Here is a 185207-nt window from a genome sequence, read left to right as displayed (position 1 = left end):
CATCGACGACATCCGCATCACCGCCGAGGCCGGCGCCGACCTGTCCTACGACTTCGTCAACCGCCCCGCCTACCACCACGCACTGGCCACCGGCGACACCGAGTTCCTGCGCCTGACCCTGCGCACCTCGCTGGAGCTGGGTGTCGAGCCCGCGTCGCTGGTGCACGCGCTGCAGAACCACGACGAGCTCACCTACGAGCTCGTGCACTGGGACGCCGGGCACCGCGACGACGTCTACACCTTCCGCGGCGAGGAGGCCACCGGCACCGAGCTGGCCGCGGCCGTCCGGGCGGACCTCGTCGAGCACCTCACGGGCGACGCGGCCCCGTACAACCGGGTGTTCACGACCAACGGGATCGCCTGCACCACCGCGTCGGTCATCACCGCGGTGCTCGGGTACCACGACACCGCGGCGCTCTCGGCCGACGACGTGGAGCGGGTCCGGCGCGCGCACCTGCTGCTGGCCATGTTCAACGCCTGGCAGCCCGGCGTCTTCGCCCTGTCGGGCTGGGACCTGTGCGGCATGCTCACCGTCGACCCGGCGAAGGTCGCTCCGCTGATCGCCGACGGCGACACCCGCTGGATCCACCGCGGCGCCCACGACCTGATGGGCTACGACCCCGACGCCACGGTGTCCGCGTCGGGGATGCCGCGCGGGGTGTCCCTGTACGGCACGCTGCCCGACCAGATCCGCGACGAGACGAGCTTCGCGCGGCGGCTGGCGAAGATCCTCTCGGTGCGCCGGGAGCACGGGATCGCGGTGGGCCGGCAGGTGGACATCCCCGACGTGTCGCAGAAGGGCATGCTCGTGCTGGTCCATGAGCTCGACGACACGCAGGGGATGCAGCTCACGGTGCTGAACTTCGCGGCCGAGGCGATCGCCGGCACCGTCCGCTCCGAGCACCTGCCCGCCGGGGCGACCGTCACCGACATGGTCACCGGCGACGAGATCGCCATCGTCGACGACCTGCACAGCTTCGCGATGGAGCTCGACGCGCACCACGGGGTGTCGCTGCTGGTCACGGGCGGCCCGCAGACCTGACCGGATTGCAGCAAGGCCACCTTCACGCAGTCTCGTTGCGTGAAGGTGGCCTTGCTGCAACAGGGCCGGGCCGCAACGGGGCCGGGCCGCAACGGGGCCGGGCTGCAACGGGAGGGCACCATGGGTCGCGTGGACGTCCTGGTTGTCGGTGGCGGGCCCGCGGGGCGCGCGCTGGCCGCGGCGTGCGGGCGGGCCGGGCTCGACGTCGGGCTCCTCGACCCGGCCCCGGACCGGCCGTGGACCGCCACGTACGGCATGTGGTGCGCCGAACTCCCCCCCGACCTGCCGGCCCGGGTCGTCGCGGCGCGCGCCGCGGGCCGGGCCGTCGCGGTGACCGGGCACCGGCTCGGGTGGGAGTACGCCGTACTCGACGTCCCCGCCCTGCGCGCGCACCTCGACGACGGGCTCGCCGGGGTCCGCGTCCACGCCGGGCGCGCCGTGGGGTCCCCGGAGCCCGGCGTCGTCGCGCTCGCCGGCGGCTCGCACCTGCGGGCCGCGGTGGTCGTCGACGCCGGGGGGCGCGCCCAACCGCTGGGCCCGCGCGCGGGTCACCGGCTGCCTGCCGAGCAGACCGCGTACGGGCTCGTGGTCGACGCGACTCTCGCCGCACCGCTCGTGGCGCCCGGTGAGGCGCTGTTCATGGACTGGCGCGCCGACCACGGCGAGCCCGGCTGGCCCACGTTCCTCTACGCGGTCCCGCTGGGCGGGGGCCGGGTGCTGCTCGAGGAAACCTCACTGGCCCGCCGCCCCGGGCTGCCGCTGACGGTGCTGCGCCGCCGGCTGCACGCCCGGCTGGCCCGGCACGGGATCGCTCCCCCGCCCGACGCGCGGACCGAGAAGGTGTCGTTCCCGGTGGACCGGCCCCGGCACCGCGCGGCCGCCTCGCTCGGGTTCGGCGCCGCGGCGCCGCTCGTCCACCCGGCCAGCGGGTTCAGCCTGGCCGCGTCCCTGCGGCTCGCCCCGCAGGTGGCCGCGGCGCTCGCCCGCCACCTGCCCGCCGACCCCGGCGCCGCGCTCGCGCACGCCCGGGCCGGCGTCTGGCCGCCCGCCGCCCGGGCGGTGCACCGCTTCCGGCGGATCGGCCTGGAGGCACTGCTGCGGATGCCGCCCGCCGACGTGCCGGCGTTCTTCGAGGTGTTCTTCTCGCTACCCGAGCGTCACCGCTGGTCCTACCTCACCGCGCGCGACGACGTCCGCGGCACCGCCGCCACCATGGGCGCCCTGTTCCGGGCCGCGGACGGCCCGCTGCGCAGGCGCCTCGTCGCACCGGCCCTGCTGCCCCCGGTGCGCACCAACGAGGCTGCCCCGATCGGGTGAGGACACCGGTGCGGCAAGCGGGTGCTACCCGCAGTAACCTGGGTGCCCCGAAGCCGGAGGAACCCATGACCGCGTACCGCACCATCGTCGTCGGCACCGACGGCTCCGACACCTCCCTCGCCGCGGTCGACCGCGCCGCCGCGGTGGCCGCCGACAGCCACGCCGAGCTCGTCGTCGTGTGCGCGTTCACCCCCGCGAGCCGCGAGGAGACCGCGGGCGCCGAGGACGCGCTGAAGGACGAGGCCTTCCTGGTCGTCGGCTGGACCCCGGCCGAGGAGACGCTGCGCACCGCCGAGGACCGCGCGGTCGCCGCCGGCGCGCCCAAGGTCCGCACGATCGCCGCCGACGGCCCGCCCGCCGACGTGCTGCGGCGGGCCGCCGACGACGCGAAGGCCGACCTGATCGTCGTCGGCAACCGCGGCCTCAACACGCTCTCGGGCCGCATCCTGGGCTCCGTGCCGTCGGACGTGGCCCGCCGCTCCGGCATCGACGTGCTGATCGTGCACACCACCTGAGCGGGACGGGCGGCATCAAGCGCTTCCTGGACGGCGTCGGCAGCCTGCTGTCCGGCGCGGTCGTGCGCCACCTGGCCGGGGACGCGCCGCTCGACGAGGCCGTCGAGGAGATCGTGCTCGGCGCGCCCCGGCGCTACACCCGGGCCGAGCTGGCCGCCGCGGCCGATCTCGACCCCGACGAGGGCAGGCGGCTGTGGCGCTCGCTCGGCTTCGCCGAGGTCGACGACACCGAGACGCTGTTCACCGACCAGGACCTCGCCGCGATCCGGCTGATGACCGGGCTCACCGAGGCCGGCGTGCTGGAGCCCGACGTCCGCGAGGCCGTCGCCCGTGCGGTGGCGCAGTCGATGTCGCGGCTCGCCGAGTGGCAGGTCGGGATGCTGCGGCGCCTGCTCGAGGGATCCGGCGACGGCCTGACCCCGCAGCAGTCGCTGCAGGTCGCCGCGGCCGTCATCCCGGCGCTGGAGCAGCTGCAGAGCTACGTGTGGCGCCGCCATCTCGCGGCCGCGGTGCACCGGATGACCGCCCCGGCCGGCGGCTCGCAGGAGCTCGTGGTCGGGTTCGCGGACATGGTGGGGTTCACGCGCACCACGCGGCGGCGGTCGGTCGACGAGCTCGGCGACCTCATCGAGCGCTTCTCGGCCGCCACCACGGAGGTGATCGCGCAGGGCCGGGGCCGGATCGTCAAGACCGTCGGCGACGAGGTGCTGTTCGTCGCCGACGACGCCGCGGACGCGGCGGGCATCGCGCTGGCGCTGCTGGACCGGGTGCGGGCCGACGACGTGCTGCCCGACCTGCGGATCGGGCTGGCCGCCGGAGCGGTGCTCACCCGCTACGGCGACGTCTACGGCGAGGTGGTCAACATCGCCTCCCGGCTCACGACCCACGCCCGGCCGGACTCGGTGCTCGTCGACCGGGCCGTGGCCGACGCGCTCGCCGCCGACGCGCGCTTCACCGTGCGGTCCCTGCGCCCGGTCGCGGTGCGCGGCTACCGGCACCTGCACCCGTGGCTGCTCGGTCGCCCGGGTGCCCCTTGACCTGAACCCGGGTGCACCGGGCACGGTGAGCACATGGACGTCGACCTCCCCGCCTACCTCGACCGCATCGGCGTCCCCGCCGGACCGCCCGACCTCGCGACGCTGGGCGCGGTCGTCTCCGGTCACACCCGGTCCATCCCCTTCGAGAACCTCGACCCGTTCACCGGGCGCGAGGTGGGCCTGGATCCCGCATCGCTGGACGCGAAGCTGGTGCGCGGCGGGCGGGGCGGCTACTGCTTCGAGCACAACCGGCTGCTGCTCGGCGCACTCGGCGCGCTCGGCTACACCGCAGTGGCCCTCCTCGCGCGGGTCGTGTGGGGCCGGCCGGTCGACACCCCGCCCACCCCGCTGAGCCACCTGCTGCTGCGCGTGGAGCTGCCGCACGGCCCGCACGTCGTCGACGTCGGGTTCGGCGGCAACACGCTCACCGGCGTGCTGGCGCTGGCGCCCGGGGTCGCGCAGGAGACGCCGCACGAGACCTACCGGCTGCGGCCCGACGGTGGCGACCTCGTGATGCAGGTGTCGATCGGCGGGGCCTGGCGGTCGATGTACCGGTTCGACCCGGACGGGGTGCACCATCCGATCGACCACGAGGTGGCCAGCTTCTACGTCTCGCACCACCCGGACTCGCACTTCGTGACGGGGCTGACCGCGGCCCGCGTCGACGCCGACCGGCGCCACGCCCTCGGTGACGCGCGCTACACCGTCCACCATCTCGGGGGCCCCTCGGAGATCGTCGACCTCGGCTCGGTGCGCGAGGTGCGCGACGCGCTCGAACGGCACCTGCACGTCGACACCTCCGGCCTGCCCGACCTCGACACCCACCTCGCGCGCCTGTTCTGAGAAAAAAAGCCGTCCGGTCGATTTCGCTCGGAGCGAACCTTCCGCCCGCGGCGAAACAGAGCCGGATCGTCACCATTGCGGCGATACCGTCCCGCCCATGACGACCGCCCATTCCCGATACGTCCTTCCGTCGTTCGTGGAACGCACGACCTACGGCGTGCAGGAGACCACGCCCTACAACAAGGTCCACCAGCCGGCCGTGGCGGGCATCCGCGGCCAGGCCTAGGACCTGGAGATCCAGGCCGCCGAGATCTCCCGGATGCGCCGGGCGATGGAGGCCGCGCTCGCCCGGCACACCGGGCAGTCGCCCAACCGGATCCGTTCCGACGTCGAGCGGGATCTGTTCCTCACCGCCGAGCAGGCCGTCGACTACGGCCTGGCCGACCAGATCGTGCCCAGCCGCAAGAAATCCTGAGAAGAGGTCACGAGAATGCCGAACGCGATTCCGACCCTGGACGACTCGGTCTTCGACCGGCTGCTGCGCGAGCGCATCATCGTGCTCGGTCAGGAGGTCGACGACCCGATCGCCAACCGCATCGTCGCCCAGCTGCTCCTGCTCGCGGCCGAGGACGCGAGCACCGACATCACGCTCTACATCAACTCCCCCGGCGGATCCGTGACCGCCGGGATGGCCATCCTCGACACGATGCACGCGATCGAGCCCGACGTCGCCACCGTGGCCACCGGGCTGGCCGGCTCGATGGCCCAGATCCTGCTCACCGCCGGTGCGCCGGGCAAGCGGACGGCGCTGCCGCACGCGCAGGTGCTGATGCACCAGCCCTCCGGCGGCGTGGGCGGCGCCGAGTCCGACATCGTCATCCAGGCCGAACGGCTCGGGCTGATGAAGCGGCAGATCGCCGAGTTCATCGCCGGGCGCTCGGGACAGCCCGTGGAGCGGATCGAGGCCGACTTCGACCGCGACCGCTGGTTCTCCGCGCCGGAGGCGGTGGCGTACGGACTGATCGACCGGGTCACCACGTGAGCGGTTCTCAGCGCAGCGAGCGGCGGGCCTCGTTGCGCCGGATCGCGCCGTATGCCGCCGTGCCCGCGAACAGCACCAGGCCCACGACGGCCAGCCAGAACAGCGACTTCACGACGAACCCGACGACCGTCAGCACCACCCACAGCGCCAGCAGCACGAACACGATCCGCATCACGGCAACCACCACCCCACTGCGCCCGGCCCGCGGGTCCACGGGCCGCCCTCGACGCTACGCCGACCGCCCGCCGGGCGCCGCACACAGCGGCCGCTACGGTGGCGCGCATGCACGCGGCGGGAGTGGTGCTCGCGGGCGGGCGGTCGTCGCGGATGGGCACCGCGAAGGCCGCGTTGGAGTGGCACGGGTCCACGATGCTGTACCGGACGGTCGCGTTGCTGGGGCGCACCGTCGACGGCCCGCTGGTCGTGGTCGCCTCGCCGGGGCAGGTGCTGCCGCCGCTGCCGGCCGGCGCCGAGGTCGTCGCCGATCCGGTGGAGGGGCGCGGCCCGCTGGTCGGCATCGGGGCCGGGCTGGCGGCCGTCGCGGGACGCGCACCGGTCGCGTTCGTGTGTTCCACCGACATGCCGTTCCTGCATCCCGCGTTCGTCCGCCGCGTGCTGTCCGCGGTGCGGCCCGGCGTGGACGTCGCGCTCCCCCACGCCCGCGGCTTCCGCCAGCCGCTGGCCGCCGCCTACCGGCCCGACCTGGCCGCGCTGGTGAGGGCGATCCTCGAGGAACACCCGCCCGGCAAGCTCGGCCCGGGGCTGCTGTTCGCGCGCTGCGCGGTCGCCCGTCTCGACGACGCCGCGCTGCTCGCCGACGCCGACGTCGCGCGCCTCGATCCCGACCTCGACTCCGTGCTCAACGTCAACACCCCCGACGAGTACACCGCGGCGCGCGCCCGGCAGGCGGCCGTGGTGCGGGTGGAGGGGATCGGCCCGGTCCGGGCGGCCACCCTGGGCGAGCTGCACCCCACCGGCCCCGTCACGCTCAACGGGGGGCCGGTCGGCACCGACCCGTACCTGCCGATGGTGGCGGGAGACACGGTCCGGTTCGGCTGAGGGACCCGAGGCCGTCGGGGTCACGTCCACGGTCGCGGCATCCGCCGTCGCCGCGGTCGCGCTGGTGTCCCTGCTGCTCCCGCAGCGGCAGGCGGCGCGGGGAACACGACCCACCGCAGCACGCCGTACATGAACACACCCTCGCACGCGCCCGCCACGAGCCGGGACACGTGGTACTGCACGCCCAACGCCACCAACCCGCTGCCCACGCCCAGGATGAACGCCAGGTAGTTGACGACCACCGCCACGACGTAGCGCCCCACCTGCGGGCCCACCGGGGCGTGCGAACGGAAGTTGAGCCACCGGTTGAGCACGAAGCTCAGCCCGAACGCGACGGCGTAGCCGAGGGTCACCGCGACCGGACTCGGCCAGCCCAGCAGGCCGTACATGATCGTCAGGAGCACCAGGTCGACGCCGAAGGTGAACCCGTTGATCAGGCAGAAGCCCAGGAAGCTCGGCGCGACCCAGGCGGGGAGGGGACGCGCGATCCGCGCGCAGAGACCGGCGAACCGGTCGGCCGCGGTGCGGGTGCGGGGTCGCAGGTCGGTCACGCCGCCAGGTTGGCCCAGGCGGGTGGACGGGAGGTTACGTGCCCGGGGGCAGGTTCTGGACGTGCTGGAACCCGAACCGGCCCTTGATGCACAGGTGCCCGTGGGTGACCGAGTGGTCCGCCGGGCTGGTCACGTTGACGATCGAGCCCTGCTGCACGTGCAGCTCCAGGTTGCAGCCGACCCCGCAGAACGAGCAGATCGTGGTGGTGACCGTCTCCTGCTCCGGATGCCAGTCGCCGGCCTCGCGCAGCTCGTGCTCGCGCACGGACTTCAGCGCGCCGGTGGGGCAGACGCCGATGCAGTTGCCGCAGTACACGCAGGCCGAGTCGGGCAGCTCGGCGTCGTACTCGGTGGCGATGCGCGCGTCGAACCCGCGCCCGGCGGCGGCGATCGCGAACGTGAACTGGGCGTCGGTGCCGCAGGCGTTGACGCACTTGTAGCACATGATGCACCGCGAGTAGTCCCGCACGTACAGGTCGTTGTCGATCTTCACGGGCTGGGCGACGGTCTCCGCGGTGGCGCCGTCGGGGGCGTGGTGGTGGCCGGCGTGGCGGCGGTCGCGCTCGCCGTCGGCGGCGGGCGGCGCGGGCGGGCCGTAGCGCCCCGCGTCGACGCCGTAGTCGACCATCCAGCGTGCCACGTCGGCGCTGCTCTGGCTCATGTCCACCGACGACGCCAGCAGCTCCAGCACCATGCGCCTGCTGTGCCGCACCTTCTCGGTGTCGGTCCGCACGACCATGCCGTCCTCGACCGTGCGCGCGCACGACGGCACGAGCACCCGCGAGTTCTCCACCTCCACCACGCAGACGCGGCAGGCGTTGATCGGGTCCATGTTGGGGGCCCAGCACAGCGTGGGGGTGTCGGCCTGCTCGGGAGTGCCCTCGGCGTGCAGCGCGTCGAGGATCGTGGCGTCCTCGGGCACCCGCAGCTCCGCGCCGTCGACGGTCAGGGTGACCATCCGGCGGATCCGGCCCAGCAGCACCGGCCCACCCGTGGTGGGGGCCCGGTCGGGCGCGACCGGGTCGACCGATGTGGGGCCGACCGGCCCGGTGGCGGCCTCGCGCGACGCCCCCTCGCCCGCCCGCGGGCCGTCGCCGACGGTGTCGGTGCCGGGCACGGCCGCGCCCGCTGCGTCGGCCTCGGGAGCGCCGTCGGCGGTGGTGGTCATCGGAGCGACACCTTCCCGTTGCGGGGTGTGGGCACGTCGAGCAGGCCCAGGTCCAGCGCGGACTGCACCGCTGCGGGCGCGGTGTGCCCGAGCCCGCAGATCGACGCGTCCTGCATGACGCGGGCGAGGTCGCCGAGCAGCGTGAGCTCCGGCCCGCGCGGAGCCCCCCGTTCCAGCCGCGCCAGCGACTCCTCCTGGCGCACGGTACCGACCCGACACGGCACGCACTGCCCGCAGGACTCGTCGCGGAAGAACGCGGCGATCCGGCGCAGGGTGGCGGTCAGGTCGGCGTCGGTGTCGAACGCGAGCACCACGCCCGACCCGAGCGTGGCCCCGATCTCGCGCGCGCCCTCCAGCGTGAGGACGACGTCGAGCTGGTCGGGCATGACGAACCCACCCGCGGCGCCACCGAGCAGGATCGTGCGCAGCTCGCCGCGCAGGCCGCCCGCCAGCTCCAGCAGCTCGCGCAGCGTGGTGCCGAAGTCGACCTCGTAGACGCCGGGAGCGCCCACCGCTCCGGCGACGCAGAACAGCTTCGACCCGGTGGAGCGCCCGGCGCCGATCCCGGCGAACGCGGGCCCGCCGATCGCGAGGACCTCCAGGACGTTGTACAGCGTCTCGACGTTGTTGATCACGGTGGGCTTGCCGAACAGGCCCTTCACCGACGGGAACGGCGGCTTGTTGCGCGGCTCCCCGCGGAACCCCTCGATGGAGTTGAGCAGCGCCGTCTCCTCGCCGCAGATGTAGGCCCCCGCGCCGCGGCGCAGCTCGATGTCGAAGGCGAACCCCTCGCCCATGACGTCGTCGCCGAGGTAGCCGCGGGTCCGCGCCGCCGCGATGGCGCGCTCCAGACGGCGGGTGGCCAGCGGGTACTCGCCGCGGATGTAGAGGTAGCCGCGCTCGCAGCCGGTGGCGTAGGCGGCGATGGTCATGGCCTCGATCAGCCCGAACGGGTCGGCCTCCATCAGCACGCGGTCCTTGAACGTGCCGGGCTCGGACTCGTCGGCGTTGCACACCAGGTAGTGCGGGCGCTCGGGCGCCTTCGCGACGCCGTCCCACTTGACACCGGTGGGGAACGCCGCGCCGCCGCGGCCCGTCAGCGACGCGTCGGCGACCTCGGTGATCACCCGCGACGGTCCGAGGTCCACGGCGCGCCGAAGCGCCTGGTAGCCGCCGTGGGCGCGGTAGTCGTCGAGGCTGTCGGGGTCGACGACGCCGACCCGGCGCAGCAGCCGCAGCCCCGGCTGCCCGGCCTGCGGCACGCTCACCGTGACGTCGGCGAAGCGCCGGTCGGCCTCGGCCGCGGTGCCGGCGCCCTCGGCCGCCGCCCGCACCTGCTCGGCCACCGCGGGCGCGTGGCTGAAGTCCGGCTCGCCCGCCAGCTGGAACAGCACCGCCGGGGCCCGCTCGCACAGGCCCAGGCACGGGCTGCGGACGGCGTGGACCCCGCTGCCGTCCAGCGCGCCGAGGATCTCCTCCCCGCCGAACGGCCCGCAGGCGACGTCGTCGCAGACGTGCACGACGCGCGGGTCCTGCGCCTCGGTGGCGAACATCGCGTAGAAGGTGGCCACCCCGTACGCGTCGGCCGGGGGCACCGACAGCCGGCGCGCCACGTGGTTCAGCGCGCCCGGGGAGATCCAGCCGACGGCGTCGGAGACGGCGTGCAGCGCGGGCAGCAGCAGGTGCCGCCGTCCCCGCGCGGCGTGCCCGGCGTCGGCGAAGTGCTCGTCGCCGGTGCCGCCCAGGAAGCCGTCGACCGCGGCGCGCTCGGCGTCGCTGGGTGCCGCCGACGAAATACGAAGATCCACGCTTCTCCCTACTGCCCGTCCGGACCGCTGGCACACACCTTGACGTGGTCGCACGCAGGGCAGGACCGGTGTGCGATCCCCGCAACCTGTGTGCGAGCGGACATCACGTGCCCGCCACCGGCAGGGCCGCCTCGACCCGCTCGATGCGCACCGCCGTGGCCTTGAACTCCGACGTGCCGGACTTGGGGTCCCACGCGTCGTTGGTCAGCACGTTGACGTCGACCTCCTCGGAGAAGTGCGGGGTGAAGCTGGCCAGGCCGGGGCGCAGGCCCGGGTCGAACCAGACCGGGGCCTGCACCGAGCCGCGCCGGCTCGTGACCCGGACGCGGTCGCCGTCGGCGATGCCCAGGCGGGCCCCGTCGGCGGCGTCCATGCGCAGCGACTCGCGGCGGCGCAGCGGCGAGTCGTACCCGCCGGTCTGCACGCCGGAGTTGTAGCCGTCGAGCACCCGGACGGTGGTGAGCCGGATCGGGAACTCGGGGGTCAGCGTGTCGACCGGGGGCACGTGCTCCACCGGCGTGAACGGGGCCGCCTTCCCCCGCGCCTCGCCGGACTCCCACAGGCGGGCGTGCATCAGCGGCGTGCCCGGGTGGTCCTCGTCCGGGCACGGCCACTGCAGGCCGCCGAGCGCGTCGAGGCGCGCGTAGCTCATGCCGTGGTGCCAGTTCAGCGACAGCGACCGGAGCTCGTCCCACACCTGCTCCGCGGTCGGCTCGCCCCAGCTCATCCCGAGGCGGTCGGCGACCGCGCAGATGATGTGCGTGTCCGGACGGGCCAGGCCGGGCGGGTCGATCGCCTTGCGCACCCGCTGCACGCGCCGCTCGGAGTTGGTGACGGTGCCCTCGTACTCGCACCAGTCGGCCGCCGCGGGCAGCACGACGTCGGCCATGTCGGCCGTGGCCGTGCGGAAGATGTCCTGGACGACGAGGTGGTCGAGACCCTCCAGCAGGTGCCGGGCGTGTGTGGCGTTGGCCTCGGACTCCGCCGGGTTCTCCCCGATGCAGTACAGCGCCCGCAGTTGCGCTCTGCCATCGGGCCCCGGCTCCATGGCCTCGAACATCTGCGACAGGTGCATCCCGGGCTCCGGCGGGATCGAGGCGCCCCAGGCCCGCTCGAAGCGGGCCCGCGCCTCGTCGTCGCCGACGTCGTAGCCGCCGGGCAGCTTGGCCGGGATCGACCCCATGTCGCCGCCGCCCTGCACGTTGTTCTGGCCGCGCAGCGGCACCAGGCCGGAGCCGTAGCGGCCGACGTGCCCGGTCAGCAGCGCGAGGTTGATCAGTGCGAACACGTAGTCGGCCGCGTTGTGGTGCTCGGTGATGCCCAGCGTCCAGCAGATCTGGGCGCGGTCGGCGCGACCGTAGGCGTGGGCCAGCTCCCGGATCAGCGCGGCGTCGACGCCGGTGATCTGCGACACCCGCTCCAGGCTGTAGGGCTCGACGGTGGCGCGGTACTCCTCGAAGTGCTCGGTGGACCGCTTCACGAACGCCTCGTTGACCAGGCCCGCGTGGATGATCTCGCGGCCGATCCCGTTGGCCAGTGCGATGTCGGTGCCCACGTCGAGGCCCAGCCAGCCGTCCGCCCACTGCGCGGTGGAGGTGCGCCGCGGGTCGACCGAGTACATCCGGGCGCCGTTCTTCAGCCCCTGGAGCACGTGGTGGAAGAAGATCGGGTGCGTCTCACGCGCGTTGGAGCCCCAGAGGATCAGCAGGTCGGCGTGCTCGGCCTCCTCGTAGGACGAGGTGCCGCCACCCGCTCCGAACGTGGCCGTCAGACCGACGACCGAGGGAGCGTGTCAAGTGCGGTTGCAGGAGTCGACGTTGTTGCTGCCCATCACCGCGCGCGCGAACTTCTGCGCGGTGTAGTTCATCTCGTTGGTGGCCTTCGAGCAGCTGAACATGCCGAAGGCGGCACCCGGGACACCGCGGAACCCGGCAGCGGCACGGTCGAGCGCCTCGTCCCAGCTCGCGGGGCGCAGCTCCCCGCGCTCACGGACGAGCGGCTCGGTGATCCGGACGTGACGGGGGCGGCGGCGCATCGTCGGTCCTTTCGCCTGCAACGGGGTTAGCCTGGAACCCACGATAGTTGATCGTCCGTGTTCTGCGTCACCGGAACGCGTCGTCAGTGGAGGGATCGGGATGGGGCGCCTGAGCGTGCGCAGGCCGGTGGTCCGGATCGGGCCCGACGGCAGGCGCCGCGAGCTGGACACACTGGCCGCCGAGGAGCCGCTGGAGCTGCGCGTCGACGGGAGGCCGCTCTCGGTGACGATGCGCACCCCCGGCCACGACGTCGAGCTGGCCCACGGGTTCCTGCTCACCGAGGGCGTGCTCGGCAGCCCGGCCGACGTGGCCACAGCGCGCTACTGCGACTCCTTCGACGAGGACGGCCGCAACACCTACAACGTCCTCGACGTGGCCCTGGCGCCCGGCGTGGAACCGCCCGACGCGAGCATCGAGCGAAACTTCTACACCACGTCGTCGTGCGGGGTGTGCGGCAAGGCCTCGCTCGACGCCGTGCGGCTCAAGACCCGCTTCTCCCCCGCGGCCGACCCGCTCATCGTCACTCCCGCGCTGCTGCGCGCCCTGCCCGACGGGCTGCGGGCCGCCCAGAAGCTGTTCGACTCCACCGGCGGTCTGCACGCCGCCGGCCTGTTCGACGCCTCCGGTGAGCTACTGGTGGCCCGTGAGGACGTGGGCAGGCACAACGCCGTCGACAAGGTGCTCGGGCGGGCCCTGCTCGACGGGCGGGTGCCCGCAGCGGGCACGGTGCTGATGGTGTCCGGCCGGGCCTCGTTCGAGCTGGTGCAGAAGGCCGTCATGGCCGGGGTGCCGCTGCTGGCCGCGGTGTCGGCACCGAGCTCGCTGGCCGTGGAGCTGGCCGACGACGCCGGGATCACCCTGGTGGGGTTCCTGCGGGGCGACACGATGAACGTCTACGCCCACCCGGCCCGCGTCGCCTGAGCCCCGCCGCCGTCTCGCCGGCACCCCCGGGTTCGCCACGAGCGGAGCCCTCGCCGGGACGTGGCCCGTCGGAGGGATCAGACACGGAAACCGAGGGCGCGCAGCTGCTCGCGACCGTCCTCGGTGATCTTCTCCGGGCCCCATGGCGGCATCCAGACCCAGTTGATCTTGATGTCGTCCACCAGGCCGCCGGAGCCGCCACCGGTCAGCGCGGAGCGGGTCTGCTCCTCGATGACGTCGGTGAGCGGGCACGCGGCGCTCGTGAGGGTCATGTCGATGGTGGCCACGCCGTCGGCGGCCGCGATGCCGTACACCAGGCCCAGGTCGACGACGTTGATCCCGAGCTCGGGGTCGACCACGTCGCGCATGGCCTCCTCGAGGTCGTCCACCGACGGGTTCTCCCCGGCCGCGGCAGGCGGCTCGGGCATCCCGGCCGCGCCGCGGACGACGTCCTCTGTCTCACTCATGCTGTTGCCTCCTTGGAGTCGCCGACCCGGACGACCGCGTCCTTGAACGCCATCCACCCGAGCAGCGCACATTTGACCCGCGCCGGGTACTTCGCCACGCCGGCGAACGCGACGCCGTCGCCGAGCACGTCCTCGTCCGGCTCGACCTTGCCCCGACCCTGCGCCATCTCCTGGAACGCCGCCAGGATACGGAACGAGTCCTCGACCGAGCGCCCGACGACGAGGTCGGTGAGCACCGACGCCGACGCCTGGCTGATCGAGCAGCCCAGGGTCTCGTGCGAGACCTCGGCGACGGTGTCGCCGTCGAGCCGCACGCGCAGCGTGATCTCGTCGCCGCAGGTCGGGTTGATCTGCATCGACTCGGCGTCGAAGGGCTCGCGCAGCCCGGAGCCGTGCGGCGTGCGGTAGTGGTCCAGGATGATCTCCTGGTACATCTGCTCCAGCTGCATCTCTACGCCACCCCGAAGAACTCGCGGGCCGCCTGCACGCCCTGCACCAGCGCGGTGACCTCGTCGGGCGTGTTGTAGACGTGGAACGACGCGCGCGCCGTGGCGGCCACCCCGAACCGGCGGTGCAGCGGCCACGCGCAGTGGTGGCCCACCCGGATCGCGACGCCCCGGTCGTCGAGCACCTGCCCGACGTCGTGCGCGTGCACCCCGTCGACGACGAACGCCACGGCGCCGCCACGGTCCTCGGTGGTGGCCGGACCGACGATCCGGACACCGGGGATCGCCGACAGCCCGTCGAGCGCGAGGGCGGTGAGCTCCCGCTCGTGCGCGTGCACGGCGTCCATGCCGATCTCGTTCAGGTAGTCGACGGCCGCCGCCAGGCCCACGGCCTGCGACGTCATCGGCACCCCGGCCTCGAACCGCTGCGGCGGCGGGGCGTAGGTCGACCCCTCCATCCGCACCATCTCGATCATCGAGCCGCCGGTGAGGAACGGGGGCATCGCGGCCAGCAGCTCGGCGCGCCCGTAGAGCACACCGACCCCCGAGGGCCCGAGCATCTTGTGCCCGGAGAACACCGCGAAGTCGACGCCCAGCTCGGTCAGGTTGACCGGCATGTGCGGCACCGACTGGCACGCGTCGAGCAGCACCAGGGCCCCGACCTCGCGGGCCCGCCGCACCAGCTCGGCCACCGGGAGGACCGTACCGAGCACGTTGGACTGGTGCGCGAACGAGACGATCTTCGTCCGGTCCGAGAGCGTGATCGAGTCGAGGTCGATCCGCCCGTCCTCGGTGACGGCGTACCAGCGCAGGGTGGCCCCGGTACGCCGGCACAGCTCCTGCCACGGCACGAGGTTGGCGTGGTGCTCCAGCTCGGTGACCACGATCTCGTCGCCGGGGCCGATCTCGAACCGCTCCGCGCCGGGGAACCCGTCGGCGTTGTTGATCGAGTACGCCACCAGGTTGATCCCCTCGGTGGCGTTCTTGGTGAACACGACCTCGCCCGGGTCGGCCCCGACGAACGCGGCGATCCGGGCCCGGGCCGACTCGTAGGCGTCGGTGGCCTCCTCGGCGAGCTGGTGCGCGCCGCGGTGCACGGCGGCGTTGTGCTGCTCGAGGAAGCTGCGTTCGGCGTCGAGCACCTGGCGCGGGCGCTGCGCGGTGGCGCCGGAGTCGAGATACACGAGGGGCCGCCCGCCGCGCACCGTGCGCGCCAGTATCGGGAAGTCCCCGCGGATCTTCTGGACGTCCATCAGACGGCGGTTCCTACCGCCGCGCCGGCCTTCGTGAAGCGCTCGTAGCCGTGCTTCTCCAGCTCGTCGGCCAGCTCCGGGCCACCGGACTCCACGACCTTGCCGCCGGCGAAGACGTGCACGTGGTCGGGCGTGATGTGCTGCAGGATCCGGGTGTAGTGCGTGATCAGCAGCACGCCGGTCTCGCCGCTCGCGCGGTAGCGGTTGACGCCGTCGGAGACGACGCGCAGCGCGTCGACGTCCAGGCCGGAGTCGGTCTCGTCGAGCACCGCGAACTTCGGGTTGAGCAGCGCGAGCTGGAGCACCTCCTGGCGCTTCTTCTCCCCGCCCGAGAAGCCCTCGTTGACGTTGCGGTCGACGAACGCCGGGTCGATGTCGAGGTCGCTCATCGCGGCCTTGACCTCCTTGACCCAGGTACGCAGCTTCGGCGCCTCGCCGCGTACCGCGGTGGCCGCCGAGCGCAGGAAGTTGGCGGTGGACACGCCGGGGACCTCGACCGGGTACTGCATGGCGAGGAACAGCCCGGCGCGGGCGCGCTCGTCGACGGTCATCGACAGGACGTCGACCCCGTCGAGGAGGATCTCGCCCGAGGTGACCTCGTAGCGCGGGTGCCCGGCGATCGCGTAGGCGAGCGTGGACTTGCCCGAGCCGTTGGGCCCCATGATCGCGTGGGTCTCGCCCGCGCGGATCGTGAGGTTCACGCCGGTGAGGATCTCCTTGGTGCCGCCGTCGACCGCGATCGAGACGTGCAGGTCCTTGATCTCCAAGGTGGACATGTGGTGGGAACTCTCTCTCGAAGAAGGTCGGGCGAGTCAGATGCCGGTGACGGCGAGCTCGGCCTCGACGGCCGCCTCCAGCCGTTCCCGCAGTTCGGGAAGGGTGATCTTGGACAGGATCTCGCCGAAGAACCCGCGGACGACGAGGCGGCGCGCCGCGTCCTCGGGGATGCCACGGCTCTGCAGGTAGAACAGCTGCTCGTCGTCGAAGCGGCCGGTGGCGCTGGCGTGCCCGGCGCTGACGATCTCACCGGTCTCGATCTCCAGGTTCGGCACCGAGTCGGCGCGGGCCCCGGTGGTGAGCACCAGGTTGCGGTTGAACTCGAAGGTCTCGGTGTTCTCCGCGGCCGCGCGGATCAGCACGTCGCCGATCCACACCGTGTGCGCCCCGTTGCCCTGCAGCGCGTTCTTGTAGAGCACGTTGGAGCGGCAGTGGGGGACGCCGTGGTCCACGAGCAGCCGCTGCTCCAGGTGCTGGTTCGCGTCGGCGTAGCCCAGGCCGAGCAGCTCGGCGTCGCCGCCGGGTCCGCGGTAGTTCACCGTGGACACGATGCGCACCAGGTCGCCGCCGAGCTGCACGGCGACCCCGCGCAGGGTGGCGTCGCGGCCGATCGAGAAGTGGTGCGCGCCCGCGTGCACGGCATCGTCGGCCCACTCCTCGGTGACCACGAGGTGCAGCGTGGAGCCGTCGGCCAGCACGACCTCGAGGTTGTCGGCCAGCGTGCCGGAGCCGCTGTTCTCCACGACGACGGTGGCCACGGTGTGCGGGGTCGTGCGGATCTGCACGTGCCCGGCCGCGGTGGCGCCCTCGCCGGGCCCGGTCACCGTGACGGTGACCGGCTCCGGCGTGCCGTCGAGCGTGACGACCGTGGCCTCGGTGAACGCCGACCACGCGGCCGCGGCGACGCGGTCGGCGGGGACGCCGCCCTCGCCGATGCGGGCGTCGTCGCGGCCGACGGTCTCGACCGTCACGCCCGCCGCGCCCGCCACCGCGACGGTGGGCTTCGCCTCGAACGTCGTGGTCTGGTGCAGCCCCCGCAGGCGACGCTGCGGGGTGAACCGCCAGTTCTCCTCGCGACCGCTGGGGACCTCGAAGGCCGCCACGTCGTAGGAGGTGAACCGCTCGCTCGCGCTGGCCAGGGGCTTGGAGCCCATGCCTTCCTTGGCGCCCTCGAGCTCGGGGGCCAGCCCTGCAACTTCGGTCATCCGACCGAACCCTCCATCTGCAGCTCGATGAGCCGGTTGAGTTCCAGTGCGTACTCCATGGGCAGCTCGCGCGCGATGGGCTCGACGAACCCGCGCACGACCATGGCCATGGCCTCGTCCTCGGTGAGCCCGCGGCTCATCAGGTAGAACAGCTGGTCCTCGCTCACCTTGGACACGGTGGCCTCGTGCCCCATCGAGACGTCGTCGTTGCGGACGTCGACGTAGGGGTAGGTGTCGGACCGGCTGATCGTGTCGACCAGCAGCGCGTCGCACTTCACCGTGGACCGCGAGTGGTGCGCGTTCGGGTTGACCCGCACGAGCCCGCGGTAGGAGGTGCGACCGCCGCCCCGGGCCACCGACTTGGAGATGATCGTCGAGGACGTGTGCGGCGCCAGGTGCGTCATCTTCGCGCCGGCGTCCTGGTGCTGGCCCTCGCCGGCGAAGGCGATGGACAGCACCTCGCCCTTGGCGTACTCGCCCATCAGCATGACGGCCGGGTACTTCATGGTGACCTTGGAGCCGAGGTTGCCGTCGACCCACTCCATGGTGGCGCCCGCCTCGGCCTTGGCCCGCTTGGTGACCAGGTTGTAGACGTTGTTCGACCAGTTCTGGATCGTCGTGTAGCGGCAGCGGCCGCCCTTCTTCACGATGATCTCCACGACCGCCGAGTGCAGCGAGTCGGAGGAGTAGATCGGTGCCGTGCAGCCCTCGACGTAGTGCACGTAGGCGCCCTCGTCGACGATGATCAGCGTGCGCTCGAACTGGCCCATGTTCTCGGTGTTGATCCGGAAGTAGGCCTGCAGCGGGATGTCGACGTGCACGCCCGGCGGCACGTAGATGAACGACCCGCCCGACCACACGGCCGAGTTCAGCGCGGAGAACTTGTTGTCCCCCGACGGGATGACCGAGCCGAAGTACTCCTCGAACATCTCGGGGTGCTCCTTGAGCGCCGTGTCGGTGTCGAGGAAGATCACCCCCTGCTCCTCGAGGTCCTCGCGGATCGAGTGGTAGACGACCTCGGACTCGTACTGCGCCGCCACACCCGACACCAGGCGGGCCTTCTCGGCCTCCGGGATGCCCAGCTTGTCGTAGGTGTTCTTGATGTCGGCGGGCAGGTCGTCCCAGGTGGCCGCCTGCTTCTCCGACGAGCGCACGAAGTACTTGATGTTGTCGAAGTCGATGCCGGACAGGTCGGAGCCCCAGCGCGGCATGGGCTTCTTGTCGAACATGCCCAGGGCCTTGAGCCGGAAGTCGAGCATCCACTGCGGCTCGCTCTTGAGCCGCGAGATGTCGGCGACGACGTCGGCCGAGAGGCCGCGCCGGGCGGTGGCACCCGCGGTGTCCGGGTCCGCCCAACCGAAGTCGTAGCGGCCGAGCGTCGCGAGCGTCTCCTCCTGCGTGAGCGGTGCCTCAGGAGCGGTCGTCATTCGGGCTGCCTCCCTCTCGGGATCGTTGCCTCGGGGCGGAACCCCGAAGTGGTCGTGGTGGTGGCGCCCCGCCGGACAGGAAGATCCAGGGGAACGTGTGTGGTGCACGCGGAGTCGCCGCGAGCGATGGTGGCCAGGCGCTGCACGTGGGTGCCCAGCAGCTCGGCGAAGGCGTGGGTCTCAGCCTCGCACAGGGCCGGGAACTCGGCCGCCACGTGGGCCACCGGGCAGTGGTGCTGGCACAGCTGCACGCCCAGCCCGGCGTCGCGCGCCTGGGCCGCGTAGCCGCGTGCGGTGAGCACCGTGGCCAGTGCCTCGGTGCGGGCGTCGGCTCCGTGGGCCGCCTCGATCTGCGCGACCCCGTCGCCGAGCAGTTCCTCGACGCGGCTCTGGGCGAACCCGGCGATCGCGTCCGGCCCGCCGTGCTGGGCGAGGTAGCGCAACGCGGCCACCGCGAGGTCGTCGTAGCCGTGGCCGAAGCGGGCCCGCCCGGAGTCGGTGAGCAGGTACTGCCGGGCCGGACGCCCGCGACCGCGCGGGCCACGGCGCGAGGCCTGGCGGACCTCCGCCTCCCCGTCGGCGATGAGCGCGTCGAGGTGACGGCGCACGGCGGGCGAGGAGAGCTCCAGTGCGGCGGCGACCTGGGCGGCGGTGACCGGCCCCTGCTCCATGAGCAGGCGCGCCACCGCCTCGCGGGTACGGCCGTCGGTGGGCCCCCCCGCCTGGGACGGCACACCGATGGCCCCGACGACGGGTGCTCCGGTGCTTTTCACAACGCCAGTGTTGCCTATATCGCCGCAGACGGCAAAACCGCCTGCCGTTCGGGTGAGGCGCTTCACCATCGCGGCCCCTCGATAGGCTCCTCACATGGCCGCACCGGGGGTGGACGACACGATCGTGGACGGGGTCCCGCCCCGGCCCGGTGTGTCGCGCGATCCCAGCCGCACCGCGCGGCTGCTCGGGCTCACCGGTGCGCTGCTCATGGCCGGGGGCGCGCTCGGGTCGGGCGCGCTGCCCGTCCCCAACCCCCTGTTCGGCATCCGGGTGCTGTCCCTGCCCAGCCGCAACGCCACCCTCGCCATCGCGATCACCTACGCGGGCATCGGCATGGTCGTGCTGGCCTGGCTGTGGATCGGCAAGATGCTCCGCCCCAACGGAGCGGTGGCCCCCGCGCCCACCCCGTCGCAGCTGGCGCGCACGGCGGTCCTGTGGGCGATCCCGCTGGCGCTGGCACCGCCGCTGTTCTCCCGCGACGTCTACAGCTACCTCGCGCAGAGCGCCACGCTCGCCCGCGGGCTCGACCCCTACTCGCTCGGGCCCGCGGAGGCGTTCGGCGTCGACGACCCGCTGGTCTCCTCCATCCCCACGATCTGGCGTGACACCGGCGCCCCGTACGGCCCGTTCTTCCTGGTGCTCGGGCGGGGCATCACCGCGCTCACCGGCAACGACATCGTCTTCGGCGTGTTCGCGCACCGCGCGCTCGCCCTCGTGGGCGTCGCGCTGATCGTGTGGGTGCTGCCGAAGCTCGCGCGGCGCTGCGGGCTCGACGTCGGGCTCGCGATGTGGCTGGGCGTGGCCAATCCCCTGGTGTTGTTCCACCTGGTCAGCGGCATGCACAACGAATCGCTGATGGTCGGTCTGATGCTCGTGGGCTTCGAGCTGGGCCTGCGGGCCGGGCCACGCTGGTGGGATCCCCACTTCCTCGCGGCCGGGGTGGTCATCACGCTGGCCTCGGCGGTGAAGCTGCCCGCGCTGCTGGCGCTGGGCTTCCTCGGCATCGAGTGGGCGCGCAGGCGCGGGGGCCGGGTGCGCGACGTCGCGGTGGCGACCACGGTGTTCACGGCCATCGCCGCGGTCGTCTACGCGATCTTCGGCTACGGCACCGGTCTGGGGATCGCCTGGCTCAGCGCGCTCGACGCGCCGAGCCTGATCCGCAGCTGGCTGTCGGTCTCCACCGACTTCGGGCTGCTCGGCGGCCAGCTCGGCATCGTCGGCGGTCTGGGCGACCACACCGACACCGTCCTGTCGCTCACCCGCACGCTCGGGCTCGTCACGGCCGCGCTGATCGCCGCCTGGCTGATGCTCGCGGTGCTGCGCGGGCGGGTCGACGCCATCACCGGGATGGCGGCGGGGATGGGCGCGGTCGTCATGCTCAGCCCGATCGTGCACCCCTGGTACCTGCTGTGGGCGGTGATCCCGCTGGCCGCCACCCGGGCCATGCCGCGCTGCCGGCGTGCCGTCCTCGCCATCTCCGCGGTGCTCGCGGTCGTCGTGCCGCCCACCGGGGCCGACTTCAACTTCCGGGCCTACCAGCTCCCCATGGCGATCACCGCGGGCATCCTGGTGCTGGCGCTGGCGCTGCTCGTGGTGCGCCGCAGCCTGGTCGGGCGGGCCGGCGTCGACGTCGACGTGTGGCCCGGGCGGGTCCCGGCGGGTCGCCCGTCGGGGGACGGAACGACCCCCGCATAGACTCCTCTTCCGTGAGCACCCCCGCCGTCCGCGTCCGCGGCCTGGTGAAGCGTTACGGCGCCGTCACCGCCGTCGACGGCCTCGATCTCGACCTGCCCGCGGCGTCGGTGCTCGCCCTGCTCGGTCCCAACGGCGCCGGGAAGACCACCACCGTCGAGGTGTGCGAGGGCAACGTCGGGGCCGACGCGGGCGAGGTCCGCGTGCTCGGCGTCGACCCGGCCGGGGCCCCCGACTCCCTGCGCGCCCGCATCGGGGTCATGCCGCAGGGTGGCGGCGCCTACCCGGGCGTGCACGCCGCGGAGATGCTGCGGGTGGTGGCGGCGTGCTCCGCCCACCCGCTCGACGTCGGCTGGCTGTCGGGTGTGCTGGGCCTCGACGCCTGCGGGCGCACCCCGTACAAGCGCCTCTCCGGCGGCCAGCAGCAGCGGCTCTCGCTGGCGTGCGCCGTGGTCGGCCGCCCGGAGCTGGTGTTCCTCGACGAGCCGACCGCCGGGATGGACCCGCAGGGCCGCCGCCTGGTCTGGGACCTGATCTCCGCGCTGCGCCGCGACGGCGTGTCGGTGCTGCTCACCACGCACCTGATGGAGGAGGCCGAGTCGCTGGCCGACCAGGTCGTGATCGTCGACCACGGCCGGGTCGTCGCCCGCGGCACCCCCGCCGCGCTCACCGCCGGAGAGCAGCAGGAGCTGCGGTTCCGCGCCCGGACCGGCATGGACCTCGACGGTCTGCGCGCCGCGCTTCCGTCGGGCTACGGCGCCGCGGAGACGATCTCGGGCCGCTACCTCGTGCAGGGCCGGATCAACCCGTCGGTGCTGTCGGTGATCACCACGTGGTGCGCGGAGCAGGGCGCGCTCGCCGACGACGTGCAGGTGGCGCGGCGCAGCCTGGAGGACGTGTTCCTGGAGCTGACCGGGCGGGAGCTGCGGGCATGACCGGCCGCCGACCCGCACCGGTTCCCGCGCCGCCCGGGGACACCCCCGGCCCGCTCACCCCGGTGGAGGCACCGTGACCTCGTCGACGGCGTCGCCCGGTGAGCGGTTCGCGCCGGGCACGTTCACCCCGCGCCCCGGGCCCGGCGCGCCGGGCCGGATGCTGGCCGCGCAGGCCGGCACCGAACTGCGCCTGGCCCTGCGCAACGGCGAGCAGGTGCTGCTCACCCTGCTCATCCCGCTGGTGCTGCTGGTCGGGCTGACGCTGCTGGCGATCGTGCCGCTGCCCGAGCCGCGGGTCGCCGCCGTGGCACCGGGGGTGCTCGCGCTCGCCGTGATGTCCACGGCGTTCACCGGGCAGGCGATCGCGTTCGGCTTCGACCGTCGCTACGGCGTGATCCGCCGCCTCGCCGCCACCGCGCTCCCCCGCTGGCTGCTCGTGGCCGGGCGGCTGGTGGCGGTGCTGGCGGTCGTCGCGATCCAGGTCGTGGTGCTCGGCGCCGTGGCCGCGGTGCTGGGGTGGCGCCCGGCCGCGGCGGGGCTGGGCTGGGCGCTGCTGGTGGTGCTGCTGGGCTGCGCCGCGTTCGGGGCGCTCGGGATCCTGCTGGGCGGGACCCTGCGCGCGGAGGTGACGCTGGCCGTCGCCAACGTGGTGTGGTTCGTGCTCCTGCTGGCCGGCGGCATCGTGATCCCGGCCGACCAGCTGCCCGGCCCGCTGGCCGTGGTCACCGGCTACCTGCCCTCCGGCGCGCTGGCCGAGGGCCTGCGCACGGCGCTGGCCGACGGCACGTTCCCCGGCGTCGCACCCCTCCTCGTCCTGGCGGCCTGGTCCGCGGCCGCAGCCGTACTGGCCACCCGCCTGGTCCGCCTGCGCTGAGCACCCGGTCGCACAGGTTCGGGGCCGTCGCACAGGTTCGGGGCCGTCGCAGACGTTCCGGGTCCTCGCAGACGTTCCGGGTCCTCGCAGAGGACGGGGAGGCTGCGAGCGACCGGAGCCTGTGCGAGCGGGCCCGGTTGTCCACATGTTGCGGCGTTCGCCTGCGCGGCCCGCACGCCTCGCTGCACCGTGTGCGCATGGACATCGACCACGCGCGGCTGGTCACGCGCCGCGAGCTGCTCGCCCACGGCTTCGACGACGGGGAGATCCGCGGCCGGAAGCGCCGCGGGGAGCTGATCACACTGCGGCGCGGGGCCTACGCCGCGGCCGGGGCCCTGCCGGAGCGGCCCGAGGACCGGCACGCCGCGCAGGTCCGGGTGGCGGTCCGGCAGGTGTCGCCCGACGCCGTCGTCAGCCACCTGTCGGCCGCCGTGCTGTACGGGTTCCCGGTGTGGGGCGACCCGCTGCGGAGGGTGCAGATGACCCGCAGCCGGCGGTCGGGCGCGCGCGTCACCGATGACCTGCACGTCCACGCCGCACCGCTGGACCCGTGGGAGCTCGTGACCGTCGACGGGATCACCGTCACCTCGGTGGCCCGCACGCTGGTCGACGTGGGCCGCCACGTCGGGTTCGAGCAGGCGGTGGTGGTCGCGGACGCGGCGATGTGGAGGCAGGTCGTCACGCGCGAGGAGCTGGACGTCGCGCTCGCCGCGGCCCACGGCCGTCCCGGGGTCCCGGCGGCCCGCCGCGCGCTGGCCTTCGCCCGCTGGGGCAGCGAGAGCGTCGGGGAGTCACGCAGCCGGGTCGCCATGCTGCACGCGGGCATCCCGGCGCCGATCCTCCAGTGGGAGGTGCGCACGGCCGGCGGGCTCCTGCTCGGCCGCACCGACTTCGGGTGGCCGCAGTACCGCACGTTCGGCGAGTTCGACGGCCGGGAGAAGTACGGACGGCTGGTGCCGCCGGGGCGAACGGCAGGCGACATCGTCTACGCGGAGAAGCGCCGCGAGGACGCGATGCGCGACGAGGGACTGGGCGCCGTGCGCTGGGGCTGGACCGACCTGGACCCGTTCACCCCGACCGCGACCCGCCTACGCCGCACCTTCCGCGCAGCGTGACCGCCGCGCGAGCGCGGTCGCACAGATTCCGGCACCTCGCAGGCGCTGCATCCCCTGCGAGAGCCCACACCGGCTGCGACGGTCGGGAACCGACGCGACCTCAGCGCATCGCTCTCGCACACCACGCAGCCCCTCGCACACCACGCAGCCCCTCGCAGACCGCACAGCCTGTGCGAGCGGCCGGAACTCGTGCGACGGGGCGGGGGCGGCGGGCGCGACCGGGGTGTGCGGCGGCGCCTTATGATCGGGTCGTGAGTGTTCTCGACCGGCTTCCCGTCACCTCCGCGACCACGATGCGGCGGCTGGCCGTGGCGAACCTCGTGGCACAGATCGGGATCATGGTCACCGGGGTGACGGTGCGGGTGACCGGGTCGGGGCTGGGCTGCCCGGAGTTCCCGCAGTGCTTCCCCGGCAGCATGGTCCCCGTCTCGCACGCCGACGTGGCGCCGCTGCACCAGTGGGTGGAGTTCGGGAACCGGCTGCTGACGTTCGTGCTGGTCGCGATCGCGGGGATGGTGCTGCTCGCCGCGCTGGGCACCCGGCCGCGACGCCGCAGGCTCACGGTGCTGGCGGCGGTGATGCCGGTCGGTATCGTCGTCCAGGCGCTCATCGGCGGGTTCACGGTGCTCACCGACCTCGCCTGGGGCGGGGTGTCGCTGCACTTGATGGCCTCCGCGGTGCTGGTGTGGCTGTCGGTGGCGCTCGTCGGGGCGGCCCGGGAGGGGGCGGGGCGGGCGCGACCGCTGGTCCCCGGGTCGGTGCGCGGGCTGGTCGCCGTGAGCTCCGGCGTGCTCGCCGCCCTGCTCGTCGCGGGCACGCTGGTGACGGCCGCCGGACCGCACGCCGGGGACGCCGCGACCCCGCGACTGGGCCTGGGTGTCGAGGCCACCGCCCAGCTGCACACCGAGCTGCTGTTCGGCTACCTCGGCCTGCTGGTCGGCATCGGGTTCGCGCTGCGGGCCGTGGCGGCGCCCGCCGTGCTGGAGCGCCGGTTCCGGGTGCTGCTCGCCGTGGTGCTCGCGCAGGGACTGCTCGGGAGCGTCCAGTACGTGCTCGGTGTCCCCGAGGTCCTCGTCGTGCTGCACGTGCTCGGCGCCGGGCTGGTCACCGCGGCCGCGGCGGCGCTGTGGTTCGGCACGGTCGAGCGGGGGGCCGTCACCGACCCCGCCCCCGCCGCGGCGCCCGCCGTCCCCGCGCACTGACCGGGCTGCCGCCCCGCCCCGCTCGTACGCCGGGAGTGGACGGACGTGCCGTTCGTTGCCCCCTCGCACCCCACCCGGGCATGATCGAGCCGTGCGCGCGATCCAGATCACCGAGAGCGGTGGCCCCGACGTCCTGACCCCGACCGAGCTCGCCGACCCCACCCCGGGGCCGGGCGAGCTGCTGGTGGAGGTCGCCGCGGCCGGCGTGAACTTCATCGACACCTACCAGCGCGAGGGCATCTACCCGATGACCCTGCCCTGCGTGCCCGGGATGGAGGGTGCCGGCCGGGTCCGGGCGGTGGGCGAGGGCGTCACCGCGTACGCCGCGGGCGACCGGGTCGCCTGGTGCGAGCAGCTCGGCAGCTACGCCGAGCTCGTGGCGGTGCCCGCGGCGAAGGCCGTGCCGGTGCCCGACGCCGTCGCGGACGAGACGGCCGTCGGCGCGCTGCTGCAGGGCATGACCGCCCACTTCCTCGTCACCGACACCTACCCCGTGCGCGAGGGCGACGACGTGCTCGTGCACGCGGCGGCGGGCGGGGTGGGGCTGCTGCTCACCCAGCTCGCCACGGCCCGCGGGGCGCGCGTGATCGCCACGGTGTCAACCGCGGAGAAGGGGGACCTCGCCCGCGGGGCGGGGGCCGCGGACGTCGTCGACTACACCGAGGTCGAGGACCTCGCCGCAGCGGTCCGCGACCTGACCGGCGGGACCGGCGTGGCCGTGGCCTACGACAGCGTGGGAAGGACCACGTTCGACGCCAGCCTCGCGTCGCTGCGCACGCGCGGGATGCTCGTCCTGTTCGGCGCCGCGAGCGGCCCGGTGCCCCCGGTCGACCCGCAGCGGCTCAACCAGGCCGGGTCGACGTATCTCACCCGCCCCAAGCTGTTCGACCACGTCGCCTCGCCCGAGGAGCTGACGGCGCGGGCCGCGGCGGTGTACGGCGCGGTCGCCGACGGCACGCTCGACGTGCGCATCGGGCACCGCTACCCGCTCGCCGAGGCCCGGACCGCCCACGAGGACCTGCAGTCCCGCCGCACGACGGGAAAGCTGCTGCTGCTGCCCTGAGGCCGGGTCGGTGGCGGACCGCGACGGGTGGGGCGACCGTCGCGGTGGGTCCTACGGGAGTCCCACCCGTCGGGTCGCGGTCCCTAGAGGGGCAGGCCCAGGACCGGCAGGCCGATGGCGGCGTCCACGGCGATGGCGGCGAACAGGCCGCAGAGGTAGATGTTCGACAGGTGGAACAGCTTCATCGGCGTGACCTCGTGGCCCGCGACGATCCCGTGGTGCATGCGGTGCGCGGCGAACACGAACCAGGCGCCCAGCAGGGCCGCGACCGCCGCGTAGATCCACGACGTGACCGGCAGCAGCAGCAGCGTGACCCCGATCATGATCCACGAGTAGGCGACGATCCGGCGCGACACCTGCACCGGTGTGGCCACCACGGGGAGCATCGGGACACCCGCGGCCGCGTAGTCGTCGCGGTAGCGCATGGCCAGGGCCCAGAAGTGCGGGGGCGTCCAGAAGAAGATGACCGCGAACATGACCAGTGCGGGCCACTCCACGGTGCCGGTGACCGCCGCCCAGCCGATGACGACGGGCATGCAGCCCGCGGCCCCGCCCCACACGATGTTCTGGGACGTGCGGCGCTTGAGCAGCAGCGTGTAGACGAGCACGTAGAACGCGATCGCGGCGACCGAGAGGGCGGCGGCCAGCCAGTTGGTGGTGAGCCCGAGCCACACCGAGCTGAACACGCCCAGCGCGAGCCCGAAGATGAGCGCGTTGCGCGGCGGCACCTGCCCCTTGGCCAGCGGGCGGCGCGCGGTGCGCTTCATGAGCTTGTCGATGTCGGCGTCGACGACGCAGTTGAGGGCGTGCGCGCTGGCCGCGGCGAGCGCGCCGCCGAGCAGCGTGGCCACGATCAGCCCGACCGACGGGATCCCGCGTTGCGCGAGGAACATCGCCGGCACGGTGACCACGAGCAACTGCTCGATGATGCGCGTCTTGGTGAGGCCGAGGTACGCCGACACGGTGTCCCGGGCCCGGTCCAGCCCGGCGCGCCACCGGGTGGGCGCCGTACCGACCTCGGGGGGCGACACACTCACCGGCTACCTCGATCCGCGATGTGGTGGGGCGGGTCTTCTACAGCGCGTCGATCCTAGCTTCAGGCATGGCGGAGGGGGCCGCCGGGTAGACCGCGGGTGAGCGGTGCACGCGGACATCGCACGCGCCCGCCCGACGTGGCTAGGCTGGCCGGGACGCGTCGTGGCGTAGCGCCCCCGTGAGCAGTACAGACCCATCAGCACCGCCCGTACCGGAACACCGACCATCCAGGGAGCCGCCGTGCCCGTGTCCGATGCCGAAGTCACCCGCCTGACCCGGGGCTCGTGGCCCGCGGACTGGAGCGATCTCGACCGCCGGGCCGTCGACACCGTCCGGGTGCTCGCGGCGGACGCCGTGCAGAAGGCCGGTTCCGGTCACCCCGGCACCGCGATGAGCCTGGCCCCGCTGGCGTACGGCCTGTTCCAGAAGGTCATGCGGCACGACCCGGCCGACCCGGACTGGATCGGCCGCGACCGCTTCGTGCTCTCCTGCGGGCACTCCAGCCTGACGCTGTACCTGCAGCTGTTCCTGGGCGGCTGGGGCCTGGAGATCGACGACATCGAGAACCTGCGCCAGTGGGGCTCGGCCACGCCCGGGCACCCCGAGCACCGCCACACCCCGGGCGTGGAGATCACCACCGGCCCGCTGGGCCAGGGGCTCGCCTCGGCCGTGGGCATGGCGATGGGCGCGCGCCGCGAGCGCGGCCTGTTCGACCCGGACGCCGCGCCCGGCGAGAGCCCGTTCGACCACCAGATCTACGTCATCGCCTCCGACGGCGACATCCAGGAGGGCGTCACCGCCGAGGCGTCCTCCCTGGCCGGGCACCAGCAACTCGGCAACCTCACGGTGGTCTACGACGACAACAAGATCTCCATCGAGGACGACACCGACATCGCGCTGTCCGAGGACGTCGCGAAGCGCTACGAGGCCTACGGCTGGCACGTGCAGGTCGTCGAGGGCGGGGAGAACGTCACCGGCATCCTCGACGCGCTGGAGGCGGCCAGGGCCGAGACCTCGCGGCCCTCGTTCATCCTGCTGCGCACGATCATCGGCTTCCCGGCGCCCACGAAGATGAACACCGGCAAGGCGCACGGCTCCGCGCTCGGTGAGGACGAGGTCGCCGAGGTCAAGAGGATCCTCGGGATGGACCCGGAGCAGACCTTCCAGGTCGACGCCGACGTGCTCGCCCACACCCGGGCGCTGGTCGACCGCGGGAAGGCGGACCACGCGGACTGGACCACGCGGTTCGACGCGTGGGCGCGGCGCGAGCCCGACCGCAGGGCGCTGCTCGACCGGATGCTGGGTCGCACGCTGCCCGACGGCTGGGAGAAGGCGCTGCCGACCTGGGACGTCGACGCGAAGGGCCTCGCCACCCGCAAGGCCTCCGGCGAGGTGCTCAAGGCGCTGGCCGACGTGCTGCCCGAGCTGTGGGGCGGCTCGGCCGACCTCGCGGAGAGCAACAACACCACGATGGAGGGCGCCGACTCGTTCGGACCGGAGTCGATCGCCACGACGATGTGGAACGCCCGGCCCTACGGCCGCACCCTGCACTTCGGCGTGCGCGAGCACGCGATGGGCGCGATCCTCAACGGCATCTCGCTGCACGGGCCGACCCGCCCCTACGGCGGCACGTTCCTCATCTTCTCCGACTACATGCGCCCCGCCGTGCGCCTGGGCGCGCTGATGAAGTGCGCGGGCATCTACGTCTGGACGCACGACTCGATCGGCCTGGGCGGCGACGGGCCGACCCACCAGCCGATCGAGCAGCTCTCGGCGCTGCGTGCCATCCCGGGCCTGTCCGTGGTGCGCCCCGCCGACGCGAACGAGACGGCGTCGGCGTGGAAGGCGATCCTGGAGCGGCCCGAGGGCCCGGCCGGCCTGGCGCTGTCGCGGCAGAACCTGCCGACGCTCGCGGGCACGTCGGTCGACGGCGTCGCGAAGGGCGGCTACGTGCTCGCCGAGGCGTCCTCGGGCACCCCGCAGCTGGTGATCGTCGCCACCGGCTCGGAGGTCGCGCTCGCCGTGGAGGCGCGGAAGGTCCTGGAGGACTCCGGCGTTGCCACCCGTGTGGTGTCGATGCCGTGCGTCGAGTGGTTCGACGAGCAGGACGAGGCCTACCGCGAGTCGGTGATCCCGAGGGCCGTGAAGGCGCGGGTCACGGTCGAGGCGGGCGTCGCGCAGTCCTGGTACCGCTTCGCCGGCGACGCGGGCGAGATCGTCTCCATCGAGCACTACGGCGCGAGCGCGGAGGCCGACGTGCTGTTCCGCGAGTTCGGTTTCACCACCGAGGCCGTCGTGGACGCCGCCCGGCGCAGCCTCGCCGCGACATCGACGGACGCAGTCTCCTGAGGAGGAGTTCCATGAGCAACGAACGACTGGGACAGCTCGCCGACGCGGGCGTATCCATCTGGCTCGACGACCTGTCCCGCGAGCGCCTGCGCAGCGGCAACCTGCAGGAGCTGATCACCGAGTCGCACGTGGTCGGCGTCACCACCAACCCCACGATCTTCGCGGGTGCGCTGGCCGACGGCGAGGCCTACGACGAGCAGGTCCGCGAGCTCGCCGCGCGCGGCGCGTCGGTCGCCGACGCCGTCCGCGAGATCACCGTCGCCGACGTGCAGCAGGCCTGCGACGTGTTCAGCGGCACCTGGGAGTCCACCGGCGGCGTCGACGGGCGGGTCTCGCTCGAGGTCGACCCCGGCCTGGCCCGCGACACCGACGCCACCGTCGCGCAGGCGGTCGACCTGTGGAAGGCCGTCGACCGGCCCAACCTGCTGGTCAAGATCCCGGCCACGGAGCAGGGCCTGCCCGCGATCACGCGGGCGCTCGCCGAGGGCATCTCGGTGAACGTCACCCTGATCTTCTCCGTCGAGCGGTACCGGGCGGTCATGGCGGCCTACCTCGACGGGCTGGAGCAGGCCTCGGCGAACGGGCAGGAGATCGCCCGCATCGCCTCGGTCGCCAGCTTCTTCGTCTCCCGCGTCGACACCGAGATCGACAAGCGACTGGAGGCGATCGGCACCGACGAGGCGCTGGCGCTGCGCGGGAAGGCCGGGGTCGCGAACTCGCGGCTCGCGTACGCCGCGTTCCAGGAGACCTTCGTCGGCGGGCGCTGGGACAACCTGGCCCAGGCGGGCGCGCAGCCGCAGCGGCCGCTGTGGGCGTCCACGGGGGTCAAGAACCCCGACTACCCCGACACCCTCTACGTCACCGAGCTCGTCGTCGCCGATACCGTCAACACGATGCCGGAGAAGACGATGCAGGCCTTCGCCGACCACGGCGAGGTGCACGGCGACCGGGTCACCGGCACGGCCGCGCAGGCCCAGGAGGTGTTCGACGCCCTGGAGCGCGTGGGCGTCGACCTCACCGACATGTTCCTGGCGCTGGAGGACGAGGGCGTCGACAAGTTCGCGACGTCCTGGGACGAGCTGGGCGAGACCGTCCAGGGGCAGCTGGACGGCGCCCGCTGATCACCTGGCCGGTCACCCTCACGACCGAGGAGCCGCCGCCCCCGGCGGTCCTGCGGCGCCTGGTCGACGAGCGGGTCGCCTCGCGGCTCGCCGCCGGCCGGGTGCCGCACGCCCGGCCGGGCTGGCTGGACGCGCGCCGGCTGGCCCGGCCGCTGGGCGGGCACGTGAACGCCCTGCACTCCGAGCTGTGTGACGCCGGCGCCCGCCGCACGGTCGCCGTCACCGCGGGCGCCGTGGGGTACAACGCCGCTGCGCTGGTGCCCGGGGAACCGCGCCTGACCGTCCTCGACACCCCCGACGCCGCCCGGGTGGCCGACGTGCTGGCCGGCGATCTGGAGGCGACGGCGCTGGTCGTCGCGGTGCCGCCCGGCGTCGACCGGCGCGGGATCGACGCCGTGACCGCCGCCGTGCAGCGCGCGCTGCGCGCCGACGGGATCGACCCGCGCTCGCGCACCGTCGCGGTCGTCCCGCCCGGGCAGCCCGCCCCCGACGCGCTCACCGTGATCGAGGGACCGCCCGACGTCCACGACGTCTGGACGGCGTTCACCCCCTACTCGCTGGTGCCCGGCGGGATCGCCGGCGCCGACGTCCGGATGCTGCTGGGCAACGCCGAGCAGTCCTACGACGCCGACGACCCGGCCAACCACGCTCTCGTGCTGGGGGCGCTGCTGGCCGCCGCCGAGTCCGTCACGATCACCGACACCCTGGGTGTCGAGGACGTGCTGGTCGAGCTGATCCGCACGCTCGCGCGCTCCGGCGGCGGGCTGCGGCGGGCGGGCGACCGGCTCACGATCGACGTCGACGACGGCGAGGCGGACGTCCGCATCGGCGGCAACCCGACCGGGCGGCTGCACCTGTTCCAGCGCGCGGTGGCCGTGGCCGGGTACCTGCGCGGCACGGACCCGACCGCGCCCGAGGAGCCGCCGACCGAGGTGCCGCCGCTCGCGTTCCGTGACGGCGACGTGGACGTGCACGCGGCCGGGCTCCCGGCCGGGGTGACCACCGTCGCCGGGGCGCTCGCGGCGCTGCTCGACTCCCGTCCCGGCCCGGTCGCGCTGCACGCGCACCTCGACCGCGAGTCCGACGCCTCGGCCGCCGTGCTGCGCGGGGAGCTGGCCCGGCGCGCGCGGCGCCCGGTCACGTTCACCTGGGCGCCGGGCCGTCCCCCACCCGGTGGCCTCGCCGTGCAGCTCGTCGGGGACGTGCTCCAGGATGGTCCCGCACCGCCCGGGCCCGGGCCCGACGGGCTGCGGCTGCACCTGCGGGACCGGCTCACCGGCCTGGTCACGCTCGCCCGCGCCGTGCAGGAACTCTAGAGACGAGACTGGAGACGCGATGACGGCCCATCCGGGCGCGGCCTGGACCAACCCGCTGCGTGACCCGCGGGACAAGCGGCTCCCGCGCATCGCGGGCCCGTGCGGCCTGGTGATCTTCGGGGTCACCGGCGACCTCTCGCGCAAGAAGCTGATGCCCGCCATCTACGACCTCGCCAACCGCGGGCTGCTGCCCCCGGGCTTCGCCCTCACCGGCTTCGCCCGCCGCGACTGGGCCGCGCAGGACTTCGGCGACGTCGTCCTCGAGGCGGTCAGGACGCACGCCCGCACCCCGTTCCGGCAGGCCGTGTGGGACCGGCTCGCCGAGGGGTTCCGGTTCGTCCAGGGCAGCTTCGACGACGACGACGCGTTCGACCGCCTGGAGGACACCGTCCGCGAGCTGGACGCCGAGCGCGGCACCGGCGGCAACCACGCGTTCTACCTGTCGATCCCCCCGGACGCGTTCCCGGTGGTGTGCAAGCAGCTCTCCCGCTCCGGCCTGGCCCGGCAGGAGGGGCTCGACCAGTGGCGCCGCGTCGTCATCGAGAAGCCGTTCGGCCACGACCTGGCGTCGGCGAAGGAGCTCAACGAGATCGTCAACGACGTGTTCCCCGAGGACTCGGTGTTCCGCATCGACCACTACCTCGGCAAGGAGACGGTCCAGAACATCCTGGCGCTGCGCTTCGCCAACCAGCTGTTCGAGCCGATCTGGAACTCCCACTACGTCGACCACGTGCAGATCACCATGGCCGAGGACATCGGGCTGGGCGGGCGCGCCGGCTACTACGACGGCATCGGCGCGGCCCGCGACGTGATCCAGAACCACCTGCTGCAGCTGCTGGCGTTCATCGCGATGGAGGAGCCCACGTCGTTCTCCTCCGACGAGCTGCGCGCGGAGAAGACCAAGGTGCTCAAGGCCACCAGGTTGGTCCGGCCGCTGTCGGAGACCACCGCCCGCGGCCAGTACACCGGTGGCTGGCAGGGCGGGGAGAAGGTGCTCGGGCTGACCGAGGAGGAGGGCTTCGACCCGGAGTCGGGCACCGAGACCTATGCCGCGATCACCTGCGAGATCGACACCCGGCGCTGGGCGGGCGTGCCGTTCTACCTGCGCACCGGCAAGCGCCTCGGGCGCCGCGTCACCGAGATCGCGGTGATCTTCAAGCGGGCGCCGCACCTGCCCTTCGACGCGACGATGACCGAGGAGCTCGGCCAGAACGCGTTCGTCGTGCGGGTGCAGCCCGACGAGGGCGTCACGATGCGGTTCGGCTCGAAGGTACCCGGCTCCACCATGGAGGTCCGCGACGTCACCATGGACTTCGGCTACGGCACCGCGTTCACCGAGGCCTCCCCCGAGGCCTACGAGCGGCTGATCCTCGACGTGCTGCTGGGCGAGCCGTCACTGTTCCCGGTGAACGAGGAGGTCGAGCGGTCCTGGGAGATCCTCGACCCGGTCATCGAGCACTGGCACGCCGCCGAGACCGGCCCCGATCCGTACCCGGCCGGCTCGTGGGGACCGGAGTCCGCCGACGCCATGCTCGCCCGCACCGGACGCACCTGGAGAAGACCATGAACGGGCTCGTGACAACGAAAGGCGTGGGGCCGTGATCGTCGACCTGCCCTCGTCCACCACCTCCGCGGTCAACCGCAAGCTCGTCGAGCTGCGCGAGGACGGCGGGGTGCAGGCACTGGGCCGCGTGCTCACCCTGGTGATCATCACCGACGACGGCTCCGCGATCGAGAGCGCCATCGAGGCCGCCAACTCCGCCAGCCGCGAGCACCCGTGCCGGGTGATCGTGCTGGCCCGCGGCCAGCGCAAGGCCGCGCCGCGGCTCGACGCGCAGATCCGCGTCGGCGGCGACGCCGGGGCCAGCGAGGTGATCGTGCTGCGCGGATACGGCCCGCTCGCCGCGGCCGACGCCGGTGCCGGGATGGTCACCCCGCTGCTGCTGCCCGACGCACCGGTCGTCGCGTGGTGGCCGGACGAGGCACCGGCCGTGCCGTCGGAGGACGCCGTGGGGCGGCTGGCTCAGCGCCGGATCACCGACGCGCTGGCGGCGCGCAACCCGGTCAAGGCGTTCGAGCAGCGCCGAGCCCGGCACGTCGCGGGCGACACCGACCTCACCTGGACCCGCCTGACCTCGTGGCGCGCGCTGCTGGCCACCGCGCTCGACGCGCCACCGCACGAGGACGTCACCTCGGCCGTGGTGGCGGGCGAGACGGTCTCCCCGTCCACCGACCTGATCGCCGGCTGGCTGGTCTCGCGGCTCGGGGTGAAGGTCAAGCGCTCCCCCGCCGCGAGCGGCCCCGGCCTGGTCTCGGTGGTCCTGGAACGGCCGTCCGGCCCGGTGGAGCTGACGCGCCCGGACGGGAGGGTCGGCAACCTGCGCCAGCCCGGACAGCCCGACCGGCTCGTCGCGCTGGCCCGCCGGGAGGTCCGCGACTGCCTGGCCGAGGAGCTGCGACGGCTCGACCCGGACGAGATATACGGCGCCGCGCTCGCGGGCGTCTCCCAGGTCACCCGGGGCCGCACCCCGGTCCGGGTGCCCGCCATGGCAGGTGCGTGATGGTGGCCGCCGACATCGCCGTCCACGCGAACCCCACCGTGCTCGCGGCCGCGGCCGCGGCGCGGCTGGTCACCCGGCTCGTCGACCTGCAGGCGGCGGGCAACGTCCCGAAGCTCGTGCTGACCGGGGGTGGCGTCGGCATCGCGATGCTGGAGCACATCCGCGGCAGCACCGCGCGCGACGCCGTCGACTGGTCGCACGTGGAGTTCTACTGGGGCGACGAGCGCTTCCTGCCCCCCGGCGACCCGGAGCGCAACGAGACCCAGGCCCGCGAGGCGCTGCTCGACCACGTGCGGGTCGACCCGGCGCGGGTGTTCCCGATGGGCGCCGACACCGGGACCGGTCCGTCCGGGGCCGAGGCCGCCGCGGAGGACTACGCGACGATCCTGGCGCGGGCGGCCCGGCCCGAGGACCACGGACCGGTGCCGTCGTTCGACATCCTGCTGCTCGGCATGGGCGGCGAGGGCCACACGGCGTCGGTGTTCCCGCACTCGCCCGCGGTGTACGAGACCGAGCGCCCGGTCGTGGCCGTGCACGGCTGCCCGAAGCCGCCGCCCACGCGGGTGACGCTCACGTTGCCGGCGATCCGGCGGGCAGCCGAGGTGTGGATCGTGACGACCGGCGCGGCCAAGGCGGCGGCGGTGTCGATGGCGCTGTCCGGGGCGGGCGAGGTGGCGATCCCGGTGGCCGGCGCGCAGGGCAGGCGGCGCACCCGCTGGCTGCTCGACCGCGCCGCGGCCTCGAAGCTGCCGCGCGACCTGGTGCCGGCCATCGGCTGATGATCGCCACGATCGGGACCTGAACCGCGCATGTGCAGCTCGGGGCCCGCTTCCGTCGATCACGTGGTGGTCGACGGGGCCAACGTCGTCGGGTCGCGCCCGGACGGCTGGTGGCGCGACCGGCCGGGGGCCGCCCGCCGGCTGGCGCAGCGCCTCGTGGACGCACTCGACGGGCCCGGTGCGCACCCACATGTCCACCTGGTGCTGGAGGGAGCCGCGGCCCGGGCCACGGACCTGCCCTCGCATCCCGGGCTGACCGTGGTCCGCGCCCCCGCCGACGGCGACGCCGCGATCGTCGAACGCGCGGTGGAGCTGGGCGGGACCGGCGTCGTCGTGGTCACGGCCGACCGTGGTCTGCGTGTCCGGGTGCGCGCGGTGGGCGCGACGACCACCGGGCCGCGCGCCCTCCTCGACACGGTCTCCGAGCCGCCCACCGGTTGACGGGACCCGGCTGCGCGGGGCCGCGGAGCGCGGTCCGGGACGCCGCGTCGCATGCCCGCCGGACGCGCGGACGTCCGACGACGCCTTCTGCACCGCCCGCCCGAGGTTCCGGGCCGGGCGGGGCGGGGCGGGGCGGGGCGCGAAGATCAGTCGACGGCCACCGGCACGCGGGTGGCCGGGTCGCCGTCGATCGCCGCGGCCAGCTGCGGGACGAGACGGTCGAGGACGTAGGGGATGCTGAGCGGGGTGTAGTAGTTGATCGCCACCCCGTATAGCGACCCGTCCTCCTCCTCGATGCTCAGGAACCGCCCCTCGGCCGCGACGTCGGTCGTCTCGAAGACCTCCTCGGTCTGCGTGCCGTCGAGGCTGAGCCACATGACGAGATCGAGCTCGTCGAGGTCGGGGACCGACTCGCCCGAGAACTGCGTGCCGGCCTCGCGGCCCTCGGTGTAGGGGAAGACCTCCTCGGGGTAGTCGAACCCGAGCCGGAGCAGCAGATCCGTCTTCGGGTCCTCGGGCCCGAGCACGTACATGCCCTCGTAGGGTAGGGCGACGACCGCCTGCTTGCCCGCGAACTCAGGGTGCGCGGCCGCTGCGGCGTCGATCCGGGCCGAGACGTCGTCGACGACCCCCTGCATCTGCTCGGCCCGCCCCAGAACGGTGCCGATGGTGGTCGCCATCACGTCCCACGGGGCGGCGTAGTCCGGGAAGTCGGCGGGCTGGGCGACGGTGGGTGCGATCCGGGTGAGCAGGCCGTACTGCTCCTCGGTGAGCCCCGTGTACTGGCCGATGATGAGGTCCGGCTCGAGCGCGGCGATCTGCTCCACCTCGAGCTCGGTCGCGGAGAGCACCGTCGGGAGCTCGTTGTCCCCGAACGCCTCGCTCGCCCACGGGAAGATCTGCCCCGGCGCGTCGCCGTACCACGCCGTCACCCCGACGGGGACGACGCCGACGGCGATGGCGGCCTCGTGATCGGTGAGACCGACCGTGACCACGCGCACCGGCGGTGCCGGGATCGTCGCCGTCCCGTACTTGTGGTCGACCGCCATGGGGAACACCTCCGCCGGCACCGCCGGCGGGGGCCCGGCCCGCTGCGCGTCGCGCCCGCACGCCGCGAGCAGCGGCGCGACGGCGAGCACGGACGATCCCGCGAGGAGCTGGCGACGCGTCAGACCCGACCGGTTCCCGGGAGGTCCGGATGTCCTGCGGTCCGGCCTACGAGCCCTGCTCCTCGGGCAGCCGGCCGTTGTTGTGGTCGTCGTAGGCGGAGAGGTCGAGGAAGCCGTGGCCGCAGTAGTTGAACAGGATGACCTTCTCCTCCCCGGTCTCCTTGGCGGCCAGCGCCTCGTCGATCGCGGCGCGGATGCCGTGCGCGCACTCCGGGGCGGGGATCTTGCCCTCGGTACGGGCGAACTGGATCGCGGCCTCGAACACCTTGCCCTGCGGGTACGCCACCGCCTCCATCCGCCCGTCGCGCACGAGCTGGGAGATCAGCGGGGAGTCGCCGTGGTAGCGCAGCCCGCCCGCGTGGATCGACGGCGGCACGAACTCCCGACCCAGGCTGTACATCGGCAGCAGCGGGGTGAGGCCCTGCACGTCGCCGAAGTCGTAGCCGAACTCGCCCTGGGTCAGCGTGGGGCACGACAGCGGCTCGACGGCGAGCAGCCGCACCCCGGCGTCGGGCACGAACGGGAACGCGATACCGCCCAGGTTGGACCCGCCGCCGCAGGGCGCGATGACGACGTCGGGCAGCCGCTCGCCCGCCAGCTCCAGCTGCTCGCGCGCCTCGAGTCCGATGACGGTCTGGTGCAGCAGCACGTGGTTGAGCACCGACCCCAACGAGTAGTGGGTGTCGGCGCGGCCTGCGCAGTCGCGCACGGCGTCGGAGATGGCCGAACCCAGCGAGCCCGGATGCCCCGGGTCGTCGACCGGGGACGCCACGACCTCGCCGCCCCAGGTCTCGATCGCGATGCGCCGGTAGGGCTTCTGCTCGTAGGAGGCGCGGACCATGTACACCTTGAGGTCCAGGTCGAACTGCGCGGTAGCGAAGGCCAACGCCGTGCCCCACTGGCCCGCGCCGGTCTCCGTGGTCAGGCAGGTGATGCCCTCCTGGGCGTTGTAGAAGGCCTGCGGCACCGCGGTGTTGGTCTTGTGGCTGCCCGACGGCGAGATCGACTCGTCCTTGAAGTAGATCCGCGCGGGCGTGCCGAGCGCCTTCTCCAGCCGGGTCGCGCGGACCAGGGGGGTGGGCCGCCACAGCCGCAGGATGTCGAGCACCTCGCCGGGCACGTCGATCCACGGCTCGGCGCTCACCTCCTGGCCGATCAGCGCCATCGGGAACAGCGGCGCCAGGTCGTCGGGGCCGACCGGCTCGCGGGTCCCCGGGTGCAGCGGCGGCTGCGGAGGGGCCGACAGGTGTGGCACCACGTTGAACCAGGCGCCGGGAATCTTGTCAGGAGGGAGCGTCCACCGCGTCATCGGCGGACTGTATCGCGCCCGTAGGGTGCGGCACATGGTCCTGTTCGACGCCCCGGTCGCCGCTCTCGACGGTTCCCCGCTCACCCTGCCCGCCGGGGCCGCGGTGCTCGTCGTCAACGTCGCCTCCCGCTGCGGGCTCACTCCGCAGTACGCCGGGCTCGAGGAGCTGCAGGAGCGCTACGGCGACCGCGGTTTCACGGTGCTCGGTGTGCCGTGCGACCAGTTCGGCGGGCAGGAGCCCGGCTCCCCCGAGGAGATCGCCACGTTCTGCGCCACCGGGTACGGGGTGTCGTTCCCGCTGACCGAGAAGGTCGAGGTCAACGGCCCGGGCCGGCACCCGCTCTACACGGCGCTGACCGCCGCCCCCGACGACGACGGCGCGGCGGGCGACGTGGCGTGGAACTTCGAGAAGTTCCTCGTGGGCGCCGGGGGCACGGTGCTGCGCCGGTTCCGGCCGCGCACCGAGCCCACCTCCGCCGCGGTGGTCGGCGCGGTCGAGGCCGCGCTTCCCCGGTGAGGCGTGGCGTCGGGGCCGCGCTCGTGCTCGGGGCCGCGGTGTGGACCGGGTGCACGGTGGCGCCCGCACCGGAGCAGGCGGCGGCACCCGCGCCGGAGCCGGTCGTCCCGCCCGCGGCGTGCGTCCTCGACGTGGCCGCGCTCGCCGCCGCCACCGGCCTGAGCTGGACCGCGGACGCGACCACCGCGAGCGACACCCGCTGCGTGTACGACCCCGACCCCGACGCCGGCGACGGCTTCGTGTCGGTGGAGGTGCTCCCGGCAGCACCGGCCGGTGCCGATCAGGCCACCGCGGCACCGGACGTCCCGGCGCCGGACGTCCCGGCCCCCGACGTCCCGGCCCCCGACGTCCCGAGGTTGGAGACCCTGGCGCAGGCCTGTGCCGCGGGGTCGCGCGAGCCCGTGGGGACCGACGGGTTCGTCTGCCGCTTCCCCGGCGGCGGGGTGTTCGCCGCGCGGGACCGGGCGGACACGATGCTGACCGTCGCGGCCGCGGAGGTGCCGGTCGGCACCACACCCGAACGGCTCACGGCGGCGTTCGGCGAGCAGCTCGCGGAGGCCGGCTGAGCCGTGGTGCGGCTCGGCTCAGAGCTCGCGGGAGGCGCGCAGCCGGTTCAGTGCCTCGTCGAGGATCGCGGCGCCGTCGGCGTCGCTGCGGCGTTCCTTGACGTAAGCGAGGTGGGTCTTGTACGGCTCGGTGCGCGGCGCTGCGGGCGGGTTCTGGCCGTCGCGGCCGGCGGGCAGCCCGCAGCGCGGGCAGTCCCACGACTCGGGGATGTCGGCCTCGGACGCGAACGACGGAGTGGTGACGTGCCCGTTGGCGCAGTAGTACGGGACGTGCTCGCGGGCCGCGGTCTCCCCGCGCTCGGACTCGCCCATCGGTCCGGCACCCACGCGGGTGCCGCGGATGGCGTTGCCGCCGGACATGGCCATGTCTAGACCCCCACCTTGATGAGCAGACCGACACCGATGATCGCGATCAGCCAGATCACGCCGGTGAACAGCGTCATCCGCTGGATGTTCTTGTCCGCCATGGTCGAGCCGGACAGGCTCGACTGCACGCCGCCACCGAACAGGCTGGACAGACCTCCGCCCTTGCCGCGCTGGAAGAGGATGAACGTGACCAGCAGGATGCTGGACACGATCAGCACGATCTGTAGGGCGAGCCTCATCCGATCCTTCTCCGCAGACGTCTTCGGTGGCGCCGTGTGAACGGCACCACCGAGGGTACCCGGCAGCCCCGACCGGCCGGACTCAGGGCAGCGGGCCACCCGCGGCGATCGCGCACAGCTGCGCGAACTCGTCGGCGTCCAGGCTGGCCCCGCCCACCAGCGCGCCGTCGACGTCGGCCTGCGCCACGATCTCGCCGACGTTCTTGGCCTTCACCGAGCCGCCGTAGAGCACCCGCACGCCCGCGGCGACCTCGGCGCCGTACAGCGACGACAGGGTCCCGCGCAGCGCGGCGCACACCTCCTGCGCGTCGGCGGCGCCCGCCACCCGGCCGGTGCCGATGGCCCACACCGGCTCGTAGGCGACCACCAGGCCGGCCGCCTGCTCGGCGTCGACCTGCTGCAGCGCGCCGGTGAGCTGGCCCGTGGTGTGGGTGACGTGCTCGCCCGCCTCACGCACGTCCAGGCCCTCACCGACGCACAGGATCGGAGTGATCCCGTGCCGGTACGCGGCGCGCACCTTCGCGTTGACGGCGGCGTCGTCCTCGCCGTGGATCTCCCGGCGCTCCGAGTGCCCGACCACCACGTAGCGGCAGCCGAGCTTGGCGAGCATCACCCCGGACACGTCACCGGTGTAGGCGCCGGAGTCGTGCGGGGACAGGTCCTGCGCGCCGTGCACCACCAGCAGCTGGTCACCGTCGATCATCGTCTGGATCGAGCGGATGTGGGTGAACGGCGGGAGCACCGCCACCTCGACCTTGTCGTAGTACTTCTCCGGCAGGGCGAACGCCAGCTTCTGCACCAGCGCTATGGCCTCGAGGTGGTGCAGGTTCATCTTCCAGTTGCCGGCGATGAGCGGCTTTCGCGTGGCCATCTACTGCTCCAGAACGGCGATGCCGGGGAGGGGCTTGCCCTCCAGGTACTCCAGCGACGCGCCGCCGCCGGTCGAGATGTGGGAGAAGCCGTCCTCGGGCAGGCCCAGGGCCCGCACCGCGGCGGCCGAGTCACCGCCGCCGACGACGGAGAACGCCGAGCCGTCGACGATCGCCTGCGCCACGCCCCGGGTGCCCTCCGCGAACGGGGCCAGCTCGAACACGCCCATCGGGCCGTTCCAGAACACCGTGGCCGCCCCGGAGAGCACCTCGGCGAACGCCGCCACGGACCCGGGGCCGATGTCGAGGCCCTTCCAGCCCTCAGGGATCGCGTCGGCGGCCACCGTCCGCGTGTTCGCGTCGGCGGAGAAGTCGTCGGCCACCACGACGTCGGTGGGCAGCAGGATCTTCCCCGACTCCAGCAGCGTGCGGCAGGTGCCGATCTGCTCGCGCTCGAGCAGGGAGTCGCCGACGCCGTAGCCCTGGGCGGCGAGGAAGGTGAAGCACATCCCGCCGCCGACGAGCAGCGCGTCCACCTTCGGCAGCAGCGCCTCGATCACGGCGAGCTTGTCGGAGACCTTGGATCCGCCGAGCACCACGGCGTAGGGCCGCTTCGGCGACTCGGTGAGCGTCCGGAGCACCTCCACCTCCGAGAGCACCAGCCCGCCCGCGTAGCCCGGCAGGTCGCGTGCCACGTCGTAGACCGAGGCCTGCTTGCGGTGCACGACGCCGAAGCCGTCGGAGACGAAGGCGCCCCCCAGAGGATGGTCACCGGCGTCGGTGAGGGCGACGAGCTCGTCGGCCAGCGCGGCCCGCTCGTCGTCGTCCTTCGACGTCTCGCGCGGGTCGAAGCGGATGTTCTCCAGCATGACGACGTCACCCGCCGCCATGCCGAGGTCGCCGCGCCCGGCGTCCCAGTGCTTCTGGCCGATCAGCCGCACCGGCGCGCCCAGCAGCTCGCCCAGCCGGGCCGCGGCCGGGGCGAGGGACAGGGCCGGGTCCGGCTCGCCCTTCGGCCGCCCGAGGTGCGCCACGATGATGACCATCGCACCGGCCCCGGACAGCTCGGAGATCGTGGGGGCCGAGGCCCGGATCCGCCCGTCGTCGGTGATCTCGCCCGCGTCGTCGAGGGGGACGTTGAGGTCGGAGCGCACGAGGACCACGCGGCCCTCGACGCCCTCGTCGATGAGGTCGTCGAGTGTCTTCACCCGGGCGTCCTCAGAGCTTCGAGGCGACGAGTGCGGTGATGTCGACGAGCCGGTTGGAGTATCCCCACTCGTTGTCGTACCAGCCGACGATCTTGACCTGGTTGCCGATGACCTTGGTGAGGCCGGCGTCGAAGATGCAGGAGTGCGGGTCGGTGACGATGTCGGAGGAGACGATCGGGGCCTCGGTGTAGAGCAGCACACCCTTCAGCGGGCCCTCGGCCGCGGCCTTCATCGCGGCGTTGACCTCCTCGGCGGTGGTCTCGCGACCGACGGTGGCGGTCAGGTCGGTGGCCGAGCCGGTGGGGATCGGCACGCGCAGCGCGTAGCCGTCGAGCCTGCCCTTGAGGTGCGGCATGACCAGCGAGATGGCCTTGGCGGCGCCGGTGGAGGTCGGCACGATGTTCAGCGCGGCGGCGCGGGCGCGGCGCAGGTCCTTGTGCGGGCCGTCCTGCAGGTTCTGGTCCTGGGTGTAGGCGTGGATCGTGGTCATCAGACCCTTCTCGATGCCCACGAGGTCGTCGAGCACCTTCGCCATCGGCGCCAGGCAGTTGGTGGTGCAGGAGGCGTTCGAGATGATCGTCTGGCTGCCGTCGTAGTCGCCGTCGTTGACGCCCTTGACCATGGTCAGGTCCTCGCCGGTGGCCGGCGCGGAGATGACGACCTTCTTCGCCCCCGCGTCCAGGTGCTTGGCCGCGGCCTCGCGCTTGGTGAACAGGCCGGTGGACTCGACCACGACGTCGACGCCGAGGTCCTTCCAGGGCAGCTCGGCGGGGTCGCGCACGGCGAGGCCCTTGAAGCCCTTGCCGTCGACGAGGATCTCCTCGTCGGTGGAGGACACCTCGTACGGGAGGCGGCCGAGGATCGAGTCGTACTTGAGCAGGTGCGCCAGCGTGGCGTTGTCGGTGATGTCGTTCACCGCCACGATCTCGATGTCGGTCTCGCCCGCGCGGCTCTGTGCATCGACCGCTCGCCAGAAGTTGCGCCCGATCCGTCCGAACCCGTTCACGCCTACGCGCACCGCCACGCCAGCCTCCTCGATCGTCCGTGCTGTCGGGTCCGACCCTAGCGTCCGGCGGCCCTCACCCGCGGGGGCAGTGGCGAGAGGCCGCCCACGTCCTCCGGCGCGGGCGGCCCCGGTCCTCAGGCGGGGACCGCCGTCACGGGATCGCCGTCGATCGCCGCGGCGAGCGCGGGTTCGAGCCGGTCCAGGGCGTAGGGCAGGCTCAGGACCGTCCCGAAGCTCAGCGCCGTGATCACGGGCGGGTCGGCGAAGACCTCGCGGCCCTCGCGGACGGCGTCGAGCCGGGCGTGCAGCGGCATCGCGCGGATCGCGTCGCGGTCCTCGCCGATCCAGAGCACGACGTCGAGGTCGACCCGGTCCAGCTGTTCCTGGCTCAGCTCGATGATCCCGGTGCCGGGGTCGGCCCCGGTGAGCTGCGCCGGGACCGTGAACCCGAGCGCCTCGGCGACGTAGCCCCGCAGGTTGGCGGGCGTGAAGACGAACACGTCGCCCTCCACCGGCCCCTCGACGATGGCGAGGGTCGCGCCCGCGAACTCCGGGCGCCGGGCCCGCACCTGCGCGAACCGGTCCTCGACCTCGGCGACCAGCTCGTCGGCCCGCTCGGCCCGGCCGAGGATCCGCCCCGTGTGGCGGGTGCGGTCCTGCCAGGGCGCCAGGAACGGGTCCGCCGCGTGGGCGCTCTCGTGCGGCACCGTCGGGGCGATCCGCGACAGGTCCGCGTACTCGGACTCGGTGATCCCGGCCCAGACGGCGAGGATCAGGTCCGGCTCCAGCGCGGCGAGCTGCTCGAGATCGAGCTCGAAGGGCAGGGCCGCAGGCGCGGTGCCGGCCACCAGGTCCCGCTGCCACGGCCAGTCGGCCGGTGGCTGATCCCCCACCCACTGCCGGACGGCGACCGGGGTGACGCCGAGGGCCAGTACCGCGTCCTGGTCGACGTAGCCGAGGGTGACGACCCGCTCGGGCGCCGCCGGGACCCGGGTGCTGCCGAAGGCGTGCTCGATCGTGCGGGGCCCGGCGGCCGGGGCCGGGGCGGGTCCGCCGGTGCCGCACGCGGCGGTGGCCAGCAGCAGCGCCGCACCGGCCAGCAGCTCCCGGCGGGTCGCGTCGTCGATCGGGGGCAGCGGCCGGTCCCGGACGGCGCCCCGCCCCACGACGGGAGCGGATGGACGGTCAATGGTGATCATGGTTCCTCCTCGGGTCTCACACCAGGTCGGGGTCCGCAGCCCGGACGGCCTCGGCGAGGGTCCGGAAGTCCCCGGCGTAGGCCTGGTAGCTCCACGACTCCAGCGCCCGGTAGGGCACGATCTGCCCGGCCGCGACGTCCGGCCGGGCGGCCCACGTCGCGACGCCGGCCATGGCGGCCGGGTCGTACCGCGAGTCGAGCAGCATCAGGTCCGCCGGGTACTTGCCCGCGGACTCCAGGCTGACGAGATCGAAGAAGAAGCCCGCGAAGTCCTCGTTGATGTCGGCCGACCCGCCCTCGGGCTCGACGAGCGAGAGGCCCAGACCCTGCAGCTGACGCAGGCCCGGTGACGGCGCGGGACGGAAGAACGCCACCCCCTCCGCCGGGTCGGCGTAGGCCGCGACGGCCAGCAGGCCGGGCTTCTCGGCCAGTGCCGCGGTCAGGTCGGCGGCGGCGTCGTCGTAGTCCTGGCGCGCCGCGACCACCGCGGGCGCCTCCACGTCGCCCCCCAGTGCGACGGCCAGCTCCTCGAACCGCCCGATCACCTCCAGCGGGTCGCGGGTGCCGTCGATGGCGACGATCGGCGCCAGCTGCCGGACCTGGTCGAACACCGGCCCGTCGACGAAACCGAAGACCGGGCCCGACTGGCGCGGGTCGAACGCGGTGACGATGAGCTCCGGAGCGGCGGCGGCCAGCGCCTCGATGTCGATCTCGCCGTAGACCTCCCCGACCGACTCGATCCCGGTCAGGTCCACGCCCTCCAGGTTGGGGTTCTGACCGATCGGCGAGCCGCCGAAGACCGCGACCGGCGGCGTGCCCAGGAAGAACAGCGCCGCGCCTGCGGTGTCGTAGGCCGCGATCCGGGTCGGCCGCGTCGGCAGCTCGACGGTCTCGCCGCGGTCGTCGGTGAAGCTCCACGAGCCGGCGGCCGGGTCCGGTGCGGACCCGGTCGGGGCGGTGCCGCAGCCGGCGACGAGTACGGCGAGCGCGCTGCCGGTCAGGAAACGGCGGCGGGTGGTGGCCGCCTCGATCGGGGCCCGTCGGTCCAGGACTGAGATCGTCATCGGCCTACCTCACCATCGTCGGCTCACCTGTGCACAGCGCAGCCTCACCACATGTGGGCGGGGCCGCGCGCGACCGGGTCGGATTCCTTTGTTATGGGCAGCCTCACCTCATATTGCGCAGCATGCGCTTACAATAGGCCGATCGGGTGGTCACCCCCGGTGTGGGCTCAGCTCTCGTCGAGCATGTCCGCGGTGACGGCCGACTCCGTGTCGGGGATCCCGAGGTCGGCGGCCCGCTTGTCGGCCATGTGCAGCAGCCTGCGGATCCGCCCGGCCACCGCGTCCTTGGTCATCGGCGGGTCCGCGAGCTGGCCCAGCTCCTCCAGCGACGCCTGGGTGTGCTCGGCGCGCAGCCGGCCCGCGGCGAGCAGGTGCTTGGGCACGTCGTCGCCCAGGATCTCCAGCGCCCGCGCCACCCGGGCCGCGGCGGCCACCGCCGCCCGGGCCGAGCGGCGCAGGTTGGCGTCGTCGAAGTTGGCGAGCCGGTTGGCCGTGGCCCGCACCTCGCGGCGCATGCGCCGCTCCTCCCACGCCATCACGCACTCGTGCGCGCCCATGCGGGTGAGCAGCGCGCCGATCGCGTCGCCGTCGCGGACCACCACCCGGTCGGCCCCGCGCACCTCCCGCGCCTTGGCGGTGACGCCGAGCCGCCGCGCCGCGCCGACCAGCGCCAGCGCGGCCTCCGGGCCGGGGCAGGTGACCTCGAGCGACGAGCTGCGGCCCGGCTCGGTGAGCGAGCCGTGCGCGAGGAACGCTCCCCGCCACGCCGCCTCCGCGTCGCACACCCCGCCGGAGACCACGGGCGGGGGCAGCCCGCGGACCGGGCGGCCGCGGGCGTCGAGCAGCCCGGTCTGCCGGGCGAGCCCCTCGCCGTCGCGCACCACCCGCATCACGTAGCGCGCGCCGCGGCGCAGCCCGCCCGGCGAGATCACGTGGGCCTCGCAGGTGTGGCCGTAGAGCTCGTGGATGTCGCGGCGCAGCCTGCGCGCCACCGATCCGGTGTCGACCTCGGCCTCGATCACCACCCGGCCGCCGACGATGTGCAGCCCACCGGCGAAGCGCAGCAGCACTGCGACCTCGGCCCGGCGACAGCACGGCTTGGTGATGACGAGCCTGCTCAGCTCGTCCTTGACCGCTGCGGTCATCGCCATGTCACGGACCTCCGACCGGGTTGGACTGTCGAATCGGGCGCTGGTGTCGAACCGGGAGCCGCGGGCGGGCCGGGCACGGCCGCTCCGGCTCCGCCGCTCGACGGGTCCCGGGACTCCCCCGGCCCGGCGACCGCACCGAGCGCGTCGGCCAGCGCCACCGGATCGTGGCGCGCCGGGTCGGCCGCGACCGCGGCCAGGTGGACCCGGCCGCCGGGGGACAGCATCGGTGCCGCCGCCCGGAGAAGCAGATCGGGCACGGGTACCGCGGCGACGTCCGCGACGATCGCGTCCACCCGCAGTTCCCGTGCGTGTTCGGAGAGTACGGCCAGGTGCCGCTCGGGCGAGAAGCCGGCGGTCTCCCCCGGCTCCGGGGCCAGGTTCAGCACCACGACGCGGCGCGCCCGGGAGGTGAGCACGGCGTCGCGCAGCTCCGGGACCAGCAGGTGCGGCAGGACGCTGGTGAACCAGGACCCGGGGCCGAGCACCAGCAGGTCGGCGTCGTGCACGGCGGCCACCGCCTCGGGGCAGGCGCGGGGCTCGGCCGGATGCAGCCACACCCGTCGGACGCGCCCGGGGGTGGAGGCGACGGCGACCTGGCCCCGGATCCGGTGCGGACCACCCGGGCCCAGCCCGGTGACCTCGGCCTCGATGTCGAGCGGCTCGGCGCACATCGGCAGTACCCGCCCGCGCACCCCGAGCAGGTCACCGACGGCGTCGAGGGCCGCGACCGGGTCGCCGAGGGTGTCCATCAGCCCGGCGAGCAGCAGGTTGCCGACGGCGTGCCCGGCCAGGGCGCCGGTGCCCCCGAACCGGTGCTGTACGAGGGTGGCCCAGCGGCGCCCCGCCGGGTCCTCGGCGGCCAGCGCGGCCATCGCCATCCGCAGGTCGCCGGGGGGCAGCAGGCCCAGCTCCCGGCGCAGGCGGCCCGACGAGCCCCCGTCGTCGGCGACCGTGACCACGGCTGTGAGGCGGGCGTCGGCGACCCCCCGCCCCGCCAGCTCGCGCAGCGCGGACAGGGTGGCGTGCAACCCGTGCCCGCCGCCCAGCGCGACGACCCTCAGCGGGCGTCCCGGGTGCGGCACCGAGGCGTGCGGTGCCGTCATTCGCGCCCCAGGTCGCGGTGCGCCACGCTGACGGTGACACCCTGGTCACCCGCGAGGCGCCGCGCGATCTCCTCGCTGATGGCGACGCTGCGGTGCTTGCCGCCGGTGCATCCCACCGACACCGTGAGATAGCGCTTGCCCTCGCGCCGGTACCCGGCCCCGACCAGGCGCAGCAGCTCGAGGTAGCGGTCGATGAACTCCTGCGCACCCTCCTGGCTCAGCACGTAGTCGCGCACCGTCTCGTCGCGCCCGGTGAACTCGCGCAGCTCCGGGATCCAGAACGGGTTGGGCAGGAATCGCACGTCGACGACCAGGTCGGAGTCCATCGGCAGCCCGTACTTGTAGCCGAAGGACACCAGCGTGACCCGGGTGGCCTGCTCGGCCTCGGCACCGAACGCGCGTTCCAGGGTGGCTCGCAGGGTGGGCACCGTGACGGTGGAGGTGTCGACGACCAGGTCCGCGGTCTCGCGCAGTGGGCGCAGCAGCTCGCGCTCGGCGGTGATGCCGTCGACGAGGCGGCCGTCGCCCTGCAACGGGTGGCTGCGCCGCACCTGCTCGAAGCGCCGCACGAGCACGGCGTCGCCCGCCTCCAGGAACAGCAGCCGCGGCCGGTAGCCGCGGGCGTCGAGGTCCTTGATGACGGCGCCGAGGTCGGCGGTGAACGCGCGGCTGCGGACGTCCATCACGACGGCGACACGCGTGATCTCACCGCGCGCCCGCGCGCCGAGGTCGACCATGGTGGCGATCAGCTCCGGCGGCAGGTTGTCGACGACGAACCACCCGAGGTCCTCCAGCACCTTCGCCGCGGTGCTGCGCCCCGCGCCGGACAGCCCGCTGACCAGCGCGACCTCGATCCCGGCCGCGTCATCGGCGACGTCCCCCGTCATTCCCGCTCCCCCGTCATTCCCGCTCCCCCGTCATACCTGCTCCCCCGCCGTGCGGTCCCCGGTGAGCGCGGCCAGCACGGCCTGCGCGGTGCGTGGCCCGAACCCGGGCAGCGCGGCGATCTCGTCGACCCCGGCCGCCCTGAGCCTGCGGACCGACCCGAAGTGCTTGAGCAGCGCGGAGCGCCGGGCCGGGCCCAGCCCCGGCACCCCGTCCAGTTCGGAGCTCGTCATGCCCGCCGACCGCCGCTGCCGGTGGTAGGTGATGGCGAACCGGTGGGCCTCGTCACGCACCCGCTGCAACAGGTAGAGGCCTTCGGAGGTGCGGGAGAGGATCACCGGATCGGGATCCGCGGGCAGCCACACCTCCTCCAGCCGCTTCGCGAGCCCACACACCGCGACGTCGGTGACGCCCAGCTCGCCGAGCACCTCCGCGGCCGCCTCGACCTGCGGCCGGCCGCCGTCGACGACGAGCAGGTTGGGGGGGTAGGCGAACTTCCGCGGCCGCCCGGTCTCCGGATCGATACCGGGGCGGGCCGTGGGTGCGGGGGTCGGGTGGGCGGGGGCGATACCGGGGGCGTCGTCCCGGACAGGGTCGCTGTGACGCGCGTCCTGACCGGTCTCGGACAGGTACCGGCGGAAGCGGCGCCGCACGACCTCCGCGATGGAGGCGACGTCACCGCCCGCCGCACCGTCACGGATCTCGAACCGGCGGTACTCGGACTTGCGGGCCAGACCGTCCTCGAACACCACCAGTGATGCCACGACGTCGGTGCCCTGCACGTGCGACACGTCGACGCACTCGATGCGCAGCGGCGCGGTGTCCAGCCCGAGCGCGTCCTGGATCTCCTGGAGTGCGGCCGACCGGGCCGTGAGGTCCCCCGCCCGGCGCAGCTTGTGCTGGGTGAACGCCTCGGCGGCGTTGCGGGCGACGGTCTCGGCCAGCGCGCGCTTGTCGCCGCGCTGCGGCACCCGGATGCCGACCCGGGAACCGCGCAGTTCGGAGAGCCACTCGGCCAGCGCGTCGGTGTCCGGCGGCAGGTCGGGCACGAGGATCTCGCGCGGCACGGGTGCCTCGGCGTTGTCGCTGGACTCGGCCAGCCCGGCCTGCTCCCCGTAGAACTGCAGCAGGAACCGCTCCACGAGCGCGGCGGTGTCGGTCGGCTCCACCTTGTCGATCACCCAGCCGCGCTGCCCGCGGACCCGACCGCCCCGGACGTGGAACACCTGCACCGCGGCCTCCAGCTCGTCCTGGGCGAACGCCACGACGTCGGCGTCGGTGCCGTCGCCGAGCACCACGGCCTGCTTCTCCATCGCCCGGCGCAGCGCCCCGATGTCGTCGCGCAGTCGCGCCGCCCGCTCGAACTCCAGCCCCTCGGCGGCCTCCGCCATCCGACGTTCCAGCTGCCGGACGAGGTGGTCGGTGCGGCCGGCGAGGAAGTCGCAGAAGTCCTCGACGATGGCGCGGTGCTCGTCGGCGTCGACCCGCCCGACGCACGGCGCCGAGCACTTGTCGATGTAGCCGAGCAGGCAGGGCCGACCGATCTGGCCGTGTCTGCGGAACACCCCCGCGGAGCAGGTGCGGGCCGGGAAGACCCGCAGCAGCAGGTCGAGGGTCTCGCGGATGGCCCAGGCGTGGGCGTAGGGCCCGAAGTAGCGCACGCCCCGGCGCCGCGGTCCGCGGTAGACGTGCAGCCGCGGGAACTCCTCGCCGACCGTGACGGCGAGTACCGGGTAGGTCTTGTCGTCGCGGTAGCGGACGTTGAACCGCGGGTCGAACTCCTTGATCCAGTTGTACTCGAGCTGCAGTGCCTCGACCTCGGTGCCGACGACCGTCCACTCCACGTGGGCGGCGGTGGTGACCATCTGGCGGGTGCGCGGGTGCAGCCCGGTGAGGTCGGCGAAGTAGGAGTTCAACCGCTGGCGCAGGCTCTTGGCCTTGCCGACGTAGATCACGCGGCCGTGGACGTCGGAGAAGCGGTAGACGCCGGGCGCCTCGGGGACGGACCCCGGGGCGGGGCGGTAGGACGCGGGGTCGCTGCGGACCGCTGCGCCGCGCGCGGCGGTCCGGCGGGCAGGGTTCGCGGCGGGTTCGGGCATGGCTCCCCCAGAGTAGGACCGCACCCCGACACGCACGGGCCCCGGGCCGGGTCCGGGCCGGGTCCGGGCCGTGATCGCCATCCGGGAACGCCGAACAGCGCTCCGGCGCGGCCCCGGTTCCCGTTCGTCGATCACGCGGCCGGTCGGTGGGCACTGTCGGACCGCCCTGGTACCCATGGCCGTGATCCGAACACCGGTTCGACGGGAGACCTCGATGGGCACCGACAAGCTCGACACGATCCGCAAGCTGCTGGCCAAGGCCGAGGGGGCCGCCACCACCGAGGAAGCCGAGGCGTACACGGCCAAGGCCGTGGACCTGATGGCCCGCCACGGCGTCGACGAGGCCCTGCTGGGGGCCGCGGACCCCGCACGGGATCCGATCGGTGCGGTCCGGGTGGCGCTGGACGACCCCTACAGCGCGGCCAAGGCGCGGCTGCTGGGCTGGGTCGCGAGCGCGCTCGGCTGCCGCTGCGTGCTGCACGAGGCCCGGGGCGGCCGGGTCGGCACGGTCACCGTGTTCGGGCACGCGTCCGACCGCGAGCGGGTCGAGGTCCTCTACACCTCGCTGTTGCTGCAGGCCACCGCCCAGGTCGTCGGCCTGCGGCCGCCGCGGACCGGGGAGTCGGTCGCGGCCTACCGGCGGTCGTGGTTGCACGGGTTCGCCGTGGAGGTGCACCGCAGGCTCACCGCCGCCGAGCAGGCCGCGGCCGACGCGGCCCGCGCGGCGCCGCCGGGAACGGGCGGGCCGTCGGTCGCGCTCGTGCTCGCCGACCGGCGCGAGCGGGTCGACCGCGCCTACGCCGCCGCGTTCCCGGCGCTGGGCCGGGCCCGCCGGTCGGTGCTGTCCGGATCCGGTTTCGGGGCCGGTGCCCGCGCGGGGGCACGTGCCGATCTCGGGCACACCGCCGTGGGGCGGTCCCGCAGCCGGGCTCTGGGGGCCTGAGATGCGCCTACCCCGGCAGGGCCAGCAGCCCGTCCACCACGAGGTCCACGCGCTCCGCCGACACGTGCGGACGGTCCACCACCGTCGGCACCGCGCCCTCCAGCCGGGTCGCGAGCCCGCCCACCATCCCCGCGCGCACCGCGCCGTGCACGTCCCAGGAGTGCGCCGCCACCAGCGCCACGCGCTCGGGCGGGGTGTCCACCTGTGCGCACACCCAGTCGTACACCCGGGCGGGCGGCTTGAACGACGCGATCGCCTCCGCGGAGTGCACCCCGCGCAGGTAGGTCCGCAGTCCGGCGCGGTCGAGCGCGTCGCACGCGGTTCGCGGGTCGCCGTGGGTGAACGCGTAGGCCGGCACCCGGGCCCGCGCGAGCGTGACCAGCGCCGGCTCCACGTCACGGTGCGGCGGCAGGTGGGCGAACCCGCTCAGCACGTGATCGAGGGCCTCGTCGGTCAGCGTGTGGCCCACCGTGGTGCGCAGCGCGGCCCGGGCCACCTCCCCGAACGGGGGCGCCTGCCCGGCGAGGGTCAGCGCCATGCCGTCGCGCAGGGTGCGGGTGAAGAACAGCTCCCACTCGTGCGCGGGCCTGCCGACGTCCCGGAACCGGTCGCCGAGTGCCTCCACCCGCAGCACCGTCTCGAACACGTCGAACAGCACGACCCGGGGCCTGCGGTCCGCCGCCCGCGGGCGCGACCCGCTGCCGGTCTCATCCGTCGTTGCGCCGCTCGCCCACATCGCACTCCCCCGTCCTGCCCCGGCAGGTCCGTCCTCGGGCTCCGATCGGCTGCGCGGCGCCCGGGCCGAGATCGTTGCTCAGCGCGACGGAGCGCGACCGGGGGACTGCGGTGTGTAGCGCCGAACGGCACGGAGCACGCGCCGAACGTGCAGTGCCCGCAGCGGCGCGAGCGCGTAGCCGGGGTAGCTGGCCAGCCACACGGCGCTGCCGAGGCTCACCGCGTCGGCACCGGCCCAGAAGTACTCACGGCAGTCGTCGGCGGTGCGGATCCCGCCGGTGGCGATGATCGGCAGCGTCACGCCGGCCTCGCGCAGCTCCGACACCACCCGCAGCCCGATCGGCTTGATCGCCCGGCCGGAGAGCCCACCGTAGCGGTTGGTCAGCAACGGCTCCCCGGTGCGCGGGTCCAGCCGCAGCGCCTTCACGGTGTTGATCGCGGTGAGTGCCGACACGCCCGCCCGCGCCGCCTGCTGTGCGTTGCGCAGGTAGTCGTAGTCGGGCGACAGCTTGAGGATCACCGGGTGGTTGCTGCGGGGCACCGCCTGGTCGAGCACGTCCTGGAGGATCGTCGAGAAGTCGAAGTTCACGTTGTGGCAGGACACGTTGAACTCGACGGCCGCGATCTCGCCCGCGGGCACCGCGTCGTTCACCCGGTCCACCAACGTCACGAACTCGGCCGCGGAGAACCCGCCGAGCGAGATGATCGTGCGCTGGTCGCGGGTGCGCGGGTGGTAGTCGCGCAGGTAGGCCTCGATGCCCACGTTGCACCAGCCGAACGCGTTGACCCAACCGCCGTCGGTGCTGCGCAGCACCCGCCCGTAGCGCCGGAGCAGGCCGGGCAGCTCACCGAGGCGGTAGTCGTCGCGGGTGCTGAAGTGGCCCTCGCGACGCTCCACGGTGAGCGTGCGGGTGGTCACCGCGCCGAACTCCGACAGCGGCACGAACATCGACACCGGGCTCATGCCGTACGGCACGAGCGGGGCGTTCGCCACGCCGTAGCCGAGCAGGCTCGACGAGGTCACCAGCCGGTTGCGCAGCACGATGTCGCCCAGCCGCACGTCACCCTGGTCCCGGATCCCCCGCCCACGCAGCACGGGCCCGATGCTACGTGGGCGTCGGGTCGTCGTCGGCGCCCACGCCCGTCAGCCGGCGCGGGCGGCCGCGTGCAGGGAGCGCAGCCGACGGATGCCGTCCACGGCGCGCCGGCCGTCCACGGCCTGCAGGGCCATCACCGGCACGTACTCGTAGTCGGGGAGGTCGAGCCGCGCCCAGGAGGCACCGTCCGGGAAGGCCACCCGCTCCACCTGGTCCCACCCCAGGCGCCGGGTCACGAGGATGTTGCGCACCTCGACGCCCTCGGCGTCCGCCCGCACGCGTGGGCGCGCGACCAGCAGGATCCCGCCGGCGATGAACACGCCGATCAGGATCAGGGCGACCTGGTCGGCGGTGCGGAAGATCACGCCGGTGTCGGTGTTGCGCAGCACCAGCGCGATGGCGACGAACATGCCCACGATGGCCGCCGCGCCCACCCAGGAGATCACGAACAGCTTGCGGGGGCGCAGCACCACGGTCTCGCCGGTACCGGCCCGGCCGGTCCCCGCCTGCTTCCCGGCGTTCACGCCATCTCCCGGTGGTCGGCCGTGCTCTTCAGGTCGCGCAGCACCAGTGCGGTGCGCAGCGCCGCGAGGCAGGCCTCGGCGCCCTTGTCCTCCGCCGAGCCCGGGCGTCCGGACCGGTTCACGGCCTGGTCGTGGGTGTCACAGGTCAGCACGCCGTTGCCCACCGGGGTGCGCTCGTCGAGCGCCACCCGGGTCAGGCCGGCCGTCACCGCGTCGCAGACGTACTCGAAGTGCGGGGTGCCCCCACGCACGACCGCGCCCAGCGCCACCACGGCGTCGTGCGTGCGGGCCAGCTCCTGGCACACCACCGGCAGCTCCACGGTGCCGGGCACCCGCACCACGGTGGGCCGGGCCGCTCCCGACTCCACCGCCACCGCCAGCGCCCGCGCCAGCAGCTCCTCCACGATGTCGGGGTGCCAGGTCGTGGCCGCCACCGCCACCCGCAGCCCGGAGGCGTCGGGCAGGGCGCCGAGCTCGGGTCGTCCCTCGCCGCTCACCGAGCTCCCTCGCCGCGCGGGCCCGGCACCTCGCGCCGGGGGCCGTCGGCCCGGGGGGCCCCGTGCCGATGTTCCGTTCGGCGGCGTCCGCTCACCGGGTTCCGGATCACAGCCCGGCCTCCGAGACGGCCGAGGTCGGCCCCTCGAGGTCGGGCAGGTCGTGGCCCATGCGGTCGCGCTTGGCGCGCAGGTAGGCGAGGTTCTCCGGCACCGCGCGCACCGGGAGGGGCACCCGCCCGGTCACCGTGAGGCCGTAGCCCTCCAGGCCTGCGCGCTTGTCCGGGTTGTTGGTGAGCAGGCGCATCGACCGCACCCCGAGGTCGACCAGGATCTGCGCGCCCATGCCGTAGTCCCGCGCGTCCGCGGGCAGGCCGAGCGCGAGGTTGGCGTCCACGGTGTCGGCGCCGGCCTCCTGCAGCTGGTAGGCCTGCAGCTTGTGCAGCAGGCCGATGCCCCGGCCCTCGTGCCCGCGCATGTAGAGCACGACGCCGCGGCCCTCCGCGGCCACCGCGGCCAGCGCGGCGTCGAGCTGCGGGCCGCAGTCGCAGCGCAGCGAGCCCATCACGTCGCCGGTGAGGCATTCGGAGTGCACCCGCACGAGCACGTCCTCGCCCGGGTCCCCCGCGGTGCCGATGTCCCCGCGCACCATCGCGATGTGCTCGATGCCGTCGAGCACCGAGTCGTAGCCGTAGGCCACGAACTCACCGTGCGCGGTGGGGATCCTGGCCTGTGCCACGCGCACCACGTGCTTCTCGAAGCGCCTGCGATGGCTGATGAGGTCGGCGATCGTGATCAGGGTGAGGTCGTGCTCCTCGGCGAACACCCGAAGCTCCTCGCCGCGGGCCATCGTGCCGTCGTCCTTCTGCGACACGATCTCGCACAGCGCGCCCGCGGGCGAGAGCCCGGCGAGACGGGCGAGGTCCACCGCGGCCTCGGTGTGACCCGGGCGGCGCAGCACGCCCCCCTCGCGGGCCCGCAACGGCAGCACGTGCCCGGGCCGCACCAGGTCGCCCGCGGCCGCGGCCGGGTCGGCGAGCAGCCGGATCGTGTGGGCACGGTCGGCCGCGGAGATGCCGGTGGTGATGCCCTGGCGGGCATCGACGGTCACGGTGAACGCGGTGCGGAAGCTGTCGGAGTTGGTGTGGTGCATCGGCGGGAGGTCGAGGCGGTCGCACTCGGTCTCGGTGAGCGCCACGCAGATGTACCCCGACGTGTAGCGCACCATGAACGACACCAGCTCCGAGGTCGCCATCTCCGCGGCGAAGATCAGGTCGCCCTCGTTCTCGCGGTCCTCGTCGTCGACCACCACCACGGCCTTGCCGGCCTTCAGGTCCGTGATCGCGCGTTCGATCGACTCGGTCCCGGTCAGCGGGAGGGTCTCGCCACCATCGGTACTGTCCACTGCTCCACCGTCCACTCGAGCCGTTCCGGTCATCCGCGGTACCCCGCCGTCAACCGCTCCACGTACTTCGCGACGACATCGACCTCGATGTTGACGGTATCCCCCGGACGCCGGAACCCGAGTGTGGTGTGTGCCAACGTCGTGGGGATCAGGGCCACGGTGAACGTGTCGGCCGACACCCCCGCCACCGTCAGCGACACCCCGTCGACGGTGATGGAGCCCTTCTCCACCACGTACCGGGCGAGGTCGGGGGTGAGGCTGAACCGCAGCTCGTCGCTGCGCTCGGCGGGCGTACGGGAGATCAGGGTGGCCACTCCGTCGACGTGGCCCTGCACGATGTGCCCGCCGAGCCGCCCGCCCACCGGCACGGCCCGTTCGAGGTTCACCGGCGTGCCCGCCGTCACAGCGGAGAGGCTGGACCGCGTGAGGGTCTCGGGCACCAGCTCCACGCGGAAGGTGTCCCCCGTGGCACCGTCGGGGTCGATCACGGTGAGGCAGACGCCGTTCACCGCGATCGAGTCGCCGTGCCCGGCGTCGGTGGTCACCAGCGCACCGCGCACGGTGAACACCACCACCTCGGCGCTCTCCTGCACGGCGAGGACCTCGCCCATCTCCTCGACGATACCGGTGAACATGCCCGCCGCCTCCCGTCCGCTGCTGCGTCCGGCAACAGCCCGGCGCCCCCGGATCATCCCCCGTCCGCCCACGGCCCGATCGGGCGGCTCAGGAGGCGCCCTCCGCACCCGTCCAGTGCCGGTGCGGCGACGCGGTCCGCACCCGGTCCCGCAGGGCGCGCACGGCCCGGCCCGGGTCGTCGGCCCCGTACACGGCCGAACCCGCCACGAAGCAGTCGACACCGGCCTGCGCCGCGGCCTCGATGGTGTCGGAGTTGATGCCTCCGTCGATCTCCACGAGCAGCGTGAGGTGCCCGGTGTCCACGAGCCGGCGCGCGGAACGCACCTTGTCGAGCACCTCCGGGATGAAGCTCTGGCCGCCGAACCCGGGCTCCACGCTCATCACCAGCAGCGTGTCGTAGTGCCGCAGGATCTCCACGTAGGGCTCCAGCGGGGTGCCCGGCTTGATCGACAACCCGGCGCGCGCCCCCGCCGCGCGCAGGTCGCGGGCCAGCATCACCGGATCCCGCGCCGCCTCCACGTGCACCGTCACGTTGTACGCGCCCGCCTCCGCGTAGGCGGGCGCCCAGCGGTCCGGGTCCTCGATCATCAGGTGGCAGTCCAGCGGCACCGCGGTGGCCTTGAGCAGCGACTGCACCACCGGCAGGCCGAGTGTGAGGTTGGGCACGAAGTGCGCGTCCATCACGTCGATGTGCAGCCAGTCGGCGCCGGCGCCCGGCTCCCCGGTCACGGCGTCCGCCTCATCGGCCAGGCGCGCGAAGTCGGCCGACAGCATGCTGGGGGCGATCATCGGGTGCACGCAGGAGAGGCTACGCGGCCCCTGGCGGGTCGATCCGGTGAGCGCCGCCGCACTCCCCACCGACGACCGGCGGGCGGGGGTCGCAGGCGTCGCTCAGGTGCGGCGAAGCAGGCCCAGGAACATGGCGTCGGTGCCGTGGCGGTGCGGCCACAGCTGCACCGTCGGCCCGTCGCCCAGGTCGGGCACGCCGGGCAGGTACACGCGGGCGTCGAGCACCTCGGCGCCGCGCGCCGCCCGGGTGAACACGCCGTGGGTCTCCGCGAGGTGCGGCGAGCACGTCACGTAGGCGACCACGCCCCCGGGCCGCACGTGCCGCAGCGCCGCGGCGAGCAGCTCTCGCTGCAGCTTCGCGAGCCCGGCCACGTCCTCCGGCCTGCGGCGCCAGCGGGCCTCCGGGCGGCGACGCAGCGCGCCGAGCCCGGTGCAGGGGGCGTCCACCAGCACCCGGTCGTAGGCGTCGGCGGCCAGCGGGGCCGCCCGCCCGTCGGCGGTGTGCACGGTGACCGGCAAGCCGTCGACCGCGCGGCGCACCAGGTCGGCACGCTGCTCCCCCACCTCCACCGCGTCCACGGTCATGTCGTCGAGGGCGGCGAGCGCCCCGAGCAGCACCGCCTTGCCGCCGGGGCCGGCGCACAGGTCCAGCCAGCGACCGGTGTCCTCGCCGGTGAGCCGGGCCCGGGTCAGGGCCAGCGCCACGAGCTGGCTGCCCTCGTCCTGGACCACGGCCAGGTGCTGCGCCACGGCGTCGAGGTCGCCGATCGCCCCCGATCCGGGGTCGAGGTGCACGGCGTAGGGCGAGTACGGGCCCTCGGTGCCGCCGGTGGCCAGCGCCAGCTCCTCGGCGGTGATGTCGCCCGGCCGGGCCAGCAGATGCACCACCGGGCGGGAGTCGTCGGCGGCGAGCGCCGCGTCCAGCTCGGCCCCCTCACCGAGGGCACGGGCGCCCAGCGCGTCGGCGAAGGCCTGCGCGATCCACCGCGGGTGGGAGTGCGCGAACGCGGCGTGCCCGAGCGGGTCGTCGGCGACGGGCGGGGCGAGCCGTTCCACCCACGCGGCCTCGTCGCGCTCACCGACCTTGCGCAGCACGGCGTTCACGAAGCCCGCGGACCGCGAGCCGGCCTCGCCGCGCACCAGGTTCACCGTGGTGTCCACGGCCGCGTGCGCGGGGACCCGGGTGCGCAGCAGCTGGTAGGCGCCCAGCCGCAGGGCGTCGAGCAGCGGCGGCTCCACCTTGGCCAGCGGCCGGTCGATGCAGGCCTCCAGCACCGCGTCGAGCAGGCCGCGGGCGCGCAGCGTCCCGTAGCCGAGCTCGGTGGCCAGTGCGGCGTCGCGGTCGCGCAGGCGGTGCCGGCGCAGGATCGCGGGCAGGGCGAGGTTGGCGTAGGAGTCGCGGGTGCGCACCGCGGCGAGGAGTTCCAGCGCGGCCGTCCGCGGCAGGTCCGGCTCCGGCGGGCGACCCGGACCCTGGCGCCCGCGCGGCGGTCCGGACCCGCGCCGCACCCCCGGCCGACCCCGCCGCTCCCCGCGCGGTCCGCCACCGGTGGGCCGTCGCTCCGTCACGACCGGACCTCGGCGGCCCGCGCGCAGGGTGCGGCGCCGGGGTACGGGTCCGGACCGGTGGGCCGGTCTCCGAGAATGTGTGCGAGCGGTCGGGTCGTGGTCACGTGAGCGCTTCCCCGGTCTCGATGCGGACCCCACGTGCCCAGTCGGCGGCGGGCATCGCGCGCTTGCCGACCGGGCGCACCTCGCCCAGCTCCAGCACGCCCGACCCGGTCCCCACCAGCACCTGCCGCCTGCCCGGCGCCAGCACCCCGGGTCCCAGCGGCGGCGGGTCGCTCACCGGGCTCGGCGGGCCGAGGCCGAGCCGCTCCCCGCGGAAGGTGGTCCACGCGCCGGGCTCCGGGGTCACCGACCGCACCGTCCGGTCGATCACCGCGGCCGCCCGGCCCCAGTCGACCCGGGCGTCCGCGGTGGTCACCTTCGGGGCGTGCGAGACCCCCTCGACGGGCTGGGGGCGGGCCACCAGAGTGCCGTCGGCGATGCCGTCCATGGTGGCCACGAGCAGGTCGGCGCCGGAGACCGCGAGACGGCCGAGCAGGTCGCCCGCGGTGTCGCGGGGTCCCACCGCCCCGGTGACCACGCCGTACACGGGCCCCGTGTCGAGCCCCTCCTCCAGCCCGAACGTGCTGGCGCCGGTGATGTCGTCGCCGTGCCGGATCGCCGCCTGCACCGGGGCGGCGCCGCGCCACGCGGGCAGCAGCGAGAAGTGCAGGTTGACCCAGCCGTACCGGGGCACGTCGAGCGCGGCGCGGGGCACCAGCGCGCCGTACGCGACCACGGGGCAGCAGTCCGGCGCCAGAGCGCGCAGGGCGTCGAGGAACTCCGGTTCCGACGGCCGCGCGGGCGTGAGCACCGGGATGCCGGCCTCGTCGGCGACCGCCCCCACCGCGGAGCGGCGCAGCCTGCGGCCCCGGCCCGACGGCGCGTCCGGCCGCGTCACCACGGCCACCACCTCGTGGCGTGCCGACGCCAGCAGTGCCCGCAACGACGGCACCGCGGGCTCGGGGGTGCCCGCGAACACCAGCCTCACCGGTGGGCCCCGGGAGCACCGGTTCGACCCGCACCGGTGCCCGGCCCCGTCGGCGACCCGATCGCGCCACCGCCGGACGGGCGGCCCGCCCGGCGCGGCGCGGGCGTCCGCCGGGCGGCGCGTGGCCGGGCCGGGCCGCGCTCGGCGGTCCCTCCCGTCACCGGGCCTTCCCGAACAGCGCGTGCGGGCTCTCGCGCACGACCGGCACGGCGGCACCGAACCACTCGGCCGCGCGGATCTCGGCCATCGCCTGCTTGCGGGTCTCGGGATCGAGGCGGTCGACGAACAGGATGCCGTCGAGGTGATCGGTCTCGTGCTGGATGCAGCGGGCGAGCAGCTCGCTGCCCTCGATCTCCTGGGGCTCGCCGTGCATGTCCCAGCCGCGGGCCACCACGTGCAGGTGCCGGCGGCAGTCCCAGCCCAGGCCCGGGATCGACAGGCATCCCTCGGGCCCGAGCTGCTCCTCGTCGCCGACGACGTCCCAGGTGGGGTTCACCAGGTGCCCGGCGAAGCCGTCGCAGTCGTAGGTGAACACGCGCAGGCCCACGCCCAGCTGCGGTGCGGCGAGCCCGGCGCCGCCCTCCTCGTGCATGGTGTCGGTGAGGTCGGCCACGAGCCGACGCAGCTCCGCGTCGAACGTGGTGACGGGAGCGGCGGGGGTGCGCAGCACGGGGTCGCCGAACAGGCGGACGGGCTGGACGGGCACGGATCTCCTACGCGGCGGCTTCGACGGGGTGCCCGGAGATTCTGTCACGCGCCGGGTGAGGGGGGTGGGAGGGCCGACGGAGCAGGCCCGGGGCGGGTAGGGCTAGCCGATCTCGGCCGGATCGAGCCGCACCCGTGCGGGGTCGGCGGCCTTGCGGGCGGTGCGGGCGGCCTGGGCGGCGTGCAGCGCGGCGGCGAGCGCCCTCCCCTGCGCCCGGGGCACCCGAAGCAGCGTGCGCTCGCGGACCGGGTCACCGCCGGCGGGGTCCGGTGGCGGACCGTGCGGCGGCTCGATCTCGACCGGGCCGAGCACCTCCACGTCGGGCAGGGCCGCCAGCACCTCGTCGACGACGTGCGCCACCGACGCCGGCACGCCCTCCACCGCGGCCATCCGCACCGCGGGAGGAAAGCCCACCTCGGCGCGCGAGGCGAGCTCGGCGGCGGCGTGCCCGGCCGGGTCCCACCGCACCAGGGCCTGTACGCCGGGCAGCGCGGCGTCGGCGGTGATGACCACGCGCCCGCCGTCGGTGTGCGGCACCACCAGCGCCGTGGCGGCGAGCCAGCGGCGCAGCGTCTCCTCCCCGACGCGCAGGTCGGGCCGCGAGAGCATCGCCCAGCCGTCGAGCAGCAGGGCCGCGCCGTAGCCGCCGTCGGCGGGCGGCTCGGCGCCCGGGGTCGCCACCACCAGCGCCGGGCCGGCGGAGACCCGCGCGAGCACGGCCGCCCCGCCACCGGAGGTACGCACGGGGACGCCGGGGAACGCGCGCCCGAGCTCCTCGGCCGTGCGCCCGGACCCCACCACCCCGGCCCGCAGGCGCCGCGACCCGCAGGCCGCGCACCGGAACGCCGGATCGGGCCGCCCGCACCAGCGGCAGTGCGGGGACGCCACGGACCCTGCGGCGCCCGCACCGTCGCGGTCGGCCGGGTCGCCGGTGTCGTCACCGCGGCGCAGGCCCAGCGGCCCCGCGCAGTGCCGGCACCGCGCCGCCTCCCGGCAGCTGCCGCAGGACAGCCACGGCACGTACCCGCCGCGCGGCACCTGCACCAGCACCGGCCGGCCGGCGTCCAGCGCCGCCCGCGCGGCCTCGAACGCCACGTGCGGCAACCGGGCGGCGCGGGCGTCGGGGTCGCGGGTCAGGTGGCTGTCGGTCTCCCCGAGCGCGACCACCCGCGGCATCGCGGAGCGCACCCCGGCCCGGTCGGCCACCACCTCGCGCGCCCACCCCGACTCCACCAGCAGCTGGGCCTCCGCCGTGCGGGCGTACCCGCCGACCAGCAGCGCCGCCCCGGCCGCGTGCGCGCGCAGCACCAGGACGTCCCGCACGTGCGGGTAGGGAGCGCGGGGCTCGGCGTGCAGGTCGTCGCCGTCGTCCCAGACCACGAGCAGGCCCGGGTCGGCGACCGGCGCGAACGCGGCCGAGCGGGTGCCGACGACCACCCGCACCGTGCCGCGGCGCACCGCGAGCCAGCGGCGGTACCGCTCGGCGGGCCCGAGCTCCGCGGTGAGCGCCACCACCGCGTCCTCGCCGAGCAGGGCGGCACAGGCGGCCACCACGGCGTCGACGTCACGCTGGTCGGGCACCACGAGCAGGGCACCCCGCCCCGCGCCCGCGGTGGCCGCAGCGGCCTCGGCCAGCCGGTCGGCCCACCGCTCCCCGGGCAGCGCCTGCCACACCGCGTGCGCCGCGCGACCGCCCGCGAGCGCGTCGAGCAGGGCCGGGCCGCGGGGGTAGCGGCCCCACCCGGTCGGGTCGGGGGCGGCGGGCGCCGCGGGTTCCCGCCGGCGCGGGACCTCCTTCTCCACCCGCGCGTGCCGCGGTGGCACCGCGAGACGGGCGACGTCGGCGAACACGCCCGCGTACCGGTCGGCGACCACCCGGCACAGCGCGGCCACCTCGGCGGACAGGGCGGGCTCCGGGGACACCACCTTGTCGATCCACGCCAGCCGGCCCTCGTGCTCGGAATCGGCCACCCGCTCGAGCAGGTACCCGTCGAGCGCGCGCCCGGCGAACCGCACCCGGACCCGGACCCCGGGTCGTGCGTCCGCGTCGAGGTGCGCCGGCACCCGGTAGTCGAAGGGGCGGTCCAGGTGGGCGAGCGGGACGTCGACGGCCACGCGCGCCACCGGCCCGACCGCTGCGGGCCGCCACTCCCCCCGGGCCGGAGTCACGGCCGACGACGTCATGTCCCGCATGGTGCAGGACGGGCCCGACGATCCCGGCACCGGCGCCGCACCCGGGGGCGACTCACGACGGCCGCGCCTGATCCCCGTGACCGCCACGTCCCGACCCGGCGCGACGGCCGAGTACCGGCCACCGGGCGGACGGGGGGCGGGTTCAGAGGTTGACCTGGTCGTGGCGGACGTAGAAGTCCACCCACTCCCCCTGCGAGAGCGTCCGCCCGGAGTCCCGGATCTCGTGCAGCTCGGTGAAGAACCGCTCGCGCGGGATGCCGGGTGCGAACAGGATGAGGAACCTCGCGTCGACGTCGCCGTCGTTGCGGAAAGCGTGCGCGCCCTCCTCGGGCACGTACACGTAGTCCCCGGGCCCGAGGACCGACCACGTGCCACCGTCGAAGATCGTCAGCTCGCCGCCGAGCACGTAGAAGGACTCGGAGAACGTGTGGTGCAGGTGCGTCGGGGCGCCGGAGCCGGGTGGTGCCGTGTACTCGAACAGGCCGTAGCGCCCGGCCGTGCTCGACCCGGGCGCGACGAAGCGCACCGCCGGCGGACCCACGAGCTCGGGTGGGTCCGCCGCGCGGTGCACGTGGTAGCTCATGCCCCGCAGGCGGCCTTGAGTGCGTCGGCGCGGTCGGTGCTCTCCCACGGAAGGTCGACGTCGCGGCGGCCGAAGTGGCCGTACGCGGCGGTCTGCGCGTAGATGGGGCGGAGCAGGTCGAGGTCGCGGATGATCGCGGCCGGGCGGAGGTCGAAGACCTCGCCGATGGCCTTCTCGATCTTCGCCGGGTCGACGTGCTCGGTGCCGAAGGTCTCGATGAACAGGCCGACCGGCGCGGCCTTGCCGATGGCGTAGGCGACCTGCACCTCGATGCGCTCGGCCAGCCCGGCCGCGATCGCGTTCTTCGCGACCCAGCGCATGGCGTACGTCGCCGACCGGTCCACCTTCGACGGGTCCTTGCCGGAGAACGCGCCACCGCCGTGGCGGGCGTACCCGCCGTAGGTGTCGACGATGATCTTGCGGCCGGTGAGGCCGGCGTCACCCATCGGACCGCCGACGACGAAGCGGCCGGTCGGGTTGACCAGCAGCCGCATCGCCGAGGTGTCGAGTCCGAGGTCGGCGAGCTCCGGGAGCACGACGTGCTCACGGACGTCGGGGGCGAGCATCCCGTCGAGGTCGATGTCCGCCGCGTGCTGGCTCGAGACCACGACCGTGTCCACGCCGACGGCCTTGTCGCCGTCGTAGGTGATGGTGACCTGGGTCTTGCCGTCCGGGCGCAGGTAGGGCAGAACGCCGGTCTTGCGTACCTCGGTGAGCCGGCGCGCCAGCCGGTGGGCGAGCGCGATCGGAAGCGGCATCAGCTCGTCGGTGTCGGTGTCGGCGTAGCCGAACATCAGGCCCTGGTCGCCCGCGCCCTGCTTCGCGATCTCGTCCTCGCTGGACTCCACGCGGCTCTCGTAGGCGGTGTCGACGCCCTGGGCGATGTCGGCGCTCTGCGCGCCGATCGCCACGTTGACCCCGCAGGACGCGCCGTCGAAGCCCTTGGCCGAGGAGTCGTAGCCGATCTCCAGGATCTTGTCCCGCACCAGGGTGGGGATGTCGGCATAGGTGTTGGTGGTGACCTCACCCGCGACGTGCACCTGCCCCGTGGTCACCATCGTCTCGACGGCCACGCGGCTGCGCGGGTCGTCGGCGAGCAGCGCGTCGAGGATCGTGTCACTGATCGCGTCGCACATCTTGTCCGGGTGCCCCTCGGTCACCGACTCGCTCGTGAACAACCGTCGACCCACTGCTCCCACGCCCTGCTCCATCCGTTGGCCCTGGTAATCGTTCCCGAAGCCTAGTGGAGTCCGATCGCGGGTCGACGTGACGTTCGTCGTGACGCTCGGTGATCGGCTTCGGCCGCCGTCACCGGTTCCGGTGGTGTCGTGGCTGGTAGCGAATCGGTAACGGAGACGCTCGTTGGGCCCTGTAGACATCCCCACCGAGCAGAGGACCGACAGATGAAGGCGTTGCAACGACCGGGCCGCACGGCTGCAGTGGTCGGCGCGGTGGTCGCGGTCAGCGCGACCACCCTGATGGGATTCGCCGGGACGGCGCTGGCCCGGGTGCCGGGCACCTGCACCGACAACGTCAACGTCCGGGCCGAGCCGAGCATCGACTCCCGCATCGTCGCGCTGTGCGAGGCCGGAACGGCGGTCGAGACCGGTGCCACCCGCGACGGGTTCGTGCGGCTCATGGACCTGGGCGGCTGGGCGTCGGCGGAGTACATCTCCATCGACGGTGCGCCGCCGGCGTCGAGCGGGCCCGCCCCGAGCACCGCGACCTCCCCGACCACGGAGCCGACGACGGAGCCGACCGGGGAGCCGACGACGGAGCCGACGACGCGGCCCTCCACCCGCCCGGCCCCGACGGACGAGACCGGCTCCGGGACCGGCGGCGACGCGGGCGACGAGCTGCGGCAGACGCCGTCGGGCTCCGAACCCTCCACCACCGGCCGCAACACCTTCACCCCGCAGGAGTCGGACACCTCGCCCACCACCGACGACGACGAGCCGGAGCCGCAGAGCCCCGGTCTCGCGGGCGGCCTGCTGTAGCCCCCCGCCGCGGGGCGGAGGCTCCGGGTTCCCCGAGACCCGTCGAGCCCCGCCCCGCGGCGCTCCGCAGCCGGCGGCCGCCCGGTGACCGCCGGCCGGTCGGCGGCCGAGGAGGGGCGGGCGGGCTCAGCCGAACCGGGCCGCGACCGCGTCCCAGACGTGGGAGGCCAGCAGCGCCTTCGAGCCGGAGGTCAGCTCCCGCTCGCTGCCGTCGGCCCCGAGCAGCCAGCCCGCGTTGTCGGGCACCTCGAACGCCCGCCCGTCCCCCACCGCGTTGACGACGAGCAGGTCGCAGCCCTTGCGCGCGAGCTTGGCCCGCCCGTGGTGCAGGACGTCACCCGAGCCGTCCCCGGTCTCCGCCGCGAACCCGACGACGACCTGGCCCGGCGCCCGCTGCCGCACCAGATCGACCAGGATGTCCGGGTTGGTCGTCAGCCGCAGCGGCTCCGGCTCCGACCCGTCCTTCTTGATCTTGTGCGTGGCGAGGTCGACGGGGCGGAAGTCGGCCACCGCCGCGGCCATCACCACGGCGTCGGCGCCCCCGACCGCGGCGTCGCCCCGCACCGCGGCCAGCACGGCCTCGCGCAACTCCCGGGCCGAGCCGGCGCGCACGACGTCGACGGCGGCCGGGTCGGCGAGCTCCGCGGTGTGCGCGGACACCAGGGTGACCGCGGCCCCGCGCTGCGCGGCGACCCGCGCGAGCGCGTAGCCCTGCCTCCCCGAGGAGCGGTTGCCCAGGAACCGCACCGGGTCGAGCGCCTCGCGGGTACCGCCCGCGGACACGACCACGCGCCGTCCGGCCAGGTCCCGGGGCAGCGCGTCGGCGCGTTCGAGCAGCAGCCGGGCGAGGTCGGCGATCTCGGCCGGGTCGGGCAGCCGGCCGGGGCCGGTGTCGCGGCCGGTCAGGCGCCCCGACGCCGGTTCCATGACGACGGCGCCGCGCGAGCGCAGCAGCGCCACGTTGGCGCGGGTGGCGGGGTGCTCCCACATCTCGGTGTGCATGGCCGGCGCGAACAGCACCGGGCAGCGCGCCGTGAGCAGCGACGCGGTGAGCAGGTCGTCGGCCCGGCCGTGCGCGGCGCGGGCCAGGAGATCGGCCGTGGCGGGGGCGACGACGACGAGGTCGGCCTGCTGGCCGAGCCTGACGTGCGGAACCGACGGGACGTCGGAGAAGACGCCGGTGTGCACCGGCTGCCCGGACAGCGCCTCGAACGTCGCGGCGCCGACGAACTCCAGCGCCGCCGCCGTCGGCAGCACGCGCACGGAGTGGCCGGTCTCGGTGAGCCTGCGCAGCAGCTCCGCGCTCTTGTAGGCGGCGATCCCACCCGCCACCCCCAGCAGCACCGAGGGTGACGAGGGCACGGCTACTGCTCGCCCTCGGTGTGCTCGAGCATGCCCGCCTGGATCTCGCGCATGGCGATGGACAGCGGCTTCTCGCGCGGACCCGGCTCGACGAGCGGGCCGACGTACTCGAGCAGGCCCTCGCCGAGCTGGGAGTAGTAGTCGTTGATCTGGCGGGCGCGCTTGGCCGCGTAGATGACCAGCGCGTACTTGGAGCTCACCTGGCCGAGCAGGTCGTCGATCGGCGGGTTGGTGATGCCCTCGGGGAGGGCCCCGGCGACGGGGGCGGTCAGCGGCATGCTCACGAAGAAGACTCCTGCGGACGAGGAAGCGGGGGATGCGATGGGGCGGGAACCAACAACTCTACCAACCGGGCGGCGACGGCCCGCGGCTCGTCGCTGATCACGGTGACGTCGAACTCGTGGCGGGCGGCCATCTCCTCGCGCGCGGTCTGCAGGCGCCGGGCGAACGCGGCCTCGTTCTCGGTGCCGCGGTGGCGCAGCCGCCGCTCCAGCTCGGCCATCGAGGGCGGCGCGAGGAAGACGGTGACACCCTCCGGCATCGCCTGCTTCATCGCGCGGGCCCCGGCCAGGTCCACCTCGACCACGACGGGTACGCCGGCCGCGAGCGCGGACTCCACGGGCTCGCGCGGGGTGCCCGAACGCTGCAGCCCGCCGTGGATCTCCGCCCACTCGAGCAGCTCGCCGCGCGCGACGAGGTCGTCGAAGCCCGCGGGGCCGACGAACCGGTAGTCGACGCCGTCGACCTCACCGGACCGCATGTCCCGCGTGGTGGCCGACACGCTGAAGTACATCTCGGGCAGCATCGCGCGCAGCTCGCGCACCACGCTGCTCTTGCCGACGCCGGAGGGGCCGAGCAGGACGACCAGCCGACCCCTCCGCGCAGACCCCTTCCGGGGCGACCCGGCCCGAGACGACACCGTCACGACGGATCAGGCGAACTCGCTGAGCAGCGCCTTGCGCTGCCGGTCGCCGAGCCCGCGAAGGCGGCGGCTCGGGGCGATCTCCAGACGCTCCATGATCTGACCGGCCCGGACCTTGCCGACGCCGGGGAGCGCCTCGAGCAGCGCCGAGACCTTCATCTTGCCGAGCACCTCGTCGGTGTCGGCCTCCTTGAGCACCTCGTGCAGGGACGCGCCCCCACGCTTGAGACGCTCCTTCCACTCCGCCCGCGCCCGGCGCGCAGCCGCTGCCTTCTGCAGCGCGGCAGCACGCTGTTCGTCGGTGAGTTGGGGAAGGGCCACGGTCTCCTCCGTCGTTCGTGAAATCCACCGCCCCGCGGGCCTGCCCACGGGGACGGTTCCGAACGTACTCACGCCACGTCCGAGAAGGGAAACGGGGGGTGCCACCTGTGGGTTTCCTCATCTGTCACCCGGTCGGGCGATACCACGTGCCGACGGCTGCACGCCCCCTCGACGCGCCCGTTCAGCGCATCCCGGGGACCGTCCCCCGGATCGCCGCGGTGACCCACGGTGCGCGACCCGCGACATACCGTGCGAACTCCACGATTTCGTCGCGCTGCCGATCCGTACGGGCGGGGGCGTGGTGGGTGGGCACGAGGTGCCGCACGCCACACCGGCGGGCGAACACCACGGCGTCCCCGACGGTCGCGTGCCCGGGCCGGCCTCACGAACGCCGCTCCGCGCAGCCGGGCAGCTCGCGGGGGTGCCCGGCGCCGAGCGCGGCCGGCGAGCACGCCGGGGCGGGGACGGAGATACTCGTGCGCGTGGACCACTCCGGGGCCGGTTGCGCTCCGTCGTCGGCGACGACCGGGCGGGCTCCCGGCCCGCCGCCGACAGGCCCGCCGCCGACAGGCCCGGCCTCGTCGACCCGGGCGACCGCCTCGGCGCGGTGGGCGGCGACCCGGAGGTCGACTCGATCCGGGGTGGCCGCGCCGTGAGCCCGCCGATCCGGTCACAGCGGCCGGCCAGGGGGCACCGGTGAGCCCCGACGGGTTCGACGCCGTCGTCGTCGGGTCGGGGCCCAACGGGCTCGTGGGCGCGGTGCGGCTGGCCGAGGCGGGGCTCCGCGTGCTGCTCGTGGAGGCCGCCGACACCTTCGGTGGGGGGCTGCGCACCGAGCAGCTCACGCTGCCCGGCTTCCACCACGACGTGTGCGCCACCGCGCTACCGCTGGCGCTGGCGTCCCCGGCGCTGCGGGCGATCGACCCCACCCGCGACGGCGTGGAGTTCTGCCACCCCCCGGTCCCGGCCGCGCACCCCCTCGACGGCGCCCCCGCAGCGCTGGTGCTGCGTGACGTCGATGCGACCGCCGCCGGGTTCGGTGCCGACGCGGCCCGCTGGCGGGCCACCGTCGGGGCCACGGCCGGCGCCGGGTTCCCGCTGGTGGACACGCTGCTCGCGCCGCTGGACCTGCCCCCGGCGGCGCTGCTCGCCGCCGCGCGGTACGGCGTGCTGGGCGCGCTGCCCGCGACCGTCACCGGGCGCCTGTTCCGCGAGCCCGCGGCCCGTGCGGCCTTCGCCGGCATGGCCGCGCACGCCATCCTCGACCTCGGCGCGCCCGTCACCGCGGGCTACGGCCTGCTGATCGGCGCACTGGCCCACTCCGTCGGCTGGCCCGTGGTGCGGGGCGGGTCGCAGGGCCTGGCCGACGGGCTGGTGACGCGGCTGCGCGGGTTGGGGGCCGAGATCGTCACCGGGTGCCGCGTCCGCGACCTCGGCGAGCTGCCCCCGGCCCCGGTGACGCTGCTGGACCTGACCCCGCGCCAGGTGCTCGCCCTGGCCGGGGACCGGCTCCCCACCGGCTACCGCCGCCGGCTGGCCCGGTTCCGCTACGGCGCGGGGGTCTTCAAGCTGGACTACGCCCTCGACGCCCCCGTGCCGTGGTCCGACCCGGCGGTCGCCGGTGCCGGGACCGTACACCTCGCAGGCACGTTCGAGGAGGTCGTTGCGGCGGAGCGGACCGTGGCCCGCGGCGGGCACGCCGAGCGCCCGTTCGTCCTCGGGGTGCAGGCGTGCACCGCCGACCCGTCCCGGGCGCCGGAAGGCAAGCACACGTTCTGGGCCTACTGCCACGTGCCCAACGGGTCCACGGTGGACATGACGGCGGCGATCGAGGGGCAGATCGAGCGGTTCGCGCCCGGCTTCGGTGACCGGGTGCTGGCCCGGCACGCGATGGGGCCCGCCGCGCTGGAGGCGCACAACGCCAACGAGGTCGGCGGCGACATCAACGGCGGCGCGGGCGACTGGCGCCAGTTCCTCAGCCGCCCGGTACTGGCCCGCCACCCGTGGCGCACCCCGCTGCCCGGTGTGTACCTGTGCTCGTCGAGCACCCCGCCCGGCGGCGGCGTGCACGGCATGGGCGGCTGGCAGGCGGCCGGTCTGGCGCTGGCGGGCCCGTGAGTGCGCCGCGGCGCCGGAGCACTGCTGCGCGCTGACGAGGCGCGCAGCGCCGCCGGTGTCAGGCCTCCTCGGGGGGGTCGGCCACGGCACCGCAGTCGGCGGCGCCTGCGGGGCAGATCCTCCCGGGCGCAGCTGCTCAGCAGCACGTCCGTGGTGCCCGGCGCGGGTGCGAGCCACCACCGCCGGCCTCCCCGTCATCGGCCGATCGTGCGCCCGTCCGGCGGGCCCGGGAAGGGTTGGCACCCCACGCCCGGCCCCGTCGGCCAGTGGCATCGGCACCGCCTCGACGCGAGGGCCGGTGTCCGGCTCGGCCTCCAGCCCGCGCTCGGCGAACAGCGTGGTGACATGCCGCCCGACGGCGCGCTCGGACGGGTGCGGCGCGGCGGCCACGCCGGCGTTGCTGGCGACCCTGTGCGATCTCGGCGGGCACGTCGCGCGTTCCCGGGTGGTCAGCACGGCCGGCGGCGACGAGCGCACCCGCCCGCCGGCCGACACCGGCACCTCGACGACGGCGACTCCCGCACCCGCGGCGACGAACGACCCCGGCTCGCACCGCTCCGCCGTCGAGAACACCCCCACCACCGCGCTGTCGCAGATGACGCCGTCTCCCGCACAGGTCGCAGCCTGTGCGACCGGCTGCAGCGTGTGCGCAGGACGCCGAGCCGCGGGCCGACGCCACCCCACGATCAGCCCCGCGCGCGAACCCGCGCCGTGATCACCGGTCCCGGGCGTCGGCTGCCGATGCGCTGCCCGGGTCCCGATCCCGGACGATCATGGACGCGCCGCGGCGATCTCGTCGCGCAGACGCTGGGCCGCGCAGCGCAGTGCCCCGACGTCCGGGCCCGCGGCGAGCACCGAGCGGGCCGCCGCGGGCAACACGATGCCGTCGACGCCCGCGAACCGGCGGGCGACGTCGGCCGGCCCCGCCCCCTGCGCTCCGACGCCGGGTGCGAGGACCGGACCGTGCAGGGCCGACAGGTCGAGGCCGTGGTCGTGCGTGGCCCCGACGACCACCCCGACGTCCCCGATCGGCGACGCACCGGCGTTGCGCGCCGCCGCACCGTCCACCACGGACTGGGCGACCGAGCGCCCCGCCAGCGTGGCCAACTGCACCTCGGTGCCCTCCGGGTTCGACGTCCGGGCCAGCGCGAACGCCCCGCGCCCCGCGTCCGCCGCCGCGTCGAGTGCCGGCGCCAGCGACCCGAAACCCAGGTAGGGCGACAGCGTCACCGCGTCCGCACCCAGCGGGGCGCCGAGCGCGAGGTACGCGTCCGCGTAGCCGTCCATCGTGGACCCGATGTCGCCGCGCTTGGCGTCGAGCAGCGTGAGCGTGCCGGATCCGGCGAACGCGGCGAGCAGCCGTTCCAGCACCGCGACGCCCCCCGAGCCGTGCCGCTCGAAGAACGCCGACTGCGGCTTGACCACGCCCACCTGCCCCGCGAACGCCTGCACGCACCCGTCGCAGAAGCGGGCGAGCCCGTCGACGTCGTCGGTGAGCCCCCACTCGGCCAGCAGCGCGGGATGGGGGTCGATCCCGACGCACAGCGCCCCGAGCGCGGAGGTGGCGGCGCGCAGCCGCAGCCCGAACGCGTCACCCACGACCCACCCCGCACTTCGGAGCCACACCGCTGTTCTGCCGCCCCGGGGACCGCGTTCTGGCTCCGAAGTGCGGTCCGGCGGTCACGGGCGGGCCTTCTTCAGGTCCTTGTGGAAGTGCTGGAGGCTGCGGACGCCGATGGCGCCCCGCTTCATCGCCTCCACGCCCTGCACCGCGGCCCCCGCGCCCTGCACCGTCGTGATGCACGGGACCCCGCGGCTCACCGCGGCCGCGCGGATCTCGTAGCCGTCGATGCGGGGGCCGGAGTTGCCGTCCGGCGTGTTGATGATCATGTCGACGTCGCCGGCGAGGATGAGGTCCACGATCGTCTCGCCCCCTTCGACGTGCTTGCGCACCACCGTGGTCGCGATCCCGTGGCGGCGCAGCACGTCGGCCGTGCCGCCGGTCGCGAGGATCTCGAAGCCGAGATCGGCGAGGCGGCGGATCAGGAACACCATGGCCCGCTTGTCGCGGTCGGCCACCGAGACGAACGCCTTCCCCGACGTCGGCAGCGACCCGTAGGCCGCGGCCTGGCTCTTCGCGAACGCCGGCCCGAACGACGCGTCGATGCCCATGACCTCGCCGGTGGACTTCATCTCCGGCCCCAGCAGCGGGTCGACGCCCCGGCCCTCCCGGGTACGGAAGCGGTTGAACGGCAACACCGCCTCCTTGACCGCGACGGGCGCGTCGGCCGGCAGCTCACCGCCGTCGCCCTCGGCCGGCAGCATGCCCTCCACCCGCAGGTCGGCGATGGTGGCGCCGAGCATGATCCGCGCGGCGGCCTTGGCCAGCGGCACCGCCGTGGCCTTCGACACGAACGGCACCGTGCGCGACGCCCGCGGGTTGGCCTCCAACACGTAGAGCGTCTCACCGTGCAGGGCGTACTGGACGTTGAGCAGCCCCCGCACGCCGACGCCGTGGGCGATGGCCTCGGTGGAGCGCCGTACCTGCTCCAGCACCCTGCGGCCCAGCGTCACCGGCGGGAGCGTGCAGGAGGAGTCGCCGGAGTGCACCCCGGCCTCCTCGATGTGCTCCATGATGCCGCCGACGAACACGTCCGTGCCGTCGCAGAGCGCGTCGACGTCGATCTCGACCGCGTCGTCGAGGAAGCGGTCGACGAGGACCGGGCGCTCCTCGGAGATCGTGGTGGCGCGTGCGATGTAGCCGGCCAGCGTCTCGTCGTCGTAGACGATCTCCATCCCACGCCCGCCGAGCACGTACGACGGCCGCACGAGCACCGGGTAGCCGATGCGGGCGGCGATGTCGGCGGCCTCCCCGAACGTGGTGGCCATCCCGAACGCCGGTGCGGGCAGCCCCGCCTTGCGCAGCACCTCGCCGAACGCGCCGCGGTCCTCCGCGAGATCGATCGCGGCGGCGCTCGTGCCCACCACCGGGACGCCCGCCGCGGTGAGCCGGGCCGCGAGACCGAGCGGCGTCTGCCCCCCGAGCTGCACGATCACGCCCGCGACGGTGCCGCTCTCCTGCTCGGCGTGCACCACCTCCAGCACGTCCTCGAAGGTCAGCGGCTCGAAGTAGAGGCGGTCGGCGGTGTCGTAGTCGGTGGAGACGGTCTCCGGGTTGCAGTTGACCATGACCGTCTCGAAACCGGCCTCGCGCAGCGCCATGACGGCGTGCACGCAGGAGTAGTCGAACTCGATGCCCTGCCCGATGCGGTTGGGCCCGGAGCCGAGGATCAGCACCTTCGGCTGCTCGGGCTGCGGCGCGATCTCCGACTCGGCCGCGGGGTCGGTCTCGTAGGCGCTGTAGTGGTAGGGCGTCAGCGCCCGGAACTCCGCGGCACAGGTGTCGATGGTCTTGTAGACCGGGCGCACACCGAGGCGGTGCCGCAGCGTGCGCACGCCGTCCTCGCCTGCCAGCTCGGGGCGCAGCACGGCGATCTGGCGGTCCGACAGCCCGGCCCGCTTGGCCCGGCGCAGCAGCCCGGCCTCCAGGACGGGCGCGTCGAGGATCTCGGTGCGCAGCTCGGTCAGGCCCAGGATCTGGTCGAGGAACCAGGGGTCGATGCCCGTCTCCGCCGCCACCGCGGCCACCGGTGCGCCGTCCCGCAGCGCGCGCTCCACCTCGTAGATGCGCCCGTCGACCGGCACGCGGATCTCCGGCGGCCCGTCCGGATCCGGCGTGGTCCAGAACCCGGTCGCCGTGGTCTCCATCGACCGCAGCGCCTTCCCCAGCGCCTCCGGGAACGACCGCCCCAACGCCATCGCCTCGCCGACGCTCTTCATCGTCGTGGTGAGCTCGGGATCGGCGCCCGGGAACTTCTCGAACGCGAACCGCGGGATCTTCACGGCCACGTAGTCCAGCGTCGGCTCGAACGCGGCCAGCGTCTCGCCGGTGATGTCGTTGCGGATCTCGTCGAGTGTGTACCCGACGGCCAGCCGTGCGGCGATCTTCGCGATCGGGAACCCGGTGGCCTTCGACGCCAGCGCGGACGACCGCGACACCCGCGGGTTCATCTCGATCACCACGAGCCGCCCGGTCTCCGGGTGGATCGCGAACTGGATGTTGCAGCCGCCGGTGTCGACGCCGACCGCGCGCAGCACCTCGATGCCGTCGTCGCGCATGTGCTGGTACTCGCGGTCGGTCAGCGTCATCGCGGGCGCCACGGTGATCGAGTCGCCGGTGTGCACGCCCATCGGGTCGATGTTCTCGATGGAGCAGATGACGACGACGTTGTCCTTGCGGTCGCGCATCAGCTCCAGCTCGAACTCCTTCCAGCCCAGCACCGACTCCTCGATGAGCACCTCGGTGACCGGCGACGCGTCCAGCCCGCCACCGGCGAGGCGCTCCAGGTCGGCGTCGGTGTGCGCCATGCCGGAACCGAGCCCGCCCATGGTGAACGAGGGCCGGATGACCACCGGCAGCCCCAGCTCGCCGACGGCCTTGCGCACCTCGTCCATCGAGTGGCAGACCGCCGAGCGCGGCACGTCCCCGCCGCAGGACTGCACGATGTCCTTGAACTTCAGCCGGTCCTCACCGCGCTGGATCGACTCGAAGTCCGCGCCGATCAGCTCGATGCCGTAGCGCTCCAGCACGCCGTTCTCGTGCAGGGCGACGGCCAGGTTCAGCGCGGTCTGCCCGCCGAGGGTGGCCAGGATCGCGTCCGGCCGCTCGATCTCGATGATCTTCTCGACGAAATCGGGCGTGATCGGCTCGACGTAGGTGGCGTCGGCGAACTCGGGGTCGGTCATGATCGTGGCCGGGTTGGAGTTGACCAGCGAGACCCGGATGCCCTCGGCGCGCAGCACGCGGCAGGCCTGGGTGCCCGAGTAGTCGAACTCGCAGGCCTGGCCGATCACGATCGGCCCCGACCCGATGACCATGACGTGCCGGATGTCGTCGCGGCGGGGCATCAGCGGTCCTCCTGGTTCCGGGCGACACCGGGGCGGGCGGCGATCAAGGGCAGATGGCGGCTTGCAGTGATCCACGAGCGACCGTCTGCCCTTGATCGCGTGGGTAGTACGCGGCCGGTCACGAGGCGCCCCGGCGGTCGGGGGTGCGGTGCGCCGTCATCAGGTCCACGAAACGGTCGAACAGGTCCTCGGCGTCGTGCGGGCCCGCCGCCGCCTCGGGGTGGTACTGCACGCTGAACGCCGGCACCTCCAGGGCCGCCAGCCCCTCGACACAACCGTCGTTGGGGCAGATGTGGGTGATCTGCGCGCGCCCGAACGGGCCGTCGAAGATCTCCCCCGCCTCGCCCTCGACGGCGAACCCGTGGTTCTGCGACGTGATCGCGACGCGGCCGGTGGCGTGCTCGACCACCGGGATGTTGATGCCGCGGTGGCCGTAGCGCAGCTTGTAGGTGCCGCGGCCCAGCGCGCGGGCCAGGATCTGGTTGCCGAAGCAGATGCCGAACAGCGGGATCCGCCGTTCCAGCACCTGCCGGGTGAGCGCGACGGGGCCGTCGGCGGTGGCCGGGTCGCCGGGTCCGTTGGACAGGAAGAACCCGTCCGGCGCCAGCGCCTCGACCTGCTCGATCGTGCTCGACGCGGGCAGCACGTGGGTCTCGACGCCGCGGCGCGCCAGGCAGCGCGGGGTGTTCGACTTGATCCCGACGTCCAGCGCCGCCACCCGGAACCGGCGCACCCCGTCCGCGGGCACGACGTAGGGCTCGCGCGTCGTGACCGCGCCGTAGAGGTCGGCGCCCTCCATCGACAGGCTCTCCCGCACGCGCCGCACCAGCACGTCGTCGGCGGCCAGGTCGGCACCGGAGAACACGCCCGCGCGCATCGCGCCCCGCTCGCGCAGGTGCCGCACCAGCGCGCGGGTGTCGATGCCGGCCACCGACACGATCCCCTGCCGCTCCAGGGCCGCGGCGAGGGAGCCGGTGGACCGCCAGCTCGACGGCGACCGCGCCGGGTCGCGCACCACGTACCCGGCCACCTGGATGCCCGCGGACTCGTCGTCCTCGTCGTTCCAGCCGGTGTTGCCGATCTGCGGTGCGGTCTGCACCACGATCTGGCGGTGGTAGGAGGGGTCGGTCAGCGTCTCCTGGTAGCCGGTCATGCCGGTGGTGAACACCGCCTCGCCCAGCCCCGTGCCGCGCGCCCCGTAGGCCTGGCCGCGGAAGATCCGCCCGTCCTCGAGCACCAGGACCGCTGTCATTCCTGAGCCTTCCCGTCCCGCGCGGTGATCCGTCCCCGCAGGACCGTCGCGACCACCGCCCCGGGCAGCCGCATTCCCTCGTACGGGGTGTTCGACGCCCGGCTCGCGAGCGCCTCCCCCCGCACCGTCCACTGCGCGTCGGGGTCGACCAGCGCGAACGTGGCCGGCTCCCCCTCCGCGATCGGGCGGCCCTGGTCGGGCAGCCCGCCGATCTCCGCGGGCCGCTCGGACAGCACGCGGGCGACGCCGCGCCAGTCCAGCAGCCCGGGCTCGACCATGGTGTGCACCAGCACCGACAGCGCCGTCTGTAGCCCCAGCATCCCCGGGCGGGCGGCCTGCCACTCGGTGTCCTTGTACTGGACCGCGTGGGGCGCGTGGTCGGTGGCGACCACGTCGATCACGCCCTCGGCCAGCGCCTCGCGCATCGCGCGGGTGTCCTCGGCGGTGCGCAGCGGCGGGTTGACCTTGTTGACGGGGTCGTAGCCGCGCAGCCGCGAGTCGGTGAGCAGCAGGTGGTGCGGGGTGACCTCGGCGCTCACCCGGACCCCGGCGGCCTTCGCGGCGCGGATCACCTCGATGGTGCGGGCGCTGGAGACGTGGCAGACGTGCAGCCGGGCCCCGGCGTCGCGGGCCAGCGCGCAGTCGCGGGCCACGACCGTCTCCTCGGCGGTGGCGGGCCAGCCCTGCAGGCCCAGCCGCGAGGCGACCACGCCCTCGTGGGCCTGGGCGCCGCCGGTGAGCCGGTGGTCCTCCGCGTGCTGGGCGACGACCGCCCCGAGTGCGGACGCGTACTCCAGCGCCCGGCGCATGATCAACGGGTCGTTGACGCACCGACCGTCGTCGCTGAACATCCGCACCTGGGCGCGGCTGGCGGCCATCGTGCCGAGCTCGGCCATCCTCGCGCCCTCGAGCCCGACGGTGACCGCGCCCACCGGGTGCACGTCGACCAGCCCGACCTCCACCCCGCGCCGCCACACGTGCTCGACGACGACGGCGGTGTCGGCCACGGGATCGGTGTTGGGCATCGCGAACACCGCGGTGAACCCGCCTAGCGCCGCGGCCGCCGACCCGGTGGCGACGTCCTCGGACTCCTCGCCACCCGGCTCGCGCAGGTGCACGTGCAGGTCCACGAACCCCGGCAGCAACACGGCGCCGCCGCCGTCCAGTGCGGGCACGCCGTCGGGGGCCTCGAGCCCGGAGCCGACGGACTCGACGATCCCGTCGCGCACCAGCACGTCGACGACCTCGCCCCCGTACGGCCGCACACCGGTGATCAACAGGTCGCACGACATTGCAGCAAGGCCACCTTCACGCAATCTGGTTGCATGAAGGTGGCCTTCCTGCAACGGGGTCGGGGGGACGGCGTTCATTCCGGCGCTCCGGCCAGCAGGTGGTACAGGACCGCCATGCGGACGTGCACGCCGTTGGCCACCTGGGCCAGCACCGCCGACCGCGGGCCGTCGGCCACGGCCGGGGCGATCTCCATCCCGCGCACCATCGGGCCAGGGTGCAGCACGGGGGCGTGCTCGGGCAGCAGCGCGGCGCGGGCGGGCGAGAGCCCGTAGCCCACCGCGTACTCCCGCGCGGACGGGAAGAACGCGCCGTGCATCCGCTCGGCCTGCACGCGCAGCATCATCACCGCGTCCAGGGCGGGCAGCTCGGCGTCCAGGTCCGGGCTCACCCGGCACGGCCACTGCGCGACGCCGGCGGGCAGCAGCGTGGGCGGGGCGATCACCACGACCTCCGCGCCCAGCGTGGCCAGCAGCAGCACGTTGGACCGGGCGACGCGGCTGTGCAGCACGTCACCGACGATCCCGACGCGCCGCCCGGCGATCGACCCGAGCCGGTCCCGCAGCGTCGCGGCGTCGAGCAGCGCCTGGGTGGGGTGCTCGTGGGTGCCGTCGCCGGCGTTGACGATCGAGGTGTGGGTGCCCGTCGCGGCGCGGTCCCGGTCCGCCCACGCCGCCATCCGGTGCGCGGCACCGGATGCGGGATGCCGCACGACCACGCAGTCGGCGCCCATCGCCGAGAGCGTCAGCGAGGTGTCGCGCAGCGACTCCCCCTTGCCCACCGACGAGCCCGACGCGCTGACGTTGACGGTGTCCGCGCTCATCCACTTGCCCGCCACCTCGAACGACACGCGGGTGCGGGTGGAGTTCTCGTAGAACATGGTGATGATCGTGCGGCCGCGCAGCGTCGGCAGCTTGCGGACCTCCCGGCCCAGCAGCGCCTGCTTGAGCCGGTCGGCGGTGTCGAGCAGCCCGGTCGCGGCGGCCGCGTCGAGGTCGGCGGCGGAGAGCAGGTGCTTCACGCTGCGCCGCCGGATCCGGCTCCGCCGGTGGGGAGCCCCCGCCGCAGGCGCACCCCGTCGAGGTCGTCGGTCTCGCTCAGCAGCACGAGGATCTGCTCCTCCCGCGACGTGGGCACGTTCTTGCCGACGTAGTCGGCACGGATCGGCAGCTCGCGATGGCCCCGGTCGACCAGCACGGCCAGCTGCACGGCGCGGGGACGTCCGTGGTCGGCGAGCGCGTCCAGGGCGGCACGCACGGTGCGCCCGGACATCAGCACGTCGTCGACGAGGACGACCAGCCGGTCGTCGAGCCCGCCCTCGGGCACCGCGGTGTCCTCCAGCGGCCGGGCGGGGCGGCGGCGCAGGTCGTCGCGGTGGAGCGTGGCGTCGACCGACCCGACCTCGGGCGCCGTGCCGGAGAACTCGCCGATCGCGGCGGCCAGGCGCCGGGCGAGCACCGCTCCGCGGGTGGGGATGCCGATGAGCACCGGGACGTCGGTACCCGCGGTCTTCTCGATGATCTGGTGCGCGATGCGCGCGATGGTGCGGGTGACGTCGGCGGCGCTGAGCAACTCCCGGTCACCCGGCGCACCCGTGACGTCCCCGCGGCGGTCGTTCGCCACGAGGCACTCCTTCCCCGCCTCACCGGACGGGCCTTAAAGGATCGATGTACGGCGACCGTACCAGCGCCGCCGCGTCCGACCCGCCTCGCCGCGGCCCGACATCGCGAGCGTCACACCGGCCGCCCACGACACCCTCCGGAGTCCCGCCTGTCACAGGCCGGTCACGCTCCGGTCACGGATACGGCGCGTCCCGCCGCCGGACCCGTAGCGAATCGCCTGGCGGCGCCCTGTCGATCAGCCATTTGGGTGGAACCGGGCGACCATGATGGTGGGAGAGGGCGGGCAACTTGACCGAACAGCGACGGCGAGCGCATGATTACTCTCCGTATTGATCGACTGTTCCGTGGGTGGCCGCGGCCGCGGGGGGCACCACCACCGGCACTCCGGCGTTCCCGAGCGCCGGGCCCCGATCCACATCAGGTCCTACGACACCGGTCCCGCGGCCGGTGCCAGTGAGTAAGGAGGTCGCTGCATGGGCGACTACGCCAAGGCGCTCGGCGGGAAGCTCCGCGCCATCCGGCAGCAGCAGGGTCTGTCGCTGCACGGTGTCGAGCAGAAGTCGGGCGGCCGGTGGAAGGCCGTCGTCGTGGGCTCCTACGAGCGCGGCGATCGTGCCGTCACCGTCCAGAAGCTGGCCGAGCTGGCCGACTTCTACGGCGTGCCCGTGGCCGAGCTCCTGCCCGAGGGCCGCGTGCCGTCCGGCTCCGAGCCCGCCACGAAGATCGTCATCAACCTGGAGCGGCTGCAGCAGCTCCCGGCGGACAAGGTGGGCCCGCTGGCCCGCTACGCCGCCGCCATCCAGAGCCAGCGCGGCGACTACAACGGCAAGGTGCTCAGCATCCGCGCCGAGGACCTGCGCTCGCTCGCGATCATCTACGACAAGAGCCCGGGCGAGCTGACCGACCAGCTCATCGAGTGGGGCGTCCTGCCCCCCGAGGCGCGGCCCGCGCAGTAGTGGCACGGGTGGCAGGGGAAGGCCACCCGCACCACGCACGAACGGCCCCCGTCCTTCGCGGACGGGGGCCGGTCTGCGTCCCACCCGCACCTCGGAGCCACAGTGCTGTTCCCGGACGTCCCGAACAGCGGTACGGCTCCGAAGTGCGGGGACGGGGGCGTCAGCGGGTGGCGCGGAGTTGCGGGGCGATGTCGGCGATGCGGCCCAGGACGCCGTTGAGGAACCTGGGGCTGTCGTCGGTGCTCAGGGTCTTCGCCAGCTCGACGGCCTCGGTGATCGCCACCGGGTCGTCGATCTCGTCGACCCAGAGCAGCTCGAACACCCCGATCCGCAGCAGGGCGCGGTCGACGGCGGGCATGCGCACCACCGTCCAGCCCTCGGCGTGCTCGGTGAGCAGCTGGTCGATGCGCTCCCGGTGCTCGACGACACCGGCCACGAGCATCGCCGCGTACTCCGAGACCGGCGGAGCGTCGTCGGTCTCCTGGCGCTGCACGAGCACGGACAGCGGGTCGTCGCCGCGGGCCTCGGACTCGAACAGGATGTCCAACGCGCGCTTGCGGGCCTTGGTACGGGCGCGTAGCACTTAGACCAGACCTCGCATCAGCTGGAGACGCGGCCGAGGTAGCGCCCGTCGCGGGTGTCGACCTTGACCTTCTCGCCGGTGGTGACGAACAGCGGCACCTGGATCTCCGCGCCCGTCTCCAGCGTGGCCGGCTTGGTGCCGCCGGTGGAGCGGTCGCCCTGCAGGCCGGGGTCGGTGTGGCTGATCACCAGCTCGACCGAGGTGGGCAGCTCGACGAACAGCGGCACGCTCTCGTGCAGCGCCACCATCGCCACCTGGTTCTCCAGCAGGAAGCCCGCGGCCGAGCCGACGGTGCTCGAAGGGATCGGGATCTGGTCGAACGTGTCGCCGTCCATGAAGACGAAGTCGGCGCCGTCGCGGTAGAGGTAGGTCATGTCGCGCCGGTCGACGGTGGCCGTCTCGACCTTGGTGCCGGCGTTGAAGGTCTTGTCGACGACCTTCCCGGTCATGACGTTCTTCAGCGTCGTGCGCACGAAGGCGCCACCCTTGCCGGGCTTGACGTGCTGGAAGGCCGTGACCGCCCAGAGCTGGCCGTCGAGGTTGAGGACCAGGCCGTTCTTCAGGTCGTTCGTGGTGGCCACGTGGGTGTCAACTCCTGGTTCGCGCTGCGCTGCTTCGGTCCGGGGTGGGCCGAGCGGCTCGGCCGGTGTCGTCGGGGCGCCCGCCGCGGGGCGGCGCCACCATCCCGGTCCACGATACCGGTGACGGTCCGACGGCCCGGCCGGCGGCTCGACCCGCTCGCCTGCGCCCGGGCCGATCAGAGCTCCGAGAGCTCCCGGGGCGCACCGGTCAGCACCTCGGCCCGCCCCGACCGCACGACGAGCAGGTCCTCGATCCGCACCCCGCCCCGCCCCTCCAGGTACACGCCGGGTTCGACGGTGACGGCCATCCCGGCGGACAGCGCACCGGTCGCGGTGGGCGACAGGGCGGGGGCCTCGTGGATCTGCAGCCCGACGCCGTGCCCGAGCCCGTGCAGGAACCGCTCGGCCTGCCCGGCGGCGGCACAGACCTCGCGCGCGGCCCCGTCGACGGCCACGGCCTCGGCGCCGGGCCGGACCGCGTCCCGGCCGGCCCGCGCCGCCGCGGCCACCAGCGCGTGCAGCTCGCGCTGCCAGTCCGCGGCCGGGCCGAGCACCACCGTGCGGGTCGTGTCGGAGTGGTAGCCGGCGTGCAGCGCGCCGAAGTCCAGCTTCACGAGGTCACCCGCGCGCAGCACGGCGTCGGTGGGCCGGTGGTGGGGCACCGCGGAGTGCGCCCCGGCGGCCACGATCGTCTCGAAGGACGGGCCCTGCGCCCCGTGCCGGCGCATGCGGATCTCCAGGTCCAGGGCGACCTCGCGCTCGGTGCGGCCCGGCCGCAACCCACCGGCGGCCACGAGGTCGGCGAACGCGGCGTCGGCGAGGGCGCACGCCAGGCGCAGCGCGTCCACCTCGCCGCCGTCCTTGACCGCGCGCAGCCGCTGCACCAGCCCGGGCACGCGGTGCAGGGACACCCCCTCGGCCGCCGCGTCCAGTGCGGTGTGCCCGTCCACGGTGACCGAGTCGGACTCGAAACCCAGCCGGCGCACCCCCAGGTCGTGGGCGGCCGCGGCGACCGCGACGCCGGTGGCGCGGTCCTCGATCCGCGCCAGGTCCGGCACCTCGGTCCGGGCCTGCTCGCGGTAGCGCCCGTCGGTGCCGAACCGGCTCGACGCGTCCCCTGCGGCGTGCACCAGCAGCACGGCGTTCGAACCGGTGAACCCCGTGAGGTACCGGACGTTGGTCAGGTCGGTGACGAGCAGGGCGTCGACATCGGCGGCCCGCAGCGACTCGCGCAGCGCGGCCCGTCGGAGCGGGTGGGGCATGCTCGCCACGCTATCGGGGACCGCGCCGTCGGGCCCGCACCCGACGCGCCCGCGACCAGGCGATCGCGGTGGCCGCCATCCGAGCCACATCGCGGCGGAGCCGCCGAGCGCGTGCCGCGTCACCCGGCCCGGGGGACGTGAACACGAGGGGGACGACGATCCCACGGACGGCGTGGAGGTTGCCGGACAGGCCGTGCGCCGGCCCGAGCACGGCGACGGTCGGCAGCAGGTCGGGGCGACGGCCGGGACCGGTCATCGCGTGGCGGGCCCGTCCTGCTCGGCGATCCAGCGCAGCGCGAGGGCGTACCCCGCGACACCCAATCCGATGATCACGCCGTCGGCGACGGCGGAGATGTAGGAGTGGTGGCGGAACTCCTCGCGTCTGTGCACGTTCGAGATGTGCACCTCCACCAGCGGCGCGCTGAGCTGGGCGCACGCGTCGCGCACGGCCACCGAGGTGTGCGTCCAGGCCCCGGCGTTGAGCACCACGGGCGTACCGGTGTCGGCGGCCTCGTGCAGCCACCCGAGCAGCTCGCCCTCGTGATCGGTCTGGCGCACCTGCACGGCCAGCCCCCGCTCGGCGCCGGTGCGCTCGCACAGCGCCACGAGGTCGGCGTGGGTCGTGGAGCCGTAGACCGCGGGCTCGCGGGTGCCCAGCCGGCCCAGGTTGGGCCCGTTGAGGACGAGGACGGGACGCGGTCCGCCCCGGACGACCCCGGCATCCTCGCTCATGACACCTCCACGGTCGCCGGCTGCCGGACACGGGCTGCGGATCCGCAGCTCATGTCCCGATCCTGGCGATCACCGCTCACGCCGACACCGCCGCGTACGCCCGTTCCAGCAACGCGGGCTCCGGGTCCTCCAGGCGGCCCGGCCGCGCCAGCCCGTCGAGCACGACGAAGCGCAGCTTCCCCGCGCGGGTCTTCTTGTCCCCGCGCATGGTCTCCACCAGCTCGGGCAGCACTCCCGACTCGTAGCTGACCGGCAGGCCGACCGCGGAGAGCACCGCGCGGTGCCGGTCGGCGGTGGCGTCGTCGAGCCGTCCGGCGGCGCGGGCCAGCTCCGCGGCGAACACCAGCCCGACGCTGACCGCGGCCCCGTGCCGCCACCGGTAGGACTCGCGGTGCTCCACGGCGTGGCCCAGCGTGTGGCCGTAGTTGAGTATCTCGCGCAGGTGCGACTCGCGCAGGTCCGCCGCCACGACGTCGGCCTTGACCTGGATCGAGCGCCGCACCAGCTCGGGCAGCACGTCGCCGCCCGGATCCAGTGCGGCGGACGGGTCCTGCTCGACGAGGTCGAGGATCACGGGATCGGCGATGAACCCGGCCTTGAGGATCTCCGCGCTTCCCGCCACCAGCTCCGCGGACGGGAGCGTGTCGAGAGTGGCCAGGTCGACGAGCACCGCCGTGGGCTCGTGGAACGCCCCGACGAGGTTCTTTCCCGCCGCGGTGTTGATCCCCGTCTTCCCGCCGACGGCCGCGTCCACCATGGCCAGCAGCGTGGTGGGCACGTGGACGACGCGGATCCCCCGCATCCAGGTGGCGGCGACGAAGCCCGCGAGATCGGTGACGGCACCGCCGCCCATCGACACGACGACGTCTCCCCGGGCCAGCCCGACGTTGCCGCACACCTCCCAGCAGAAGCCGAGGACGGCCAGCGACTTGGCCTCCTCGGCGTCGGGCACCTCGACGCGGTGCGCGTCGACGCCGGCGGCGACCAGCCCGGCCCGTGCCCGCTCCGCTGCCTCGGCGAGCGGCGGCTGGTGCACGATCACCGCGGCCCGCGCGCCGCTCCCGGTGACGACGTCCACGAGCTCCGTGGCGACCCCCCGCCCCACGTGGACGGGGTACGGAGAGGCAGAAGCGACATCGATGCGCACCACCCGTGCACCCTACTGCCGCCCGCACCCGCACCCGCACCGCGGAGCGCCGCCGTGGGCCCGGACCACGCTCCGGGGGGTACGTGGTCCGGGGAGGGGAACTCGACTCAGGGACGGCGGCCCGGGTCCGGGAGGAGGGTGCTCTCGTGCGGGGTGGGGATGTTCAGCGGGTCGTGCGGGTCGCTGGACTCCGGGCCCGTCACCGGCTCTCCCACCGCCTCCAGCACGGCGCGGGCGACCTGGTTCGCGCTGCGCCGGGCCGTGTCCACCTCCACCGTGGCCACCTCGCGGTACAGGGGCGTGCGGGCGTCGAGCAGCGCCTTGAAGGTGGCCCTCGGGTTGACCCCGGCCAGCAGCGGGCGTGCGGTGGACATCCCGGTGCGGCGCAGGCCGTCGGCCAGCCCCACCGTGAGGTGGACGACCCGGTGCCCCCGCAGCCGCTCCCGCGTGGCCGCCGCCAGCACCGACCCCCCGCCCAGGGCGAGCACGCCGTCGACGGTGGTCAGGGCCTCGGCCACGACGGCGGTCTCCAGCGCACGGAAGGCGTCCTCGCCGTCGTGCAGGAAGATGTCGGCGATCGGCTTGCCGGCCCGCTCGACGATGAGGGCGTCGACGTCGGTGAAGCCGATCCCGAGACGGCGGGCGAGCACCCGCCCGACGGTCGACTTCCCGGCGCCGGGCGGGCCGATCAGCACGAGCGTCGGCCGGTGGGAGGCGGTCACCGCGCCGAGGATAGGCGCGGTGACCCTGCGTACCCACCCCGGCGCCCGGTTGATCACCTGCAACGGTGGCCGGATACGCTGTTCGCGGCGTCGTGCGCGGCGCTGGGTGACGACTTCGGCCGGTCCCCGGCCACGGCTCCGCTGCCTGGTGGATCGGGACGATCGCGGGATGCGTGGACGAGGCCATCGGGCACCGGGCCGAGGGGCACCGGGCCTGCCCTGCCCTGCGCCTACCTCAGCCCGCCGCGCCGAGGTAGGCGCGGACGTTGCGCCGGGTCTCGGCCAGCGAGTCGCCGCCGAACTTCTCCAGCGCGGCGTCCGCGAGCACAAGCGCCACCATGGACTCGGCCACCACGCCCGCGCGCGGCACCGCGCACGCGTCGGAGCGCTGGTGGATCGCGGTGGCCTCCTCACCGGTGGCGGTGTCGATGGTGCGCAGCGCGCGGGGGACCGTGGAGATCGGCTTCATGGCCACCCGCACGCGTACCGGCTCGCCGTTGGTCATACCGCCCTCGATCCCGCCCGCGCGGTTGGACAGCCGCTTCACCGGATCCCCCGGCACCATCTCGTCGTGCGCCGCGCTCCCCCGCCGGTGCGCGGTGCGGAACCCGTCGCCGATCTCCACACCCTTCATCGCCTGGATGCTCATCAGCGCCCCGGCGAGGCGGCCGTCGAGCCTGCGGTCGGACTGCACGTAGGAACCGACGCCGACCGGCATGCCGTAGGCGATCACCTCGATCACGCCACCGAGCGTGTCGGCGTCGGTGTGGGCCGCGTCGATCTCGGCGACCATCCGCGCGGTGGTGTCGGCGGAGAACGCCCGCACCGGGCTGGCGTCGACCCGCTCCAGGTCGCCGGGGCCGGGCACCGGGTCGTCCTCGGGGGCGTCGACGGCTCCGATGGCCACCACGTGCGACACGATCTCGACGCCCAGCGCCTGGGTGAGGAACGCCTTCGCGACGGTGCCCATGACCACCTTCGCGGCCGTCTCCCGGGCGCTGGCCCGCTCCAGCACCGGGCGGGCGTCGTCGAAGCCGAACTTCGTCATGCCCGCCATGTCGGCGTGCCCGGGGCGCGGGCGGGTGAGCGGCGCGTTGCGGGCCCGGCCCGCGATCAGCTCGGGATCGACGGGGTCGGCCGCCATCACGGTCTCCCATTTCGGCCACTCGGTGTTGGCGATGCGGACCGCCACCGGGCCGCCCTGGGTGCGGCCGTGCCGGATGCCGCCGATCACCTCCAGCTCGTCGGCCTCGAACGCCATGCGGGGGCTGCGGCCGTGGCCGAGCTTGCGTCGGGCCAGCTCGGCGCCCAGCTCCTTCGTGGTGACCTCGACACCGGCGACCATGCCCTCCAGCACGGCGACCAGCGCGGGACCGTGGGACTCCCCGGCAGTGATCCAACGCAGCACGCCGTCCATTCTCACACCAGCACCCCGCACCCCTACCCACCGGTTCCCGCCGCGGCCGCCGCCAGCACCACGGCCGTGCCCAGCAGCATCGAGGGCCCGTGCGGCACGACCGTGCGCCGCCGGGCCAGCCCGACCACGGCGGTCACCACCGAGGCGCACACCACGGCCAGCACCATCGCGGGCCACGAGGCGGCGGCGAGCACCGCCCCCAGCGGGGCCGCCAGCTTGACGTCACCCGCACCGAGCGCACCGGGCGCCGTGAGGTGCACCGCGGCGTGGACCGCGGCGGCGAGCAGCGCGCCACCGACCGCGCGCCCGGCGGCACCGGCCCCCAGCGGCACGACGAGCAGGACCGCCGCCGGCACCGCCGGCAGGGTGAGCGCGTCGGGCAGCCGGTTGTGGCGCAGGTCCACCAGCCCGGCCGCGACCCCGAACCAGGCCAGGCCGAGCAGGGCGGGAACCCAGCGGCCCGGCACGACCCCCGTGACCCAGCACCCGGCCACCCCGGCCCACAGCGCCCCGACCGCCAGCTCGCACACCGGCGCCCGCACGCGCGTGCCCCTGCGCAGCCTCCCGAGCAGCACCCGGGCCACCGCCCCGGCCCCGAACCCGGCCACCGCCCCGCCCAGCACCCACCCGACCACCAGCACCCACCCGACCATGAGGTCCTCCGTCCGCTCCGGTCCCAAGTGTCGGTGCCCGCGGCGGCGGCGCCGGGCCGCGGCACGAAGCTGTGGACGGCCGGTGGCCGATGTGGACAACCGTGCCCGGGCATATCGCGGCGCCCCCATGGCGTTGGTGCCCGGTGGTAGACCCGCGTCATGGATGCGAACCGACGACCGGCAGGAGTTGCGCCATGCCCCCCGACACCGCCCCCGATCCCGCGCTGCTCGGCCTGTTCTCCGAGATCGGCGGGGGCACGCTCATCACGCTCAAGCGCGACGGCCGCGCGCAGTCCTCGATCGTCACCCACGCCTTCGACCCCGCCTCGCGCGCGCTGCGCATCTCGGTCACCGAGGGCCGGGCGAAGACCCGCAACCTGCGCCGCGACCCGCGCGTCAGCTACCAGGTCGCCCGCGCCGACCTCGGCGCCTACGCCGTCGGTGAGGGGCTGGCCCAGCTCTCGGCCCCCGCCGCGGACCCGCACGACGCCACCGTGGAGGCCCTGGTGGGCTACTACCGCGACCTGCGCGGGGAGCACCCCGACTGGGACGACTACCGCGCCACCATGGTCGCCGACCGCCGCGTCCTGCTCACCGTCGCGATCGACCACGTCTACGGCTGGGTCCGGCCACCGGCGTGAGGCGGGGCGCCGGCAGGCCCGGGGGCCGGGCGCGGGCGGTGGTGCGGGCCGAGGTCGAGCACGGCAGCGCGGAGCTGCTCGGCGACCCCGACCGGCCGCAGGGCTGGACGCTGCTCGTCGACGGCACCGCCCAGTCGCACGTGGACCTCGACGACCCCACGCATCTGGAGTTCGAGTACGTGCGCCGGCTCGCGCACGTCGTCGACCTGATCGCGCCGGCCACCGCGCCGCTGCGCGTCCTGCACCTGGGGGGCGGCGCGTGGACGCTCCCGCGCTACGTCGCCGCCACGCGTCCCGGGTCGACGCAGCGGATCGTGGAGATCGACGCGGGGCTGGTGGACCTGGTGACCGCCCGGCTGCCCGCCGACGGGCTCGGTCTCGAGGTCACCGTGGGCGACGCGCGGGCGGCGCTCACCTCGGTCCACCCGGGGTCGGTGGACCTGCTGGTGCTCGACGTGTTCGCCGGGGCGCGCACGCCGGCCCATCTGACGTCCGTGGAGTACGTGACGGCCGCGGCCGCGCTGCTGGCGCCGGGTGGCGTCTACGCGGCGAACGTGGCCGACGGGGGCGATCTGGGCTTCGCCCGCACCCAGCTCGCCGCCGTCGCCGCGGTGTTCCCGGAGCTGGCCGCCGTGGCCGCCCCCGACGTGCTGCGCGGGCGCCGGTTCGGCAACGTCGTGGTGCTCGGGGCCCGTGCCCCGCTCCCGGTGGACGGGCTCACCCGCCGGGCCGCGGGCGACCCGTTCCCGGCGCGGGTCCTCGACAGCACGCAGGCCGGGCGGATGGCCACGGTGGCGCCGACCGACCGGACCGCCACCCCGTCACCGATGCCGCCTTCGGGGTTCTTCGGCAGGCCGTGAGCGCGGTGGCCCACCGGGGGTCAGAAGGCCCCGTTCTCGCGGGCCAGCGCCACGTTCGCGGTGTGCTCCTCGAACGTCTCGGCGAAGCACGAGGTGCCGTCGGGCCGGCAGCGCACGAAGTAGAACCACGGCCCGGGCTCCGGGGCGAGCGCCGCGCCGATCGCGGCCTCCCCCGCCGCCGCGATCGGCGTCGGCGGCAGCCCCGCGGTGCGGTAGGTGTTGTAGGGCCCGGGGGTCGAGCGGTCGGTGTCGGTGGTGGCGAGGGCCTGCAGGTCGAGCGGGTAGTTGACCGTGGAGTCCAGCTCGAGGCGCTGCCCGACGCCGAGCCGGTTGTAGATCACGCGGGCGACCTCGGGCATGTCCGCGGTGATGCCCTCCTTCTCCACCAGGGACGCGATCACCAGCACCTCGTAGGGCGAGGAGCCGATGTCACGGGCCCCCGACACCAGGCCGGTGGCCTCCAGCCGGGTCTCGGACGTGGCCAGCAGGGCGCGCAGCACGTCGGCCGCCGACTGCCCCGGCTCGATGTCGTAGAGACCGGGTGCGAACAGACCCTCCAGCCGCCGGACCGGGTCCGCGGCCCGGACCCGCTCCAGCGCCCATTCCGGTACGCCCAGCTCGGCCGGGTCGGTCTCGGCCATGGTGGCCCGCAGCTCCTCGACACCGATGCAGGACTCGGCGCCGTCGATCGTGGCGCAGGTCGCCTGCGAGATCAGGCTGAGCGCCCCGGGTGCGACGGAGCCGTCGGGCCCGCTCGTGTCGTCGAGCTGCACCCCGCCGCGGATCTCCAGCTGCCCCACCCGCGCCGCGGGGTCCAGCAACCGCGCCACCGCCGCCGCCGCCGACATCCGCAGCCGCATCTGGTAGGTCCCCGGCTGCACCGTGAGGATGCGCTCGTCCTCGGCGGCCGCGTCGAGGAACGCCGCCACGCTGGCCACGACGCCTGCGCCCTCGAGGGTGCGCCCGATCTGCGCCGTGGAGTCCCCCTCGGAGACCGCCACGATGACGTCGCCGTCGCCGGGCCCCTCGAAGTCGGGCGCCGAACCCAGCGTCGAGAACAGGTAGAGGCCCCCACCGAGCACCGCGGCCAGCAGCACCCCCACGGCGACCAGCAGCACCGCCGACCGGCGCCACCGCGAGCCACGCGGGGGCAGGTCGTCGCCACCGGAGCGCAGCGGCCGCGACCGCGCCGGTGACGCCACGTCGCCGTCCCCACCCGGCCGCGACCCGTCGCCGTCGGTGTCCCGCGCGTGCACCACGGGCAGCGGCGCGGTCTCCGCGTCGGCGTCGTCGTCGGGCGCCCACGCCGCCCGCGCGGGGGCGTTCACGGGGCGCAGCCGTGCCGTCGGGCCGTCGAGGTCCACGGTTCCGGAGGGTAGCCAGCTTCGCCGCAGCCCACCGGACGGGGGCATACCGGACACCCGTACCGGGTCCGCCGAGCTCACCGGTGGCGGTCGAGCCAGCCCTGCAGGATACCGACCGCCGCCACCTGGTCGACGACCGCACGCTGCCGGCGCCCCCGGCGGCCGCTCTCCCGCATCTGCCGGGTGGCGACGACGGTCGTGAGCCGCTCGTCGGACAGCTCCACGGGTACCGCCAGCGCGGGCTCCAGCGCGGTCACGAACTCGCGCGCCGCTTCCGCCGCGGGGCCCTCGCGCCCCGCCAGGGTGCGCGGGAGCCCGACCACTACGCCGACCACGTCGTGGTCGGACACCAGCGCGGCGAGCGCGGCCACGTCGCTGCCGCCCTCGACGTCGCGCGGCACGGTGACCAGCGGGGTGGCGATCAGCCCGTCCGGGTCGGACACCGCCACCCCGATGCGGACCGAACCGACGTCGACGCCCAGCCGCCTACCGCGCCCGATCACTACGGGCCGTGCTCGTCATCGGGCGCGCAGGTGCGCCCGCAGGGCCTCGACGGCCGCCGGGATCCCCGACGGGTCGGTCCCGCCGCCCTGGGCGAGGTCCGGCTTGCCCCCGCCGCGGCCGCCGACAGCGGCCGCGAACGCCGGGATCAGCTTCCCCGCCGCGAGCCCGGCGTCGCGGGCCGCCGCGGTGGTGGCCACCACGAACGCGACCTTCCCGGCGCCCTTCTCGTCGACGGATGCGGAGAACAGGGCGACCACCCCGGGCCGCGCGCCGAGCCGGCCCCGCACGTCGGACGCGAGCGCCCGCAGGTCGTTGCCCCCGACGCCCTCCGGCGCCGCGACGGCGACCAGCGCGACCCCACCGACCTCCTCGGCCTCGCCGGCGAGCGCCCCCGCCGAGGACAGCAGGGAGTCGGCCCGGACCTTCTCCAGGTCGCGCTCCGCCGTGCGCAACCGCTCGACGAGCCCGTTGATCCGCTCCGGGAGGTCCTCCGGCCGCGTCTTGAGCTGCTCGGCGAGGTTGGACACGAGCAGGTGCTCGCGCGAGAGGAACCGGAACGCGTCCAGCCCCACCAGCGCGTCGACGCGGCGCACCCCCGACCCGATCGAGCCCTCGGAGAGCACCTTGATCATGCCGATCTCCCCGGTGCGGGCCACGTGCGTGCCGCCGCACAGCTCGCGGGAGTAGTCGCCCATGTCGACGACGCGCACGCGGTCGCCGTACTTCTCGCCGAACAGCATCATCGCGCCCAGCCGGCGCGCCTCGTCCATCGTGGTCTCGTAGGCCTCGACGGAGCGGTCCTGCTGCAGGACGGTGTTGACCTCGTCCTCGATCTCGGCGAGCGCGGCCGGGGCCACGCCGCCGCCGGGCGAGGTGAAGTCGAAGCGCATGCGGCCCGGGGCGTTGAGCGAGCCGGCCTGGGCCGCGGACGGACCCAGCGCGCCGCGGACCCCGGCGTGCACGAGGTGGGTGGCGGTGTGGGCACGGGAGACCGACGCGCGGCGCGCGGTGTCCACGGACGCGACGACGGACGCGTCGAGCGGGACCTCGCCCGCCGTGACCGTGCCGCGGTGCACCCGCAGGCCCGCGACGGGCGACTGCACGTCGTCGACGCGGACGGTGAACGAGGCACCCCGCAGCTCCCCGGTGTCGGCCTGCTGCCCCCCGGCCTCGGCGTAGAACGGGGTGCGGTCCAGCACGACCTCGACCGCGTCGCCCTCGCGCGCGGCCGGCACCGGGGTGCCGTCGACGAGCAGGCCGATGACCGTGGCCTCGGCGGCCAGCTCGGTGTAGCCGAGGAAGTCGACCGCGCCGTGGGTGTCGAGCATCGCCCGGTAGATCGACCCGTCGCCGCCGTGGCCGACCTTGTGCTTGGCCGCGTCGGCCTTCGCGCGGGTGCGCTGCTCGGTCATGAGCGCGGTGAACCGGTCGCGGTCGACCTCCAGACCGGCCTCGGCGGCCATCTCCAGCGTGAGGTCGATCGGGAACCCGTAGGTGTCGTGCAGCTGGAACGCGCGGTCGCCTGCGAGCACCGCGGCCCCGGCCCGCTTGGTCTCGGCGACCGCGGTGTCGAAGATGCGCTCGCCCGCGGTCAGGGTCTGGAGGAAGGCCTCCTCCTCGGCGCGGACGACCGCGGAGATCCGCTCGAAGTCGGTGACGAGCTCCGGGTAGGACGGGGCCATCGCGTCACGCACGACCTCGGCGAACGCCCCGAGCACCGGCTCGGTGACCCCCAGCAGCCGGGCGGAGCGGACGATGCGCCGCAGCAGGCGGCGCAGCACGTAGCCGCGGCCGTCGTTGGCCGGGGTGACCCCGTCGGCGATGATCATCACGCCGGAGCGGGCGTGGTCGGCGATGACGCGGAAGCGCACGTCGTCCTCGGCCCCGGAGGCGCCCCCCGCGCCGTAGCGGCGGCCGGAGAGCTCCTCGGCGCGCGCGATCACCGGGCGCACCAGGTCGGTCTCGTAGACGTTGTCCACGCCCTGCAGGAGCGTGGCGACCCGCTCGATCCCCATGCCGGTGTCGATGTTCGGCCGGGGCAGCTTCCCGATCGGCGGGTGACCGTTCTTCGGGGAGAGATCACCCCGGACGTCCTGCATGAAGACCAGGTTCCAGATCTCCAGGTACCGGTCCTCGTCGGCGACCGGGCCGCCGTCGCGGCCGTGCTCGGGCCCGCGGTCGTAGTAGATCTCCGAGCAGGGCCCGCCCGGGCCGGGCACGCCCATGTCCCAGTAGTTGTCCTTGCCGTCGCGGCGCTGGATCCGCTCCGCGGGCAGGTACCTGCGCCACAGCTGCTCGGCCTCGTCGTCGTCGAGGTAGACGGTGGCCCACAGCCGCTCCGGGTCGAACCCGAAGGACTCCGTGATCAGCGTCCAGGCCAGCTCGATCGCCCCGGCCTTGAAGTAGTCGCCGAAGGAGAAGTTCCCGGCCATCTGGAAGAACGTGTTGTGCCGCGTGGTGCGGCCCACCTCGTCGATGTCCCCGGTGCGCACGCACTTCTGGATCGACGTCGCGGTCGGGTAGGGCGCAGGCACCTCACCGAGGAAGTAGGGCTTGAACTGCACCATCCCCGCGTTGACGAACAGCAGGTTGGGGTCGTCGAGGATGAGCGAGGCGCTGGGCACCGGGGTGTGCCCGGCCCGGACGAAGTGCTCGGTGAAGCGGCGGACGATCTCGTGGGTCTGCACGGCAGGGCTCTCCGACAGGGTGGGTTGCGGACGCGGGAACGGCAGGGCGGGCCGGGCGACGCGCGGCGTCTACCGTCCTGCCCGCGGCGCTCGTGCGGCGGGCGCGGGCTCGGCCAGCGCCTCGGCGTAGGTGGGGACGTGCCCGCCGGTGCGGCGCTCGACCAGCTCCGTGAGCTCCTGCTCCCGCGCGAGCATCCCCGCCCGGACCTCGGCACCGAACGCCCCGAGACCCGCCCCGAGCTCGCGGAGCCCGTCCGCGATGTTCTCCCCGATCCCGGCCGGGGTGACGGCGTGCGCGGCGCGCGTGGCACGGCGGGTGAGGTAGGACCCGGCCGCGGCACCCACGCCGAGCCAGAACAGGCGCTTCACTGCTGCTTCTTCCCCTTACGGCGCAGGCGCCCCGGGCGGGTCCGCAACGAGTGCGCCCCGGCGTCCTTGCCCGCCCGGCGGGCCTTCACCGCCTTGTTCAGCCCGTAGGAGAACGCCGCGGCACGCACCAGCGGGCCGCCCATCGTGGCCGTGAACAGCGAGGTGAGCACCGAGACGTTGCTGGTGACCGTGCGCGCGCTCGAGGTGATGCCGTCGACCCGCTCCAGCTGCGTGTTCACCTGGTGCAGCGTGGTCTGGGCGTTGTCCAGCAGCGGCGCGCTGCCCTCGTGGGCCTTGCGGATCGCGACGGTGGCCTCGTCCAGGGTGCGACCGAGCTTCAGCAGCGGGACCGCCAGCAGCAGCACGAGGACCACGAAGGCCCCCGCAGCGATCAGTGCGGCGATCTGACCAGCCGACACGAAGCCTCCCTGATGCGATGGGTGATCGCGGAAAGGCTACTCCCACGGCGGGTCGGCGCCACCGCGGGGCGGCCCGACCGGACGACCCGCTGCGGCGACGGCGACGGGCACGCGCAGCACTACTCCGCAGGCGTCGACGGCTCGCCGAAACCCGCGAGCAGCGCGTCCGCCGGGTTGCGCCCGAGCAGATCCCGCAGCCGGTTGAGCGCCCGGTGCTGGGTGACCCGGACCGCACCCGGTGTGGAGCGGACGGCGTGCGCGGTCTCGTCGGCGCTCAGGCCCACCGCGATCCGCAGCACCAGCACCTCGCGCTGGCGCGGGGTCAGCTGGGACAGCAGCAGGCCGAGCCGCTCGCTCAGCTCGCATGCGATGATGTGGTGTTCCGGGCCGTCCTCGGCGACGGGGTTGTCGGGCAGGTCCGCCACCGGGTCGCTGCGGTTGCGGCCGATGGCCCGGAACGCGTCGGTCACCTTGTGTGCCGCGATGCCGTACACGAACGCGCGGAACGACAGGCCCTTCACCGTGTAGTTGGGCAGCGCCGTGACGACGGCCAGGCAGACCTCCTGCGCGACGTCGTCGGCGGACCCGGTGACGGTCTCCTGCCTGCCCAGCCGGCCACGGCAGTAGCGCAGGACGAACGGGTGGATCTCGGCGAGCAACCGGGCGCGCGCGCCGTGGTCGCCCGAGACGGCCGCGGCGACGAGCGACTCGACGCAGAGGGTCTCGGCGGGCGTCTCCTCCGGCACACCCCTGTCGTCGGCTCCGGCATCCCCGTCGGGGGTCACCGGAAGGGGTGACACCGGCTCGACGGATGCGGGTACGACCCTCAGACTGGGAGTCGCGCGGCCGGCCGCGACGGAACCGGCCTCGACGCGGCGCTCGAAGCGGAGCGTGGCAACACCCGACGGCTCCAGGACATGCGCGGCGGTCATCGGACGGACTCGGACACGACGGATTCGGACATGATGGGTTCCCCTCCCCGGTGGCAGACGCCCGTGGCGCCGGCTTCGTGCGGTGATGCGAACTGCGTCATCCTGCGTGGAGGAATCGAGATGCCCGACAGATACGTGTAACGTCCCCCGACGCCACCGGTTCGAGACCCTCCCGAGTTCGCGTCGCTGTGCCCGTCTCCGCGAACTCGTTCATCGTTCAAGTACGTATTTTGGGTGACACTCCAACTTAGAGTCAAGGGCAACTCGGCTGCGAGTTGGTTACGCTGCGCTCGATGTCCCCCTCCGACGAACCCCGACCGGACGATCCGCGTGCCCGTGCGGCCCAGACGAAGCGCGACCGAACACGGCGCGCATTGCTCGACGCGGCCGACGCCACGTTCGGGTCACGGGGCTGGGCGCGGACCCGGATCGAGGACATCGCGGCCGCGGCGGGCGTGAGTGCCGCCACCGCCTACAACCACTTCCCGTCGAAGCACTCGCTCATCGGCCACGTCTACGCGCCGCTGATCGGGCCGCTGCGGGTGCAGGCCGAGCGGGACATCGCCGCGGGCAGGCCGGTCGTCGCCGCACTGGAGGACCAGGTCAGGGCGCTGGCGCGGACGACCTCCCGGCATCGGGAACTCACCGCGTCGTTCTTCTCCGCCGTGCAGGACTACACGATCCGGGTCGAGGGCCCCCCCGATCCGGACGACGAGATCGACCCGCGCACGGTGGCCCCGGTCCCCGAGTCGGTCCGCCTGCTGATCGACCACGGCCAGCGCACCGGCGAACTGCGCCCCTTCCCGCCGGCCACCGAGATCAGCGGGATGGTCGTCAACCTCCTGCTGCTGCGTGCCGTCAACCGACCCAGGGAGCCCGCCGACCGGCGCGCCGAGTTCCTGCTGACCGTCCTGTTCGGCACCCTCCGGCCCGATCTCCTGCTGAACGGACCAGCTGACTGTCGCCCGTTCAGGCCTCATTCCTGACGCTGTTCGGGCGTACCGCTCGGCGATCGGCCGTGTCCCCGGAGTTCCGACCGGGTGGACGCCATCACCCGTGTGGGGGCGATCGCACCGTGGATCTTGTCGGCGCACCGTCACGGGCCCTACTTCTATCGATCATGAGATACCGAGCAGGTCGGCTCCTCCCGCTCGCCGTCGGAGCCGCGCTCGTGCTGGCCCTCCCCGGTACCGCCACGGCGGCGCCCGCCACGGCCGGCCCCGTCCCGGACGACCCCGGGACGCGCACCGAGGCCAGCACGACCGTGGCCCGGACCGACGGGACGCGGACCGTCACGCTGTTCACCGGCCCGGTGCAGCTACGCCGGGGGGCCGAGTGGGTGACCGTCGACCTGACGCTGCGCCCCGGCGGCGACGGCGTGGTCCGCCCCGTCGCGGCACCGCACGACCTCGCCCTCACCCCCACCGGGCCGGTGGTGCACTTCGCCGACGGGGGGTCCGCGGCGCTGGCCCCGGTCACCACGGGCCCGCTCCCGGCCCCGGCCCTGTCCGGCAACCGCGCGAGGTACGCGCAGGTCGCGCCCGGGTACGACCTCCTCGTCGAGGCGACGCGAGCGGGCTTCGCCGCGTCCATCCGGGCGGCCGGGGTCGCGACCGGCCCGCCGCCGACGCTCGCGCTGACCTCCACGCCGAGGGGCGCGGAGGCGGCCCCGGAGGCCGTGGCGGCCACCGAGTCGGCGGTGAGCAGGGTCGTGGCCGCAGCTCCCCCGCCCGGGCCGGCACCGGTGCCGTTCGACACCACGGTGCAGTCGACGATCCTGCGCTCGGACAGCTCCGGCGACCCCGACCTGCGCCTGGGCAGCTACGACGGGGTCGCCGTCGCCCGCTCCTACCTGGTCTGGGACCTCGCGGAGATCGCCGGCTCGGGGGCGGCCGGGGCGCCGATCTCCGCGGCGCGGCTGCGGGTGCACCAGGACTGGTCCTCCTCGTGCCGGCCCGCCGCCTGGCAGGTCTGGTCGGTCGCCGGTGACGGCGTCGGCCCGGCGACCCGCTTCGCCGCCCAACCCGCGGCCGAGCGCCTGTGGGCGACCAGCACCGAGACCCGGGGCAACGCCGCGGCCTGCGCGCCCGGGTGGACCGAGGTGGACGTCACCGAGCTGGTGCGCTCCTGGGCCGCGAGCGGCGCGCCCAGCGGCACCATGCTGCTGCGGGCCGCCGACGAGTCCTCGCCGCTGGGCTGGAAGCGGCTCGGGTCGGCGGAGAGCCCGAACGTGCCACAGCTGGAGATCACCATCGGCTGACACCGCCAGGCGGCGCGGGCGGTGCAGGATGGCACCGTGTTCCGCGTCGACTCCGAGGTCGGGCCCCTGCGCCAGGTGATCCTGCACCGGCCCGGCCTGGAGCTGAAACGGCTCACGCCGGGCAACAAGGACCGGCTGTTGTTCGACGACGTGCTGTGGGTGCAGCGCGCCCGGTCCGAGCACGACCGCTTCGCGGCGCTGCTGCGCGAGCGCGGCGTCGCGGTGCACCTGTTCGGGGAGCTGCTGCGCACGACCGTCGGCATCCCGGAGGCGCGCGCCCACATACTCGACCGGATCGTCGACGAGCGCGTCTACGGCCCGATGGCGATCGACGCCCTGCGCAACTGCTTCGACGCGATGGACCTGGACACCCTCACCGAGCACCTGGTCGGCGGGATCACCAAGCGCGAGGTGCTGGACCGGATCCCGGAGCCGCGGTCGGTGGCCTTCCACGTCCTCGACCCCGACGACTTCGTGCTCGAACCGCTGCCCAACCACCTCTACACGCGCGACACCTCGGCCTGGATCGGCGGCGGCGTGTCGATCAACAGCATGCGCAAGCAGGCCCGGATCCGCGAGACCCTGCACTACGAGGCCGTGTACCGCTGGCACCCCCTGTTCGCCGGGGGCGAGTTCCGGATCTGGTCGCCCGGCTCGGCGAACGGGGTGGCCACCACCGAGGGCGGCGACATGCTCGTGCTCGGCGCCTCGGCCGACGGGGGCGGGAGCGCCGTGCTGGTCGGGTTGAGCGAGCGCACCACGGCCGCCGGGGTGGAACGGCTGGCGCGGACGCTGTTCGCCGGTGGCGAGGTCGACCGGATCGTGGCCGTGCGGATGCCCGAGACCCGGGCCCTGATGCACCTCGACACCGTGATGACGATGGTCGACCCCGAGACGTTCACGAAGTACGCGGGCCTCGGGATGCTCCCGGCGTACACGGTGCGCCCGGGGGACGACGAGAAGGAGCTGCACGTCACCGACCACCCCCCGGACGGCATGCACCGCGCGATCGCCGACGCGCTGGGGCTCGCGGAGATCCGGGTGCTCACCGCGGAGCAGGACGTGCACGCCGCCGAGCGCGAGCAGTGGGACGACGGCTGCAACGTCCTCGCCGTCTCCCCCGGCGTGGTCGTCACCTACGAGCGCAACGTCACCACGAACACGTTCCTGCGCCGCCACGGCATCGAGGTGCTCGACATCCCGGGCGGTGAGCTGGGGCGCGGGCGGGGCGGGCCGCGGTGCATGAGCTGCCCGGTCCAGCGGGACCCGGCCCGGTAGACCGCGGCCCGGTCGCGGAGGCCGCCCGGCACCTGCCCGTGGACTCGCGCACCGAACCGCGTCTCGCGCGCTGCCGGCGGCGCGCAGGGACCCCGACGGCGCGCGGGACACCCCGCAGCACGCGGACACGCGGCGGCCCGGCGGTCACCCGGGCCCGGCGGTCGCCCGGGCCCGGCGGTGACGGCCCACCATCGACCGCTGCGGCTCCCGTGCCACGCTGACGGCGTGGGCGCGGCAACCAAGATCACCGATCTCACCGGCGGCACACCGACCGGTTCGGCATCGGCGGTACCGACCTGGGCACGACCACCACCGCCCCCGACGGGCGGCTGGTCTCCGTGTTCGGCGACACCTTCGCATCGGCGCGCGCGGGCGGGTGGGGCTGGCGCTCGCCGGTGGTGCTGTTCGGCGACCCCGCATCGGTGCCCACCGGCGTCCGCTGGACCGGGGCCGCCGGGCGGGGCCGGCGGGCGCGGCAGGTGGTGCGCTACCTCCACCGGTTCCCGCGCTGGTTCGCGGGCAGGCCGCGGCGGGTCACCACCGTGCTGCCCACGGACGTCATCACCGTCGGCGACACGATGTACCTGCACGTGATGGTGTGCCGCGAGCTCGGCCGGGTGCACTGGACGGAGATCCACAGCTCCCGCGACCAGGGCCTCACCTGGCGCCCGACGGGGGCCCGCTGGCCGGGCGGGCACCACGGCGGGCTGTTCCAGATGCTCACCTGGGAACGCGGCGACGACGGCTTCGTCCACGCGTTCACCACCGGCTTCCAGCGGGACAGGGGCCTCCTGCTGCACCGCGTGCCCGAGGACCGGATCACCGACCCGGGGGCCTGGCAGAGCTGGGGCCACTCGCCGGCCGAGGGGTGGGCCTGGGACCGGCCGCCGACGACCACGCTGCCCGGGGCGTTCGGCGAGCTGAGCCTGCGCCGGGTGCAGGACCGCTGGCTGCTGTCGGTGTTCGACGCCGGGAACTACCGCATCGACGTCCTCGACCTCGCCTCCCCGCTCGACGACCTGCACACCGCCCGCCGGGTCACGGTGCTGCACGGCTGCGCGTGGGAGCACGAGGACCACGCGGCCGGGCGGGTGGCGCAGCTCTACGGCGGCTACGTGCTGCCCGGCTCCCGCACGGACGACCTGCACCTCGTGGTGAGCCAGTGGAACACCGCCCGCAACTGGCCGTACAAGGCGATGCAGTTCCGCGCGGACCTCGGCACCTGACCCGCGACCCGCGCACCTCGCGGCGACCTGCGCACGTCGGGACATGCGCGGGTGGCCCGAAGGTGCGCGGGTCGGGGGTCAGCGCCCGCGGACGGCCCGGCGCAGCTTGGCCAGGCGCTCGGACAGCGTGCGCTCCCCGCCGTGCGGGGTCGGCTCGTAGTAGTCCCTGCCGACCAGCGCATCGGGCGGGTACTGCTGGGCCAGCACGCCGTCGGGGCTGTCGTGCGGGTAGCGGTAGCCCACGGCGTTGCCGAGCTTCTCCGCACCGCTGTAGTGACCGTCGCGCAGGTGCGGCGGCACCGCCCCGACGGCGCCGGCGCGGACGTCGGCCATCGCCGCGTCGATGCCGGCGATCACCGCGTTCGACTTGGGCGCGGTGGCCAGGTGCACCGTGGCCTGCGCGAGCGCGAGCCGGGCCTCGGGCATCCCGATCAGCGCCACGGTCTGCGCCGCGGCGACGGCGGCCTGCAGCGCGGTGGGGTCGGCGAGCCCGACGTCCTCGCTGGCGTGCACCACCAGCCGGCGCGCGATGAACCGCGGGTCCTCGCCCGCCACGATCATGCGGGCCAGATAGTGCAGCGCGGCGTCGGGATCGGAGCCGCGGATGGACTTGATGAACGCGCTGATGACGTCGTAGTGCTGGTCGCCCTGCCGGTCGTAGCGCACGGTGGCCTCGGTGACGGCCCGCTCGACGGCCGGCACGTCGATCACGCCGCCCCCGGTGCCGGCCACCCCGTCGGCGGCGGCCTCCAGGGCGGTGAGGGCGCGGCGGGCATCCCCCGCCGCGAGCCGGACCAGCGCGTCCTCGGCGTCGCCCACCAGCTCGACGGCACCGGCGAGCCCGCGCGGGTCGGCGACGGCCCGGCGCAGCAGCTCGCGCACCTCGTCGTCGGACAGCGACCGCAGCTGCAGCACCAGCGAGCGCGACAGCAGCGGCGCCACCACCGAGAACGACGGGTTCTCCGTGGTGGCGGCCACGAGCAGCACCAGCCGGTCCTCCACCGCGCCGAGCAGGGCGTCCTGCTGGGTCCGGGAGAACCGGTGCACCTCGTCGATGAACAGGACGGTCTGCTGCTCGTGATGGTCGCGGCGGCGGCGGGCATCGGCGATCACCTCGCGCAGCTCCTTGACCCCCGACGACAGCGCCGAGAGGGCCACGAAGTGCCGGGAGCCGACCTGGGAGAGCAGCCGCGCGATCGTGGTCTTGCCGGTGCCGGGCGGGCCGTAGAGCAGGACCGACGCCGCCGCCCCGCCCTCCACCAGCCGCCGCAGCGGAGCTCCGGGGGCCAGCAGCTGCGCCTGGCCCACGACCTCGTCGAGGGTGCGCGGGCGCATCCTGGCGGCCAGCGGGGCGGTGGCCCGCGGGCCGTCCGGCGCGGGGGTCGGGGCGGGCTCGTCGAGCTCGAACAGCCCGTCCGCGTCGGTGGTCACCCCGCCACCCTGCCACCGGGTACCGACGGTCCGGGAACGGCCCGGGACCCCCGGCGGGACGGGCGGGCCGGAACCGGCCTTCTGTTCCATTCAAGGAGAACTGAGTTCCGTATTTCGGGAGACACCGGCATCATCGACACGGGCCCGCCACCCCCGGACCGCGCCACCCGCCCTGTCGATCCAGGACGTCCCTCCCGCCGGATCGACCGCGAGGTACCCGTGAACCTGTCCACCGCCGCCCGCGCCGTGCGCGGCTCCGCGATCCGCGACCTGCTCGCGCTCACCGCCCCGGGCCGGGCGGGGGCGACGCCGGTCATCAGCCTGGCCGGTGGCCTGCCCGCTCCCGACCTGATGCCCCGGGAGCGGATCGCCGCGGCCGCCGCGGCCGTGCTCACCGACCCGTCCGCGATCCAGTACGGCGAGACCGCGGGCCTCGCGTCCCTGCGCACCGTGCTCGTCGATCACGAGACCGCGCGCTGCGGGCGGCCGGTCGCCCGCGTCGTCGTCACGACCGGTTCGCAGCAGGCACTGGACCTCGTCGCGCGCGCGGTGCTCGATCCCGGCGACCCGGTGGTGGTCGAGGACCCGGCCTACGTCGGCGCGCTGCAGGCGTTCCAGGCCGCGGGTGCCACGCTGCACCCGGTCCCCCTCGACACCGGCGGCATGCGGGTCGACCTGCTCGAACACCGCCTGCGCGGCGGCCTGCGCCCGCGCCTCGTGCACACCGTCCCGACCTTCCACAACCCCCGCGGCGTGACCCTCGCCGCGCAGCGCCGCGGGCACCTGGCCGCACTGGCCGAGGAGTTCGGCTTCCTCGTCGTGGAGGACGACCCGTACGACCTGCTCTCCTTCGACGGCGCGTCACCGCCGCCGGTCGCGGCCCACACCGACCGGGTGGTCCGGCTGGGCAGCGCGTCCAAGGTGCTCGCCCCGGCGCTGCGGATCGGCTGGTTGCACGGCCCGCCCGAACTCACCGCGGCCGTCGAGCGGCTCAAGCAGTGCACCGACCTGTGCACCTCGTCGCTGACGCAGGCCGTCACCGCCGACCTGCTCGCCGACGCCGGCTGGTTCGACGCGCACCTGCGCCACGTCCGGGCGGCCGTCGCGGGCCGGGCGCGCGCGTTCACCGCGGCCGTGGCTCAGCACCTGCCCGGCGCCACCTGCTCCGTGCCGGCCGGTGGGATGTTCTGCTGGCTGGACCTGCCCGGCGTCGACACCACGGCCCTGCTCCCCCGCGCGCTGGACCACGGCGTGGGTGTCGTGCCGGGCAGCGCGTTCGCCGTGGCCGAGCCGGCACCGTCGGCGATCCGCTGCTGCTACGCCTCCCACCCCGCACCGGTGATCACCGAGGCGGTGCGGCGGCTGGCGCGGGCCGTGTCGAGGCGCGCTCCGCGTGCGCTACGCGCGGGGACGTAGGGTCGCGGACGTGCGCCAGATCCTCGAACTGCTGGAGCGCGACGCCCAGCTCTCCCACGACACCCTCGCCACCATGACCGGCATCCCGGTCGCCGACGTACGGGCCGCGGTCGCGGCGTGGGAGGCGTCGGGCGCGATCCGGCGCTACAAGGCCGTCGTGAACTGGGACGCCGTCGACGACGACCCGACCAGCGAGATGGTCACCGCCTTCATCGACGTCTCGCTCGCCCCGGCGCGCGGGGTCGGCTTCGACGACGTGGCCGAGCGGATCGCGCGGTTCCCCGAGGTGCGCAGCGTGTACCTCGTCTCGGGCAGCCAGGACCTGCGCTGCACCGTCGACGGCCGCAGCATCCGCGCGGTGTCGGACTTCGTGTCGCAGAAGCTGTCCACGATCGACCGCGTCCGGGCCACGGCCACGCACTTCGTGCTCAAGACCTACAAGCGCGACGGCGACTCCTTCGCCACCCCGGACCCCGACCACCGCCTGCCGGTGACGCCGTGAGGCCGCTCAACGCGGTGATCGCCGCCTGCCCGCCCTCGGGGATCCGGCGGTTCTTCGACATCGCCGCCGAGATGGACGACGTGATCTCCCTGGGCGTCGGCGAGCCCGACTTCGTGACGCCGTGGCGCATCCGCGAGGCCGGGATCTACGCCCTCGAGCACGGATACACCACCTACACCTCCAACGCGGGGCTGCCGCGGCTGCGCGAGCTGGTCTGCGCCGACCTCGCCGCCCGCTACGGCGCCGACTACGACCCCGGCGACGAGTGCCTCGTCACGACCGGGGTCTCCGAGGGCCTCGACCTCGTGCTGCGGGTGTTGCTCAACCCCGGCGACGAGGTGATCGTGCCGGAGCCCTGCTACGTGGCGTACGAGCCGTGCGTCGGGTTCGCCGGGGGCACGCCCGTGCGGGTGCCGACGCGGTGGGAGGACGGGTTCGCGATCGACGCCGACGTCGTCGCCGCCGCGATCACCCCGCGCACGAAGGCGATCCTGATCGGCTCCCCCGCCAACCCGACCGGCGCCGTGCAGCCGCGGGCGGCGCTGGAGGCGCTGGTCCGCCTGGCCGAGCAGCACGACCTCTACCTGATCTCCGACGAGATCTACGACCGCCTCACCTACGACGGCGTGCACACCTGCCTGGGGACGCTGGCCCGGGAGCGCACCGTCCTGCTGGGCGGCTTCTCCAAGGCCCACGCGATGACCGGCTGGCGGGTCGGCTGGATCTGCGCGCCGCAGGCCGTCGCCGAGCTGTGCGTGCGGGTGCACCAGTACACGATGCTGTGCGCTCCGCACGTCTCCCAGCTCGCCGCCGTGGAGGCCCTGAGCGGCCCCGACGACGACGTCGAGACGATGGTGGCCGACTACGACCGGCGCCGCCGCGTGTTCGTCAAGGGGCTGCGCGGGATCGGGCTGGACTGCCCGGAGCCGGGCGGGGCGTTCTACGCGTTCCCCTCGATCCGGTCCTCCGGGCTCGACTCGGAGACCTTCGCCGAGCGACTGCTGCACGCGGAGAGCGTGGCGGTCGTCCCCGGCAACGTGTTCGGACCGTCCGGCGAGGGGCACATCCGGTGCTCCTACGCCACGGCGCTACCCCAACTGGAGGAGGCGCTGGTCCGGATGGACCGCTTCCTGAGCGCGCTCTGAACCGCGGCTCGTCGGACGACCGGTAGTCGGAGGTCAAGGGACCGCAGCGTTCCCACGGCGTTCACGGCCCGGCAAAGGACGCCGTCCACCCTCGGTGGCCATGGAGACCCGCACCTGCCCCCTGTGCGCGCTGCCCCGCACCGCCGACGCCGCGGCCGGGCTGGCCTGGAGCAGCCAGCACGAGCCGGACGGCACCGTCGTCTGGCTCTGCCCCACCTGCACCCGCGCCCAGCTCTGGCTGATCGAGGCCGGGCTGGCGGTCGCGACGCCCCGGGCGTCCGCGCCGCCGGTGCCGGTGTGGCGGGCGGCCTGAGCGACCCGGCGGGGCACGGCGACGCTCCGCACTCCGGTCGCCGGCCGGACAGACCGCACCCGGCGGCGGTGATCACCGGTCCGGCACCGGGGCGGTGACCACCGGTCCGGCACCGGGCGTGTGTGCGCATCCGGATTGATCGGCGTCTCGGCACGGGGAGGCGTCCGGGGAACGCCTCACGGTTCCCAACCGATGATCACGGGCTCCGGCCCGGCCCCGGCCACCAGGGCACCGCACTCGGGCCACCGCACCCCCGGCCCAGCACCCCTCCACCGGCGCACCAGGAAGCCGCACCCCGGGCCACCGCACCCCGGGCCACCGCACACGGCCGCGACCCGGACCGGCGGTCCTCAATCCGATCGCGGGCGCCGCCTCCGGCCCCGCGGCGGCGCCGTGCTGCCCCGCAGCACCAGCTGGGTGGGCAGCGTGATCCCCGGCCCGGCCTCCTCGCCGCGCAGCACCGCCCGCACCATCGCACCGGCGGCGACGCCCTGCTCCCGCGCCGGGCGACCGACCGTGGTCAGGTCGGCGAGATCGGCGAGCGGGTGGTCGTCGATCCCGACCACCGAGGCGTCGTCGGGCACGCGCAGCCCGGCCCTGCGCAGCGTCCGCACCGCGCCGAGCGCCGCCTCGTCGGAGTGCGCGAACACGGCCGTCGGCGGCTCGCGCAGACCCAGCAGCCGGGCCATCCCCCGCGCCCCGCCCGCACCGCCCGGGTCGACGGCCGCCACCAGCTCCTCGTCCACCTCGACACCGGCGTCCGCCAGCGCGTCGCGGTAGGCGGCGGAGCGGGCCTCCGGCCCCCTGCCGCACCGATCCGGGTCCACGGCGGCGATCATGCCGATCCGCCGGTGCCCGAGATGGATCAGGTGGTCGACGGCCTGGCGGCCGGCGCCGTGGTCGTCGATGCGGACGAACGGGTGGCCCGCCACCTGCCCGCCCGCCGCCACGATGTCCACCCCCATGAGCTCGAGCCGCTCGCGCTCCCACCCCTCGACGGCGAGCCCGACCACGACGATCGCGTCGACCTTGCGCCGCACCGGCAGCCGGTCGAAGAAGGCACGGCGTTGCGTGGCGTCGCCGACGCGGTAGAGGAGCAGGTCGATCCCGGCCTCCCGGAGTGCGGCCTCCAGCCCCTCGAGCACCGCCCCGAAGAACCACCGGGACAGGTGCGGGACCACGACGGCCACCCTCCCGGTCGAGCCGGCAGCCAGCCGTGAGGCGTCGGGCGACACGACGTAGGCGAGCTCGTCGGCCACCCGCAGCACCCGTGCCCGGGTGGCGGCGGCGACGTGCGGGTGGTCGCTCAGTGCCCGCGACGCCGTCGCGGAGGAGACGCCCGCCAGGCGTGCCACATCGGCGAGGGTGACCGACGTCGACGCGGACCGCACCGCCACAGCATAGGTTCGCCGGAAGCCCTTCCACACCGGCCGCAGATCCTGCAAGGTCTTGACAGTCGTCCACGAGTCCCCCAGAGTCGTTGGGCTGGAAGCGCTTCCAAGGGGGTGGGCCGTGAGCGGGCCATGGTGGCGCACGGTCGTGAACCACGCGCGCCGACTGCGCAGCATCGCCCATCCCGGGGGACCGGGCAATACGGCCGGGAAAATCGCCGCCCCGTGGTCCCGACCCCGCGCCACGGCGGGCGCGGTGGGTGGCGGTCCCGTGCCGACCCCCCTCGCGGCCCGGGCCGGTGCGGCGCGATCCGCGACCCATCCACTCCCCACCGGACGGCGGGCGGCCCGCCTCCGAGACCGCGGCCCGGTTCGGCCGGGATGACCGCGATCGGCACGACGACGAGGAGGAGCAGCATGCGTCAACGACGACGGCGGCGCCTGGGTACCGCGGCACTCGCCGCGGCCGCCCTGTGCGGCCTGGCCGGGTGCGGGGCGGGCGATCCCGGCCCACCCACCCTGACGTGGTACACCAACCCCGACTCCGGTGGTCAGGAGGAGATCGCGGCCCGGTGCACGGAGGCGGCGAACGGCGCCTACGACATCACGGTCTCGGTGCTCCCGCGCGAGTCCTCCGAGCAGCGCCAGCAGCTCGTGCGCAGGCTGGCCGCCAACGACTCCTCGATCGACATCATGAGCCTGGACCCGCCCTACATCCCGGAGTTCGCCCAGGCCGGGTTCCTCGCCCCGATCCCCGCCGACGTCGCCGCCGAGGCTGCCGACGGCGTGGTGCAGAGCGCGATCGACGGCGCCACCTGGAACGGTCAGCTGGTCAGCATCCCGTTCTGGGCCAACACCCAGCTGCTCTGGTACAAGAAGTCGGTCGCCGAGGCCGCCGGGCTGGACATGAGCGAGCCGGTCACCTGGGACCAGCTGGTCACCGCCGCGCAGGAGCAGGACACCCAGATCGCGGCCCAGGGCAGGCGCGCAGAGTCCCTCGTGGTCTGGTTCAACGCGCTCATCGCCTCCGCGGGTGGCGCGGTGATCGCGCAGACCGCCGACGACCCCGAGGACATCCAGCTGGGTCTGGACACCCCGCAGGCGCAGCGCGCCGCGGAGGTCATGCGGGAGGTGGCCGACAGCGGCGTCGTGGGCCCGGCCTTCACGACCGCGGGCGAGGACGAGAGCGTCGCGTCGTTCGAGGCGGGCGACGCATCGTTCATGGTCAACTGGCCGTTCGTGTGGGGCCGGGCGGCCAGCGGCGTCGAGGGGGGCACCCTGGAGCAGTCCGTCGTCGACGACTACGGCTGGACCGTCTACCCCCAGGTCGACCCGGGCACGCCGAGCGCACCGCCCTACGGCGGGATCAACCTCGGGGTGGGCGCGTCGAGCAAGTACCCCGACCTGGCCTACGAGGCCACGCAGTGCATCACCTCCGACGAGAACCAGGCGTACTACTTCGTGTCCAACGGCAACCCGGCGTCCAGCCTCGCCGTGTTCGAGGACCCGGAGGTCGTCGCGGAGTTCCCGATGGCCCCGGTGATCGCGCAGTCGCTGCAGCAGGCGGCCCCCCGCCCGCAGACGGCGTACTACAGCGAGGTCTCCGGCAGCCTGCAGCGCGTCTACCACCCGCCGACCGCGGTCGACCCCGGCTCCACCGGGCCGACGGCGGCCGAGCTCATCCGTGCCGTCCTGACCGGGGAGGAACTGCTGTGACCACCACCGTGCCTCCGGGCGTCGGGTCCTCCGTCGAGGACAAGCCGCCCACCCGTCCGACCGGGATGTCCGACCGGGTCCGCGCCGAGCGGAAGCTGGGCTGGATGCTGGCCGGCCCGGCGTTCGCGGTGATGCTGCTGGTCACCGCCTACCCGATCGCGCAGGCCGTCTACGACTCGCTGTTCTCCTACCGGCTCACCGACCCGGGCAACCGGGAGTTCGTGGGCCTGGGCAACTACTGGGTCGTGCTCACCGACGCGCTGTGGTGGCAGTCCTTCGCGGTCACCGCCTTCATCACCGTCGTCACCGTCGCCGTCGAGCTGGTGCTGGGCTTCGCGCTCGCGCTGGTGATGCTCAAGGCGCTCAAGGGGCTGCGCCCGATCCTGCGCGCGGCGATCCTGCTGCCCTACGCGATCATCACGGTGGTCTCGGCGTTCGCGTGGCAGTTCGCGTTCGACCTCACCTCGGGGTTCGTGAACACCTGGTTCGCGTGGCTGCCCGGCGTCTCGGCCGACACCGACTGGTTCGGCGGCACCGGCACGTCGCTGCTGGTGATCTGCCTGGCCGAGATCTGGAAGACCACCCCGTTCATCTCGCTGCTGCTGCTCGCCGGCCTCGCCCAGGTGCCCGACGTGCTGCAGGAGGCGGCCCAGGTCGACGGCGCCACCTGGTGGCAGCGGATGTGGAAGGTCACCATCCCGAACATGAAGGCCGCGATCATGGTGGCCCTGCTGTTCCGCACGCTCGACGCGTTCCGCGTGTTCGACAGCGTGTTCGTCATGACGGCGGGTGCGAACGGCACCGAGACCGTGTCGTTCCTGGCCTACCGCCAGACCATCGCCCGCCTGGAGATCGGCCTGGGGTCGGCGGTGTCGGTGCTGCTGTTCCTGTCGGTCGTGCTCATCGCGTTCGGGTTCATCAAGGGGTTCAAGGTCGACCTGTCACAGACCCGAGGGGAGAAGTGAGGGAGATGTCCACGCGCGAACGCAACTGGTGGATCGTCGCCGGCATCGGGATCATCATCTATGCGCTGTTCCCGATCGCCTGGATCGTCTCGCTGTCGTTCAAGGCGGCGGCCGACATCTCCAACGGCCAGTTCCTGCCCACGGTGTTCACGTGGGAGAACTACTCGCTCATCCTCACCGGTGACGCGAGCGACCTGTTCCTCCCGGCCCTGATCAACTCGTTCGGGATCTGCCTGATCGCGACGTTCCTGTCGTGCCTGCTCGCGATGTTCGCCGCCTACGCCATCGCGCGGCTGGACTTCCCGGGCAAGCGGCTGATCCTGTCCACGGCACTGGCCGTGGCGATCTTCCCGGTGATCTCGATCGTCACGCCGCTGTTCAACCTGTGGCGCCAGATCGGGCTCTACGACACCTGGCCGGGTCTGATCATCCCGTACCTGTCGCTCACCCTGCCCATCTCGATCTGGACGATGTCGGCGTTCTTCCGGGAGATCCCCTGGGAGATGGAGCAGGCCGCGCAGGTCGACGGGGCCACGACCTGGCAGGCGTTCCGCAAGGTGATCGTGCCGCTCGCCGCGCCGGGCGTGTTCACCACGGCCATCATCGCGTTCTTCCTGGCCTGGAACGACTTCGTCTACGGCATCTCGCTGACCTCCACCGGGGCCGCGCGACCGGTGCCTGCCGCGCTCGGCCTGTTCTCGGGCGCGTCCCAGTTCGAGGACCCGACCGGCGCGATCGCCGCGGCGGCCGTGGTCGTCACCATCCCGGTGATCATCCTCGTTCTGCTCTTCCAGCGGCGCATCGTCGCCGGTCTCACCAACGGCGCGGTCAAGGGTTAGGAGAAGTCATGGCTTCGATCGAGATGCGCAACATCGTCAAGAAGTACGGCGACGGCTTCCCGGCCGTCAACGACGTCAGCCTGGACATCGCCGACGGCGAGTTCATGATCCTCGTCGGGCCGTCGGGCTGCGGGAAGTCCACGCTGCTGCGGATGATCGTGGGGCTGGAGGACATCACCTCCGGCGACATGGTGATCGGCGGGACCCGGGTCAACGACAAGGCACCGCGCGACCGCAACCTGTCAATGGTGTTCCAGAACTACGCGCTGTACCCGCACCTGTCGGTGTACGAGAACATCGCGTTCCCGCTGCGGCTGTCCAACACCCCCGACGACGAGGTGCGCCGCCGCGTCGACGAGGCGGCCGACGTGCTGGAGCTGCACGAGCACCTGGAGCGCAAGCCGGCGAACCTGTCGGGCGGCCAGCGCCAGCGCGTCGCCATGGGCCGCGCGATCGTCCGGCAGGCGGAGGCGTTCCTGTTCGACGAGCCGTTGAGCAACCTCGACGCCAAGCTGCGCGGCCAGATGCGCACGGAGATCGCGCGGCTGCAGCGCAGGCTGGGCATCACCACGGTCTACGTCACCCACGACCAGACCGAGGCGATGACCCTGGGCGACCGGGTCTGCGTGCTGCGCAAGGGCCTCATCCAGCAGGTCGCATCGCCGCGGGAGCTCTACGAGCAGCCCGTCAACCTGTTCGTGGCCGGGTTCATCGGATCGCCGCCGATGAACTTCCTGCCGGCGACGATCGAGGGCAGCCGCCTCGTCACCCCGTTCGGCTCGATCGAGATGGACGAGAAACGCGCGGCGGCCGTCGGCGAGCGGGACCTGGTGCTCGTCGGCATCCGGCCCGAGTACTTCGAGGACGCCACGCTGGTCGACGAGGCCAAGCGACCGCTGGGGTCGACGTTCACCGCGCGCGTCGACGTCACCGAGTGGCTGGGCGACTCGCAGTTCGCCTACATCCCGTTCGACGCCTCCGACGAGGTCACCCAGCAGCTCAAGGAGCTCTCCCGGGAGCTGGACAGCGACCAGCTGCGCACGCAGGCGATCGTGTCGATCGACTCCACCAGCCGGATCCGTGAGGGCCGGGACGCCGAGTTCTGGCTCGACAGCCGCAAGGTGCACGTCTTCGACCCGGGCACCGGTGAGAACCTCACGCGGGACGCCGAAGCGGGCGCGGAGCTGACCCGGCTCGCGGAGGAGGACCGGGCCGAGCAGGTGGAGCAGGCGCGGCAGGGCGTCGGCTAGCGCCCCGGTCGCCGGTGCGGGTGCGGCGCAGCTCGTCCACGAGCCCCTGCACGATCACGGGGCCGAGGTCGCGGCTGCGCCGCGCCAGCCACGGCACGCCCTTGACCACCAGCCAGGCGGCGCGGTGGGCGGCGCCCACCCGGCGACCGCCGCCGCACCGCAGATCGACCGGGTGCGGCACCGCGAACCCGGCGTCGGCGAGCAGGGCGGCGAACCCGGCCGCCAGCATCCGATGGCCGAGCTCGGAGGGGTGCAGCCGGTCCACGGCCCACGACGCGCGGTCGTAGCCGCCGGGGATCCGGTCGAGGTCCAGCACGCCGACCCCCGCCCGGCCCGCGGCCACGGCGTCGGTCACGGCGTTGAGGGCGTCGATCCGGCGGCGCAGCGCCCGCCGCAGCGGGGCGGGCAGCCGGAAGACCCGCGTGTGGTCGTGGTAGCGCAGCATCAGCACGTGGGCGCCGGCGGCGCGCAGCGCGTCGACGGTGGCGGCGCAGTCGGCCCGCATCGCCGCGGGGTCGAAGTCCGAGCGCAGCGTGTCGTTCATGCCGACGAACAGCACCGCCACCTGCGGCGACGCCGCCAGCGTCGACGGGAGCTGCTCGTGGCGCACCCACGACATCCGCGCACCGGTGCGCGCGGGGTTCACCAGCTCGGTGGCGCCGAGCGCGTCGCGCAGCAGCACCGGGAACCCCCGCCACCCGCCGCCGGGGGCCGGGTCGCCGAGCCCGACGGGCGTGGAGTCGCCCAGGGTGGCGAGGGTGCACACGCGCGTCGCGGTCGTGGGGATCGTGCTCGGCAGGGTCCCGGGCGGCAGGACTTCGGGCAGGGCGGGCTCGGCCGTCACGCTCACGCCGCCACGATCACGCAGCCGGGCTCACCCTCGGTGTGCAGCGGGTGACGTGTCGCGGACCGGCCAGGGAACAGCACGCGCCGGCCGGGACCCCGCGCGCGCCGCAGGTCGGTTCGCGCACCGCCGGGTCGGTTCGCGCGCCGCCGATGGGTTCGCGCGCCGCCGGGTCGGTTCGCGCGCCGCCGATGGGTTCGCGCGCCGTGGGTTCGCGCGCCGCCGGCACCGCGCGAACCGCGGCCCGGCGCGCGAACCGCGGCCCGGCGCGGGAGGCGCCGTTCGCCGGGCTCCGCTCAGGCGACCGAGCGGAACGCCGGGTAGACGGGCAGCGAGGACGGCGCGTCGGAGAACCGCTCGTGCAGCGCGTCGGCGACGGCGCGGCCCAGCTCCGCGCTCGCGGAGAGCCCGCCGGCATCGGCCGACTCGGCCATCTGCCGCCAGTAGTGGCCCAGCGCCGTGCTGATCCGGGGGGAGCGGGTGACGTCGTCGCCGATGGGGCGGTCGCGCTGCCGGATCCGGGGCAGCAGCCACCAGGTGCACAGCCACACCCACATGAGCTGGGCGTCGAGGAGGCGACGCTCGATCGTCTCGGGGTCGTCCAGGTCGGGCCAGACGGTGGCGATCTCGCTGCGCCACGCCTCCAGCATCGACTCGGCCATGCCGCCGGGCAGCGCGAAGCTGGCCTCGCAGGCCGGGAACGGCACCCGGAAGTAGGCGGTGTCCAGCGCGATGTCGCGGAAGCAGCCCCACTCGAAGTCGACGAACCGCACGCCGCGACTGGTCACGAGGTTGTTGTCCGGGCAGGTGTCGGACGGGCTGAACGCGCGGTAGCGGGTGCCGCCCAGCAGCCGGGCGGTGTCCTGTGCCTGCGTCATGGCCGCGGCGGACACCCGCACACCCAGGTCACGCTCGAGCAGCTCGGTGACCCCGGCCAGCGCCGCCCGGGCATCGTCGGCGACCGGGTCGCGCCACGCCCGCTCCCCCAGCCTGCGCAGCAGCGCGCCGAAGTCGTTCTCCCGACCCGCGGTGGCCGCCTGCATCCGGCCCAGGGCGCGGGCCCAGCTGAGCAGGCAGCGCTGCGCGTCGACCGGGTCGGGACCGAACAGCTTGTCGGCGAGGGTGGAGCTGCGGCCCAGGTCCTCCAGGATCAGCAGCCGGGTGGCCGGGTCGTGCGCGATGAGCACGGGGCTGGGCCGGGCGTCGGCCGGAAGCGCGGTGAACAGCTGGCAACTCGCGACCTCGTGGTGGAACGGGTCGGGCAGGTTCGGGTCGGACTCGCCGAGGTAGTGCTTGACGACGAGCGTGCGCGGCAGCGAGAACGGGTTGCGCGACACCCGCGCCCGCGCGACGACCGACCGCTCGCTGCCTCCGAGGTCCTCCGGATCGGCCAGTACGACGCTGGCTCCCGCCCGGCGGGTGAGGAGTCGCTCGGCGGCAGCCAGCGCGGCGAGCACCGGCCTGGGGAAACTGCCCAGGTCACGAACCATCACCGGGGACCCTACCCGGTGGGCAGGCGCGGCAACCCGCGGCGCCGGCGATCGGCGCCGCCGGGGAGCCGACGTGCAGGTGCGGCACCGCCGGTCAGCGCGGTTCGGCGGGAGCCTTCGGGGCCGGCTTGGCGTCGACCCCGGCCTCCCTGCGCTGCTCCGCGGTGATCGCGGCCGGGGCGGCGGTGAGCGGGTCGTACCCGCCGCCGGTCTTGGGGAACGCGATGACCTCGCGGATCGAGTCGACGCCGGCGAGCAGCGCGGTGATCCGGTCCCAGCCGAACGCGATGCCGCCGTGCGGGGGCGGGCCGAACGCGAACGCGTCGAGCAGGAAGCCGAACTTCTCCTGCGCCTCCTCCTCGCCCAGGCCCATGATCTCGAAGACGCGCCTCTGCACGTCGGCGCGGTGGATACGGATCGACCCGCCGCCGATCTCGTTGCCGTTGCAGACGATGTCGTAGGCGTAGGCCAGCGCGTTGCCCGGGTCCGACTCGAACGTGTCGATCCAGTCGCTGTTCGGCGAGGTGAACGCGTGGTGCAGCGCCGTCCACTGGCCGCTGCCGACGGCGACGTCGTCGGTCTCCGCGGTGGCCTCGAACATCGGGGCGTCGACGATCCAGACGAACGACCACGCGGACTCGTCGAGCGCCCCGGTGCGCCGCGCGATCTCCCCGCGGGCCGCGCCGAGCAGTGCGCGGGCGTCCTTGGCCGACCCCGCCGCGAAGAAGATGCAGTCGCCGGGGGCGGCGCCGACGGCCTTCGCGAGGCCCTCGCGCTCGGTCTCGGACAGGTTCTTGACCACGGGGCCGCGCTCGTCGACCGTGCCGTCCTCGCCGATCAGCACGTAGGCCAGCCCGCGGGCGCCCCGCTGCTTGGCCCACTCCTGCCAGGCGTCGAGCGCGCGACGAGCCTGGGACGCCCCGCCGGGCATGACCACGGCACCGACATAGGGGTTCTGGAACACCCGGAACTGCGTCTCGGCGAAGTACTCGGTCATCTCGGTGAGCTCGATGCCGAAGCGCAGGTCGGGCTTGTCGGAGCCGAAACGGCGCATCGCGTCGGCGTAGGTCATGCGCTGGATCGGGCGCGGGATCTCGTAGCCGATCAGCTCCCACAGCGCGGCGAGGATCGACTCGGCCAGCTCGATCACGTCGTCCTGGGAGACGAAGCTCATCTCGATGTCGAGCTGGGTGAACTCGGGCTGGCGGTCGGCGCGGAAGTCCTCGTCGCGGTAGCAGCGCGCGATCTGGTAGTAGCGCTCCAGGCCGCCGACCATGAGCAGCTGCTTGAACAGCTGCGGGCTCTGCGGCAGGGCGTACCAGCTGCCCGGGCGCAGGCGGGCCGGCACGAGGAAGTCGCGGGCGCCCTCGGGTGTGGAGCGGGTGAGCGTCGGGGTCTCGACCTCGACGAAGTCGCGGGCGTCGAGGACGCCGCGGGCGGCCTTGTTGACCGCGCTGCGCAGCCGCATCGCCGCGGCGGGACCGCTGCGGCGCAGGTCGAGGTAGCGGTGCCGCAGCCGGATCTCCTCGCCGACCTCGGCGTGCTCGTCGACCGGGAACGGCAGCGGCGCCGACTCCGACAACACGGTCAGCTCGCTGACGGTCACCTCGACCGCGCCGGTGGGCAGGTCGGGGTTCTCGTTGCCCGCGGGACGGATCCCGACCTCACCGGTGACCTGCACGCAGAACTCCGAGCGCAGCCGGTGCGCGCGCTCGGCCATCTCGCCCTCGCGGAAGACGACCTGCGCCGACCCGGAGGAGTCGCGGAGGTCCACGAAGATCACCCCGCCGTGGTCGCGGCGGCGCGACACCCACCCGGCAAGGGTCACGGTCTGTCCGGCGTGCTCGGCACGCAAGGTGCCGGCGGGGTGGGTGCGCATCACGGGGCCGAGGCTATCCGGCGCCCCCGGGGCCGCGGCCAGCAGGTTTCCCTACACCGCGCCCCCGTCGGCGCTCGTCGACGCGACCCGCGCACCTCCCCGCCATCCGCGCACGTCGGGACGTGCGCAACCCGCCGGAACGTGCGCGGCTCGCCGCGGGGCCTAGAGCAGCGTGAGCTGCTCGGGTTGCGGGGAGTGCACCGCCGCGCGGGCGAGCTCGGACGCACCGGGCGGGCCCCGCAGCACACCGTCCGAGGACGCCAGGCCGTGGCGGCGCAGCAGCGGCGCCACCCGGGCGCCGAGCGCGCGCCGGTACTCCGCGTCGACGTAGGGGCCGCGCCGGTAGAGCCGCCCGTAGGGCTCCACGAGCCGCGGGTGCTCGCGCGCGAGCCAGGCCAGGAACCACTCGCGGGTGCCGGGGCGCAGGTGCAGCGCAAGCACGCTCGCACCGGTGGCCCCGGCCGCGGCGATCCGACCCAGCAGGGCGTCGAGGGCTTCGGTGGAGTCGGTGAGCAGCGGCAGGACCGGTGCCACCATCACCCCGCACGGCAGCCCGGCGTCGGCGATGCGGCGGACGAGGTCGAGCCGGGCCTCCGGGGACGGCGTGCCCGGCTCGAGACCTGCCTGAAGCCCGCGGTCGAGCAGCGCGATCGACACCCCCAGCCCGACCGGGACGTCCGCGGCCGCCGCGGTGAGCAGCGGCAGGTCGCGGGTGAGCACGGTGCCCTTGGTGAGCAGCGAGAACGGCGTGCCGGACCGGGCGAGCGCCCCGATGACCCCGGGCATCAGCCGGTACCGACCCTCGGCCCGCTGGTAGGGATCGGTGTTGGTACCCATGGCGACGGGCTCGCCCGCCCATCGCGGCGCGCTCAGCTCCCGCTCCAGCACGCGTGCCACGTTGACCTTGACCACGATCTGGCTGTCGAAGTCGGCCCCCGCGTCGAGGTCGAGGTAGGTGTGGGTGCCCCGGGCGAAGCAGTTGTGGCTGACCACGCCCTCGGCCACGAAGTCACCGGTGTCGGTGGTGATGTCGTACATGGCCTCGGTGCGGCCCAGCGGCTCGACGGCGACCACCCGGGCCGCGCCCCCGACCGGCGCCCCGCCGACGTCGCGCCGCACCGCCGGGCCGGCGAGCGCCACCAGCCGGACCAGCTCGCCCGGGCCCCCGGCAAGGCGCACGACCCGCTCACCGTGCTCCCCCGGCTCCACCGCGAACCGGAAGCCGAGCCGGTGCAGCGCCCCGGCCACCCGCCCGACGACCTCCTCGTCGGTGTGCCCGATCCGCAGCTCACCGCGCGCCACGCTGCCCCGGGCGTCGAGCAGGCCGGCCAGGAAGCCCGCGCACCAGTCCTCCCCCGCGTGCCGCGGCCAGCCGATCGCGGTGTCGACCCGGTCCGGTTCGCGCGGCAGGGCGTGGTCCGCGGGCGGGGCGATGCGGCCGTCGACCACCCGCCCGGCCGCTGCCATCGTGGGTCCCGCAGGAGCGCGCGACCGGCGCTGCTCCAGGGACATGAAGTGGTGGGCGCGGCCGAGCACCTCGAGCGCCAGCCGATCGGAGGGGAAGCAGCGGTCCGGCTGCGCCGGGCTCGGCCCGTCGCCCCGGACCAGCCCGCACAGGTAGCCCCGGCGGTACCCGGCCGTGTGCCGGGCGGCGGGCCGCTCCCCGAACGCGCCCGGGCCGAGCAGCATGTCGCCCTCGCGCAGCCGCGGCCGGCGCCCGGAACGGCACCACCCCCCGGTGACGTGGCGCCAGCCCCGCTCGGTGAGGAACCGGTGCTCGCCGCTCGCGACGATCTCGGTGCCGCCGGACAGCCGCAGCCGCACCGCCGGCCTGCGCGTGGACCAGTGCGCCACCACCTCGGTGGCGACGTAGCGGCGCAGCCCGTCGACCCGCTCGGTGCCCATCACCGCGTCGCCCACCCGCAGCTGCGCGATCGGGCGGGTGCTGCCGTCGGCCATCAGCACGCGCGTCGGGCCCGCGAGGCAGTAGACGCAGGCGTGGGAGCAGCCGCGGTACGGGTTGACCGTCCAGCGGAACGGCACGGGTGAGCCGCCCGGCACGCGGTTGAGCACCGAGCGCGCCTCCACCTCGTGGAACACCGCACCGGCGAACTCGGGCGTGCGCACCGAGCGCAGCAGCCCCCGCAGCCCCGGCAGCGCCTGCTCCGTGCCGACCCCGTCGTCCTGGACCTGCTGGCGGCTCCATCGCATGACCAAATTCGAACACACGTTCGATCTCGGGGCAAGGGGTGGTCCGTGGACGGGCGCGCCGGTTGGCAGGATGGCCCGGTGACCCCCGACCAGCGGCCCTCCGGCCGCCACCGGCCCGCAGGCGTCGAGCCGGGCGGGCCGGCGGCCGCGCGCGCCGATGCCGCATCCGGCCGCGGTGGTCCGCCGGACGGTCGCCGGGTCCGCGCAGCCGGCCACGAGACCGGCGACGGGACGGATCCGGGCGAACCGGAGCCGGGCCGCACGGCACACAGCGGCAGCCCGACCCCCGGCGGCCCGACCCCCGACCGCCGGGCCACCAGCGGCCCGGCACACAACGGCCCGGCACACAACGGCCCGGCACAGAACGGCGGCCCGGCACACAGCGGTCGCCGCACGCACGCGGACGGCCCGCCACCCGACACCGCTGCGAGCGGCCGCAGGTCGGGATCGCCGTCGGACGCCGGGGTCACCGACGAGTTCCCGGCCGTGGGCCCGGGACCGGACGGGGACCCGGGACCGGACGGGGACCCCGGACCGGCCGTGGACCCCGGACCGGCCGTGGTCCCCCCGGCGGCGCCCGCGCCGCCGCGCATGCGGCGGTCCCGTCCGGCCGGTGCGAGCGGCGGTGCGCTCCCCCGGGCCCCGGTGGGCCACGGGCACGGCCACGGGGCGGCGCCGCCCGCGGGGCGGCGCGTGCGCCTGCTCATCGCCGCCCTGCTGGTGCCGTGCGCACTGGCCACCCTGGTCGGGGTGGGGCTGCTGTGGCCGTCGGCGGGCCCGGAGCCGGTGACCGCCGAGCGACCGGTGCGAGGTGAGATCACCGCGGCGCAGGCGTCGGACTGCACCCCCGGCTCGGGGGACGGCGGCTGCGCCGCGCTGGTCGTCCGCATGTCTGACGGGCCGCTACCGGGGCGCGACCTGGTGCAGGTCGTCCCGGTCGAGCCCGGCACGCCCACGTTCGGCGTCGGCGACGACATCGTGCTGGCCTGGTCCGGCGGGGACCCCACCGACCCCGGTTCCTACCAGGTCGTCGACTTCCAGCGCGGCGCCCCGCTGGTCTGGCTCACCCTGCTGTTCGCCGCGGCGGTGCTGCTGCTCGGGCGCTGGCGCGGGCTCGCGGCGCTGGGCGCGCTGGTGCTGAGCTTCGGGGTGCTGCTGGTGTTCGTGCTGCCGGCGATCCTCGCCGGGCGGGACCCGCTGGCGGTGGCGGTCGTCGGCTCCTGTCTGATCATGTTCGCGGTGCTCTACCTGACGCACGGCCCGTCGGCGCGCACGTCCACCGCGGTACTGGGCACGCTGGCCTCGCTCGCCCTGATCGGGGTGCTCGGCGCGGCGTTCTCCGCCGCCGCCCGGCTCACCGGCCTCGACGACCAGACCACCACCCTGATCGCGACGCTGGACACCGGGGTGGACGCCCGCGGCCTGCTGCTGGCCGGGGTCGTCATCGGTGCGCTGGGCGTGCTCGACGACGTCACCGTGACCCAGACCAGCGCGGTGTGGGAGCTGCGCCGCGCCGACCCGGACATGAGCACGCCGGCGCTGTTCACCTCGGCGATGCGGATCGGGCGCGACCACGTCGCGTCGGCGGTCAACACTCTCGTGCTCGCCTACGCGGGCGCGTCGCTGCCGCTGCTGCTGCTGTTCTCGCTGTCCGGGCAGGGGCTCGGCGACGTGGCCTCGACGCAGGCGGTGGCCACCGAGATCGTCCGGACGCTGGTGGGCAGCATCGGGCTGGTCGCGTCGGTGCCGATCACCACCGCCCTCGCCGCGGTGGTGGCGAGCCGTGAGTCCCCGGAGTCGCTGCGCGTGTGACGCCGAGCCCGCACCCCCGCCGCACGGCCCGGGCGGTTCGCGCGCCCAGCCGCCGCTCGCGCGCCCAGCCGTGGCTCGCGCGCTCCCGGCAGGCCGCGAGGGCCCCGGCGGCGCGCGAAGCGGGGACGAGCACGGCACTGCGCCGGGGTCGCGGGCAGGTGCGCACCGCAGGTCCGCCCGGAACCGGCCTGCGCGGTGCGGCGGGCGCGCGTCAGGGCCCGCGGCGCGCGGACGCGGCGTCAGGGCCCGCGGCGGGCCAGGAGCGTGGCCTGTCCGTCACGCTCGGCGTGCGCGAGGTGCTCCAGCTCGGGGAACGCGGCGGCGAGCTCGCCGGGTGCTGCGCGGTAGGGACCCGCGGTGTCGCCCACCTCGGACAGCACGGTGAGCACCAGCAGCCCGCCCGGCGCGAGGGCCGCGGCGAGGGCCGGGTACAGCGCGGGGTCGCGGAAGCGCTGGCAGACGACCACGTCGTAGGGCCCGGCGCACTCCACGGGGAGCCCGCGGCCGAGGTCGTGGACGTGCCAGGTCACCTGCGGGGCCGCCGCCGCACCCGCGGCGAGCCCGACCGGCGACACGTCGACGGCGTCCACCCGCCAGCCGCGCCGCGCGAACCACACGGCCACCCCGCCGCGCCCGCAGGCCACGTCGAGCATCCGGCCGCTCACGGGGAGCAGCGACTCGCGCCCGCGCAGGGCGTCCGGCGGCGCCGCCACCGTCGGTCCGGCGACGGCGTGCCGACCGTCCCAACGCTCGCGGTCCGCCGCCGCACCGGACAGGGCCGCGAGCGGTCGCGGATCGGACGCTCCGGCGGTGTCCGGCACCCGCGGCCCGGGCCCCACGTCGGCCGGTCCCGGCACCGTTCGCGCCGGGTCCGGGTCGGTCGCACGCCCGTCCGGCGGCGGGCCCGACGGCTCAGCCACCGAGCGACGCGACCAGCTCGGCGACGGCCCCGTCCAGCGGAACCGACCGCTGCTCACCCGACACCAGGTCCTTGACCCCGACGGTGCCGGCGTCGAGGTCCCGGTCGCCGAGCACGAGCGCGTAGCGGGCCCCGGACCGGTCGGCCGACTTCATCGCTCCCTTGAGCCCGCGCCCGCCGTAGGACAGGTCCACGCGCACCCCCGCGCGGCGCAGCTCCCCCGCCATGGCGACGAGCCGGCGCCTCGCGGCCTCGCCCAGCGGCACCCCGAACACCTCGCAGCGGGCCCCGGTCCACGGTGCGACGCCCTCGGCCCGGCAGGCGAGCAGCGTGCGGTCGACCCCGATCCCGAACCCGACGCCGGACAGCGGCGGCCCGCCGAGCGTGGCCATCAGCCCGTCGTAGCGTCCGCCGCCGCCGATGCCGGACTGCGCGCCCAGCCCGTCGTGCACGAACTCGAACGTGGTCTTCGTGTAGTAGTCCAGCCCGCGCACCATCCGCGGGTTCTCCACGTACGCGACACCCAGGTCGTCGAGGTGACCGAGCACGGCGGCGTGGTGCTCGGCCGCCGCCGGGGACAGGTGGTGGCGCAGCAGGGGCGCGTCGGCCATCAGGGCGCGCACCTCCGGCCGCTTGTCGTCGAGCACCCGCAGCGGATTGACCCTGGCCCGCTCGCGCGTGGACTCGTCGAGATCGAGCCGGGACAGGAACCCGGTGAGCAGTTCCCGGTAGGCGGGGCGGCAGTCCTCGTCGCCGAGCGAGGTGAGCTCCAGGCGGTACCCGGTGAGCCCGAGCGCCCGGAACCCTTCGTCGGCCACCGCGATCACCTCGGCGTCCAGCGCCGGGTCGTCGATCCCGATCGCCTCGACACCCACCTGCTGCAGCTGCCGGTAGCGCCCCGCCTGCGGGCGCTCGTACCGGAAGAACGGGCCGGAGTAGTGGACCTTGACCGGCAGCCCGGCGCGGTCGAGCCCGTGCTCGATCACCGACCGCACCACACCCGCCGTGCCCTCCGGCCGCAGCGTGACCGAGCGCCCTCCGCGGTCGGCGAAGGTGTACATCTCCTTGCTGACGACGTCGGTGGACTCCCCCACCCCGCGGGCGTAGAGCCCGGTGTCCTCGAAGACGGGCAGCTCCAGCAGCCCGTAGCCGGCGCGGTCGGCGGCGGCGATCAGCGTGGCGCGGACGTGCGCGAACCCCGCGGAGTCGGGCGGGGTGTACTCGGGGATCCCCTTGGGCGCGGCGAACGCGGTGTTCACAGGCCACGACCGGGAACGGGCAGGCCCTGCAGGAACGGGTTGGACGCGCGCTCGCGACCGACCGTGGTGGTGGGCCCGTGCCCGGGCAGCACCACCGCGTCGTCGGGTCGGGTCAGCAGCTTGTCGCGCAGGCTGACCAGCATCTGCGCGTGGTCGCCGCCGGGCAGGTCGGTGCGCCCGATCGACCCGGCGAACAGCGTGTCGCCCGCGATGACGACCTCGACGCCCTCGGGGGTGTCGGTCGTGAACACGACCGAGCCCCGCGTGTGGCCCGGTGTGTGGTCGACGCGCAGCGTGAGCCCGGCGAGCTCCAGGGACGCGCCGTCGACCAGCTCCTCCACCGACCGGGGCTCGCGCATCTCCAGCCGCCCCCCGAAGAACGCGGCCGCCTCGGAGGACAGGCCCTTCATCGGGTCGGCGAGCATCGCGCGGTCGTCCGGGTGGATCCAGGCCGCGACGTCGTGGCCGTCGCAGACCGGGGTGACGCTGAACGTGTGGTCGAAGTGCCCGTGCGTGAGCAGCACGGCGACCGGGGTCAGCCGGTGCTCGGCGAGCAGGGCGTCCAGGGGCTCGACGGCGTCCTGGCCGGGGTCGACCACGACGCACGCCTCCCCCGGACCCTGGGCCACCACGTAGCAGTTGGTCTGGAACGAACCTGCGGGAAATCCGGCGACGAGCACCCGACCAGCGTAGAGCCCGGTGCTGCTGGATATCGTGGCGGCCGATCGGCGGAGCAGAGGGGTGCACGGTGGCGACGAACCAGATGCGGCGCGAGGCGGCCAAGCGCAAGCTCGAACGCCAGCAGGAGCGGCGGGAGATGCAGACCAAGCGCCGCCAGCGGGTCGCCGTGATCACCTCGGCGGCGGTGGTGGTCGTGGTCGTCGTCGGGATCGTGCTGCTCACGACGCTGGGCGGCGGGTCCGAGACCACCGACGTCGCCGCGCCGCCCGACGACGACCCGGTGGCCGCCGTCGACATCCCCACCGAGCTCGCTCCGGTCCCGGCGCGCTCCACACCGCTGCCGAACCCCACCTCCTGCGACTACGTCGCGGGCGGCGAGGCCGCCAAGCCCGCCGAGCTCCCGCCGGCCACGGACGTGAGCAGCGAGGGCACCCAGGCTGTCACGCTGAACACCAGCGCGGGTGTCGTGCCACTCGCACTGGACCGGGCGCTGGCACCGTGCACGGTCAACAGCTTCGTGAGCCTGGTCCAGCAGGGCTACTACGACGGCACCCCGTGCCACCGCCTCACCACCAGCCCCGGCCTGCAGGTGCTGCAGTGCGGCGACCCCACCGGCTCCGGAACGGGCGGGCCGGGCTACACCATCCCGGACGAGGTGTTCGCCGAGCTGGCCTACGGCCGCGGCATCCTCGCGATGGCCAAGACCCCGGAGCCCGACAGCGGCGGCAGCCAGTTCTTCATGGTGTACGGCACCGCCGACCTGCCGCCGGAGTACACGGCGTTCGGCACGATCTCGCCCGAGGGCCTGTCGGTCGTCGACGAGGTCGCGCGGGCCGGGTCGACCCCGCAGGGTGACGGCGCTCCCAACCAGCCCGTCACCATCGAGACCGCGACGGTCGGCTGACGCTCCCCGCGGCCGGCAGCGGGCCCGGCGGCGCGCTGTCGACGATCACCGCGACGGGCCGCGACGCGACGCCCGCAGCCGCGGCCCACCACTGCGACCTGTGGGACCGGTAGCCCTCGATCGCGGTCTGTGGTGCAGGGGCGACAGAGCTGTCGCGATCGCACCGCACGTGGCGATCATGTGTTCGCGCCGGTCAGGCCGCCGACGTCACCCGGTACACGTCGTAGACGCCCTCGACGTTGCGCACCGCCCGCAGCACGTGCCCGAGGTGCTTGGGGTCGCCCATCTCGAAGCTGAACCGCGAGATCGCCACCCGGTCGCGCGACGTGGTGACCGAGGCCGACAGGATGTTGACCTTCTCGTCGGCCAGCACCTTGGTGATGTCGGAGAGCAGCCGGTGCCGGTCGAGCGCCTCGGCCTGGATCGCGACGAGGAACACCGAGCCCGCCGACACCGACCACGCGACGTCGACCAGGCGCTCGGAGCGGCTCTGCAGGTCGGCGGCGTTGGTGCAGTCGGTGCGGTGCACGGAGATGCCGCCGCCGCGGGTGACGAAACCGAGGATGTCGTCACCGGGCACGGGCGTGCAGCAGCGGGCGAGCTTCGTGTAGAGGTCGGCGAGATCGGCGGAGTCGCCGCGGACGACGACCCCGGCGTCGCCCGCCACGCGGCGCGAGCGGATCGTGGACGGGGTGGCGCGCTCGGCGAGCTCCTCCTCCGCGTCCTCGACGCCGCCGAGCAGCGCCATCAGCCGCTGCACCACGTGCCGGGCGCTGGCGTGGCCCTCGCCGACGGCGGCGTAGAGCCCGGAGAGGTCCGGGTAGTGCAGCTCGTGCGACAGCGCGCTCATCGAGTCGGCCGACACGAGGCGCTGGATCGGCATGCCGGTGCGGCGGGCCTCGCGGGTGATCGCCTCCTTGCCCGCCTCGATGGCCTCCTCGCGGCGTTCCTTCGCGAACCACTGCTTGATCTTGGTCTTGGCGCGGGGGGAAGCGGCGAAGTCGAGCCAGTCGCGGCTGGGCCCCGCCCCCTCGGCCTTGGAGGTGAAGATCTCGACGACGTCGCCGGACTCCAGCCGGCGCTCCAGCGCCACCAGGCGACCGTTCACCCGCGACCCGATGCAGCGGTTGCCCACCTCGGTGTGCACCGCGTAGGCGAGGTCGACGGGCGTGGACCCCAGCGGCAGCGTCAGCACGTCGCCCTTGGGCGTGAAGACGAAGATCTCCTTGGTGTTGAGGTCGAAGCGCAGCGACTCGAGGAAGTCACCGGGGTCGGCCGCCTCCCGCTGCCAGTCCAGCAGCTTGCGCATCCACGACATCTCGTCGACCTCGACCGCACCCGCCGAGCCGCCCCTCGCGAGCTCCTTGTACCGCCAGTGCGCGGCGATGCCGTACTCGGCGGTGCCGTGCATGTCGTGGGTGCGGATCTGCACCTCGAGCGGCTTGCCGTCCGGCCCGATCACGGTGGTGTGCAGCGACTGGTAGACGCCGAACCGGGGCTGGGCGATGTAGTCCTTGAACCGCCCGGGCATCGGCTGCCACAGCGCGTGCACCATGCCCATCGCAGCGTAGCAGTCGCGCACCGCGTCGACCAGCACGCGGACGCCGACGAGGTCGTGGATGTCGTCGAAGTCGCGGCCCTTGACGATCATCTTGCGGTAGATCGAGTAGTAGTGCTTGGGCCGGCCCTCGACGGTGGCGGCGATCCGCGCCGAGTCCAGCGACGCGGTGACCTCGTCGATCACCTGCTTGAGGTAGGTGTCGCGCGACGGGGCCCGGGTGGCGACCAGCCGCACGATCTCCGAGTACTTCTTCGGGTGCAGGATGGAGAACGACAGGTCCTCCAGCTCCCACTTCACCGTGGCCATGCCCAGGCGGTGCGCCAGCGGCGCGAACACCTCCAGGGTCTCGCGCGCCTTCTTGGCCTGCTTCTCCGGCGGCAGGAAACGCATCGTGCGCATGTTGTGCAGGCGGTCGGACAGCTTGATGACCAGCACCCGCGGGTCCTTCGCCATCGCCACGATCATCTTGCGGATCGTCTCGGCCTCGGCCGCGTTGCCGTACTCGACCTTGTCGAGCTTGGTGACGCCGTCGACGAGCTGGGTGACCTCGTCGCCGAAGTCGGCGCGCAGCAGCTGCAGCGAGTAGTCGGTGTCCTCGACGGTGTCGTGCAGCAGCGCGGCGACCAGCGTGGTGGTGTCCATGCCCAGCTCGGCCAGGATCGTGGAGACGGCCAGCGGGTGGGTGATGTAGGGGTCGCCGGACTTGCGCTGCTGCCCCTCGTGCTTGGCCTCGGCCACGTCGTAGGCCCGCTGCAGCAGGGCGAGGTCGGCCTTCGGGTGCAGCGACCGGTGCACGCTGGCCAGCGGCTCGAGGACGGGCGCGACCAGCCCCACCCGGGTCGGGGTCATCCGCCGGGCGATCCGGGCCCGGACCCGGCGCGTCGCCGACGGCTTGGCCGGGCCGTCGGGGGTCGGGACCGGGGGCGCCGGGGCCACGTCGGTCATCGGCTGCGCTCCACGGTGCCGAGGATAGTCCGGGGAAGCGCGGCGCACGACGGCCCGGTCGGGGCGCCGCCGCGAGGCCCGCCGGGGCCCCGCGCACCCTGCCGCCGTCCGCGCACGTCGGGACATGCGCGGATGGCGCAGAGGTACGCGGGACGAGGCGGGGACGCCCTGCGTCAGACCGGCAGCAGGGCGTGCACCGGGATCGGGGCCAGGGCGTCGCGCCCGCCCAGCGCGGTCAGCTCCAGCAGCGCCCCGAAGCCGATCACCTCGGCGCCCGCGTCGGCGAGCAGCGCGCAGGTCGCGGCCGCCGTGCCGCCGGTGGCCAGCACGTCGTCGACGACGAACGCGCGCGCACCCGGCACGATCGTGTCGGCCGGCAGCTCCAGGGTGGCCGTGCCGTACTCCAGGTCGTAGGTGCGGGCCCCGGCGACCCGCGGCAGCCTGCCCGCCTTGCGGACCGGCACGATCCCGGTGCCGGCCACCAGCGCGACCGCGGCGCCGATCAGGAACCCGCGGGCCTCGATGCCGACCACCACGTCCGCGTGCCCCACGTAGGACGCCAGCTCGGTCGCGACCGTCGTGAGCGCCTCGGCGTCGGCCAGCACCGGGGTGATGTCCTTGAACAGGATCCCGGGGCCCGGGTGGTCGGGCACGTCGACGACGAGACCGGCCACCCGCATCAGCGAGGAGTCGTCCGGAGAGGTCACCGGCGCCGCTTGCCGGTGGGCCGGGACGAGCCGCCGGCGGGGCGGCGCGGGGCCGCCTTGCCCGGCCGCGCGGGCACCGCCGACGCCGCCGTCATCGCCTTCTCCCGGCGCAGCTCGCCGGCGGGCGGGCCGCCGTCGGCGACGTCGGGCTCGGGTCCCCCGGCCCCGGCCCCGGCCATGGCGTTCGCCGCGTGCAGGCGCCGGGTGCGCACCCGCTCGGCCTGCTCGCGCACCTTCGGGTCACGGTTCTTCAGGTCGACCAGCACCGGGGTGGCCAGCAGCAGCGACGACACGACGCCGGCGATGATGCCGACCATCTGCACGAGCGCGAGATCGGCCAGCGTGCCGACCCCCAGCAGCCCGACACCGATCACCAGCAGCCCCAGCACGGGCAGCACCGCGATCAGCGAGGTGTTGATCGAACGCATCAGCGTCTGGTTGAGCGCCAGGTTGGCCGCCTCGGCGTAGGTGCGCCGCGAGAGGCCGAGCAGCCCGCGGGTGTTCTCGCTGACCTTGTCGAACACGACGACGGTGTCGTAGAGGGAGAAGCCGAGGATCGTCAGCAGGCCGATGACCGTGGCCGGTGACACCTCGAACCCGACGAGCGAGTAGATGCCCGCGGTGACGACGACGTCGTGGACCAGCGCCACGAGCGCCGCGACCGCCATGGACCGCTCGAAGTACAGCGCGAGGAACGCCGTGACCAGCACCAGGAACACCGCGAGCGCGATGATGGCCTGGCGGGTGATCTGCCCGCCCCAGCTGCCGCTGACCGCGCTGTCGCTGATCGCCGCGGGCGCGGGTGCCCCGGCCGCGCCCAGCGGCTGGAACGTGTCGAACAGCGCCTGCTTGAGGGCCACGAGCTGCGCGGGGTCCAGCGCCTCCCCGCGGATGAGCACCGACTCGCTGGCCCCGCTGCCGGCGAGCTGCACCACGGGCTCGTCGCCGATGACGCGCTCGTACACCCCGCGCACGGCCTCGACCTCGACCGGGACGGACGTGCCCGCGGTCGGGAACTGCACCTGGGTGCCGCCGGTGAAGTCGATGCCGAGGTTGAAGCCGCGGAACACGATGGACAGGACGCAGACCAGCATCAGCAGCCCGAACACGACGTACCAGGTCCGGCGCCTGCCGACGATGTCGAACGCGCCGGTACCGGTGTAGAGCCGGGTGAGCACGCCCTCGCGCGCGCCGGTGGAGCCGTGGGTGGATGCAGCCACGTCAGGCCCCCTTCGTCGTCGACACGGTGTTCCTCGCGCTGTCGGTGTTCTTCGAGCTGTCGGCGTTCTTCGCGCTGCGGGCCTTCTTCGCGCTCTCCGCCTTCTTGTACTCCGCGCCCATCCGCGCGGCCGAGCCGAGACCGGAGATCGACGGCTTGCTGAACGTCTTCGACTTCGACGCCAGCGCCACGAGCGGGTGCGTCACCAGGAACACCACGATCAGGTCGAGCACCGTGGACAGGCCCAGGGTGAACGCGAACCCCTTCACCTGCCCGACGGCGAGCACGTAGAGCACCACCGCGGCCAGGAAGCTGACCGCGTCGGCGGCGAGGATGGTGCGCCGGGCCCGGACCCAGCCCCGCGGTACCGCCGAGCGGAAGGTGCGGCCCTCCCGCATCTCGTCCTTCAACCGTTCGAAGAAGATCACGAACGAGTCGGCCGTGATGCCGATGGCGACGATGAACCCGGCGACGCCCGCCAGGTCCAGGGTGAACCCGATCCACCGCCCGAGCAGGATCAGCACCGCGTAGACCACGACCCCGGACAGGATCAGCGACAGGATCGTCAGCAGCCCCAGGACGCGGTAGTAGATCAGGCAGTAGACGAACACGAGCAGCAACCCGATCCCGCCCGCGATCAGCCCGGCCTGCAGCGAGGCGAGCCCGAGCGTCGCCGACACCGTCTGCGCCTCCGAGGAGGTGAACGACAGCGGCAGCGAGCCGTAGCGCAGCACCCCGGCGAGGTCCTGGGCCTCCTCGGGGGTGAACTGACCCTCGATGGACGTGTCGCCGAAGATCGGCACCTGGATGGTCGGCGCGGAGACGACCTCGCCGTCGAGCACGAACGCGGTGCGCTGTCCGACGTTGTTGGTCGTGTAGTCGCCCCAGATGGAGGCGCCCTCGGACGTCCACGACAGGCTGACCTGGGTACCGATACCGCCCGGTGCCGGGACGGCCTGCGCCCCGGCGATCATCGTGCCCTCCAGGGCACGCCCCTGGGAGTCGGTGATGTTCGGGCTCAGCACGTACTTGGCCGTGCCGTCCTGGTCGCAGGCGACCAGGGGCAGGGACGGGTCGTCGTAGCCCTGCAAGGGATCGTTGGCCGCGCAGTCCAGCGAGTCCAGCGCGGCCTGTGCGGCGGCCGGGTCGGTCAGGATCGCCGGGTTCTGGCGCACCTCGCGGGCCTGCGCGATGGCGGCGGCCAGCTCCGGGTCGGCCGGGGCGTCGGGGACGCCCGCCTGCGGGGTGGCGGGGTCGGCCGGGGGCGGGGTCGGCTCCGGGGTGTCCAGCGGCGAGGTCCGCGCGACCGGCTCGACGTCGGCCTCGACCACCGGCTGCCCGGCGCCCTGCGGGGTCTCGGCCGGGGTCGGCTCGCCCGGCGCGGTCTCCGCGGGCGCGGCGTCCTCCGGCGCGGCGTCCTCGGGAACCGCGTCGGCCGGGGCGTCCACGGGGGGGACGGCGGGGATCGGGGTGCCGACCACCTCCCGGAACCGCAGCTGGGCGGTCTGGCCCAGCGAGCGCGCCTGCTCGCCGTCGTCGCCGGGGACGGTGATCGTCAGGTTGTTGCCGTCGAGCACCACCTCGGAGCCGCCGACCCCCAGCCCGTCGACGCGCTGCTGGATGATCTGCTGCGCGAGCAGGAGCTGGTCACGGGGCGCCTCCGCCCCGGTCTCGGTGCGCGCCTCCAGGGTGACGCGGGTGCCGCCCTGCAGGTCGATGCCGAGCTTCGGGGTGGCGCTGCCGTCACCGGTGAAGAACACCAGCGAGTAGAGGACGCCGACGACGACGACGAACGACGCGAGGAGGCGCCAGGGGCGGATCTGCCCCGGGGAGGATGCCACGGTTGTCTCTTCTTCCTGCCTGGCCACCCGGGGCGTCGGCCCCGGGTGCCGGGGTGCTCAGCTGCGCGGGGCGCCGTTCGCGTCGGTGTCCGTGGACAGCGACGGGCCCTTGGTCAGCGACGGCGGGGTGTCGGCGGAGTCGTCGGCGGCCGTCTCCTCGTCCGAGGGCGCCACGATCTTCTCGCGGACGGCGGCGCGCACCCAGGTGGTGACCACGTCGTCGGCGATCTCCAGGTCGACGGTGTCCTCGTAGGAGGCGTCCACGACGGTACCCCGCAGGCCCGAGGTGGTGACGACGATGTCGCCGGTCTCCAGCGAGGCCTGCAGGGCCTGCATCTCCGCCATCTGCTTCCGCTGCTTGCGACCGGACAGGAAGATCGGGATGAACAGCAGCAGGATGAACAGGGGGAACAGCAGTGAGAGGTCCATGGTCTCCGTATCTCCGCACGTCGTCGGCCGGGGCCTGAGTCTGCCAGCCCGGCCTCAGAACAACGCCGGAGGGCCTCCGGGGACCACGTCGGGTGGGGGCGTGAGACCCAGATGGGCCCAGGCCGACGCCGTGGCCACCCGGCCGCGCGGGGTGCGCGCCAGCATCCCGGCGCGCACGAGGTAGGGCTCGCAGACCTCCTCGACGGTACCCGCCTCCTCCCCCACCGCGACGGCCAGCGTCGACACCCCGACCGGGCCGCCGCCGAAGGACCGCACCAGAGCACCCAGCACGGCGCGGTCGAGCCGGTCGAGGCCGAGTGCGTCGACGTCGTAGACGGCCAGCGCCTCCTGCGCCACCCGGCGGGTGACCCGGCCGTCGGCGCGGACCTCCGCGAAGTCGCGGACGCGGCGCAGCAGCCGGTTGGCGATGCGCGGCGTGCCGCGCGACCGGCCGGCGATCTCCTCCCCGCCGTCGGGATGCAGGTCGACACCGAGGATGACCGCGGCGCGGCGCAGCACCAGCTCCAGCTCGGCGGGCTCGTAGAACTCCATGTGCGCGGTGAACCCGAAGCGGTCGCGCAGGGGCCCGGTCAGCGCGCCGGACCGCGTCGTGGCCCCGACGAGGGTGAACGGTGCGATGTCGAGCGGGATGGACGTGGCACCCGGGCCCTTGCCGACCACCACGTCGACGCGGAAGTCCTCCATCGCGAGGTAGAGCATCTCCTCGGCGGGCCGGGCGATCCGGTGGATCTCGTCGATGAACAGCACGTCGCCGGGTGCGAGGTTGGACAGCATCGCGGCGAGGTCCCCGGCCCGCTCCAGCGCGGGCCCCGACGTCAGCCGGATCGCCGCCCCCAGCTCGGTGGCGACGATCAGCGCGAGGCTCGTCTTGCCCAGCCCCGGCGGCCCGGACAGCAGGATGTGGTCGGGCGGGTCGCCGCGCCGCCGCGCCCCCTCCAGCACCAGCTCCAGCTGCTCGCGCACCCGCGGCTGCCCGATGAACTCGGTCAGGGAGGCGGGGCGCAGCGAGGCGTCGACCTCGAGCTCCTCGGGCTCGACGTCGGGCGTCAACTCACCCACGTGCCGCCCCCTCACTCCTCGGCCCACCCGCACTTCGGAGCCGTGGAGCTGTCGTCGAGCGCCCGGAACAGCAGTACGGCTCCGACGTGCGGGTCATCGGCGGCCCAGGGTCGTCAGGGCGGTGCGCAGCAGGGTGCTCGACGTGGGGTGATCTGCTGTCGCCAGCGCTCCGTCCACGGCCTGTTCGGCGGGTCTCTGCGGGAAGCCGAGGCCGATGAGGGCCTCCACCACCTCGTCACGGTGCGGGCTGCCGCTCGCCGCGGTCGTCGGCAGGTGCGCCTGCTCGGCGGCCGGGGCCGTGACCTTGTCCTTGAGCTCCAGCACCAGGCGCTCGGCGCCCTTGCGGCCGATGCCGGGCACGCGGGTGAGGGTGGCGAGGTCGCCGTCGAGCAGGGCGCGGCGCAGTGTGTCGGGTTCGAGCACGGCCAGCGTGGCCAGCGCGATCCGCGGCCCGATCCCGCTGACCGTCTGGACCAGCACGAACAGCTCCCGCTGCTCGGCGTCGGCGAACCCGAACAGGGTGAGCGAGTCCTCCCGGACCACCAGCACGGTCGCGAGCCGTGCCTGCTCGCCGCGGCGCAGGCCGGCGAGCGTGTTCGGGGCGGCCATCACCGCCAGCCCGACCCCGCCGACCTCGACGACGGCGTGATCCAGCGCGATCTCCAGCACCTCGCCCCGCACCGAACTGATCACCGTGGAGTCCCTTCGCGCGAACAGTCGTTCGAGGCCGGAGGCTACCGGCGACGCCCGCCGATCTCGCGCAGGGCACGCCGACCGGCGCGACCGCGGCCGGACCCGGAGAGCGCGGGCGAGCTCGTCGGACCGGGCAGGGCCGACGCTCTCGCGCGCCCGACGGCCGCTCGCGCGCCCACCGGCGGCTCGCGCGCCGTCGGGAGGCCGCGAGGCACCATCCAGCGCGCGAACCGCCGCGCCCGGGCGTTCGTGCGCCGACCGGCACACGGGCTACCGGCCGTTCGGGCGCGACCGCCGGCCGACCCGGGAAGCGCGGCGGCCTCGTCGGACCGGGCGCAGCTCGACGCTCTCGCGCGCTCGACGGCCGCTCGCGCGCCGCCGGCAGGCCGCGAGGCGCCCCGGGGCGCGCGAGACCGGCTCCCGGCCCGCGACCCGCTACCGGGCGGCCCGCGCCGCGGCCGCCAGCCGGGCCCGGTGGGCGCGGGCGAGCTCGTCGGAGCGGGCCTTGGCCTGGGCCATCCGGTCGAGCATCGGGGCCCGCCAGCAGTGGCAGACGGCGAGTGCGAGCGCGTCGGCGGCGTCGGCGGGGCGCGGGGCCCGCGCCAGCCCCAGCACCTTCGTCACCATCGTCGTCACCTGCTCCTTGCCCGCCCGCCCCTCGCCGGTGACCGCGGCCTTCACCTCGCTGGGGGTGTGGAACGCGACCGGCAGCCCGGCGCGGGCGGCGAGCAGCGCCACCACCCCGCTGGCCTGGGCCGTGCCCATGACGGTGCGCACGTTGTGCTGGCTGAACACCCGCTCGATGGCCACGACGTCGGGGCGGTGCAGCGCGATCCACCGCTCCACCTCCGCGCCGACGGCCAGCAGCCGCTCGGCCAGCGGCAGGTCCGCGGAGGTCCGGACGACGTCGACGGCCACCGCCCGCACCGTGCGACCACCCGAGCCGTCGACGACACCGAGGCCGCAGCGCGTCAGCCCCGGGTCCACTCCGAGCACCCGCACCTGGTTCCCCCGCCCGTCCACGAACAGTCGTTCGAGCCCGCACGCTACCGGCGAACCGGGTCCGGGACCGCGGGGGCACGCCGGGCGCGACCGGAGCGCGACCGGACCGCGACCGGTCCGGCTCACCCTCGGCCGCACCTGCTCCCGACACACCGGAGGTCGACCGTGAAAGCCGTCCGCCTGCACGCCTACTCCGAACCCCCGCGACTCGACGAGGTCCCCGAACCCGCCGCGACCGGCCCGCACGACGTCGTAATCCGCGTCGGCGGCGCCGGTCTGTGCCGCACCGACCTGCACATCCGCGACGGCTGGTTCGCCCCGGCCGTGCCCACCGAACTGCCGCTCGTGCTGGGTCACGAGACCACGGGCTGGGTGCACGAGGTCGGCACCGCGGTGGAGAACGTCGTGGTCGGCGACGCCGTGATCTGCCATCCGCAGTCCTCCTGCGGGACGTGCCCGGCCTGCCGGATCGGCGACGACATGCGCTGCGCGCGCGGCATGGACTTCACCGGCCTGACCCGTGCGGGCGGGTTCGCCGAGCTGATGCGCACCACCGACCGCGCGGTGCTGCCGCTGCCGGCGGGCCTGGAACCGGCCGACGTCGCCCCGCACGCCGACGCGGGCCTCACGGTGATGCACGCCGTCCGCAAGGCCGTTCCGCTGCTCGGCCCGGGCACCCGCGTCGTGGTGGTCGGGATCGGCGGGCTGGGGCACATCGCGGTGCAGTGCCTGCGCGCACTCACCGCCGCCGAGGTGATCGCGGTCGACCCGGACCCCGAGTCGCTCAAGCTCGCCGCGGACTGCGGCGCCCACCACGTCGTGCCGGCCGACGGCACCCAGGGCGAGCGGGTCGCCGAGCTCACCGGTGGTGCGGGTGCCGAGGCGGTGCTCGACTTCGTCGGCGAGGGCGACGCGGTCGCGTCGTCGCTGGCGATGGTCCGGGCCCGCGGCACCTACTTCGTCGTCGGATACGGCGGGGAGCTGCGGGTGCCGACGTTCAACCTGGTGCTCCCGGAGATCAGCGTCGTCGGCAACGCCGTCGGCACCCACGACGACCTGCGGGAGCTGATCGCGCTGGCCGCGTCGGGCGGGGTGGGGGTCCGGACCCGCAGCTACCCGCTGGAGGCGTTCGCCGACGCGTTCGCCGACCTCGAGAGCGGCCGGCTCCACGGCCGGGCGGTGCTGGTCCCGTGACCGGGCGGATCGTCGGCACGCCACCGGCCGGGCGGGCCCTGCTCGTCGGCGCCGTCGCGGTCAGGACGCCGGCGGCGGCCCACGCGGGCCGGGGCGAGCTCGACGCCTGAGCGGGCCGGCCGCGGGGCGCCGGTCACGGAGGGGGTGGCCGGCACCGCCCCACCGGCGTCTGGACAGCGACCGGCGACCGCGCGGAGGCTGTGCGGATGCCGGTGGTGGCCCTGCGGATCCTCGGCCCGGTCGAGGTGTTCGGGAGCGACGGCTCGGCGCGACCGATCGGGCCGAAGGAACGCTGCCTGCTCGCGGTGCTGGCGGTGCACCGCGGCACGGTCGTCGGCGAGGACCGGCTCGTCGACGCCCTGTGGGACGGCTCGCCGCCGCGCACGGCGGCGAAGACCCTGCAGAACTACGTGCTGCGGCTGCGGCGGGCGCTCGACGGCGGCGGCGTCACGATCCGCACCCGGGCGCCGGGCTACCTGCTCGACGCCCCGGACTGCGACGCCGCGCTCGCCGAGTCGCGGATCGTGGCCGGGCGCCGCGCCGCGGCCCGCGGTGACCACGCGGGCGCCGTCGCCGCGTTCGACGACGCGCTGGTGCTGTGGCGCGGACCGGCACTCGACGAGTTCGCCGCCCGGCCGTTCGCGCGTACGGAGGCCGCCCGGCTCGCGGAGCTGCGCGCGGCCGCCGCGGAGGACCGCGTCGCGTCGATGCTCGCCCTCGGTGGGCACCGCGAGGCGGTGGCGGTGCTGGAGACCATGGTCGCCGACCATCCGCTGCGCGAACGCGCGTGGGCGCAGCTCATGCTCGCGCTCTACCGCGACGGCCGGCAGGCCGAGGCGCTCGACACCTACCGCAGGCTGCGCGGCGGGCTGGCCGCGGAGCTGGGCGTCGAGCCCGGGCCCGAGGTGCGCGCGCTGCACGCGGCGGTCCTGGCCCAGGACCCGGCGCTGGCGGCGACGCCCGCGGCGGGCCCGATCGACCGGGGCACGTTCGTGGGGCGCGAGCGCGAGCTCGGCACGCTCCGGGCGCACGTCGCGGAGGCCGCCGCGGGCCGGGGTGGGGTGGTGCTGGTGCGCGGCGAGCCCGGCATCGGCAAGACCCGCCTGCTCGCCGAGCTCGCCGCCGCGGCCGCGGCGGACGGGGCGAGGGTGCTCACCGGCCGCTGCCCGGAGGGCGGGGCGCTGCCGTTCCACCCCCTTCGCCGAGGCGCTGGGCCGGGCCGGGACCGCCGACGCGGCCGTCGAGATGCTCGTCCCCGCCGCGCTCGTCCCCGCCGAGCCGTACGACGGCACGTCCGACGCCCGGACCCCCGACAAGCTGCGCCCCGACGAGCTGCGCACGCGGTTGCTCGACGCCGTCGCCCGGCGGGTCGCCGCGCTGGCCGCCACGGCACCGCTGGTCCTGCTGCTCGACGACCTGCACTGGGCCGACAGCGGCACGGTGGCGATGCTGCGACACACCGCGCGGGTGACGGCCCGCGAGCCGGTGCTCGTCGTCGCGGCCTACCGCGGCGAGGAGGTCGGTGCCCGGCACCCGTTCGCCGACGCGCTCGGCGCGCTGCGCAGCGAGGCCGAGTGCCGCGAGCTGCGCCTGGGCGGCATCGACGGGGAGGCGCTGGCCGCCCTGCTCGGTTCCGTCGCGGGAGCGCCGGTGAGCACCGACCTCGTCGCCGCCGTGTGGGCCGAGACCGACGGCAACCCGTTCCTCGCCCGCGAGATCGTCCGGCACCTGCACGACGACGGGGCGCTGCACCCCGACGGCGACGGCCGCCTCGGCACCGACCTGCCGCTGTCCGCGGTGCCCGAGGGCGTCCGCCAGGTGACCGCGCGGCGCCGGGCCCGGCTGCCCGAACGGGCCAACCGGCTCCTCGACGCCGCGGCGGGCGTCGAGGGGCCGTTCCCGTTCGAGCCGGTGCGGGCGGTCGCGGGCCTCGACGACGCCGAGGCGCTCGCGGCGCTCGACGACGTCATCGACGCCGGGCTGGTCGTCCCCGACACCCGGCCCGACCGCTACGACTTCACCCACGCCCTGATCCGGCACGCGGTGCACCGGGAGCTCAACCCGTCGCGCAGGCTGCGGCTGCACCGCGAGCTCGCCGTCGCGCTGGACGCGGCCAGGGCGGACGGCGTGCGCATCACAGCGGCGGAGATCGCGGCGCAGTACCACCGCGCGGCCGGGCTCCCCGGTGCGAGCGCCGGGGTCGGGCCGGCGCGGGAGGCGGCCGAGCAGGCCCGCCGCGCCGGTGCCCACGACGAGCACGCGGCGTTCCTGCGGGTCGCGCTGGACCTGCTGCCCCCCGGCGACGGGCGGGCACCGGAGCTGCTCGCCCGCGCGGCGGTGGCCCTGGCCTGGGCCCTGCGCTTCGACGAGGCCGTCGACGCCGCGCGCGTCTGCGGCCTCCCGACGGTGGCCGCCGAGGTCGCGACGGCGCTCGCGCAGGCGGGCAGCAACCGGCACGCCTGGTCGCTCGCCCCCGCCGCGCTCACCGCCCTGGACGGGTCGGACCCCGTCACCTGGGCCGCGCTCACGCTGCTGGACCTCGACCGGCGCGAGGCGTCCGACCCCGACCACCCGGGCATCCCGCTGGACCTGCCGGGGCGCCGGCGCGCCCTGCGGGTGCTGTTGGGCTCGGGACGGCTGGCCGGGCGCGGCGACCTGGCCCGCTACGCCGTCGCCGCCGTGTACGGCAGCCGGGCGGCGATCCCGGCCGAGGCGGCCGACGACCCGACCGTCGCGGCGTTCCTGGTCGGCGACTACGCCGCCGCGGTGCCGCTGTTCGAGCGGGACGCGGCCGCCGCGGAGGCCGCCGGGCAGCTGGCCCTGGAGGTGTACTGCCGGGCGGGGGCGGCGCGCTGCCGGGTGGCGCTGGGTGACCTCGGCGGCGGCGCGGAGGTGGTGGCGCACGTCCGCGGGCTGGTCGCCCGGCTGCCGGGTCTGGGGCCCGGCTGGCAGCTGCTGCACCACGAGGGCGCCGAGGACGCGCTGACGATGGCCCGCGACGTGGGCTGGCCGGAGCGGTTGGCCGACTTCGCCCGCTGGCGGGTCCCGGCGCCGGACCGGCACTGGGGCAGCGCCGCGATCGACGCGATCAGTGCCCGCGCCGAGGCCCGGATGCAGCACGGTGCGGCGGCGCTGGGCCTGCTCGCCCGCCCGGTCCGGGCGTTGCGCGCCGCCCCGGCGTGGGCACCGAACTACGGCCGCACGGCCTGCGAGGTGGCCGAGGTGCTGTGGCTGCTCGACCGGCGCGACCACCTCAGCGTCGTCGAGCGCGCCCTGCGCGAGCGCGCGCTGCCCGCCGACTTCCGCTTCCCGATGACCGACGCGCGCCACGCCCTGGCCCGGCTCTGCGCGCTCGACGGCCGCCGCGACGAGGCCCACCGCTGGTTCGACGCCGCCCGTGCCGTCCTCGACGGGCAGGCCGCCCGCCCGCTGCGCGCGGTCGTCGACCACGACGAGGGCCTGATGCACACCCGGTCGGGCGACCACGGCCGCGCCGCACCGCTGCTCGACGCCGCGGCGGTCGCGTTCGCGCGCCTCGGCATGCCCGGCTGGTCGCGCCGCGTGGCGGCCGCCCGGGCCGCCGCGCGCTGAGTCACCTGCCGTTCACCCGCGCCGCCTACGGTCCGGCCGTGTCCGACCGCCGAGTCCTGTTCCGCGAGTTCCTCCGCGCCCCCACCCGCGTCGCCACGGTCACGGCCAGCTCCGACGCGCTGGTCGCGGCGATGCTCGCCCCGCTGGACCCGCTCCTGGACGACCCCGCCGCCGCCCCGACGGTCGTCGAGCTGGGCGCGGGCACCGGGCGGGTCACCGACGCGCTCGCCGCCCGCCTCGCAGGCCGTGGCCGGCACGTCGCGGTCGAGCTCAACCCGGAGCTGGCGCGCCGGCTCGCCGCCCGCCACCCGGGGGTGACCGTCGTCCCCGGCGACGCGGGCGACCTGCCCGCCCTGCTGCGCGGCCTCGACGTCGGGACCGTCGACGCGGTGTCCAGCCTGCTCCCCTGGGTCGCGTGGGCGAGCGCGCCGATCGCCGACGTCGCCGCCGCCGCGCTGGCCCCGACCGGCACGTTCACGCAGGTCACGCTGCTGCCCACGACGTGGATGCCGCCGGCCCGGCGCCAGGAGAGCGCCGTGCGCGCCCGGTTCGGCGAGGTCGCGCTCAGCCCGGTGGTGTGGGCGAACCTGCCCCCGGCCCGGGTGCTGGTCGCCCGGCGCCCCGCTCCAGCCACGCCCTGATCTCCGCGCGGCTGCGCAGCCGCACCACCGGCGGGCACCGGCCCTGCGCACGGGCCGTCGCGATCCGCCGGGCGGTGTCGGGATGGGTCCGCCAGGCCCAGCGCAGGAGGTGGTCGCGGTCGGTGAGCACCGTCCGCAGCGGCGGTTCGACGTTGCCGTTCCACAGCTGCGCGCCGGTGGCCCGCCGACGCAGCGTCCGTGCCACGAGCTGGACCATCACCCGCCACCGCGGCAGGTCCAGCCACACCAGCAGCTCCGCGCGCGCGAGCAGCACCGGCCGCGCGAGCGAGTACTGCCACTCGGTCACCCAGACCTCGCCCGCGGCGAGCGCCGCCGCGTCCGCCGCGAACTCCGGCCGCGGCACCCAGCCCGGGCCGTGGAACAGCGAGTCCAGCTCGACGTAAGGCAGGCCCAGCCGCGCCGCGACCGCGGCGGCGACCGTGCTCTTGCCCGCCCCGGACCCGCCGGCCACGAGGATCCGCCGTGGTGCCTCCGTAGGCTCGACCCCATGCACGTGGAGATCGTCGCGCTGCACGCCTCCCCCGTCCACGCGTATTCCGGACGGCCCGCCGACGGCCCCCTCCCCGATCCCGACGGCGGGTCGCGCGAGCGCATCGAGATCCGCGCCGGGCTCGGCGTGGTGGGCGATCGCTACTTCGGCCGACCCGCGCACCGGGCGGCGTCGATCACGCTGATCGCAGTCGAGTCCCTGGAACACGTGGCCCGTGAGCTGGGCCTGCCCGCCGTCCCCGACCCGCTGCTCGCCCGCCGGACGGTCGTGCTGCGCGGGTTCGCCGTCGACGACCTGCCCCGCGGCACGGAGTTCACCCTCGACTCCGGCGACGGCCCGGTCCGCTTCCGCGCCCACCGCCCCGCGAACCCGTGCGCCTGGATGGACGTCGTGCTCGCCCCCGGCGCGTTCCGGGCCCTGCGCGGTCGCGGGGGGAGGCGCTGCGAACCGCTCACCGACGGTGTGCTGCGGGTCGGGTCCGCGGTCGTGCTGCTCGGCACGCCGACGGCATCGGGGCAGGGTCGCCCGCGGTCGTGAGGCCGGCCCGATGCCCGCGAGGCCCCCGGCGCGGATCCCGTCCGGCCCCGCAGCGTGGCCGCCGGGGCGACCCCGCGTGGAGCGACGAGCCGGTGGCCGGTGCGGTCGGCCGGGCGCTCGTCGCCGGCGACGGGATGCGCTGGGATCTGCCGCGGTTCATCGAACGGTTGGGCCACCGTGCTGGTCGCCCCCGTCACGACCCGCGTGCGCGGCATCCCGACCGAGGTGGAACTCACCGCGGTCGACGGTCTCCCCCGTCGGTGCGCCGCCAACTTCGACAACGTCTTCACCCTGCGCCGGGAGCGCCTGCGGACCCCCATCGCCCGGCTGTCCACGACACGCCTCGACGAGGTCTGTCGCGCCCACCGGTTCGCCGTCGGCTGCTGAACAGTGCGGCGGCCGCGTTGCTCAGTGGGCCGCGTCGTCCCAGCTGCGGCCGTAGCCGACCGACACCTCCAGCGGCACCGACAGCTCCGCGGCGGCGGCCATCTCCCGGCGCACCAGTGTCTCCAGCTGCTCGCGCTCGCCCTCGGCGACCTCCAGGACCAGCTCGTCGTGCACCTGCAGCAGCATCCGGCTGCGCAGGCCCTCGGCGGTGAGCGCGCGGTGCACGCCGAGCATCGCGACCTTGATGATGTCGGCGGCGCTGCCCTGGATCGGGGCGTTGAGCGCCATCCGCTCGGCCATCTCGCGGCGCTGGCGGTTGTCGCTGGTGAGGTCGGGCAGGTAGCGGCGGCGGTCCATGATGGTGGCGGTGAAGCCGTCCTTGCGGGCCCTGTCGACCACTCCCGCCAGGTAGTCGCGCACCCCGCCGAAGCCGGCGAAGTAGTCGTCCATCAGGCCGCGGGCCTCGTCGGTGGAGATCCGCAGCTGGCCCGAGAGCCCGAACGCGGACAGGCCGTAGGCCAGGCCGTAGTTCATCGCCTTGATCTTGGCCCGCTGCGCCGGGGTGACCTCGGTGGCCTCGACGGAGAACACCCGGGCCGCGGTCTCGGCGTGGAAGTCGTGGCTGCTGCGGAACGCCTCGATCAGCGCGGTGTCCTCCGACAGGTGCGCCATGATCCGCATCTCGATCTGGCTGTAGTCGGCCGTCATCAGCTCCGCGTAGCCCGCACCCACCACGAACGTCTCGCGGATCCGGCGGCCCGCGGCCGTGCGGATCGGCACGTTCTGCAGGTTCGGCTCGGTGGAGCTCAACCGGCCGGTGGCCGCGATCGTCTGGCTGTAGGTGGTGTGGATGCGCCCGTCGTCGGCGACGGACTTGAGCAGGCCGTCGACGGTGACCTTGAGCCGCGTGGCGTCGCGGTGGGCCAGCAGGTGCTGCAGGAACTCGTTGCCGGTCTGCTCGTACAGCGTGGCCAGCGCGTCGGCGTCGGTCGTGTAGCCGGTCTTGGTGCGCTTGGTCTTCGGCATGTTCAGCTCGTCGAACAGCACCACCTGCAGCTGCTTGGGCGAGCCGAGGTTGATCTCCTTGCCGATCACGGCGTAGGCGTCCTGGGCGGCCTGCTTGACCTGCGCGGCGAAGTCGGCCTCCAGCGCGGCCAGCGCGTCACCGTCCACCGCGATGCCCGCGGTCTCCAGGTCCGCCAGCACGTACTGCAGCGGCAGCTCCAGGCCGGTGAGCAGCGCGGTGGCCGCCTTCTCGGCGAGCTCGACGTCGAGCACGTCGGCCAGCTCGGCCACGGCCGACGCGGCCGCCATCCGGCCGCTCGCGCGCTGCGCGTCGGCCTCCTCCTCGCCGCCCAGGAGCGACAGCTGCCCGCCCGCGTCCTCGCCGTCGACGCGCAGCTCGCGGCGCAGGTGCCGCAACGCGAGGTCGGCGAGGTCGAAGCTGCGCTGCCCGGGCCTGGTGAGGTAAGCGGCGAGCGCGGTGTCGCTGGTGAGACCGGCGAGAAGCCAGCCGCGGCCGCGCAGCGCGTGCAGCGCCGCCTTGGCGTCGTGGGCCGCCTTGGGCACCTCGGGATCGGCGAGCCACTCGCCGAGCGCGGCCTCGTCGTCGGGGGTGAGCGTGGTGAGGTCGAGGTAGCCGGCCTGGGGGACGCCCGCCGTGGCGCCGGCCGCACGGGCCTCCACCGTGGGCTCGCCCGCGGCCAGCGCGATGCCGGCGAGGTCGCCGTCCGTGGCACCGCCGGTGATGCCGTGGAAGGCGAGCCCGACGCGGCGGCCGTCACGGGCGTGCGCGTCGAGCCAGGCCCGCACCCCGCCCGGAGCGATCGCGCCGCCCTGCACCTCGATGCCGCCCTCGGCCTCGGGCTCGGCGGAGACCAGCGTGGCGAACAGGCGCTCGCGCAGCACCCGGAACTCCAGCTCGTCGAACAGCCGGTGCACCGCGTCGCGGTCCCACGGCCGCACCTCCAGCTCGGCGGGCGTGGTGTCGAGCGGGACGTCGCGGATCAGCTCGGTGAGCTGGCGGTTGAGCAGCACGTTGGCCAGGTTGGCCCGCAGGGCGTCGCCTGCCTTGCCCTTCACCTCGTCGACGCGGTCGGTGAGCTCGGCCAGCGACCCGTACTCGCGCACCCACTTGGCGGCCGTCTTCTCCCCGACGCCGGGGATGTTGGGCAGGTTGTCGCTGGGGTCGCCGCGCAGCGCCGCGAAGTCGGGGTACTGCGCGGGGGTGAGCCCGTAGCGGTCCATCACCGCGGCCGGGTCGATCCGGCCCAGCTCGGACACCCCGCGGGTCGGGTAGAGCACCATCACGTTGTCGCTGACGAGCTGGAACGCGTCGCGGTCGCCGGTGGTGATGGCCACCTGGAAGCCGTCGGTCTCGGCCTGGGTGGCGAGGGTGGCGATGACGTCGTCGGCCTCGAACCCGGCCACCCCGAAGTGCGGGATCGCCAGTGCGTCGAGGACCTCCTTGATGAGGTCGACCTGGCCGCGGAAGTCGTCCGGGGTGGTGGTGCGATTGGCCTTGTACTCGGCGAACCGCTCCGACCGGAAGGTGGTGCGCGAGACGTCGAACGCCACCGCGAGGTGCGTGGGTGCCTCGTCGCGCAGCAGGTTGATGAGCATCGAGGTGAAGCCGTAGACCGCGTTCGTGGTCTGCCCCGTGCCGGTGCGGAAGTTCTCCGCGGGCAGCGCGAAGAACGCCCGGTAGGCCAGGGAGTGGCCGTCGAGCAGCAGCAGCCGCCGCCCGGTGGACGGGACGGCGGAGGCGGCGTCTGCGCCCGATCTCTGGGTGCCGGTCTGGCCGGGCGCGGGGGTGGCGGGACTCATCGGATCGGAGTCTAGGACCGACCCCCGACAGTCCCGGCATCGCCGCACGCCGCGGGCCCGACCCGCCCCGTGCCGCCTCCGCCCGGGCCCCGGTCCCTCGCGCAGGCCACACCGGGGCCCGGTCAGCGTCGGGGTCCCCGGCCGGCCGGGGACGGGAGCCCTCGGCGCGCGACGGGCCATGATCGACGTCTCGGAACCGGGAAGCACGCCAGGTCCCGCTCGACGTACCGATCCGACGATCACGAGGCGACGAGCGGCACGCGCTGCCACGCGGCCGAACCGGGCCTCCGTCACGGGCCTCCCGGCGGGGCGGCGGGGCCGGCACCGTCGGTCCCGGCGCGCTCCATCCGCACCAGCTCGACCCCGGCCGCGTCGATGGCGCGCCCGGTGACCGCGTAGCCCGCCGCGGCGTAGAGCCGCATGTTGTCCTCGCTGCGCGCGCCGGTGACCAGCCAGCAGGTACGGACGGCGTCCGGCGTGGCGGCGTGCACCGCGGTCAACAGTGCACGGGCCACGCCCCGGCCCTGCACGTCAGGGGCGACGGTGAGCCGCGAGATCTCCATCCGGTCCCCGTCGACACGCCCGCGCACGGAACCGACCAGCCGGGCACCGATCCACGCGGCCCGGACCACCGGCCCGGCCCCGCGGTCCGCGGACTCGAGGTCGGCGTGCACCTCCCCGAGCGTCTCGACCAGCGGCGGGATGTGCGGGGCGTCGTAGCGTTGCGCCTCGGTCACGTAGGCGGCACGCTGCACGGTCAGCAGCTCGCCCGCATGCTCCGGTCCGGGCCTGCCCACCCGCAGCTCGTCCATGTCGGGCAGGGTAGGCCCGGGAACCTGCGGGGCGGTTTGCCCGTTCGGCTCTTGACAGCTGGTCCGGTCCGTCCCGATATGCTCGGCCGGGCTCAGATCGACGTTCGGGGGGACCAGCCCCCCGAGAGACAGATTCGGAGTAGGTACGTGGGAGTCAGCCTCACCAAGGGTGGAAACGTCAGCCTGAGCAAGGAGGCCCCGGGCCTCACCGACGTGATCGTCGGCCTCGGATGGGACGTGCGCAGCACCACCGGCACCGAATTCGACCTCGACGCCTCCGCCATCGCGCTCAACGCGTCGGGCAAGGCCGCCTCCGACAAGCACTTCATCTTCTTCAACAACCTGACCAGCCCCGACGGCACCATCGAGCACACCGGCGACAACCTCACCGGTGAGGGCGAGGGCGACGACGAGCAGGTCAAGGTCAACCTGGCCGGGCTGCCCGCCGACATCGACAAGGTCGTCTTCCCGGTCAGCATCTACGACGCCGACACCCGCCAGCAGAACTTCGGCCAGGTCCGCAACGCGTTCATCCGCGTCGTGAACTCCGCGGGCGGTTCCGAGATCGCCCGCTACGACCTCACCGAGGACGCCTCCACCGAGACCGCGATGGTCTTCGGCGAGCTGTACCGCAACGGGGCCGAGTGGAAGTTCCGCGCCGTCGGCCAGGGCTACGCCTCGGGCCTCGCGGGCATCGCCCGCGACTTCGGCGTCAACGTCTGAGCCGGGGCGGAAGGCGGGAGACGACACCGTGGCCATCGACTACAACAAGCGACCGTCCAAGTCGACCGAACCGTCGGCGCCGCCGGCCGCACCGGCCGCCGGCGGTGGGGTGTCTCTGTCGAAGGTCACCCTGACGAAGTCGGCGCCGAGCATCTCGCTCACCAAACAGGGCGGCGCGGGCGGCCAGCTGCGCGTCAACCTGCAGTGGAGCACCGGGGCAGCACCCGCGAAGAAGGGCCTGTTCAGCAAGCTCACCGGCGGAGGGGGCGGCGGGATCGACCTCGACCTCGCCTGTCTCTGGGAGTTCACCGACGGCAGCAAGGGCGTGGTACAGGCCCTGGGCAACGCATTCCAGGCGCCCTACCAGGGCGCGCCGATCATCCGGCTCGACGGCGACGACCGTTCCGGGTCGAACGTCGGCGGCGAGAACATGTTCATCGACCTGTCGCGCATCAACGAGATCCGGCGCATCCTGGTGTTCACGTTCATCTACGAGGGTGTGCCGAACTGGGCCAGCGCCGACGGGGTCGTCACGCTGTTCCCCTCGGCGGGCCCGGAGATCGAGGTGCGCCTGGACGAGTCCGACCCGGGGTCGCCCACCTGCGTCATCGCGATGCTGGAGAACCGGGGCGGCGAGCTCACCGTCAACCGCGAGGTGCGCTACATCCGGGGTGGGCAGGCCGACGTCGACCGCGCCTACGGGTGGGGCATGGACTGGGCTCGCGGGCGCAAGTAGTCCGTTTCCGGGTACCACAGCGCCGTGGTCGATCTCGAGAGAGGCACTGCGGTGAGGCACTTCGGGTTCCTGGGCGCGTCCGAGCTGGACGTGCTGTTCGAGACGCCACCGGAGCACTTCCGCCGCGACAGCGGCCGCGAGCTGCTCTCGGTGGCGCTCGGTGCCACGCTGTACATGCCGGCCGACCGGCCCTCGCTGGTCACCGACATCGCCAAGCAGACGGCCGCCGGCGTCACGTCGGTGGTCGTCTGCCTGGAGGACTCGATCGCCGACGAGCAGGTCGAGTCGGCGGAGGACAACCTCGTCGGCGCGCTCGGCGACCTGCACCGCGACACGTCCGCGGAGCTGCCACTGCTGTTCGTGCGGGTACGCGAGCCCCGGCAGATGCCGGCCCTGGTCGCCCGGCTGAGGGCCGCGGTGCGCGTCCTCGACGGCTTCGTGCTGCCCAAGTTCACCGCGTCGTCGGGCACGGAGTACCTGCACGCCCTCGACGACGCCGACCGGATCTGCGACCACTCCCGCGGCGGGCGCCGGCTGCTGGCGATGCCGGTGATCGAGTCGGGCGCCGTGCTCTACGCCGAGACCCGCGTCGACGAGCTCACCCGGCTGCGCGCGCTGCTGCACCGTGACCGCCGCCGCATCCTCGCCGTCCGCCTCGGCGCCACCGACCTGTGCGCCCTCTACGGGCTGCGCCGCTCCCCGGAGCTCACGATCTACGACGTGAAGGTCGTGAGCAGCCTGATCGCCGACGTCGTCAACGTTCTGGGGCGCGCCGACGGCACCGGCTACACCGTCACCGGGCCGGTGTGGGAGTACTACGCGACCGCCGAGCGGATCTTCAAACCGCAGCTGCGGGCCTCGCCGTTCGCCGAGCACGACGACCCCGAGCTGCGCGGGCGCCTGGTCTCCCGCTCCATCGACGGCCTCATCCGCGAGGTCCAGATGGACAAGGCCAACGGGCTGCTCGGGAAGACGGCGATCCACCCCAGCCACGTGGGCGTCGTCAACGCGATGTCGGTGGTGAGCTCGGAGGAGTTCCGGGACGCCTCGGCCGTGCTGGGCGCCGGACGCGCCAGCGGCGTACTGGCGTCGGGCCACGGGAACAAGATGAACGAGATCCGGCCGCACATGGCGTGGGCCCGGGTCACGGCGCTGCGGGCGCGGGTGTTCGGCGTCGCCGCGGACGGGGTGTCGTTCGTGGACCTCCTGGCCGCCAGCCTGCCGCGGTAGCGGGTGCAGACTCCCCCGTGAGCGAGCGTGCGAGTGAACCACCGGCGCAGTGCCTCCTTCCGCCGGTCGTCGAACGGCTCGGCGTCGTGTTGCGCCGGTCGGGCCCCGGAGCCGACCCGTCCGTCCTGCTCGGGATCGCGCTGCGGCACAACCCGCGGCGCGCGCAGCTCTTGGTGTCGCGGGTGCTGGGCAAGCACGTCCCGACCGACCCGCGGCTGGTCCGGGCCGCGGGGCTGCTGCTGGGCGGGCTGGTGGCCGACGCGCTGGCCGGGCGCCCGGCGCGCCCGGTGCCGGTGGACCTCGTGCACGGGGCCGTCCGCGTCGAGCCGGGCGCGGCGATCACCCTGCACCTCACGGCCGCCGCCGCCGCGCCGCCGGTCGACGCGCTGGTGCTCGGCTTCGCGGAGACGGCCACCGCGCTCGGGCACTGCGTCGCGGAGGCCCTCGGAGCGGACTACCTGCACTCGACCCGGCGGCCGGTGCCCGGGATCACCGCGGCGGGGGGGTTCGCCGAGGAGCACTCGCACGCCACCGACCACCTGCTGCTGCCCGCGGACCCCCGGCTGCTGCGCGGAGACCGGCCGCTGGTCCTCGTCGACGACGAGCTGAGCACCGGCCGCACCGCGCTCAACACGATCACGGCGCTGCACCGGGCGCACCCGCGGGAGCACTACGTCCTGGCCGCGCTGGTGGACGCGCGACCCGACGACACCACGCTGGTCGACGGTGTGGCAGAGCTGGGCGCCCGCATGGACGTGGTGTCCCTGAGCCGCGCGGCGGTGGAGGTGCCTGCGGACGTCCACGCCCGGGCCGCAACGATCCGCGCGACGCTGCCCTCCGCCGCAGCCGCCACCCCCGCCGAGTCGCAGTGGTGTGGCTCCACTGCAACCGGGTGGGAGCAGAGCCACACCACTGCGACCGGGGACGGGGCGGGCGCGGCGGTGCCGGCGCGGGTGCTGCTGACCGAGCGCGGGTGGCCGCAGGGGGTGCCCGTCGGCGGGCGGCACGGGTTCCTCGCCGCGCACCACCGGGAGCTGGCGGGGGCGCTGCCGCGGCTGGCCGCGGCGCTCGGGATCCGGGCCGGGGAGCGCACGCTGGTGCTGGGCACCGAGGAGCTGATGGCGCTGCCCCTGCGGCTGGCCCAGGTCGTCGCCGACGCCGGGCTGCCCGTGCTGTTCTCCACCACCACCCGCTCCCCCGCGCTGGTCGTCGACGAGCCGGGCTACGCGCTGCGCACCGGCATCACCTTCCCCGCCCACGACGACCCGGCCGACGGCCCGGGACCGCGGCACGCCTACAACCTCGGCGGTCCCGGGAGCTGGGACCACGTCGTGGTCGTCGTCGACCCCCCGGCGGAGACGCCCGCCCTGCACGAGGGCCTGCTGACCGCGCTCGCCCCGCTGACCCGGAGGACCACCCTGGTGATCACGCCGTGAACGAGCTCGCACCGCCGGCACGCACGCCCGACCCGCTGCGCGGCCCCGCGTTCGGCAGCTACGCGCCCGACGAGGTGGGGTGGCTGCTCACCGACCTGTCCGGCGTGCCGCTGGAGGCGCCCACCGAGGAGCGCGAGGAGGCCGTCCAGAGCGGCGGGGCGCACTACGCGGAGTCGCTGCCGGTGGAGTTCCAGCCCGACGCCGCCTACCTGGAGCTCTACCGCGCCGCGCTGGACGCCACGGCCGGCCGGCTGGCCCACGCGGTCGGCGTGGTCACCGAGCTGGTGCTGCGCGAGCGGGGCCCGGACGTCGTGCTCGCCTCACTGGCCCGCGCCGGCACCCCGGTGGGGATCCTGCTGCGGCGCTGGGCCGCGGCGCGGCACGGCCTGGACCTGCCCCACTACGCGGTGTCGATCGTGCGCGGACGCGGCATCGACCGGGTGGCGCTCGACCACCTCGCCGCGCACCACGACCCCGCCCGCGTCGTGTTCGTGGACGGTTGGACGGGCAAGGGCGCGATCAACCGCGAGCTGGCCGCGGCCCTGCGGGGCACCGCGTTCGACCCCGACCTCGCCGTGCTCGCCGACCCCGGCCGCTGCGCCCGCACGTTCGGCACCCGCGACGACTGGCTCATCGCCTCGGCGTGCCTGAACTCGACGGTGTCGGGGCTGGTCAGCCGCACCGTCCTCAACGACCGGCTGATCGGGCCCGGGCAATACCACGGCGCGAAGTTCTACGCCGAGCTGGCGCCCTCCGACGTCTCCGGCGACTTCCTCGACACGGTCACCGCGGGGTTCGCGCAGGTCCACGACCCGCGGCCACCCACCGACCGCGAGCCCGACCACGCCGGCTGGGCCGCGGTGGAGCGGATCGTCGAGCGCTACGGCATCGGGGACGTCAACCTCGTCAAGCCCGGCGTCGGGGAGACCACCCGGGTGCTGCTGCGCCGCGTCCCGTGGAGGGTGCTGACGCGGGCGGGCGCCCCGCAGGCCGACCTGGCCCACGTGCGGCTGCTCGCCGCCCAGCGCGGCGTCCCGGTCGAGGAGGTGGACGACCTGCCCTACAGCTGCGTCGGCGTCATCCACCCGCGCTTCACCCGCGGCGCGACCGGAGCCGACGGGCGGGCCGTCCCGGCGGTCGGGGCCGCGGGCGGGCCCGGGGTCGGTGCCGCGCGATGAGCGTCGTCGCGTTCCTCGACCTCGACCGCACCCTCATCTACTCCGCCGCCGCCCTCGACCTGACGATGCCCGACCACGAGGCGCCGCGCCTGCTGTGCGTGGAGGTCTACCGTGGCGCGCCCCTGTCGTTCATGACCGAGGACGCCGTGGCCGCGCTCGCCGCGCTGCGCGAGGTCGCCGAGATCGTCCCGACGACGACGCGCACGCCCGAGCAGCTCGCCCGCGTGCACCTGCCCGGGCCGCCGCCTCGCCACGCGATCGCCGCCAACGGCGGGCACGTCCTCGTCGACGGCGAGCCCGACCCCGCGTGGACGACGCTGGTCCGGGAACGGCTGAGCGGGTCCGCGCCGCTCGCGCAGGTGCAGGAGCACCTGAGCGCGGTCAGCGGGAGCTTCGTGCTGAACCGGCGCACGGCGAGCGGGCTGTTCTGCTACGCGGTCGTGGACCGCTCCGCCGTTCCCGCGGGCTGGGTGCAGGCGCTGGCCGCGTGGTGCGACGAGCGCGGCTGGTCGGTGTCGCTGCAGGGCCGCAAGGTCTACGCCGTGCCGCGGGAGCTCCGGAAGTCCTCCGCCGCCCGCGAGGTCGCGGATCGGCTCGGGGCGAACCTGACGCTCGCGGCGGGCGACTCGCTGCTCGACGCCGACCTGCTCGACGCCGCCGACCTCGCCGTGCGTCCCGCGCACGGCGAGCTGCACGACACCGGCTGGACCCGCGACGGCCTCGTCGTCACCGCCGCCCGCGGCGGCGCGGCGGGCGCGGAACTCCTGGGGCACCTCCGGGAGTTGGCACTACGACGGTCGGCGGTGCACGGCCGCACGCCGGCACATGGCAGGGTGTGAACCCTCCGACGAGAGGACGACAGCGAGACCATGGGCTTCTTCGACACGCTCAAGAGCCGGTTCGCCGATCTGCAGGCCACGACCACCACCCAGGTCGGCAAGTACAAGAGCAAGGACTTCGCCAAGGCGAGCATGGCGATGTGCGCGCTCATCGCGGCCGCCGACGGCACCATCACCGCCGACGAGCGTCGCAAGACCGCGGGCTTCATCGGCAGCAACGACGCGCTGAAGGTGTTCGAGCCCAGCGAACTGCAGGACCACTTCACCTTCTACGCCTCGAAGCTCGAGTCGGACTACGAGTTCGGCAAGGTCGAGGCGATCGCCACGATCGGCAAGCTGAAGAAGGACCCGCCCGCGGCCCGCGCCGTGATCCAGGTGGGCATCATCATCGGCGGCGCCGACGGCGACTTCGACAAGGACGAGCAGCAGGCCGTGCGCGAGGCCTGCCTCGCCGTCGGCATCGCGCCGTCGGAGTTCGACCTGTAGCACGAGATCGTGAGTGGCCACGGGCGCTCCGAGCACCCGTGGCCGCTCACGGACTACAGGTACGCGACCGTGGCCGGGAGCAGGTCCTGGAACGTGCGGCCCGACGCGATCGCGCCGATGGCGGTCATCGTCCACTCGCCCTGGCCGCCCCGGCCGACCTTCGCCATGATCTGGGCGTTGTGCCGCCCGGAGCCGGACAGCTCGTAGCGGGCCAGCTCCTCGTTCGTGGTCTCGTCGACCAGCCGGCAGAACGCGTTCTCGATCTGCGAGAAGTCCTGCCCGGTGAACGAGTTGACGGTGAACACGATCTGGGTGACCGCGGGCGAGAGCCGGGTGAGGTCGACGATCACGGACTCGTCGTCGCCCTCGCCCGCGCCGGTGAGGTTGTCCCCGGTGTGCTGGACCGACCCGTCCTTGCTGCGGAGCTGCCCGAACCAGACGGCGTCGACCAGCGTGCCGCCCGCGTCGAACAGCAGGGCCGAGGCGTCGAGGTCGATCGACTGGCTCCTCGACCCGAACAGGCCGCGCTTGCGCACCGCGTCCCAGCCCAGGCCCATCCGGACGACGGACAGCGAACCGCCGCCGCGCTTGGCGAGCGAGACCTTCTGCCCCTTCTGCAGGCTGACGCTCATGCTCGCTCCGCCGCCAGCTCGTCGGCCGTCTTCTGGGTGTCGATGCCCTCGGCGGCCAGCCGCCGGTTGCGGCGGATGCTCGCGAACAGCGACGCGCCGATGAACACCACGCCGATCAGGCCCGTGACGATCTCGTTGACGTGGAACGGGCCGATCCCGATGAGCAGGATCACGGCCAGCGCGCCGATCGCCCAGTGCGCGCCGTGCTCGAGGTAGACGTAGTCGGCCAGCGTGCCCTTGCGCACCAGGAACACCGTGAGCGAGCGGACGAACATCGCGCCGATGAGGCCCAGGCCCAGCGCGATGATGATCGGGTCCGGGGTGATCGCGAACGCGCCGATGACACCGTCGAAGGAGAACGCGGCGTCGAGGACCTCGAGGTAGAGGAACAGGAAGAACCCGGCCTTGCCGGTCGCCTTCACCAGGCCGTTGGGGCCCGAACCGGTGGCGGCCGCGCCGCCCTCCTCCGCGACCTCGTCGATCTGCGCCTGGCCCGCCTGCTCGAAGAACTGGCCCAGGCCCTGCACCGCGAGGTAGGTGATCAGGCCCAGGGATCCGGCGAGCAGCACGACCGCCGGGTCGTCGGCGAGGAACTGCGAGAGCAGCACCAGCGCGACGACGGCGATGACCACCGAGATCCGCTCGACGCTTCCGACGCGGGCCAGGAAGTGCTCGATCGGCCGCAGCCACTTGATGTCGCGGTCCTCGAACATCCAGTCCAGGAACAGCATGAACAGGAACATGCCGCCGAACGCGGCGATCTGCGGGTAGGCCTGGTCGAGCAGGTACGCGTAGGTGCCCGGTTCCTCGGGGGGCCGGCCGCGGCTGTCCAGGGCCAGCGTCAGCGACTCGACCGGGTTGAGGCCCGCGGTCACCGCCACGATGATCAGCGGGAAGATCAACCGCATTCCGAACACGGCGATGAAGATGCCGATGGTGAGGAAGATGCGCTGCCAGAACGCGCTCATCCGCTCCAGGATCGTGGCGTTGACGACCGCGTTGTCGAACGACAGCGACACCTCCAGGACACCGAGGATCGCGCACAGGATCAGCGCCTCCCAGCTCCCGTACAGGAACGCGATGATCAGCGACACGATCGTCACCGCGTACGACCAGCCGAAAATCCGAAGGTTCATGTCCTGGTGATCCTGTTCCCCTGTCGATGTGCGGGCGTGCGCCGCCACGGTAGACGGTGGTGATCCACGGGGGACGGGCGCGCCGTCCAGTGTGCCGCAGTCGACACCGGACCCGACGGTGCCGGTCGTCCCGCCGCCCGTCGACGGTCGCGGCTCACCCCGTGGAGGGCACCTCGGCCGTGCGCTCGCCGCCCGCCGCCGCGCTGACCGCGTACTCGGGCAGCGTCCCAGCCGGTGCGCCGCCGTCCTCGAGCGTCCGGGCACGGGTGCGGCCCACCACCCGCCAGCGGCCGTCGGGCATCCGGCAGCGGACCCGGAACTCGGCACCGTCGGGCCCGTTCCACGACACGACGACGGTGCCGTCGGGCCGCCGCCGCGCCCGCACGTCGGTGGGAGCGGACGGGACGGCCGGCTGCGAGGCGGCCTCGTGCGCAACGTCCGGCCCCGCGTCGGGCACGGTCTGCTCGTCGGGCACGGTCTGCTCGTCGGAGCGGGTGGCCGCCGACGCCCGCCCGCCCGCGACGGCCGCGACCGCGTAGACGGGGGCCTCGACGGCCGGGGGCGCGCCGCCGTCGACGACCGTGGTGGCGGCGACGCGCCCGACGACGTGCCAGGCGCCGTCGGGTCGCAGCCTCGACACCTTGTAGCCGACACCGGGCGTGGGCGAGGGCTCCCAGACGACGAGGACGTCGCCGCGGTCGTCGCGGGCGGCCCGGACCCAGGCGGGCGGCTCGACGGGGATCGCGGCCAGCGCGGCCGCGGCGGCCGGGTGACCGGGACAGGCGTCGAGGACGGCGCCGAGCGCCGCGGCCCGCTCGGCGGCGGGGCCGGCCAGGGCCGCGGCGGTGGCGTCGTCGGCGCGGCGGACCGCCTCGGCGGCCCGGGCCCGGTGCCGGTCGAGGTCGCCGCCCTGCGGGTCGGGCACGTCCGCGGCGGCGCGGTGCAGGTGGTCGAGCTGGTCCAGGGCCTCGGTCCACCGGCGGGCCGCGAGCGCGGCACCGGCCGCCTTCCAGCGCAGGGCGGCGTCGGCCAGCACCGCGTCGATCTCGTCGGCGACGGCCCGCACCGGGGTGACGCCGTCCGAGCCGGCCCGCTCCGCCTCGCCCAGCAGCTGCTGCGCCTCGCGGACCAGGCGCTGCGCCTGCACGGGCCGGGCGGCCCGCAGGGCGGCCCTGGCCGCCTTCAGCGGCGCCTCCCACGCGCGCTCCGGCGCCGGCTCTGCCGGGGCGGGCGGGGTCGGGCCGGGCGGGGCGGCGGGCCTGCCGGTGGCCGTGTCGACCGGCGCGCCCAGCTCGGCGGCGATCGCGGCGAGCACCGCCCGGGCGCGGGCGTCGTCGAGGCCCAGGGAGACGGCCTCGGCGAGCAGGTGCGCGTGGTCGTCGGCGACGAGCCGGTCCTCCACCAGCACGGCGGCCCGCACCCGGGGCCGCAGGTGCTCGGTGACGTCGGCGGTCACCGCGTCGAGGTAGGCCTCCACGGCGGACCGGCCGGGTTCGAGCAGTTCCGCGACGTGCACGAGCAGCTCGTCGAGCACCGACCGCAGCCGCGCGGGGGGCAGTTCCCGCGCCCGCGACCGCCACGCCGCGGCGCGGGCCCGGATCTGCTGCTCGGACGCCGCGGGGTCGAGCTCCAGCAGCGCCAGCAGGGTCGACGGGGCGGGGGTGTCGGTGAGCCGGCCCAGCTCGTCGAGCAGGGCGCGCACCTGGCGGCGGCGCTCGACACCGATGCCGGGGTCGGGCTCCGCGGGTGCCCCGTCGATCAGCTTGTGGCGGCGCAGCCGGGCCGTCACCTCGTCGCGGGTGAGCCCGGCCAGCGCCCCGACCTCGTGCAGGCCCTCGACCTTGTCGGCGGGCAGCCCGCGGTGGCGGGCCACCAGCCGCGACACCGCCGCGTCGAGCAGGGCGAAACGGGCGGAGTCGCGCTGCTCGCGCTGCGCCCGCACCCGTGCCGCCGCGGTGCGCCGCCGACCGGCGTCGAGCAGCTCGGCCGACCGGGCGTCGTGCCCGTCCACCAGGAGCGCGACGAGCACGCGGTACTTGGGGTGGTCGCGCTGGCGCTGCCAGGCACCCCAGACCTCGGCGACCCGCCCGGCCACGAACGCGTCGTCCAGGTCGTCGGAGACGGGAAGGTCGTAGAGCTCGAACGGATCCGACGTCCCGGGGCCGCCGCGCTTCTCGACGGCCGCGAGCACGCGCTTGCGGTAGTCGTTGGGGTCGAACGCCCCGGAGCCGGACTCAGCCACGGCGCCGCTGCTTCCCGAGCTGGTCGCGCTCCCGCGCCACCTCGGCCTGCGACAGCGTGGCGCCGGTCGTGGCGGTCAGCGTCAGCGGGATGTCGGCGTCGACGTGGAACGCGGTGACGTGCAGCACCCCGTCGAAGCCCATCTCGAAGGTCACCCGCACCTCGGCACCCTCGTCGTAGCCGGGCGGGATGCCGGTGATGTCACCGACGACGAGCACCTTCGCGTCCTCGGGCCGCGACGACTCGGCCTGCCCCTGCTGCTCGACGACCGTCACCTGGATCTCGGACTGGTCGGCCCGCATCGTGCCGAAGCTGCGGCTGGTGCGGATCGGGAGCCGGTCGTTGCGGTGCACCAGCCACGTCGGCTCCAGCCGGCCGGCCGCGGAGTTGACGGCGAGCACCCCGAACCCGCGGGACACCACGGTGTCGACGCGGATCTCCACGGCGCGGCGGACCTGCGCGAGCGGCACCGCGTAGGCGTCGGCGACCCGGCGGCAGGCGCCGTCCAGGTCGGCGTCGGCGGCGTCCTCCAACGGGGCGCCGTCGCGCAGCCGCCCGCGGGTGCGCAGGTCGGCTGCGACCATGCGCTCCAGCTCCTTCTTCTCCCCGTACAGCGCGGCGCCCCGGGCCACGGCGAGGTCCGGGTCGTGCAGCCGGGCATCGAGATCGAGCTCGGTGAGCAGGGCGTCGGCGACGGCGGGCATGCGCGACGAGCCGCCGACGAGCAGCACGCGGTCGACGCGCGGCACGCCGCGGCGGGTGGCCTCGACCAGGCAGGCGCGGGTCAGGTCGACGGTGCGGCGCAGCAGCGGCGCCGTCATCTCCTCCAGCTCGTCGCGGGTGAGGGTGACGGTGGCGCGGGCGCCGTCGTGGGTGACGACGACGTCGGTGCGCTCGACGTCGGAGAGCTGGTGTTTGGCCCGCTCGGCGGCCAGCACGAGCGCCTGCGCGCCCGCGGAGTCGTCGAGGGGGTCCTCGGCGTCGGGGTTCTCCGCGCAGAAGCGGCGGGCCAGGTGCAGCGCGACACGCTCGTCCCAGTCGGCGCCGCCGAGCTGGTGGTCGCCCTCCACCGCGAGCACGGAGATGCGGCGGTCGGCCAGCTCGATCACGGTGGCGTCGAAGGTGCCTCCGCCGAGGTCGTAGACGAGCACGGTCTCGTGCGCGGGCCCCTTCGCCAGCTCCGGGGACCCGTCGAGGCGGCCGAACCCGTAGGCGAGCGCGGCGGCGATCGGTTCGGACAGCACGTCGACGACGTCGAGGCCGGCATAGGTGCCGGCGAGCACGGTGGCGCGGCGCTCCTCGTCGCCGAACCAGGCGGGCACCGTGATCACCGCGGCGCCCGGCGTCTCCCCGGTCGCGAACCCGGCGTCGGCCACCAGCGACCGGAGGATCAGCGAGGACACCGCGGGCGCCGACCACGGCTTGCCGTGCGCCACGAACCGCCACTGCGCGTCGCCCATGCGGCGCTTGACCAGCGCGCACACGTGCTCGGGGTCCAGGCGGGCCTCGCGCCGCGCCCCCTCCCCCACGACGTGCTCGCCGGGCGAGGCGAACAGCACCACCGACGGCGTGGTCGGCTTCCCGGACATCCCGGCCAACACCTGCGGCCGCCCGTCGGGCCCGGTGCGGGCGATGGCGGAGTTCGTGGTGCCGAGATCGATACCGTGGACGGCCACGGGCGCGAGACTAGCGATACCGTCGGTCCGTGCCCACGCTGCAGGACGTCTCCGACAAGATCGACGACGTGGCCCGCGCGCTGGCCCGCCAGGCCGCCGTGCTGGCCACGCTCACCGACGCGCCCACGGCCTCCGGCCCGGACGTCGCGCTGCTGGTCGACCTGCACGCCCTGCGCGTCGACGCGCTGGCCTGCGCCGCCACCGCGCGGTCCCGGCGCGAGCGGGCCGCGTTCGAGGCGATGGCCGCCGGGCTGGAGCGGCTGCTGGTCGGCCGCGGTGGCACGGTGGTGGCGCCGGGCGTCGGCGACGAGTTCCGTGGGACGCAGATGGAGGCGGCGGAGGTGGTGGCCGCCGAGTCGCCCGACCAGGACCGCACGGTCGCGACGCTTCTCGAGTCCGGCCTGGAGGTGTCCGGCCGCTCGGTCCGCCCGGCCCGGGTGGCGGTCTTCCGCACGCCCTGACCGTCCGCCCGACGCTACGTCCGGTAACTCCTCGGCCGCGGCAAGCGATGCGTGGTTCGTGGCCGATCAGGCGCTGTCCAAGGGCGCGAACGTTTCCCTGCTACACCGTTCCGAGATCGCGGACGGTCGGCTGCAGGCCGTGGTCCGATGGTCGGATCCGGACGGGTCCACCGACGTCGACGTGTCCGCACTGCTGCTGGGCTCCGACGGGCGGGTGCGTTCGGACGAGGACTTCGTCTTCTACAACGCACCGGCCGGGGGCGACGGGTCGGTGCGCCTGCTCGGCAAGCGGGCCGATGACGTCGCCGGTGAGGACCGGGTGTCCATCGACCTCGAAACCCTCCCGCCGAACGTCGAGTGCGTCGTGATCGCCGCCAGCCTGGACAACGCGGACGTCGCGGGGTTCGGCGACGTCCAGAATCTGGGCCTGGTGCTGCTGGACTCGGCCGGACGGCCCACCGTGAGCTTCGACGTCGCCGACGCCGGCACCGAGACCGCGATCGTCCTCGGTGAGTTCTACCTGCGCGGCGAGGAGTGGAAGTTCCGTGCCGTCGGCCAGGGGTGGGACTCCGGACTCGCCGGTCTGGCGACGGACTACGGCATCACCGTCGAGGATCCCGGGCAGGAAGCCGCCCGGTCCGGGCAAGACACCGGCGAGCCGGGCGGCGCGATCGCCGAGACCCCGCCCGCGACCGGGGCCGGCCCGGCGGCCGATCTCGTCGAGGTACCGCCTCCGGCCGCGGATCCCGCCGTCGAGGCGCCCGCTCCGGCGGACCCGGCCACCCCGGCGCCTGCCACGCGAAAGCGCGGCGTGCGCACCGGCAAGAAGCGCGCGACGGCGGCCACTCTCGCCCCGCTCACTCTGGCCGTAGACCCGAGCTGGCAACCTGCCCGCCTCTTCTCGATCTCCGGCGTGGGCACGGGCGAGGAGCAGGAGAAGCGGGCGACCTCGACCCTGATGTCGACGATGATGGCCGTCCGCGACTTCGGGCGGGCCCTGGTCTGCCGGTTCGGCGGGCCGGCCGGCACCATCGAGACCTACCTCGAGGTGCCTTTCACCCTCGACGAGCGCACCCTGATCCCCGATGCCGTGATCCGGGTGGCGCGGGCCGGCCGGGTGTGGACCGCACTGGTCGAGACGAAAACCGGTGCCAGTTCCCTGCGACCCGATCAGGTCGACAGCTACCTCGATCTGGCCCGTCAACAGGGGGTACGACGCGGTCATCACGTTGTCGAACGATCTCGCACCCACGGGCGGGGTGCACCCGATCGACGTGGACGGGCGCAAACTCCGCAAGGTGGCGCTGCATCACATCTCGTGGTCGGAAGTACTCCACGAGGCACAGATGCAGCTGGCCCACCGTGGCGTCGACGACCGGTTGCAGGCGTGGCTGCTCGCCGAGCTCGTCCGCTACCTCCGGCATCCGCGTTCCGGCGCAGCCGGGTTCGACGACATGGGCGCGGCGTGGGTACCGGTCCGCGAGGCCGTCGCGGCGGGCACTCTCCGGGCGACCGACCGGAAGATCGGTCAGGTCACCACCTCGTGGGAGAAACTGGTCCGTCACCTGTGCTTGCGCCTGACCAGCCAGCTCGGTGTGGGGGTCGTCCCGGTGTTGCCGCGGAAGATCGCCAAGGACCTCCCCGCCCGGGAACAGGCTGCCGTCACCCGGCTCGCAGGCGATGGCACGCTGCACACGACGCTGCGCATCCCCGGGGCCATCGGCGTGGTGGGTGTGACCGCCGACCTGCGCACCGGACAGGTCAGGACCACCATCGAGGTCGACGCGCCCAGCGACGGATCCGGAGCGCGCCGCGTCAACTGGATCCTGCGCCAGCTCAAGGAGGCCCCGAACACGCTGCTGGTCGAGGTCGCCTTCGCCCGCCGGGAACAGACCGCGTGCGAGCTGCTGAAGGACGTGCGCGACAACGCCGCGGCGCTGCTGCCGGACCCGGCAGCGGAGGTCCGTTCCTTCCGACTCTCGCTCTGTGCGCCGCTCGGGACGAAGCGCAACGGCTTGCGTCGCGCCTTCATCCCGAGCGTGAACGCGGCCGTGGACGCCTTCTACGCGGAGATCGTGCAGGGCCTCAAGCCGAGCGTGGCCCCCCGCCTGCCCGCCGACGTCGCGGAGGACGCGATCGCCGCTGTCGAATCGCCCTGACCACCACTATCGGATAGTTGTATGATCCTGCGGTGCCCACCGACAAGTTCTCGGCCACCGTCGATGCCGAGCTGCTCGCCCAGGTCCGCTCCCACGCCGGACCGCGGGGCGTCAGCGCGTTCGTGGCCGCGGCCCTGCGCCACGAACTGGACCGGGTCCGGCTTCGCGAGCTGCTGGACGATCTCGCCGTCGAGCTCGGCCCGCCGGACGAGAACATGGTCGCGGACGCCACGCGCGAGCTGGGGGAACTCGTGACCGAGGGGCACCGCCGTGCGGGCTGATCTGCCCGTGGTCGCGGTGCTCGACAGCGAGGCACTCTCGGCGGTCGCGTTCCCCCGGGAGCGTGGACGGTCGGCCCGTCGAGCGCAGGCCGTCCTTACCGCGGTCGAGCGGATGGGCGGGCGAGCCTGCGTGCCGGCGCCGGTCATTGCCGAGGTGGCCCGAACACCGGCTCGTCGAGCGGCGGTCGACCGTGTCCTCTCCCGGCTGCCCGTCGTCGACACCGATCGCACCGTCGCGACGACCGCCGGGGAGTTACTGGGCCGCCACGACCTCGACTCACGGCACGCCGTCGACGCCTTCGTCGCCGCGACGGCCCTCACCACCCGGCCGTCGGTGGTGATCACCGGCGATCCGGACGACCTGTCGCGACTGGTCGGCGACCTGCCGGGGGTGCGGGTCCGGGCCGTGACCTGACCCTCAGCCCACCTCGGCCATCACGTCGTCGCTCACGTCGAAGTTGGCGTAGACGTTCTGCACGTCGTCGCTGTCCTCCAGCGCCTCGATCAGCCGGAACACCTTGCGGGCGCCGTCGGCGTCGAGCGGGATGCTCATCGACGGCAGGAAGGTGGGGTCGGCCGAGTCGTAGTCGATGCCGGCGTCCACCAGCGCGGTGCGCACGGCGACGAGGTCGGTGGCCTCGGAGACGATCTCGAAGCTCTCGCCGAGGTCGTTGACCTCCTCCGCCCCCGCGTCCAGGACGGCGAGGAGCAGGTCGTCCTCGGTCAGGTCGCCGGTCTTCGGGACGATCACCACGCCCTTGCGCGTGAACAGGTACGCCACCGAGCCCGGGTCGGCCATCGCGCCGCCGTTGCGGGTCATGGCGATGCGGACCTCGGTGGCCGCGCGGTTGCGGTTGTCGCTGAGGCACTCGATGAGCAGCGCGACCCCGCCGGGGCCGTAGCCCTCATAGGTGATCGACTGGTAGTCGGCCCCGCCGGCGTCCTGGCCCGAGCCGCGCTTGACGGCGCGGTCGATGTTGTCGTTGGGCACCGAGCTCTTCTTCGCCTTCTGCACGGCGTCGAAGAGCGTGGGGTTGCCGTCGAGGTCACCGCCGCCGGTGCGCGCGGCCACCTCGATGTTCTTGATCAACTTGGCGAACATCTTGCCGCGCCGGGCGTCGATGACGGCCTTCTTGTGCTTGGTCGTCGCCCATTTGGAGTGGCCACTCATCCACGAACCCCTTCCGATCCCGACGATCGTAGCCCCGTGCGCGGGCGGGGATAGGATCCCCGGGGTGTCGCCCGATCGTCTGAGGCTGTCCCTGCTCGGGACCTTCGACGTCCGGGGCGACCTCGACGCCGCACCGCCCGCGGGTCAGGCGCAGCGGCTGCTCAAGGTGCTCGCCGCGCACGAGGGACGGTTCGTCCCGGTCGACGTGCTGATCGACGTCCTGTGGGACCGGCCGCCCGACCACGCCGAACGCAACATCGCGGTCCTGGTCAGCCGGCTGCGGCGGGCGCTCGGCCGGGAACGGCTCGACGGCGGCCCCGCCGGCTACCGCCTCGTGCTCGACGAGCGCACCACCGTCGACCTGTTCGAGGCGCGCGACCTCGTCGTCACCGCGGAGCAGGAGCTCGCCGCCGGCCGCCCCGGGCCGGCGGCGGCGGCCGCCGAACGGGCCACCGGGCTCCTCGTGGGGGGCCGCCCGCTCACCGAGGAGCGCGACGCCCCGTGGACCGCGGAGGTGCGCCTGTTCGCCGAGCACCAACTGCGGCGGGCCCGGCGGTGCTGGTGGGCGGCGGCGGCGGAGCTGGGGGCGCACCGGACCGTGGTCGAGGTGACCGGCGCGGCGCTGAGGGCCGACCCGCTCGACGAGGAGGCCTCCCGGGCCGCGATGACGGCGCACCGCAGCGCGGGTGAGTCCGGCCGCGCGCTGCTGGTCTACCGCGCCCTGCGCACCGCGCTCGCCGATCAGCTCGGTGTCGATCCCTCACCGGCCACGCAGTCGCTGTTCCTGTCGATCCTGCGGGCCGAGAACGGCGCGCCGCGACGCCCGGCGCCCCGCAGCCCCGACCCCGAGCCGGCCCCGCTGGTGGGCCGCGATCGCGAGCTGCGCGAGCTGCTCGCGCGCTGGGCCGACGCCCTCGACGGGCGGTCGGAGCCGGTGCTGGTCCTGGGTGAGGCGGGTATCGGCAAGAGCGCGCTGGTCGAGGCGCTCGCGGTGCGGGCCGCCCACGGCGGCGCGCTGGTGCTCACCGGATGGTGCCGCGAGGCGGAGCGGTCGCTCTACCTGCAGCCCCTGCTGGAAGCCGTGCGCGGGGCCCTCGCCCGGCTGGAGCCGCAGCGGATCCGCGCGCTGTCCGGCGGTCGGCTGGGCACGCTCGTCGGACTGCTCCCCGAGATCGCCGCGCGGACCGGGCCGGAACCCTACGAACGCGTCAGCGCCGAGCTGGAGCACCGCCGGAGCCTGGAGGCGCTGGCCACCCTGCTGGGCGGGCTCGCCGAGGACCGGCCCGTGCTGCTCGTGATCGAGGACCTGCAGCACGCGGGCGCCTCCACCGTCGAGGCGCTGCACTACCTGGCCACGCACCGGGACCGGGGCCGGCTGCTCGTCGTGGTCACGGAGCGCACCAGCGAGGACCCGTCGGTCGCCGCCGCACTGCGTGATGTGGCCGCACTGCACGAGGTGGGCCCGCTCGCCGAGCCCGCCGTCGCCGAGCTGGTGCGCGACTCCGGCCTGGCCTACGACGTGGCGAAGCTGTACGCCTGGACGGGCGGGTCACCACTGTTCGTCACCGAGCTGCTGCGCCATCCGGGCTCCGGCACGGGCGCGCTGGCCATCCCCGGCTCGCTGCACGAGGCCGTCGCCCAGCGCCTGGAACACGCCGGCGAGGACGTGGCCACCCTCCTCGCGTTCGGCGCCGTCCTGGGCAACTCCTTCGCCCTCGACGACGTGGCCGCGGTGAGCGGGCTCGACGTCGAGGACTGCGCGGTGCGCGCCGCTCGGGCGCTGCGCGCGGGGCTGCTCGCGGAGCAGGGTGAGACGTTCCGGTTCCCCAACGACATCGTCCGCACCGTCGCCTACGACGCGGTGCCCGAACCGATCCGGGTGAGCAGGCACCGGCGGGCCGCCCGGCTGTCCGACGCCCGCCCGGAGACCGCCGCCCGACACCTCGCCGCGGCCCACGACTGGGCCGAGGCGGCCCGAGCGTGGCAGCTCGCCGCACACGCCGCCCACCTCACCTTCGCCAACGACGAGGCCGAGCGCCTGCTGACCGACGCGCTCGACACGGCCGGACGCAGCGGCGAGCGCGCCCTGGTCGCCGTGCTGCGGCTGCGCCGCGGCGAGATCCGCACCGAGCTGGGCCGCCACGACGAGGCCCGTGACGACCACGAGCAGGCGCTCGCGCTGGCCCGCGACCTCGACGACGAGGAGCTGGAGGCCCGGGTGCTGGAGCAGCTGGGCTGGACGGCGCTCTACGCCCGCGACGTGCTGGGGGCGGTCGACCTGGCCGAACGCGCGACGCAGCTCGCCGAGTCCGCGGCCGCGGCGCGTGGCGCACTGCCCAGTGCCACGCTGCTGCTGGGCCGGGTGCGTCACTGGGACGGCGACTACGCGGCGGCCGGCGCGGCGTACGCGCGGGTGCTGGACGCCGAACCGAACCCGGGCGCCGCCACCACCGCGATGGCCCTGGCCTACCAGGGCGCGCTGCTGCAGCACCAGGACCGGTTCACCGAGGCCCGGGCCGTGCTGGAGCGGGCCGCGGTGCTGTGCCGCGACACCGGGCAGTTCCGGCCGCTGCTGCAGACCCTGTTCTTCATCGGCCTGGCCCGCGGCGACGTCGGTGACTTCGCCGGCGCCCTGCGCTCCCTGGGCCGCGCCCGGGCGCTGATCGACGGCTACGGGGTGAGTTTCTACCGCGCGGGCATCGAGACCACCACGTCGTGGCTGTGGCAGGAGCTCGGCGACGTCGGCCGGGCCCGCGAGCACGCGGAGCTGGCCGTGGAGCTCGCCCACCGCGGCGGCGGCGCGCTGGAGCTCGAGCAGGAGCTGCACGCCCTCCTGGCGCTGGCCGACTGCGACCTGCTGGTGGGCAGGCACGACGACGCCGGCGCCCGGGTCGAGGCCGCCGCGCCGATGCTGGAGCAGTCCCTGCCCTTCCGGCCGCGGGCGACGATGCGGCTGCTGGAGATGCGTGCGCGGTTCGACCGCAGCTGGGCCGAGGCGCTGTTCGAGGAGGCCCGCACCCACGACTCCCCGAAGTACCAGTCCCTGGCCCTGGCCCACCTGGGGCGGCACGAGGCCGCCGCGCGCGTCGCCGGCCGCACCGGGTCGGACCTGCTCATCGGCAGGCTGGGCGCCCCGGCCGACCGCCGGGCGGCCCGCGACCGGATAGCCCGGGCGCTGCCCGCCGAGCTGCGCGGGACCTACACGCGCCTGCCCTGAACGCCGGCCCCGGGGAGCGGGATCTCCATCCGGACGTGCGGGTGACCGACGTACTCGACGTCGGCGATCCGGATCCAGCCGAGCCGGACGAAGAACCGCTCGTTGGCCGGCTGCACGTGGGCGACCATCCGCTCGCCCCCGGCCGCGCCGGCCGTCGCGACGGCGAAGCGCACCAGCGGGCCGCCGAGCCCCGCCGTGCGGTGCCCGGTGAGCACCGCCAGGCGGTCGCCCTGCCACCACCCGCCGCCCAGCGGGTAGAGCCGCACCGTGCCGGCGGGCTCACCGTCGACGAGCCCGAGCACGTGCAGCGTGCCGGGGTCGTCGTCGTGGGCGTCGCGGTCGGAACCGGCGAAGATCCGTTGCTCGGCGACGAAGACGGCGTGCCGGACGCGGTGGTGGGCGGCGAGGTCGGCGCCGGCACCGGCGAGCCGGCAGGACACCTCGGCGCGCGCGCCCACCACCCGTGTCATCCCCGTACCCCGCTCATCCCCGTACCCCGCTCATCCCCGACCCCGTCCGTCAGGCGCCGGCCGGCCGGGAGCCGATCTGCAGCAACGGCTTGCCGTCGCTGAGCTGGTTCTGCAGCCCGTTGAGCCCGGAGCAGGCCTGGCAGCGCGCGCAGCCGGCCACGGCGGTGTCGGCGCCGAGGCCCCGTTCCTCCAGGTAGCCCGCGACCTTGCGGTAGACCCGCTCGGTGTACTCCGCCGTGGGCGGGGCGACCTCCTCCATCAGCGAGCCGGCGACGGGCCGCAGCGGGACAACGAACGGATAGACCCCGATCTCCACGGCCCGCTTGCACGCCGCGATGGTCAGGTCCGGGTCCTCGCCCATCCCGAGGATGACGTAGGTCGACACGCGGCCCGGCCCCCACAGCTCGACCGCCCGCTCCCAGGTGCGGAAGTAGGTCTCGATGCCCGTGCGGAACTTCCCGGGGGCGACGTGCGCGAGCACCGTCGGGTCGAACGACTCCACGTGGATGCCGACGGCGTCGACCCCGGACCCGTGCACGCGGTCGAGCACCGCGAGGTCGTGCGGCGGTTCGAACTGCACCTCGACCGGCAGCCCGGAAGCCTCCTTCACGGCCCGGCCGCACTCCGCGACGTAGTAGGCGCCGCGGTCGGGGGCGCGGGTGCTCCCGGTGGTGAGGGTCGCGTCGACGGCGCCGTCGAGGTCGCGCGCCGCGACGGCGACCTCGGCGAGCTGAGCCGGGGTCTTCTTCGCGATCGTGCGTCCCGAGTCGAGCGAGACACCGATGCCGCAGAACCGGCACTGGTCGGAGTTGCCCCAGTAGTTGCAGGTCTGCAGGACGGTGCTGGCCAACGAGTCCAGGTGCAGCAGCGCGATCTTCCAGTACGGCACGCCGTCGGCGGTGGTCATGTCGTAGAACCGGGGCCGGTTGCTCGTGGCGACCGACGCGAGCTTGACGCCGTCGCGGTAGATCCCCTGCCCGTCGTCCTCGGCCTTGAGCACGTACGGCGACGACCCGTCGGACTGCGTGGGTACCGTCGCGGGGACGCCCTCGATCCACAGCATCCCGGAGTCGGACGGGCCGGCGCCGCCGCGTCGGGACTCCACCGGCACCTCCACCCGGAGGCCGACGCTCTGCAGGTCGATGATCAAGGAGCTGACGTCGGTGCTCATACTGCACTCCACCCCGTCACGACGGATTCACTATAGGGAGCGGTCATGTCGTATAGGAGACCCCCCGCTCGGTGATTGGTCAAGAGGACTCGATCTCCGCGCGCCAGCGGTCCCGCTCCGCCACCCAGGCAACCGGGTCGGCGAAACCCCGCTCGCGGCCCGGCTCGCCGTCGGCGCCGAACTCCTGGAGCAGGTAGGGCTCCGCGCCGGCGTACGGGTCGACCGCGGCCAGCAGCGTCCGCCCGGTGGCCAGGTGGGTCACGACGGTGGACCCGCCGTAGAGCTCCTCCACCCGTTCCGGTCCCTGCAGCACCGCCCACGACCTGCCCTCCGACCGCGCGGCGGCGAGCACCGCGGCCCGCCGTTCGACCTCCTGCTCGGCGAGGAGCTCGCGTGCCCGCGCGCTGCACGCCGCGCCCACCAGGAGGTCGGTGGGCAGTCCCGGCCGGCCTGACGGAAGGACGGCGAGCAGACCCCCGGGGTCGGCCTCGACCCCGATCAGGTCGTCGATACTGCCGGCCGTGCGACGCAACTCACCCACGAGCGCCTGCACCGCCTCCAGTCCACTGCGGTAGCCGTCGGGATCGCTCATCGCCACCGGATAGAGCCGGTCCTCCGCGGCCCGCCACCGCTGCGTGGCCGCCGCCGCGTCGCCGTGCACCCCCATGCCGCTCCTCCGCTCACCGACTGGATCTCCGTCGAGCCCGTCCACTATAGTAGATCCTTCATCATCGATCCTATACGGCTGGAGTACCGGACATGCCGAGGACCGCCGTCGTCGCCCTCGGGGGCAACGCCATCATCCGCGCCCATCAGGCCGGGACGCACGCCGAGCAGGCGGCCAACGCCCGGTCGATGGCCCGGGCCATCTGCGAGCTCCGCGACGCGGGCTGGGTCGTCGTCGTCGTGCACGGCAACGGCCCGCAGGTGGGCAACCTGTCGATCCAGCAGCACGAGGCGGCCGAGGAGGTACCCGCGCTGCCGCTGTTCGTGCAGGGCGCGATGACCCAGGGCCAGCTCGGCACGCTGCTGGTCATGGCCCTGCACGAGGTGGTCGACGACGCCTCGCCCGCCGTGCTCGCGATGGTCACCCACGTCGTGGTCGACGCCGGGGACCCGGCGTTCGGGAAGCCCACCAAGCCGATCGGTCCCTTCTTCGACCAGGAGGAGGCGCAGCGGCTCGTCGCCGAGCGCGGCTGGACGATCGTCGAGGACTCCGGACGCGGCTACCGCCAGATCGTCGCCTCCCCCGTTCCGCGGCGCATCCTCGAGATCGACGCGGTCCGCACACTGGTCGACCACGGGACGATCGTCGTGACCTGCGGCGGGGGTGGCGTGCCGGTCATCGAGGAGGCGGGTGGCTACCGGGGCGTCGACGGCGTCATCGACAAGGACCTCACCGCGCGCCTGATCGCCACCGAGCTCGGCGCGGAGGCGCTCGTCCTCATCACCGACATCGACCGCGTGGCTCTCGACTTCGGTACCGACCGTCAGCGCCCGATCCTGGATATGGGTGTCGAGGAGGCCCAGCGCCACCACGACGACGGACAGTTCCCGCCCGGCAGCATGGGACCCAAGATGGCGGCCGCGATCGACTTCATCCGGCACGGGGGGCAGGCCGCGGTGATCACCGACGTGGCGCACGTGCGTGCCTCGCTCGATCCCGACGACGGTGGTGAGCCCGGCACCAGGATCCTCGCCGGATCCGCCCGGATCGGAGCCGGGCGATGAGCGCGTCGAGGGTCACGCTGTTCCGCGACACCTACCTCGACTCGGTCGTGCAGCTCTCCGGCACCCGGCGGATGCGCCAGGTCGACGGCGTCCGGTGGGCCTCGGCCGCGATGGCGACCCCGGCGAACCTCGACACGCTCGGCTCCGAGGGCTTCGACGCGGCCGAGTGGTCCGGGGCCGGAGCGGGCGACCTGTTCATCGCCGTGCGCGGGGACTCCGAGGCGGCGGTGGCCGCCGCCACCGCCGCGGGGCAGGAGGCGATGTTCGCCCAGGGCTCGTCCGACGCCGGCGGTGCGGTGCGCTCCGCGCGCAGCGTGCGCGAGGCGCGGGAACTCGCTCCCGACAGCTCGGTCGCGGTCGTGTCGGTGCCCGGCGACTACGCCGCGCTGGAGGCCCACCAGGCCCTCACCGCGGGCCTGCACGTGCTGCTGTTCAGCGACAACGTGTCGCTCGAGGCCGAGATCGAGCTCAAGGAGCGCGCCGCGGGCATGGGCCTGTTGGTGATGGGCCCGGGGGCGGGCACCGCGATGCTCGGCGGCGCCTGCCTGGGCTTCTCCAACGTCGTGACGCCCGGGCCGGTCGCCGTCGTCGCCGCGGCGGGCACCGGGGCGCAGGAGGCGATGACGCTGCTGGACCGCTGGGGCGTCGGCGTCTCGCACGTGATCGGGCTCGGCGGGCGCGACATGTCCGCGGCGGTCGGCGGCATCATGGCCCGTGAGGCGCTGGCCGCGCTGCGCGCCGACGACGCCACCGAGGTGGTGCTGCTCGTGTCCAAGCCGCCGGACGCCGACGTCGCGCGGTCGGTGCTCGCCGCGGCGGCGGGGAAGCCGGTGGTGGCCGCGCTGATCGGGCTCGAACCGGGCTCGATCGAGGTTCCCGACGGCGTCGAGCTCGCGGGCTCGCTGGAGACCGGTGTGGTCCGCGCGCTGCAGGCGGTGGGCCGCACCGCCCCCGACCCCACCGAGGGGCTGCGCGAGGCGGTGGCCGCCGCGGTCGAGGGCCTGCCCGCCGGGCGGACGCAGCTGCGCGGGCTCTACTCCGGCGGCACGCTCTGCTACGAGGCGCTGGTGATCCTGGCCGGCGCACTGGGCGACGTGCACTCCAACACCCCGGTCGACAAGTCGCTGGGCCTGCCCGCACCCGAGGGCGCCCACACCTGCCTCGACCTCGGCGAGGAGGAGTACACCCAGGGACGCCCGCACCCGATGATCGACCCGGAGGCGCGGATCGAGATGCTGCGCGACGCCGGCGCCGACCCGGACGTCGCCGTGATCGTGCTCGACGTGGTGCTCGGCCACGGGGCGCACCCCGACCCGGCGGCCGAGCTGGCCCCGGTCTGCGCCGGCATCATCGCCGACGGCGGGCCGCGGGTCGTGGTCTACGTGCTCGGCAGCGACCAGGACCCGCAGGGCCTCGAGGCCCAGCGCCGGACGTTCGCCGAGGCGGGCTGCGTGGTCACCGCCACGGCGGCGCGGGCCGCGCTGGCCGCCGCCGCCATCGCCGCGCGCGATCCGGAGATCGTCGGGCGGCCGGTGTGAGCCGGGGTGTGGCACTGCTGACCTACTCGACCAAGCCGCGCGGCGGCGTCGTGCACACCCTGTGCCTGGCCGAGGAGCTGCACCGGCAGGGCTACCCGGTGCACGTGGTGACCCTGGGCGACCCGGACGTGGGCTTCTTCCGGCCCGTCGACGTGCCGCACACGATCGTGCCGGTGCGCGAGCGCGCCGGCACGCTCGACGAGCGCGTGTTCGACGCGATCGACGCGCTCACCGACGGCCTGCGCGGGATCGCGGGCGGGTTCGACATCCTGCACCCGCAGGACTGCATCTCCGCGCGCGCCGCCGTGGCGGTGCGCGACGAGGGGGCCCCGGTCACCGTCGTGCGCACCGTGCACCACGTCGACGACTTCACCACCCACGCGCTGATCGACTGCCAGGCGAAGGCGATCCACGAGCCCGACCGCGTGCTCGTCGTCAGCGAGCAGTGGCGGGGGATCCTGCGCGACGACTACGGCGTTACGCCCGAGGTCGTGCCCAACGGCGTCGACACGGCCCGGTTCCCGGAGGTCACCGCGGCGCAGCGGACCGCGCTGCGGGAGCGGGTCGGCGCACGGGACCGCTTCCTGCTGCTCGCCGTGGGCGGTGTCGAGCCCCGCAAGGGCACCCATCACCTGTTCGAGGCGCTGGGTTCGCTGGCGACCGTGCTCGACCGGCGCCCGGTGCTGGCCGTCGTCGGCGGGCACTCCTTCCAGGACTACACCGCCTACCGCGACGCCGCGCTGGCCTCGCTCCCCTCGCTCGGGCTGGAGCTCGGCGTCGACGTCGTGCAGCTCGGCACGGTCGACGAGGCCGAGCTGGCCGGGTGGTACTCCGCGGCCGACGCGCTCGCGTTCCCGTCGGTCAAGGAGGGCTGGGGACTGGTGGTGCTGGAGGCACTGAGCATGGGCCTGCCGGTGGTGGCCAGCGACCTGCCCGTGTTCGGCGAGTACCTCACCGACGGCGTCGACGCGCTGCTCCCCGCGGTCGGCGACAGTCCCGCGCTGGCCGCCGCGCTGCACCGGATCGTCACCGACGGCGCGCTGCGCGACCGGCTGCGCACCGGCGGGCACGCGGTGGCGCAGCGCTACACCTGGGCCGCGAGCGCGCAACGCCACCGCGAGGTCTACGCCGACGTCCGCGCGGCCCGCCGCTGACGAGCGAACGGCACCCTCGCCCGATCCCGCTGGACGAGAGTGCCGTTCGCTCGGGGCTCCGTTGCCCGCGTCGGTGGCCGTGCGGGGGGTCAGTGGCCGTGCCCGTGCCCCTCGGCGTGCTCGTGGTCGTGGCCCGCCGGGCGCTCGGCCAGCTCGCCCGCGCGGCCGGTCACCTCGCCCGCGCCCACGAGGCCGCGCTCGGCGACCACCGACTCCAGGGCCTGGAGCCAGCAGCGGTAGTAGCTGTAGCACTCCCCCGCCGGGTGGTCGCGCTCCCAGTCGGCGATGTGGGCCACCAGGTGGTCGCGAAACTCGTCCCAGGTGAACGACCCCGAGTCGTGCAGCGTGACCGCGAGCCCGAACGCCCGGCTCTCCCACGGCTCGGCGAACACCAGCTCGCCGTTGTCGCGCGGCGGCGCGGCGGGCCCGTCGATCTCCAGGAGCGGGGTGCTCACCGCGCGACGCCCACCATCATGTCGCGGGTGACGTGCCCGGCCAGCTCCTCCTCCGAGGCGTCCTCGGTGCCGGCGGGGCGCAGCGGCAGCACCAGGTAGCGCACCTCGCTGCTGGAGTCCCAGACCTTGACCTCGACGTCGTCGGGCAGCGTCAGCCCCATCTCGGCCAGCACGGTGCGCGGCTCGCGCACGATCCGCGCCCGGTAGGCGGGGTCCTTGTACCAGCCCGGGGGCAGGCCCAGCACCGGCCACGGGTAGCACGAGCACAGCGTGCAGGTGACGACGTGGTGGGTCGACCCCGTGTTCTCCAGGACGACGATGTGCTCGCCCTGCGGACCGGCGAACCCGAGCTCCTTGATCGCCGCGGTGCCCTCGGCGAGCAGCCGCGCCTTGTACTCGGGGTCGGTCCAGGCCTTCGCGACGACCTTCGCCCCGTTGAGCGGGCCCACGTCGTTCTCGTAGGTGCTGATGAACTTGTCCATCACCGCCGGGTCGACGAGCCCGCGCTCGGTGAGCAGCTGCTCGAGCGCCTCGGTGCGCAGCGCCGGGGAGAGGCGGTCGGGGTTGATCGAGGCAGTCATGAGGCCGGCTCCAGGTAGCTGTCGAACAGGTCGGCGGTGACGGTGAAGGACTCGGCGTCGGGACCCCACAGGTCGCGCGAGTCGAACTCCACCGCGTAGACGTGCTGGGCGTTCTCGCCCAGGAAGTGCGCGTGGGTGTCGGGCAGCAGCGCGGCGGGCTGCACGATCGTGACGACACCGGTGCGCCCGCGCAGGTAGCCGACGAGCTGGGTGTGCCCGGTCGGGTCCTCGTCCTTGGCGGTCACCCGGTCGCCGACCGCGAACCGGGGCGCCTCCTCCACCGTGCGCAGGGAGCCCGCGGCGGTGGGCTTGTAGTCGGGCTTGGCGTCCTGCTCGGGGGCGGGCGGCTGCTCGACGGTCTCCCCCCGGTTGGCGCGGGCGCGCGCGTCGACGGCACCGGGGGCGAGGATCGCGCTCTCGGTGAGCATCAGCTCGGCGGCGTTGAGCCAGCGGCCGTAGTAGCCGTCCTCGAGGTAGGCCCCGCGGTCCAGACTGCCCAGCGAGTGGCGGAACGCATCGAGGTTGCGGCCGGAGATCCGGCCCATCGTGAGCAGGGTCATCGCGAACGCGCGGCCCTCCCACGGCTCGGCGAACACCGGCTCGTCCGGGGTCGGCGTCTTCACACGGCCCCAACCCTCGGTGCCGCCCATGTTGGCGATGCTGCTCATGTCTCCCTCTCCAGGATGACCGGTGGGGCGGGCGGGCGGATGGCCGCCCGCCCCACGGGGGCCGAACGGGTCAGAGCGTCCAGGTCTGCAGGACCAGCGCGCCCTCGCGGCGGGCGGTGAGCGTCGCGTCGAGCACGTCGAGCGGGTGCATCGGCTGGACCCCGGGGATCAGGTCGGCCTCCCGCATGCCGTAGAGCGCCGCCATGGCGAAGCGGCACGCGTAGACCTTGCCGCCCTCCTTCATGAACGTCTGGAGCTGGTTGTTGAAGTTCATGTGCCCGGGGAACGCCTCGGCGCCGACGGTCGGGAAACCGCGGGTGCCCGACGCCATCAGCACGCCGGGGCCGTAGAGCACCATCGAGGTGTCGAAGCCCTTGCGGTTGATGCGGGTGGCGGTCAACATGTTGACGAAGCCGACCGAGCCCTCGTAGGGCACGGTGTGCATGAAGACGTAGGCCTTCTCGCCCTCGTTGGCCTGGACGTCGTCGAAGAGCTTCTCGTCGTAGTCGACGATGATGTCGCCCTCGGTGGGACGCTCGCCCTTGATCTCAGCCACGTGATTCTCCTTCGTACGGGTGGGTACCTGACGCGGTCAGACCGCGGGTCCTTGTGGTCGGGGCGGGTCCGCCCACGTCTGACGGTGACTGCCCGGCATCGCCCGCATGATCCTGCTGCGCAGCGACCAGGGCAACAGCGCGTAGGTGGGGGCGAAGACCCGCAGCCAGAAGATGTCCTTCGCGCCCCGCGGCGGGCGGGGCGCCGGGGCGCCCTGCGTCCGCGCCAGCTTCTGGTGGGCGGCGATCAGGAGGTAGTGCTCGGAGTTGCTGCGCAACCAGCCGAAGAAGCCCGTGCCCGCCACGGTCAGGCCTTCTTCTTCGACTCGGCGACGCCGTTGGTGGCGGCCACCACGATGGGCTCGTTCAGCGCCCCGATCGCCGGCGAGTAGACGTTCTCCATCGTCGACAGGTCGTGCAGCGTCATTCCGAAGCGGATGGCCTGGGCGAGGAAGTCGGCCCGCTCCTTGATCCCCTCGCCGCCACCGACCATCTGCGCCCCGATCAGCCGCAGGGTGCCCGGTTCGGCCAGCAGCTTGACGCGGACCGGCTGCACGTCCGGGTAGTAGCGGGCGCGGGAGATGCCCTGCGCCTCGCCCTTGACGTAGGGGATGCCCAGCGCGGTGGCCGTGGCCTCGCCGAAGGAGGCCCCGCCGATCACCCACTTGCCCGCCGGCGTGCCCCACGGGACGAACACCGCCCGGTAGGCGCGATCGCCACCACCGGCGTTGGTGCCTGCCGTCTTGCCCTGTGCGTAGGCGTGCGATCCGGTGAGGCCCTGCAGCGGGGTGCGGGTCAGGCCGTGCGGGATCTCCACGACGTCGCCCGCGGCCCACACGTCCGGCGCGGAGGTCTTCATCCGTTCGTCGACGATGATGGCTCCGGTGGAGCCGAGCTTGATCCCGGCCGCCGTGGCGAGGCTGTTCTCCGGCGTCTTGTGCGTGGAGATGACGACGAGGTCGGCCGCGATCTCGCCGTCGGAGGTCCGCACCGCGCGCACCTTGCCGTCGGCGTCGCCGAGGAACTCCTCGAGCGTGGTGTTGAAGTGCAGGTGCACCCCGAGCTCGCGCCAGGAGTCCTCGACCGGCTTCATGATGTCCGGATCGGCCATCATCGCCAGCGCGTAGGGGTTCGGATCGATCAGGTGGGTCTCGACGCCGCGGTGCGCGAGCGCGGTGACCATCTCCAGGCCGAGCGGGCCGGCCTCGACGACCACCGCGCTCTTCGTCTCGGAGATGACCTTGTCCCACTCCATGGCCCGGCGGATGTTCTTGACGTAGTACAGCCCGCTCAGCTCGCCACCCGGGACTCCCGGGTCGGCGTAGTTCCAGCCGGTGGCGATGATCAGCTGGTCGTAGCCGACCGCGCCCTCGCCCGCGACCGTGACCGTCTTCGCCGCCGTGTCGATCCCGGTCACGGAGGTCTCGTAGTGGACGTCGATACCGGCGTCCACGTAGGCCTGCTTGCCCGCGAGGAACAGCCGCTCGAAGTCGGGGATCTCACCGCCGTGGACGTAGGGGATGCCACAGGGGCTGTAGGCGACGTCCTCGTTCTCCGTGTAGACGACGACGTCGGCCTCCGGGTCCGCGGCCTTGACCCCGCCCGCGGACCCGAGACCGGCCGCTCCACCGCCGATGATCACCGTCTTGCGAGGCAAGGTCGAACCCGCTTCCTTCGGTCGATGTGTAATGGGGCGGTCGAATCCCGCCGTCGTCCACCATAGGCAATGAGAAATCCACTATACTGAACGTGATCACCCTGTCAAGGAGAGCCGACATGCCCGCTGCCCCGCCGGATACCCGCGTCCCGGGCGACCCCGCGGCGTGGGAGCCGATCGTCGGCGCCATCGGCCCGAAGGTCCACGAGCTGCGCCTGCAGCAGGGGCTGTCGCTGCAACAGCTCGCGCAGCGCTCGGCCGTCTCGGCCGCCGCGATCCACAAGGTCGAACGCGGTGACATGGTGCCCACCATCACCACCCTGCTCAAGCTCGCCGCCGCACTGGAGCGCCCGATCGGGTACTTCGTGGAGGGCGCCGACGTCGCCCCCGCGGCCGCGCACACCCCCGCAGGCGCCCGCCCGGTCGTCCGCGCCGACGTCGAGGGAGTGGAACTCAGCGGCATCACCGGGCCCACGGACCGGTTCCGCGCCAGCGGCACGGTCGCCACCATCGCGGCGGGGGCGGCCGGCCGGGCCCGGCCACGGCCCGGCGAGGAGGTCGTGCTCGTGCTGGAGGGCACGCTCGACTTCGAGGTGGCCGGCGAGCGGTACTCCCTGCGGGACGGCGACTCGCTCCACTACCTCACCGACCGCCCGCACAGCTGGTCCAGCTCCGGCCCCACCCGCGCGATCTGGATGTCGGTACCGGAGACCTGACCGGTCCCCCACCGCAATCCCGCCGACAGCGCGGCGCCCGAACTGGCGCCGATCGCGGTCAGCCGCCGTTCCGCGCGCCGCCGGGCGTCGTCGTCCGCAGCGGTGAGCCAGGCGTGCGCCGGCTCGATGCACTGCCCGCGCGCAGCCCAGGCGAGGAACGCCGCCGCCACCTCGGTCGTCCGGACCGACGTGGCCACCGCGCGCAGCTCCGGCCCGACGGCCGGCCCGTGCGCGGCGCGGACCGCGAGCAGGGCGCCCGCCAGCACGTCGTCACCGACCGGGGTCAGGCCCGGCCCGCGGCCACCGACCCGCGCGGCCAGCTCGTGCACCGCTGCGGGGGCAGGGACGCCCGACCCGCCCCGGGCGCCGGCGCCGGGACCCGGGTGCGGCCCGGCGGGCAGGGTCCCGGTCCAGGTCGGGGCACCGCCGAGGTCCGCCGACCAGCCCGGTCCGTACAGCACCCCTGCGGCCGCCTCGACCCGGTCACCGGGCCGCAGCTCCGCCAGGACGGCCACCCGCAGGTGCAGCGGGCCCGGTGGGGCGAGCCCACTGGTCAGCGCGACGAGCCCGGCCGGGAACCGCAGGTACGCAGCCACCCGGTAGACGGCGACCACCCGCCCGACGGCGGGTGCGGCCAGGGCCTCCCGGACCCCCAGGCCCACGTCGAGCGTCGTCGTTCCCCGCCCGGGCCGGTGGGGCACAGGTCGTCGGGCGGCGGGGGCCGCCACGTCAGCCGGCCAGTTCCCGCAGCGCCGTCTCGAAGCACGCGGCCGGAGCCGTCGCCACGCCGGCACCGACCTGCCCGCTCCCGTCGTGGGCGTGCAGGATGCCGGTGGTGACCTGCGGACGGATGCCCAGCTCCACGACCCGTCGGACGTCGACGCCGAGCGGCGTGCCCACGAAACCCATCGGCGGCAGCGTGAATCGGCTGCTGCGGCCCGCGCAGATCCGGGCGAACCGCTCGGTGGCCTGCGCGGCGGCCGCCATCGTGCCACCGAGGAACCCGGCGACAGCCGGCGAGCCGCCCGCCGCGGGGCCGCCGAGCCCGGTCAGCTCCAGCACGGCGCTGTCGCCGATGTCCGGGGCGGCGTCCTCGGGACCCATCCCGGCGTTGTAGAGCGCGTCGCCGACCGGCGGGGCGTCGGTGATGTGCCAGGTGTCGGAACCGGCGAGCCGGATGCCGAAGTCGGTGCCGTTGCGGCTCATCGTCGTGACGATGCTCGATCCCCGGACCTGCCCGGCCCACGCCGTCAGCGAACGCGCCCCGGCCATCGCGACGGTGAGGAAGAACAGGTGGTTGCCGGCCAGGAACCTCGCCACCTGTTCCCGCTCGGACGAGGGCAGCGCGGCGATCTGCGGGAGCCAGGTGCGGATCAGCAGGTTGGTGGTGGCCTGGGTGCGCATGTGCAGGTCGTCGCCCATGGCGACGCCCTGCTTGGCGAGGGCGAAGACGTCGAGCGGCCCCGCCTCCGCGACGACCCGGCCGAGCGCGGGGCCCGCGACGTCGCGCAGGAAGCGCAGGCGCTCGATGGCGGGAGCGGTCTCCCGACCGAACCACGGCACCTCACCCGGGCCCTGGTTGACCGGGGAGTAGGCGCGGGTGCCGCCCTGCGGGCAGTCGACGACCCACACCGGGGCCGACGGCCCGATCGCGCTCGCCATCGGCACGACCATGTCGTGGGCGTTGGCGGAGGCGAGCAGGACGCGGCCGTCGGCGAGCGCCCGCCCGGCCTCGTCGACGTCGGAGGCCCAGCCCTCGGCGACGACGGCGGCGCGCATCGACCGGCGCAGCGGGTCGCACACCCGCTCCCATTCGATCGCCGGGCCGCAGTGCAGCAGGGTCCGCTCCCCGAGGCCGGGCAGCACGTCGGCCACCCGCGACACCCCGGTCAGGGTCGGGACGCCCTCGTCGAGCCTGCGCACCACCTCGGCGTTCGCGATGTCGATCTCCGCCGCGCGCGGCCCGTAGACGCGCGTCAGCGCGGTGACGAGATCGGCGTCGCCACCGGCAGGCGGCGACCAGTCCACCTGCTGCACGGGCCTGCCCTGGTCGCGCACGGCGTCGGCGAACATCGGTAGGCCGACGTTGACGACGGCGACGTCGGCGGGGAGTGTCAGCATCGGTTCTCCTTCGGATTCGCGGTGGTGCCGTCCACGACGGACCGCGCGGTGTCGATCAGGGCGTCCTCGACGCGGTCGAACCCGGCGGTCCGGGCGGTGGCCTCCACGTCGAGGCCCTCCAGGGTGCTGCGCAGGGAGGCGATCATCGCGGCGACGGCGTCGGGCGCCGCGCCGCCCTGGGCCGACCGCGACAGCACGATCCGCCACGGGTCGAGCACCTCGGACAGGTCGGCCCCGGCGAGCCCCCAGCCCCGGCCGGTGTGCTCGCGAGCGGCCTCGTCGATCATCTCGCCGGTGATGCCGCCGCCCGGGACACCGGCCTGGCTGGCGGTGCGGACGGTGCGGCCGACCACGACGTAGGCGGTGCGGTAGTCGACGCCGACCCGCTGCACCAGGTGCTCGGCGAGGTCGGTGGCCTGGGTGTAGCCGCGGGCGAGCTCCTCGGCCATCCGGTCGGCGTTGACGCGCAGCGTGCGCACGACACCGGCGAACAACCGGGTGATCCGCAGGGTCAGGTCGAGCGCCCGGGGCACCTCGCCGTAGGCGAAGATCAGGTTGTCGCTGCGCGCGGAGGGGCTCTTGGTCACCGCGAGGAAGCCCGACAGCCGCCCGATGATCACCCCGGACGCGCCGCGGACGATCGCCAGCGCATAGGGGTTGCGCTTGTTGGGCATGAGGACCGACGAGCGGGTGAAGGAGTCGTCGAGGTCGACGAAGTCGAACTCGCTGGAGGAGAAGATCTCCAGGTCCTCGGCGAGCTTGGAGAAGTTCGACAGCAGGCTCGACGCCGTGGCCAGCACGTGGATCAGGCCGTCGACCTGCCACATCGCGTCACGGGTGTGTTCGATGACGCCCTCGAAGCCGAGCGAGTCCGCGATGAAGCCCCGGTCCTCCAGCAGCCGGGTGCCGTTGACGCAGCCGGCGCCGCCGGGTGAGCAGTCGACCCAGTCGAGCTCGTCGAGCAGGCGCCGCGCGTCGCGGACGCAGGAGTAGACGAACGAGAGCAGGTAGTGCCCGAACGTCGACGGCTGGGCCTGCTGCAGGTAGGTCTGGTCCGGCAGCAGGGTGTGGGCGTGCTCCTCGGCGCGGTCGCAGGCCACCCGTGCGAACGCCACGGCCTCGGTGACGAGCTCGGCGAGCTGGCGGCGCAGGTGCAGCCGCAACGCGATCCGGGTGGCCTCCCGACGCGGCCGTCCGGCGTGCAGCCAGCCCGCGACGTCGCCGATCCGCCCGACGAAGTAGTGCTCGCGGGAGTTGTAGGCCTCGCCGAGGCCCGGGTCGTAGGGGAACTCCTCGGCCGGGATCTCGTGGACGTCGAGCAGCAGAGCCAGCAGTTCCCGCTCGGCGGCGGGCGCGACGATGCCGCGGCGGGCGAGGTCGAGCACGTGGGAGATGTCGGCCAGGTTGAGGCCACGGTGCAGGAACGGGGCGTCGGCGTTCTCCAGGGCGAACCCGGACTCGACCAGCTCGGGGGCCGGGCCGCCCAGCGGCGGACCGCCCTCACGGGTACGGCGGGGGGTGGTCACGGCGCGGCCTCCTGCAGGCGGGTGAGGGCGGTGGACGGGCCGCCGGTGTGCCGGTGGACGACCGGGCCGGGCACCGTGAGCTGATCCAGGAGCACGGCGAAGGCCTTGGCCCCGCAGGTGCCGTCGAGGAGCCGAGGCACCGCGATGCCCGCCGCCGAGCGCGCGACGACGGACCGCGTGCGGCGGTAGGCCTCGCGGCCGACGACACAGGCGCGCAGCGACCGCTCGTCGAGGCCGACCCCGGACGGCAGGGCCGCAACGGGCACGCCCCGGTAGCGGCCCGGGACGATGGTGCGGCCCACGGGAGCGGGAGCCGTCACGCGGGACCCGCTCCGGCCGCGTCCCCCTGCCGGGCGGCCGCGGTGTCGGATCGCAGGCCCAGCCGCAGCGTCTCCACCGACAGCACCTCCGACAGCGCCACGTTCCCCAGGTTGACCTCCGGGCCGAACCGACGGACGAACCAGGCCTGCTGCGCGGACCGCGGGGCCTCGAACACCACCCGCTCGACCCCGACCGCCGCCGCGACCGCCTCCACGACGTCGGGCCGGACCCGACCGGCGGCGTCGAACGTGCCGACGGTGCCGCTCTGCCGCCCCTCGGTGACGACCAGGCTCGCGCCCGCGTCCAGGTCGGAACGGGCCTCCGCGGGCCAGGTGCGAGCGGCGAGCTGCTCGCCGGGGGACTTGGCGCCCACCTCGGCGAGCACGGTGAACCGGCCGACTGCCGAGCCGATGAGCGCGCGCTTCTCGGCCACCGTCATGTCGACGGTGCCGCGGGAGACCTCCACCATCGTGAAGCCCGTGTCGTGCGCCCAGTCCAGGCACTCGCGGGCCCGGCCCTGGGCGAACGCGATCTCCAGCAGGGTGCCGCCGAGGCAGGCGGGCACGCCCGCGGCCGCGAGCAGCGCCAGCTTCGCGTCGAGCGCACCGTCGACGTAGGCGGTCCCCCAGCCGACCTTCCAGATGTCGAGGTGCGCCGAGGAGGACGTCAGCAGGTCGGCGGCGGCTCCCGGCGGGACACCCGGATCCAGCACGTGGGTCAGTCCGGTGCTGCGGGGTTTGGCCGCTCGCGCGGGGAGATCCAGGAAGGACGGGTCGACCACGGGGTGATGATAGGTCATATAGTGGAGGAGCACCTACTATAGGAGACGTGGCCCGTACCGATCAGGACTCCCTCGACGCGCTCGTCGCCGTACTGCGCGCCCACCCCGGGATGCGCGGCAAGGCCGCGATCGGGCTGGTCTCCGAGGTGCTCGGCGCCAGTGACTGGCTGGGCGGCCCGGGCGACGACGGGGCCGTCGTCGAGGCGTTCGGCGGATCGGTCGTCGCCTGCGGCGAGGCGATGTGGCCGCCGTTCGTGCGAGCCGACCCGTTCGGCGCCGGCTTCGCCGCGGTCCTCACCAACGTCAACGATCTGGCGGCGATGGGCGCGGTCCCGCTGGGGGTCGTGGACACGATCGTCGCCGGCCCGGAGGTCGCCCGGCGCGCGCTGGAGGGCATGCGCCGGGCGTGCGAGCTGCTGCACGTCCCGGTGATCGGCGGGCATCTCACCGAGCACGACGGCGAGCCCGCGGTATCGGCGTTCGGCGTCGGAGCGGCCACGCACCCGCTGTCGGTGACCCGGATGGCCGTCGGCCAGCGGCTCGTGGTGGCCTACGCGCTCGACGGGACGATGCGCCCCGACTTCCCGTTCTTCCCGGCCTTCGAGGCCCGCGGCGAGCGCTGCGCGGGCGACGTACGACTGCTCGCCGAGGTGGCCGCCGCAGGCTCCTGCGTGGCCGCGAAGGACATCAGCATGGCCGGCTTCGCCGGCTCCCTGGCGATGCTGCTGGAGCAGGGCCGGTTCGGTGTCACCGTCGACCTCGACGCCCTGCCCGTGCCCGGCGGGGTCGACCTGGCCGCATGGCTGACCTGCTTCCCGAGCTTCGGGTTCCTGCTCTGCGCTCCGGCCGGGCGGCAGGACGAGCTCGCCGCCGCGTTCACCGCGCGCGGGCTGCACGCCGCCGTGCTCGGCACGCTGGACGACTCCGGGCTCCTGGACCTGCGGCTGGGCGACGCGACCGCCACCGTCCTCGACCTGGCGACCGAGCCGGTGACCGGGCTGGCCCGATGAGCGGCTACGCCGCGATGTGGGGCCGGAGCATGGAGCGCGCCGCGATGTCGGCGGCCAGGGAGAAGATCCGCTCCGCGCGCGTGGCGTCGACCCAGAGATGGGTGGCGGCGAACTCGACCCACCGGTCGGGGCCGACGAGCGGCTCGTCGGCGTACTCCAGCTCCCCCCAGGTGACCGCCAGCTCCATCAGCTCGATCACCTCGTCGGCGTCGTGCTCCACGGCGAGCAGGCGGTCGTGGTGGGCGCGCAGGGCCGGCTCGACGGTACAGCCGTCGGCGCAGGCGGCTCGGGTCGCGGTCACGCCGGCACACATCATGATCGTCATGAGCAACTCCTCGTGCGGGTACGGCTCCGGCTGGGCCGGTCGGGTGAGCGGACACGTTCCCAGCCGTTCGTTGCAGGTGTGTTGCACGTCCCACTACCGGAGGAGGTATTCGTGACCGAACGCACCGTCAGCTCACGCTGGGACGGCGGCCTGCGGGCCGTCGTCGACGCCGGGGGGTTCGAACTCGTCGTCGACGAGCCCGAGTCCGTCCCGGGCGGGACCGGGCGGGGCCCGCAGCCGACGGAGGTGCTCCTCGCGTCGGTGGCGTCCTGCATGACGCTGGCGGTGGCCTGGTCCGCGGGCAAGCGCGACGTGCCGCTCGCCGGGCTGAACGTCGAGGTCACCGGCACCTACGACGGCCCGCAGTTCTCCGGCCTGCGGGTCACGGTGACCGCGGAGGAACCCACCGGCGACGCGCTAGCGACCCTCGTGGCCTCGGCCGAGCGGGTCTGCTACGTCACCAGGACCCTGCGGCTCGGGCCGACCATCGAGGTCGTCGCGGGCCCGGCGGGCGACCTCGCGCAGGGGTAGCCCCAGCGCCGCGGCCGCGGCGGCCACGTCGTCGTGCTCGGGCTTGGCACCCCACGGCCCGCGCTTCACCCGTACGGGGTGCCCGTCGACCTCCACGACCGTGCTGCTGCGCGGCAGGGCGACCCGGTCGACCGGGCTGCGCCGCAGTCCCAGACTGCCGGTCTCGGAGAGCACGATCCGCTCGCACCCGGCGACCCGGTCGGGCGCGGCCAGCACGTGCACGGTGTGCGCCGGACGCCCCTTCTTCATCACGATCGGCGTGATCCACGCGTCGGCGGCACCGGCGTCGAGCAGCCGGGCGACCAGGTGGCCGAGCAGCTCGCCGGTGACGTCGTCGACGTTGGTCTCCAGCAGCGTCATCGACGCGACGGCGCCCGCCGGCCCACCGGCCAGCGCCTGCAGGACGTTGGGGCGGTCCGGGTCGTCGCGGCCACCGGCCCCGTAGCCGACGGCGGTGAGCCGCATCGGCGGGACCGGGCCGAACACCGCACCGGCCGCGACCAGCAGCGCGGCCCCGGTGGGCGTCACGGTCTCGCCCTGTCCCGCGCCGGTCACCGCGGCGCCCGTCGCGGCGAGCAGCGCGACCGTGGCCGGTGCCGGCAGCGGGATCGGCCCGTGCCGGGTCGGGACGGCGCCGTGCCCCAGCGGGAGCGGGCCGCAGTGCAGGGCGGTGACCCCGAGCAGGTCGAGGGCCGCGGCGACACCGACGGTGTCGACCACCGTGTCGAGCCCGCCGATCTCGTGCAGGTGCACCCGGGACGGGTCGACGCCGTGGATCCGGGCCTCCACCTCCGCGATCGCGCGGACCGCGCGCACCGCCAGCGGCCAGCCTGCCACCCGCTCCAGCAGAGCTGCGGCGCGGCGCTCGGTGGCCTCGTCGTGCACCGTCACCACCGCGCGGGTGGCCCCCAGGCCACCCCGGGTGACGTGCTCGGCGTCGAGGCTCCATCCCGTCAGGCCGGTGGCCGCCACGGCCGCACGGACGCCGTCGAGCGGGGCACCGAGGTCGAGCAGGGCACCGAGCAGCATGTCGCCGGAGATCCCGCCGACCGGGTTGAGCCAGCACAGCACAGCCGGGCCGCTCACCTCCCGGCTGCCCGGGCGAGCCGGTGGGCCGCCATGGCCGCGCCGAACCCGGAGTCGATGTTGACCACAGCCACCCCGGCCGCACACGAGGACAGCATGGCGAGCAGCGCCGTGACGCCCTCCAGCGCGGCGCCGTAGCCCACCGACGTCGGCACGGCGACGACCGGGCAGCCCACCAGCCCGCCGACGACGCTGGCCAGCGCGCCCTCCATCCCGGCCACGCAGACGACGGTGTCGGCCGTGGCGAGCACCTCGCGCTCGGCCAGCAGCCGGTGCAGCCCGGCGACCCCGACGTCGCGGATCTCGTGCACGTCCAGGCCCACCGCGGCGCCGACGGCGACCGCCTCCGCGGCGACCGGGGCGTCGGAGGTCCCGGCCGAGGCGACCACGACCCGGAACCCGCGCGACGGAGCCGGGCGCCACGCCAGCAGCCGGGCCGCCGGGTCGTAGGAGGCACCGGGCACGGCGGTGGCCACCTCGGCGGCCGGCGCGGCCTCGACGCGGGTCACCAGCACCGGCCCGGTGTTGCGGGCCAGCAGTTCGCCGACCACCCCGGCGATCGCGTCCGGCGTCTTGCCCGGCCCGTAGACGATCTCCGGCAGGCCCGAGCGGTGCTCCCGCCCGAGGTCGGGGCGGGCGTAGCCGAGGTCGCTGAAGCCCTCGCCGCCGGTCACCGCACCGCCGGCAGCCCGAGCAGGACGTTCATCCGGCCACTGGCGAAGCCGTGCAGGTCGAGCGCGCAGAACGCGAACCCGGCCGCGCGCACCGCGGCGTCCAGCTCCGTGCGTCGGGCCGCGGCCCGCGGCACCTGGTCGGCCGGGACCTCGATCCGCGCCACCGACCCGCCGCCGTGCGAGCGCACCCGGCAGACCCCGAACCCGAGCGCGCGCACGGCCTCCTCGGCCCGCTCGATCCGGCCCAGCACCTCCGCGGTGACCGGGTCGCCGTAGGCCACCCGCGACGACAGGCATGCGGCAGCCGGTTTGGCCGCGGTGACCAGGCCGAGGTCGGCACTGATCCGGCGGACCTCCGCCTTGCCCAGGCCCGCGTCGACCAGCGGTGTGATCGCTCCGCGGGAGGCCGCCGCCCGCTGCCCGGGGCGGTGGTCGCCGAGGTCGTCGAGGGTGGTGCCGAGCGCGATCCGCGCTCCGGAGAGCGCAGCCAGCGGGGTCAGCACGTCGAGCAGTGCGGACTTGCAGTGGAAGCAGCGGTCGCCGTCGTTGGCCGCGTACGCCGGGCGCTCCAGCTCGTCGGTGCACACCTCGACGTGCGCGATGTCCCGCTCACGGGCGAAGGCCGCGGCGGCGGCGCGCTCGGTGCGCGGCAGGCTCGCCGAGACGGCGGTGACCGCGACGGCGGCAGATCCCAGCTCCTCGGCCGCGACCGCGGCGAGCAGCGCGGAGTCGACCCCGCCCGAGTAGGCGACCAGCAACCGTCCGATCCGCCGGACCCGGTCCCGCAGGGCCGCCTCCGTACCGGGTGCCTCCGCCGTGTCCCGGGTCATCCACACCTCCGGCCGGCGTCCGTGCTGTGCCGGCAGTCTAGACCACCGTTGTCGAGTCATGGTCGGTACGGCATGGCGCCCACCGGGCGTGGTGGAGGGCGCGGCGAGATCAGCAGGCACTCGCACCGACATCCGAGCGCGGGGGGCGCCGTGGAGTGGGCAGCCGACTGCTCGGTCGGCTCGCGGTACTGTGTCGACGTCGGTTGTCGTTGTCATAGGGAGAGACCATGGTGCTCGGGGCGTTCGTCGGCAGGGCCGCCTCGCTGGTGGCCACCGGGCTCGCAGGCGCGCTCGCGCTGGAAGGTGTCAAGAAGGCCGTCGGGAGCGACGTCGTGCGCGGCACCGCGGTCGGTGTCACCGCCCTCGGGCTGCGCGGCGCCCGGGCCGCCGAGACCGGCGCCGAGAAGGCCCGGCTCGTCACCGCCGACATCGTGGCCGAGGCGCGCGAGCGGATCGGCGAGCAGGCCCCGGCCCCCGGTGCCGCCACCGGCCACGGCCACGCGCACTGACCGTGCCCGCGCCCCCGCCCGGACCGGTCGTCGCCTCCGACGCCGCCGGGCGCGTCCGGCTCGTCACCCCGGCGCTGCGCCACTGCCCCGCGCTCGCCGTCGCGGTCGAGGACGCGGTCGACGCCGTCGGCGGCGTCCGGCAGGTGCACGCCTATCCCCGCACCGGCAACGTGGTCGTCTGGTTCGACCCCACCCGCTGCGACCGCGCCGAGCTGATCGAGGCCGTGGAGAAGGGCCTCGGGGCGGACCCCGGGGCCACCGCCGCGCGCACGCCGCGCTCCGCCGACGTGCACCACGGCGACCTCGTGCGGCTCGTCGCGGGCGGGCTCGCCCTCGCCGCGCTCGGCGTGCGCCGCTACGGGCTGCGCCGCCCCCCCGTGCTCGGCCCCACCAGCCGCACCGTCGCCACCGGCGTCACGATCTTCACCGGGTACCCGTTCCTGCGCGGGGCGCTGCGCTCGCTGGCCGGCGGGCGCGGCGCCGGCACCGACGCGCTCGTCTCCGCCGCCACGGTGGCGTCGCTGCTGCTGCGGGAGAACGTCGTCGCGCTCACGGTGCTGTGGCTGCTCAACATCGGCGAGTACGTCGCCGACCTCACGCTGCGGAGATCCCGGCGGGCGATCTCCGAACTGCTCACCGGGACCCGGACGCGCACCTGGACGCGCCTGGCCGACGGCACCGAGCTCGAGGTCGACATCGACCATCTCGCGATCGGCGACGAGGTCGTGGTCCACGAGCACGTGGTGCTGCCCGTCGACGGCGTGGTCGTCGAGGGCGACGGCGTGGTCGACCAGGCCGCGATCACCGGCGAGACGCTGCCGGTGGCCGTCGAGGCGGGCGCGACGCTGCACGCGGGCTCGGTGCTGCTGCGCGGGCGGCTCGTCGTCCGGGCCTCGGCGGTGGGCCGGGACACCGCGATCGGGCGGATCATCGCCCGCGTCGAGCAGGCGCAGTCGGACCGCGCCCCGATCCAGACCGTCGGCGAGAACTTCTCCCGCCGGTTCGTGCCCACGTCGTTCGCGTTCGCCGCGCTGACCCTGCTGGTCACCCGCGACGTCCGGCGAGCCATGACGATGCTGCTCATCGCCTGCCCGTGTGCCGTCGGGCTGGCCACGCCCACCGCGATCAGCGCCGCCATCGGCAACGGCGCGCGCCGCGGCATCCTGATCAAGGGCGGGGCGCACCTGGAGGCGGCCGGGCGGGTGGACGCCGTGGTGTTCGACAAGACCGGCACGCTCACCCTCGGCCGGCCCGTCGTCACCAACGTCGTGTCCTTCGACGACGCGTGGTCCCCCGAGCAGGTGCTCGCCTACTCCGCGAGCTCGGAGATCCACTCCCGGCACCCGCTCGCCCAGGCCGTCATCCGCTCCACCGAGGAGCGCCACATCGCGATCCCGCCGCACGAGGAGTGCGAGGTGCTGCTCGGGCAGGGCATGCGCGTGCAGAGCGACGGGCGGGTGCTGCTGATCGGTTCGCGCGAGCTGCTGAAGGCGCAGAAGGTGCCCGTCAGCCGCAAGGCCCAGGACTGGGTGCGGCGGCTGCAGCGCGCGTCGGAGACCCCGCTGCTGCTCGCCGTCGACGGCAGGCTGGTCGGGCTGGTGTCGCTGCGCGACACCGTCCGCCCGGAGGCGCGCGAGGTGCTCGACGCGCTGCGCGCCGACGGCGTCACCCGCGTCGTCATGCTCACCGGCGACCACCCGACCACGGCCGCCGCCGTCGCCGCCGAGCTCGGGATCACCGAGTTCCGCGCCCAGGTCATGCCCGAGGAGAAGCAGGACCTCGTGCGGTCGCTGCAGGCCGGCGGCCACACCGTCGCGATGGTCGGCGACGGCACCAACGACGCCCCGGCGCTGGCCCTGGCCGACATCGGCATCGCGATGGGCGTCGGCGGCACGGACGTGGCGGTGGAGACCGCCGACGTCGCGCTGGCCGGCGACGACCTGCACGCCCTGCTCGCCCTGCGCGACCTGGGCCGCCGCGGCATCGGCCTGATCCGGCAGAACTACGGCATGTCCATCGCGGTGAACGCGGCCGGGCTGCTGGTGAGCGCGGGCGGGGCGATGAGCCCGGTGGTGGCGGCGATCCTGCACAACGCGAGCAGCGTCGCGGTGGTGACCAACAGCACCCGCCTGACCCGCCACCGCCTGACGCCATGACCCCGCCGCCCACGCCCGCGGCGCCCACGCCGCCCCCGCCCGCCGCCGCCCGCCGCCGCCGCCCTGCAGTGGGGTGGCTTCACTGCAG

At 74.5% G+C, this 185207-nt stretch carries 173 protein-coding genes and 4 pseudogenes; 71 read left to right on the top strand and 106 right to left on the bottom strand.

From position 1 onward, the window contains the following. The 7 genes and pseudogenes from Q1K26_RS28455 to Q1K26_RS28425 all read left to right on the top strand — a co-directional run. A pseudogene (locus Q1K26_RS28455) lies at nucleotides 1–1042 on the top strand (maltose alpha-D-glucosyltransferase); the annotation flags it as partial. Between the two features lie 39 nt (nucleotides 1043–1081). Further along, complete coding sequence (locus tag Q1K26_RS28450; RefSeq protein WP_300019638.1) at nucleotides 1082–2359, top strand: lycopene cyclase family protein; 1278 nt, start codon at nucleotides 1082–1084, stop codon at nucleotides 2357–2359. Nucleotides 2360–2424: 65 nt separating this feature from the next. Then, the gene (locus tag Q1K26_RS28445; RefSeq protein WP_300019636.1) at nucleotides 2425–2874 is read left to right on the top strand and encodes a universal stress protein; all 450 of its coding nucleotides are present in this window, start codon (nucleotides 2425–2427) and stop codon (nucleotides 2872–2874) included. A 62-nt stretch (nucleotides 2875–2936) separates the two neighbouring features. Next, on the top strand, nucleotides 2937–3911 hold the full coding sequence (locus tag Q1K26_RS28440) for an adenylate/guanylate cyclase domain-containing protein (protein ID WP_300019634.1): 975 nt from the start codon (nucleotides 2937–2939) through the stop codon (nucleotides 3909–3911). Nucleotides 3912–3944: 33 nt separating this feature from the next. Then, a complete protein-coding gene (locus Q1K26_RS28435; protein ID WP_300019632.1) occupies nucleotides 3945–4754 on the top strand; it encodes an arylamine N-acetyltransferase in 810 nt (269 codons plus the stop codon). A gap of 97 nt (nucleotides 4755–4851) precedes the next feature. Next, nucleotides 4852–5169, top strand: a pseudogene (locus Q1K26_RS28430) (ATP-dependent Clp protease proteolytic subunit). Nucleotides 5170–5184: 15 nt separating this feature from the next. Beyond that, on the top strand, nucleotides 5185–5736 hold the full coding sequence (locus Q1K26_RS28425) for an ATP-dependent Clp protease proteolytic subunit (protein WP_300019630.1): 552 nt from the start codon (nucleotides 5185–5187) through the stop codon (nucleotides 5734–5736). A 7-nt stretch (nucleotides 5737–5743) separates the two neighbouring features. On the opposite strand, the gene Q1K26_RS28420 is transcribed toward Q1K26_RS28425, so the two are convergent. After that, a complete protein-coding gene (locus Q1K26_RS28420; RefSeq protein WP_300019668.1) occupies nucleotides 5744–5911 on the bottom strand; it encodes a hypothetical protein in 168 nt (55 codons plus the stop codon). A gap of 107 nt (nucleotides 5912–6018) precedes the next feature. Between Q1K26_RS28420 and Q1K26_RS28415 the strand changes: the two genes are divergently transcribed. Next, nucleotides 6019–6795, top strand: a complete 777-nt coding sequence (locus Q1K26_RS28415) for a molybdenum cofactor guanylyltransferase (protein ID WP_300019628.1) — start codon at nucleotides 6019–6021, stop codon at nucleotides 6793–6795. Between the two features lie 20 nt (nucleotides 6796–6815). Here the strand turns inward: Q1K26_RS28415 and Q1K26_RS28410 are convergent, their stop codons facing one another. From Q1K26_RS28410 to Q1K26_RS28395, 4 genes are all read right to left on the bottom strand, one after another. Continuing rightward, complete coding sequence (locus Q1K26_RS28410) at nucleotides 6816–7346, bottom strand: GtrA family protein (protein WP_300019626.1); 531 nt, start codon at nucleotides 7344–7346, stop codon at nucleotides 6816–6818. A 34-nt stretch (nucleotides 7347–7380) separates the two neighbouring features. Next, complete coding sequence (locus tag Q1K26_RS28405; protein ID WP_300019624.1) at nucleotides 7381–8514, bottom strand: 2Fe-2S iron-sulfur cluster-binding protein; 1134 nt, start codon at nucleotides 8512–8514, stop codon at nucleotides 7381–7383. Continuing rightward, entirely contained in the window at nucleotides 8511–10322 is a 1812-nt protein-coding gene (locus tag Q1K26_RS28400; protein ID WP_300019622.1) for an NADH-ubiquinone oxidoreductase-F iron-sulfur binding region domain-containing protein, read from the bottom strand. The genes Q1K26_RS28405 and Q1K26_RS28400 overlap by 4 nt, the downstream gene beginning before the upstream one ends. Before the next feature lie 103 nt (nucleotides 10323–10425). Beyond that, complete coding sequence (locus tag Q1K26_RS28395; protein ID WP_300019620.1) at nucleotides 10426–12357, bottom strand: molybdopterin-dependent oxidoreductase; 1932 nt, start codon at nucleotides 12355–12357, stop codon at nucleotides 10426–10428. Between the two features lie 100 nt (nucleotides 12358–12457). Between Q1K26_RS28395 and fdhD the strand changes: the two genes are divergently transcribed. After that, entirely contained in the window at nucleotides 12458–13279 is an 822-nt protein-coding gene (gene fdhD, locus Q1K26_RS28390; protein WP_300019618.1) for a formate dehydrogenase accessory sulfurtransferase FdhD, read from the top strand. A 77-nt stretch (nucleotides 13280–13356) separates the two neighbouring features. Here the strand turns inward: fdhD and Q1K26_RS28385 are convergent, their stop codons facing one another. The 7 genes from Q1K26_RS28385 to Q1K26_RS28355 are packed head-to-tail and all read right to left on the bottom strand — an operon-like array spanning nucleotide 13357 to nucleotide 19693. After that, nucleotides 13357–13746 carry a metal-sulfur cluster assembly factor gene (locus tag Q1K26_RS28385; RefSeq protein ID WP_300019616.1) on the bottom strand — a complete coding sequence of 130 codons (390 nt, stop codon included), beginning with the start codon at nucleotides 13744–13746 and terminating at the stop codon, nucleotides 13357–13359. Then, the gene (gene sufU, locus Q1K26_RS28380; RefSeq protein ID WP_300019614.1) at nucleotides 13743–14195 is read right to left on the bottom strand and encodes a Fe-S cluster assembly sulfur transfer protein SufU; all 453 of its coding nucleotides are present in this window, start codon (nucleotides 14193–14195) and stop codon (nucleotides 13743–13745) included. Before sufU ends, Q1K26_RS28385 begins: the two co-directional genes overlap by 4 nt. A 2-nt stretch (nucleotides 14196–14197) precedes the next feature. Then, nucleotides 14198–15445, bottom strand: coding sequence for a cysteine desulfurase (locus tag Q1K26_RS28375; protein WP_300019612.1), 1248 nt, complete (start codon nucleotides 15443–15445; stop codon nucleotides 14198–14200). Then, nucleotides 15445–16221 (bottom strand): Fe-S cluster assembly ATPase SufC, encoded by a 777-nt coding sequence (sufC, locus tag Q1K26_RS28370; protein WP_300019610.1) that lies wholly within the window; start codon nucleotides 16219–16221, stop codon nucleotides 15445–15447. Before sufC ends, Q1K26_RS28375 begins: the two co-directional genes overlap by 1 nt. 36 nt (nucleotides 16222–16257) lie before the next feature. Further along, complete coding sequence (gene sufD / locus Q1K26_RS28365) at nucleotides 16258–17376, bottom strand: Fe-S cluster assembly protein SufD (protein ID WP_300019666.1); 1119 nt, start codon at nucleotides 17374–17376, stop codon at nucleotides 16258–16260. Between the two features lie 47 nt (nucleotides 17377–17423). Continuing rightward, entirely contained in the window at nucleotides 17424–18854 is a 1431-nt protein-coding gene (gene sufB / locus Q1K26_RS28360; RefSeq protein WP_300019608.1) for a Fe-S cluster assembly protein SufB, read from the bottom strand. After that, nucleotides 18851–19693, bottom strand: a complete 843-nt coding sequence (locus tag Q1K26_RS28355) for an ArsR family transcriptional regulator (RefSeq protein WP_300019664.1) — start codon at nucleotides 19691–19693, stop codon at nucleotides 18851–18853. The genes sufB and Q1K26_RS28355 overlap by 4 nt, the downstream gene beginning before the upstream one ends. A 28-nt stretch (nucleotides 19694–19721) precedes the next feature. Between Q1K26_RS28355 and mptB the strand changes: the two genes are divergently transcribed. From mptB to Q1K26_RS28325, 6 genes are all read left to right on the top strand, one after another. Beyond that, nucleotides 19722–21323, top strand: coding sequence for a polyprenol phosphomannose-dependent alpha 1,6 mannosyltransferase MptB (mptB, locus tag Q1K26_RS28350; protein WP_300019606.1), 1602 nt, complete (start codon nucleotides 19722–19724; stop codon nucleotides 21321–21323). A gap of 11 nt (nucleotides 21324–21334) precedes the next feature. Next, nucleotides 21335–22255 carry an ABC transporter ATP-binding protein gene (locus Q1K26_RS28345; RefSeq protein ID WP_300019604.1) on the top strand — a complete coding sequence of 307 codons (921 nt, stop codon included), beginning with the start codon at nucleotides 21335–21337 and terminating at the stop codon, nucleotides 22253–22255. Between the two features lie 73 nt (nucleotides 22256–22328). Then, nucleotides 22329–23129: an ABC transporter permease gene (locus Q1K26_RS28340; protein ID WP_300019602.1), complete on the top strand. Its 801-nt coding sequence runs from the start codon at nucleotides 22329–22331 to the stop codon at nucleotides 23127–23129. Between the two features lie 197 nt (nucleotides 23130–23326). Then, a complete protein-coding gene (locus Q1K26_RS28335; protein WP_300019600.1) occupies nucleotides 23327–24244 on the top strand; it encodes a hypothetical protein in 918 nt (305 codons plus the stop codon). A 251-nt stretch (nucleotides 24245–24495) separates the two neighbouring features. After that, nucleotides 24496–25446, top strand: coding sequence for a COX15/CtaA family protein (locus tag Q1K26_RS28330; protein WP_300019598.1), 951 nt, complete (start codon nucleotides 24496–24498; stop codon nucleotides 25444–25446). Nucleotides 25447–25537: 91 nt separating this feature from the next. After that, complete coding sequence (locus Q1K26_RS28325) at nucleotides 25538–26509, top strand: quinone oxidoreductase (RefSeq protein ID WP_300019596.1); 972 nt, start codon at nucleotides 25538–25540, stop codon at nucleotides 26507–26509. 83 nt (nucleotides 26510–26592) lie between these two features. Here Q1K26_RS28325 and Q1K26_RS28320 read toward each other — a convergent pair whose 3' ends face one another. Then, entirely contained in the window at nucleotides 26593–27492 is a 900-nt protein-coding gene (locus Q1K26_RS28320) for a heme o synthase (RefSeq protein ID WP_300019662.1), read from the bottom strand. Between the two features lie 292 nt (nucleotides 27493–27784). Here Q1K26_RS28320 and tkt point away from each other — a divergent pair, with 292 nt between their 5' ends. From tkt to Q1K26_RS28285, 7 genes are all read left to right on the top strand, one after another. Next, nucleotides 27785–29893, top strand: a complete 2109-nt coding sequence (gene tkt, locus Q1K26_RS28315) for a transketolase (RefSeq protein ID WP_300019594.1) — start codon at nucleotides 27785–27787, stop codon at nucleotides 29891–29893. A gap of 11 nt (nucleotides 29894–29904) precedes the next feature. Continuing rightward, a complete protein-coding gene (gene tal, locus Q1K26_RS28310; protein WP_300019592.1) occupies nucleotides 29905–31014 on the top strand; it encodes a transaldolase in 1110 nt (369 codons plus the stop codon). A 101-nt stretch (nucleotides 31015–31115) separates the two neighbouring features. Continuing rightward, on the top strand, nucleotides 31116–32330 hold the full coding sequence (locus tag Q1K26_RS28305) for a hypothetical protein (protein ID WP_300019590.1): 1215 nt from the start codon (nucleotides 31116–31118) through the stop codon (nucleotides 32328–32330). 19 nt (nucleotides 32331–32349) lie between these two features. Further along, nucleotides 32350–33897, top strand: a complete 1548-nt coding sequence (zwf, locus tag Q1K26_RS28300; protein WP_300019588.1) for a glucose-6-phosphate dehydrogenase — start codon at nucleotides 32350–32352, stop codon at nucleotides 33895–33897. A 31-nt stretch (nucleotides 33898–33928) separates the two neighbouring features. Continuing rightward, complete coding sequence (gene opcA / locus Q1K26_RS28295; protein ID WP_300019586.1) at nucleotides 33929–34891, top strand: glucose-6-phosphate dehydrogenase assembly protein OpcA; 963 nt, start codon at nucleotides 33929–33931, stop codon at nucleotides 34889–34891. Beyond that, nucleotides 34891–35670, top strand: a complete 780-nt coding sequence (gene pgl / locus Q1K26_RS28290; protein ID WP_300019584.1) for a 6-phosphogluconolactonase — start codon at nucleotides 34891–34893, stop codon at nucleotides 35668–35670. The genes opcA and pgl overlap by 1 nt, the downstream gene beginning before the upstream one ends. Before the next feature lie 63 nt (nucleotides 35671–35733). Continuing rightward, nucleotides 35734–36111: a hypothetical protein gene (locus Q1K26_RS28285; RefSeq protein ID WP_300019582.1), complete on the top strand. Its 378-nt coding sequence runs from the start codon at nucleotides 35734–35736 to the stop codon at nucleotides 36109–36111. Between the two features lie 146 nt (nucleotides 36112–36257). Here the strand turns inward: Q1K26_RS28285 and Q1K26_RS28280 are convergent, their stop codons facing one another. Together Q1K26_RS28280 and Q1K26_RS28275 are read right to left on the bottom strand one after the other, a co-directional pair. After that, nucleotides 36258–37250: an ABC transporter substrate-binding protein gene (locus Q1K26_RS28280; protein WP_300019580.1), complete on the bottom strand. Its 993-nt coding sequence runs from the start codon at nucleotides 37248–37250 to the stop codon at nucleotides 36258–36260. Between the two features lie 76 nt (nucleotides 37251–37326). Next, nucleotides 37327–38589: a TrpB-like pyridoxal phosphate-dependent enzyme gene (locus tag Q1K26_RS28275; protein ID WP_300019578.1), complete on the bottom strand. Its 1263-nt coding sequence runs from the start codon at nucleotides 38587–38589 to the stop codon at nucleotides 37327–37329. 34 nt (nucleotides 38590–38623) lie between these two features. Here Q1K26_RS28275 and Q1K26_RS28270 point away from each other — a divergent pair, with 34 nt between their 5' ends. Further along, nucleotides 38624–39106 carry a glutathione peroxidase gene (locus Q1K26_RS28270; protein WP_300019576.1) on the top strand — a complete coding sequence of 161 codons (483 nt, stop codon included), beginning with the start codon at nucleotides 38624–38626 and terminating at the stop codon, nucleotides 39104–39106. After that, complete coding sequence (locus tag Q1K26_RS28265; protein ID WP_300019574.1) at nucleotides 39103–39672, top strand: hypothetical protein; 570 nt, start codon at nucleotides 39103–39105, stop codon at nucleotides 39670–39672. The genes Q1K26_RS28270 and Q1K26_RS28265 overlap by 4 nt, the downstream gene beginning before the upstream one ends. Nucleotides 39673–39690: 18 nt before the next feature. Here Q1K26_RS28265 and Q1K26_RS28260 read toward each other — a convergent pair whose 3' ends face one another. From Q1K26_RS28260 to uvrC, 11 genes are all read right to left on the bottom strand, one after another. Continuing rightward, nucleotides 39691–40032, bottom strand: a complete 342-nt coding sequence (locus Q1K26_RS28260; RefSeq protein ID WP_300019660.1) for an RNA polymerase-binding protein RbpA — start codon at nucleotides 40030–40032, stop codon at nucleotides 39691–39693. A gap of 8 nt (nucleotides 40033–40040) precedes the next feature. Further along, entirely contained in the window at nucleotides 40041–40277 is a 237-nt protein-coding gene (secG, locus tag Q1K26_RS28255; protein WP_300019572.1) for a preprotein translocase subunit SecG, read from the bottom strand. Nucleotides 40278–40359: 82 nt separating this feature from the next. Continuing rightward, nucleotides 40360–41148, bottom strand: a complete 789-nt coding sequence (tpiA, locus tag Q1K26_RS28250; RefSeq protein WP_300019570.1) for a triose-phosphate isomerase — start codon at nucleotides 41146–41148, stop codon at nucleotides 40360–40362. After that, nucleotides 41149–42354: a phosphoglycerate kinase gene (locus tag Q1K26_RS28245; RefSeq protein WP_300019568.1), complete on the bottom strand. Its 1206-nt coding sequence runs from the start codon at nucleotides 42352–42354 to the stop codon at nucleotides 41149–41151. 10 nt (nucleotides 42355–42364) lie between these two features. After that, nucleotides 42365–43378, bottom strand: a complete 1014-nt coding sequence (gap, locus tag Q1K26_RS28240) for a type I glyceraldehyde-3-phosphate dehydrogenase (RefSeq protein ID WP_300019566.1) — start codon at nucleotides 43376–43378, stop codon at nucleotides 42365–42367. Nucleotides 43379–43494: 116 nt separating this feature from the next. Continuing rightward, nucleotides 43495–44559 (bottom strand): iron-siderophore ABC transporter substrate-binding protein, encoded by a 1065-nt coding sequence (locus Q1K26_RS28235; protein ID WP_300019564.1) that lies wholly within the window; start codon nucleotides 44557–44559, stop codon nucleotides 43495–43497. Between the two features lie 16 nt (nucleotides 44560–44575). After that, the gene (locus Q1K26_RS28230; RefSeq protein WP_300019562.1) at nucleotides 44576–45622 is read right to left on the bottom strand and encodes a twin-arginine translocation signal domain-containing protein; all 1047 of its coding nucleotides are present in this window, start codon (nucleotides 45620–45622) and stop codon (nucleotides 44576–44578) included. Nucleotides 45623–45789: 167 nt separating this feature from the next. After that, nucleotides 45790–46773 carry a DNA-binding protein WhiA gene (whiA, locus tag Q1K26_RS28225; protein ID WP_300019560.1) on the bottom strand — a complete coding sequence of 328 codons (984 nt, stop codon included), beginning with the start codon at nucleotides 46771–46773 and terminating at the stop codon, nucleotides 45790–45792. Then, nucleotides 46764–47834: a uridine diphosphate-N-acetylglucosamine-binding protein YvcK gene (gene yvcK / locus Q1K26_RS28220; RefSeq protein ID WP_300019658.1), complete on the bottom strand. Its 1071-nt coding sequence runs from the start codon at nucleotides 47832–47834 to the stop codon at nucleotides 46764–46766. The genes whiA and yvcK overlap by 10 nt, the downstream gene beginning before the upstream one ends. A 38-nt stretch (nucleotides 47835–47872) precedes the next feature. Further along, nucleotides 47873–48763: an RNase adapter RapZ gene (gene rapZ / locus Q1K26_RS28215; protein WP_300019558.1), complete on the bottom strand. Its 891-nt coding sequence runs from the start codon at nucleotides 48761–48763 to the stop codon at nucleotides 47873–47875. 30 nt (nucleotides 48764–48793) lie between these two features. Beyond that, nucleotides 48794–50860: an excinuclease ABC subunit UvrC gene (gene uvrC / locus Q1K26_RS28210; RefSeq protein ID WP_300019556.1), complete on the bottom strand. Its 2067-nt coding sequence runs from the start codon at nucleotides 50858–50860 to the stop codon at nucleotides 48794–48796. 214 nt (nucleotides 50861–51074) lie between these two features. Here uvrC and Q1K26_RS28205 point away from each other — a divergent pair, with 214 nt between their 5' ends. Further along, nucleotides 51075–51803, top strand: a complete 729-nt coding sequence (locus Q1K26_RS28205; RefSeq protein WP_300019554.1) for a DUF2786 domain-containing protein — start codon at nucleotides 51075–51077, stop codon at nucleotides 51801–51803. A 7-nt stretch (nucleotides 51804–51810) separates the two neighbouring features. On the opposite strand, the gene Q1K26_RS28200 is transcribed toward Q1K26_RS28205, so the two are convergent. The 13 genes from Q1K26_RS28200 to metK form a co-directional block, all read right to left on the bottom strand. Next, nucleotides 51811–52461: a haloacid dehalogenase gene (locus tag Q1K26_RS28200; protein ID WP_300019552.1), complete on the bottom strand. Its 651-nt coding sequence runs from the start codon at nucleotides 52459–52461 to the stop codon at nucleotides 51811–51813. A gap of 156 nt (nucleotides 52462–52617) precedes the next feature. Continuing rightward, nucleotides 52618–53634, bottom strand: coding sequence for a dihydroorotate dehydrogenase (locus Q1K26_RS28195; RefSeq protein WP_300019550.1), 1017 nt, complete (start codon nucleotides 53632–53634; stop codon nucleotides 52618–52620). Nucleotides 53635–53682: 48 nt separating this feature from the next. After that, nucleotides 53683–54159 (bottom strand): PH domain-containing protein, encoded by a 477-nt coding sequence (locus Q1K26_RS28190; RefSeq protein WP_300019548.1) that lies wholly within the window; start codon nucleotides 54157–54159, stop codon nucleotides 53683–53685. After that, complete coding sequence (gene ribH, locus Q1K26_RS28185) at nucleotides 54156–54656, bottom strand: 6,7-dimethyl-8-ribityllumazine synthase (RefSeq protein ID WP_300019546.1); 501 nt, start codon at nucleotides 54654–54656, stop codon at nucleotides 54156–54158. The genes Q1K26_RS28190 and ribH overlap by 4 nt, the downstream gene beginning before the upstream one ends. A 106-nt stretch (nucleotides 54657–54762) precedes the next feature. Further along, on the bottom strand, nucleotides 54763–56058 hold the full coding sequence (locus Q1K26_RS28180) for a bifunctional 3,4-dihydroxy-2-butanone-4-phosphate synthase/GTP cyclohydrolase II (protein ID WP_300019544.1): 1296 nt from the start codon (nucleotides 56056–56058) through the stop codon (nucleotides 54763–54765). A 29-nt stretch (nucleotides 56059–56087) separates the two neighbouring features. Continuing rightward, nucleotides 56088–56693, bottom strand: coding sequence for a riboflavin synthase (locus Q1K26_RS28175; RefSeq protein ID WP_300019543.1), 606 nt, complete (start codon nucleotides 56691–56693; stop codon nucleotides 56088–56090). An 88-nt stretch (nucleotides 56694–56781) separates the two neighbouring features. Then, on the bottom strand, nucleotides 56782–57483 hold the full coding sequence (rpe, locus tag Q1K26_RS28170) for a ribulose-phosphate 3-epimerase (RefSeq protein ID WP_300019656.1): 702 nt from the start codon (nucleotides 57481–57483) through the stop codon (nucleotides 56782–56784). Nucleotides 57484–57585: 102 nt separating this feature from the next. Next, nucleotides 57586–58992 (bottom strand): RsmB/NOP family class I SAM-dependent RNA methyltransferase, encoded by a 1407-nt coding sequence (locus Q1K26_RS28165; protein WP_300019654.1) that lies wholly within the window; start codon nucleotides 58990–58992, stop codon nucleotides 57586–57588. A 160-nt stretch (nucleotides 58993–59152) separates the two neighbouring features. Further along, complete coding sequence (gene fmt, locus Q1K26_RS28160; RefSeq protein WP_300019542.1) at nucleotides 59153–60082, bottom strand: methionyl-tRNA formyltransferase; 930 nt, start codon at nucleotides 60080–60082, stop codon at nucleotides 59153–59155. Nucleotides 60083–60239: 157 nt separating this feature from the next. After that, entirely contained in the window at nucleotides 60240–60788 is a 549-nt protein-coding gene (gene def / locus Q1K26_RS28155) for a peptide deformylase (protein ID WP_300019541.1), read from the bottom strand. A gap of 102 nt (nucleotides 60789–60890) precedes the next feature. Continuing rightward, complete coding sequence (locus tag Q1K26_RS28150) at nucleotides 60891–62972, bottom strand: primosomal protein N' (protein WP_300019540.1); 2082 nt, start codon at nucleotides 62970–62972, stop codon at nucleotides 60891–60893. 151 nt (nucleotides 62973–63123) lie between these two features. Beyond that, a complete protein-coding gene (locus Q1K26_RS28145; protein ID WP_300019539.1) occupies nucleotides 63124–63564 on the bottom strand; it encodes a cupin domain-containing protein in 441 nt (146 codons plus the stop codon). Further along, nucleotides 63561–64775, bottom strand: a complete 1215-nt coding sequence (metK, locus tag Q1K26_RS28140) for a methionine adenosyltransferase (protein WP_300019538.1) — start codon at nucleotides 64773–64775, stop codon at nucleotides 63561–63563. The genes Q1K26_RS28145 and metK overlap by 4 nt, the downstream gene beginning before the upstream one ends. Nucleotides 64776–64967: 192 nt before the next feature. Between metK and Q1K26_RS28135 the strand changes: the two genes are divergently transcribed. Beyond that, a complete protein-coding gene (locus Q1K26_RS28135) occupies nucleotides 64968–65561 on the top strand; it encodes an SH3 domain-containing protein (RefSeq protein WP_300019536.1) in 594 nt (197 codons plus the stop codon). A 126-nt stretch (nucleotides 65562–65687) separates the two neighbouring features. Here the strand turns inward: Q1K26_RS28135 and coaBC are convergent, their stop codons facing one another. Genes coaBC through mihF form a run of 4 tightly spaced genes read right to left on the bottom strand, consistent with a single transcriptional unit; the run spans nucleotide 65688 to nucleotide 68166 of the window. Continuing rightward, nucleotides 65688–66923, bottom strand: coding sequence for a bifunctional phosphopantothenoylcysteine decarboxylase/phosphopantothenate--cysteine ligase CoaBC (gene coaBC / locus Q1K26_RS28130; protein ID WP_300019534.1), 1236 nt, complete (start codon nucleotides 66921–66923; stop codon nucleotides 65688–65690). Nucleotides 66924–66925: 2 nt separating this feature from the next. Then, entirely contained in the window at nucleotides 66926–67201 is a 276-nt protein-coding gene (gene rpoZ / locus Q1K26_RS28125) for a DNA-directed RNA polymerase subunit omega (protein WP_300019652.1), read from the bottom strand. Between the two features lie 2 nt (nucleotides 67202–67203). Then, the gene (gene gmk, locus Q1K26_RS28120) at nucleotides 67204–67848 is read right to left on the bottom strand and encodes a guanylate kinase (RefSeq protein WP_300019532.1); all 645 of its coding nucleotides are present in this window, start codon (nucleotides 67846–67848) and stop codon (nucleotides 67204–67206) included. 6 nt (nucleotides 67849–67854) lie between these two features. Next, nucleotides 67855–68166 carry an integration host factor, actinobacterial type gene (mihF, locus tag Q1K26_RS28115; RefSeq protein WP_300019531.1) on the bottom strand — a complete coding sequence of 104 codons (312 nt, stop codon included), beginning with the start codon at nucleotides 68164–68166 and terminating at the stop codon, nucleotides 67855–67857. A gap of 696 nt (nucleotides 68167–68862) precedes the next feature. On the opposite strand from mihF, the gene Q1K26_RS28110 reads away from it, so the two are divergent. Then, a complete protein-coding gene (locus Q1K26_RS28110; protein ID WP_300019529.1) occupies nucleotides 68863–70284 on the top strand; it encodes an NAD(P)/FAD-dependent oxidoreductase in 1422 nt (473 codons plus the stop codon). A 771-nt stretch (nucleotides 70285–71055) separates the two neighbouring features. Here Q1K26_RS28110 and pyrF read toward each other — a convergent pair. The 6 genes from pyrF to pyrR all read right to left on the bottom strand — a co-directional run bounded on the left by pyrF (nucleotide 71056) and on the right by pyrR (nucleotide 79417). Next, nucleotides 71056–71883, bottom strand: a complete 828-nt coding sequence (gene pyrF / locus Q1K26_RS28105) for an orotidine-5'-phosphate decarboxylase (RefSeq protein ID WP_300019527.1) — start codon at nucleotides 71881–71883, stop codon at nucleotides 71056–71058. An 81-nt stretch (nucleotides 71884–71964) separates the two neighbouring features. Then, on the bottom strand, nucleotides 71965–75252 hold the full coding sequence (gene carB / locus Q1K26_RS28100; protein WP_300019525.1) for a carbamoyl-phosphate synthase large subunit: 3288 nt from the start codon (nucleotides 75250–75252) through the stop codon (nucleotides 71965–71967). Nucleotides 75253–75370: 118 nt separating this feature from the next. Further along, nucleotides 75371–76504 (bottom strand): glutamine-hydrolyzing carbamoyl-phosphate synthase small subunit, encoded by a 1134-nt coding sequence (gene carA / locus Q1K26_RS28095; RefSeq protein WP_300019523.1) that lies wholly within the window; start codon nucleotides 76502–76504, stop codon nucleotides 75371–75373. Beyond that, entirely contained in the window at nucleotides 76501–77796 is a 1296-nt protein-coding gene (locus Q1K26_RS28090) for a dihydroorotase (RefSeq protein ID WP_300019521.1), read from the bottom strand. The genes carA and Q1K26_RS28090 overlap by 4 nt, the downstream gene beginning before the upstream one ends. Before the next feature lie 74 nt (nucleotides 77797–77870). Continuing rightward, entirely contained in the window at nucleotides 77871–78815 is a 945-nt protein-coding gene (locus Q1K26_RS28085) for an aspartate carbamoyltransferase catalytic subunit (RefSeq protein WP_300019519.1), read from the bottom strand. Next, nucleotides 78812–79417, bottom strand: a complete 606-nt coding sequence (gene pyrR, locus Q1K26_RS28080; protein WP_300019517.1) for a bifunctional pyr operon transcriptional regulator/uracil phosphoribosyltransferase PyrR — start codon at nucleotides 79415–79417, stop codon at nucleotides 78812–78814. The genes Q1K26_RS28085 and pyrR overlap by 4 nt, the downstream gene beginning before the upstream one ends. A gap of 472 nt (nucleotides 79418–79889) precedes the next feature. On the opposite strand from pyrR, the gene Q1K26_RS28075 reads away from it, so the two are divergent. Next, on the top strand, nucleotides 79890–80372 hold the full coding sequence (locus Q1K26_RS28075) for a transcriptional regulator (protein ID WP_300019515.1): 483 nt from the start codon (nucleotides 79890–79892) through the stop codon (nucleotides 80370–80372). 160 nt (nucleotides 80373–80532) lie between these two features. On the opposite strand, the gene nusB is transcribed toward Q1K26_RS28075, so the two are convergent. The 8 genes from nusB to Q1K26_RS28035 form a co-directional block, all read right to left on the bottom strand. Then, the gene (nusB, locus tag Q1K26_RS28070; protein ID WP_300019513.1) at nucleotides 80533–80955 is read right to left on the bottom strand and encodes a transcription antitermination factor NusB; all 423 of its coding nucleotides are present in this window, start codon (nucleotides 80953–80955) and stop codon (nucleotides 80533–80535) included. A gap of 17 nt (nucleotides 80956–80972) precedes the next feature. Then, complete coding sequence (efp, locus tag Q1K26_RS28065) at nucleotides 80973–81536, bottom strand: elongation factor P (RefSeq protein WP_300019511.1); 564 nt, start codon at nucleotides 81534–81536, stop codon at nucleotides 80973–80975. A gap of 176 nt (nucleotides 81537–81712) precedes the next feature. Beyond that, nucleotides 81713–82798, bottom strand: a complete 1086-nt coding sequence (locus Q1K26_RS28060) for a Xaa-Pro peptidase family protein (RefSeq protein WP_300019509.1) — start codon at nucleotides 82796–82798, stop codon at nucleotides 81713–81715. 252 nt (nucleotides 82799–83050) lie between these two features. Then, a complete protein-coding gene (aroQ, locus tag Q1K26_RS28055; RefSeq protein WP_300019507.1) occupies nucleotides 83051–83530 on the bottom strand; it encodes a type II 3-dehydroquinate dehydratase in 480 nt (159 codons plus the stop codon). 76 nt (nucleotides 83531–83606) lie between these two features. Continuing rightward, complete coding sequence (gene aroB / locus Q1K26_RS28050; RefSeq protein ID WP_300019505.1) at nucleotides 83607–84635, bottom strand: 3-dehydroquinate synthase; 1029 nt, start codon at nucleotides 84633–84635, stop codon at nucleotides 83607–83609. A 149-nt stretch (nucleotides 84636–84784) separates the two neighbouring features. After that, nucleotides 84785–85399: a shikimate kinase gene (locus tag Q1K26_RS28045; protein ID WP_300019503.1), complete on the bottom strand. Its 615-nt coding sequence runs from the start codon at nucleotides 85397–85399 to the stop codon at nucleotides 84785–84787. Between the two features lie 235 nt (nucleotides 85400–85634). Then, entirely contained in the window at nucleotides 85635–86807 is a 1173-nt protein-coding gene (aroC, locus tag Q1K26_RS28040) for a chorismate synthase (protein WP_300019650.1), read from the bottom strand. Between the two features lie 32 nt (nucleotides 86808–86839). Next, complete coding sequence (locus tag Q1K26_RS28035) at nucleotides 86840–87469, bottom strand: A24 family peptidase (protein ID WP_300019501.1); 630 nt, start codon at nucleotides 87467–87469, stop codon at nucleotides 86840–86842. A 194-nt stretch (nucleotides 87470–87663) separates the two neighbouring features. On the opposite strand from Q1K26_RS28035, the gene Q1K26_RS28030 reads away from it, so the two are divergent. Beyond that, on the top strand, nucleotides 87664–88110 hold the full coding sequence (locus tag Q1K26_RS28030) for a PPOX class F420-dependent oxidoreductase (protein ID WP_300019499.1): 447 nt from the start codon (nucleotides 87664–87666) through the stop codon (nucleotides 88108–88110). Then, on the top strand, nucleotides 88107–88970 hold the full coding sequence (locus tag Q1K26_RS28025; protein ID WP_300019497.1) for a fused MFS/spermidine synthase: 864 nt from the start codon (nucleotides 88107–88109) through the stop codon (nucleotides 88968–88970). Before Q1K26_RS28030 ends, Q1K26_RS28025 begins: the two co-directional genes overlap by 4 nt. A gap of 20 nt (nucleotides 88971–88990) precedes the next feature. Here the strand turns inward: Q1K26_RS28025 and Q1K26_RS28020 are convergent, their stop codons facing one another. The 6 genes from Q1K26_RS28020 to shbA all read right to left on the bottom strand — a co-directional run bounded on the left by Q1K26_RS28020 (nucleotide 88991) and on the right by shbA (nucleotide 95059). After that, the gene (locus Q1K26_RS28020) at nucleotides 88991–90334 is read right to left on the bottom strand and encodes an endolytic transglycosylase MltG (protein WP_300019495.1); all 1344 of its coding nucleotides are present in this window, start codon (nucleotides 90332–90334) and stop codon (nucleotides 88991–88993) included. Between the two features lie 77 nt (nucleotides 90335–90411). After that, complete coding sequence (ruvX, locus tag Q1K26_RS28015; RefSeq protein ID WP_300019493.1) at nucleotides 90412–90837, bottom strand: Holliday junction resolvase RuvX; 426 nt, start codon at nucleotides 90835–90837, stop codon at nucleotides 90412–90414. 15 nt (nucleotides 90838–90852) lie between these two features. Beyond that, a complete protein-coding gene (gene alaS, locus Q1K26_RS28010; protein WP_300019492.1) occupies nucleotides 90853–93525 on the bottom strand; it encodes an alanine--tRNA ligase in 2673 nt (890 codons plus the stop codon). A 69-nt stretch (nucleotides 93526–93594) separates the two neighbouring features. Continuing rightward, complete coding sequence (locus Q1K26_RS28005; RefSeq protein WP_300019491.1) at nucleotides 93595–93894, bottom strand: hypothetical protein; 300 nt, start codon at nucleotides 93892–93894, stop codon at nucleotides 93595–93597. Then, nucleotides 93891–94313 carry a DUF948 domain-containing protein gene (locus Q1K26_RS28000; RefSeq protein WP_300019490.1) on the bottom strand — a complete coding sequence of 141 codons (423 nt, stop codon included), beginning with the start codon at nucleotides 94311–94313 and terminating at the stop codon, nucleotides 93891–93893. The genes Q1K26_RS28005 and Q1K26_RS28000 overlap by 4 nt, the downstream gene beginning before the upstream one ends. A gap of 119 nt (nucleotides 94314–94432) precedes the next feature. Then, on the bottom strand, nucleotides 94433–95059 hold the full coding sequence (shbA, locus tag Q1K26_RS27995; RefSeq protein WP_300019487.1) for an RNA polymerase sigma factor ShbA: 627 nt from the start codon (nucleotides 95057–95059) through the stop codon (nucleotides 94433–94435). A gap of 479 nt (nucleotides 95060–95538) precedes the next feature. On the opposite strand from shbA, the gene Q1K26_RS27990 reads away from it, so the two are divergent. The 4 genes from Q1K26_RS27990 (at nucleotide 95539) to Q1K26_RS27975 (ending at nucleotide 100009) form a co-directional block, all read left to right on the top strand. Further along, nucleotides 95539–96231 carry a TetR/AcrR family transcriptional regulator gene (locus tag Q1K26_RS27990; RefSeq protein ID WP_300019485.1) on the top strand — a complete coding sequence of 231 codons (693 nt, stop codon included), beginning with the start codon at nucleotides 95539–95541 and terminating at the stop codon, nucleotides 96229–96231. Nucleotides 96232–96365: 134 nt separating this feature from the next. Continuing rightward, complete coding sequence (locus Q1K26_RS27985) at nucleotides 96366–97505, top strand: DNRLRE domain-containing protein (protein WP_300019483.1); 1140 nt, start codon at nucleotides 96366–96368, stop codon at nucleotides 97503–97505. A gap of 36 nt (nucleotides 97506–97541) precedes the next feature. After that, nucleotides 97542–98783, top strand: a complete 1242-nt coding sequence (locus Q1K26_RS27980; protein ID WP_300019482.1) for an arginine deiminase — start codon at nucleotides 97542–97544, stop codon at nucleotides 98781–98783. Between the two features lie 281 nt (nucleotides 98784–99064). Further along, a complete protein-coding gene (locus Q1K26_RS27975) occupies nucleotides 99065–100009 on the top strand; it encodes a DUF4185 domain-containing protein (RefSeq protein ID WP_363320567.1) in 945 nt (314 codons plus the stop codon). A 78-nt stretch (nucleotides 100010–100087) separates the two neighbouring features. Here Q1K26_RS27975 and Q1K26_RS27970 read toward each other — a convergent pair whose 3' ends face one another. Continuing rightward, complete coding sequence (locus Q1K26_RS27970) at nucleotides 100088–101419, bottom strand: replication-associated recombination protein A (protein ID WP_300019646.1); 1332 nt, start codon at nucleotides 101417–101419, stop codon at nucleotides 100088–100090. Nucleotides 101420–101659: 240 nt separating this feature from the next. On the opposite strand from Q1K26_RS27970, the gene Q1K26_RS27965 reads away from it, so the two are divergent. The 4 genes from Q1K26_RS27965 (at nucleotide 101660) to Q1K26_RS27950 (ending at nucleotide 104816) form a co-directional block, all read left to right on the top strand. Further along, nucleotides 101660–102856 carry a PLP-dependent aminotransferase family protein gene (locus Q1K26_RS27965; protein WP_300019481.1) on the top strand — a complete coding sequence of 399 codons (1197 nt, stop codon included), beginning with the start codon at nucleotides 101660–101662 and terminating at the stop codon, nucleotides 102854–102856. A gap of 10 nt (nucleotides 102857–102866) precedes the next feature. Beyond that, nucleotides 102867–103358, top strand: a complete 492-nt coding sequence (locus Q1K26_RS27960) for an Lrp/AsnC family transcriptional regulator (RefSeq protein WP_300019480.1) — start codon at nucleotides 102867–102869, stop codon at nucleotides 103356–103358. Beyond that, on the top strand, nucleotides 103355–104503 hold the full coding sequence (locus Q1K26_RS27955; RefSeq protein ID WP_300019478.1) for an aminotransferase class I/II-fold pyridoxal phosphate-dependent enzyme: 1149 nt from the start codon (nucleotides 103355–103357) through the stop codon (nucleotides 104501–104503). Before Q1K26_RS27960 ends, Q1K26_RS27955 begins: the two co-directional genes overlap by 4 nt. Before the next feature lie 100 nt (nucleotides 104504–104603). After that, the gene (locus Q1K26_RS27950; protein WP_300019476.1) at nucleotides 104604–104816 is read left to right on the top strand and encodes a hypothetical protein; all 213 of its coding nucleotides are present in this window, start codon (nucleotides 104604–104606) and stop codon (nucleotides 104814–104816) included. Nucleotides 104817–105166: 350 nt separating this feature from the next. Here Q1K26_RS27950 and Q1K26_RS27945 read toward each other — a convergent pair whose 3' ends face one another. Next, nucleotides 105167–106207 carry a LacI family DNA-binding transcriptional regulator gene (locus Q1K26_RS27945; protein WP_300019474.1) on the bottom strand — a complete coding sequence of 347 codons (1041 nt, stop codon included), beginning with the start codon at nucleotides 106205–106207 and terminating at the stop codon, nucleotides 105167–105169. Nucleotides 106208–106624: 417 nt separating this feature from the next. Here Q1K26_RS27945 and Q1K26_RS27940 point away from each other — a divergent pair, with 417 nt between their 5' ends. From Q1K26_RS27940 to ugpC, 4 genes are read left to right on the top strand one after another with little or no spacing between them, the layout of a single operon-like run. Next, nucleotides 106625–107923 carry an extracellular solute-binding protein gene (locus tag Q1K26_RS27940; RefSeq protein ID WP_300019472.1) on the top strand — a complete coding sequence of 433 codons (1299 nt, stop codon included), beginning with the start codon at nucleotides 106625–106627 and terminating at the stop codon, nucleotides 107921–107923. Further along, entirely contained in the window at nucleotides 107920–108888 is a 969-nt protein-coding gene (locus Q1K26_RS27935) for a sugar ABC transporter permease (RefSeq protein WP_300019470.1), read from the top strand. The genes Q1K26_RS27940 and Q1K26_RS27935 overlap by 4 nt, the downstream gene beginning before the upstream one ends. Before the next feature lie 5 nt (nucleotides 108889–108893). Further along, nucleotides 108894–109727, top strand: coding sequence for a carbohydrate ABC transporter permease (locus tag Q1K26_RS27930; protein WP_300019468.1), 834 nt, complete (start codon nucleotides 108894–108896; stop codon nucleotides 109725–109727). 8 nt (nucleotides 109728–109735) lie between these two features. Beyond that, complete coding sequence (gene ugpC / locus Q1K26_RS27925) at nucleotides 109736–110977, top strand: sn-glycerol-3-phosphate ABC transporter ATP-binding protein UgpC (RefSeq protein ID WP_300019467.1); 1242 nt, start codon at nucleotides 109736–109738, stop codon at nucleotides 110975–110977. Here ugpC and Q1K26_RS27920 read toward each other — a convergent pair. From Q1K26_RS27920 to Q1K26_RS27905, 4 genes are all read right to left on the bottom strand, one after another. Further along, the gene (locus Q1K26_RS27920) at nucleotides 110883–111827 is read right to left on the bottom strand and encodes an SGNH/GDSL hydrolase family protein (RefSeq protein ID WP_300019466.1); all 945 of its coding nucleotides are present in this window, start codon (nucleotides 111825–111827) and stop codon (nucleotides 110883–110885) included. The genes ugpC and Q1K26_RS27920 overlap by 95 nt on opposite strands. Before the next feature lie 290 nt (nucleotides 111828–112117). After that, on the bottom strand, nucleotides 112118–113311 hold the full coding sequence (locus tag Q1K26_RS27915; RefSeq protein WP_300019465.1) for a hypothetical protein: 1194 nt from the start codon (nucleotides 113309–113311) through the stop codon (nucleotides 112118–112120). A gap of 94 nt (nucleotides 113312–113405) precedes the next feature. Further along, on the bottom strand, nucleotides 113406–115193 hold the full coding sequence (aspS, locus tag Q1K26_RS27910; protein ID WP_300019463.1) for an aspartate--tRNA ligase: 1788 nt from the start codon (nucleotides 115191–115193) through the stop codon (nucleotides 113406–113408). A gap of 159 nt (nucleotides 115194–115352) precedes the next feature. Further along, nucleotides 115353–117401: an intein-containing Rv2578c family radical SAM protein gene (locus Q1K26_RS27905; protein WP_300019461.1), complete on the bottom strand. Its 2049-nt coding sequence runs from the start codon at nucleotides 117399–117401 to the stop codon at nucleotides 115353–115355. Nucleotides 117402–117992: 591 nt separating this feature from the next. Here Q1K26_RS27905 and Q1K26_RS27900 point away from each other — a divergent pair. Further along, nucleotides 117993–119213, top strand: coding sequence for a YibE/F family protein (locus Q1K26_RS27900; protein WP_300019644.1), 1221 nt, complete (start codon nucleotides 117993–117995; stop codon nucleotides 119211–119213). 239 nt (nucleotides 119214–119452) lie between these two features. Here Q1K26_RS27900 and Q1K26_RS27895 read toward each other — a convergent pair whose 3' ends face one another. From Q1K26_RS27895 to Q1K26_RS27885, 3 genes are read right to left on the bottom strand one after another with little or no spacing between them, the layout of a single operon-like run. Next, nucleotides 119453–120133, bottom strand: a complete 681-nt coding sequence (locus Q1K26_RS27895; RefSeq protein WP_300019458.1) for a class I SAM-dependent methyltransferase — start codon at nucleotides 120131–120133, stop codon at nucleotides 119453–119455. Further along, nucleotides 120126–121391 (bottom strand): histidine--tRNA ligase, encoded by a 1266-nt coding sequence (hisS, locus tag Q1K26_RS27890; protein WP_300019456.1) that lies wholly within the window; start codon nucleotides 121389–121391, stop codon nucleotides 120126–120128. Before hisS ends, Q1K26_RS27895 begins: the two co-directional genes overlap by 8 nt. Then, entirely contained in the window at nucleotides 121388–122071 is a 684-nt protein-coding gene (locus Q1K26_RS27885; protein WP_300019454.1) for an MBL fold metallo-hydrolase, read from the bottom strand. Before Q1K26_RS27885 ends, hisS begins: the two co-directional genes overlap by 4 nt. Before the next feature lie 68 nt (nucleotides 122072–122139). Between Q1K26_RS27885 and Q1K26_RS27880 the strand changes: the two genes are divergently transcribed. Beyond that, complete coding sequence (locus Q1K26_RS27880; protein WP_300019452.1) at nucleotides 122140–122976, top strand: peptidylprolyl isomerase; 837 nt, start codon at nucleotides 122140–122142, stop codon at nucleotides 122974–122976. A 193-nt stretch (nucleotides 122977–123169) separates the two neighbouring features. Here Q1K26_RS27880 and Q1K26_RS27875 read toward each other — a convergent pair whose 3' ends face one another. From Q1K26_RS27875 to ruvC, 8 genes are all read right to left on the bottom strand, one after another. After that, entirely contained in the window at nucleotides 123170–125482 is a 2313-nt protein-coding gene (locus Q1K26_RS27875; protein WP_300019450.1) for a bifunctional (p)ppGpp synthetase/guanosine-3',5'-bis(diphosphate) 3'-pyrophosphohydrolase, read from the bottom strand. Nucleotides 125483–125655: 173 nt separating this feature from the next. Beyond that, nucleotides 125656–126162, bottom strand: coding sequence for an adenine phosphoribosyltransferase (locus Q1K26_RS27870; RefSeq protein ID WP_300019642.1), 507 nt, complete (start codon nucleotides 126160–126162; stop codon nucleotides 125656–125658). A gap of 23 nt (nucleotides 126163–126185) precedes the next feature. After that, nucleotides 126186–127409 carry a protein translocase subunit SecF gene (secF, locus tag Q1K26_RS27865; RefSeq protein WP_300019448.1) on the bottom strand — a complete coding sequence of 408 codons (1224 nt, stop codon included), beginning with the start codon at nucleotides 127407–127409 and terminating at the stop codon, nucleotides 126186–126188. Nucleotide 127410: 1 nt separating this feature from the next. Further along, nucleotides 127411–129249: a protein translocase subunit SecD gene (gene secD / locus Q1K26_RS27860; protein WP_300019446.1), complete on the bottom strand. Its 1839-nt coding sequence runs from the start codon at nucleotides 129247–129249 to the stop codon at nucleotides 127411–127413. Between the two features lie 57 nt (nucleotides 129250–129306). Next, a complete protein-coding gene (yajC, locus tag Q1K26_RS27855; RefSeq protein WP_300019444.1) occupies nucleotides 129307–129678 on the bottom strand; it encodes a preprotein translocase subunit YajC in 372 nt (123 codons plus the stop codon). Nucleotides 129679–129732: 54 nt separating this feature from the next. Further along, nucleotides 129733–130758: a Holliday junction branch migration DNA helicase RuvB gene (gene ruvB / locus Q1K26_RS27850; protein WP_300019442.1), complete on the bottom strand. Its 1026-nt coding sequence runs from the start codon at nucleotides 130756–130758 to the stop codon at nucleotides 129733–129735. A gap of 93 nt (nucleotides 130759–130851) precedes the next feature. Continuing rightward, on the bottom strand, nucleotides 130852–131451 hold the full coding sequence (gene ruvA, locus Q1K26_RS27845) for a Holliday junction branch migration protein RuvA (protein ID WP_300019440.1): 600 nt from the start codon (nucleotides 131449–131451) through the stop codon (nucleotides 130852–130854). 435 nt (nucleotides 131452–131886) lie between these two features. Continuing rightward, entirely contained in the window at nucleotides 131887–132453 is a 567-nt protein-coding gene (gene ruvC, locus Q1K26_RS27840) for a crossover junction endodeoxyribonuclease RuvC (RefSeq protein ID WP_300019640.1), read from the bottom strand. 165 nt (nucleotides 132454–132618) lie between these two features. On the opposite strand from ruvC, the gene Q1K26_RS27835 reads away from it, so the two are divergent. From Q1K26_RS27835 to Q1K26_RS27820, 4 genes and pseudogenes are all read left to right on the top strand, one after another. Continuing rightward, nucleotides 132619–133647: an NAD(P)-dependent alcohol dehydrogenase gene (locus tag Q1K26_RS27835; RefSeq protein WP_300019438.1), complete on the top strand. Its 1029-nt coding sequence runs from the start codon at nucleotides 132619–132621 to the stop codon at nucleotides 133645–133647. A gap of 206 nt (nucleotides 133648–133853) precedes the next feature. Then, a pseudogene (locus tag Q1K26_RS28940) lies at nucleotides 133854–134942 on the top strand (BTAD domain-containing putative transcriptional regulator); the annotation flags it as partial. Next, complete coding sequence (locus tag Q1K26_RS27825; protein WP_300019434.1) at nucleotides 134893–137238, top strand: AAA family ATPase; 2346 nt, start codon at nucleotides 134893–134895, stop codon at nucleotides 137236–137238. The pseudogene Q1K26_RS28940 and the gene Q1K26_RS27825, both read left to right, overlap by 50 nt. Nucleotides 137239–137276: 38 nt before the next feature. Next, nucleotides 137277–137879, top strand: coding sequence for a methyltransferase domain-containing protein (locus Q1K26_RS27820; protein WP_300019432.1), 603 nt, complete (start codon nucleotides 137277–137279; stop codon nucleotides 137877–137879). Here the strand turns inward: Q1K26_RS27820 and Q1K26_RS27815 are convergent. Next, nucleotides 137803–138393: an AAA family ATPase gene (locus Q1K26_RS27815; protein ID WP_300019430.1), complete on the bottom strand. Its 591-nt coding sequence runs from the start codon at nucleotides 138391–138393 to the stop codon at nucleotides 137803–137805. The genes Q1K26_RS27820 and Q1K26_RS27815 overlap by 77 nt on opposite strands. Between Q1K26_RS27815 and Q1K26_RS27810 the strand changes: the two genes are divergently transcribed. Together Q1K26_RS27810 and Q1K26_RS27805 are read left to right on the top strand one after the other, a co-directional pair. Continuing rightward, nucleotides 138388–138927 (top strand): molybdenum cofactor biosysynthesis protein, encoded by a 540-nt coding sequence (locus tag Q1K26_RS27810; protein ID WP_300019428.1) that lies wholly within the window; start codon nucleotides 138388–138390, stop codon nucleotides 138925–138927. The two genes, Q1K26_RS27815 and Q1K26_RS27810, sit on opposite strands and share 6 nt — an antisense overlap. 54 nt (nucleotides 138928–138981) lie before the next feature. Then, complete coding sequence (locus Q1K26_RS27805; protein ID WP_363320560.1) at nucleotides 138982–139314, top strand: type II toxin-antitoxin system PemK/MazF family toxin; 333 nt, start codon at nucleotides 138982–138984, stop codon at nucleotides 139312–139314. A 21-nt stretch (nucleotides 139315–139335) separates the two neighbouring features. Here the strand turns inward: Q1K26_RS27805 and polA are convergent, their stop codons facing one another. After that, nucleotides 139336–142140 (bottom strand): DNA polymerase I, encoded by a 2805-nt coding sequence (gene polA / locus Q1K26_RS27800; RefSeq protein WP_300019424.1) that lies wholly within the window; start codon nucleotides 142138–142140, stop codon nucleotides 139336–139338. 290 nt (nucleotides 142141–142430) lie between these two features. Beyond that, nucleotides 142431–142952, bottom strand: a complete 522-nt coding sequence (locus Q1K26_RS27795; RefSeq protein ID WP_300019422.1) for a GNAT family N-acetyltransferase — start codon at nucleotides 142950–142952, stop codon at nucleotides 142431–142433. A 147-nt stretch (nucleotides 142953–143099) separates the two neighbouring features. Between Q1K26_RS27795 and Q1K26_RS27790 the strand changes: the two genes are divergently transcribed. From Q1K26_RS27790 to Q1K26_RS27760, 7 genes are read left to right on the top strand one after another with little or no spacing between them, the layout of a single operon-like run. Next, complete coding sequence (locus tag Q1K26_RS27790) at nucleotides 143100–143675, top strand: TerD family protein (RefSeq protein WP_300019420.1); 576 nt, start codon at nucleotides 143100–143102, stop codon at nucleotides 143673–143675. A 28-nt stretch (nucleotides 143676–143703) separates the two neighbouring features. Further along, nucleotides 143704–144411 carry a tellurium resistance protein gene (locus Q1K26_RS27785; RefSeq protein ID WP_300019418.1) on the top strand — a complete coding sequence of 236 codons (708 nt, stop codon included), beginning with the start codon at nucleotides 143704–143706 and terminating at the stop codon, nucleotides 144409–144411. A 51-nt stretch (nucleotides 144412–144462) separates the two neighbouring features. Further along, entirely contained in the window at nucleotides 144463–145641 is a 1179-nt protein-coding gene (locus tag Q1K26_RS27780; protein WP_300019416.1) for an HpcH/HpaI aldolase/citrate lyase family protein, read from the top strand. A gap of 17 nt (nucleotides 145642–145658) precedes the next feature. After that, the gene (locus tag Q1K26_RS27775; protein WP_300019414.1) at nucleotides 145659–147077 is read left to right on the top strand and encodes a phosphoribosyltransferase family protein; all 1419 of its coding nucleotides are present in this window, start codon (nucleotides 145659–145661) and stop codon (nucleotides 147075–147077) included. Beyond that, complete coding sequence (locus Q1K26_RS27770; RefSeq protein ID WP_300019412.1) at nucleotides 147074–148255, top strand: cysteine protease StiP family protein; 1182 nt, start codon at nucleotides 147074–147076, stop codon at nucleotides 148253–148255. The genes Q1K26_RS27775 and Q1K26_RS27770 overlap by 4 nt, the downstream gene beginning before the upstream one ends. Next, entirely contained in the window at nucleotides 148252–149094 is an 843-nt protein-coding gene (locus Q1K26_RS27765) for an HAD family hydrolase (protein ID WP_300019410.1), read from the top strand. Before Q1K26_RS27770 ends, Q1K26_RS27765 begins: the two co-directional genes overlap by 4 nt. Before the next feature lie 30 nt (nucleotides 149095–149124). Further along, entirely contained in the window at nucleotides 149125–149580 is a 456-nt protein-coding gene (locus Q1K26_RS27760; RefSeq protein WP_300019408.1) for a tellurite resistance TerB family protein, read from the top strand. A 53-nt stretch (nucleotides 149581–149633) separates the two neighbouring features. Here the strand turns inward: Q1K26_RS27760 and Q1K26_RS27755 are convergent, their stop codons facing one another. From Q1K26_RS27755 to Q1K26_RS27740, 4 genes are all read right to left on the bottom strand, one after another. Then, entirely contained in the window at nucleotides 149634–150212 is a 579-nt protein-coding gene (locus Q1K26_RS27755) for a TerD family protein (protein WP_300019406.1), read from the bottom strand. Beyond that, entirely contained in the window at nucleotides 150209–151348 is a 1140-nt protein-coding gene (locus Q1K26_RS27750) for a DUF475 domain-containing protein (protein ID WP_300019404.1), read from the bottom strand. The genes Q1K26_RS27755 and Q1K26_RS27750 overlap by 4 nt, the downstream gene beginning before the upstream one ends. Before the next feature lie 154 nt (nucleotides 151349–151502). Continuing rightward, complete coding sequence (locus Q1K26_RS27745; RefSeq protein WP_300019402.1) at nucleotides 151503–153590, bottom strand: fibronectin type III domain-containing protein; 2088 nt, start codon at nucleotides 153588–153590, stop codon at nucleotides 151503–151505. Beyond that, nucleotides 153583–155265 (bottom strand): Hsp70 family protein, encoded by a 1683-nt coding sequence (locus Q1K26_RS27740; protein ID WP_300019400.1) that lies wholly within the window; start codon nucleotides 155263–155265, stop codon nucleotides 153583–153585. The genes Q1K26_RS27745 and Q1K26_RS27740 overlap by 8 nt, the downstream gene beginning before the upstream one ends. 29 nt (nucleotides 155266–155294) lie before the next feature. Here Q1K26_RS27740 and Q1K26_RS27735 point away from each other — a divergent pair, with 29 nt between their 5' ends. From Q1K26_RS27735 to Q1K26_RS27715, 5 genes and pseudogenes are all read left to right on the top strand, one after another. Continuing rightward, complete coding sequence (locus Q1K26_RS27735; protein ID WP_300019398.1) at nucleotides 155295–155726, top strand: hypothetical protein; 432 nt, start codon at nucleotides 155295–155297, stop codon at nucleotides 155724–155726. Nucleotides 155727–155784: 58 nt separating this feature from the next. Continuing rightward, nucleotides 155785–156264 (top strand): annotated as a pseudogene (locus Q1K26_RS28935) (TerD family protein); the annotation flags it as partial. 691 nt (nucleotides 156265–156955) lie between these two features. Next, nucleotides 156956–157885 (top strand): hypothetical protein, encoded by a 930-nt coding sequence (locus tag Q1K26_RS27725; protein WP_300019394.1) that lies wholly within the window; start codon nucleotides 156956–156958, stop codon nucleotides 157883–157885. A 32-nt stretch (nucleotides 157886–157917) separates the two neighbouring features. Then, entirely contained in the window at nucleotides 157918–158166 is a 249-nt protein-coding gene (locus Q1K26_RS27720) for a hypothetical protein (protein WP_300019392.1), read from the top strand. Continuing rightward, complete coding sequence (locus tag Q1K26_RS27715) at nucleotides 158156–158581, top strand: PIN domain-containing protein (protein ID WP_300019390.1); 426 nt, start codon at nucleotides 158156–158158, stop codon at nucleotides 158579–158581. The genes Q1K26_RS27720 and Q1K26_RS27715 overlap by 11 nt, the downstream gene beginning before the upstream one ends. 3 nt (nucleotides 158582–158584) lie before the next feature. Here the strand turns inward: Q1K26_RS27715 and Q1K26_RS27710 are convergent, their stop codons facing one another. Continuing rightward, the gene (locus tag Q1K26_RS27710) at nucleotides 158585–159337 is read right to left on the bottom strand and encodes a YebC/PmpR family DNA-binding transcriptional regulator (RefSeq protein ID WP_300019388.1); all 753 of its coding nucleotides are present in this window, start codon (nucleotides 159335–159337) and stop codon (nucleotides 158585–158587) included. 64 nt (nucleotides 159338–159401) lie between these two features. On the opposite strand from Q1K26_RS27710, the gene Q1K26_RS27705 reads away from it, so the two are divergent. After that, nucleotides 159402–162554 carry an AAA family ATPase gene (locus Q1K26_RS27705; RefSeq protein ID WP_300019386.1) on the top strand — a complete coding sequence of 1051 codons (3153 nt, stop codon included), beginning with the start codon at nucleotides 159402–159404 and terminating at the stop codon, nucleotides 162552–162554. Here the strand turns inward: Q1K26_RS27705 and Q1K26_RS27700 are convergent. The 3 genes from Q1K26_RS27700 to Q1K26_RS27690 form a co-directional block, all read right to left on the bottom strand. Further along, nucleotides 162536–163024, bottom strand: coding sequence for an MSMEG_0567/Sll0786 family nitrogen starvation N-acetyltransferase (locus Q1K26_RS27700; RefSeq protein ID WP_300019384.1), 489 nt, complete (start codon nucleotides 163022–163024; stop codon nucleotides 162536–162538). The two genes, Q1K26_RS27705 and Q1K26_RS27700, sit on opposite strands and share 19 nt — an antisense overlap. A gap of 49 nt (nucleotides 163025–163073) precedes the next feature. Further along, nucleotides 163074–164195 carry an MSMEG_0568 family radical SAM protein gene (locus Q1K26_RS27695; RefSeq protein ID WP_300019382.1) on the bottom strand — a complete coding sequence of 374 codons (1122 nt, stop codon included), beginning with the start codon at nucleotides 164193–164195 and terminating at the stop codon, nucleotides 163074–163076. 79 nt (nucleotides 164196–164274) lie between these two features. Further along, nucleotides 164275–164862 (bottom strand): hypothetical protein, encoded by a 588-nt coding sequence (locus tag Q1K26_RS27690; protein WP_300019380.1) that lies wholly within the window; start codon nucleotides 164860–164862, stop codon nucleotides 164275–164277. A gap of 92 nt (nucleotides 164863–164954) precedes the next feature. On the opposite strand from Q1K26_RS27690, the gene Q1K26_RS27685 reads away from it, so the two are divergent. Genes Q1K26_RS27685 through Q1K26_RS27675 form a run of 3 tightly spaced genes read left to right on the top strand, consistent with a single transcriptional unit; the run spans nucleotide 164955 to nucleotide 168618 of the window. Further along, nucleotides 164955–165926, top strand: coding sequence for a carbamate kinase (locus Q1K26_RS27685; RefSeq protein WP_300019379.1), 972 nt, complete (start codon nucleotides 164955–164957; stop codon nucleotides 165924–165926). Next, nucleotides 165923–167464 (top strand): protein FdrA, encoded by a 1542-nt coding sequence (locus tag Q1K26_RS27680; protein ID WP_300019377.1) that lies wholly within the window; start codon nucleotides 165923–165925, stop codon nucleotides 167462–167464. Before Q1K26_RS27685 ends, Q1K26_RS27680 begins: the two co-directional genes overlap by 4 nt. Beyond that, the gene (locus Q1K26_RS27675) at nucleotides 167461–168618 is read left to right on the top strand and encodes an MSMEG_0565 family glycosyltransferase (RefSeq protein WP_300019375.1); all 1158 of its coding nucleotides are present in this window, start codon (nucleotides 167461–167463) and stop codon (nucleotides 168616–168618) included. Before Q1K26_RS27680 ends, Q1K26_RS27675 begins: the two co-directional genes overlap by 4 nt. Before the next feature lie 89 nt (nucleotides 168619–168707). Here Q1K26_RS27675 and Q1K26_RS27670 read toward each other — a convergent pair whose 3' ends face one another. The 6 genes from Q1K26_RS27670 to Q1K26_RS27645 all read right to left on the bottom strand — a co-directional run bounded on the left by Q1K26_RS27670 (nucleotide 168708) and on the right by Q1K26_RS27645 (nucleotide 172533). Then, a complete protein-coding gene (locus Q1K26_RS27670) occupies nucleotides 168708–169073 on the bottom strand; it encodes a nitrile hydratase accessory protein (protein WP_300019373.1) in 366 nt (121 codons plus the stop codon). Beyond that, nucleotides 169070–169654, bottom strand: coding sequence for a nitrile hydratase subunit alpha (nthA, locus tag Q1K26_RS27665; RefSeq protein ID WP_300019371.1), 585 nt, complete (start codon nucleotides 169652–169654; stop codon nucleotides 169070–169072). Before nthA ends, Q1K26_RS27670 begins: the two co-directional genes overlap by 4 nt. Then, entirely contained in the window at nucleotides 169651–170322 is a 672-nt protein-coding gene (gene nthB, locus Q1K26_RS27660) for a nitrile hydratase subunit beta (RefSeq protein ID WP_300019369.1), read from the bottom strand. The genes nthA and nthB overlap by 4 nt, the downstream gene beginning before the upstream one ends. Before the next feature lie 70 nt (nucleotides 170323–170392). After that, entirely contained in the window at nucleotides 170393–170878 is a 486-nt protein-coding gene (locus Q1K26_RS27655) for an MSMEG_0572/Sll0783 family nitrogen starvation response protein (protein ID WP_300019367.1), read from the bottom strand. 36 nt (nucleotides 170879–170914) lie between these two features. Beyond that, nucleotides 170915–171181, bottom strand: a complete 267-nt coding sequence (locus Q1K26_RS27650; RefSeq protein WP_300019365.1) for a hypothetical protein — start codon at nucleotides 171179–171181, stop codon at nucleotides 170915–170917. A gap of 2 nt (nucleotides 171182–171183) precedes the next feature. Then, nucleotides 171184–172533 carry an FAD-dependent oxidoreductase gene (locus Q1K26_RS27645; RefSeq protein WP_300019363.1) on the bottom strand — a complete coding sequence of 450 codons (1350 nt, stop codon included), beginning with the start codon at nucleotides 172531–172533 and terminating at the stop codon, nucleotides 171184–171186. A gap of 119 nt (nucleotides 172534–172652) precedes the next feature. Here Q1K26_RS27645 and Q1K26_RS27640 point away from each other — a divergent pair, with 119 nt between their 5' ends. After that, nucleotides 172653–173249 (top strand): helix-turn-helix domain-containing protein, encoded by a 597-nt coding sequence (locus Q1K26_RS27640; protein ID WP_300019361.1) that lies wholly within the window; start codon nucleotides 172653–172655, stop codon nucleotides 173247–173249. Here Q1K26_RS27640 and Q1K26_RS27635 read toward each other — a convergent pair. The 5 genes from Q1K26_RS27635 to Q1K26_RS27615 form a co-directional block, all read right to left on the bottom strand. Then, nucleotides 173171–173911 carry a DUF2877 domain-containing protein gene (locus tag Q1K26_RS27635; protein ID WP_300019359.1) on the bottom strand — a complete coding sequence of 247 codons (741 nt, stop codon included), beginning with the start codon at nucleotides 173909–173911 and terminating at the stop codon, nucleotides 173171–173173. The genes Q1K26_RS27640 and Q1K26_RS27635 overlap by 79 nt on opposite strands. Before the next feature lie 67 nt (nucleotides 173912–173978). Then, entirely contained in the window at nucleotides 173979–175370 is a 1392-nt protein-coding gene (locus Q1K26_RS27630; RefSeq protein WP_300019357.1) for a DUF1116 domain-containing protein, read from the bottom strand. Beyond that, nucleotides 175364–176896: an argininosuccinate lyase gene (gene argH, locus Q1K26_RS27625; RefSeq protein ID WP_300019355.1), complete on the bottom strand. Its 1533-nt coding sequence runs from the start codon at nucleotides 176894–176896 to the stop codon at nucleotides 175364–175366. The genes Q1K26_RS27630 and argH overlap by 7 nt, the downstream gene beginning before the upstream one ends. Beyond that, on the bottom strand, nucleotides 176893–177216 hold the full coding sequence (locus Q1K26_RS27620) for a hypothetical protein (protein WP_300019353.1): 324 nt from the start codon (nucleotides 177214–177216) through the stop codon (nucleotides 176893–176895). The genes argH and Q1K26_RS27620 overlap by 4 nt, the downstream gene beginning before the upstream one ends. Further along, complete coding sequence (locus Q1K26_RS27615; RefSeq protein WP_300019351.1) at nucleotides 177213–177998, bottom strand: phosphosulfolactate synthase; 786 nt, start codon at nucleotides 177996–177998, stop codon at nucleotides 177213–177215. Before Q1K26_RS27615 ends, Q1K26_RS27620 begins: the two co-directional genes overlap by 4 nt. A gap of 47 nt (nucleotides 177999–178045) precedes the next feature. Between Q1K26_RS27615 and Q1K26_RS27610 the strand changes: the two genes are divergently transcribed. Then, on the top strand, nucleotides 178046–179008 hold the full coding sequence (locus tag Q1K26_RS27610) for an AIR synthase related protein (RefSeq protein WP_300019349.1): 963 nt from the start codon (nucleotides 178046–178048) through the stop codon (nucleotides 179006–179008). A gap of 4 nt (nucleotides 179009–179012) precedes the next feature. Here the strand turns inward: Q1K26_RS27610 and Q1K26_RS27605 are convergent, their stop codons facing one another. After that, complete coding sequence (locus Q1K26_RS27605) at nucleotides 179013–179333, bottom strand: hypothetical protein (RefSeq protein WP_300019347.1); 321 nt, start codon at nucleotides 179331–179333, stop codon at nucleotides 179013–179015. A gap of 111 nt (nucleotides 179334–179444) precedes the next feature. On the opposite strand from Q1K26_RS27605, the gene Q1K26_RS27600 reads away from it, so the two are divergent. After that, nucleotides 179445–179864 (top strand): OsmC family protein, encoded by a 420-nt coding sequence (locus Q1K26_RS27600; RefSeq protein WP_300019345.1) that lies wholly within the window; start codon nucleotides 179445–179447, stop codon nucleotides 179862–179864. Here Q1K26_RS27600 and larC read toward each other — a convergent pair. The 3 genes from larC to larE are packed head-to-tail and all read right to left on the bottom strand — an operon-like array spanning nucleotide 179751 to nucleotide 182454. Further along, complete coding sequence (gene larC, locus Q1K26_RS27595; RefSeq protein ID WP_300019343.1) at nucleotides 179751–180950, bottom strand: nickel pincer cofactor biosynthesis protein LarC; 1200 nt, start codon at nucleotides 180948–180950, stop codon at nucleotides 179751–179753. The two genes, Q1K26_RS27600 and larC, sit on opposite strands and share 114 nt — an antisense overlap. After that, on the bottom strand, nucleotides 180947–181624 hold the full coding sequence (gene larB, locus Q1K26_RS27590) for a nickel pincer cofactor biosynthesis protein LarB (protein WP_300019341.1): 678 nt from the start codon (nucleotides 181622–181624) through the stop codon (nucleotides 180947–180949). Before larB ends, larC begins: the two co-directional genes overlap by 4 nt. Next, on the bottom strand, nucleotides 181621–182454 hold the full coding sequence (larE, locus tag Q1K26_RS27585; protein ID WP_300019339.1) for an ATP-dependent sacrificial sulfur transferase LarE: 834 nt from the start codon (nucleotides 182452–182454) through the stop codon (nucleotides 181621–181623). The genes larB and larE overlap by 4 nt, the downstream gene beginning before the upstream one ends. 227 nt (nucleotides 182455–182681) lie before the next feature. On the opposite strand from larE, the gene Q1K26_RS27580 reads away from it, so the two are divergent. Together Q1K26_RS27580 and Q1K26_RS27575 are read left to right on the top strand one after the other, a co-directional pair. Beyond that, nucleotides 182682–182963 (top strand): DUF1490 family protein, encoded by a 282-nt coding sequence (locus Q1K26_RS27580; protein WP_300019337.1) that lies wholly within the window; start codon nucleotides 182682–182684, stop codon nucleotides 182961–182963. Nucleotides 182964–182965: 2 nt separating this feature from the next. Continuing rightward, a complete protein-coding gene (locus Q1K26_RS27575) occupies nucleotides 182966–185119 on the top strand; it encodes a cation-translocating P-type ATPase (RefSeq protein ID WP_300019335.1) in 2154 nt (717 codons plus the stop codon). Nucleotides 185120–185207: the final 88 nt, after the last annotated feature.

The organism is Pseudonocardia sp. (assembly GCF_029263155.1).
Lineage (GTDB): Bacteria > Actinomycetota > Actinomycetes > Mycobacteriales > Pseudonocardiaceae > Pseudonocardia.
The sequence above is the reverse complement of the archived record's forward strand: the minus strand, read 5'-3'. Positions and strand labels throughout refer to the sequence as shown.

Coding starts and splice junctions, on each gene's coding strand:
- Q1K26_RS28445 (WP_300019636.1), top strand. CDS start 2,425: ATGACCGCGTACCGCACCATCGTCGTCGGCACCGACGGCTCCGACACC.
- Q1K26_RS28435 (WP_300019632.1), top strand. CDS start 3,945: ATGGACGTCGACCTCCCCGCCTACCTCGACCGCATCGGCGTCCCCGCC.
- Q1K26_RS28425 (WP_300019630.1), top strand. CDS start 5,185: ATGCCGAACGCGATTCCGACCCTGGACGACTCGGTCTTCGACCGGCTG.
- Q1K26_RS28415 (WP_300019628.1), top strand. CDS start 6,019: ATGCACGCGGCGGGAGTGGTGCTCGCGGGCGGGCGGTCGTCGCGGATG.
- Q1K26_RS28405 (WP_300019624.1), bottom strand. CDS start 8,514: ATGACCACCACCGCCGACGGCGCTCCCGAGGCCGACGCAGCGGGCGCG.
- fdhD (WP_300019618.1), top strand. CDS start 12,458: ATGGGGCGCCTGAGCGTGCGCAGGCCGGTGGTCCGGATCGGGCCCGAC.
- Q1K26_RS28385 (WP_300019616.1), bottom strand. CDS start 13,746: ATGAGTGAGACAGAGGACGTCGTCCGCGGCGCGGCCGGGATGCCCGAG.
- sufU (WP_300019614.1), bottom strand. CDS start 14,195: ATGCAGCTGGAGCAGATGTACCAGGAGATCATCCTGGACCACTACCGC.
- Q1K26_RS28375 (WP_300019612.1), bottom strand. CDS start 15,445: ATGGACGTCCAGAAGATCCGCGGGGACTTCCCGATACTGGCGCGCACG.
- sufC (WP_300019610.1), bottom strand. CDS start 16,221: ATGTCCACCTTGGAGATCAAGGACCTGCACGTCTCGATCGCGGTCGAC.
- sufD (WP_300019666.1), bottom strand. CDS start 17,376: ATGGGCTCCAAGCCCCTGGCCAGCGCGAGCGAGCGGTTCACCTCCTAC.
- sufB (WP_300019608.1), bottom strand. CDS start 18,854: ATGACGACCGCTCCTGAGGCACCGCTCACGCAGGAGGAGACGCTCGCG.
- mptB (WP_300019606.1), top strand. CDS start 19,722: ATGGCCGCACCGGGGGTGGACGACACGATCGTGGACGGGGTCCCGCCC.
- Q1K26_RS28335 (WP_300019600.1), top strand. CDS start 23,327: ATGGACATCGACCACGCGCGGCTGGTCACGCGCCGCGAGCTGCTCGCC.
- tal (WP_300019592.1), top strand. CDS start 29,905: ATGAGCAACGAACGACTGGGACAGCTCGCCGACGCGGGCGTATCCATC.
- zwf (WP_300019588.1), top strand. CDS start 32,350: ATGACGGCCCATCCGGGCGCGGCCTGGACCAACCCGCTGCGTGACCCG.
- pgl (WP_300019584.1), top strand. CDS start 34,891: ATGGTGGCCGCCGACATCGCCGTCCACGCGAACCCCACCGTGCTCGCG.
- Q1K26_RS28275 (WP_300019578.1), bottom strand. CDS start 38,589: ATGACGCGGTGGACGCTCCCTCCTGACAAGATTCCCGGCGCCTGGTTC.
- Q1K26_RS28270 (WP_300019576.1), top strand. CDS start 38,624: ATGGTCCTGTTCGACGCCCCGGTCGCCGCTCTCGACGGTTCCCCGCTC.
- Q1K26_RS28260 (WP_300019660.1), bottom strand. CDS start 40,032: ATGTCCGGCGGCAACGCCATCCGCGGCACCCGCGTGGGTGCCGGACCG.
- secG (WP_300019572.1), bottom strand. CDS start 40,277: ATGAGGCTCGCCCTACAGATCGTGCTGATCGTGTCCAGCATCCTGCTG.
- tpiA (WP_300019570.1), bottom strand. CDS start 41,148: ATGGCCACGCGAAAGCCGCTCATCGCCGGCAACTGGAAGATGAACCTG.
- Q1K26_RS28235 (WP_300019564.1), bottom strand. CDS start 44,559: ATGATCACCATTGACCGTCCATCCGCTCCCGTCGTGGGGCGGGGCGCC.
- Q1K26_RS28230 (WP_300019562.1), bottom strand. CDS start 45,622: ATGACGATCTCAGTCCTGGACCGACGGGCCCCGATCGAGGCGGCCACC.
- whiA (WP_300019560.1), bottom strand. CDS start 46,773: ATGGCGATGACCGCAGCGGTCAAGGACGAGCTGAGCAGGCTCGTCATC.
- rapZ (WP_300019558.1), bottom strand. CDS start 48,763: ATGACGGGGGACGTCGCCGATGACGCGGCCGGGATCGAGGTCGCGCTG.
- uvrC (WP_300019556.1), bottom strand. CDS start 50,860: ATGCCCGAACCCGCCGCGAACCCTGCCCGCCGGACCGCCGCGCGCGGC.
- Q1K26_RS28205 (WP_300019554.1), top strand. CDS start 51,075: ATGGGCACCGACAAGCTCGACACGATCCGCAAGCTGCTGGCCAAGGCC.
- Q1K26_RS28175 (WP_300019543.1), bottom strand. CDS start 56,693: ATGTTCACCGGTATCGTCGAGGAGATGGGCGAGGTCCTCGCCGTGCAG.
- rpe (WP_300019656.1), bottom strand. CDS start 57,483: ATGATCGCCCCCAGCATGCTGTCGGCCGACTTCGCGCGCCTGGCCGAT.
- Q1K26_RS28150 (WP_300019540.1), bottom strand. CDS start 62,972: ATGACGTCGTCGGCCGTGACTCCGGCCCGGGGGGAGTGGCGGCCCGCA.
- Q1K26_RS28145 (WP_300019539.1), bottom strand. CDS start 63,564: ATGAGCTACCACGTGCACCGCGCGGCGGACCCACCCGAGCTCGTGGGT.
- metK (WP_300019538.1), bottom strand. CDS start 64,775: ATGGAGCAGGGCGTGGGAGCAGTGGGTCGACGGTTGTTCACGAGCGAG.
- Q1K26_RS28135 (WP_300019536.1), top strand. CDS start 64,968: ATGAAGGCGTTGCAACGACCGGGCCGCACGGCTGCAGTGGTCGGCGCG.
- rpoZ (WP_300019652.1), bottom strand. CDS start 67,201: ATGCCGCTGACCGCCCCCGTCGCCGGGGCCCTCCCCGAGGGCATCACC.
- carB (WP_300019525.1), bottom strand. CDS start 75,252: ATGCCCCGCCGCGACGACATCCGGCACGTCATGGTCATCGGGTCGGGG.
- carA (WP_300019523.1), bottom strand. CDS start 76,504: ATGACAGCGGTCCTGGTGCTCGAGGACGGGCGGATCTTCCGCGGCCAG.
- Q1K26_RS28090 (WP_300019521.1), bottom strand. CDS start 77,796: ATGTCGTGCGACCTGTTGATCACCGGTGTGCGGCCGTACGGGGGCGAG.
- Q1K26_RS28075 (WP_300019515.1), top strand. CDS start 79,890: ATGGGCGACTACGCCAAGGCGCTCGGCGGGAAGCTCCGCGCCATCCGG.
- Q1K26_RS28060 (WP_300019509.1), bottom strand. CDS start 82,798: ATGCCCCACCCGCTCCGACGGGCCGCGCTGCGCGAGTCGCTGCGGGCC.
- aroQ (WP_300019507.1), bottom strand. CDS start 83,530: ATGAGCGAGGATGCCGGGGTCGTCCGGGGCGGACCGCGTCCCGTCCTC.
- Q1K26_RS28035 (WP_300019501.1), bottom strand. CDS start 87,469: ATGGTCGGGTGGGTGCTGGTGGTCGGGTGGGTGCTGGGCGGGGCGGTG.
- Q1K26_RS28030 (WP_300019499.1), top strand. CDS start 87,664: ATGCCCCCCGACACCGCCCCCGATCCCGCGCTGCTCGGCCTGTTCTCC.
- Q1K26_RS27990 (WP_300019485.1), top strand. CDS start 95,539: ATGTCCCCCTCCGACGAACCCCGACCGGACGATCCGCGTGCCCGTGCG.
- Q1K26_RS27985 (WP_300019483.1), top strand. CDS start 96,366: ATGAGATACCGAGCAGGTCGGCTCCTCCCGCTCGCCGTCGGAGCCGCG.
- Q1K26_RS27950 (WP_300019476.1), top strand. CDS start 104,604: ATGGAGACCCGCACCTGCCCCCTGTGCGCGCTGCCCCGCACCGCCGAC.
- Q1K26_RS27940 (WP_300019472.1), top strand. CDS start 106,625: ATGCGTCAACGACGACGGCGGCGCCTGGGTACCGCGGCACTCGCCGCG.
- Q1K26_RS27930 (WP_300019468.1), top strand. CDS start 108,894: ATGTCCACGCGCGAACGCAACTGGTGGATCGTCGCCGGCATCGGGATC.
- ugpC (WP_300019467.1), top strand. CDS start 109,736: ATGGCTTCGATCGAGATGCGCAACATCGTCAAGAAGTACGGCGACGGC.
- Q1K26_RS27915 (WP_300019465.1), bottom strand. CDS start 113,311: ATGGTTCGTGACCTGGGCAGTTTCCCCAGGCCGGTGCTCGCCGCGCTG.
- Q1K26_RS27905 (WP_300019461.1), bottom strand. CDS start 117,401: ATGCGATGGAGCCGCCAGCAGGTCCAGGACGACGGGGTCGGCACGGAG.
- Q1K26_RS27900 (WP_300019644.1), top strand. CDS start 117,993: ATGCGGCGGTCCCGTCCGGCCGGTGCGAGCGGCGGTGCGCTCCCCCGG.
- Q1K26_RS27875 (WP_300019450.1), bottom strand. CDS start 125,482: ATGACCGACGTGGCCCCGGCGCCCCCGGTCCCGACCCCCGACGGCCCG.
- Q1K26_RS27870 (WP_300019642.1), bottom strand. CDS start 126,162: ATGCGGGTGGCCGGTCTCGTCGTCGACGTGCCCGACCACCCGGGCCCC.
- yajC (WP_300019444.1), bottom strand. CDS start 129,678: ATGGACCTCTCACTGCTGTTCCCCCTGTTCATCCTGCTGCTGTTCATC.
- Q1K26_RS27825 (WP_300019434.1), top strand. CDS start 134,893: ATGCTCGTCCCCGCCGCGCTCGTCCCCGCCGAGCCGTACGACGGCACG.
- Q1K26_RS27810 (WP_300019428.1), top strand. CDS start 138,388: ATGCACGTGGAGATCGTCGCGCTGCACGCCTCCCCCGTCCACGCGTAT.
- polA (WP_300019424.1), bottom strand. CDS start 142,140: ATGAGTCCCGCCACCCCCGCGCCCGGCCAGACCGGCACCCAGAGATCG.
- Q1K26_RS27795 (WP_300019422.1), bottom strand. CDS start 142,952: ATGGACGAGCTGCGGGTGGGCAGGCCCGGACCGGAGCATGCGGGCGAG.
- Q1K26_RS27765 (WP_300019410.1), top strand. CDS start 148,252: ATGAGCGTCGTCGCGTTCCTCGACCTCGACCGCACCCTCATCTACTCC.
- Q1K26_RS27760 (WP_300019408.1), top strand. CDS start 149,125: ATGGGCTTCTTCGACACGCTCAAGAGCCGGTTCGCCGATCTGCAGGCC.
- Q1K26_RS27755 (WP_300019406.1), bottom strand. CDS start 150,212: ATGAGCGTCAGCCTGCAGAAGGGGCAGAAGGTCTCGCTCGCCAAGCGC.
- Q1K26_RS27750 (WP_300019404.1), bottom strand. CDS start 151,348: ATGAACCTTCGGATTTTCGGCTGGTCGTACGCGGTGACGATCGTGTCG.
- Q1K26_RS27710 (WP_300019388.1), bottom strand. CDS start 159,337: ATGAGTGGCCACTCCAAATGGGCGACGACCAAGCACAAGAAGGCCGTC.
- Q1K26_RS27700 (WP_300019384.1), bottom strand. CDS start 163,024: ATGACACGGGTGGTGGGCGCGCGCGCCGAGGTGTCCTGCCGGCTCGCC.
- Q1K26_RS27695 (WP_300019382.1), bottom strand. CDS start 164,195: ATGAGCACCGACGTCAGCTCCTTGATCATCGACCTGCAGAGCGTCGGC.
- Q1K26_RS27690 (WP_300019380.1), bottom strand. CDS start 164,862: ATGGGGGTGCACGGCGACGCGGCGGCGGCCACGCAGCGGTGGCGGGCC.
- Q1K26_RS27685 (WP_300019379.1), top strand. CDS start 164,955: ATGCCGAGGACCGCCGTCGTCGCCCTCGGGGGCAACGCCATCATCCGC.
- Q1K26_RS27680 (WP_300019377.1), top strand. CDS start 165,923: ATGAGCGCGTCGAGGGTCACGCTGTTCCGCGACACCTACCTCGACTCG.
- nthA (WP_300019371.1), bottom strand. CDS start 169,654: ATGACTGCCTCGATCAACCCCGACCGCCTCTCCCCGGCGCTGCGCACC.
- nthB (WP_300019369.1), bottom strand. CDS start 170,322: ATGAGCAGCATCGCCAACATGGGCGGCACCGAGGGTTGGGGCCGTGTG.
- Q1K26_RS27640 (WP_300019361.1), top strand. CDS start 172,653: ATGCCCGCTGCCCCGCCGGATACCCGCGTCCCGGGCGACCCCGCGGCG.
- Q1K26_RS27630 (WP_300019357.1), bottom strand. CDS start 175,370: ATGCTGACACTCCCCGCCGACGTCGCCGTCGTCAACGTCGGCCTACCG.
- Q1K26_RS27605 (WP_300019347.1), bottom strand. CDS start 179,333: ATGACGATCATGATGTGTGCCGGCGTGACCGCGACCCGAGCCGCCTGC.
- larE (WP_300019339.1), bottom strand. CDS start 182,454: ATGACCCGGGACACGGCGGAGGCACCCGGTACGGAGGCGGCCCTGCGG.
- Q1K26_RS27580 (WP_300019337.1), top strand. CDS start 182,682: ATGGTGCTCGGGGCGTTCGTCGGCAGGGCCGCCTCGCTGGTGGCCACC.